Origin of the sequence: Micromonospora sp. NBC_00330, from assembly GCF_036136635.1 — a bacterium.
Lineage (GTDB): Bacteria > Actinomycetota > Actinomycetes > Mycobacteriales > Micromonosporaceae > Micromonospora > Micromonospora salmantinae.
In genome coordinates this window covers 3029391-3260076 of the sequence record NZ_CP108012.1, presented here as the reverse complement: position 1 = coordinate 3260076, position 230686 = coordinate 3029391, and the positions used below count along the sequence as shown (strand labels likewise).

Annotated in this window: 186 protein-coding genes and 2 riboswitches (2 of these 188 only partly in view); of the genes, 94 read left to right on the top strand and 92 right to left on the bottom strand. The window is 71.4% G+C overall.

Going from position 1 to position 230686, the window contains the following annotated elements:
* The 3 genes in view from OG598_RS14590 to OG598_RS14580 are tightly spaced (at most 57 nt apart) and all read right to left on the bottom strand, a layout consistent with a single transcriptional unit that may run on beyond the window.
* Positions 1 to 641, bottom strand: the 5' portion of a protein-coding gene (locus OG598_RS14590) for an oxygenase MpaB family protein (protein WP_328654950.1). 220 nt of this gene lie to the left of the window's left edge; the window shows 641 of its 861 coding nt (coding positions 1-641); it begins with the start codon at positions 639 to 641; its stop codon lies beyond the left edge, outside the window.
* Entirely contained in the window at positions 638 to 1318 is a 681-nt protein-coding gene (locus tag OG598_RS14585; RefSeq protein ID WP_328654949.1) for a haloacid dehalogenase-like hydrolase, read from the bottom strand. The genes OG598_RS14590 and OG598_RS14585 overlap by 4 nt, the downstream gene beginning before the upstream one ends.
* A gap of 57 nt (positions 1319 to 1375) precedes the next feature.
* A complete protein-coding gene (locus tag OG598_RS14580; protein ID WP_328654948.1) occupies positions 1376 to 5530 on the bottom strand; it encodes a tetratricopeptide repeat protein in 4155 nt (1384 codons plus the stop codon).
* Between OG598_RS14580 and OG598_RS14575 the strand changes: the two genes are divergently transcribed.
* Both OG598_RS14575 and OG598_RS14570 read left to right on the top strand, forming a co-directional pair.
* The gene (locus OG598_RS14575; protein WP_328654947.1) at positions 5529 to 5690 is read left to right on the top strand and encodes a hypothetical protein; all 162 of its coding nucleotides are present in this window, start codon (positions 5529 to 5531) and stop codon (positions 5688 to 5690) included. The two genes, OG598_RS14580 and OG598_RS14575, sit on opposite strands and share 2 nt — an antisense overlap.
* The gene (locus tag OG598_RS14570) at positions 5687 to 6325 is read left to right on the top strand and encodes a hypothetical protein (protein WP_328654946.1); all 639 of its coding nucleotides are present in this window, start codon (positions 5687 to 5689) and stop codon (positions 6323 to 6325) included. The genes OG598_RS14575 and OG598_RS14570 overlap by 4 nt, the downstream gene beginning before the upstream one ends.
* Before the next feature lie 51 nt (positions 6326 to 6376).
* Here the strand turns inward: OG598_RS14570 and OG598_RS14565 are convergent, their stop codons facing one another.
* Positions 6377 to 7423, bottom strand: a complete 1047-nt coding sequence (locus OG598_RS14565; RefSeq protein ID WP_328654945.1) for an SMP-30/gluconolactonase/LRE family protein — start codon at positions 7421 to 7423, stop codon at positions 6377 to 6379.
* Positions 7424 to 7709: 286 nt separating this feature from the next.
* Here OG598_RS14565 and OG598_RS14560 point away from each other — a divergent pair, with 286 nt between their 5' ends.
* The 4 genes from OG598_RS14560 (at position 7710) to OG598_RS14545 (ending at position 11167) form a co-directional block, all read left to right on the top strand.
* The gene (locus OG598_RS14560; RefSeq protein WP_328654944.1) at positions 7710 to 8888 is read left to right on the top strand and encodes a MalY/PatB family protein; all 1179 of its coding nucleotides are present in this window, start codon (positions 7710 to 7712) and stop codon (positions 8886 to 8888) included.
* 89 nt (positions 8889 to 8977) lie between these two features.
* Entirely contained in the window at positions 8978 to 9493 is a 516-nt protein-coding gene (locus OG598_RS14555; RefSeq protein WP_328654943.1) for a SigE family RNA polymerase sigma factor, read from the top strand.
* Positions 9490 to 10659: a hypothetical protein gene (locus OG598_RS14550; RefSeq protein WP_328654942.1), complete on the top strand. Its 1170-nt coding sequence runs from the start codon at positions 9490 to 9492 to the stop codon at positions 10657 to 10659. The genes OG598_RS14555 and OG598_RS14550 overlap by 4 nt, the downstream gene beginning before the upstream one ends.
* Before the next feature lie 124 nt (positions 10660 to 10783).
* Positions 10784 to 11167, top strand: coding sequence for a hypothetical protein (locus OG598_RS14545; protein ID WP_328655335.1), 384 nt, complete (start codon positions 10784 to 10786; stop codon positions 11165 to 11167).
* Positions 11168 to 11182: 15 nt separating this feature from the next.
* Here OG598_RS14545 and OG598_RS14540 read toward each other — a convergent pair whose 3' ends face one another.
* From OG598_RS14540 to OG598_RS14530, 3 genes are all read right to left on the bottom strand, one after another.
* A complete protein-coding gene (locus OG598_RS14540) occupies positions 11183 to 11578 on the bottom strand; it encodes a hypothetical protein (RefSeq protein WP_328654941.1) in 396 nt (131 codons plus the stop codon).
* 171 nt (positions 11579 to 11749) lie between these two features.
* Positions 11750 to 12625, bottom strand: a complete 876-nt coding sequence (locus OG598_RS14535) for an alpha/beta fold hydrolase (RefSeq protein ID WP_328654940.1) — start codon at positions 12623 to 12625, stop codon at positions 11750 to 11752.
* Positions 12626 to 12731: 106 nt separating this feature from the next.
* Entirely contained in the window at positions 12732 to 13076 is a 345-nt protein-coding gene (locus tag OG598_RS14530; RefSeq protein WP_328654939.1) for a DUF1330 domain-containing protein, read from the bottom strand.
* 182 nt (positions 13077 to 13258) lie between these two features.
* Here OG598_RS14530 and OG598_RS14525 point away from each other — a divergent pair, with 182 nt between their 5' ends.
* A complete protein-coding gene (locus tag OG598_RS14525; protein WP_328654938.1) occupies positions 13259 to 14062 on the top strand; it encodes a helix-turn-helix domain-containing protein in 804 nt (267 codons plus the stop codon).
* 15 nt (positions 14063 to 14077) lie between these two features.
* On the opposite strand, the gene OG598_RS14520 is transcribed toward OG598_RS14525, so the two are convergent.
* Entirely contained in the window at positions 14078 to 15082 is a 1005-nt protein-coding gene (locus OG598_RS14520) for a hypothetical protein (RefSeq protein ID WP_328654937.1), read from the bottom strand.
* 414 nt (positions 15083 to 15496) lie between these two features.
* Here OG598_RS14520 and OG598_RS14515 point away from each other — a divergent pair, with 414 nt between their 5' ends.
* Positions 15497 to 18496 carry a glycoside hydrolase family 95 protein gene (locus OG598_RS14515; RefSeq protein WP_328654936.1) on the top strand — a complete coding sequence of 1000 codons (3000 nt, stop codon included), beginning with the start codon at positions 15497 to 15499 and terminating at the stop codon, positions 18494 to 18496.
* Here the strand turns inward: OG598_RS14515 and OG598_RS14510 are convergent.
* Both OG598_RS14510 and OG598_RS14505 read right to left on the bottom strand, forming a co-directional pair.
* On the bottom strand, positions 18432 to 19808 hold the full coding sequence (locus OG598_RS14510) for an MFS transporter (protein WP_328654935.1): 1377 nt from the start codon (positions 19806 to 19808) through the stop codon (positions 18432 to 18434). The two genes, OG598_RS14515 and OG598_RS14510, sit on opposite strands and share 65 nt — an antisense overlap.
* 33 nt (positions 19809 to 19841) lie before the next feature.
* Entirely contained in the window at positions 19842 to 20624 is a 783-nt protein-coding gene (locus OG598_RS14505) for an SDR family NAD(P)-dependent oxidoreductase (protein ID WP_328654934.1), read from the bottom strand.
* Between the two features lie 20 nt (positions 20625 to 20644).
* Here OG598_RS14505 and OG598_RS14500 point away from each other — a divergent pair, with 20 nt between their 5' ends.
* On the top strand, positions 20645 to 21670 hold the full coding sequence (locus tag OG598_RS14500) for an ArsR/SmtB family transcription factor (protein WP_328654933.1): 1026 nt from the start codon (positions 20645 to 20647) through the stop codon (positions 21668 to 21670).
* 96 nt (positions 21671 to 21766) lie between these two features.
* Here the strand turns inward: OG598_RS14500 and OG598_RS14495 are convergent, their stop codons facing one another.
* Both OG598_RS14495 and OG598_RS14490 read right to left on the bottom strand, forming a co-directional pair.
* A complete protein-coding gene (locus OG598_RS14495) occupies positions 21767 to 25228 on the bottom strand; it encodes an alpha-glucuronidase family glycosyl hydrolase (protein WP_328654932.1) in 3462 nt (1153 codons plus the stop codon).
* 147 nt (positions 25229 to 25375) lie between these two features.
* A complete protein-coding gene (locus OG598_RS14490) occupies positions 25376 to 26458 on the bottom strand; it encodes a LacI family DNA-binding transcriptional regulator (protein ID WP_328654931.1) in 1083 nt (360 codons plus the stop codon).
* A gap of 185 nt (positions 26459 to 26643) precedes the next feature.
* Here OG598_RS14490 and OG598_RS14485 point away from each other — a divergent pair, with 185 nt between their 5' ends.
* The 4 genes from OG598_RS14485 to OG598_RS14470 are packed head-to-tail and all read left to right on the top strand — an operon-like array spanning position 26644 to position 30753.
* Complete coding sequence (locus OG598_RS14485; RefSeq protein WP_328654930.1) at positions 26644 to 27864, top strand: ABC transporter substrate-binding protein; 1221 nt, start codon at positions 26644 to 26646, stop codon at positions 27862 to 27864.
* Complete coding sequence (locus OG598_RS14480) at positions 27861 to 28973, top strand: ABC transporter ATP-binding protein (protein WP_328654929.1); 1113 nt, start codon at positions 27861 to 27863, stop codon at positions 28971 to 28973. The genes OG598_RS14485 and OG598_RS14480 overlap by 4 nt, the downstream gene beginning before the upstream one ends.
* Positions 28970 to 29863 carry an ABC transporter permease gene (locus tag OG598_RS14475; RefSeq protein WP_328654928.1) on the top strand — a complete coding sequence of 298 codons (894 nt, stop codon included), beginning with the start codon at positions 28970 to 28972 and terminating at the stop codon, positions 29861 to 29863. Before OG598_RS14480 ends, OG598_RS14475 begins: the two co-directional genes overlap by 4 nt.
* On the top strand, positions 29863 to 30753 hold the full coding sequence (locus OG598_RS14470) for an ABC transporter permease (RefSeq protein WP_328654927.1): 891 nt from the start codon (positions 29863 to 29865) through the stop codon (positions 30751 to 30753). Before OG598_RS14475 ends, OG598_RS14470 begins: the two co-directional genes overlap by 1 nt.
* Here OG598_RS14470 and OG598_RS14465 read toward each other — a convergent pair.
* Both OG598_RS14465 and OG598_RS14460 read right to left on the bottom strand, forming a co-directional pair.
* Positions 30731 to 32287 (bottom strand): gluconokinase, encoded by a 1557-nt coding sequence (locus OG598_RS14465; protein WP_328654926.1) that lies wholly within the window; start codon positions 32285 to 32287, stop codon positions 30731 to 30733. The two genes, OG598_RS14470 and OG598_RS14465, sit on opposite strands and share 23 nt — an antisense overlap.
* 164 nt (positions 32288 to 32451) lie before the next feature.
* Positions 32452 to 33552 carry a threonine aldolase family protein gene (locus OG598_RS14460; protein WP_328654925.1) on the bottom strand — a complete coding sequence of 367 codons (1101 nt, stop codon included), beginning with the start codon at positions 33550 to 33552 and terminating at the stop codon, positions 32452 to 32454.
* Between the two features lie 193 nt (positions 33553 to 33745).
* On the opposite strand from OG598_RS14460, the gene OG598_RS14455 reads away from it, so the two are divergent.
* Entirely contained in the window at positions 33746 to 34513 is a 768-nt protein-coding gene (locus tag OG598_RS14455; protein WP_328654924.1) for a class I SAM-dependent methyltransferase, read from the top strand.
* 13 nt (positions 34514 to 34526) lie between these two features.
* On the opposite strand, the gene OG598_RS14450 is transcribed toward OG598_RS14455, so the two are convergent.
* The 3 genes from OG598_RS14450 to OG598_RS14440 all read right to left on the bottom strand — a co-directional run bounded on the left by OG598_RS14450 (position 34527) and on the right by OG598_RS14440 (position 37137).
* Positions 34527 to 35240 (bottom strand): hypothetical protein, encoded by a 714-nt coding sequence (locus OG598_RS14450; protein WP_328654923.1) that lies wholly within the window; start codon positions 35238 to 35240, stop codon positions 34527 to 34529.
* A 107-nt stretch (positions 35241 to 35347) separates the two neighbouring features.
* Positions 35348 to 36010: a response regulator transcription factor gene (locus tag OG598_RS14445; protein ID WP_328654922.1), complete on the bottom strand. Its 663-nt coding sequence runs from the start codon at positions 36008 to 36010 to the stop codon at positions 35348 to 35350.
* Positions 36007 to 37137: a sensor histidine kinase gene (locus tag OG598_RS14440; RefSeq protein WP_328654921.1), complete on the bottom strand. Its 1131-nt coding sequence runs from the start codon at positions 37135 to 37137 to the stop codon at positions 36007 to 36009. Before OG598_RS14440 ends, OG598_RS14445 begins: the two co-directional genes overlap by 4 nt.
* 144 nt (positions 37138 to 37281) lie before the next feature.
* Here OG598_RS14440 and OG598_RS14435 point away from each other — a divergent pair, with 144 nt between their 5' ends.
* The 11 genes from OG598_RS14435 (at position 37282) to OG598_RS14385 (ending at position 48367) form a co-directional block, all read left to right on the top strand.
* Positions 37282 to 38277: a carboxymuconolactone decarboxylase family protein gene (locus OG598_RS14435; RefSeq protein WP_328654920.1), complete on the top strand. Its 996-nt coding sequence runs from the start codon at positions 37282 to 37284 to the stop codon at positions 38275 to 38277.
* A gap of 10 nt (positions 38278 to 38287) precedes the next feature.
* Positions 38288 to 38740, top strand: a complete 453-nt coding sequence (locus OG598_RS14430) for a DUF6220 domain-containing protein (RefSeq protein WP_328654919.1) — start codon at positions 38288 to 38290, stop codon at positions 38738 to 38740.
* The gene (locus OG598_RS14425) at positions 38737 to 40476 is read left to right on the top strand and encodes a multicopper oxidase family protein (RefSeq protein WP_328654918.1); all 1740 of its coding nucleotides are present in this window, start codon (positions 38737 to 38739) and stop codon (positions 40474 to 40476) included. Before OG598_RS14430 ends, OG598_RS14425 begins: the two co-directional genes overlap by 4 nt.
* A 15-nt stretch (positions 40477 to 40491) precedes the next feature.
* Positions 40492 to 40920 (top strand): VOC family protein, encoded by a 429-nt coding sequence (locus OG598_RS14420; protein WP_328654917.1) that lies wholly within the window; start codon positions 40492 to 40494, stop codon positions 40918 to 40920.
* A 28-nt stretch (positions 40921 to 40948) separates the two neighbouring features.
* Positions 40949 to 41401, top strand: a complete 453-nt coding sequence (locus OG598_RS14415) for an OsmC family protein (protein WP_328654916.1) — start codon at positions 40949 to 40951, stop codon at positions 41399 to 41401.
* 47 nt (positions 41402 to 41448) lie between these two features.
* Positions 41449 to 42534, top strand: coding sequence for a hypothetical protein (locus OG598_RS14410; protein WP_328654915.1), 1086 nt, complete (start codon positions 41449 to 41451; stop codon positions 42532 to 42534).
* Between the two features lie 186 nt (positions 42535 to 42720).
* Positions 42721 to 44133, top strand: coding sequence for a non-reducing end alpha-L-arabinofuranosidase family hydrolase (locus OG598_RS14405; protein ID WP_328654914.1), 1413 nt, complete (start codon positions 42721 to 42723; stop codon positions 44131 to 44133).
* Positions 44134 to 44402: 269 nt separating this feature from the next.
* Positions 44403 to 45017 carry a dihydrofolate reductase family protein gene (locus tag OG598_RS14400; protein WP_328654913.1) on the top strand — a complete coding sequence of 205 codons (615 nt, stop codon included), beginning with the start codon at positions 44403 to 44405 and terminating at the stop codon, positions 45015 to 45017.
* Positions 45018 to 45093: 76 nt separating this feature from the next.
* Complete coding sequence (locus OG598_RS14395) at positions 45094 to 45768, top strand: DUF6891 domain-containing protein (RefSeq protein WP_328654912.1); 675 nt, start codon at positions 45094 to 45096, stop codon at positions 45766 to 45768.
* A 122-nt stretch (positions 45769 to 45890) separates the two neighbouring features.
* A complete protein-coding gene (locus OG598_RS14390) occupies positions 45891 to 46784 on the top strand; it encodes an SGNH/GDSL hydrolase family protein (protein WP_328654911.1) in 894 nt (297 codons plus the stop codon).
* A 128-nt stretch (positions 46785 to 46912) separates the two neighbouring features.
* Positions 46913 to 48367 carry a serine/threonine protein kinase gene (locus OG598_RS14385; RefSeq protein ID WP_328654910.1) on the top strand — a complete coding sequence of 485 codons (1455 nt, stop codon included), beginning with the start codon at positions 46913 to 46915 and terminating at the stop codon, positions 48365 to 48367.
* 165 nt (positions 48368 to 48532) lie between these two features.
* Here the strand turns inward: OG598_RS14385 and OG598_RS14380 are convergent, their stop codons facing one another.
* The 3 genes from OG598_RS14380 to OG598_RS14370 form a co-directional block, all read right to left on the bottom strand.
* A complete protein-coding gene (locus tag OG598_RS14380) occupies positions 48533 to 49561 on the bottom strand; it encodes a glycoside hydrolase family 11 protein (protein WP_328654909.1) in 1029 nt (342 codons plus the stop codon).
* Between the two features lie 434 nt (positions 49562 to 49995).
* On the bottom strand, positions 49996 to 51141 hold the full coding sequence (locus OG598_RS14375; protein WP_328655334.1) for an RNA polymerase sigma factor: 1146 nt from the start codon (positions 51139 to 51141) through the stop codon (positions 49996 to 49998).
* A gap of 8 nt (positions 51142 to 51149) precedes the next feature.
* Entirely contained in the window at positions 51150 to 51557 is a 408-nt protein-coding gene (locus tag OG598_RS14370; protein ID WP_328654908.1) for a YciI family protein, read from the bottom strand.
* A gap of 198 nt (positions 51558 to 51755) precedes the next feature.
* On the opposite strand from OG598_RS14370, the gene OG598_RS14365 reads away from it, so the two are divergent.
* From OG598_RS14365 to OG598_RS14335, 7 genes are all read left to right on the top strand, one after another.
* Positions 51756 to 52211: a Fur family transcriptional regulator gene (locus tag OG598_RS14365; RefSeq protein WP_328655333.1), complete on the top strand. Its 456-nt coding sequence runs from the start codon at positions 51756 to 51758 to the stop codon at positions 52209 to 52211.
* Positions 52208 to 54484 (top strand): catalase/peroxidase HPI, encoded by a 2277-nt coding sequence (katG, locus tag OG598_RS14360; protein WP_328654907.1) that lies wholly within the window; start codon positions 52208 to 52210, stop codon positions 54482 to 54484. Before OG598_RS14365 ends, katG begins: the two co-directional genes overlap by 4 nt.
* Before the next feature lie 246 nt (positions 54485 to 54730).
* Positions 54731 to 56023: a glycosyltransferase family 4 protein gene (locus OG598_RS14355; protein WP_328654906.1), complete on the top strand. Its 1293-nt coding sequence runs from the start codon at positions 54731 to 54733 to the stop codon at positions 56021 to 56023.
* A 180-nt stretch (positions 56024 to 56203) separates the two neighbouring features.
* A complete protein-coding gene (locus OG598_RS14350) occupies positions 56204 to 57661 on the top strand; it encodes an O-antigen ligase family protein (RefSeq protein WP_328654905.1) in 1458 nt (485 codons plus the stop codon).
* A gap of 24 nt (positions 57662 to 57685) precedes the next feature.
* Positions 57686 to 58693: a Wzz/FepE/Etk N-terminal domain-containing protein gene (locus OG598_RS14345; RefSeq protein WP_328654904.1), complete on the top strand. Its 1008-nt coding sequence runs from the start codon at positions 57686 to 57688 to the stop codon at positions 58691 to 58693.
* 22 nt (positions 58694 to 58715) lie between these two features.
* A complete protein-coding gene (locus OG598_RS14340; RefSeq protein ID WP_328654903.1) occupies positions 58716 to 60305 on the top strand; it encodes an oligosaccharide flippase family protein in 1590 nt (529 codons plus the stop codon).
* Complete coding sequence (locus OG598_RS14335) at positions 60302 to 61156, top strand: sulfotransferase family protein (protein WP_328654902.1); 855 nt, start codon at positions 60302 to 60304, stop codon at positions 61154 to 61156. Before OG598_RS14340 ends, OG598_RS14335 begins: the two co-directional genes overlap by 4 nt.
* Here the strand turns inward: OG598_RS14335 and OG598_RS14330 are convergent.
* From OG598_RS14330 to OG598_RS14320, 3 genes are read right to left on the bottom strand one after another with little or no spacing between them, the layout of a single operon-like run.
* Entirely contained in the window at positions 61153 to 62625 is a 1473-nt protein-coding gene (locus OG598_RS14330; RefSeq protein WP_328654901.1) for a hypothetical protein, read from the bottom strand. The two genes, OG598_RS14335 and OG598_RS14330, sit on opposite strands and share 4 nt — an antisense overlap.
* Positions 62622 to 63401, bottom strand: coding sequence for a sulfotransferase family protein (locus OG598_RS14325; protein ID WP_328654900.1), 780 nt, complete (start codon positions 63399 to 63401; stop codon positions 62622 to 62624). The genes OG598_RS14330 and OG598_RS14325 overlap by 4 nt, the downstream gene beginning before the upstream one ends.
* Positions 63394 to 64356 carry a hypothetical protein gene (locus OG598_RS14320; protein ID WP_328654899.1) on the bottom strand — a complete coding sequence of 321 codons (963 nt, stop codon included), beginning with the start codon at positions 64354 to 64356 and terminating at the stop codon, positions 63394 to 63396. The genes OG598_RS14325 and OG598_RS14320 overlap by 8 nt, the downstream gene beginning before the upstream one ends.
* Before the next feature lie 258 nt (positions 64357 to 64614).
* Here OG598_RS14320 and OG598_RS14315 point away from each other — a divergent pair, with 258 nt between their 5' ends.
* Genes OG598_RS14315 through OG598_RS14305 form a run of 3 tightly spaced genes read left to right on the top strand, consistent with a single transcriptional unit; the run spans position 64615 to position 67847 of the window.
* Positions 64615 to 65898: a glycosyltransferase gene (locus tag OG598_RS14315; RefSeq protein WP_328654898.1), complete on the top strand. Its 1284-nt coding sequence runs from the start codon at positions 64615 to 64617 to the stop codon at positions 65896 to 65898.
* Positions 65895 to 66914 carry a sulfotransferase gene (locus OG598_RS14310; protein WP_328654897.1) on the top strand — a complete coding sequence of 340 codons (1020 nt, stop codon included), beginning with the start codon at positions 65895 to 65897 and terminating at the stop codon, positions 66912 to 66914. The genes OG598_RS14315 and OG598_RS14310 overlap by 4 nt, the downstream gene beginning before the upstream one ends.
* Before the next feature lie 3 nt (positions 66915 to 66917).
* Complete coding sequence (locus tag OG598_RS14305; protein ID WP_328654896.1) at positions 66918 to 67847, top strand: sulfotransferase family protein; 930 nt, start codon at positions 66918 to 66920, stop codon at positions 67845 to 67847.
* Here OG598_RS14305 and OG598_RS14300 read toward each other — a convergent pair.
* From OG598_RS14300 to OG598_RS14285, 4 genes are read right to left on the bottom strand one after another with little or no spacing between them, the layout of a single operon-like run.
* The gene (locus OG598_RS14300; protein WP_328654895.1) at positions 67826 to 68305 is read right to left on the bottom strand and encodes a hypothetical protein; all 480 of its coding nucleotides are present in this window, start codon (positions 68303 to 68305) and stop codon (positions 67826 to 67828) included. The genes OG598_RS14305 and OG598_RS14300 overlap by 22 nt on opposite strands.
* The gene (locus OG598_RS14295; RefSeq protein ID WP_328654894.1) at positions 68302 to 69594 is read right to left on the bottom strand and encodes a signal peptidase I; all 1293 of its coding nucleotides are present in this window, start codon (positions 69592 to 69594) and stop codon (positions 68302 to 68304) included. The genes OG598_RS14300 and OG598_RS14295 overlap by 4 nt, the downstream gene beginning before the upstream one ends.
* A gap of 11 nt (positions 69595 to 69605) precedes the next feature.
* Entirely contained in the window at positions 69606 to 70238 is a 633-nt protein-coding gene (locus OG598_RS14290; protein ID WP_328654893.1) for a SipW-dependent-type signal peptide-containing protein, read from the bottom strand.
* 9 nt (positions 70239 to 70247) lie between these two features.
* Entirely contained in the window at positions 70248 to 70883 is a 636-nt protein-coding gene (locus OG598_RS14285) for a SipW-dependent-type signal peptide-containing protein (protein ID WP_328654892.1), read from the bottom strand.
* A 212-nt stretch (positions 70884 to 71095) separates the two neighbouring features.
* Here OG598_RS14285 and OG598_RS14280 point away from each other — a divergent pair, with 212 nt between their 5' ends.
* From OG598_RS14280 to OG598_RS14245, 8 genes are all read left to right on the top strand, one after another.
* Positions 71096 to 71776 carry a hypothetical protein gene (locus OG598_RS14280; RefSeq protein WP_328654891.1) on the top strand — a complete coding sequence of 227 codons (681 nt, stop codon included), beginning with the start codon at positions 71096 to 71098 and terminating at the stop codon, positions 71774 to 71776.
* A gap of 176 nt (positions 71777 to 71952) precedes the next feature.
* Complete coding sequence (locus tag OG598_RS14275; RefSeq protein ID WP_328654890.1) at positions 71953 to 72771, top strand: basic amino acid ABC transporter substrate-binding protein; 819 nt, start codon at positions 71953 to 71955, stop codon at positions 72769 to 72771.
* Positions 72772 to 72872: 101 nt separating this feature from the next.
* Positions 72873 to 73667: an amino acid ABC transporter permease gene (locus tag OG598_RS14270; RefSeq protein WP_328654889.1), complete on the top strand. Its 795-nt coding sequence runs from the start codon at positions 72873 to 72875 to the stop codon at positions 73665 to 73667.
* 5 nt (positions 73668 to 73672) lie between these two features.
* Positions 73673 to 74512, top strand: coding sequence for an amino acid ABC transporter ATP-binding protein (locus tag OG598_RS14265; protein WP_328654888.1), 840 nt, complete (start codon positions 73673 to 73675; stop codon positions 74510 to 74512).
* A gap of 374 nt (positions 74513 to 74886) precedes the next feature.
* On the top strand, positions 74887 to 75891 hold the full coding sequence (locus OG598_RS14260; protein ID WP_328654887.1) for a multicopper oxidase domain-containing protein: 1005 nt from the start codon (positions 74887 to 74889) through the stop codon (positions 75889 to 75891).
* A 23-nt stretch (positions 75892 to 75914) separates the two neighbouring features.
* Positions 75915 to 79853, top strand: coding sequence for a ThuA domain-containing protein (locus OG598_RS14255; protein WP_328654886.1), 3939 nt, complete (start codon positions 75915 to 75917; stop codon positions 79851 to 79853).
* A gap of 8 nt (positions 79854 to 79861) precedes the next feature.
* Positions 79862 to 81391 (top strand): OmpL47-type beta-barrel domain-containing protein, encoded by a 1530-nt coding sequence (locus tag OG598_RS14250; protein ID WP_328654885.1) that lies wholly within the window; start codon positions 79862 to 79864, stop codon positions 81389 to 81391.
* A 32-nt stretch (positions 81392 to 81423) separates the two neighbouring features.
* On the top strand, positions 81424 to 82401 hold the full coding sequence (locus tag OG598_RS14245) for a hypothetical protein (RefSeq protein WP_328654884.1): 978 nt from the start codon (positions 81424 to 81426) through the stop codon (positions 82399 to 82401).
* 69 nt (positions 82402 to 82470) lie between these two features.
* Here the strand turns inward: OG598_RS14245 and OG598_RS14240 are convergent, their stop codons facing one another.
* The gene (locus tag OG598_RS14240) at positions 82471 to 83598 is read right to left on the bottom strand and encodes a DUF1996 domain-containing protein (RefSeq protein ID WP_328654883.1); all 1128 of its coding nucleotides are present in this window, start codon (positions 83596 to 83598) and stop codon (positions 82471 to 82473) included.
* Between the two features lie 231 nt (positions 83599 to 83829).
* Positions 83830 to 84366 (bottom strand): hypothetical protein, encoded by a 537-nt coding sequence (locus OG598_RS14235; RefSeq protein ID WP_328654882.1) that lies wholly within the window; start codon positions 84364 to 84366, stop codon positions 83830 to 83832.
* Positions 84367 to 84579: 213 nt separating this feature from the next.
* Here OG598_RS14235 and OG598_RS14230 point away from each other — a divergent pair, with 213 nt between their 5' ends.
* Both OG598_RS14230 and OG598_RS14225 read left to right on the top strand, forming a co-directional pair.
* Positions 84580 to 85830: a L,D-transpeptidase gene (locus OG598_RS14230; protein WP_328654881.1), complete on the top strand. Its 1251-nt coding sequence runs from the start codon at positions 84580 to 84582 to the stop codon at positions 85828 to 85830.
* A gap of 194 nt (positions 85831 to 86024) precedes the next feature.
* Complete coding sequence (locus tag OG598_RS14225) at positions 86025 to 86408, top strand: MerR family transcriptional regulator (protein WP_328654880.1); 384 nt, start codon at positions 86025 to 86027, stop codon at positions 86406 to 86408.
* 86 nt (positions 86409 to 86494) lie between these two features.
* Here the strand turns inward: OG598_RS14225 and OG598_RS14220 are convergent, their stop codons facing one another.
* Entirely contained in the window at positions 86495 to 87604 is a 1110-nt protein-coding gene (locus OG598_RS14220; RefSeq protein ID WP_328654879.1) for an ROK family protein, read from the bottom strand.
* 41 nt (positions 87605 to 87645) lie between these two features.
* On the opposite strand from OG598_RS14220, the gene OG598_RS14215 reads away from it, so the two are divergent.
* The gene (locus OG598_RS14215; RefSeq protein WP_328654878.1) at positions 87646 to 88866 is read left to right on the top strand and encodes an MFS transporter; all 1221 of its coding nucleotides are present in this window, start codon (positions 87646 to 87648) and stop codon (positions 88864 to 88866) included.
* 64 nt (positions 88867 to 88930) lie between these two features.
* Here OG598_RS14215 and OG598_RS14210 read toward each other — a convergent pair whose 3' ends face one another.
* Both OG598_RS14210 and OG598_RS14205 read right to left on the bottom strand, forming a co-directional pair.
* Positions 88931 to 90259: an alpha/beta hydrolase gene (locus OG598_RS14210; RefSeq protein WP_328654877.1), complete on the bottom strand. Its 1329-nt coding sequence runs from the start codon at positions 90257 to 90259 to the stop codon at positions 88931 to 88933.
* Between the two features lie 86 nt (positions 90260 to 90345).
* The gene (locus OG598_RS14205; protein ID WP_328654876.1) at positions 90346 to 91722 is read right to left on the bottom strand and encodes a serine hydrolase domain-containing protein; all 1377 of its coding nucleotides are present in this window, start codon (positions 91720 to 91722) and stop codon (positions 90346 to 90348) included.
* Between the two features lie 234 nt (positions 91723 to 91956).
* Between OG598_RS14205 and OG598_RS14200 the strand changes: the two genes are divergently transcribed.
* Entirely contained in the window at positions 91957 to 93333 is a 1377-nt protein-coding gene (locus tag OG598_RS14200; protein ID WP_328654875.1) for an FAD-dependent oxidoreductase, read from the top strand.
* A gap of 46 nt (positions 93334 to 93379) precedes the next feature.
* On the opposite strand, the gene OG598_RS14195 is transcribed toward OG598_RS14200, so the two are convergent.
* From OG598_RS14195 to OG598_RS14170, 6 genes are all read right to left on the bottom strand, one after another.
* The gene (locus OG598_RS14195; RefSeq protein ID WP_328654874.1) at positions 93380 to 93856 is read right to left on the bottom strand and encodes a heme-degrading domain-containing protein; all 477 of its coding nucleotides are present in this window, start codon (positions 93854 to 93856) and stop codon (positions 93380 to 93382) included.
* Between the two features lie 37 nt (positions 93857 to 93893).
* Complete coding sequence (locus OG598_RS14190) at positions 93894 to 95354, bottom strand: SDR family NAD(P)-dependent oxidoreductase (RefSeq protein WP_328654873.1); 1461 nt, start codon at positions 95352 to 95354, stop codon at positions 93894 to 93896.
* A gap of 155 nt (positions 95355 to 95509) precedes the next feature.
* Positions 95510 to 96415, bottom strand: coding sequence for a siderophore-interacting protein (locus tag OG598_RS14185; RefSeq protein WP_328654872.1), 906 nt, complete (start codon positions 96413 to 96415; stop codon positions 95510 to 95512).
* Positions 96416 to 96440: 25 nt separating this feature from the next.
* The gene (locus tag OG598_RS14180) at positions 96441 to 98540 is read right to left on the bottom strand and encodes an iron ABC transporter permease (RefSeq protein ID WP_328655332.1); all 2100 of its coding nucleotides are present in this window, start codon (positions 98538 to 98540) and stop codon (positions 96441 to 96443) included.
* 5 nt (positions 98541 to 98545) lie between these two features.
* Positions 98546 to 99529: an ABC transporter substrate-binding protein gene (locus OG598_RS14175; protein ID WP_328654871.1), complete on the bottom strand. Its 984-nt coding sequence runs from the start codon at positions 99527 to 99529 to the stop codon at positions 98546 to 98548.
* A 31-nt stretch (positions 99530 to 99560) separates the two neighbouring features.
* A complete protein-coding gene (locus OG598_RS14170; RefSeq protein WP_328654870.1) occupies positions 99561 to 100394 on the bottom strand; it encodes an ABC transporter ATP-binding protein in 834 nt (277 codons plus the stop codon).
* A gap of 113 nt (positions 100395 to 100507) precedes the next feature.
* Between OG598_RS14170 and OG598_RS14165 the strand changes: the two genes are divergently transcribed.
* Complete coding sequence (locus tag OG598_RS14165; protein WP_328654869.1) at positions 100508 to 103687, top strand: BTAD domain-containing putative transcriptional regulator; 3180 nt, start codon at positions 100508 to 100510, stop codon at positions 103685 to 103687.
* 1 nt (position 103688) lies between these two features.
* Here OG598_RS14165 and OG598_RS14160 read toward each other — a convergent pair whose 3' ends face one another.
* Both OG598_RS14160 and OG598_RS14155 read right to left on the bottom strand, forming a co-directional pair.
* Entirely contained in the window at positions 103689 to 104516 is an 828-nt protein-coding gene (locus OG598_RS14160; protein ID WP_124822795.1) for an ABC transporter permease, read from the bottom strand.
* A complete protein-coding gene (locus OG598_RS14155) occupies positions 104513 to 105493 on the bottom strand; it encodes an ATP-binding cassette domain-containing protein (RefSeq protein ID WP_328654868.1) in 981 nt (326 codons plus the stop codon). The genes OG598_RS14160 and OG598_RS14155 overlap by 4 nt, the downstream gene beginning before the upstream one ends.
* A 296-nt stretch (positions 105494 to 105789) precedes the next feature.
* On the opposite strand from OG598_RS14155, the gene OG598_RS14150 reads away from it, so the two are divergent.
* Entirely contained in the window at positions 105790 to 106731 is a 942-nt protein-coding gene (locus OG598_RS14150; protein ID WP_328654867.1) for a hypothetical protein, read from the top strand.
* A gap of 73 nt (positions 106732 to 106804) precedes the next feature.
* On the opposite strand, the gene OG598_RS14145 is transcribed toward OG598_RS14150, so the two are convergent.
* Positions 106805 to 107542 (bottom strand): GntR family transcriptional regulator, encoded by a 738-nt coding sequence (locus OG598_RS14145; RefSeq protein WP_328654866.1) that lies wholly within the window; start codon positions 107540 to 107542, stop codon positions 106805 to 106807.
* A gap of 278 nt (positions 107543 to 107820) precedes the next feature.
* Here OG598_RS14145 and OG598_RS14140 point away from each other — a divergent pair, with 278 nt between their 5' ends.
* Positions 107821 to 108000, top strand: coding sequence for a hypothetical protein (locus OG598_RS14140; protein ID WP_328654865.1), 180 nt, complete (start codon positions 107821 to 107823; stop codon positions 107998 to 108000).
* Positions 107987 to 108283: a hypothetical protein gene (locus OG598_RS14135; RefSeq protein ID WP_328654864.1), complete on the top strand. Its 297-nt coding sequence runs from the start codon at positions 107987 to 107989 to the stop codon at positions 108281 to 108283. Before OG598_RS14140 ends, OG598_RS14135 begins: the two co-directional genes overlap by 14 nt.
* Before the next feature lie 85 nt (positions 108284 to 108368).
* On the opposite strand, the gene OG598_RS14130 is transcribed toward OG598_RS14135, so the two are convergent.
* The 11 genes from OG598_RS14130 to OG598_RS14080 all read right to left on the bottom strand — a co-directional run bounded on the left by OG598_RS14130 (position 108369) and on the right by OG598_RS14080 (position 121806).
* A complete protein-coding gene (locus OG598_RS14130; RefSeq protein WP_328654863.1) occupies positions 108369 to 109172 on the bottom strand; it encodes a methyltransferase domain-containing protein in 804 nt (267 codons plus the stop codon).
* Positions 109173 to 109204: 32 nt separating this feature from the next.
* Positions 109205 to 109975: an ABC transporter ATP-binding protein gene (locus OG598_RS14125; RefSeq protein WP_328654862.1), complete on the bottom strand. Its 771-nt coding sequence runs from the start codon at positions 109973 to 109975 to the stop codon at positions 109205 to 109207.
* Positions 109975 to 110718, bottom strand: coding sequence for an ABC transporter ATP-binding protein (locus OG598_RS14120; RefSeq protein ID WP_328654861.1), 744 nt, complete (start codon positions 110716 to 110718; stop codon positions 109975 to 109977). Before OG598_RS14120 ends, OG598_RS14125 begins: the two co-directional genes overlap by 1 nt.
* Positions 110715 to 111734: a branched-chain amino acid ABC transporter permease gene (locus OG598_RS14115; protein ID WP_328654860.1), complete on the bottom strand. Its 1020-nt coding sequence runs from the start codon at positions 111732 to 111734 to the stop codon at positions 110715 to 110717. Before OG598_RS14115 ends, OG598_RS14120 begins: the two co-directional genes overlap by 4 nt.
* Positions 111731 to 112627: a branched-chain amino acid ABC transporter permease gene (locus OG598_RS14110; protein WP_328654859.1), complete on the bottom strand. Its 897-nt coding sequence runs from the start codon at positions 112625 to 112627 to the stop codon at positions 111731 to 111733. Before OG598_RS14110 ends, OG598_RS14115 begins: the two co-directional genes overlap by 4 nt.
* Positions 112624 to 113817 carry an ABC transporter substrate-binding protein gene (locus OG598_RS14105; protein WP_328654858.1) on the bottom strand — a complete coding sequence of 398 codons (1194 nt, stop codon included), beginning with the start codon at positions 113815 to 113817 and terminating at the stop codon, positions 112624 to 112626. The genes OG598_RS14110 and OG598_RS14105 overlap by 4 nt, the downstream gene beginning before the upstream one ends.
* Before the next feature lie 53 nt (positions 113818 to 113870).
* On the bottom strand, positions 113871 to 114275 hold the full coding sequence (locus OG598_RS14100) for a roadblock/LC7 domain-containing protein (protein WP_030490280.1): 405 nt from the start codon (positions 114273 to 114275) through the stop codon (positions 113871 to 113873).
* A gap of 16 nt (positions 114276 to 114291) precedes the next feature.
* Positions 114292 to 116691, bottom strand: a complete 2400-nt coding sequence (locus tag OG598_RS14095; protein WP_328654857.1) for a sensor histidine kinase — start codon at positions 116689 to 116691, stop codon at positions 114292 to 114294.
* Positions 116692 to 116944: 253 nt separating this feature from the next.
* On the bottom strand, positions 116945 to 117427 hold the full coding sequence (locus OG598_RS14090) for a helix-turn-helix transcriptional regulator (protein ID WP_328654856.1): 483 nt from the start codon (positions 117425 to 117427) through the stop codon (positions 116945 to 116947).
* Positions 117428 to 117690: 263 nt separating this feature from the next.
* Positions 117691 to 118983, bottom strand: coding sequence for a cytochrome P450 (locus OG598_RS14085; protein WP_328654855.1), 1293 nt, complete (start codon positions 118981 to 118983; stop codon positions 117691 to 117693).
* A 468-nt stretch (positions 118984 to 119451) separates the two neighbouring features.
* Entirely contained in the window at positions 119452 to 121806 is a 2355-nt protein-coding gene (locus OG598_RS14080; protein WP_328654854.1) for an AbfB domain-containing protein, read from the bottom strand.
* A 255-nt stretch (positions 121807 to 122061) separates the two neighbouring features.
* On the opposite strand from OG598_RS14080, the gene OG598_RS14075 reads away from it, so the two are divergent.
* The 3 genes from OG598_RS14075 (at position 122062) to pdxY (ending at position 125068) form a co-directional block, all read left to right on the top strand.
* On the top strand, positions 122062 to 123078 hold the full coding sequence (locus OG598_RS14075; RefSeq protein ID WP_328654853.1) for a LacI family DNA-binding transcriptional regulator: 1017 nt from the start codon (positions 122062 to 122064) through the stop codon (positions 123076 to 123078).
* 166 nt (positions 123079 to 123244) lie between these two features.
* On the top strand, positions 123245 to 124039 hold the full coding sequence (locus tag OG598_RS14070; RefSeq protein WP_328654852.1) for a S1 family peptidase: 795 nt from the start codon (positions 123245 to 123247) through the stop codon (positions 124037 to 124039).
* A 177-nt stretch (positions 124040 to 124216) separates the two neighbouring features.
* A complete protein-coding gene (gene pdxY / locus OG598_RS14065; protein ID WP_328654851.1) occupies positions 124217 to 125068 on the top strand; it encodes a pyridoxal kinase PdxY in 852 nt (283 codons plus the stop codon).
* Between the two features lie 31 nt (positions 125069 to 125099).
* Here the strand turns inward: pdxY and OG598_RS14060 are convergent, their stop codons facing one another.
* From OG598_RS14060 to OG598_RS14030, 7 genes are all read right to left on the bottom strand, one after another.
* Positions 125100 to 125432, bottom strand: a complete 333-nt coding sequence (locus OG598_RS14060; protein WP_328654850.1) for a putative quinol monooxygenase — start codon at positions 125430 to 125432, stop codon at positions 125100 to 125102.
* A gap of 9 nt (positions 125433 to 125441) precedes the next feature.
* Positions 125442 to 128687 carry an ATP-binding protein gene (locus OG598_RS14055; RefSeq protein ID WP_328654849.1) on the bottom strand — a complete coding sequence of 1082 codons (3246 nt, stop codon included), beginning with the start codon at positions 128685 to 128687 and terminating at the stop codon, positions 125442 to 125444.
* Positions 128684 to 129412: a hypothetical protein gene (locus tag OG598_RS14050; RefSeq protein ID WP_328654848.1), complete on the bottom strand. Its 729-nt coding sequence runs from the start codon at positions 129410 to 129412 to the stop codon at positions 128684 to 128686. The genes OG598_RS14055 and OG598_RS14050 overlap by 4 nt, the downstream gene beginning before the upstream one ends.
* Complete coding sequence (locus OG598_RS14045; protein ID WP_328654847.1) at positions 129409 to 130512, bottom strand: endonuclease domain-containing protein; 1104 nt, start codon at positions 130510 to 130512, stop codon at positions 129409 to 129411. Before OG598_RS14045 ends, OG598_RS14050 begins: the two co-directional genes overlap by 4 nt.
* A 66-nt stretch (positions 130513 to 130578) precedes the next feature.
* A complete protein-coding gene (locus OG598_RS14040; protein ID WP_328654846.1) occupies positions 130579 to 131997 on the bottom strand; it encodes a WGR domain-containing protein in 1419 nt (472 codons plus the stop codon).
* Positions 131998 to 132059: 62 nt separating this feature from the next.
* Complete coding sequence (locus tag OG598_RS14035; RefSeq protein WP_328654845.1) at positions 132060 to 133019, bottom strand: acetamidase/formamidase family protein; 960 nt, start codon at positions 133017 to 133019, stop codon at positions 132060 to 132062.
* A 90-nt stretch (positions 133020 to 133109) separates the two neighbouring features.
* Positions 133110 to 134132 carry a polysaccharide deacetylase family protein gene (locus tag OG598_RS14030; protein WP_328654844.1) on the bottom strand — a complete coding sequence of 341 codons (1023 nt, stop codon included), beginning with the start codon at positions 134130 to 134132 and terminating at the stop codon, positions 133110 to 133112.
* A gap of 453 nt (positions 134133 to 134585) precedes the next feature.
* Between OG598_RS14030 and OG598_RS14025 the strand changes: the two genes are divergently transcribed.
* Both OG598_RS14025 and OG598_RS14020 read left to right on the top strand, forming a co-directional pair.
* On the top strand, positions 134586 to 135665 hold the full coding sequence (locus OG598_RS14025) for a glycoside hydrolase family 19 protein (protein WP_328654843.1): 1080 nt from the start codon (positions 134586 to 134588) through the stop codon (positions 135663 to 135665).
* A 270-nt stretch (positions 135666 to 135935) separates the two neighbouring features.
* Positions 135936 to 141551, top strand: coding sequence for a GH92 family glycosyl hydrolase (locus OG598_RS14020; protein WP_328654842.1), 5616 nt, complete (start codon positions 135936 to 135938; stop codon positions 141549 to 141551).
* 80 nt (positions 141552 to 141631) lie between these two features.
* On the opposite strand, the gene OG598_RS14015 is transcribed toward OG598_RS14020, so the two are convergent.
* The gene (locus tag OG598_RS14015) at positions 141632 to 142264 is read right to left on the bottom strand and encodes a TetR family transcriptional regulator (RefSeq protein ID WP_328654841.1); all 633 of its coding nucleotides are present in this window, start codon (positions 142262 to 142264) and stop codon (positions 141632 to 141634) included.
* A 179-nt stretch (positions 142265 to 142443) separates the two neighbouring features.
* Here OG598_RS14015 and OG598_RS14010 point away from each other — a divergent pair, with 179 nt between their 5' ends.
* Complete coding sequence (locus tag OG598_RS14010) at positions 142444 to 143946, top strand: MFS transporter (protein ID WP_328654840.1); 1503 nt, start codon at positions 142444 to 142446, stop codon at positions 143944 to 143946.
* A 79-nt stretch (positions 143947 to 144025) separates the two neighbouring features.
* On the opposite strand, the gene OG598_RS14005 is transcribed toward OG598_RS14010, so the two are convergent.
* Genes OG598_RS14005 through OG598_RS13995 form a run of 3 tightly spaced genes read right to left on the bottom strand, consistent with a single transcriptional unit; the run spans position 144026 to position 145586 of the window.
* Entirely contained in the window at positions 144026 to 144622 is a 597-nt protein-coding gene (locus OG598_RS14005) for a histidine phosphatase family protein (protein ID WP_328654839.1), read from the bottom strand.
* Positions 144619 to 145392, bottom strand: a complete 774-nt coding sequence (locus OG598_RS14000) for a CbtA family protein (protein ID WP_328654838.1) — start codon at positions 145390 to 145392, stop codon at positions 144619 to 144621. Before OG598_RS14000 ends, OG598_RS14005 begins: the two co-directional genes overlap by 4 nt.
* Positions 145383 to 145586, bottom strand: coding sequence for a CbtB domain-containing protein (locus tag OG598_RS13995; RefSeq protein WP_328654837.1), 204 nt, complete (start codon positions 145584 to 145586; stop codon positions 145383 to 145385). The genes OG598_RS14000 and OG598_RS13995 overlap by 10 nt, the downstream gene beginning before the upstream one ends.
* Before the next feature lie 58 nt (positions 145587 to 145644).
* Positions 145645 to 145723: riboswitch (cobalamin riboswitch) on the bottom strand.
* A gap of 320 nt (positions 145724 to 146043) precedes the next feature.
* Between OG598_RS13995 and OG598_RS13990 the strand changes: the two genes are divergently transcribed.
* The 5 genes from OG598_RS13990 to OG598_RS13970 all read left to right on the top strand — a co-directional run bounded on the left by OG598_RS13990 (position 146044) and on the right by OG598_RS13970 (position 151175).
* Positions 146044 to 146919 (top strand): amidohydrolase family protein, encoded by an 876-nt coding sequence (locus tag OG598_RS13990; RefSeq protein WP_328654836.1) that lies wholly within the window; start codon positions 146044 to 146046, stop codon positions 146917 to 146919.
* Positions 146920 to 147240: 321 nt separating this feature from the next.
* Entirely contained in the window at positions 147241 to 148248 is a 1008-nt protein-coding gene (locus OG598_RS13985) for an ABC transporter permease (protein ID WP_091406814.1), read from the top strand.
* A 40-nt stretch (positions 148249 to 148288) separates the two neighbouring features.
* A complete protein-coding gene (locus OG598_RS13980; RefSeq protein WP_328654835.1) occupies positions 148289 to 149341 on the top strand; it encodes an ABC transporter substrate-binding protein in 1053 nt (350 codons plus the stop codon).
* The gene (locus OG598_RS13975; protein WP_328654834.1) at positions 149341 to 150159 is read left to right on the top strand and encodes an ATP-binding cassette domain-containing protein; all 819 of its coding nucleotides are present in this window, start codon (positions 149341 to 149343) and stop codon (positions 150157 to 150159) included. The genes OG598_RS13980 and OG598_RS13975 overlap by 1 nt, the downstream gene beginning before the upstream one ends.
* Positions 150156 to 151175: an aldo/keto reductase gene (locus tag OG598_RS13970; protein WP_328654833.1), complete on the top strand. Its 1020-nt coding sequence runs from the start codon at positions 150156 to 150158 to the stop codon at positions 151173 to 151175. The genes OG598_RS13975 and OG598_RS13970 overlap by 4 nt, the downstream gene beginning before the upstream one ends.
* Before the next feature lie 10 nt (positions 151176 to 151185).
* On the opposite strand, the gene OG598_RS13965 is transcribed toward OG598_RS13970, so the two are convergent.
* Positions 151186 to 151908, bottom strand: a complete 723-nt coding sequence (locus OG598_RS13965) for a FadR/GntR family transcriptional regulator (protein ID WP_328654832.1) — start codon at positions 151906 to 151908, stop codon at positions 151186 to 151188.
* Between the two features lie 7 nt (positions 151909 to 151915).
* Positions 151916 to 153313: an enolase C-terminal domain-like protein gene (locus OG598_RS13960; RefSeq protein WP_328654831.1), complete on the bottom strand. Its 1398-nt coding sequence runs from the start codon at positions 153311 to 153313 to the stop codon at positions 151916 to 151918.
* A gap of 430 nt (positions 153314 to 153743) precedes the next feature.
* A riboswitch (cobalamin riboswitch) is annotated at positions 153744 to 153960 on the top strand.
* Between the two features lie 192 nt (positions 153961 to 154152).
* On the opposite strand from OG598_RS13960, the gene OG598_RS13955 reads away from it, so the two are divergent.
* Together OG598_RS13955 and OG598_RS13950 are read left to right on the top strand one after the other, a co-directional pair.
* Positions 154153 to 156489: a ribonucleoside-diphosphate reductase subunit alpha gene (locus tag OG598_RS13955; RefSeq protein ID WP_328655331.1), complete on the top strand. Its 2337-nt coding sequence runs from the start codon at positions 154153 to 154155 to the stop codon at positions 156487 to 156489.
* Positions 156490 to 156545: 56 nt separating this feature from the next.
* Positions 156546 to 157541, top strand: coding sequence for a ribonucleotide-diphosphate reductase subunit beta (locus OG598_RS13950; protein ID WP_328655330.1), 996 nt, complete (start codon positions 156546 to 156548; stop codon positions 157539 to 157541).
* A 304-nt stretch (positions 157542 to 157845) separates the two neighbouring features.
* Here the strand turns inward: OG598_RS13950 and OG598_RS13945 are convergent, their stop codons facing one another.
* Positions 157846 to 158073 (bottom strand): winged helix-turn-helix domain-containing protein, encoded by a 228-nt coding sequence (locus tag OG598_RS13945; RefSeq protein WP_328654830.1) that lies wholly within the window; start codon positions 158071 to 158073, stop codon positions 157846 to 157848.
* 484 nt (positions 158074 to 158557) lie between these two features.
* A complete protein-coding gene (locus OG598_RS13940) occupies positions 158558 to 159472 on the bottom strand; it encodes a MerR family transcriptional regulator (RefSeq protein ID WP_328654829.1) in 915 nt (304 codons plus the stop codon).
* Positions 159473 to 159590: 118 nt separating this feature from the next.
* Between OG598_RS13940 and eno the strand changes: the two genes are divergently transcribed.
* Positions 159591 to 160856 carry a phosphopyruvate hydratase gene (gene eno / locus OG598_RS13935; protein ID WP_328654828.1) on the top strand — a complete coding sequence of 422 codons (1266 nt, stop codon included), beginning with the start codon at positions 159591 to 159593 and terminating at the stop codon, positions 160854 to 160856.
* On the opposite strand, the gene OG598_RS13930 is transcribed toward eno, so the two are convergent.
* From OG598_RS13930 to OG598_RS13920, 3 genes are read right to left on the bottom strand one after another with little or no spacing between them, the layout of a single operon-like run.
* Positions 160838 to 161278 (bottom strand): arsenate reductase ArsC, encoded by a 441-nt coding sequence (locus OG598_RS13930; RefSeq protein ID WP_328654827.1) that lies wholly within the window; start codon positions 161276 to 161278, stop codon positions 160838 to 160840. The two genes, eno and OG598_RS13930, sit on opposite strands and share 19 nt — an antisense overlap.
* Before the next feature lie 18 nt (positions 161279 to 161296).
* Positions 161297 to 162388 carry an ACR3 family arsenite efflux transporter gene (gene arsB, locus OG598_RS13925; protein WP_328654826.1) on the bottom strand — a complete coding sequence of 364 codons (1092 nt, stop codon included), beginning with the start codon at positions 162386 to 162388 and terminating at the stop codon, positions 161297 to 161299.
* Positions 162385 to 162738: an ArsR/SmtB family transcription factor gene (locus OG598_RS13920; RefSeq protein ID WP_328654825.1), complete on the bottom strand. Its 354-nt coding sequence runs from the start codon at positions 162736 to 162738 to the stop codon at positions 162385 to 162387. Before OG598_RS13920 ends, arsB begins: the two co-directional genes overlap by 4 nt.
* A gap of 95 nt (positions 162739 to 162833) precedes the next feature.
* On the opposite strand from OG598_RS13920, the gene OG598_RS13915 reads away from it, so the two are divergent.
* Together OG598_RS13915 and OG598_RS13910 are read left to right on the top strand one after the other, a co-directional pair.
* A complete protein-coding gene (locus OG598_RS13915) occupies positions 162834 to 163331 on the top strand; it encodes a GNAT family N-acetyltransferase (protein ID WP_328654824.1) in 498 nt (165 codons plus the stop codon).
* A gap of 45 nt (positions 163332 to 163376) precedes the next feature.
* Positions 163377 to 164771, top strand: a complete 1395-nt coding sequence (locus OG598_RS13910) for an FAD-dependent oxidoreductase (RefSeq protein ID WP_328654823.1) — start codon at positions 163377 to 163379, stop codon at positions 164769 to 164771.
* A 35-nt stretch (positions 164772 to 164806) separates the two neighbouring features.
* On the opposite strand, the gene OG598_RS13905 is transcribed toward OG598_RS13910, so the two are convergent.
* Positions 164807 to 165160: a TraR/DksA family transcriptional regulator gene (locus OG598_RS13905; RefSeq protein ID WP_328654822.1), complete on the bottom strand. Its 354-nt coding sequence runs from the start codon at positions 165158 to 165160 to the stop codon at positions 164807 to 164809.
* A gap of 117 nt (positions 165161 to 165277) precedes the next feature.
* On the opposite strand from OG598_RS13905, the gene OG598_RS13900 reads away from it, so the two are divergent.
* Positions 165278 to 165868, top strand: a complete 591-nt coding sequence (locus OG598_RS13900; RefSeq protein ID WP_328654821.1) for a TetR/AcrR family transcriptional regulator — start codon at positions 165278 to 165280, stop codon at positions 165866 to 165868.
* Between the two features lie 122 nt (positions 165869 to 165990).
* A complete protein-coding gene (locus tag OG598_RS13895; protein ID WP_196922600.1) occupies positions 165991 to 166341 on the top strand; it encodes a DUF1330 domain-containing protein in 351 nt (116 codons plus the stop codon).
* A gap of 63 nt (positions 166342 to 166404) precedes the next feature.
* On the opposite strand, the gene OG598_RS13890 is transcribed toward OG598_RS13895, so the two are convergent.
* From OG598_RS13890 to OG598_RS13875, 4 genes are all read right to left on the bottom strand, one after another.
* Positions 166405 to 167616, bottom strand: coding sequence for a ferritin-like domain-containing protein (locus OG598_RS13890; protein ID WP_328654820.1), 1212 nt, complete (start codon positions 167614 to 167616; stop codon positions 166405 to 166407).
* Positions 167613 to 168458, bottom strand: coding sequence for a phosphate/phosphite/phosphonate ABC transporter substrate-binding protein (locus OG598_RS13885; RefSeq protein ID WP_328654819.1), 846 nt, complete (start codon positions 168456 to 168458; stop codon positions 167613 to 167615). Before OG598_RS13885 ends, OG598_RS13890 begins: the two co-directional genes overlap by 4 nt.
* The gene (locus tag OG598_RS13880; RefSeq protein WP_328654818.1) at positions 168458 to 169627 is read right to left on the bottom strand and encodes an acyl-CoA dehydrogenase family protein; all 1170 of its coding nucleotides are present in this window, start codon (positions 169625 to 169627) and stop codon (positions 168458 to 168460) included. The genes OG598_RS13885 and OG598_RS13880 overlap by 1 nt, the downstream gene beginning before the upstream one ends.
* A gap of 78 nt (positions 169628 to 169705) precedes the next feature.
* Positions 169706 to 170653, bottom strand: coding sequence for an ion transporter (locus OG598_RS13875; protein ID WP_328654817.1), 948 nt, complete (start codon positions 170651 to 170653; stop codon positions 169706 to 169708).
* Between the two features lie 220 nt (positions 170654 to 170873).
* On the opposite strand from OG598_RS13875, the gene OG598_RS13870 reads away from it, so the two are divergent.
* Complete coding sequence (locus OG598_RS13870) at positions 170874 to 171560, top strand: TetR/AcrR family transcriptional regulator (RefSeq protein ID WP_328654816.1); 687 nt, start codon at positions 170874 to 170876, stop codon at positions 171558 to 171560.
* Between the two features lie 136 nt (positions 171561 to 171696).
* Here OG598_RS13870 and OG598_RS13865 read toward each other — a convergent pair whose 3' ends face one another.
* Positions 171697 to 172554, bottom strand: coding sequence for an SDR family oxidoreductase (locus OG598_RS13865; RefSeq protein WP_328654815.1), 858 nt, complete (start codon positions 172552 to 172554; stop codon positions 171697 to 171699).
* 96 nt (positions 172555 to 172650) lie between these two features.
* Between OG598_RS13865 and OG598_RS13860 the strand changes: the two genes are divergently transcribed.
* Positions 172651 to 173046 (top strand): winged helix-turn-helix transcriptional regulator, encoded by a 396-nt coding sequence (locus OG598_RS13860; protein WP_328655329.1) that lies wholly within the window; start codon positions 172651 to 172653, stop codon positions 173044 to 173046.
* Here OG598_RS13860 and OG598_RS13855 read toward each other — a convergent pair.
* Positions 173043 to 173999, bottom strand: coding sequence for a DMT family transporter (locus OG598_RS13855; RefSeq protein WP_328654814.1), 957 nt, complete (start codon positions 173997 to 173999; stop codon positions 173043 to 173045). The two genes, OG598_RS13860 and OG598_RS13855, sit on opposite strands and share 4 nt — an antisense overlap.
* On the opposite strand from OG598_RS13855, the gene OG598_RS13850 reads away from it, so the two are divergent.
* The gene (locus tag OG598_RS13850) at positions 173998 to 175386 is read left to right on the top strand and encodes an aminotransferase-like domain-containing protein (RefSeq protein ID WP_328654813.1); all 1389 of its coding nucleotides are present in this window, start codon (positions 173998 to 174000) and stop codon (positions 175384 to 175386) included. The genes OG598_RS13855 and OG598_RS13850 overlap by 2 nt on opposite strands.
* A gap of 40 nt (positions 175387 to 175426) precedes the next feature.
* Here the strand turns inward: OG598_RS13850 and OG598_RS13845 are convergent, their stop codons facing one another.
* Positions 175427 to 176389 carry a helix-turn-helix transcriptional regulator gene (locus tag OG598_RS13845; RefSeq protein ID WP_328654812.1) on the bottom strand — a complete coding sequence of 321 codons (963 nt, stop codon included), beginning with the start codon at positions 176387 to 176389 and terminating at the stop codon, positions 175427 to 175429.
* A 424-nt stretch (positions 176390 to 176813) separates the two neighbouring features.
* Here OG598_RS13845 and OG598_RS13840 point away from each other — a divergent pair, with 424 nt between their 5' ends.
* On the top strand, positions 176814 to 177476 hold the full coding sequence (locus OG598_RS13840; RefSeq protein ID WP_328654811.1) for a hypothetical protein: 663 nt from the start codon (positions 176814 to 176816) through the stop codon (positions 177474 to 177476).
* Positions 177477 to 177712: 236 nt separating this feature from the next.
* The gene (locus OG598_RS13835; protein ID WP_328654810.1) at positions 177713 to 179224 is read left to right on the top strand and encodes a phosphoesterase; all 1512 of its coding nucleotides are present in this window, start codon (positions 177713 to 177715) and stop codon (positions 179222 to 179224) included.
* Positions 179225 to 179317: 93 nt separating this feature from the next.
* Here the strand turns inward: OG598_RS13835 and OG598_RS13830 are convergent, their stop codons facing one another.
* A complete protein-coding gene (locus OG598_RS13830) occupies positions 179318 to 179920 on the bottom strand; it encodes a MarR family winged helix-turn-helix transcriptional regulator (protein WP_328654809.1) in 603 nt (200 codons plus the stop codon).
* A gap of 114 nt (positions 179921 to 180034) precedes the next feature.
* On the opposite strand from OG598_RS13830, the gene OG598_RS13825 reads away from it, so the two are divergent.
* The 3 genes from OG598_RS13825 (at position 180035) to OG598_RS13815 (ending at position 183561) form a co-directional block, all read left to right on the top strand.
* Positions 180035 to 181618, top strand: coding sequence for an LLM class flavin-dependent oxidoreductase (locus tag OG598_RS13825; protein WP_328654808.1), 1584 nt, complete (start codon positions 180035 to 180037; stop codon positions 181616 to 181618).
* A gap of 63 nt (positions 181619 to 181681) precedes the next feature.
* A complete protein-coding gene (locus tag OG598_RS13820; protein ID WP_328654807.1) occupies positions 181682 to 182302 on the top strand; it encodes an ArsR/SmtB family transcription factor in 621 nt (206 codons plus the stop codon).
* A complete protein-coding gene (locus OG598_RS13815; protein ID WP_328654806.1) occupies positions 182299 to 183561 on the top strand; it encodes an MFS transporter in 1263 nt (420 codons plus the stop codon). Before OG598_RS13820 ends, OG598_RS13815 begins: the two co-directional genes overlap by 4 nt.
* A 117-nt stretch (positions 183562 to 183678) precedes the next feature.
* Here OG598_RS13815 and OG598_RS13810 read toward each other — a convergent pair whose 3' ends face one another.
* The 4 genes from OG598_RS13810 to OG598_RS13795 form a co-directional block, all read right to left on the bottom strand.
* Positions 183679 to 184374, bottom strand: coding sequence for an alpha/beta fold hydrolase (locus OG598_RS13810; RefSeq protein ID WP_328654805.1), 696 nt, complete (start codon positions 184372 to 184374; stop codon positions 183679 to 183681).
* Positions 184375 to 184454: 80 nt separating this feature from the next.
* Entirely contained in the window at positions 184455 to 185054 is a 600-nt protein-coding gene (locus OG598_RS13805) for a DUF4291 domain-containing protein (RefSeq protein ID WP_328655328.1), read from the bottom strand.
* Between the two features lie 63 nt (positions 185055 to 185117).
* Positions 185118 to 186155, bottom strand: coding sequence for an SMP-30/gluconolactonase/LRE family protein (locus tag OG598_RS13800; RefSeq protein WP_328654804.1), 1038 nt, complete (start codon positions 186153 to 186155; stop codon positions 185118 to 185120).
* A 154-nt stretch (positions 186156 to 186309) separates the two neighbouring features.
* On the bottom strand, positions 186310 to 186732 hold the full coding sequence (locus OG598_RS13795) for an MmcQ/YjbR family DNA-binding protein (protein ID WP_328654803.1): 423 nt from the start codon (positions 186730 to 186732) through the stop codon (positions 186310 to 186312).
* A 153-nt stretch (positions 186733 to 186885) separates the two neighbouring features.
* Here OG598_RS13795 and OG598_RS13790 point away from each other — a divergent pair, with 153 nt between their 5' ends.
* On the top strand, positions 186886 to 188688 hold the full coding sequence (locus OG598_RS13790) for an acyl-CoA dehydrogenase (protein ID WP_328654802.1): 1803 nt from the start codon (positions 186886 to 186888) through the stop codon (positions 188686 to 188688).
* A 16-nt stretch (positions 188689 to 188704) separates the two neighbouring features.
* On the opposite strand, the gene OG598_RS13785 is transcribed toward OG598_RS13790, so the two are convergent.
* Positions 188705 to 188881 carry a hypothetical protein gene (locus OG598_RS13785; RefSeq protein WP_328654801.1) on the bottom strand — a complete coding sequence of 59 codons (177 nt, stop codon included), beginning with the start codon at positions 188879 to 188881 and terminating at the stop codon, positions 188705 to 188707.
* 97 nt (positions 188882 to 188978) lie between these two features.
* Complete coding sequence (locus tag OG598_RS13780) at positions 188979 to 189698, bottom strand: spermidine synthase (protein ID WP_112697686.1); 720 nt, start codon at positions 189696 to 189698, stop codon at positions 188979 to 188981.
* Between the two features lie 129 nt (positions 189699 to 189827).
* Between OG598_RS13780 and eccB the strand changes: the two genes are divergently transcribed.
* Positions 189828 to 191213: a type VII secretion protein EccB gene (eccB, locus tag OG598_RS13775; protein ID WP_328654800.1), complete on the top strand. Its 1386-nt coding sequence runs from the start codon at positions 189828 to 189830 to the stop codon at positions 191211 to 191213.
* A gap of 113 nt (positions 191214 to 191326) precedes the next feature.
* Here the strand turns inward: eccB and OG598_RS13770 are convergent, their stop codons facing one another.
* From OG598_RS13770 to OG598_RS13755, 4 genes are read right to left on the bottom strand one after another with little or no spacing between them, the layout of a single operon-like run.
* Positions 191327 to 191932, bottom strand: a complete 606-nt coding sequence (locus OG598_RS13770) for a class I SAM-dependent methyltransferase (protein WP_112602530.1) — start codon at positions 191930 to 191932, stop codon at positions 191327 to 191329.
* A gap of 54 nt (positions 191933 to 191986) precedes the next feature.
* Entirely contained in the window at positions 191987 to 192853 is an 867-nt protein-coding gene (locus OG598_RS13765) for a carbohydrate ABC transporter permease (RefSeq protein ID WP_091406739.1), read from the bottom strand.
* Positions 192853 to 193809 (bottom strand): carbohydrate ABC transporter permease, encoded by a 957-nt coding sequence (locus OG598_RS13760; RefSeq protein ID WP_196922626.1) that lies wholly within the window; start codon positions 193807 to 193809, stop codon positions 192853 to 192855. The genes OG598_RS13765 and OG598_RS13760 overlap by 1 nt, the downstream gene beginning before the upstream one ends.
* A complete protein-coding gene (locus tag OG598_RS13755) occupies positions 193806 to 195158 on the bottom strand; it encodes an ABC transporter substrate-binding protein (RefSeq protein WP_328654799.1) in 1353 nt (450 codons plus the stop codon). Before OG598_RS13755 ends, OG598_RS13760 begins: the two co-directional genes overlap by 4 nt.
* 158 nt (positions 195159 to 195316) lie before the next feature.
* Between OG598_RS13755 and OG598_RS13750 the strand changes: the two genes are divergently transcribed.
* From OG598_RS13750 to OG598_RS13685, 14 genes are all read left to right on the top strand, one after another.
* Positions 195317 to 196357: a zinc-dependent alcohol dehydrogenase gene (locus OG598_RS13750; RefSeq protein WP_328654798.1), complete on the top strand. Its 1041-nt coding sequence runs from the start codon at positions 195317 to 195319 to the stop codon at positions 196355 to 196357.
* Complete coding sequence (locus OG598_RS13745) at positions 196354 to 197175, top strand: sugar phosphate isomerase/epimerase family protein (RefSeq protein ID WP_328654797.1); 822 nt, start codon at positions 196354 to 196356, stop codon at positions 197173 to 197175. Before OG598_RS13750 ends, OG598_RS13745 begins: the two co-directional genes overlap by 4 nt.
* Positions 197172 to 198593, top strand: coding sequence for an MGH1-like glycoside hydrolase domain-containing protein (locus OG598_RS13740; RefSeq protein WP_442931474.1), 1422 nt, complete (start codon positions 197172 to 197174; stop codon positions 198591 to 198593). Before OG598_RS13745 ends, OG598_RS13740 begins: the two co-directional genes overlap by 4 nt.
* 51 nt (positions 198594 to 198644) lie before the next feature.
* Positions 198645 to 199043, top strand: coding sequence for an NUDIX hydrolase (locus OG598_RS13735; protein WP_328654796.1), 399 nt, complete (start codon positions 198645 to 198647; stop codon positions 199041 to 199043).
* A 40-nt stretch (positions 199044 to 199083) separates the two neighbouring features.
* Positions 199084 to 199650, top strand: coding sequence for a DUF2267 domain-containing protein (locus OG598_RS13730; RefSeq protein ID WP_328654795.1), 567 nt, complete (start codon positions 199084 to 199086; stop codon positions 199648 to 199650).
* A gap of 428 nt (positions 199651 to 200078) precedes the next feature.
* A complete protein-coding gene (locus tag OG598_RS13725; RefSeq protein WP_328654794.1) occupies positions 200079 to 203603 on the top strand; it encodes a beta-ketoacyl synthase N-terminal-like domain-containing protein in 3525 nt (1174 codons plus the stop codon).
* Complete coding sequence (locus OG598_RS13720; RefSeq protein ID WP_328654793.1) at positions 203600 to 206698, top strand: thioesterase domain-containing protein; 3099 nt, start codon at positions 203600 to 203602, stop codon at positions 206696 to 206698. Before OG598_RS13725 ends, OG598_RS13720 begins: the two co-directional genes overlap by 4 nt.
* The gene (locus tag OG598_RS13715) at positions 206695 to 209004 is read left to right on the top strand and encodes a lantibiotic dehydratase (RefSeq protein ID WP_328654792.1); all 2310 of its coding nucleotides are present in this window, start codon (positions 206695 to 206697) and stop codon (positions 209002 to 209004) included. Before OG598_RS13720 ends, OG598_RS13715 begins: the two co-directional genes overlap by 4 nt.
* Positions 209001 to 212549 (top strand): amino acid adenylation domain-containing protein, encoded by a 3549-nt coding sequence (locus tag OG598_RS13710; RefSeq protein WP_328654791.1) that lies wholly within the window; start codon positions 209001 to 209003, stop codon positions 212547 to 212549. The genes OG598_RS13715 and OG598_RS13710 overlap by 4 nt, the downstream gene beginning before the upstream one ends.
* A gap of 14 nt (positions 212550 to 212563) precedes the next feature.
* Positions 212564 to 218050 (top strand): type I polyketide synthase, encoded by a 5487-nt coding sequence (locus tag OG598_RS13705; protein ID WP_328654790.1) that lies wholly within the window; start codon positions 212564 to 212566, stop codon positions 218048 to 218050.
* 25 nt (positions 218051 to 218075) lie between these two features.
* On the top strand, positions 218076 to 219029 hold the full coding sequence (locus tag OG598_RS13700; RefSeq protein ID WP_328654789.1) for a TauD/TfdA family dioxygenase: 954 nt from the start codon (positions 218076 to 218078) through the stop codon (positions 219027 to 219029).
* The gene (locus tag OG598_RS13695) at positions 219029 to 219217 is read left to right on the top strand and encodes an MbtH family protein (protein WP_196922636.1); all 189 of its coding nucleotides are present in this window, start codon (positions 219029 to 219031) and stop codon (positions 219215 to 219217) included. The genes OG598_RS13700 and OG598_RS13695 overlap by 1 nt, the downstream gene beginning before the upstream one ends.
* The gene (locus tag OG598_RS13690; protein WP_328654788.1) at positions 219214 to 222330 is read left to right on the top strand and encodes a non-ribosomal peptide synthetase; all 3117 of its coding nucleotides are present in this window, start codon (positions 219214 to 219216) and stop codon (positions 222328 to 222330) included. The genes OG598_RS13695 and OG598_RS13690 overlap by 4 nt, the downstream gene beginning before the upstream one ends.
* Positions 222327 to 227837 (top strand): non-ribosomal peptide synthetase/MFS transporter, encoded by a 5511-nt coding sequence (locus OG598_RS13685; RefSeq protein ID WP_328654787.1) that lies wholly within the window; start codon positions 222327 to 222329, stop codon positions 227835 to 227837. The genes OG598_RS13690 and OG598_RS13685 overlap by 4 nt, the downstream gene beginning before the upstream one ends.
* Before the next feature lie 29 nt (positions 227838 to 227866).
* Here the strand turns inward: OG598_RS13685 and OG598_RS13680 are convergent, their stop codons facing one another.
* The 3 genes from OG598_RS13680 to OG598_RS13670 are packed head-to-tail and all read right to left on the bottom strand — an operon-like array spanning position 227867 to position 230240.
* The gene (locus OG598_RS13680; RefSeq protein WP_328654786.1) at positions 227867 to 228463 is read right to left on the bottom strand and encodes a hypothetical protein; all 597 of its coding nucleotides are present in this window, start codon (positions 228461 to 228463) and stop codon (positions 227867 to 227869) included.
* The gene (locus OG598_RS13675; protein ID WP_328654785.1) at positions 228460 to 229698 is read right to left on the bottom strand and encodes a hypothetical protein; all 1239 of its coding nucleotides are present in this window, start codon (positions 229696 to 229698) and stop codon (positions 228460 to 228462) included. The genes OG598_RS13680 and OG598_RS13675 overlap by 4 nt, the downstream gene beginning before the upstream one ends.
* A 26-nt stretch (positions 229699 to 229724) precedes the next feature.
* Entirely contained in the window at positions 229725 to 230240 is a 516-nt protein-coding gene (locus OG598_RS13670; protein WP_328654784.1) for an NUDIX hydrolase, read from the bottom strand.
* 50 nt (positions 230241 to 230290) lie between these two features.
* Between OG598_RS13670 and OG598_RS13665 the strand changes: the two genes are divergently transcribed.
* Positions 230291 to 230686, top strand: partial view of a type II toxin-antitoxin system PemK/MazF family toxin gene (locus tag OG598_RS13665; protein ID WP_030336385.1) — the 5' portion only. The gene runs 96 nt beyond the window's last position; the window shows 396 of its 492 coding nt (coding positions 1-396); the start codon lies at positions 230291 to 230293; its stop codon lies off the right edge, out of view.

The following is a 230686-nucleotide window of genomic DNA, read 5'->3' as shown; positions in this document are numbered from 1 at the left end:
AGGGCGCTGACCAGAGCGTTTCCCAGGGGAGCGAGCATCCGGGGGATCCGGGTGAGCATCAGCATGCGGGTGGCGCGTTCGATGGCCGCCGCGTCGTCGTTGGGCTGAAGGTGAGCTGCGTCGTGCGCGTCGAACCAGGTCTCGAACTCGTCGTACGACCCCGGGATGTCGGTGATGCCCATCCGTCGGCCGAGTTCCCGATAGAACAGGTACGTGGCGCGACGTTCGTGACAGCAGGGTGGGCGCCAGCCGTACTCCTGCAACCACCGGGTGGGGATCACGACCAGACAGCCGAGGACGTAGCGGAAGTCGTCGTTGCTGATGTCGTACCGGCGGTGGACCTGGTTGACGCGCCGCAACGCCTCGCGGCCCCGAGGCTGGTCGAAGCCGTTGAGCACCATCTCGTACATCAGCAGGCCGGTGTCGTCGATCCGCTTCTGGGTGCGTTCGGTCAGCTCGCCCGTCGCGGTGTGCACGGCGGCGATGGCGGGGATGGAGAACGACCGGTTGAAGGCGAGGTTGAGCCCGAGCTTCATGTCCCACGGAAACTCGTAGCGCAGCATGGTCTGGTAGATGGCCAGGTAGTCGCGCTCCGGGTCGAGAGCACGGGTGCGGGTCAGGTTGTCGTAGCGACCTCTCATCGGCGGACCCCCGGGCCCTCGCCACCCAGCCAGGTGACGGTGGTCAGCCGGGCACCGAGTAACCGGCGCGCCCGGGCGACCTGACGCGCGTTCGCGTTGACCAGCACGGGCTGCTCGGCGGCGCCGAGGATGGGCAGATCCGACAGCGAGTCGCTGTAGGCCACCCGCCACGGTGGCGTCACCCCCTGGCCGGCGAGCTGCGCCATCTTCGTCGCCCCGTGGTTGTGCACGATCAGGCTCGGCCCGCGAATGCGCGAGGCCACGAGCTCGACCCCGGCGAGGCCGATCGCGTCGAGCACCGCGCGCGCCAGGGTGTGCTCGCACGCTGTCACCACGATGACCCGGTCGCCGGCGGCGAGGTGGGTACGGATCATCCGCATACCGGGCGCGATGATCCGCCCCGGCTCCTGACCGAGGTCCGCGCCGAAGCGTTCCAGCTCCGCCCGCAACTCGTCCGCGTTCCGGCCCAGCAAGCCGATCCGGCTCACCCACCGGGCCGCCCACGGACGGAGGGCGGGAACGGTGGCGATGGGCGCGAGGAGGACGAGCGCGGCGACGGCGAGCGGCAGCCGAGCACCCGCGAAGGCAGTGCGTCGCAGGAACAGCCCGAATGCGTCCCCGCGCAGCAGTACACCGTCGAAATCGAAGATCACGATGTCTGCGGTCGACGCCCTCATCTGTCTATCGACCCCGGTGCCGCGGGCGGTTCGCCATCAACCGAGTGTACGGGTGGGTCAGGTCGGCTCGGCCGTGGTCGGTAGCACCGCGATCAGGTCGAGCACCTCAACGGCGTGGGCCGCGCCGACGGTGTCGGTGAGGATGGCCGTGAACGCCTCGTCGCCGAGCCCGGCCCGCAGTTCGCGCAGCGCGTTGAGGTCGAGCGCCGCGTTCGTCGACCCGATCTGCCGGTCGATGCTCAGTGCCTCGACGATCAGCGGGATGCCCTCCGCCGGGTGGCCCTGCTCGACGCGTAGCTGCCCGATCGCCACCTGGTCCAGTGCCACCTCCTCCCAGTTGCCCTGCTCGCGGTCGATCCGCAGGCAGGTCCGGTAGCACCGCTCGGCCAGGGCCTGGTCGCCGCGCAGGCCGGCCACCCGGCCGAGCTGGAAGGTGCTGTTGGAGACGCCCGACAGGTTCCCGAGCCGCTTCTTGATCGCAATGGAGCGGCGGTAGGACGCGTCCGCGCCGGCGAGATCCTCCTGCTCCTCACAGACCCGGCCGAGCTGGTGCAGGACGATGGCCTGGTTGGGCTCGTGGCGCAGCACGCGGTAGACCTGCAACGCCTGCTCGTAGCGGGACCGAGCCTCCGCCAGCCGGCGGGTCTCCAGGGCCACCCGGCCGAGGTCCTCGTGGCACTTGGCGACCCCCGCCTGGTAGCCGGCGGCGGCGCAGATCGGTAACGCCCGCAGCAGGCACATCCGGGCGGTGCCGAACTCACCCGCCTGGGCGGCGGCGATGGCGAGCAGGACGTACGCGCTGCCGAGCGGCGTCGGGTGGGAGACGTCGAACCGGAACCGCAGGTACGCCGCGACCCACTCGGCCCGCTGCGCCGCCTGCCGGGGGTCGAGGTGCCGGGCCAGCAGGGCGGAGAAGGCTTGCGCGCCCAGTTCCAGGCGCTGCACGGCCAGCCATTCCACTGCGGCCTGGAGCGGCGGCTGGTCGTCCCCGCCGATCGCGTTCAGGGTGTGCGGCACCGCCTCGGCAGCCCGGCCGAGGACGGTTCGGACGCCGCCGAGCAGTTCGTCGCAGCGGCGCAGCAGCGGGTCCTCGCCGAGGGCCGCGACGATCGTCCGGGCGCGGGCGAAGCAGCTCTCGGCGAATTCGAGGCCGTCGAGGTCGCGGGCGAGGTGACCGAGCAGCAGCGAGCACTCCGCGATGTGACCGTTGCTGCCGACCTCCTCGAAGATCTTCAGGGCGGCGCGGACCCGCTCCTCGGCGGTCTCGTACGCGAACTGGGCGAGGGCGATCCGCCCGAGCATCACCAGCCCGCTGCCCTGCTGGACCCGGACGCCCAACCGTCCGTAGGTGGTGATCGCCACCTGGATGCACTGCTCCGCCTTCACGAAGTCCCGGGCCTCGAAGGCGAGGACGCCGATCTGGTGGTGGCTCGCCGCGATCCCCTCCAGGTCGTCGAGGTCCCGGGCGATCGCCAGCTCCTCCAGGTAACGCGACATGGCCAGCTCGCCGTCGCCGTTGCCGCGGGCGATGCCGCCGAGCTGGTGCAGGGTCCGGGAGACCGCCGAGCGGTCGTCGAGCCGGCTCAGGATCGCCAAGGCCTCCTGGAACAGCCGGTCCGCGGTCGCCCGGTCACCCCGGTTGTCGGCGACCAGGCCCAACTGGTGCAGGAGTTTGCCGACCCCGCTGTCGTCGCCGAGATCCCGGTAGACGGCAAGCGCCGCCTCGTAGCGCTGCGTCGCCTGCGGGTACTCGCCCCGACTGAGGTGCACGTCGCCGAGTCCCTTGAGGAAGCTCGCGCCGCGCGCCGAGCCCGGGGGCGCCATCGGCAGTAGCTCTCGCCAGATCTTCTCCTCCCAGGCCCAGTGCCCGGCCGCGTGCAACTCCTGGCAGGCCAGTTCGGAGTAGGTGACGACGTCGTCGGTGTCACCCGCGGCGAGGTGGTGGTACCGCGCCTCGACGGCCCGGCGGATGAAGTCGTGCTGCTCGGTGCTGGACCGGGCCCGCCAGCCCCAGTAACGGCCCGCCCGGCGGTGCGCGTCGATCACCGCGTCGCGGCCGGCGATCCGCAGCAGGCTCGCCGCCGTCCACCGGTGCACCAGGTGGCCCCCGGTCACCGGGGCGAGCAGCCCCAGCAGTGACAGCGTCTCGACCGACTCGTCCAGCCCTGCGGGTTCCGGTGGTGGGTCGCCGCCGTTCGCGTCGGCGAGCTGCCAGGCGAGGCCGGTCCGGTCGACCGGAGTGCGGTACACCGCCGCGCCGAGCAGCAACCGACGGGCCGCCGGGACGGCATCCAGGCGGGCGAGCAGCCGGGGCAGCAGCACATCCTCGGCGGCCAGCGCACCGGCTTCGGCCAGCGGCGCGCCGACCGCTGCCGGTCCGGCATCCCGGCCACCGCCGGCCGCGGCCAGTCGGCTGGCCATCTCGTCGGATCGAGCGTTGCCGCCGCGCAGCAGGCCGTCGAGGTATTCCAGCGCGCGTGGGTGCCCACCCAGCCGGTGCCACATCCGTTGCTGTTCCGCCGGCGCCAGTTGGCCCACGCCCGGCAGCCGCCACAGCAGCTTGCGGGTCTCCTGCCAGGAGAGCGGACCGAGGTGACAGGTCTCGAGGCCGGCGACCGGGAACGGGTGCCGGCTGGTCACGACCAGCTCGTGGCGGGACGCCCAGGCGGCGAGGAACGCGGCCAGGTCCGTATCGGCCAACCGGTGCTCGGCGTCCAGGGCGTCCTCGGCGTTGTCGAGGACGAGCAGCAGCGGCGGGTCGCCGATGCCGATCGTGTCCAACCGCCGCCGCCAGTCCTGGCCCGGCTCGGCGAGGGCGACGAGCCATCGCCGCAGCGGGTCGTCCGGTGCCGCTCCCGCGCATCGGCTCTCCACCTGGCGGCGCAGCTCGTCGAGGATCCCGTCGACTGTGGCGTCGCCGTGGGTCGCCACGACGATGCCATCCGCGTCGCGGAACCGCCGCGCGAGTTCCGCGGCGAGACTCGTCTTGCCGATCCCGCCGATGCCGTGGACGAGCACCCGAAGCTTTCCCCGGGACAGCCGACGCAGGATCTCCCGGCGGCCCACGAAGTCCGTTGGTGCGCGAACCACGCCTTCCCCGACGATCGACTGGCCGGGCGGCGCGGCGACGGCCGCGCCGTCCCGTCCGCCGGCCAGCCGCAGCCCGGGGTCGGCCAGGAACAACGTCGGCATCCACCACTCGGCGGCGGTCGGGGCCAGCTCGCGGCGTACGGCGGAGACCTCCGCCAACAGCTCCGGCTCGCTGCGGGCGGCCAACCGCTCGTAGAGCCGAGCGCAGAACTCGATGGTGTACCCGTCGCTGACCGTCCCGTTCATCGCCAACACCGCCGGCGCGCCGTGGGCCAGCAGCGCGCCGGCCAGCCCGGGCAGCTCCCGCTGATCCTGCCGCGCGGTGGAGCAGCCGGCCAGCACGATCAACGGCACGGCCCGGCCCGGCGGCAGCACCTCGGCCAGGAACCGCGCGGCGTCCACGCGGTCCTCCGCGCCGGTGGGGGTCTCCAGCAGCAGCGCGCCGGGGCGCGCGTGACTGGAGACGTGCAGGACGTGGAACGGCTCCTCGGCGAGGGCGCCCCGGATCGCGGCGGCGCTGCCCCACTCCAGGACGCGCACCCGCACCCCGTGCCGATGGCCGGGTTCCACAGCGCCGAGGATCCGCCCGAGTTCCCGCTCGTGGTCCAGCAGCGGCTGGGTCGAGTCGTCCGGGCTCGCGATCGCCGCGAGCATCCGCAGTGGGCCGTCCACCCGGACCGTGGGTGCCGGTGTGTCGGGGCCGGTCCGGCAGACGTCGACGTCGGGGTGCAGCGCCAGCGGCACTTCCTCACCGGGCAGCACCAGGGTCTCCCACGGCAGGTCGGCCAGGGCCGGGTCGACGACCTCGATGCCGAGCCGGTGCCGGCCGGGGCGGGCCAGTTCAGCGCGCAGGGCCGGGCCCGGGGCGTCGAGGAAGCGGCGGCCGAGCGCGACGCCGACCTCGTACGACAGCTCCACCGAGGGGCCGCCGCGCAGCCGCCAGAGCAGGTCGGCGGTGCGTTGATCGGCTGGGCCCACCGGATGTCGGTGCCGGTCGTCCCGGACGGCCAGGACCACCTCGCTCGCGCTGACTGTCAACCGGATCACGAAGGCCCCCTGCGGTCGCCCGGCGGACGACCCGACGCCGGGATGGATTGCCGGGCTGACCGATACTGTATCCATGGCTGACGATCCTGAGGAGCTCGCGCAGGTCAACGCCGTGCGGATCAACGACAGCGGCGAGCTGGAGTTCTTCGACGGTCAGCGCTGGGTGCCGTACACCGATCTGCCCGACGACGCCAACGGCCCGCTGGGTGTCGTCTTCCGCGACGACAGCCGATGACCGGGGAGTCGCCGACGGCCGGCGCGGGGTTGGACACGCTGCCGTCCCCGTTGGACTCGGTCGCTGACAGTCGGGCGGCGGCACGGTGGATCATCTCCTCGGCCGGCGCGGTGGGCGCGCTGCTGCTCGGCGGCGGCCCGCTGATCGCCGCCGGCAAGGTCACCGACTGGGCTCACGCGGTATGGGCGGGCGGCGGTCTGCTGGTGACGCTGCTCGGCGTGGCCTGGGCGATCTGGCGGACCAGCGAGGTGCTCGTCCCGCCGATGACCACGCCGGCGACGCTCACCGGGCCGGAGCTGCGCGGCCTGCGCGAGCGGCTGGAGGCCGAGCCCTGGTACCACTTCGGCGGGTACGCCGGTGACGTCGACGGTCTGCTGCGTCATCGCCGGATCGCTGCGGAGATCACCTGCCGCCTGTCGACGGCCCCGCCGCAGGAGCGGGCCGCCCTCCGGGCAGGTCTCGCCACCGCGCGCCGCAACATCGCCCGGACCGACCCGTACCTGCGCTGGCTGCTCGCCACCGCGCACGCCTGGCAGGTCCGGGAGGCGTTGCGCCGGGCCCGCCGGCAGACCTTCCTGGCCGCCGCGCTGGTGGTGGTCGGGGCGGTGGTGTTCATCGCCGCGACCGCCGGATAGCGCGCCGCCTCGTCGGGCTACGACGACAGCGGCGCGCCGTCCAGCCGTCGGTCAGTACGGATATCCGGGGACGTTGAGTCGCACGCTGTACAGCCCGGAGTCGCCCCACCGGCCCGACGTGACGAAGAGGGTCTGCCGGTCGGGGCCGCCGAACGCCACATTGGTGGTGCCGGAGCTGCCGGACCGGATCGTGCCCAGCTGGGTGCCGGCGGGGGAGTAGACGTGGACCAGGGAGTCCCCGCCCGAGGTCCAGTACACGTTGCCGGCGCAGTCGATCGTGCCGCCGTCCGGGCCGCCGATGTAGTTCACGAAGACGCTGCGGGCGCCGATGCTGCCGTCGGGCTGGACCGCGTACTTGTAGATCTTGTTCTCGGAGTAGGCGCCCACGTACAACGCGGTCCCGTCCGGTGAGAGCGAGATGCCGTTGGGTTGGCGCAACCGGTCGTCGACCAACGACACCTGCCCGTTGGAGACGCGGAAGACGCTGGTGCGTCCGCTCATCTGGTCCGGGCGGTTGCCGCGCTGGAAGTTGGGGTCGGTGAAGTAGACGACGCCGTCGGAACGGACCGCGACGTCGTTCGGCGAGTTGAACGCCCGGCCCTGGTAGTTCGGCGCGACGGTGCTGCGGGCCCGGTCGCTCAGCCGGTACGCGGACACGCTCCGCTGGTCGTGGGTGGCCGCGATGAGCTGCTGGCCGTCGGCGCTGAGTGCCAGGCCGTTGCTGCCGGCGTCGGCGATGAACGTGTCGAAGCTCGCCGGCGGGGTGAACCGGCGGATCGTCGACGGCTGGACGTTGTACGGCCCGGTGCCGGCGGTCATGTCGGACATCAGCAGGTAGCCGCCGTCGGCGACCCAGACCGGCCCTTCGAGGAACGTGAACCCGCCCTGGATTCGCGGGGCCGTCACGGTGCTGGCCGGCAGCGGTGGGCCGTAACTGGCCCCCGTCGGGCACGCCCCGGGCGGTGCGCCGGGCGGACCGGCGAGCGCGGCGTGAGCGCTGACATGCGCAGCGTCGGTGGCAGCACCGGCGGGCAGTGGGGTGGCGCTGACCGCAAGGCACAGGCCGGCCAGTGCGGCAATGGTGGGACGCCAGGTCATCGAAAACTCCAATCGGCGTCGAGGGTTGCGATGGCCGGCGTGCGAGGTCGGTGGCTGGCACGGCGTGAGGGCGGGCCGTCGATGTGGATATTCGGGAGCCTAGGTTATGAACCGGCAACCCGCAGCAATCTTTCGCCGTTGGTCCCGAGCGGGACGGGGATCACTAACACAAAGACGCTGGTCAATGTCGAAACTGTCTCCGGAAATTCTTCCGGTACAACCACAGTGGACCGACCGGTGGTGGTCCGGGGCGCCGTGCCGGGCGGCAAGGAATAGGGTGGGGGTCATGAGTGGCCTGATCAGTGGAGCCCGAACCGCTGTCAATCCCCTCCGCCAGCTCACGATCGACCAGCTCCGGCAGCGGACGAGCCTCAAGTGGCGCGAGTACCCCGACGACGTGCTGCCGCTCTGGGTGGCCGAGATGGACGTGCCCCTCGCCGAGCCGGTCGCCCGGGCGATCACCGACGCCGTCGCGCGCGGCGACACCGGCTACCCCGCCGGCACGGCGTACCCGCAGGCGGTGGCCGACTTCGCTGCGCGGCGGTGGGGTTGGGACGGGCTTGCCGTGGAGCGCACCGCGCTGGTGCCCGACGTCATGCACGGCGTCGTCGAGGCGCTGCGACTGGTCACCGAACCGGGGGACGCGGTGGTCGTCAACTGCCCGGTCTACCCGCCGTTCTACGAGTCCGTGGCGCACGCGGACCGCCGGATCGTGGAGGCGCCGCTCGGCAAGGATCTGCGGATCGACCTCGGCACGCTGGAGGATGCGTTCCGGAGGGCTCGCGCCGGTGGACGGCCGGCCGCGTACCTGCTCTGCAGCCCGCACAACCCGACCGGCGTCGTGCACAGCGCGGCCGAGTTGACCGCCGTCGCCGGACTGGCCCAGCGGCACGGGGTGCGGGTGGTCGCCGACGAGATCCACGCTCCGGTGGTGGCTGGGGGAGCGCGGTTCGTGCCGTACCTCTCGGTGCCCGGCGCGGAGAACGGCCTGTCGCTGATGTCCGCCTCCAAGGGGTGGAACCTGTCCGGCCTGCGCGGTGGGCTCCTGGTCGCCGGCCCGGCGGCGGCCGGTGACCTCGCCCGCGTCCCGTTCGGGGTCAGCGTCGGCACCAGCCACCTCGGCGTGATCGCCCACACCGCTGCCTTCCGCGACGGCGGCGAGTGGCTCGACGCCCTGTTGACCGGCCTGGACGACAATCGTCGGCTCCTGGCCGCGCTGCTCGCCGAGCACCTGCCGGCCGTCCGCTACCAGCCCGGTCAGGCCACCTATCTGGCCTGGCTGGACTGCCGCGCCCTGGGCCTCGGCGACGACCCGGCCGCCGTGTTCCTCGACCGTGGCCGGGTGGCACTGAACTCCGGACTGGCGTTCGGCACCGGCGGTGTGGGGCATGTCCGATTGAACCTGGCCACCGCGCCGGAGCTCATCATCGAGGCGGTAAACCGGATGACCAGCGCCGTCGGCTGAGACCGGCACGGGGCTTCCGAGCGTTCTTCGACGGGGACGCAACCTGACGATCGTCCGGTCCCGTCGAGCTTGCGGAGGAGGGAGCCTCGATGGTGGATGCCGAGGGCGAGTTCGTGGAGTACGTCTCCGCGCGACTGCCGAGCCTGCATCGGACCGCGTTCCTGATGTGCGGCGACGCCCATCTGGCCGACGACGTGGTGCAGCAGACGGTTACGGCGCTCTACGTGAACTGGCGCCGGGTCAGCCGGGCCGACAACGTCGACGCGTACGTACATCGGATGCTGGTGCACAAGCTCGTCGATCAGAAGCGGTTGAGCTGGGCGAAGGTTCGCCTGCTGGGGTCGATGCCGGAGCCGGAGCGCTCGCCGGTGACGCCGCATGACGACGTGGCCGAGCGGGACAGCCTGCTCGCCGCGCTCGCCCGCCTCCCGCGCGGCCAGCGCACCGTGCTGGTCCTGCGGTTCCTGTGCGACCTGTCGCTGACCGACACGGCCGCCGCGATGGGCTGCTCCGAAGGCAACGTGAAGTCGCAGACGGCTCGGGCGTTGGCGGCCGTCCGCCAGGTGCTCGACGTCACCGAGATGTCAGTGAGGAGTCCGAGATGACCACGGTGGACGAGCAGCGGATCGCCGAGCTGCTGCGGTCAGCGCCGGTACCGGAGCCGCGGGTCGACGTTAGCCGGGCGGTCCGCGACGGCCGGCGGCGCCGCCAGCGTCGCCGAGTTGGCGGGATCGCCGCGCTGACGGTGCTGGCCGGGGTCGGTGTCGTGGGCGCCGTCCAGGTCGGCGCGACCACCAGCCCGCCGGCTCCCACCACGTCGGCGCTCGCGGTGTCACCGGCGGAGACCGGGTCGGCGGCCTCCCGCCCGCCGGTCACCTGCCAGGCATCGTGGTTGCCACAGCCGGTCGGCGGTCCGGTCGCGGTGGCCAACAGGGTCGATCCCACCGGGCGGCACATCATCGGTGACATCGGCACCGGGCAGGAGGACGGACGGGTCGTGCTGTGGACCGACGGCCGGCCGGTCGTCCTGCCGGCGACCGCGCGGCACGCGGCAGCGGTCGACACCCGTGGCTATGTGGTCGGCACCAACGGCGACGGCACCGGCTGGCTGTACCGGGACGGGAAGCTGCGTTTCCTGGCCACCCCGTCCGGCTACGACGCGGTGCTCGTGCACGCCGTCAACGGCCGGGGCGACATCGTCGGCACCGCCCGCAGGTCCGACGACTCGCACCAGGCTGTGCTGTGGTCGACGGATCACCCCCAGAAGTACCGGCTGGTCGGCCAGCGGGGGTCGTCCGCGACCGGGATCACCGAGGACGGCACGATCGTCGGCACCGTGGGCGAACGGCCCTACCGGTGGACGCCGCAGGGCGTCGGGGCGGCGCTGGCAGTGCCCGACGGCTACCCGCGGGCGTCGGTCGAGTCGGCGCGGGGCGAATGGGCGATCGGCATGGTTCCCGGCGACCGACAGAGCGGGGCCGTGCAGATGCTGCCGGTGCGGTGGAATCTCGCCACCGGGGCGGTGAGCCTGTTGCCCTTCCCGGGGGCGAGCGGCATCGCCGGCAGTGGTGACGTGCTGGTCGCCGACGGTGCGCCGCTGGTAGTGGCCCCGGACGGCACCTCCCGCCGGTTGCCGGGCCGACCGGAGGTCCGGGCGACCGAGGCGGGCACGTACACGGCCGAGGGGATCAGCGACGACGGTCTGACGGTGGTCGGGGCCGTCTACGAGAACCAGGCGTATCGGCCGCTGGTGTGGCGGTGCAGACGCTGAGGGGTTGAGCGGCCCAGCCCGAGCTCCGTGGTGGGGGCGTGCCGTCCGGACCGTTTCAACCGACCGGGTCCGTGGGTACGCTCCCATCGGCTGATCACCCGATCGACGGAGACTTCCCGTGATTATGGCTCTGCTGCTCGACCTCGCCAACATCGTCGGTGGCTTCCTGCTCGCCGTGGCGGTGCTGCGGCTGCTGCCACGAGTCGGCGACGACCTGGGCCGCCTCGCCGGTCGGGCCGCCCCGATCGCGTGGGTGGTCGGCCTCGTGGCGTTGGTGACCGGCGGTTATTACCTCATCGTCCACCTGGTGTCCGGGCCCCGGGTGTTCCACTTCGAGGTGGTGGGGATCGGTGTGGGGCTCGCCCTGCTGTGGGGTCGGTTGACCGGGCGGTCGACGCCGCGCGACGAGCAGTCGGACGGCGCTACCGGAGTCCGGCTGTTGCTCGCGATCTTTGGGCTCATCGCGATCGTCGTCGGCGTTCAGGGGCTGTTCACCCCGGACGGCTGACAGCGAGTCACCGGGTCACGTGGTTGACGGTCGCGGCGCCCGGGTGCCCGCGGCGCTGGCGAGCAGGAGTATCACCGCTGGTAGGAACGCGACACCGATGCCCAGCCCGAGCAGCAGACCCCATCCGGTGAGGACGAGCGCGGCCACCACATCGGCGACCACTGTCAGCCGACCGACCCGTTGCGCGAGAACGGGCAGCAGCGCCGCGACGACGGGAACGCCGAGCAGATAGCCGGCCGCGGCGCCCGAGTCGTCCACGGTGAAGGGAGCCAGCACGGCGGCCACCAGCGCGGTGATCGCCAGGGCCGACCATCTGAGCACCGACCGAGTGTCGGCCAGCTTACGGACCAGGACCACGAGACCGACGAGCAGGACACCCACGATTGCGCCGACGGTCGCCAGACCAAGCATCTCGTTCTCCTCCACCGCCGCAGGTGGCGTTTGATCGAAGACGGCGGATCGTCGTCTCCGTGTCCCACGATACGGCTGGTCGGCCACCAGAGACCGATCGTGGCCAGGTCCGTCCGTACGGAAACGATGCCCAAGCACGGGTGTGCGAGGCCGGCGTCGCCGGCACCGACGTCAGCCGGCGTCCAGCACCTCCCGCAGCCGCGCAGCGAACTCCTCGGGCTTGCCCGCGTAGCCGAACTCACCGCCGAGGAACCCGCCGTGGTGACTCGGGAACACCACTGCCTCCTGGCCGAGCAGCGCCGCGAGGCCCAGGGCGGTGCGCGCGGTGTACGTGCCGGCCGACTCCTCGCCGACCGCCACCACGATCCGGGTGGGCGCGGCGGTGAGCACGCTCGCGTCGGGACGGTAGTCGGTGATCGCCCACGAGCTCTGCGACAGCAGCGGATCGTCGCGGCGACCGTCGTCGTCGGCGGCCATGCCGAACATCGCCGGGTCGGGAGCGGGTTGGGCGAAGTAGGCATCGGTGAACTCGCCCTGCCAGGACGTCATGGCGATGAACGCGGCCATCCCCGCACCCGAGCCCTTCGCCTGGTACGCCTCGTAGAAGCCGGCTCGGGCGCGCTCGGCGGCCGTGGCGTCGGGGAGTACGGCGTTGATCGGCGGTTCGTGCGCCACCAGGGTGGCGACGTCGTCGGGGTGGGTGGCGACCAGTTCGAGTGCTGTCACCGCGCCGCCGCTGCTGGCGAACACGTCGACCGGACCGACGTCGAGCGCCTGAACGAGCGCGTGCAGGTCGGCGGCCTGCTGCTGCGGCGTGTGGTCGGACCGACCGTCAGTGCGGACGCTGCGGCCCAGACCACGCGGGTCGTAGGTGAGGACGGTGCGATCCGTGAAGTGCGGGGCGAGCGCGGTGAAGCCCTCCGCAGCCATCGGCTGGCCGATCATGAGCAGCGCACGATGGGCGCCGGTGGGAGGTAGCGGGCCGCGGACGTCGTAGACCAGGTCGACGCCGGGAATGACCACTGTGTGCGTCTGGATGTCCTGCATCCGATGAGACTACGGGCGGCTGACTGTGTCAGGGTGCCTCGCTGGCGGCGAGCCATCCGGCTTCTTCGGGACGGCGCTCGTGCCCCGGCGGGGCGAAGGTCAGGTGCTACCGATCGGTGGCGCGGCGGATGCTCGCGGCCAGCTGCGACGAGTCGTGGCCCGGCTCGACTCCGTCGACGAGAATCACCTCGCCGGCGAGGTGCCTCGTCCGCAAGGGCTTGATCTCCTGATAGTCGCTGGACCGGTACCAGGAGCGGGCCTGCTCCAGGTCGGGAAACTCGATGACGATCACGTCGCCGGGCCAGTCGCCCTCCAGGACGTCGATGGTGCCGCCGTGGACGATGAACCGGCCCGCGAAAGGCGCGAGGGTGGCGTCGATTCGCTCCAGGTACGTCAGCACCTCGGCGTGGACGGGTGCCTTGCGGAGGTGTGCGAGCGCGTACGCGGTCATGATTTGCCTGTCCTTTGCGTTTGGTCTTCTGACGTCGGTCGCGGTGGAGGCGGGCAGCGTGGGCCGCCGCGGCACGGCACCGGATCGGTCGTGCCGGAAGAACTATCTCCGCTGTCGTGGTGGGCTGTCGATTACCTCGCAGGTAATGGCCCGGCCGCTCGGTGCGGAATTAGGGTCGGTCAGTGACGATCTCGACCTGGCACGGGCGACCAGTGGGGGAGCTGCTGCGCGACTGGCGTCGGACTCGCGGAATGAGCCAGCTCGACCTGTCGATCGAGGCGGGAGTGTCGGCCCGGCACCTGAGCTTCGTCGAGACCGGACGATCCCGGCCGAGCCCCGACCTCATCCTGCGGCTGGCCGAACACCTGGAGATGCCGCTGGCCGAGCGCAACACGATGCTGCTGGCCGGCGGCTACGCCCCCGCCTACCCCCGCCACGAACTGAGCGACCCCGAGCTGGCACCGGTACGGGCCGCCGTACGGCAGATCCTCGACGGTCACAGCCCGTACCCCGCGCTGCTCGTGGACCAGCACTGGCACCTCGTCGACGCCAACCCTGCCGTCGCCCTGTTCACCATGGACGCGCAGCCCCACCTGCTCACCCCACCGATCAACGTGTTGCGCCTCAGCCTGCATCCCGACGGTCTGGCACCGCGCATCGTCAACCTGCCCGAGTGGCGCTCCCACCTGCTGAAACGGCTGCACCAGCAGGCGGCGACGACAAACGATCCGATCCTGTACGACCTGCACGATGAGCTTCGCGGCTATCCCGGTGGCGACGTCGACACGACAGCGCCAAGCGATGCCCTCTCACGTGTTCTCGTCCCGCTGCGCTACCGGCACGGTGACCAGGAGCTGTCCTTCGTCAGCACCACTACCCTCTTCGGTACGCCGCGGGAGGTCACAGTCGCCGGGTTGGCCGTCGAGGCGTTCTTCCCCGCTGACTCGGCGACCACGCAAGCCCTCCGAGCCCGTGCCGCGTCGTGACCCGGCTGCGGCCCGTCACCCTGGAGGAGCGGGCGGCGGCTGTCGGAGCGCGTCGCCGATGATGCCGGGCATCCGCCGGGCCACTCCCGCGAGGAGATCCGCCACCTGCACGCGCGGATCGTCGCGGGAGTCGACCACCACCAACCCCGCCAGCGGCGACACTCCGTTCGGCAGTGCCCCGGGCCGGTCGACGCCGGGCGCCGACGCGTCGCCGTCGGCCAACACCCGCTGGAGGCGGGTCAGCCGGTCGGCCGTCAGGGCGCTCTGCTCGTCGTGGGTCACCAGCACCTGCCGCTGGCCGCCGCTCCAGGACAGGACCGTCTCCGCCAGCGCCGGCAGCAGCGGTTCCAGTGGGGGAGGGACCGTGCGGTCGTCGACGTCGAGCCTGGCCACCACGGCCCGCACGTGGCTCGGGCTGAGCCCGTCGAGGACGGCGTCGGCCACCGTGCCGAGGCCGTGTCGCCGCAGCGCGTCCCGGGCCTGGAAGAACCGCTGCACCGTCTGGTCGATCGGCGGTCGCCGCTTCATCCGGACCAGGTCGACGAACGCCGACAGGAAAGCCCTCCAGTCGCCCCCGGTCGAGCGTCCGGCCTCGTGCAGGGCGAGAGCCGCCGGATGGTGTTCGCGAGCCAGGCGGGTGCCCGCCGAGTACGACGGCTCGGTCAGCAGGAAGTCCACGATCCGGGTGACGAGGAAGAACTCCTTGTCGATGAGGTGGACGTGCGCGCGGCCGGCCAGCGCCGCCAGAAACCACTCCAGTGCCTCTTCCGCACCCGAGCCGCGCAGGAACCGACCGGACTTGAGCTCGTGCGGCGCGAACCGGAACCCGGACCGTAGGGCGGTGATGAGCGCAACCGCCTCGTCGACGGCCAGGTCGACGCTCGCGTGCGTGATCACCGGAGCGGTCGAGTGCAGCAGGTTCGTGCCCGAGAATCCCGACTCGTCGCAGGCGATCTCCACGACGGCCCCGACCACCACCGCGCCGCCCGGCGGTAGTCCACCTTGAAGAGGCGATCTCACCGCCGCCCTCCCGCCATGCCGCCCATGGTCACCCGTGCGCCGGCAGAGAACAACCCGATTGCGTACGGGAGTCGCATGCCTGCGTACATCTGATGTATGTCCCTCGGGGCGGGTGGTCGTCGGCGTGATTCTGGCGGATCGCCGTGCGGTGCCGCGTCGCTCCGCCGCTGATCACCCGCCCGTCCGTATTGCTGACCGGCCAGAGGTGCGCGGCGTCCACCCATCGATCGACCGTTGCCTATTCTGTGGCCCCGGAGTAACCTTCCCGAAACACATCAGATGTCTGGCTCGCCAAGGCCCGGCGTCGGCCTGCTCAGGCAGGGTCCCGGTTGGCGCCACCAAGCGGATCCCCATGTCGAGTCCCATAGTTGTCACGCTTCGGGGTGGCCGGACTGGTCACCGTTTGGAGGATCGATGTCAGACCTGACCCGACGGCAGGCCCTCAAGATCGGCGCAGCCGGCGCGGGCGGTGCTCTCCTGCCGGTGCCCTGGACCGCCGTGGCACGAGCGGACTCGGTGGCGCCGCCGCAGGTGTTGGCCGCCGGGGACCTTGCCCTCTGGTACGACGAAGGCGCCGGGACCGACTGGCTGCGGGCGCTGCCGATCGGCAACGGCCGGCTCGGCGCCATGGTCTTCGGCAACGTCGACACCGAGCGACTTCAGCTCAATGAGGACACCGTCTGGGCCGGTGGGCCGCACGATCCCAGCAACCCCAGAGGCGCGGGAGCCCTCGCGGAGATCCGGCGGCTGGTCAACGCCAACCAGTGGACCCAGGCCCAGGATCTGATCAACCAGACCATGATGGGCAACCCCGGCGGCCAGTTGGCCTACCAGACCGTCGGCAACCTGCGGCTCGCCTTCGGATCCGCCAGCGGAGCGTCACAGTACGACCGGACGCTCGACCTCACCACCGCCACCGTCACGACGTCGTACGTGCTGAACGGCGTCCGTCACCAGCGGGAGGTGTTCGCCAGCGCGCCCGACCAGGTCATCGCGATGCGACTGACCGCCGACCGGACCGGCTCGATCAGCTTCACCGCCACCTTCGACAGCCCGCAGCGCACCACGGTGTCCAGCCCGGACGGCACCACGATCGGCCTCGACGGTGTCTCCGGAAACATGGAGGGCGTCACCGGCGCGGTCCGCTTCCTGGCCCTGGCCAACGCGACAGTCAGCGGCGGCAGCGTGTCCAGCTCCGGCGGCACCCTGCGGGTGACAAACGCCAACAGCGTGGTCCTGCTGATCTCCATCGGCTCCAGCTACGTCAACTACCGCAACGTCGGCGGCGACTACCAGGGCATCGCCCGGCAGCGCCTCACCGCCGCGCGGGCCAGCAGCTACGACCAACTGCGCAGCCGGCACGTGGCCGACTATCAGGCGCTGTTCGGCCGGGTCACCCTCGATCTGGGCCGCACGTCCGCAGCCGACCAGACGACGGATGTCCGGATCGCCCAGCACAACAGCGTCAACGACCCGCAGTTCTCCACGCTGCTGTTCCAGTACGGGCGCTACCTGCTGATCTCGTCGTCACGGCCCGGCACGCAGCCGGCCAACCTCCAGGGCATCTGGAACGACTCGCTGGCCCCGGCGTGGGACTCGAAATACACGATCAACGCCAACCTGCCGATGAACTACTGGCCGGCCAACACGACGAACCTGGCCGAGTGCCACAACCCGGTCTTCGACATGGTCAGGGATCTCGCCGTCGCCGGAGCGCGGACCGCCCAGGTGCAGTACGGCGCCGCCAGTGGCTGGGTCACCCACCACAACACCGACGCGTGGCGGGCCACCGCCGTGGTGGACGGCGCGTTCTGGGGCATGTGGCAGACCGGCGGCGCCTGGCTGTCCACGTTGATCTGGGACCACTACCTGTTCAACGGCGACATCGAGTTCCTGCGGACGAACTACCCGGCCATGAAGGGCGCGGCGCAGTTCTTCCTCAACACGCTGGTGACCGAGCCGACCCTCGGCTACCTGGTGACCAACCCGTCGAACTCGCCGGAGCTGAGCCACCACGCGAACGCCAGCGTGTGCGCCGGCCCGACAATGGACAACCAGATCCTGCGGGACCTGTTCGACGCGTGCGCCCGGGCCAGCGAGATCCTCAACGTGGACAGCACCTTCCGGGCGCAGGTTCGCGCGACCCGGGACCGGCTCCCACCCATGAAGGTCGGCTCGCGCGGCAACATCATGGAGTGGCTCTACGACTGGGTGGAGACCGAACCCAACCACCGGCACATCTCGCACCTCTACGGGCTGGCCCCGAGCAACCAGATCACCAAGCGCGGCACTCCGCAGCTGTTCGAGGCGGCCCGGCGGACCCTCGCGCTGCGCGGCGACGACGGCACCGGCTGGTCGCTGGCCTGGAAAATCAACTTCTGGGCTCGGATGGAGGAGGGCAAGCGGGCCCACGACCTGATCCGCTATCTCGCCACCACCGCGCGGCTCGCACCCAACATGTTCGACCTGCACCCGCCGTTCCAGATCGACGGCAACTTCGGCGCCACCGCCGGCATCGCCGAGATGCTGTTGCAGAGTCACACCGGCGAGCTGCACGTCCTGCCCGCGCTGCCGCCGGCCTGGCCGAGCGGGCGGGTGACCGGCCTGCGCGGTCGGGGTGGGCACACGGTCGGCATCACCTGGGCGAGTGGCCTGGCCACCGAGATCCTCATCCGACCGGACCGGGCCGGCACCGTCCGCCTGCGCTCCCGGATCCTGACCGGCACCGTCACTGTGGTCGACACCGCCGACGGTACGGCGGCCCGGACCACCCGGATCGAGTCCGACCTGATCGACGTCACGGTGCAGGCCGGACGCACCTACCGGGTCACCAGTTCCGGTGTCGCCACACCGACGCTGGAGCAGAGCTTCAGCAACGTCGGCATCACCAGCGACAGCAACACCAACGTCGGGAACTTCGACGGCGGCGGGGCCTCGCTCTCCGCGCAGGCCCTGGCGCAGGCGGGTGCCAGCCCGGGCGGCACGGTGAGCCGCAACGGGGTCAACTTCCGCTGGCCCAACGTCAGCTCCGGGGCCGCCGACAACGCCATCGCCTCGGGCCAGACCATCGGCGTGACAGGCACCGGCAGCACGCTCGGCTTCCTGCTGACCGGCACCTACGGCGCGGTGTCGGGGACCGGCACCGTGGTCTACGCCGACGGCACCCGCCAGACGTTCACGTTGAGCACGCCCGACTGGTACGGCGGCCCGGCGTCCGGGGCAACCGCAGCCATCGTGTCCGCGTACCAGAACCGGCCCAACAACGGCCGGCAGGCCACCGCCGCCTGCGTCTACTACGTGGGTGTCGCGTTGCAGAGCAAGGCGGTGGCCTCGGTCGTGTTGCCCAACATCAGCGCCCGGCCCGCCACGAACGTGCCGACCATGCACATCTTCGCCATCGCGATCGGCGGCTGACGGCAACGAATCCTGCTCGGGGGAGCACGACCGGGCCCGTCCCCACCAGGGACGGGCCCGGTCGCGGCTCCTCGCCCAACGAGGTGGGCCGTGCCGCGATGATCTCGGAGGCCCCAGTGTTCTGGGCGGCGACCGTGGTTCGAGGGTGGCCGGTGGTCGGGCTTGACGTCAGGTGGCGGGCAAGAGCGATCACGGCGAGGAGCGCCAGGACCGCGCACACGCCCAGCCACCCGAAGTGGGCGTAGGCGCGGGCTCCGAGCCAGGAGCCGAGGCTGCCGCCGAGGTAGGCACAGGTCATGTAGGCGGTGTTGAGTCTGCTCCGGGCTTCCGGCCGCAGGGCGTAGATGCGTACCTGGTTGGCGACCATGCCGGACTGCATCCCGACGTCGAGCAGCAACGTGCCGAGCGCCAGTGCCGCGAGGCCTCCCGCCCCGCCGAGACTGGCGAACGCGAGGACGACGGCCGAGGCGATGACCCCGAGCAGGCAGGCCAGATTCACCGCGTCGCTGCCCCTACGGTCCACCTGCCGTCCGGCGACCGGGGTGCACAGCATTGTCGCCGCGTTGACAAGTGCGAGCGTTCCGACCGCCGGTGCGCCCAAGTCGTATGTGGGACCGGTGAGCAGCAGCGCGACGGCGGTCCAGACCGCGGAGAAACCGGCGAAAACCGTCGCCTGGTAGAAGCAGGAGCGGCGCAGGTCGGCCTCGGTGCGCAGCAGTCGCAGCGACTCGGCCAGCAGCGCTGGGTATCGGTGTCCGGACGGCGGTCGTGTTGTCGGCAGTACGCGGGCCATGACCACGGCGATGACCAGCACGGACGCCGCTGCCGTCAGGTAGGGGGCCCGCCATCCGAACCAGTCGCCGATGGTGCCCGCGACGGTGCGGGACAGCAGCATGCCAGCGATGGAGCCGCTCAGCAGGGTGCCGCTGACCACGCCGCGCTGGTCGTCGGCAACGAGTCCGGCTGCCATGGGGCCGATGATCGGCGCGACAACCGTCGTGACCCCGACGAGGGCGCTCGCGCCGACGAACGGCGGCAGCGCGGGTGCGGCGCTCGCGGCGAGCAGCCCCAGCCCGGTGAGGCCGAGCAGGGTGACGATCAGCGGGCGGTGCGGGAGCCGGTCGCCGAGCGGCACCAACAGGAAGATCCCGGCGGCATAGCCGAACTGCACCGCGGTCACCACCAGGGCGGCCGAGTCAGCGCTGACGTGCAGGCTGGCGGCGACCAGCGGGCTGATCGTCTGGGGGAAGTAGATGTTTCCGACGGCGACCCCGCAGGTGAGGGCGAGGAGCACCAGCAGCCTGCGACTCATGTGCGAACCGCCTGTGCGAAAGCGTCGGTCACGTCAGTCCACCGGCCCGCCGGCGACGTAGATGACCTGGCCGGAGACGAACCCGGCTTCGGGGCTGACCAGGTACGACGCGGTGTGCGCGATGTCCTCGGGCTCGCCGACCCGGCGCACCGGGATGGTCTGCGCCACGATCCGCTGGTGCTCCTCGAAGCTGCGGCCCCGCCGCTGAGCCCCGACCCTGGTCATGTCACTGACCACGAAGCCTGGCCCGATGGCGTTCGCCGTCACGCCGTGCTGCCCGAGCCGCAGCGCGAGCGATTTGGTGAAGCCGATCAGACCGGCCTTCGCGGCGGCGTAGTCAACGCGGCCGGAATCGCCGAGCGCGGAAATGCTCGACATGTTGACGATCCGTCCCCAGCCGGCCGCCATCATGTAGGGGGTCACGGCCCGGGTGAGGAAGAACGCTCCGCGCAGGCTGACCCCGGTGACCGCGTCCCACTGCTGGGTGCTCGTCTCCTCGACGCCGGCGTTGGGGCCGCCGATGCCGGCGTTGTTGATCAGCACCGTCGGTGATCCCAACTCGGCCGCGATCCGAGTGACAGCGGCGGTCACGGCCGACTCGTCGTTGACGTCGGCGGCGAACGCCGCCGCTGTTCCGCCGTCGCGCGTGATGGCATCCACGGTGCCGGCGCAGTCTTCCTCGACCAGGTCGACCACGGCGACCGCGAGGCCATCGCGCGCCAAACGCCTGGACACCCCGGCGCCGATGCCCCGTGCCGCCCCCGTGACGATCGCCGTACGCCGAATGGCCTGGTCTGTCATGTTGATCTGTGTCATGCCGGATAGTCCACGGCACGTTGGCGGCGACGCCAAGCGATGTAGCCTGCAGCTTAATGATCAGCTTCATGCTCAGCGTCGAGGACCTCGCGGACACCCGCTTCGCGATCTCACCGATCTACCAGACCGTGCTCAGCCTGCGGGTATTGCGCGAGCCCGGCTTGTACGCGCTGCACCTGCCGTGGCGCAGGTCGGTTCTCGGCAGACTCGATGCGCCCGGCGCCGACCTGCTGATGTCCCTGGTCGGGCCGGACCGCGCCGTTGCGGATTTCCTGACGCCCCGGCCGACGGAGTTCGCCGTGACCTTCGAAGAAGAGTTGGCCGCAGTACGCCGGACGCCTCCGGATGTCGTTCGCCGCGACGTGTTGGCCGTGTACGTACGTGGCCGGCTTCCGGACATCTTGCAGGAGATCACCGCGGACGACGATGCTCCTGTCCTCGCACTCCGCGATGCCATCTGCGACCACCTCCAGCGTTACTGGGAGATCGCGATCAAGCCGACCTGGCCGCAAATGCGACTCGTCCTCGAAGCAGACATGACCTACCGCGCCCGACAACTGGCCGTCGGAGGCGCGCGCCTGCTCTTCGCCGACATGCACCCGAATCTGCGCTGGCAGGACGGCGTCCTGCACATCGACAAGATGATCGGCAGGCACCATGTCGCGGCAGCCGGCCGAGGACTTCTGCTGGTGCCGTCCGTGTTCTCCTACAAGCCCGCCCCGCCAGTCAGCCCGCAAGAACCGCCAGTGCTGGCATACCCCTGCCGTGGAGTAGCAACGCTCTGGGCGCCGACACCGACCGCCGACGCGGCCGCCGTCACATCGCTCCTCGGCGCGCCCAGAGCGCGACTGCTCCACCTCCTTGCCGAACCGCTACCGACCGTGGAGATCGCCCGCCGGCTCACCGTCACACCCAGCGCCGTGTCACAACACTTGAAGGTCCTCCACGCGACAGGCCTGATCACTCGCGCCCGCGACGGACGGCACGTGCTGTACCGGCGCAGCCCTCTTGGTGACCAGGTGGTCGGCCAGGCGGCGGAGCAGTGATCCCGGTGGACCGAGACGCTGTCCCTCGGTGATCATGCCCGCCAGCCACTTCATGCTGCCGCGACCCCAGCCCGTCTTGAGTTAGGACTTACTCGTCTAGCGGATGCGCTCGCCGCGGCTCTCGATCCGGAAGTGGTCGAAGGCGACGTCGAGGTCGGTGGAGGTGCCGGCCCGGTTGAAGGCCAGCAACCCGGCCTTCGTCGGCTCGACGTTCAGCGTCGTGGAGCCGATGTAGCGGTACACGCTTCCGTCGGTGGAGTAGTAGGCGCGGTAGCTGTCCCCGATCTTGGTCAGTCGCAGCCAGATGGCGCCGTCGGCCCCGACGATGCGCTGGGCGTCGGCTCCGGTGATCTCCAGGGTGGACGCGGTGCCGTTCTGTTCGCGCAGGAAGACGATCCGGGTCTTGTTGACGGCGGCGGTCGCGTTACCCATCTCCCAGGCGAGCTTCACGTAGTTGTCGTCGTCCGCGTACCCGAGCACACCGCCCTGCTCGTTGTTGGCGGCGAGTGGGCGGGAGAAGACGATCCTGGACTCGGCCGTCCAGTCGCCGTCGACGTCCTGGAGGGCCAGGTTCCTCGCGGTGTTGGCGTTGCCCTGGAGGTCGCCCTGCTGCGCGGTGACGACCAGGGACCCGTCGGCCAGCCGCCGGCTGCTCTCGTCCGGCCGAACCCACTGCCACTGCGCGCCGAGCTGGGCCGAGTCGAACTCGTCGCTGCCGGTGATGGTGGTGTTCAGGTCCACCGTGTAGACCGATGAGGCTCCGCCGTTGGTGACGGTGACCCGAGCCTGCCCGGTGGGGCTGGTCGCCTGTGCGACCGCGACAGTGGCGGCGGGGTCGGCGGCGCTGGCGGTGACCGTCGGCACTGTCGTGGTGCCGGCCGGCGTGAGGGCGTTGTAGCGCAGCACCGTCGGCGCGAAGGACGCCAGACGCCTGCCGTCGACACGCAGGGCCGTCAGCGTCGTGTCGGGCACCAGGTTGAAGACGTAGTTCTTCACCAGGGGGCCGAAGAAACTCTCCGTCGTGACCTTGACGACCGCCTGACCGGGCACGTCGGCCGCCTGGGAGATGATCTCGTAGCGGGCCTTCCGGTCGGCCGTCCGCACCTTCGTGATGGTCGGCGACGCCCCGGCCGGCACCGGGATGGTGTACGAGGTGTCCGACAGGTTGAAGCCGCCGAACCTCTTGCCGTTCACCACGATCGTCGCCGACAGCGGCGCGTCGTCGACCGGGATGTCCCGCCCGCTGAACTCCTTCCAGTAGTTCACCGAGGTGTCCCGCCAGTCGGCGGCGTCCGCCTCGTGCACCGCCAGCTTGGCCCGCACCTCGGCGAACCGGCGCGCGTCGATGTCGGGTTGCAGAGCGTCCCAGGTCTCCCGCATCCAGGTCACGTACTGCACGCCCATCTGGTAGCGGTAGACCAACTCGTCCCAGAACGTCCGGCCGCTGTCCATCCGATGGCCCCACGGCACGTGGTGGAACCACATCAGCAGGTTCTCCGGGACCGAGTTGATGTTCCCGTAGCGCTGCTGCAACCGGGGGAAGTACTGCGCGGCCAGGTTGCTGCCGGTGGGGGAGCGGTCGAAGCCCAGACCGACGCTGTCGGCCTTGTTGTAGTAGATCGGGCTCCAGTCGTCGCGGCCCGCCCAGTCGGCGGGGTCGGGGCGGTAGTGGACGCCCTCGGCGAACTGGTGGCCGATGCCCAGCGGCGTCTGGTAGCTGACCAGGGACTCCCACGAGCCCATCATCATCGCGTGGATGATGTCGACGACGCGTCGGTCGTTGCTCCAGGTCATCCGCGTCCAGTCGGCCGCGATGTCCCCCGAGTCGAGCGTCCAGTCCCACGCCTGACGACCGAAGGCGAACAGGTTCGCCTGGGCGAAGTGGTGCCCGGTCAGGTTGTCGGCGTTGCCGAGGTTGGCGACACCCACGATGGCGGTGTCCGGGTGGTGCTGGGCGGTCCCGTCGACGATGTTGCCGACCAGGCGCTTCTTCAGCAGCTTTCCGTTCGCGTCGGTCGCGTACGTGTCGGTCTTGAGGATCTCCTCGTACATCGGGCCGAGGTAGGCCAGCATCCAGTTCTGGCCGGTGTACTCCTGCGTGATCTGGAGTTCCAGGGCCTGGTTGGTGTTCTCCATCCGGCCGAACATCGGGTGGACCGGCTCCCGGGCCTGGAAGTCCAGTGGCCCGTTCTTGGTCTGGAGGAACACGTTGTCGGCGAAGCGTCCCCGGCTGCCGTCCGGCTGGACCTCGTCGTCGATCGGCCCGAACTCCAGGTAGGCCCGCTTGAGCCGGTCGTTGTCGACCTCGGCGTTGTAGACGAACGTCCGCCAGTGCACCGTCATCCCGAGCGGCGCCACAGCCGCGGCGATGGCGTTGGCGCCGTCACCGTGGTCGTACCCGAAGTCCTGTGGCCCCGGCTGGCCCTCGGAGTTGGCCTTGACGGTGAGGCCCATGAAGTCCGGGATCGCGGCCTGGATCTGCTGGGCCCGGCGGTGCCACCAGCCCCGGAAATCCGCGCCGTACGGATCGAGCTGGCTGTTGGTCAGCGTGTCCGGCGCGAACCGGCTGTCGGTGGGCGCGGTGTAGCGGATCGACAGGCCCAGCCTGATGCCGTACGGACGCAGCGCGTCGGCCAGGGCGGCCTCCTGGGCGATGCGGGCGCTCGTCAGGTACGCGTTGTCGGCGTTGACGTTGTTGATGGTGATGCCGTTGATACCCAGCGACGCCAACGCGCGGGCCATGACGAGGTAGCGGTCGAGAATGACGGGCAGGTTCCGGCCGGCGCTGGCACCGGTGGCGGCGAAGTTGAAGATCGCCCCGCTCTCCCCGTTCAGCCCGCCGATTCCGGAGGCGTTGTTGCCCGCGTAGAGACGCTCGGTCTCCCAGTTGTTCAGCAACCGATGCTTGATCTTCGGTGACTCCGCGACGCGGAGGTGGTCGATGGGTTTCTGGGTCTGTAGCAGCCGGAGGAAGGCGAAGGTGCCGTACAGCGCGCCGAGGTCGGTGTTGCCGGCGATGACGGTGAAGCGTGCCCCGCCCTTCGACACCGACCGGACGAGGTAGCCCTCGTCACCCACCTTGGCCAGGTCGCGGGTCGCGATGGCACGGCCCACCAGCGGCGAACTCGTCGGCGTGCCCACCACCACCGCGCCGTCGGGGACCGTGCCACCGTCGACGGTCGCCACTGGTGTCGGTTGGCCGAGCAGCCCGCCCAGACCGCGGACCAGTTCGTCCCGGGCGGCGCCCAGCGTGGTCTCGACGAGCTTCTCGCGCGAATCGGGGGCCATGGCGAGGTCCGTCGTGTGCCGGTGGACCTTCGTGGCGTCGGCGTTCTCGACAACGATCGCCGTGGCCGCGCTGCGGTAGTCACGCAGCAGCTTCGCGTCGTCGACCGGTACGTAGCGCAGCCACAGGTCGGAGCCGTTGTAGTCGTCCGGTGACGGTGCCGCGGCGACCGGCGTGGTGGTGGCGACGGTGAGGGTGGCCGCGACGGTGGCCAGTGCCGTGCCCAGCACGATGAGGGTTCGCCGTAGCCGGGGCACCGAAGCTCGGTTCATCGCCATCTCCTCGTTCGTTCGCTGGGGACGCCGTTCGGCCCGTCCCGCGAGCGCAACGACGTTGCTGGATGGATGCGCGTCGATCCTTCCCGGCGTGGCTCCGCCCCGGCAACGAGTTGTCGTTTCTTGTCGCGGGGCCGCGCGCCCTCACGGCAGGTGTGCCGCCGGGCCGGGAACGGGCCGCTGCCTCACCCACGCGGGTCGGGCCCGACCGGGGCTCGGCTTGCGCACGGCCGTCGAGTCGCGGACCACGAGGCGTACCGGCAGGACCATCGGCCGGCCGGTGTGCCCGGGCGCCCCCTCGATCATCGTGAGCAGGTGCCGGGTGGCGGCCGAGCCCTCCGCGTAGAGCGGTGCCGCGACGGTGGTGAGCCCGGGGGTGACGATGTCGGCGGCGAGGATGTTGTCGAAGCCGACGACGCTGACGTCGCCCGGAACGTTGACGCCCATCCGGCTCAGACCGCGGATGATCCCGATGGCCATCTGGTCGTTGAAGGCCAGGACCGCCGTCGCGGGACGCGCGCACAGCTCCTGCGCGGCCCGCTCACCGCCGGCCAAGGTGGGGCTGAACGGCCCGATCTGGCGAACCTTGATCTCCAGCTCCATGCCCGCCTCGAGCAGCGAGCGCCAGCGCACACCATTGGGCCAGGACGCCTGCGGCCCCGCGACGTAGGTGATGTGGTCGTGTCCCAGCTCGCCGAGGTGCTCGGCGGCACGCCGCACCCCACGAGGGTCGTCAGTGACGACGCACGGCACGTCGGCGAGGGCGCGGTTGAGGACCACCACCGGCCGCTGCTTGGCGACCATCCGGATCGCCGAGTCGGACATCCGGCTGCTGGCCAGCACTATGCCGTCGACAGTCGACATGGTGCGTTCGACCGCCGCCCGTTCCAGCCGGTCGGACTCCTGGGCGTCGATCAGCACCGTGGTGTATTCGCCGTCGGACGCCACCTCCTGAGCGCCGCGCACGATCTCGGCGTACACCGGGTTGGTGATGTCGGCGATGACCAGCGCGATCATCTGCGTACGCGACGTGGTGAGGGCGCGAGCGAGGGGGTTGGTCCGATAGCCCAACCGCTCGGCGACCTGCCGGATCCGTTCGGCGGTCTCGGAGTTGACGCGACTCGGTCGGGAGAAGGCGCGGGACACCGTGGACGGTGAGACGCCCGCCTCGAGGGCGACGTCGTAGATCGTGACTCGCTGTCCCGGCGGCCTGATGTGGTCGGGCATCTGCATGCTCCTCCCGGCTACGCGCCGTGATCATGGTATGGCGGCCGTGAATACTCGGCAATGCCCCCGCAACAATCCAGCAGCCCGCTCACATTCGCGCGAGGCAATACATGGCAACCCGTTGCCGCCGCAGCGCGCCGGCTGCCTCAATCAGCACTGATGACACCTGGCGGAGGGAACGGCTCATGGGTATCTCGCGGCGCGGCGCTCTCCTGGTCACTGCATCGTCGCTCCTGGTGGGCACTGTCGGGTGCGGGGCACCCGAGGCTCCCGGCGACAACACTGGCGACAGCACCGGTGAGGTGCCACAGCGGCCCGGTAAGGCCGTCACGCTCAACGTCCTCGACGTGGCGGGCAACCTCCAGCTCACCCAGGGGATGATCGACGAGTTCGTCTCGAAGAACCCCGACGTCATCTCCCGGGTCACCTATTCCAAGGCACCCGCGCCCGAGCTGGCCGGGAAGATCAAGGCCCAGCAGGGGGCGGATCGGGTGGACATCGGCCTCGTGCTGACCGGCGTCGACGGCCTGGCCGCCGGGATCGAGCAGGGGCTCTGGATCGACGTGTTGCCGACCTTCCAGGACCGCCTCGGCGGCATGAGCAACTACCTGGAGCCGGCCGCCGCGATGCAGAAGCTCGCCGGCAACGCGGGCGTCACAGTCACCTACTACCCGTCCGGCCCGCTGCTCGAATATCTGCCGTCCCGCCTGGCGACGCCACCCACCAGCGCCGACGCGCTGCTCGCCTGGGCCAGAGCCAACCCCCGGAAATTCCAGTACGCCCGGCCGGCCAACTCCGGCCCGGGGCGGACGTTCCTGATGGGTCTGCCCTACATCCTGGGCGACTCGAACCCCAAGGACCCCACAGCGGGCTGGGACAAGACGTGGGCCTTCCTCAAGGAGCTGGGCCAGCACGTCGACTACTACCCGTCCGGCACCACCGAGACGATGAAGAACCTCGCCAACGGCACCGCACACCTGATCGTCAGCACGACCGGTTGGGACATCAACCCGCGGGTGCTCGGCACGGTGCCCAAGGAGGCCAGGATCACCCCGATCGACGGCTTCCACTGGGTCACCGACGCGCACTACGCCGTCCTGCCCAAGGGCGTGTCGACCGACACCCAGGCCGCCGTGCTGGCCCTGCTGGCGTTCATGCTCACCCCTGAACAGCAGGCGAAGGCGTACGACGAGGGTTACTTCTACCCGGGCCCGGCGATCAAGGAGGTCCAGCTCTCGTCGGCGCCGCAGAAGAGCCAGGACGCGATCCGGGAGTTCGGTCGCCCCGAGTATGACGCGCTGATCGCCGGAAACCCGACCGAGGTCCCGCTCGACGCGAAGAGCCTGGTGGCGGCGTTCAGCCGTTGGGACCGCGAGATCGGCGGCGGCAAGGTCAAGCAGGGATGAGCGCCTTCACCCAACTGCGGCTGGACGGGGTGTCCCGCCGCTTCGGTGGCCAGGCCGCGCTCACCGAGCTGGACCTGACGATCGAGGCGGGGGAGTTCATCGCCCTGCTCGGCCCGTCCGGCTGCGGCAAGTCGACGGCGTTGAACTGCCTGGCCGGGCTGCTGCCGTTGACGGAGGGGAGCATCTGGCAGGACGAGCGGCGCATCGACACCCTCCCACCGGAGCGGCGCGGCTTCGGCATGGTGTTCCAGAGCTACGCCCTCTTTCCGCACCTGACGGTCCGGGCGAACATCGCCTTCGGGCTGCGGATGCGGCGGCTGCCCAAGGAGGAGACACGCCGGCGTACCGCGGAGGCGGTGCGGCTGGTGCGACTGGAGGACCACGTCGACAAGTTGCCCGGTCAGCTCTCGGGTGGCCAGCAGCAACGCGTCGCCATCGCCCGCGCCGTCGTGTTCGAGCCGTCCCTGGTGTTGATGGACGAGCCGTTGAGCAACCTCGACGCCAAACTGCGCCTGGAGATGCGGACCGAGATCCGTCGGCTGCACCAGTCGTTGGGGCTCACCACCGTCTACGTGACCCACGACCAAGAGGAGGCGCTGTCCCTGGCCGACCGGCTGGTGGTGCTGCGGGAGGGGCGGGTGCAGCAGATCGGCTCGCCGCGTGAGCTGCACACCCGACCGGCGAACTGGCACGTCGCCGACTTCATGGGCTACCGCAACCTGTGGCGGGGGCGGGTGGAGCAGTCCGACGGCACTCGGGTCACCGTCGAGTCGTCCGGCCATCGCCTGCTCGGCGAGGTGGTGGGAAGCCTCCAGCCCCGGGGGGACGTCATGGTCGCGGTACGCCCCGAGGACATCCGCGTCGACGGGCCCGGCGAGACCCGCAACACCATGTCGGCGACCATCGAGGTGGTGGAGTACCAGGGCCGCGAGTTGGCGGCCGAGGCCCGTACCGACACCGGGCTGCTGCTGCACCTGCGGACGGAGCAGCGGATCGCGCCGGGCGACCAGGTCAAGCTCGCCGTCGACCCGCAGCGGCTGCTCGTCTATCCCGCCGACGCGTCGGCGCAGCCCGACCGCCTCGCTGACGCCCCGGGGGCGACGCGGTGAGCGGGCCCGGGAGGCCGCTGGCGCACTGGCAGCACCGTCTCGCCGAGCGGGGCGTCGATCGTCAGCTCTGGTTGCTGGTCCCGGCCCTGGTGTTCGTCATCGCCCTGTTCCTCTACCCGTTCTTCTACGGGCTGACGCTCTCGTTCCAGCCGACGAAGGGCGGGCCGTTCAGCGACTACGCCCGGTTCTTCTCCGACTCCTACGAGCGGGGCACGATCTGGATCACGCTGCGGATCGCGTTGCCCGCCGCGCTCCTGAACGTCCTCGCCGCGGTGCCGATCGCCTACCGGATGCGCGGCCGGTTCCGGGGCAAGCGGCTGGTCACCACGCTGCTGGTAGTGCCGATCACGCTCGGCACGGTCCTCACCGCACAGGGGCTCCTGAACTTCCTCGGCCCGACCGGCTGGTTCAACCGGATCCTCCTCGCCACGCACCTCGTCGACGAGCCGGTGCGGCTGACCCACAACTACTGGGGCGTGTTCTTCTCGCTGGTGATCACCGGCTTTCCGTTCGCGTTCCTGCTGGTGCTCTCGTACCTGTCCGGCATCGACCCGACCCTGGAACGGGCGGCCGCGACGCTGGGCGCGGACTGGCGTCGCCGGTTCACCCGGATTACCCTGCCGCTGCTGATGCCCGGCCTCGCTACGACCTTCTGCCTGACGTTCGTCCTGGCGTTCAGCGTGTTCCCGTCCGCCGTTCTGGTCGGCAACCCGGCCGGGGAGACCCGGGTCATCTCCCTCGCCGCCTACCAGGCGGCCTACGAGCAGTACGACTATCCGTACGCGTCGGCGATCGCCATGATCATGGGCTTCGTCGAGCTGGTCATCATCGCTGTGGTGCTGGCCGCTCGTAGCCGCTTCTACACCGGCTCCACCGGAGGCAAGGGCTGATGGCAACGACCACCCAGGCCCCACCAGCGCGGCCCCCCGCCACCAGCACCGACCGGCGGCGACGCATCGCCGCGCGCCCGGCCGCCTGGATCGTGTGGGGCGTCGTCGTCTTCTTCTTCCTCAACCTGCTGGGCGTCGTGGCGTCCGTGCTGGTCAGCTCGTTCGGCCAGCGCTGGTTCGACACCTGGCTCCCGGACGGCTACACCACCAGCTGGTACGCCCGAGCCTGGGACGAGTTCGCGCTTCTCCAGGTCATCGTCGTGACGCTGGAGGTCTCCGTACTCGTCGTGGGTCTCTCGCTACTGATCGGCGTGCCGGCCGCCTACGCCCTCGCGCGGCGCTCGTTCCCGGGCAAACGGCTGATCTTCCTGGTGTTCCTGCTGCCCATCCTGATGCCCCCGATCACCTACGGCATCCCGCTGGCGACAGTCCTCTACAAGTTCGGCCTGGCCGGGCACATGTCCGGCGTGGTGCTCGCCAACCTCGTGCCGTCGGTGCCCTTCGTCATCCTGACCATGACCCCGTTCATCGAGCAGATCGACCCGAGGATCGAGAGCGCCGCGCGCATGTGCGGCGCGGGCCTGCGGACGGTGTTCCTCCGGGTCCTCACGCCGCTGCTCGTGCCGGGCATCCTCGCCTCGGCGATCCTCGTGCTGGTCCGCACCGTGGGCATGTTCGAGCTCACCTTCCTGACCGCGGGGCCGGACTCGCAGACCCTGGTGGTGGCGCTCTACTACTCGATGTCCGCGTCCGGGATCAGGGCTCAACAGTCGGTCGACGCCATGGCGGTCATCTACACCTCGATGATGCTGGTCCTCCTCGTCGTCGCGCTGCGCTACGTCAACCCGACCCAGCTGGTGGCCCAGGTCAAGGACGAGCCGGAGCACTGAGGCCGGCGCAGGCCACCTCGTCGAGGATCTCACCCAGCCGGCCCGCGACCGTGATGAGTGCTGGCAGTTTCGTCCGCAGGCCGCGGTAGGTCGCGGCGAGGGCAGGGTCGACCGCGATCGGCTCGGTGCGGGCACCTTCGGGATCGAGCTGGGCGACGGCCCCGGGGAGATCGGGGGCCAGGCCGATCGCGAAGAGCCCGAGCGCGGCCGCGCCGAGGGCGACGTCGTCGGCCGAACCCGACGCCCGCACCGGGCAATCCAGGACCGCGGCCATCACCGCACGCCACAGCGGAGATCGGAACGCGCCACCGCTTAGGCGAACGCTGCTGACCGGTGTCAGCTCGGCCAGGCGGTCACGGACGCCGCCGAGCTGGAGGCAGACACCCTCCACGGCGGCCCGTACGAGGTGACCGCGAGAGTGCTCGCTGCGCAACCCCAGGTACGCGCCCGGCGGGCCAGATTCCCCCGCCGGGGCCCGGTCGGCCTGCAGATAGGGCAACATCACCAGTCCGTCGCTTCCCGGGGCGATCCGCTCGGCGAGAGCCAGGAGCTCGGGTGCGGCGAGCTGGTCATCGGACGCCGGGCGAAGGCCTGGTTCGAGCGCCCTACCGGCCCAGCGCACGACGTTGCCGCCGTTGTTGACCGTCTCACCGATCACCCAGGCGTCCTCGGTGAGCGCAGCGCAGGAGAAGGTCTCCGTGGGGTCGACGAGCGGCGCCGCGACGACCGTCCGCAGGGCCCCGGTGGCCGCGAGTGTCAGACCGGCGACCCTGCTGTCGATCGCCGCCATGCCCAGGCTGCTCGACGGACCGTCACCCGCGCCAACGACGACAGGTGTGCCGGACGGCAGGCCGACCGCCTGCCCGGCCGCCGAGGAGAGCCGCAACACGCCCGTCGTGGGTAGGACCGGAGGCAGTTGCCTACCGGACACCCCGACGAGGTCGAGTACGCCCGCGCTCCACACCCGACGATGGATGTCGAACATGCCGGTGCCGGACGCCGACGACAGCTCGGTCACCAACGTTCCGGTCAGCCGATGGACCAGGTAGTCCTTCAGGCCGATCCACCACCGCGTCGCCGTGCAGAGGTACGGCTCGTGGCGGGCGAACCACAGGAGTTTGCAGAGCGGGCTTCCCGGGTGCACGGGCGTGCCGGTAACCCGGTGCAGCTCCCGGCTCTGGCCGGAGACCCGTAGGTCGTGGGCCACCTCGGCGGACCGCGTGTCACGCCCGGTCAGCAGCGGCGTCACCGGGCTGAGTGTCGCGTCCAGCCCGATCACGCCGTACCTGGGGGAGCTGAACGCGAGGGCGACGACCTCCGCCCCGGCGGTGTCGGCGACACACGCGGACACCGCCGCCAGGGTGGCCGCTACCAGCACGTCGGGGTCTTGTATCTGCCAGCCGGGCAGCGGTTGGAGCAGCGGGAACGCCCGCGTCCGGATGTGTCGGGCGGAGCCGTCCAGCGCGAACGCGCCCGCCCGTACGGCGGTGGTGCCAACGTCGACCCCGAGGATGACACGACGCTCCGGCCCCATGAGCACATGGTCGAGCGGTGGTCGACCGGTGGGCAAGCGGTTGCGCGCAGTTGTCGTGTCGTGCGGGCCAGAGATCAGGGTCGAATCGGCAACAGCCGATCACGTGCAGCGTCGCGGCGTATCTCTGACCACCAGTGGTGCCGGCGGTGGCGCCAGCGCCCGGGTCAATGGCCGACGACGCGGCCGAGGAAGCGCTCACCAACCTCGGCGATGTCCTCGGCGGTCCACTTGAGGGCGGGGGTGGCGACGGTGACCTCGGTCATCGCCATACCCGGCACGGCTGTTTCCTGCCACCCGGCGACGAACCACACCTTTTCCTCCTCGGCGAGTGCGAGCGTAGCGTCGTCGAGCGCCTGCGCCGAGTGGGGCAGCCAGAGACGGAATCGATGGGTGTGCGGAGGTTCTGGATACACCCGCGCGCCGGGAAGCGCGCTGAGTGCCGCGGCGACTGTTCGCGCGTGCCGCACATACTCGGGGATGCGAGGCAGCTCCCTGTCGAGTCCGGCGAGTGCGGTCAGAGCGGCTGGCCACTGCTGGAACACCTCGCCGCCGTAGCGGTGCCGCCAGATGCGGGCGTAGGAGGCGAGCTGCGTGGTGCCCGCGAGCGCCGCCCCGCTGATACCGCCGATCGTCTTGTAGAACGAGACGTAGGTGCTGTCGGCGAGGTCGGCGATCTCGCTGAGGGTGTGTGCCAGGTGTGGGGTGGATTCCCAGATTCGGGCGCCGTCGACGTGCACGCGGGCGCCGATGGCGCGCGCGGCGGCGGATGCGGCGGCGAGCTCGTCCCAGGAGGGAAGGACGAAGCCGGCGTCGCGCAGCGGGAGTTCGATGACGACGGTGCTCACGGGTTCGGCGAGGGCGGTGATCTCCTCGGCGGTGGGGTTGCGCGGCGCGGTGGTCGGCCAGGTGCTGCGCAGGCCGCTCAGGTGGGCGTAGGCATGCCGTTCGTCCATCTCCAGGTGGCCGAGCGGGTGGAGAGCGACCGTCGGGTGCCCGGTGCGGTCAGCGCCATAGCGCAGCGCGACCTGCTGGGCCATCGTGCCGGTGGGGAAGAAGACGGCGGCCTCGGTTCCCAGTAGTCCTGCCACGCGTTCTTCAAGCGTGTTCACCGGACCGTCGCCGTAGAAGTCGGGCTGACCGTCCAGATCACCGCCTGCGTCCATGTCCGCGAGCCGCTCCCTCATGGTCGTGGGCCGGATGCCGGAGAGGATCTGGTCGCAGGCGCGCAGCGCGGCAAGCCGACGCTGCCTGGTGTTGTGGGACATCGGCGGATCGTCGCATGTCAGCGCAACAGCGACCAATCGGTTTCCGGCGGCAGGAGATCAGCGTCAGCGAACGAGCTGCCCTAGTCGCAATCGGCCCGGCTGGACGACATCGGCGGCTGACTCCAAAGACCGCGTAGTGATCATCAGGGCGCCTGAGCGCGGTTGGGGCGTGGGTGGTGACAGGATTGTTGGCATGTCTGCTCGCGCACTGAGCTTCGGGATGGTGGCCGAACAGTACGAACGGTACCGACCGGGCTATCCCGCCGAGCTTGTCGACCTGGTGCTGACGTACGCGGGTCGGCCCATTCGAACCGCGCTGGAGATCGGCGCCGGAACCGGCAAGGCGACCCGGCTGTTCGCCGGAGCGGGCGTCACCGTCACCGCGACCGAGCCGGACGAGGCCATGCTCGCCGAGCTGCGCAAGCACGTGCCAGCAGGCGTCCGGACCGTGCGGGCCGCGTTCGAGGACCTGCGGCCGGGCGCGACGTACCACCTGGTCTACGCGGCGGCGGCACTGCACTGGACAAAACCGGAAGGGCGATGGTCACGGGTGGCCGCGCTGCTGGAACCCGGCGGCGTGTTCGCCTCGTTCGGTGGGCCGAGAAAGCTGGTCGACCCGGCGGTGGCCGACGCTGTCCGTGCCGCCCGGGCACCCTTCCTGGAGAGCGACGAGATTCCCTCTCCCGACGGCACGCCCCCGGGGCAGGCCATGCAGTGGCCGGGCACGGAACTCCAGCGCTCCGAATGGTTCACCGATGTGCGGCAGACCGTGATCGAGCGTCGGCTGACGATGAGCGCGCGCGACTACGTCGGGCATCTGTCGACGATCTCGGCGTATCTCGAGCTGCCGACCTCGAAGCAGGAGCAGGTCTTCAGCCAGATCGAGCGGGTACTGCCCGAGACGGTCGAGCTTGCCGCCGACATCGTCGTGCATCTCGCCCGTCGGCGCCCCGATCAGTAGCGCCCGCTGACGCTCAGACCAGGAACTCCTCCCGCATCCGCGCGCCCAGGTTGATCCCGCCCACCGCCCGTGGGCCGGCCGGGTCGTGCACGGCCACTGTGTTGTTGCGACGCATCAGCTCCCGGACCGCGGGCGGCAGCCGCGGCGGGTCGTCCATGGCCGCGAGGACCTGCCCGGCACTGACGATCAGTCGGTCGGCCAGGGTGGCGGCGTCGGTGTCCACCCGCACCCGGCCGTACTCCCAGCCGGAGGTGGTCAGGTCGAGCACCTCGAACACGCGGGTCACCAGCGGGTTCGGGTCGGTCACCCGGTCGAGCCGGGGCGCCCGGTTGCCGACCACTGTGACGGCGGCGGCCACCTGCGCGTACGGGTGGAAGCCGCACGGCAACGCGAACAGCGGCCAGCGCAGGGCCGGGCCCGCCTCCTTCCACAGCGGCCGGTAGTTACGGCGGTGCACCAGCAGCCGCCGGCCCGTCCGCCGGTGGATCTCCTGGGCCTGGGCCTGAAGGTCCACGTGGGCCTCGTCGGCGACCTGACTCACGATCCGGGTCGCCACCACCAGGCCGTCGTCACTGTCGAGCGAACCGGTGAGCGCGTCGACCTGCTCGGTGAACCGGATCCGCGCCTGGGGGCCGTACCGGGACTGGACGTCGTGCAGCAGCGCCTGCTGGCGTCCCGGGTCGAGCTGGACCTTCCTACCGCCCAGCAATCGACGGAGCCAACGCATGTCGCCTCGATTCAGCAGAGCCGTCGCGGACGGCGGCAATGCTAGTGCGTCGACCGTCCCTCATGTTCCCAAGGGGGGTTGATCGACTCCTGCCTCGGGGGCGGCGATCACCGCCGACGCGGGGTGATCAGCCCCGACTCGTACGCCCACACGACCAGCTGGGCCCGGTCGCGGCAGTGCAGCTTCGTCATCGCCCGGTTGACGTGTGTCTTGGCGGTCAGCGGACTGATCACCATGCGCGCGGCGATCTCGTCGTTGGTCAACCCACGGGCGACCAGCTCGACGATCTCCTGCTCCCGGGCGGTCAGCACGTCACGTCCGGCCGTCGGCACGGCCGGCGGTGGGCCGGCCACGAACTCACTGATCAGGGTGCGGGTGACAGTCGGCGCGAGCAGCGCCTCACCGCGCGCGACGACGGTGACGGCGTGCAGCAGGTCGGCGGGGTCGGCGTCCTTGAGGAGAAAGCCACTGGCGCCCGCGCGGAGGGCGGCGAACACATAGGAGTCGAGCCCGTAGTTGGTGAGGATGAGAACGCGGATCGCGGCGAGGTCGGGATCAGCGGCGATGCGCCGGGTGGCCTCGATGCCGTCGAGGCCCGGCATCTGCACGTCCATCAGCACGACGTCCGGGCGCAGACACCGCGACAGGTGGACGGCCGAGGTGCCGTCGGTCGCCTCGCCGACGACCTCCAGGTGGTCCTCGGCGTCGAGCAGTGCCCGGAAGCCGGCTCGCATCAGCGCCTGGTCGTCGGCGAGCAGCACCCGGATCATCCCGACTCCCGCAGCGGGAAGGTGGCCCGTACGGTGAACCCGTGGTCGTCGTGCGCGGCGGTCCGCAGCGTGCCGCCCAGGGCGCTGACCCGTTCCCGCATGCCGCGCAGGCCCACGCCCGGGGTGAGCGGCTCAGTCGGCGACGCCTGGCCGTCGTCGGTGACCGCGACGGTCAGCCCCGCCGGGGCGTACTCCACCTGGATGTGCGCTGTCGCGGGCCCGGCGTGGCGGGCCACGTTGGTGAGCGCCTCCTGGATGACCCGGTACCCGGCCTGGTCGACCTCGTCGGGCAGCTCCCCGCGCCGGCCGGTGACGGTCACCTGCACCGGTACGCCGACCGCCCGGGTCCGCTCGGCCAGCTCGTCCACCCGGGCCAGCCCCACCCGGTCGCCGTCGGTTGGTGCGCGGAGGACGTCGAGGGTAGTGCGGAGTTCCCGCATCGCGGCGCCGCTGGCCTCCTGGATCGCCAGCAGCGTGGCCGACGGTTCCTCGCCGTGTTTGCGGGCCAGGTGCACGGCGATCCCGGCCTGCACCTTGATCACCGAGATGCTGTGGGTCAGGGAGTCGTGCAGGTCGCGGGCGATGCGCAGGCGTTCCTCCCCGGCGCGCCGCAACGCCATCTCCTCGCGGGTGCGTTCGGCCTCGACCGCCCGCTGCTCGACCTGCTCCAGGTACGCCCGACGCTGCCGGGCGACGAGCCCGGCGACGTTGGCCGCCACGAACCAGCCGAGCAGCAGGGCCGTCCGCTCGGCGACCAGCTGGCCTGGTCGGCCGTCCGGCGCCATCGAGATGTCGCGGGCCAGGAAGCTACCGAGGAAGGCGAGACTGGCCACGGCGGCGGCCCACCGGTGTCCCTGCCAGGCGCTGACGTAGACCGCGCAGAGAACGGGGAACGCGGCGGACACCCCGGGGTGCACCCGGACGTGGACGGCCAGCATGGCGACGGTGACCACGCCCAGCGCCACCACCGGGTAGCGCCGGCACGCCGCCAGGGCCACCACAGTGGCGAGGACCAGGGCGACGTCGAGCGCCTCGACCGGCGCGGCGTCCGGGGTGAGCACGGCGTTGCCGAGCAGGAGGACGCCGAGGGCGAGACCGCCGAGGGCGTACGGGAGGTCACGGCGCATGGTCGCACTGTAGAGCGGCCGTCGTCGCTGGAGCATCCCGCGCGCGTGGTAGCTGCGGCGTACCACGGACGCGGTATGAGCGGCGGGGCAAATGTCTGCGGCGGCACGACGTTTTCCCGGCCCGTCGGAACAAGCATCGAGCCCATGACATACCGCTTCTTCACCCCCACGCCGACGAGAGCGGCCACCGGCCGCACCGCCGCCGTCTACCAACAGTTGCGCGACGACTTTCTCGGGCCGTTGCCGACCTTCCAGGCGCTCTCGGCAGTGCCGGAGGTGCTGGCCGCGACCTGGGCCCTGATGCGGGAGGCGCTGCTCGCCGGGGACGCGCCCCGGGTCGACCGCGAACTCGTCGCGGCCGCGGTGTCCCGGGCCAACCGCTGTCAGTTCTGCGTCGACGCCCACGTGCTGCTGCTGCACGCGCTGGGCGCACCGAAGCTGGCCGAGGCCGTCGCCCGGGGCGAGACGCCCCCCGAGCCGAGGCACGCCGCGCTCGTCGGTTGGGCGCAGGCGAGCCGCAGCCCCAGGGCCGCCGACTGGACCGGCACCTACGGCCCGGAGATCACCGGCACCCTGCTCGCCTTCCACTTCATCAACCGGGTCGTGTCCGCGTTGCTCGGCAGCGATCTGCTCCCCGGCGGCCTGCAACGCTCCCCGCTGGTGCGCTCGGTCGGGGGCCGGCTCTACGCCAAGGCGGCCCGGGAGCCGAAGGAGCCCGGCCGAAGCCTCCCGCTCCTGGACGCCGACGCGACGGCATCACCTCCCGCCTGGGCGGGGGACAGCCCGGTGGGCGTCGCCTACGCGTCGTTGCGCAACGCCGCCGCAGGGGGTGGGGACCTGCTGCTGGGCGACGTGGCGCGCCAGACCGTCACGGCCACCGTGCGCTGGGAGGACGGGCGGTTCCCGGCCCGGCCCGCGGACTGGGCCGTCGACCTGGTCCGGGACGTGCCGGGCAGGGACCGCATCGGGACGCGGATCGCGTTGCTGGCGGCGTTCGCGCCCAGCGCGATCAGCCCGGGCGACGTCGCTCTCTGGCGGCTCTCCCACCCCGCCGACGCCGACCTCGTGCGGTTGGTCGCGTACGGGGCGATCACGGCCACCGATCACGTCGCCCGGGCCCTCGCCTCGGCGCGCCTCTAGGAGGTAACCCATGCGCAAGGCTCTCGTCATCGTCAGCGCCGTGTTGCTCGTCGCGTTCGCAGTGCAGTTCGTCCTCGCCGCCGTGGGCGGGTTCACCAGACCCGCCGGCGAGGACGCGTACGCGCTGCACAGCGTCAACGGCATGGCGGTCATCCCGATTCTCACAGTGCTCACCGCAGTGTTCGCCGCGCTGGCGAAGGCGCCCGGAAAGGTCATCGGACTGGCGATCCTGCCGATCGGCCTCGTCCTCCTCCAGCCACTCATCGCCATGTTGGCCGAGGCGTCCACCGACGCGTCGGGTGTCAGCACCCCGCTCGGCCTGACCATCGGTGGGTTGCACGCGCTCAACGGAATCATCGCGGTGCACGTGGTGGTCGGCGTCCACCGGGCGGCGCGGCAGTTGGCCGTCCCGGCTCCCGCCGACGCGGCTCGGCTGGTCACCCGGGAAGGAGAGCCGGCATGACCACCGGGTCGCTGCTCGTGGCCGACCTCGTGATCGCTGTCCTCGCGGCCGCCACCTGGCTGGGGGGTGGCGCCGCGTCCGCCGCCCGCCGCCGCCCGCTCGCACTGGGACTGGCGGCCGTCGCGCTGCTCGCCACGCTCGCCCGCGCGATCACCATCACCGCCCTCGTCCGCGCCGGCTGGTGGTTCGCCGCGGAGAAGGTCCTCATCGCGGCCCCACTGTCGCTCGCGGCCGTGGGCGTCGCCGGTCCGCGGTTGCTGCGGGCCCCGGGCGACATCCGGGCCGTCGCGGTCCCGCTGCTCTTCGCCGGGTACGCCACGAGCAGCGCCCTGCTCGTGACGATCCTGCACGGCTATCCGGCGTCGGCCGGGGCGGGGCTGCTCGCGGTCGCCGGGGTCGTGGCGGCCACGGCCATCTCGGGGCGTGCGCTCGGTGCGCGCCCGTCCCGGACGGTGTCCCGGGTGGCCCTCGTGGTGGCGATGGCGGCGCTGTTGACCGGAACCGGCTTGACCGTCGCCCCGGGGGCCGCGCCCGCCGTACCGCATGAGCATGGTTTCCCGGCGGCCCGGATCGCCGACGAACCCACCCGGCGGTTCACCCTGACCGCCGCGACCGCCACTGTGGACGCGGACGGCCGGAACGTCGCGGCGTGGGCGTTCAACGGGCAGGTCCCCGGACCGGAGCTGACCGCCACCGTCGGCGACGTCCTGGAGGTGACGCTGCGCAACCGGGACATCGGGCGTGGCGTCACACTGCACTGGCACGGGTACGACGTGCCGAACGATCAGGACGGGGTGCCCGGGGTGACGCAGGCGGCGGTGCGGCCCGGGCAGGAGTTCGTCTACCGGTTCCGCGCCGACCAGGCCGGAACGTACTGGTACCACACGCACTCGGCCTCCGATGTCGGTGTGCGGATGGGTCTCTACGGCGTGCTGGTGGTGCGACCGGGCCCGGTGACCGGCCTCGACGTCACAGTGCCGGTGCACACCCTGGCGGGCCGTCCGTTGCCCGCGCCGAGAGTGGAGAAGGTCGACGCCGGCCTGCCGGCGCGGATGCGGCTGATCAACACCGACAGCACGACGCACCGGTACGCAGTGGCCGGGACCGCGTTCCGGGTGGCCGCTATCGACGGCGTCGACCTGCGCGGCCCGACGCCGCTGGTGGACACCGCGGTGCTGATCCCGGCCGGGGGCCGCTACGACCTGGAGTTCACCGCGCCGGCCACGCCGGTGGCGCTGTTCGTCGACGGGCGGGCGGTTTACTCGACCGGCCCGGTGTCGACGGCGACCGGCGCCTGGCCGGTGCTCGACACGCTCGGCTACGGCGCTACCGCTCCGGTGCCCTGGTCCCGGTTCGACAAGACGTTCACCCTCGTCCTCGATCGTGGCCTCGACCTGCGCAGACTGCTACCGCGGTACGCCCACACCGTCAACGGCGCGGCCGACCCGGACATCCCACCGCAGGTCGTACGCCTCGGCGACGTCGTGCGGTTCACCATCGTCAACCGGTCGCAGATCGTGCACCCGTGGCACCTGCACGGCCACCACGTCCTGGTGCTGGCCCGCGATGGCGAGCCGGCGGCCGGGAGCCCGCTGTGGCTGGACTCGTTCGACGTCCGTCCGGGCGAGGTGTGGGAGGTGGGATTCCGGGCCGACACTCCCGGGATGTGGGCCAACCACTGCCACAACCTGGCGCACGCCGACGCCGGGATGATGCTGCACCTGACGTACTCGTGATCGTGCTGCGGGCCGATGAGCCGCGCACCTGTGCCAAGCTGGTTCATGCCCTTGAGCGCGCATCACCTGAGAGCGTCGGTCGCCGTGTCGGACATCTCGGCGGCGGTCGCGTTCTACGAAGGCAAACTGGGCCTACCGGCGTTGCGGTCCGGGCCGAGCGCGACAGTCGTCGACGGCGGCCGGGTCTACGGTTCCGGTGGTGGCCCGGCCCTCAACGTGTTCCAGTCGGTCACCGCCGGGAAGACTCCGGCAACACTGGCGACGTGGTATGTCGACGACATCGACCAGATCGTCGACGAACTCTCGTCGTCCGGCGTCGAGTTCATCCGTTACGAGCAGTTGACCCACGACGCCAAGGGGATCACCGCGCGGGCAGGTGGTGGGCGCATCGCCTGGTTCCAGGACCCGGATGGCAACACCTTCGCTGTCGAAGCTGACGTCTGAGTCGGGAAGTGTGGGTAGCTTTCCTGTCATGACTGAGGACAGCTTCCGCTCGGTGGAGATCGAGCGCACCAGCCTGGGCAACTACGTCGTGCGGAACTCCCGTGGCGGTTCGGTGTCGTTGGGCGCGGGCGAGGACGCCAGTTTCACGCCGGTGGAGCTGCTCCTGGCTGCCATCGGCGGCTGCACCGCGGTGGACGTCGACCACATCACCAGCCGCCGCGCCGAGCCGACAAAGTTCGCCGTCGCCGTGACCGGTGACAAGGTTCGGGACGAGGCCGGCGGAAACCGGATGCGGAACCTGCGGGTCGAGTTCACAGTGACGTTTCCGGAGGGCGCGGACGGCGACCAGGCGCGCGAGGCGCTGCCCCGCTCGCTGCAGCAGTCACACGATCGGCTGTGCACCGTTTCCCGTACCGTTGAACTCGGCACACCCGTCTCGATCGTCGACACGGCCGAGCCACCCGCCCCTGATCCGCGCTGAGCACTGCTACTCAGGCCCGTGCGGTCCGTTCGTGTGAGGGTGACGGGATGCGTCGACTACTGGTGCCACTGTTGATCGTCCTCACCGTGGTGGTGGCGTGCGCCGACCCGAACGCCCAGCCGGGTCGCTCGGACCCGACGGTCGCGGAGCCGGCGCCCACCGAGCTGCTCGCCGACGGCAGCGTGCCCTGGGCCGACCTGAAGATCACCGACGAGGACTTCAACGGCCGCCCTGCCGCGCCGAGAACGCCGGCCGCCGGCAGCGAACCCTGCCGGGCGGAGCAGCTGACCGGCAGGCTCACCACCTGGACGCGGCCCGGCACCAGCGGTGAGACGCCTCGGGGCTTCGATGCCGCCATCGGCAAGCTCATCGGCGAAGTGGACGTGCGGAACTCGTCGACAGTCGAGTGCACCCTTCAGGGCGAGGTGCCCACGACCATGCTCGCCGGTGGCCGTGAGATCCCGATGCTCTACACCCACGGCATCGACGAGGAGGGCCGCACCCGGGTGGTCGCCGTGCCGGCCGGCGGCAACGCCAGCCTGCGCGTGGACTGGTCCGGGCCGTTCTGTCAGCCCGTGAAGGGGGCGTTGGAGCTCGCCATCGAGCTGCCGCACGACGGCGGCAGGTTGCGCGCACCCGTCACCGCCGACGAGCGTCCGGGCTGTCCGCAGGGGGAGGGGGTCCACCCCCGCGCGCGGGGGACGCTGTCCGCGAGCGGGTTCACCGAGCCGGTGACGGTGTCGAAGCCCCCGTCATCGCCGCTCGACCAGCTCACCGTCGCCGTTCAGGGGCCGACGACCGCCGTCGCCGGGTCGCGGCTCTCCTTCCGGGTGACGCTGGGCAACCCGACCGACGGCCCCCTCGCGCTGGACCCCTGCCCGGCCTACCTCATGGAACGGTTCTCTCTCGGCGACGCGACGAACGACGCGGTGAACTCGGCCCAGCTGTACCGGCTGAACTGCCGTGCGCTCCCGCAGATCTCCGCTGGCGGGAGTGCCGTCTTCGAAATGGTCGCCGAGGTGCCGGCCTCGATGCGGGCCGGGCGCGAGCTGAGCGTGACGTGGAAGCTCTATCTGCCGCACTACGTGCAGCGGGGCAACCAGTTCGGCGTCCTCACCCTCACCGTCGTCTGAGGAAGGCCGCTGCCGGGCCAGCCGCATCGGCGAAGGCTACGTAGGCGAGAACGAGGGATAGATGTTGTTGAGTGCCTGGGAGCGCTCCCGTAACATACCTGACGCGGCCTGTTAACGCTCACAATCGGTCACCACACAGCGACCGCCACCAATGCAAAGGCCGCCGTCCCGCGAGGAGGGTGCTATATGACCAGATCCAGAGCCACCAACGTCGGTCTGGTTGCGGCCGGCGTCGGCTTACTGATGTCGTCGACAGTCGTCGCGGCGCTGCCGGCCGGTGCCGCAGCCGAGGGCTGTTCGGTGAACTACGCCGTGTCGTCGCAGTGGCAGGGCGGCTTCGGCGCCAACGTGGCGATCACGAACCTGGGTGACCCGTTGAGCAGTTGGACGTTGACCTGGTCGTACGGCGCCGGGCAGACGGTGACGCAGGCCTGGAACACGTCGTTGACGCAGAGCGGGTCGGCGGTGACGGCGAAGAACGTCAGCTACAACGCTGCGGTCCCGACCAACGGCTCGGTGTCGTTCGGGTTCAACGGGTCGTGGACGAGCAGCAATCCAGCACCGACGAGCTTCGCCCTGAACGGTGTCACCTGCACCGGTGGCACGACGCCGACCGATCCGCCGACCGATCCGCCGACCGATCCGCCGACCGATCCGCCGACGGACCCGCCGACCGATCCGCCGACGTGCAACCTTCCGTCGACGTACCGGTGGTTCTCGACGGGAGCGCTGGCGCAGCCGAAGTCGGGCTGGGTGTCGCTCAAGGACTTCACCGTCGCCCCCTACAACGGCCAGCAACTCGTCTACGCCACCACCCACGACAACGGCACCCGGTGGGGCTCGATGAACTTCGGCCTCTTCACGAACTACTCGCAGATGGCCTCGGCCAGCCAGAACGCGATGAACAACGCGACAGTCGCACCTTCGCTGTTCTACTTCGCGCCGAAGAACATCTGGGTGCTCACCTACCAGTGGGGTGGGCCCGCATTCTCGTACCGGACCTCGACCAACCCGACCAACCCGAACGGCTGGTCGGCGGCGCAGACGCTGTTCAGCGGAAGCATCACCGGTTCGGGCACCGGCCCGATCGACCAGGCGGTCATCGGTGACGACCAGAACATGTACCTGTTCTTCGCCGGTGACAACGGCAAGATCTACCGGGCCAGCATGCCGATCGGCAACTTCCCGGGCAGCTTCGGCTCCAACTACACGACCATCATGAGCGACACCACGAACAACCTCTTCGAGGCCGTTCAGGTCTACAAGCTCCAGGGCCAGACCCGTTATCTCATGATCGTCGAGGCGATCGGTTCGCAGGGTCGCTACTTCCGCTCGTTCACGGCCACCAGCCTGGGCGGCTCCTGGACGCCGCAGGCCACCAGCGAGAGCAACCCGTTCGCCGGCAAGGCCAACAGCGGCGCCACCTGGACCAACGACATCAGCCACGGTGAGCTGCTGCGCACCAACGCCGACCAGACGATGACCGTCAACCCCTGCAGTCTGCAACTGCTCTACCAGGGTCGTTCCCCCAGCTCCGGCGGCGACTACGGCCTGCTGCCGTACCGGCCGGGTCTGCTGACCCTGCAGCGCCCGGTCTGATCGAGTTCGGCTGACCCGCGACGGGCGGGCTCGGCGTCACGCCGAGCCCGCCCGCACCACTTCGGGCGCGGTTGATCCACTCGGGTTCATGGAAGTCGCGGTATTCCGGTCGTCCTGATGCCGCGACTTTCTGGAACGCGAGTCGATCAGCCTCTATGGCTGACAAAGAGGGGATACGACACGCATCATCGGGGCGGCCTGTGGCTGACGAGTTTGGGACGATGCGCCGGTCGACCTATCGACATCACCCGACTCGAAGGGACCTCGCGATGGCAACTGTCATCTCCACGCTGTTCATCTCGGCCGACGGCGTGGCCGAGATCGACCCTGACTGGCACTTCCCGTACTTCGACGAGAACATGGGCCGCGCCGTCACCGAGGACTATGACGCCGCCAACGTGCTGCTCATCGGCCGCGAGACGTACGACAGCTTCGCCGGCGCCTGGCCCGACCGGGAGGCCGCGGGTGGCGACGACGCACCGTTCGCCAAGCAACTCGGCGACATGCGCAAGGTCGTCGTCTCGCGCCAGCCGCTGGAGTTCTCCTGGCGCAACTCCGAGCTGATCGGCGGGGACCTCCTCGACGCCGTCGCCGCGCTCAAGGCCGATGCCGACGTCCGCGGAATCCTCATCCCCGGGTCGATCTCCGTCGTGCAGCAACTGCTCGCCGCCGGCCTGGTCGACGAGCTGCGTCTGCTGGTGCACCCGGTGGCCGCGCGCAAGGGCCGCAAGCTGTTCGACGAGGGAGACGCGGCGTACCACCTGCGACTGGTGGCAACGGAAGCGTTCCCGACCGGGGTCCTTCGCGTGATCTACGCGCCGGGCACGGCACCGACTCCGGTCGGCTACGAGGAGATCAAGGACCAGGTTCCGGCCGGAAACTAGGGCGCGTTTCGGGGGTGGTCGCCGCGCCGGCCGTTCTCCGACCGAGGCCGTCACAGGCCCATGTGAAGATCGCGTCGTGACTGAGTGGACGTACAACGATCGCCCGGTAGGCGTCAGGTTCCTCACCGATCGGATCCCGGAGCCGGGCCGTACCGCCGTCGAGGACGAGCTGTGGGCCTGGGTCGTGCGGGGTGAGGCCGACGCGGACGAGTTCGTCGACTTCTTCGACGACGCCGACGAGCGCTGCGGCGCCACTGACGATGAGCTCAGGGCGGCGCACGAGACGGCGTTGGCGGTTCGGCGGGAGCAGCAGCGCGAGTGGGGTGAGGTGCGCGGCAACCTGACCCGTGCCTTCGTCGAGCTCAACGAGCTGGGGGTGCTGGCCCGGGAGAACTTCAGCTGCTGTGGCACCTGCGCGAGTGCCGAGATCCATGACGAGCGGGACGACTCTCGGCACTGGCGCGGGTTTCTCTGGTACCACCAGCAGGACACCGAGTCGCTGCTCGCGAGCGAGGACGGCGAGGTCTATCTCGGGTACGGCGTCTATCCTTCGGCCGACTTCGACGAGGTCGCCTACGAGGGGCTGTCGGAAGCCGAGCAGCAGGTCATCTACCAGGCCGACCTGGAACGACTGCTGGACGAGGTCGCGTTTCCGGTGCTCCGCAAGCACGGCATGCGGGTGGAGTGGAACCGCAAGCAGTCCCGGCGGATCCGGGTCATCGGTGCTCAGTGGTACGCGCCGATCGATTGACCACCACCGATTCATCCCACACTTCGGACCGGCATTTAGTGAGGGTGATCGATATTGACGGTTTGCCTCGGCGGCGACAGGATCTCGGGCACCACCACCCTGATCCCCTCCTGGGAGGCGCCATGACCCGTCCCCGCCTGCCCCGCCTGCGGGCAGCCACCCGGTTGGCCGCACTCGCCCTCGCCACCGCCGGCGTGCTGCTCACCGTCGCCACCCCCGCCAGCGCCGCCGTGCCCACCGGGCGTTACGTCGCGCTGGGCGACTCGTACACAGCAGGTCCGCTGATCCCCACCCAGGTCGACCTCAACTGCCTGCGGTCCAACCGCAACTACCCGTCGCTGGTGGCGGCGTCCGCCGGCTCGTCGTCGTTCGCCGACGTGAGCTGCTCCGGCGCCACCACCGACGACATCCTCTACGGCGGTAGCGGCCAACTGGGCATCACGTTGCCGCCGCAGCTCAACGCGGTCACGTCGAACACGTCGCTGGTGACGGTGCAGATCGGCGGCAACGACATCGGCTTCTCCGGCATCATCGGCGACTGCGCGGAGGCGAGCGTCAGCAGCCCGCTCGGATCTCCGTGCAAGAACCGGTACACCGCCGGAGGTGTCGACCAGTTGCAGGCGCGGATCGTCGCCGCCACGCCGAAGATCACCGCCGTGCTCCAGGCGGTCCGGCAGGCCGCGCCGGGCGCGCGGGTCGTGGTGCTCGGCTATCCGGCGATCCTGCCGGACAGTGGTTACGGCTGCTGGCCGGTCGTTCCGATCGCCTACCAGGACGTGCCGTACCTGCGTGGCGTCGAGAAGTCGCTCAACGCGATGCTGGCCAGCGTCGCGAGCGCCAACGGCGCCACCTACGCCGATGTCTACACCCCGTCGATCGGCCGCGACGCGTGCAAGGGCAGCGGCACCCGGTGGGTCGAGGGTCTGGTGCCGCAGAACTCGGCCGCGCCGTTCCACCCCAACGCACGAGGTGAGCAGGGCATGGCCACCGCCCTGATTGCCAGGCTGAACAGCTGACCGGGCCGTAGACAGCCGGGCCCGCCCCGCCGGCAGCGGCGGGGCGGGTTTCTCCTGCGGTGCGCCGACGCGGCGCGGTCCCCAGCCTCGACGTGCTTGAAATCGAGGAGTCCGGGGTACCGAAAGCTATGCCGAATGTGGGGCAAGTCGTCGGAGACCGTTACCGCCTGGTCGAAAGCATCGCCAGTGGCGGAATGGGTGACGTGTGGCGGGCTGTCGACGAAACACTCGACCGCTGCGTGGCGGTCAAGATGCTGCAACCACGCTTGGTTACCGACGACGGCTTCGGCGAGCGGTTCCGGCGCGAGGCGCGGGCCATGGCGGCCCTGCGTCACCCAGGTGTCGCCCAGGTCTACGACTACGGCGAGGTGTCCCAATCCGGAGCGCTGGTCCTCGCCTACATCGTGATGGAGTGCGTGCAGGGGCAGCCCCTGTCGGAGCGGATCGCCGAGGTCGGCCGACTGGACGTGGCCGAGACGATGTCCATCGCCGCGCAGACCGCCCGTGCGTTGCAGGCCGCGCACGACGCCGGTGTCATCCATCGTGACGTCAAACCCAGCAATCTGATCATCGAGCCGGACGGACACGTCGTACTCGTCGATTTCGGTGTTGCGGTGACGCAGGAAGCGGCGAGCCTGACCGGAGCGAACCAGATCGTCGGCACCGCCCTGTACATGGCACCCGAGCAGGTCGCGAAGAACGAGATCACACCGGCGATCGACATCTACGCGCTGGGGGCTGTCGTCTACCACTGCCTTGCCGGTCAGCCGCCGCACCAGGGCGAGAACGCCGTCGCGGTGGCGCTGCGGCATCTGGAAGAGGAACCGTCGCCGCTGCCCGAGGACGTTCCGGCCGAGGTCCGGCGTGTGGTCGCCACCGCGATGGCCAAGGAGCCCGCCCACCGCTTTTCGACGGCAGCGGACATGGCCAGCGCGGCGCAGACACTCGCGGACCCGTCTGATTACCTGCTGTCCACCGCGACCGGGGCTACCGAGGTCGGGGCGCGGACCGAGGTCACGGCCGCCCGGCGGCCGGCCCTCGGCGGCACGGTGGGCCGGGCCGTCACTCCCGGGCCCAGAGCGCTCGCGGTGCTTCTCGGATCATTGGCCGCCGCGGCTGCCGTCCTGGTGCTCGCCGATCCCGTCGGGATCATGCCCGGCCCGACCGGGCGACCGTCGACGCCTCCCGTGGTGCCGCCGGCGGTGTCGCCAACGGTGCCGACTCAGCGGGAACCGGGCCCCGGCGTCGGCGGCGGCGAACCGGCCACCCGCGGTCCTGGGGGCATGCCGGTCCGTGCGCCCGGCTCCCCGACCCCGACGCCCAGCCGGGGCGAGGGGACGCCGGCTCCGTCGACGCCGTCCGGTGGGAGCACGACGGATGCGCCTGGTCCCACCGCGTCCGAGAGCGCTCCTGCGGAGGCGACGGAAGCTCCGACGGAAGCCCCGACGGGCGGAACGACAGCGCCGCCGACCTCGGAGACGACGGAGAACCCAGCGGCGGACCCAACCTCGGAACCGTCCGCGGAGGAATCGGCGGCGGAGGAATCGGCGGCCGGAGGAGAGAACGCGATGCCGCAGGTGTAGGGGACGGCGGCGAAGACCACTGTCTCGCGGCTGGACCGTGCCGTACCGGCCGACCCGAGGCCGTCATGGACGCCGAGGCGGACGGGGGTTGCCTGCACAACGCAGACTGGCGTGGCGACCGAGGCCGCCACGCCAGCGGTGCGATGTGTCAGGAACTGATCACTGTCAACTGGTGCGGCAGGTGATCGTCGGCCAGTTCCAGTTGCCGTTGGCCATGATCGTTAGGCCGAAGTTGTTGCCGTTGCCGTTCGGCGTCGCGGTGACGGTGCCACTGCTGCCGTTGACGGCGGCGTTCCAGCTGCTCTGAACGCTCTGACCGCCACCGAGGCCGAGGCTGACGACCCAGTTGTTGGTGCCGCTGACCGCGACATTGAGGTTGAACCGGTCACCCCACTGCTGGCCGGCGGAGATCGTCGCGTTGCAGTTGCCGGTCCCCGGGTTGCCGGTGGGGGGCGGGGTGGTCGGGTTGCCGCCGCCGCCGCTGCCCTCCCGGACGGTGATGTCGGAGCTTCCGCTGCTCTGGTAACCCTCGGTGGCCATGACCTGGTAGCTGTGGTTGGTGCCGAGGTTCAGGCCGGCCCGGGCCCAGGCGTCGAAGTGATTGGCGGTGGTGATGGTGCCACTCGAGCGCTTCTGCTGGCGGACGCTCCAGAACTGGTAGAACGTCTGGTTGCCGTCGATCGACGGGGCGTTGACCCGCTGGCTGCGGAGGATGTCGTAGGTGCCGCCGTCAGTGGTGACAGTGCCCATCCGGGTGGCGCCGCTGCTCGGGTTGTAGCTGCCGAAGTTCTCCACCACGTAGTACTCGATGAGCGGGCTGCGCGTCCATCCGTACAGGGCGAGGTAGGTGTTGTTGTTGCCCGGGTTGTAGCTGCCCGAGTAGGTGACAGTCCGTCGGTTGCCGGTGGCCCAACCCTTGCCACCGACCCAGTTGTTGGTGCTCCTGTCCCAACTGCTGGTGTATCGGCCGTCGGCGCGCAGCGTCATGCTGGCGTTGCCGCTGTCCTTCCAGAACGAGAAGTAGTACCCGTTGTGCGTGCCGGTGAGGTTCGACGTGAGGGTCCGGTCGGCCTCGGCGTACGCGTTGGTGGCCGTCATCGTGCCGGCGACGGCCATGACGGCGGCGCATGCGGCGCCCAGGAGCAACCGCATGCGGCCGCGGCCTCTCGGTTTGGTGTGGCTGGTGTCGGTCATGGAACTGTTGCCTCCTCTGACGGCTGGCGGGGGCCAGCGGCGCGGTACGCCTCGGCAGGCTGCCGGTGGTCGGGTCAACGGCCACGGCGTCGTACCGCTCGGTGGTGGTGGGGGCCGGTCGTCCTGCACGACGATCGGAGAAGTGGGTCGTGGTGGCTGGTGCTGACGACAATCGAGCGCCGTCGATGGCGACCGTATTAACCCGGCCGTCGACTTGTCAACAAATTCCGGAAACAGCGTGGCAACATCGCTGTCATCACCGGAGCGGCATCCATCCAGGTCAGTAGTCGATCAGAGTCCGAGGCGGTCACTGCGGCGTCGCGACGGCCGACCGTCAGCCGGGGTTGGGGCTGCCGAAAGTTCCGGAGACTTTCCGGACCGGATGCCCCGGCTGTGGCCAGCGGCACGGGCAGACGGTCCCGTTGCCCGGGCGGTCAGCGACGCCGCAGGGCGTTGAGCCGGGCGGCCTGGCGGGTCAGATGGTCGCGTTCGGCGAGGTTGGGGGCCTGCTGGGCGGCCTCGGCGTACAGCCGCGCCGCCGTTGCCAGATCGCCGTCGCGCTCGTGCAGGTACGCCGCCACCGCCGTGTAGCGGGGCAGCGCGTCGTCCACCGCCGCGAGCGCCGCCAGGCCGGCCCGGGGGCCGTCGGCCTCACCGACCGCCACCGCGCGGTTCAGTCGGACGACCGGGTTCCCGGTCAGACGCGCGAGTTCGTCGTACCACTCCACGATCTGCACCCAGTCGGTCTCCGCGGCGGTCGGCGCGTCCGCGTGCAGCGCCGCGATGGCGGCCTGGGCCTGGAACTCACCCAGTTGGTCGCGGGCCAGGGCCGCCTGCAGAATCTCGACGCCCTCGGCGATCGACCGGGTGTCCCAGCGGCTGCGGTCCTGCTCGGCGAGCGGCACCAGGCTCCCGTCGGGCGCGGTCCGGGCGGCGCGCCGGGCGTGGTGCAACAGCATGAGGGCGAGCAGCCCCGCCACCTCGGGGTGGTCGATAGTGGCCGCGAGCTGCCGGGTGAGCCGGATGGCCTCGGCGGCGAGGTCCACGTCGCCGGAATAGCCCTCGTTGAAGACCAGGTAGAGGACGCGCAGCACTGTGGCGACGTCACCGGGCCGGTCGAACCGCAGCCCGGAGACGGTGCGCTTGGCCCGGCTGATGCGCTGCGCCATTGTCGCCTCGGGCACCAGGTAGGCGTGGGCGATCTGCCGGGTGGTCAGCCCGCCGACGGCGCGCAGCGTGAGCGCGACAGCGGACGACGACGTCAGCGACGGGTGGGCGCACAGGAAGTAGAGCTGGAGCGTGTCGTCCACAGGGGGAACGGGCCCTGGCGCCGGCTCCTCCTCGACGAGATCCTCGCGCCGACGGCGAGCGGTGTCGGCCCGGGCCGCGTCGAGGAACCGTCGCCACGCCACGGTGGTCAGCCAGCCCTTGGGGTCGCGCGGCGGGTCGGCCGGCCAGACCCGGACCGCCTCGACCAGGGCGTCCTGCACGGCGTCCTCGGCCGCCGCGAAGTCGATTCCGCGGCGGACGAGGATCCCGAGGACGCTCGGCGTGAGGCTGCGCAGCAGCGTCTCGTCCATCGGAGCCGTCACTCCGTGATGGTGGGAGGCTCGCTCAGGAACGGGCGCAGCTCCAGCCACTCGTGGATCGGCTTCCCGCCCGCCCCGGGAGCGGCCGACAGTTCCCCGGCCAGCTCGACGGCCCGGTCGTGGCTGTCGACGTCGATCACCATCCAGCCGGCGATGAGATCCTTGGTCTCGGCGAACGGGCCGTCGGTGACCGGCGGGCGGCCCTCGCCGTCGTACCGGACGAACGTCCCCTCCGGGGCGAGTGCCTGGGCGTCGACGAACTCGCCGGTGCCCTCGAGTCGGGTCGCGAAGTCGCGCATGTACTGCATGTGGGCCGAGATCTCCGCCGGCGTCCACTGGTCCATCGGCACGTCGTTCACCGCGGCCGGGGCGCCCCGGTAGTGCTTGAGCAGCAGGTACTTGGCCATCGTGTTGCTCCTTGGTGCTGGCTGCGACCCATGGTGGTCACGTTCACTCCGGGGACGAAGCTGGTCGGCACTTCTCGACATCGCTGTCCGATTTTTTTCCTCCCGCAGGTTAACCTCGGGTGAATCGTCCGCCGTTGGGGTACCTCCGGGGGCGCAAAACTTGATTCGTTCCAAAATAGTGAGCTAGTGTTCGTACCCGTGATGTCCGACTTCGAGGCGCAGCTGCGGGCCGTCTCGTTGCGCGTGACCCGGCCCCGGTTGGCGGTGCTCGCGGCGCTGCGCGACCACCCGCACGTCGGCACCGACGCGGTGATCGCGCTGGTCCGCGCGGATCAACCCACCGTCTCCCACCAGGCGGTGTACGACGTGCTGCGCGTGCTCACCGACGCCGGCCTGGTGCGGCGCATCCAGCCGGCCGGTGCGACCGCCCGCTACGAGTCCCGGATCGCGGACAACCACCACCATGTCGTGTGCCGCTCCTGCGGCGCCATCGCCGACGTCGACTGCGCCGTCGGTCACGCCCCCTGTCTCACCGCCTCCGGCGACCACGGTTTCACGGTCGACGAGGCGGAGGTCGTCTACTGGGGCACCTGCCCCGACTGCGCGACCGAACGCACGCCCCAGAGATCCGCAAGCTCGGAAGGAAGTACATGAGCGACACCCAGGACAACGGCCCCGTCAGTGCGCAGGGCGTGGACCAGAAGGCAGCGGCTGGCTGCCCGGTCGCGCACGACTCGGTGACCGCGCACGGCAGCGAGAGTGAGAACCCGGCGATCGACTCGCCGACCCCGAAGACCGGCGGCCGTCCGCGCACCAACCGGGACTGGTGGCCCAACCAGCTCGACCTGTCGGTGCTGCACGCCCACTCGTCCAAGGGCAACCCGCTGGGCGAGGACTTCAGCTACGCCAAGGAGTTCGCGAAGCTCGACGTCGAGGCCCTCAAGCGCGACATCGTCGAGGTGCTCACCACCTCGCAGGACTGGTGGCCGGCCGACTTCGGCCACTACGGCGGCCTGATGATCCGGATGAGCTGGCACGCCGCCGGCACGTACCGCATCGAGGACGGCCGCGGCGGCGCCGGCGACGGTGGGCAGCGGTTCGCGCCGCTCAACAGCTGGCCGGACAACGCCAACCTGGACAAGGCCCGCCGGCTGCTCTGGCCGGTCAAGCAGAAGTACGGCCAGCAGATCTCCTGGGCCGACCTGCTCGTGCTCGCCGGCAACGTCGCCCTGGAGTCGATGGGCTTCAAGACCTTCGGCTTCGGCTTCGGTCGCGAGGACGTCTGGGAGCCCGAGGAGATCTTCTGGGGTCCGGAGGACACCTGGCTGGGCGACGAGCGCTACGCCTCCGAGAAGGAGATGGCGGCCGGCGTCGGCTCGACCGAGATGGGGCTCATCTACGTCAACCCGGAGGGCCCGCGCGGTAACGCGGACCCGGCCGCGGCGGCGCACTTCATCCGCGAGACCTTCGGCCGGATGGCGATGAACGACGAGGAGACCGTCGCCCTCATCGCCGGTGGTCACACCTTCGGTAAGACCCACGGTGCCGGCGTCGCCGACAACCACGTGGGCCCGGAGCCCGAGGGCGCTCCGCTGGAGGCGCAGGGCCTGGGTTGGCTGAGCACCCACGGCAGCGGCAAGGGCGCCGACACGATCACCAGTGGTCTCGAGGTGACGTGGACCGACGTGCCGACGCAGTGGAGCAACCGCTTCTTCGAGATCCTCTTCGGCTACGAGTGGGAGCTCACCACCAGCCCCGGCGGCGCGAAGCAGTGGGTCGCCAAGGACGCCGAGGCGATCATCCCGGATCCCTTCGACCCGGCGAAGAAGCACCGCCCGACGATGCTCACGACCGACCTGTCGCTGCGCGTCGACCCGGCGTACGAGAAGATCTCCCGCCGCTTCCTGGAGAACCCCGACCAGTTCGCGCTGGCCTTCGCCAAGGCGTGGTACAAGCTGCTGCACCGCGACATGGGCCCGATCGAGCGCTTCCTCGGCCCGTGGGTGGCCGAGCCGCAGCTCTGGCAGGACCCGGTGCCGGCCGTCGACCACGAGCTGGTGGGCGACGCCGACATCACCGCGCTCAAGTCGAAGGTCCTCCAGGCCGGTCTCACGATCGACCAGCTGGTCTCCACCGCCTGGGCCTCTGCCGCGAGCTTCCGGCACACCGACAAGCGCGGTGGCGCCAACGGGGCGCGCATTCGCCTCGAGCCGCAGCGCAGCTGGGAGGTCAACCAGCCGGAGCAGCTGGCCACCGTGCTGACCACCCTTGAGGGCATCCAGCAGGAGTTCAACTCCGCCGGCGGGGCGACCATCTCGCTGGCCGACCTGATCGTGCTGGCCGGTTCGGCTGCCGTGGAGAAGGCGGCGCGGGACGCCGGCGTCGAGGTGACGGTGCCGTTCCGGCCGGGCCGCACCGACGCGACCCAGGAGCAGACCGACACCGATTCCTTCCGGGTCCTCGAGCCGCGCGCCGACGGTTTCCGCAACTACCTGCGCGCCGGCGAGAAGACCCAGCCCGAGGTACTGCTCGTCGACCGTGCCTACATGCTCAACCTGACCGCGCCCGAGATGACCGTCCTCATCGGCGGTCTGCGCTCCCTCGGCGCCAACGTCGGCGGCAGCCAGCACGGTGTGCTCACCGACCGGCCGGGCGTGCTCACCAACGACTTCTTCGCCAACCTGCTCTCCCCGGGCACCCGATGGAGCGCGTCGAAGTCCGACGAGCACGTGTACGAGATCCGCGACCTGGCCACCGATGAGGTGAAGTGGACCGCCACCGCGGTCGACCTCATCTTCGGGTCCAACTCGCAGCTGCGTGCCCTCGCCGAGGTCTACGCCAGCCAGGACGCCCGCGACAAGTTCGTGGCCGACTTCGTGGCCGCCTGGACCAAGGTCATGGAGCTCGACCGGTTCGATCTCGCCTGACAGGTACCACCGACGAGCCCCGGCCGATCCGCACGTGATCGGCCGGGGCTCGTCGCCCTTTGCGCGCCGTTCAACGCGGCACCGGCGCCGTCCACCTCGATGTCACCCCCGGTGCCATTCCCTTCGCGACGAATCCCATGGATGATTTTCCTGTCTCATTGATCAGCTGGCGGACGGGCCCATCCATGGCAAGGTGTTGACCCTGCCCGGGCGGCGGGCGCGGACCTAGTCACGCAGGGAGTCAACGTGGCCCATCCCGACCTGCAGGCCGAGGCCGTGGACCAGCACGCCGGAAGCCCTGCGATACCCCGGCAACGGGTGGTCCCCGCCCCGCGGTCCCGAGCGGGCGTCGCCGACACCGCCGTCGCCTGGCGTCCGCTGCGGATCGCGATGATCGGCCAGAAGGGGATGCCGGCGACCTACGGCGGGATCGAACGGCACGTGGAGGAGATGGCCAGCCGCCTCGCCAGCTACGGCCACGAGGTCACCGTCTACTGCCGCCGGAGCTACGGCGAGACACCCGCCGACGGCTACCGAGGCGTACGGCTGCGCCAGACCCACACGATCGCGAGCAAGCACCTCGACGCCATAGTGCACGCGGCGACCTCGACCATGGCGGCGATGGCCGCGCGGCCCGACATCGTGCACTACCACGGGCTCGGGCCGGCCCTGGTCGCCCCACTTCCGCGTGCCCTGTCCCGGGCACGCGTGGTGCTGACAGTGCACGGGTTGGACAACCAGCGGGGCAAGTGGGGGCTCGCCGCGCGGGCGGTGCTGGGCAGCGCCCACTGGTTCAGCGGGTACGTCCCGCACCAGCGGGTGGCGGTCTCCCAGGGGCTCGCCGCCCACTACGGCGCCCGGTTCGGCCGCCCGACGACCTACATCCCGAACGGCGTGAACCCGGCCCGACCGGCGCGGACCCGTCAGATCCAGGACCGGTTCGGGCTGACCCCCGGCGGCTACCTGCTGCTGGTCGGTCGGCTGGTGCCGGAGAAGGCGGCCGACCTGCTGATCCGGGCCTTCCGCCGGACCGAGACACCGATGCGCCTGGCGATCGTCGGTGGGTCGTCGTTCACCGACGAGTTCGTGGACCGGCTGCGCCGGGAAGCCGGGGCGGACGACCGGATCGTCTTCACCGGGTTCGCCTACGGTGACCTGCTCGCCGAGCTGTACGCCGGCGCAGCCGGCTTCGTTCAACCGTCGCGGTTGGAGGGACTGCCGTTGACGTTGCTGGAGGCGGCCGCGTACGGGCTGCCGGTGGTCGCCAGCGACATCGCGCCGCACGTCGAGGTGCTCACGTCCGACACCGCCGGCGGGCGGTTGTTCCGCGACGGCGACGAGGACGACCTGGTCCGGGTGTTGACGTCGCTGCTCGCCGATCTGCCGGTTGAACGGGCCGCCGCCGTGGCGCTGGGCGAGCGGATCACCAGCAAGTACAGCTGGGACACCGCCGCCCGCGAGTTGGAACAGCTCTATCTCCGGCTGGCTCCGGAGCCGGGCCGACGGGCCAGGGCGCGACCCACGGGGGCCGCCGACTGACCGGACGGCGTTGGCCGGGGGAGTGTCGGATCAGCCCCCCGGGGGACGGATCAGTCGGTGCAACGGCCCCTTCTGCCGTCGGGATGACAGGACTAGATTGAACCGATCTTGTGCCGGGAGGACATCGGTGGGCCGCGCCCGGCAGCGGCCGGGCAGCGCCGATTCAGTTCAGTGGGATCAGTGGAACAACAGACGCAGCAGGTCACTCCGCTCATGACCAGGCGGCTCGACCCGACCCGCCTGCTCACCGGCGGAGCGGCGCTGGCCGCCGCGGTCGTGGCGGTGGTCGCGGGTGTCTCCATGGCGGCCGGTGACCGCAGGGGGATGGTGCTGCCGCTCGCGGCGGTCGCGGGGATCGCGGTGGCCGTCCTCGCGCTGACCCGGTTCGCCGGGTACGTGCTGCTGATGCTCGCGGTGCGCTCCTGCGTCGACCTGTTCAAGCTGACCGGCCCGAGCGCCGGCCAGGCCGACTCCGCCGGGACGGCCCGGGCGGTGGACCCCTCCACACTGCTCGCGGTGCTGTTCCTCCTCGCCGCCGGGCTCTGGCTGGCCGCACAGCTCAGCCGGCACGGGCGGCTGCGCGGCTCCCCGCTGAGCTGGGCCATGCTGCTCGTCGGCGCCAGCAGCGTGGTCAGCGCCCTCGGTGCCAGCCGGCCGGCGAACAGCCTGTTGGAGGCGCTGCGGATCCTCACCGTGGTGGTGATGTTCGTGGTGCTGGAACAGCTCATGCCGGACACCGCGGCGATCCGTCGGGTCCTGCTCGCCTGCTACGCCTCGCTGGTGCTGGCGCTGGGCTACACACTCGTGCTGTCGCTGCTCGGCAACCCGCCGGCCGAGGTGAAGGGCGACTTCACCCGGATCAGCGGCACGTTCAGCCAGTCGACCACGTTCGGCCGCTACCTGATGTTCATGGTGATCTTCGGGTTCGCCGTGTACCGCTTCCTGAGCCGTCGACTGCGGGTGTCCCTCGCGGTGCTGCTCGCGCTCTCGCTGCTGTTCCTGCTGCTCACCAACACCCGCAGCGCCCTGCTCGGCGCGGCGATCGGCCTGGTGGTGGTCGCGGCGCTGCATCGCAGCAAGCGGATGCTGGTCACCCTCTGCGTGGTGGCGGTCGCCGGGGTGGCACTGGTGCCCGCCGTCGGCGAACGCTTCGCCCAACTCGGTACGTCCCGCGCTGTCGGCGGAGACCCGACCGGAAACACCCTGGCCTGGCGGATCGGCTACTGGACCGAGATCGTCACGCTCGCCGACCGGAACCCGGTGACAGGCATCGGGCCGAACATGACCCAGCGCGAGACCGACGAGGCGAAGAAGCCGCACAACGACTTCCTGCGGGCGTACGTGGAGACCGGGCTGCTCGGTCTCGGGGCGTACCTGCTGATGCTGTTCGCCTTTCTGCACACCGCCCGGACCGCGCTGCGGCGCGCGCCTCCGGGCAGCTTCGAGCGCGGCGTCGCGGTCGGGTTCACCGGCTGCGCCGCCGCGTTCGTGGCGGTCAGCGCCGCCTCCAACGTCATTTCCAACGTGGTCACCCTCTGGTACTTCGTCGCGTTCGCCGCGGCGGCCAGCGTGATCGCCCGCCAACCGGCTCCGAACCTGACCGGCGATCAGCCACGAGGCACGTCCGTCCCGGTTTGACTGAACGACAGCATTGGGGAAAAAGTGGAGATCGTCGACTACCTGCGGGTCGCCCGGCGGCGCCTCTGGGTACTCGTGGGGGTGCCGGTGCTCGCCACCGGCGCCGCGGCCGCCATCGTCCTGTTCGCGCCACAGCAGTTCAGCGGGACCGCGTACGTGGCGGCGCCGGCGCTGGTGGGCGGTGCGGCCGGAACGCAGTACACCGGTACGCAGGCGGCGAACCAGTTCGTCGCGGCGTTCGGCGCGGCGGTCACCTCGCCTCGCGTCCTCGCCGACGTGGCCGCTGACACCGGGGTGGCGCCGGAGCGGCTGCGCGACGGGCTCGCCGTCACCCAGGTCGGCGCGAGCAGCCAGTTGGAGGTGACGTACACCGCCGGTGACCGGGCGACTGTCGCACCGGTGCTGACCGCGACCACCACCCGGGCGCTGGCCTTCCTCTTCTCCTCCCAGGTCGGTATCGCCACCGGTGAGGTCGAGGCGGCCAACGCCGACGTCACAGCGGCGACCAGGGCGATCGGCGAGTGGGAGAAGACCAACAAGGTCTCCCAGCCGGACCGGATCTACCAGGCGACGCTGGGCGAGCTGACCAGCCTGCGCCAGCAGCAGCTCTCCATGCAGGCGGTCGGTAACAGCCGCGGTGTGGACGCGGCGAACGCCGCGATCACCTCCGCCCAGAGGAAGCTCGACCAGTTGGGGCCGAAGCTCCCCGACTACCAGGCCCTGCTCGCCCAGCGGGACGCGGCGACGAACGCCCTGTCCCAGGCGCGGGAGGGGTTGCAGGCGGCGCGGGCGCAGGCCCAGGCCGCCGACCCGAAGCAGGTGACAAGCATCGGCGAGGCGCACGAGGTGAGCCGGATGACGGAGCTGGTGCGCACCGCCCTGCCGGTGGGCGGCGCGGGTCTGCTGCTCGGGGTGCTGCTGGTGGGCGTACTCGAACTGTTCTCCCGGGGTCGTGCCGCCGCCCGACCGGCGGCGGCGACCACCGCGGCCCCCTCGGCGCCGGCGGAGACCGTGACCGCGGCACGGCCGTGACCGTCGAAGAACGGGCCGCCGGGTGCGCGAGGTGACCGGCCGGTCGCCGGCCGTGCCGGAGGCCGGCGACCAGCAGGTACGCGGCATGGCCCGCGGTGGTGTGCTGAACCTGGGCAGCGCCGTGCTCAGCCAGGTGGCGCTCTTCCTGGTCATGCTGCTGCTGGCCCGGGTCCTGGGTGTACGCGAACTCGGCCGGTACGCCCAGGTCTACGCCGTGCTGTCGCTGCTGGGGCTGCTCTCGCTCTCCGGTTTCCGGGCCGGGCTGACCCGCTTCGTGGCGGTGCACCTCGCCGACGACGAGCCGGCCGCCCTCCGGGGCGCGGTCCGGCTGGGGCTCGGCATCTCGGCAGTGGCGTCCACAGTGATAGCCGTCGGTCTGGCGGTCGGCGCGCCGTGGCTCGCCGACGCCCTGCACGACCCGCAGCTCACCACCGGCCTGCGGTTGGCGGCGCTCTGCCTGCCCGCCGCCACCGTCTGCGAGGCCGCGCTCGCGGCCACCCGGGGGTGGCGCACTCAACGGGCCTACGCGCTCATCGGCCAGGTCTACGAGCCGGCCGCCCGGCTGGTGCTCACCGCGCTGGCGCTCGCCCTCGGGGCGGGCCTGACCGGCGCGTTCTGGGCGCTGGTGGCGGCGAGCTGGAGTGCGGCCGGGCTCGCCCTCGTGGCGCTCGCCCGGATGGTGCGCCGGGTGCCCGCGGCCCGGCCCGCGTACCGGCCGGGCGAGCTGTTCCGGTTCTCCACTGTCAGTTGGGTCTCCTCGCTGTCGTCCACCGGGCTGATCTGGGTGGACGCGTTGCTGCTCGGCTTCTTCGACTACGGTCCCGACGCGATCGGCGTCTACCACGTGGCGACCCGGCTGGTCACGATCGCGGTGTTCGTGCTGGCGCCGGTGAACGCCTCGTTCGGTCCGCACCTGGCGCACCTCTACCACCAGGGTCGACTGGACGAGGTACGCCGGATCTACCGGGTCGCCACCGGTTGGGTGCTCCGGCTGTCGCTGCCGGCCTTCGTGGCGTTGCTGGTCTTCCCGGAGCAGTTGCTGCGCGTGGTCGGCGGGCCGGGTCTGGCCGGCGGCGCGGCGGTGACTGTGGTGCTGGCGCTCGGCCAACTCGTGAACGCCGCGACCGGGCCCTGCGGGACGCTGCTGAACATGTCCGGCCGGGTCTCGGTCAACATGGTGGACAACCTCGCGGCCCTGCTGCTCAACGTCCTGCTCAACCTCTGGCTCATCCCGGCGTACGGCATTCTCGGCGCGGCGGTGGCCTGGGCGGTGTCGTTGGCGGCGGTGAACGTCGCCCGGGTCTGGCAGGTGCGCGCGCAGGTGCACACCGTGCCGGTGACGGCGGGCATGGTCAAGGGCCTGGTCGCCGCGCTGGTCGCGATGGGCGTCGGGTTCGGTGTGCGGTGGTTGGTCGGGGGCGGGAGCGGGCAGCTCGTCGTCGGTCTGGCCGCGATCGTGGCGGCGTACCTCGCCGTGGTGCTCGCCCTCGGGCTCAGTCGGGAGGACGTCATGGTGTTGCGCTCGGTGACCCGCCGAGGTGGTCGACGCGCCCCGGTCGACCCCGCCGACGGTGCCGATGTGGGCGCCGGCCGCCCCGTGGTCCGCTCGTGACCGGCGTCGCGCGGCGTCAGGTCACCGACCGGCTGCGTCGGGGGGTACGCGGGGCGAGGGCCTGGGGACGCGCGGCCCGGCCGGGAGAGCCCGGTCCGCTGCCCGACTTCCTGGTGATCGGTGGGCAACGTTGCGGCACCACGTCGCTGTACCACCACCTCGCCGCGCATCCCCAGGTCAGGGTGGCCAGCGGCAAGGAGTTGCAGTACTTCAGCGTCCACCACGGTCGGGGGGTGCGGTGGTACCGGGGGCACTTCCCGCGCCTCGCCCCTGGTGAGCGCACCTTCGAGGCGAGCCCGTACTACCTGTTCCACCCGAGCGTGCCGGCCCGGGTCGCGGCGGCCCTGCCGCAGGCCCGCTTCGTCGTCCTGCTGCGCGATCCGGTGCAGCGGGCCTACTCGCACTACCTGCACACCCGTTCGTACGGCGTCGAGCCGCTGTCCTTCGCCGACGCGCTTGACGCGGAGGAGGAGCGGCTGGCCCGGGCGACGCGGGGCGGCCCGGACAGCGCCGCCGCGCACCGGGCGTTGCGAAACTACTCGTACGCGGCCCGGGGCCGTTACGCCGAGCAGTTGGACCGGTGGTTCGCGCAGGTCCCGCGGGAGCGGATCCACGTGGCTCGCACCGAGGACCTGCACACCGACCCGGCCGGCACGTACGGCGACATGCTGCGCTTCCTCGGCCTGGCGGCCTTCACCCCGGAGGCGTTCACCCGGCACACCCGTCGCGTCGACAACGGCCCCTCGCAGCTGACCCCGGCTCTGCGCGAGCGTCTCGGCGCGTACTTCGCGCCGCACAACGCCCGCCTGACCACCCTGCTCGACTGGCCCGAAACCTGGCCGACCCGTTAGCGGACGGTGGCGAGGATGCGGTCCACCGGCTGGTCGGCGCAGAGCAGGACGGGGACGTCGGTCACTGTGGTGCCGCCGCCGGCCGCGCCCAGCGGGGAACCCACCGCCCCGGTTCGTCCGCCCGGTGCCGCCGGCACTGTCACCGGCGCGTTCGACGCCGACCAGAGCACCAGCGTGCTCGACCCGCCCCGGACGAACGCCACCCCGTGCAGCCTGCCGGCCACCGGGGCGGGCAGCGGGGTGACTGTGGCGCCCCGGGCCGCGTCGGCCAGGGCGGCCAGCATCCGGCCGGCCTCGCGTTCGGCGCCGTCCGGGTCGAGCAGCCCGTAGCGGACCTCGCTGCCGGCCGCGTTGTTCGGGTTGTACGCCAACGGCAGCCAACTGACCTCGCCGATCCCGCCGGCGACCAGCAGGGTGACCGTCTTGACCATCTCCGCCGCCCGGCTGGCCGGGTCACCGTCGCCGTCGCGCCAGAACTGCCCGACCTCCCACGCCTGGATCGGCGTACCCGGCGGTGTGGTGGCGCGCAGGTAGTCCAGCAGCGGGGCCACCCCGCTGAAGTGCTCGTAGAAATGCACCTGACGGACGTCGACGGTGCGGTCGGTCAGCAGCGACTCGGTCACCGCCAGGAAGCGCAGACTGCGGCTGTTGGTCTCGGTGCCGAGCGCCCGGCGTAGCTGCGCCTCCCCGCTCACCGCCGGGATCTGCTGCCCCCGGGTGCCGACCCGACGTTGGAAGTACGCCTGGTAGGCGGCGATGGCCTCGGGCATCCGACCGGCGCGCACCAGCCGGTCGGCGATACCCATGCCGTACGCGACGCTGCTGATGCCGGAGTCGACCACCCGGGCTTTCGGGTCGGTCGCGTGGATCGTCTCGGCGGCGGCTCGGACCAGCCGCCCGTACTCCTCGGGGCTGCCGGCCCAGTAGCTCGGCGCGTTGACCTCGTTCTCGATGGCGTACTCCCGCACCCCGTACGGGCCGTAGCGCTGCACCACCGAGCGGACGAACCGCTGGTACGCGCCGAGGTCGGTGGGCATCGCCGACTCGGTCTTGTTCGCCGCGCCCCGGGTGTAGCGGGCGGTGCCACCGGTAGCCCAGCACACGCCGGTGCGGATCTTCAGGTGCAGTGTGATGCCCAGCTCGCGGCTGCGCGAGGCGATCTCGTCCAGCCCCGCCCAGTCGGCCTGCCCCGCGGTCCGTTCGATCTCGCACCAGGAGATCTCCTCGTACGTCGCCGAACCGGCGAGCCGGCGCAGGTACGGCTCGAACTGCTGGTACCGCGACCAGTCCCAGTGCGCGCCGAACGGGTTGCTCACCCCGCCCACGGTGCTGGTGGTTCCGGGCGCCGCCGTCGTGGAGGGGGTGGCGGCCGGCGGCGGATCGTCGCCGCCGGCGGTGCAGCCGGCGGTGAGCACTAGCGTGACGGCGGCGGCGGTGGCGACCGCGCGCAGCCGGCCCGGGCGGGTCACCGGTAGCCCAGCGCGCGCAGGGTCGGACCGGAGAAGACCCAGACCAGCAGGCGGAGGAACGGGTCGAGTTCTCGGCGGTAGCTGCCCACCCGGGAACCGTAGATCGGGGCGGTGTCGCCCACCGCCGCGCGTCGTCGCTCCGCCTCGGTGGTGTACTTCTGGGCCACGTCGTGCTGCTTGCTGTCGTAGTCGAGGATGCCGTCCTCCCAGGGCTCGCCGAGGAACTCGAAGAGGCAGCGCATCGCCTTCTCCGGCTCGCCGACCGCCTGCTCGTACCGCAGCTCGTAGTAGCGGTCCGCCGGCAGGGTGGCGCCGACGGCCCGCGCGGCGCGGATGTAGCGCGGCCACTTCACCACGCACTTCACAGCGGACCAGTAGCCGAACCGTTTGCGGTGCGAGACCACCACGTCGCGTCCGTCCCGGATGAGGTGCACGATCTGGGCGTCCGGGAAGACCTCGGTGACGAAGTCGAGCGACATGGCGTACAGCGGAGTCTTGTCGGCCCACCGGGTCTTGCCCCGTGCGGCGGCGTAGTCGGCGTGCACACCGCCGAAGAAGTCCCGGATCCGGCGCAGCCAGTCTTCGCGCGGAAAACCGAAGCGGGCCAGTCGTTCCCAGTCCCTCCCCACGATCCGTCGCAGGTCAGGCAGGAACCGGGTCTCCGGGCCGCAGCTGATCCGCGAGTGCGAGTCCAGGACGAGGCGCACCATCGTGGTGCCCGACCGCTGGCAGCCGACCAGGAAGATCGGCGCGGTACGGGTTCCGGTCTCAGCCACTGTCGACCGCCTTCGTCGTCTCGGATCGGGCGTCGGCCGCAGCGCGGTCGAGCCGGTCGGTCAGCTCGTCGCAGCGGGCCCGGACGCCGGTGTCGATCGGTAGCCGTCGGTGGCCCGCCGCGCCGTGCGACGCGCGTGGGGCGATGTGCGCGTGCAGCCGGGGATGGTAGGGAAAGTCGAGGAAGGCGCAGAGCCGTCGGAGCTGCGCGGCGGGCTCCGCGACCAGGCTGTCGTAGCGGCAGAGCAGCACATCGGCCCGCCGGTCCAGGCCGAGCTGGAAGAACAGCGAGTTGCGGACGTACCAGAACAGCGCCGCGCCGCTGTGCGGATCCAACCCCTGCGGGTCGTGGGCCCGGATCAGCTCGATGGTGTCGGCGTCGAGGCGTTGCCCCTGCCACCGGCGGCCGATGGTGCCGTCGGCGATCGCGCGCAGGGCCCGCAGGTTGGCGTCACCGAACTTGGCGACCTCGGAGCGGGCCCGGTCGTCGACGTCGCGGTAGACCCAGAGCGCGCGCCCGGGCGTCAGCCCCGGCAGGGCCAGCAGCTCGTCCACGCGGTGGCTCTCGCAGAGCGGCTTGACCAGGACGTACGCGTGCCGGCTGCGGTGGAGGGTGGCGGTCAGCACCGGGTCCGGGCGCAGTTGGAAGCGGTGGAAGACGGTGCTGTCGTTCTCGTTGCGGACCTCGACTTCTCCGGCGGCGTCCAGGCCCCGGACCAGCATGTTCGTGCCGGAGCGTTGCAGACCGACCAGGTAGACCGGCATCGCCGAGCCGGCTGCCCGGCCGGCCCGCCGTCGCCAGCGTCGCTTCGCCAGGGCGGTGCCGATCCGGTCGATCGGGTTGAGGCGGTCCTCCTCGATCAGCCGTCCGATCCCCTCGGTACGCGCCCAGCGCAGATGCCGCCGGACCCGCCGCGCGGTGTACGCGAGCGCGGAGACCTCGTCGTCGGCTGCCACGGTCCTCCTCGTCGGACACCGGCCCGGCCCCGCACCAGAGCGGGTGCGACCGGCGGCAGCCAGGCTATCGGGAGATCATGGCGGGAGGCCAGGCCGCGGACCGCACGGGCAGACGAAGATCACCCGTTCAGCCACATGCCAAACGTGAGCTGGACTCGCCGACCCGCCCTGCATACCGTGGGCCCTGGCCGGGGCGGGCAGACCCCGGTCATCACCTCCGGGCCCGGTTCGCCCGATCGACGTGAGCAGGGCGAGTCGATGCGCGTGCTGCATGTGAACAAGTTCCTCTACCGCCGTGGCGGCGCGGAGGGGTATCTGCTCGATCTCGCCGACCTGCAACGGGTTGCCGGCGACACTGTCGCCTACTTCGGCATGAGCCACCCGGAAAACCAGTCGCCCCTGCCGTACGCCGCGCGGTTCCCGTCCGAAGTGGAGTTGGAGCCGGCGCCGAGCGGGGTGCGGCCCCGCGCGGTGGCCGTCGGCCGGATGCTGTGGTCACCGACGAGCCGCCGCGGGCTGGCCCGGGTGATCGACGACTTTCGGCCGGACGTGCTGCACCTGCACAACATCTACCACCAGCTCTCCCCGTCGGTGCTCGCCGCGGCCCGCGCCGCCGGTGTGCCGTGCGTGCTGACAATGCACGACTACAAGCTCGCCTGCCCGAGCTACCAACTGCTGGACCGGGGCCGCCCCTGCCAGGCGTGCGTCACCGGTGGCCCGTTGCAGGCGGCCCGCCGCCGCTGCAAGGACGGATCGCTGTCGCGCAGCGGCCTGCTCGCCGTCGAGTCCTGGTTGCACAGGCAGTTAGACGCGTACGACCCGGTGCAGCTCTTCGTCAGCCCGAGTGGGTTCCTGGCCGACGTGATGCGCCGCGCGGGCGTCTACCCGGACCGGTTGCGGGTGGTCAACCACTTCGTCGACCTGACCGGCGTCGCGGCCAAGCAGAATCCCGGCGGCGGTGTCGTCTTCGCCGGTCGGCTGGCGCCGGAGAAGGGCGTCGACGTGCTGATCGAGGCGGCCGCCGCGCTGCCGGCCGGGGTCGGCGTGGACATCGCCGGAGACGGCCCCGCCCGCCCGGAGTTGGAGGCGCTCGCCGAGCGGCGGGTGCCCGGCCGGGTCCGGTTCCACGGCCGTCTCGACAAGCCGCACCTCCACGAGCTGATCCGGTCGGCGGCGGTGGTCGCCGTTCCGTCCCGGTGGCACGAGAACCAACCGATGGCGGTGCTGGAGGCGTTCGCCTGCGGGGTGCCGGTGGTCGCCACCGACCTGGGCGGGCTTCCCGAGCTGGTCGAACCGGAGGTGGATGGACACGTCGTCGCCGCCGACGCGCCGACGGCCCTCGGCGACGCGCTCAACGACCTCCTGGCCGACCCGGACCGGGCGTACCGGATGGGCCGGGCCGGCCGGGCGAAGATCGCCGCCCAGTTCGCCCCGGACCGGCACCTGGACCGGATCCGTGGGCTGTACGCGGAGGCCGCCGAGGCGTTGCCGTCGCGGCGGCGGGTCGGCCGGGCCAGCGCCGGTGGGGGAGCGGCCCGGTGAGCCCGGTACGGGTGCTCTACCTCGCCGGCAGTGGTCGCAGTGGCAGCACACTGGTCACCACGGTCCTGGGACAGTTGCCGGGCTTCTTCGCGGCGGGCGAGCTGCGATACCTGTGGCGGCGCGGCATCCTGGAGAACCGGCAGTGCGGCTGCGGTTCCCCGGTGGGCGACTGCCCGCTCTGGTCCCGGGTGCGCGCCGACCTGACCGACGCCGACCCGGCCGGCATCGCCGCCCGGTTGGCCCAGCGGCTGCGGCTGCGCGGGCTGCCCGCACTGCTGCGCCGCCAGCGGCGGGGGCAGCCGCCGGTAGCGGGCCACCCCGACGACACGCAGCTGGCCCGGCTCTACGCCTCGATCGCCGAGCACGCCCTGGACGGCCGGTCGGACGGCGTCATCGTCGACTCCTCCAAACTGCCGCCGTACGGGGCCCTGCTCGGCAGCCTGCCCGGCATCGACCTGTACGTCCTGCACGTGGTTCGCGACCCGCGCGCCACCGCGTACTCCTGGCGTCGCCGACGCCCGCTGGACGGACGCGCCGACGACCAGCTGATGAGCCGGCCACCGGTCGGCAAGGCCGCGCTGCTCTGGCTGGTCTGGAACACCGCGACCGTACGACTGTGGGGCGACCGCCGTCGTGCGCCGGGCCGCTACCTACGGGTGCGGTACGAGGACTTCGTGGCCGACCCGGCCGGCGTCACCGCCCGGATCGCCGGCTTCGTCGGCGTGACCCCCGACGAGCTTCCGTTTCCGACACCGGCCACGGTACGACTCGCACCCACCCACTCGGTGGCCGGCAATCCGTCGCGGCATCGCACCGGGCTGGTCGACGTGGTCGCCGACTCCGAGTGGCTGACCGGGCTGCCCACCCGCGCGTACGCCGTGGTGACCGGGCTGACCGCCGTGGCGTTGACCCGGTTCGGCTACCCGTTGCGCCGCCCGGCGGCCACCTTTCCCGCCGCCCGCCTCGCCGCGGACCCGGCCGTCTCCCCGTCACCCGCCACCCGGCAGGAAGGCTGAACGATGCTCTCACTGGTGGTGGGCACCGGTCGTTGCGGTTCGACACTGGTCCAGGAGTTGCTCTCCCGGCATCCCGCTGTCGGCTTCGTCTCCGGTCTGGACGACAAACTGGCCCGGCTCAACCCGAAGGGCAGGTTCAACGGCACGCTCTACCGGCGTTCGGCGCCGCGCCCGTCGGGGATGACCTCGCTGCGGCACAGTCGACGGTTGCTGGAGCGGGGCCGGCTCCGGGTGGCGCCGTCGGAGGCGTACCACCTGCTCGACCGGCAGGTGCTGGCCGGCTTCTCCCGACCGTGTCGGGACCTGGTCGCCGAGGACCTGACCCCGTTCGTGGCACGGCGGTTGCGGGCCTTCTTCGACGAGCGGATCGCCCGGCAGGGCTGTCAGCAGTTGGTGCAGCACGTCACCGGGTGGCCGCGGACCGGCCTGCTGCACGCCGCGTACCCGGAGCTGCGGGTGGTCAACGTGGTGCGCGACGGCCGGGCGGTGGCCAACTCGTGGCTCCAGATGGGCTGGTGGGACGGCTGGCGCGGGCCGGACAACTGGCTCTACGGCCCGCTCCCGTCCGACCTGCGCGAGGAGTGGGCCGAGTCCGGTCGCTCCTTCCAGGTGCTCGCCGCGCTGGGCTGGAAGATGCTGATGGACGCCTTCGCTCAGGCCCGGCTGCGTCACCCCGGCGACCAGTGGCTGGACGTGCGCTACGAGGACCTGGTCGAGCAGCCGCGCGAGCAGGTCGGCCGGATGCTCGACTTCCTCGGCCTGAGCTGGTCGACAGCCTTCGAGAAGGGCTTCTCCCGGTACGACTTCACGGTGGGCCGGGCGGAGGCGTACCGGGACGAACTCAGCCCGGCGCAGCTGGCCGCTATCGAACGGGTGCTGGAGAAGCCGCTGGCCGAGTGGGGCTACCCGGTCTACGGCACGCTGCACGAGTAGAGCACCGCCGTCAGCATGCTGACCGTGCCGGTGACCTGGGTCGACGTCCAGCCGCCGGGGCCGTTGGCGACCAGGCGGAAGGTGCCGCTTCCGATGCTCAGCAGCCCACCGGGAATGGTGACCGAGGTGGCGCTGGCACCGAGAGTTCCGCCGCCGGTGAAGCCGCCCGACAGCGACCAGGTGAAGCCGGTGCGGGTCAGGCCGCCGACCGGCAGGGTCCAGGTGAAGGTCGGCGGGGTGAGCAGGCCCGCTGTGCACTGCAGGTTTGTCGGTGGGTTGACGGTGCCGGCCTGGAGCGAGCCGCGGCCGTACTCGGTGTCGGTCCAGGCGGCCAGCGTCGACTGCGGCGGTGGGAGCACGACGGCGGTGCCGGCGAGCAGCAGGGCCGCGGCAGCCGCGAGCCAGCGCCGCCGGACGTGGCCGGCTCGCTGCCCACGCGGGATATGTACGCGTCTCACGGCCGCCCGACAGTGGTCCGGTGCCGGCGCGCGGCGCGCATGAGCAGCAGGCCGGTGAAGAGCGCACCACCACCGGCCAGCACCGGTGTCCACAGGTTGGTCCCGGTGCGCGGAAGCGGGCCGACCGTGCCGCCCGCCGATGCGCTGTCGCCGAACCCGGTCGCCGTGACGATCAGGTCCGCCGACCCCGAGGCCACCGAGTTGGCGAGCAGGCTCGCTGTGACGAGCACCCAACGCTGCTGGTCGGCGCGCATCGAGCTGATGGTGACCGGGTGTGCGGCCAGTCTGGTGGCGGGACCGTCGGCGAGGACCTGCTCACCCTGGCCGGTGGGGCAGGCACCCCTCACCCAGCGGATGGCGCAGACGGCGACCATCACCTGGAGTCCGTCGGGCCGGACGGTGAGGGGGCCCAGCGCCGACAGCGAGATCGTCACCTCGCCGGGCTGCTTCGCGTGTGCCGAGACGCCCACCTGCCAGGGCACGGGCTGGTCCGGCGCCAGGTTCGTCATGCGATCGTTGTCGCCGATCGAGACCAGAGTGAGGTACCTGCTCCGAATGACCTCCTCGGTGGTGTCCGCGCGGGCCTGGCCCGGCGTCGCCAGTACCGCGGCGGCGACGCCCGGCAGCACCGCCAGCACCACCAACAGGCGCCCCACCGTCGAGTCGCCGTGCGCTCCCGTACCGCTCGGCCGGGTGCCGGCCTCCGGCGCTGCCCCCGCCTCGTCCGGCACCGCCGAGTCTGGTCGCCGGCGGCGCCACGCGCGGTGTCGCCGGATCCCCGGCTCACCCCCGCGCGGCCAGAACGCCCAGGTGACGATCGCGGCGGCCCCGATCGTGATCAGACTCGTGGCGTACACGTTCGACACGGCGCGCACCGCGTACCCGAGCCTGGGCACCGACCACTCCACGAGCCGTACGTGGCTCACCGCGTGCGGTGCGGCGTCGTTGGTCTCGTTCGCGTCCCCCCGCAGGGTGAGCAGGCGAGTGGGCCCGCCACCGTTGGCGATGTCGACGACCCGGTGGGTGATCGGTGGCAGCGGCGTGCGGTCGACGGTGACGACGTCTCCCACGTGGACCTCGGACGCGGGGATCTCCCGCACCACGGCCATTGACCCAGCGGGGATGGTCGGGCCCATCGACCCGGTCTTGAACAGGATGAGCGAGATGTCGAAGAAGAACGCCAGCGGGACGAGGACGACGCAGGCCGTCCCACCGACGGCGAGCACTGTCAGCACCAGGTCGCCGACCCGGGCGAGGGTGCTGTGCCGTCGACGTTCGCGTCCCACCATCTGCAGATCCTTTACGTAGACGTGGCAGTGAATTCCCAGGTGACGACCCCGGTCGTGCCCTGGTACGCGTTGCTGGCGCCGGACTGGACCCGGACCTCGAAGCAGAACCGCAGCTGTGGCGTCGCGCCGCTCGGCACGGTGATGGGGGACGACACCGGCGAGCCGGGAACGGCGGTGACGGCCGAGTAACCAGGCCCGACGATCCAGGTGGGTGAACCGGAGAAGGCGGCGGCGGCACACGTGGTGCTGGTGGTGGCGGTCCGGACCGCCCGGTACTCGAGGGCGGGCAGCAGGGCGCCGGAGTTGTTCGACGAACTCGTCAGCGCGACAGCGCCACCGACGTTCGTCGTCGAGGTCGTCCGGATGTCGAGAAAGGCGTAGAACGACACCGAAGGGGACATCGCCGTCGCGTTGAACGCCAGCGTCGCGGCGTTCACCACCGGGGTGTGGCCGGCCCAGGTACTGGAGGCGGTCTGCGATTCGGTGCCGAAGACGCTTGCGCCGAACGACCCGGTGCCGTACTCGCTGTCGGTCCACGCGGCGAGCGTGGACGTCGTTCCCAGGCCGAGAACGAGGGCGCCAGCGAGTACGGCACGGGTCCGGCGAAGCCGTGGTGTTCCGGCCGGCGTCCGACGGTTGACCACGGCCACCACCTAGACGGACTCGGCCAGGAGCTGCCAGGTTTCCGTTACCGACGTGCCCTGCACCAGAGTGCCCCCCGCCGTGACGACGAAGCAGAGGTTCACCGCAGCGCCGGGCGTCGTGGGAGGGGTGCCCTGCGTCAGGTTGAACGGCACCGCGCCGGCCACCGAGTTGAGCGGGGTGCCCTGCGCCACGATCCAGGTCGGGGTGGTGGGTGTCGCGCTGCAGTCGGCGAAGGCCGGGACGGTCGCAATCCCGTAGGTGAGGCCGACGAAGGCGGGTGGAGCGGGGGTCGCTGACGCCACAGTGACTGTCGCGTCGTATGTCGTGGCCGCGGTCAGCCGGACGGCGAACGGTGCCGCGACCACGTCACCCGGGCTGATGTCGTCGAAGCCGGTGCTGAAGGTCAACGCTGCCGCCGTGCCGGCGGTGGGGTGCTCGGCGTAGGTGGTGCCGTTGGTGCTGCCCTCCATGCTGAAGGTACCCGCCGTGAACGTGCCCGTGGCGTACTCCGAGTCGTTCCAGGCGGCGAGGGTGATCGTCGCACCGAGGCCGAGGACGATCCCTCCGGCCAGGATGGCTTTCAGCTTGCGACGGCGGCCTCGGCTGCCCGGTTTCTCCACTGCCGTCCCTGTCGGTTCACTCAATGTGTCCTCCTCCGTGCAACGCGGTTGGTTGTCGTGGGCCGGTGCCAGCGGCGCAAGGATCACGATAAGCACCAAATAAGGACAAACCTCCTAAAGTGCTCAAATAGCCCCAGCAGGGCTCAGGTGGGCAGCGGGCCCCCGATCGGCACTATCGACGGACGTCACGGGGGCGGCTAATCTTTGGCCCCACACCATCGATGTGAGGAGATGCGATGGCGCGCCGTACCGGCCGACCCTCCTACCAGTTGGACAAGGCCGACGTGCGCCGTCAGCGCACAGTGCGCTTCGCGGCCGTGGCGGGCGTTATCGCGCTGGTCACCGCGTTGCTGGGTGGGTTGATCGGCTACCAGGTGGGCCGTCCGGACGCGACCGAGGCGACCATCGCGAGCATCAAGCAGGACGAGGCGAAGCGGGACGCCCAGCAGATCGTGGAGCTGATCGAGACGGCCCGACGCGTCCGCGACCAGGTCGCCCCGGTCCTGACCGCCATCAAGACGGAGACGACCGCCGCGGGACGTGCGCCGGACCCGGCGAAGGCGCGCCAGTGGCAGGAGGTCATGCGCCAGGCGGCCGAGCCGTTCGCCGACCCGCCGTCGGGGACCACCGCCACCAACGTGGCGCGCGGAGGATTGCGCGGAGCGGTCCAGCAGGCGTCGCTGGCCGTCGACGCCTACGCCCTGGCGGCCGGCGTTCCGGCCGCGCAACGTGCGGCCCTGCTGGACGTCACCGCGCGGCAGGCGGCCGAGGCCGCGACGATCTGGTCGGTCGCGGCGACCCAGCTCGATCAGATCAGCGTCGATTCCGGCCAGGGACACCAGCACGTGTTCCTGGACACAGACTCCCACGAAGGGGCCCTCACCCCGGACGGGGCGGCCGAGGGAACCGGCGGCTGAGGCACTTTGCGGGGCAAGTGTCGGGTTTGCCGGCGGAGGTCGCCGGGCCGGGTCGGCCAAGCGGTCACGGCGTGATCTGGGGGCGACGCTCCCGATCGGGTACGGTCGCTTATCGCAAAGTCTATGAACCAGATTGGCTTTCTATGCAATGGAAGCCGAATCGGAGGGACACAGCCGTGAGGTTCCCAAGCGCCGTCCGTCAGGCCGGCCTCGTCGTGGCCGTCACCGCCCTCGCGCTGACAGCGGGTTGCGCGAAGAAGGACGACAGCGAGGTCCAGGCGAGCGGCGTCAAGCTGGTCGCGGCGGGCAAGCTGACCGTCTGCACCCACCTGCCGTACCCGCCGTTCCAGTCCAAGGACGCCAGCGGCAAGGTCACCGGCTTCGACGTCGAGATCATGGACCTGGTCGCCAAGGAGCTCGGCGTCGAGCAGACGATCATCGACACCCCGTTCGAGGGGATCAAGTCCGGCCAGGACCTCAACACCGGCAAGTGCGACGCGGCCGCCGCCGGCATGACCATCACCGAGGAGCGGCGGAAGGTGATCGACTTCTCCGATCCCTACTTCGACGCCACCCAGGCGATGCTGGTGAAGACCGGCAAGACGTACAAGTCGCTCGACGACCTCAAGGGCAAGAAGCTCGGCGTCCAGGCGGCCACCACGGGTCGTGACTACGCCAAGAAGCTCGAGGCGGAGAAGGGCCTGAAGCTCGTCGAGTTCGAGGACCTCGCCGCCCTCCAGCAGGCCGTCGCCAACGGCCAGGTCGAAGCCGCCATCAACGACCTGCCGGTCTGGACCGAGTACCTGAAGAAGAACCCGGGCGGGTTCGAGGTGGCCGCCGAGTTCGACACCGGCGAGCAGTACGGCTTCCCCGTGAAGAAGGACGCCAACCCCGAGTTGCTCAAGAAGATCAACGAGGTGCTGGCCAAGGCCAAGCAGGACGGCACGTACAACACGATCTACGAGAAGTGGATCGGCAAGCAGCCGAGCGCCTGAGCCGCACAGCGGCCCAGCGCCTGAGCACCGCGCAGTACCGGAGGGCGCGCGTCCCGCGCGCCCTCCGACGTCGGTAACCTCCGGGAAGGCAACGAGCGAACGTGAAGCTGCGACGCCGCCAGCGGGAGCGGCTGTCCCTCGGGCTCCAGTACCTGGTCTTCATCGCCATCATCGCCACGGTGCTCGTCACCGCGGACTGGGACAGGTTGGCCGACGCGTTCTTCCGCGTCGACATCATCAAGTCGATGTTCCCGACGATCATCACCGTCGCGCTGCGCAACACCATCCTCTACACGCTGGGCGCATTCGCCTTCGGCCTCGTGTTCGGCACCATCCTGGCGCTGATGCGCCTGTCCCGGGTGGCCCCGTACCGCTGGGTGGCGACGGCGTACATCGAGCTGTTCCGGGGTCTGCCCGCGCTGCTGGTGCTCTTCCTCGTCGGGTACGGCATCCCGATCGCCTTCCCGGAGCGCGAGATTCCGGGCGGGGTGTTCGGTTCGATAGCGATCGGCCTCGGGTTGACCGCCGCGGCGTACATGGCGGAGACGATCCGGGCCGGCATCCAGGCCGTGCCGAAGGGGCAGATGGAGGCGGCGCGGACCCTCGGCATGTCGCACTTCACCGCCATGCGCACGATCGTCATCCCGCAGGCGTTCCGGATCGTGATCCCGCCGCTGACGAACGAGCTCATCCTGCTCACCAAGGACTCGTCGCTGGCCTACGTGCTCGGGGTGACGGCGCAGACGATCGAGATCACCAAGTTCGGTCGGGACATGCTCAACGACCGGGTGAACGCGACCCCGCTGCTGGTGGCCGGCCTCGCCTACCTGGTGATCACCCTGCCGCTGTCGCAGGTGGTACGACGCCTCGAACTCCGCTACGCCAAGGCTCGGTGACCCCGATGACGACAACCCCTTCCCGCCCCGCCGTGGAGATCCGCGACCTGCACAAGTCCTTCGGGCCCCTCAAGGTGCTCAAGGGCATCGACTTCGAGGTCGGCCAGGGCGAGGTGGTCTGCGTCATCGGGCCGTCCGGCTCCGGCAAGTCGACGCTGCTGCGCTGTGTCGATCTGCTGGAGGAGCCGACCGCCGGCACGATCTGGGTGAACGGGGTCGAGATGACCGACCCGGACGTCGAGATCGACGCGGTCCGCCGTGGCATCGGCATGGTGTTCCAGTCGTTCAACCTGTTTCCGCACCTGACCGTCCTGAACAACCTCACCATCGCCCAGCGCCGGGTGCTCCGGCGAGGCCGGGCCGAGGCCGAGCGGATCGCCCGGGCCAACCTGGAGCGCGTCGGGCTGACCGACAAGGCCGACGCCTTCCCGGCGCAGCTCTCCGGTGGGCAGCAGCAGCGGGCGGCGATCGCCCGGTCGCTGTCGATGGAGCCGAAGCTGATGCTCTTCGACGAGCCGACCTCCGCGCTCGACCCGGAACTCGTCGGCGACGTGCTCACCGTCATGCGCAAGCTGGCCGAGGACGGCATGACGATGATGGTGGTGACCCACGAGATGGCGTTCGCCCGTGACGTCGCCGACCGGGTCGTCTTCATGGATGGTGGCGTGGTGGTCGAGCAGGGTTCGCCGCAGGAGGTGCTGGGCGCGCCGAAGCACGAACGGACCCGCGCGTTCCTCGCCCGGGTCCTCGACCCGACCCGCGTCGCGCAGCTCGGTGGGCCCGACCAGTCGCCCGAGCCGCCGGAGACCCCCGGCGTGCCGCTCGACGACCGCCACAACCTCTGACGACCGATCCCGTACGTCCGTCCGCCGGGTTGCCCTCTCGAGGGCGGCCCGGCGTCGACGTGTGCGCTCCTGCCGCTGCTCCTGCTCCTGCTCCTGCCGCTGCGGGCGGTGGCGTCCGCCCGCGACTGACCAGGTCGACGGCTTCATGTCAGCTCCATGTCAATCGACGGACATCGTGATGTCAAGGTAATCTTCTTGCAATCAGAGCTGTACTTTCGTCGATGGATTACATAAGTTGCTGTCATCCATCGAAAGTTCTGAGTCTTCCGAGCAAAGTCCGCGACGAGCCTCACCCTCAGTCGTGCTACCGCCCCCACGCTCGGGTCGATGCACCCTGTCTCGTCGCGTCTTCGCCCGGTCGGGAACGGAGACCCATGGACGATCACGCTGGTGGCCCTCGCCGCCACCTGTCCCGCAGATCGCTGATCGCCACCGGCGCGCTCGCCGCCGGGGCGTTGGGCGCGTCCGCCCCAACGATCGGCACCGCGTTCGGCGGCAGCCCCGCCCGGGCCGCCGCCGGTGTCACCAAGAAGATCACCATCTACGCCGAGCAGTTGCCCGGGAACCTGTTCGGGTACGGCCTGGCACCCGGTCAGGCCACCGTCCCGGGCCCCATCCTGGAGATGTACGAGGGTGACACCCTGGAGATCACCCTGGTCAACACCACAAGCCAGCGTCTGTCCATCCATCCGCACGGGGTGGACTACAGCACCGAGTCCGACGGCAGTCCGTTCAACGCCTCGTTCAACAACCCGGGTGAGACGCGGACGTACGTCTGGCGCTCGCACGAGATGGTGGCCGCGGCGGGCCGGCGGTACATGCCGGGCAGCGCCGGCTACTGGCACTACCACGATCACGCGATGGGCACCGACCACGGCACCGGCGGTGTCGCGAAGGGACTGTACGGGGCGCTGATCGTCCGGCGGCGCGGCGACGTCCTGCCGTCGAAGCAGTTCACGGCGGTGTTCCACGACATGATGATCAACAACAAGATGGCGCCGGCGACCCCGATGTTCGAGGCGAATCTGGGCGAGCGCGTCGAGTGGATCGCCATCGGCCACGGCAACCTGTTCCACACCTTCCACCTGCACGCGCACCGCTGGGCGGACAACCGCACCGGGATGTTGGAGGGGCCGAGCGACCCGAGCCTGGTGGTCGACAACAAGGACCTCAACCCGGGCAGCTCGTTCGGTTTCCAGGTTCTGGCCGGGGAGGGCGTCGGACCCGGCGCGTGGATGTACCACTGCCACGTGCAGACGCACTCCGACGGCGGCATGGCCGGAATCTTCCTGGTGCGCAACGCCGACGGCAGCATGCCGCCGGGCGCTGAGGAAGCGATCCACCGGTTCCAGGGCCACACCCACACGCACGGAAGCTGACCGAACCGAAAGTGGGGACGGGCATGACCAGAAAACTACGACGAACCCTCGCCGCAGTAGCGGCCTTGGCGACACTGCTCCCGGCGACGACGGCGGCCGCTGCCGCACCACGAACGGCGGCCGCCCCGCAGGCGGCGGCGCCGCAGCAGACCGCGGTCCTGGTGTTCCACGGCCCGGTGGCCGAGCAACAGGACCCGGTCTCGCGCGCGGTGGACACCATCAAACAGCTTGGTGCCGTTCATGACATCGATGTCACGGCCACCACGGACCCGGGTGCCTTCACCGCGGCCGGGCTGTCCGCGTACCGCAGCGTCGTCTTCCTCTCCGCGACGGGCGCCGCGCTGAACCGCGACCAGGAGTCGGCGCTCCAGAACTACGTCAAGGCCGGCGGCGGTTTCGTCGGCATCGCCGACGCCGCCCGCGCCCAGGTCGACTCCACCTGGTTCACCGGGTTGATCGGCACCCGCCCGGCCGGCGCCATCCCGGTGGCCGAGCCGGTGGCCAAGGTGACCGCCAGCGGCGAGAACGCCCCCAACGAGACAAAGGAGAAGCTGACCGACGGCGACGCCAACACGAAGTGGCTGGTCCGCACCCCGACCGCCTGGGTGGCGTACGAGTTGAGCGCACCGAAGAAGATCACGGGGTACGCGCTCACGTCGGCAAACGACTCCGCCGGTCGGGACCCGAAGGACTGGACCCTGCAAGGCTCCGCTGACGGCCAGAGCTGGACCGACCTGGACCGCCGCACCGGGCAGACCTTCCCGGAGCGGTACCAGACCCGGCGGTTCGACATCGCCGCGCCGCAGGAGTTCACGCGCTACCGGCTGAACGTCACCGCCAACAGCGGTGAACCGCTGGTCCAACTCGCCGACCTGCGCCTGTTCACCGGCAGCACCACAGCCCCGGAGCCGCCCGCGGTGAACCGCGCCGTGGTGAACATCCTGGACCGCAAGCACCCGGCCACCGCGTCGCTGCCGATGACCCTCACCCGCTCCGACCGCTGGGAGAACTGGGACCCGAACCCGATCGGCACCGTGCACACGCTCGCCCAGGTCGAGGAGCGGCACTACAACGCGGGGGCCGCCGCCAACGGCGCCTTCCACCCGGTGTCCTGGTGCCGGGACTACGACGGCGGCCGGTCGTTCTACACCGGCATGGGCCACACCGAGGGCAGCTACGGCGAGGAGGCGTTCCGCACGCACCTCGCCGGCGCCCTCAACTGGACCACCGGTCGGGTACGCGGCGACTGCCAGGCCACCATCGCCGCGAACTACAAGGTGGAACGGCTCACCGCAGCCAACCAGACCGGGCAGCTGGACCAGATCGGCGAGCCGCACGGGCTCAACATCGCGCCGGACGGCACTGTCTTCTACGTCGGCAAGGCGGCCTGCCCGAGCGGCCCGATCGCGGACTGGAACAACCCGAAGGTCGGCCTGGGCTGCGGCACCATCCACTCCTGGGACCCGCGAACCAAGCAGGTCAAGCTGCTCACCACACTGGAGGTGATGGGCAACCGGGGCAGCGGCTCCGAGTTGGTCAAGAACGAGGAGGGTCTGCTCGGCATCGTGCCCGACCCCGCGTTCGCCGACAACGGGTGGCTCTACGTCTACTGGATGCCGCACGACTCGATCGACCGGGTGAAGCGGGTCGGTCAGCGGACCGTCTCGCGGTTCACCTACGACCGGCAGGCGCAGACCATCGACCAGGCCACCCGCAAGGACCTGTTGCAGTTCCCGGTGCAGATCCACAGCTGCTGCCACGCCGGCGGCGGCATGGCGTTCGACGCCAAGGGCAACCTGTACGTCGGCTCCGGCGACAACAACTCCTCGGAGGGGTCGCAGGGTTACGCCGGCAACAACTGGACCGAGGAGTACCAGGGGATTTCGTTCCAGGACGCCCGCCGCACGTCGGGTAACACCAACGACCTCGCTGGCAAGATCATCCGGATTCACCCGGAGCCGGACGGCACGTACACCATCCCGGAGGGCAACCTGTTCCCACCGGGCACCGAGAAGACCCGGCCGGAGATCTACGTGATGGGCGTCCGCAACATCGCCCGCCTCCAGATCGACCCCGTGCACCAGTGGCTGACCGCCGGCTGGGTCGGCCCGGACGCCTCGTCGCCCAGCCCCACCCTTGGCCCGGCGAAGTACGAGACGGCCACCATCATCACCTCCGCCGGTAACCAGGGCTGGCCGTACTGCATGGGCAACCGGCAGCCGTACCGCGACCGCAGCGACACCGACGCGACGGTGCTGACCGGCTGGTACGACTGCGACAACCTGAAGAACACCTCGCCGCGCAACACCGGGCTGGAGGACATCCCGGCGGCCCGGGACAACATGATCTGGTATTCGCCCGACGGCGGCGGCCCGGTGTTCCCGAAGCGGACCGACGGCAGCGGCCTGCCGACCTACGTGGCGGCCGACGCCACCTACACGCAGCCGTACCTGCGCGGCGGCGGGCAGGCCATCATGTCCGGCCCGACGTACCACCGGAGCCTCGTCGACACCACCAGCGGGGTGGCGTGGCCGGAGCACTGGGACGGCAAGTGGTTCATCGGTGACCAGTCGAACGCCGCCAACCGGGTGGCGGTCACCGTCGACCCGGCCGGCGTGCCGCAGGCCGCCCCACCGGTGTACGCCGAGTCGCTGCGGGCCATCATCCCCGGTGGCAACGGCGACACCCGGTTGCAGAGCTGGATGGACGCGAAGTTCGGCCCGGACGGCGCGCTCTACCTGCTCGACTACGGCGGCGGCTTCTTCAGCCTGCACGCGAACCAGAAGCTGATCCGGGTCACCTACACCGGCGGGGCGCCCACCCCGGCACCGGCGGCGACCTCGGTCGCCGTGCAGAACAAGCCGCTGACCATCGCCTTCACCGGTTCCCGCTCCGGGGGCGTCAGCCACCGCTGGGAGTTCGGCGACGGCGCCACGTCGACCGAGGCGGATCCCCGGCACACGTACGCCACTGTCGGCACCTACACCGCGAAGCTCACCGTCACGTACGCCGACGGTCAGACGGCGACGGTGCAGACCACCGTGACGGTGGGCTGCGCGGTGCCCGACGACCGGTCGACCGTGTGGCTCGGCGACACGGACACCGGGGTGCCCAGTCGCACTGTCGGGCAGGGCTGCACGGCGAACGACCTGATCGACGACGAGAGCACCTGGGCCGACCACAACGGTTTCGTCAGGCACGTCACCGCTGTGGCCCGCGCGTTGCAGGACGACGACCTGCTCAGCACCCGCGAGGCGGGCACCCTCACCCGCCTGGCCGCCGCGTCGGAGATCGGCCGGGACGGGCACACCGGGTACGAGCCGCTCTTCGACGGCACCGCCGAGTCGCTGCGCGGTTGGCAGCAGGCGCCGTCGGGACAGTTCGGCATCCAGCCGGACGGGTCGCTGCGCTCCAGCGGCGGCCTGGGGATGCTCTGGCACACCAAGGAGCTGGGCGACTTCTCGCTGAAGTTGCAGTTCCGGGACATCGCTCCGGGCACCGGCCGGGCCAACACCGGAGTCTTCATCCGGTTCCCGGACCTGCGAACGCCCCTCGACCAGCGGCCACCGGACAGCTGCGGCACCGTCGGGTCGGCGCGGACCTCGCCGGCGTGGATGGCGATCTACTGCGGACACGAGATCCAGATCTACGACGGTGACACCGGTGAGCCGCAGAAGACGGGCTCGGTCTACAACTTCGACCCGGTGCCGCTGGCCCAGGCCGGCGTGACGCCGAAGAACGAGTGGAACGACTACGAGATCCGTGCCGTGGGGCAGCACTACACGATGATCCGCAACGGCGTGGTGATCAACGAGTTCGACAACACGCCCGGCAAGCAGTCGTCGCGCGCCGGCGACCCGCCGACCGACCTGCGGCAGTTCCTGCGCGGCTTCATCGGTCTGCAGAACCACGGTGACAACGACCTGGCCGAGTTCCGCAACATCCGTGCGCGGGAACTCTAGGAGTGACGATGACCCGACGACTGACGGCCGCGCTGGCGGCGCTCCTGCTCACGGTGATTCCGTGGGCAGTGGCGCCCGCCTCCGCCGCCCCCCGCGTCGCCGCCGACCAGGTGCTGACCTGGACCGCCGACGGCGACATCACCCGCTACAAGTCCGCACCCGCCACGGCGGTGGCCGGCGAGACCACGATCATCTGGGAGAACAGCGAGGCAACCGGCAACACCCTCGGGATGCCGCACACGCTGACCTTCGACACCAGCACCGAGGGCTACAACCACGACGTCACACTCAACATCCTGGCCAGCCCGTTCGACGCCAACAACGGCCGCCACCAGGCGACGGTGACGCTGACCCCGGGCCGGTACCGGTACTTCTGCTCGATCCCCGGCCACAGCTCGATGGTCGGTGAGCTGGTGGTCACCGAGGGCGGTGGCGGTGGCGACACCACAGCGCCGACAGTGACCGGCGCGGTCTCCGGCGACCAGGACCAGGACGGCAACTACCTCGGCGCGGCCACTGTGACAGTGACGGCCACCGACGCCGACTCGGGGGTCCAGACCGTCGAGTACCAGGTCGACGACACCAGCTTCCTGCCGTACACGGAGCCGGTGCGGGTGACGGCGATCGGCGACCACGCGGTGCAGTTCCGCGCCACCGACCAGGCCGGCAACACCAGCGCCGTCGGCTCGGTGGCGTTCCGGATCGTCGAGCCGGGGGAGGACGACACCACAGCGCCGGTGGCCGCTGTCGCGCTGGCCGGCGACCGCGACGGCGACGGCAACTACATCGGTACGGCCACCGCCACGTTGACCGCCACCGACAGCGGATCCGGCGTCGCCACCATCGAGTACGCCCTCGACGGGGCGGCCTTCACCGCGTACACGAACCCGATCGTGGTGAACGCGCCCGGGATGCACATGCTGCACTACCGGGCCACCGACGTCGCCGGGAACACGTCGGCGGAGCAGATGTCCCACTTCACGGTCGTCGAGCCGCAGGCCGAGGACACGACCCCACCCACTGTCGCCGCCACCGTGGCCGGTGACCGCAACGACGACGGCGGGTACGTCGGCGGCGCCACAGTCACCGTCACGGCCACCGACGCCGAGTCGGGCGTGGCGAAGATCGAGTACGCGCTCGACACCGGAGGCTGGACGGCGTACGCCGCTCCGGTCGCCGTCCGCGCACCCGGCGCGCACACGGTGCGGTATCGGGCGACCGACACGGCGGGGAACTCCTCCACCGAGCAGTCGACGTCGTTCACAGTCGTGGTCGACGACACCGACCGCTGCCCCGACTCGGACACCCGGGCCACCGTGATCATCGACGGGGGCGACACCGGTGTGGCCAACGTGGACACCGGCGACGGCTGCACCATCAACGATCTGATCGACGAACACGCCGACTACCCCGGCCACGCCGAGTTCGTCCGACACGTCGAAGCGGTCACCGCCGCGCTCGTGACCGGCGGCACGCTCGACAGGCGGCAGCAGGGCGCCATCGTCCGGGCCGCGGCCCGATCGGACGTCGGCGCATGAGTCCTCGAACCTCACCGACAGGGAGTATCACGATGCCCGGACGTACCGTCGCCAAGCTCGCCACCGTGAGCGCCGTCATCGCGGCCTCGGTGCTGGCCGTGGCGCCCACCGCACACGCCGACCTGGTCACCCACTGCATCGGCACCGGCGGCGCGGTGACAGTGCCCAACGACCTGCTCGTTCCTGCCGGCGAGTCCTGCGCGCTCACCGGCACCACGATCACCGGCAACGTCACCGTCGCGGCCGGCGGCAACCTGGTGGTGACCGGTGGCCGGGTCAGCGGTGAGGTACGCGTCGCCGCCGACGGGTACCTCGACGCGACCGAGACGACGGTCGACGGCCAGGTGGTGCTCGCGGCCGGGGGGTACGGCATCTTCCTGAAGGACGCCCGCACCGGCACCGTCACCGTACGGCCGAAGGGCTCCACGACCATCGACAGTTTCCTGTTCGCCGAGGCGTCGACGGTCACCGGGCACGTCACCGTCGGTGCCGGCGAGGTCCGGCTCGACCGGGGCACCCAGGTGCAGCGCAACCTCAGCAGCACCGGCACCTACTACACCGACCTGCACGACTCGTTCGTCGACGGCACGGTGTCGGTGCTCAACAGCGCCACCGGCAGCGTGGTGTGTGGCAGTGCGGTCCAGGGCCGGGCCACCTTCGCCGGCAACCTGGGCGGTGTGCAGCTCGGCCCGAACGGTGCCCTCGACAGCTGCGCCTCCGGCGGTTACTGGGGCGGGGACGTGAGCATCACCAGCACCACCGGCGGGGTCACCGTCGATGACAACATCATCAACGGTCAGTTGGCGGTGACGTCCAACGACCCGGCCGCCCAGGTGGCCGCGAACAACCGGATCCGTGGCGGGGTGACCGGTGACCAGGCGGCCACGACCACCAACCGGTCGGCCCGGGTGGCCGGCCCGGACCGGGAGGACGCCGGCGACCAGCGGGCCGAGGTCCGCCGTACCTCGGCGGTGCAGGAGGCCACCGAGGCGGGCGCCGCCCGGCTCTAGCTGATCGACGGCGGCGGCCGGCCACCCCAGCGTTCGGGGTGACCGGCCGTCGCCGTCGTGCCGTGTCGATCAGAAGTTACCGGCCGAGTTGCACTTGACGCCCTGGTCGAGGCAGTTGCGCACCCGTGCGGCGAGCGCCTCGTCCTTCCACGCGTTGAAGAAGTCCGCGTGCATCGAGAACGACGTGCCGGACGCGAGGGTGATGCCGTCCGTGTTCGCGCTCAACGGGTACGAGATCACGAAGGACACCGACGGGACGGGCACCGGGTGGCTCTTGGGGCACGCCCCGGTGTGGTCCCCGTTGGCCATGTGCGCCTTGTGGTCGGGGCTGTCCAGGTGCTTGCCGTCCCAGCAGTCCGGGAAGGTGATCTGCCGGACGATGTTCGCGGTCTTGGCGCAGACCGGGAACGTCTTGTCGGCGCTGCGGCCGATCTCGCCGCCGATGCCGGCGCACCAGAAGTGGTTGCCCTGCTTGTCCGGGGTGTCGACCTGGTTCTTGGCGTTACCGGTGATCATTCGCAGGCCGAACGGGAAGGGCTGGGTCCTGCTCGGGTCCTTCAGGCGGGATCCGTAGTAGACGGTCACCTCCTTCGGGTCCACGACCTTGCCGTTCTGGTACATCGTCGGCACCCAGTAGGCGGACTGGTCGTCCGGCGAGTTGCAGGTGGTCGCCTTGGACGCCCGCAGCGAGTCGGCGGTCGAGTTGGCGTCGGTCGACCTGTTGCCCCAGAACGTGTGGTTGTGCGAGCCGCCCACCAGTTTCGGCAGCACGATCGGGTCGTCGCTGTTGTGGTGGCTGGTCGTACAGCCGACGTTGAATTCGGGCACGTTGACGGGGTTGCCGGTCACCGGCTTGGGCTTGCGCGCGAAGAACGCCCTCGTCGCGGCAGCCTGCGCCGCGGCGTCGATGGTGATCCAGCCGCCGGAAGCGGTGGGCGGGGCGGCGCTGGTCGCCGGCTTGCCCGGCGCGGACGGGGTGGCCGAGGTGGCCGGGGTGCTCGGCGTGCCCGACGGGTCGCCCGGGGCGGTGGCAGTCGGCGCGTCGGGGCCGGGCGAGCCGATGCCGGTGTCGCTGGACGGGCCGGACGCGCCGGGGGTGCCCGGCGCCTCCTTGCATCCGCCGGCGAGCGCAACGCTCACCAGCAGCAGCGCGGTGACGGAACGACGGTGTCGAGGGGTGGAGCGGAGATTTATCAACGGGGGCGCACCTTTCTTCCGAGCCCGAAGAATACGAGTCGGCCCCCTGCTCGTTTCCCACTGAAACGATTAATTCTCCCTTAAATATCGCTCTGCGATTGCCTGGTCAGGTTTGTGGAGTCGCCGTGATGTCGGCTCGATCTCAATTCTTTGATTTCTCTTCAAAAACCGTAATCGGCGACTGTGGCGGCACTCTGCTCTTCTGCCGGGTCTCCCCGACCGCCGTCCTGCTCAACACTTGTCCCGTGCTTTGCGCAGGAAGGTCTCCCGGGACATGACAGTCGTCGAGTCGTGTCCGCGCGGCGCCAGCACCTGGCCGGGGCCGATCCGTGGGAGGTCCGCGAGGGTGAAGTCCACCGGAATGGCGTGACGGCGGCTCGACCCGGTGACGGTGTAGGTGACCCCGGGCAGAAATTCGGTGAGCGGCTCGACGTCCGGATCGATGCCCGCCTCGGCCGCTGGGGTACCGACAACGTCGGCGACCTCCCAGCCCTCCGGCGGCTGACCCAACAGGGCGACTTCCACGATCTCGCTCGCGGGCGGGCCGTTGATGCTCCACCTGATCAGGGTTCGTTTGCCCGGTTCACCCTGATGGTTGTTCTCGAATACCGCGAGGCGCGCGTCCCTGTCCTCGCAGGTGACCAGTACGCCGACGGGCTGGCCATCCTGGACGGCGAGAGCGGCGATCGGCTCATCCGGTGGGGTGCAGGCGGTCAGGAGGAGGAGGGGCAGCGGGAGCAGAATCCACCGACGTCGTCTTCTGCGCATGTCGGCCAGCATTCCATGGCGGCATCACGCTCGATGCCCCGAGGATCACGAAAGGGAAGCGCAACGGACGGAACCGGACCGCGTGCCGTGCCGAACGTTCCCACCTTCGTTGCGTGATTTCCGGAAACAGCACAGGGCACCGTCGGCGCGGAGAGAATTGCCGCCACGGAGCACGCGGAAGCCGGGGGACGTTCGATGGGTTTACGAAGGCGTATGGCGCTCGTTGCGGTGACCGTCGCGGCGACACCGCTGGTCCTCGGTGGGTGCACCACCGAGCGAAAGGCCGCAGTGCGTCCCGCCGAGCAGGTGGTGCCGTCGCCCGAACTGACCCTCACGCCCGCCGATCTCTCCCGGAACGTGCCGCTCAGCGCCGAGGTGGTTCCGCTCGTCACGGGCGGAAAGATCACCGCCGTGCGCATCGTCGACGACGCGGGCACGCTGGTCCGGGCGGAGCCACGCGAGGACGGATCGGCCTGGGTGCCGAGCGCCCCGTTGCGCCCGCAGCACACCTACACCGTGGCGGTGACCGCCACCGCCGACTCCGGGCGGACCACCACCCGCACCACCACCTTCACCACCGCGGCGGCGTCGACGAAGCCGCAGGTGAGCAGCACCCTGTACTTCGCCGACAAGCAGACGTACGGCACCGCGATGCCGGTGACCATCGGCTTCGATCCGCCCATCGCCAGGGCGGCCCGCGCCGACGTGCAGCGTCGATTGTTCGTCACCACGAACCCGCCGCAGCCGGGCGCCTGGTCCTGGGTGGACGACGGCAGCCAGGTCTACTACCGGGCTCCCGACTTCTGGCGGCCCGGCACGACCATCAGTGTCCGGGCTGGCCTGGCGGGTCTGCCGATCGGCAAGAACCACGTCGGTGACGCCGACCGCGCCGCGACGTCCCGGATCGGACGGCAGGTGGCGCTCGAAGTCGACAACGCCACCAAGCAGATGCGCGTCCTGCGGGACGGCAAGCTGATCCGCAGGATCCCGGTCAGTCTGGGCAAGCGCAGCACCCCCACGTCCACCGGCAAGATGGTGATCATGGAGAAGCATCAGTACACCACGTTCGACACGCGCGGCGAGCCGAACGGCGGCTACGTGGTGAACGTCGAGGACGCGCAACGGCTCACCTGGGGTGGCGAGTTCATCCACGGGGCACCCTGGTCGGTGTCGGATCAGGGACACCGCAACGTCTCGCACGGCTGCACGAACATCTCGGCGGCCAACGCCGACTGGTTGATGGGCGTCACCCGGGTCGGTGACCTGGTCACCTTCACCGGCACCGAGGTCCGGCTCCAGGCGGGCAACGGCTGGACGGCCTGGAACACCAGTTGGGGCCAGTTCGTCAAGGGCAGCGCGCTGCCCGTACCCGCGGATCTGCGGGCGGCCTCGGCGTCGGCGCCACCCGCCCGTGCGGTCGCCGGTGGCGTGCCGACGCCGGGGCCGTCCGCCTCCGGAGGCTGAACCACCGGGCGCCCGGCGGGCTCTCGCCGCCGGCCCGCCGGCCCTACCCTCCGGGCCATGACGTACGAGCCGATGATGGTTCCCGCCCCGAGGCCCCCGACGTGAACGTCAACAACTGCGAGCTACGGTAAAACCTGACGTTTACGTGAGGGAGAAGGCTGTGTGGCTGGCGTCACCGGCTGGGGGAGGGGTCGATGCGGATCGGGGAACTCGCCACGAAGACCGGGGTGTCGGTACGAGCCCTGCGCTACTACGAGGAGCAGGGCCTCCTGGCTGCCGCACGAAGCAGTGGCGGTCAGCGCCACTACCTCGACGACGCGGTCGACCGGGTGTATCTGATCCAGATGCTGTACGCCGCCGGCCTGTCCAGCCGCACCATCCTGGACCTGCTGCCCTGCGTCGATGCGAAGGTCAACACACCGCAGTCGCGGGCCATGCTCCGCGCCGAACGCGACCGCATCGATCGGCAGATCACCCAGCTCCGGCAGGCGCGCAAGCGGCTCGACGAGGTCATCGCGCTCAGCGAGAGCCCGACAAACGGTTGCACCCGAACGGACACCGACGCCGTGGTGGCGTAGCGACGCGGCGAGTCCCCGTCGCCGGCTTCTGACCTCGTGGCGATCGATGGCAGCTCAGTAGGGCGTCGCTCGGCGTGTCGAGTTGCTCAACTGCCAACGATCAAGGGATGGGCCAGCTCCGGGATGCCGTAGTGCTGGTCGAGGATCTGCATCGCCGCGCCTGCGGCGATCACGTCCGCGCCGAGGCTGGACAGGGCCACAGTGGTGCTGAGCCAGTCCGCGCGCCGGGCGTCCGCCCCGACGGCCTCGGTGACCGCAGCGAGATAGGTCTGCGGGTGCCGGAGGAGGTCCGCGCCCGCCAGCACCACGTGGGCGAGGTCGAGGGTCTGGAGCAGGTTGACGACGCCGACGGCCAGCACGCGGGCGGCGTGTGCGATGTCTCCGGCCTCGGCGGCCCGGTGGTGCACGATCTCCAGGCACCCGTGCCGGCCACAGACGCAGCGGGGCCCGGTCAGGTCGACGACAGTGTGGCCGAACTCGCCCGCGTTGGTGTGGGCTCCCCGGTGGGCCGCGCCGCCCAGCCAGAAGCCGCCGCCGATGCCGGACTCGACCATGATGAGTGCCGCGTCGCCGAACGTCGCGCCGTGCCGCCAGGCCTCCGCGGTGATCCCCGCGGTGACGTCCTTGTCCAGGTGGACGGGGAGGCCGAGATGTTTCTCGGCGATCTCGCGCAGCGGTACGTCGTGCCAGTGGCGCAGGCCGTGGGCGTCGCGGACCAAGCCGTTGGCGTGGTCGAGTGGGCCGATCATGCCGATGCCCAGCCCGGTGAGCCGGCTCCGCAGGTCGCCGATGCCGGCCATCGTGTCGATGCCGGCGCTCAGGGCGTCGAGGAGCTGCTCCGGGGTGAAGTCGCGGGGCAGTGGGCTGACGGCCGAGTGGTGCACGGTGCCGGCCAGGTCGACCAGGACGAGCCGCAGCGTGCGTCGAGCCACGTGGGCGCCGATCGCGTACCGGCTGTCCGGGACGAGTGCGTAGACGACAGCGGGCTTGCCGATGCCCGGACGTCGCACGCCGGCGGGGCGGATCAGCCCGTCGGCGATCAGCCGGGCGATGACCTTGGAGACCGCCTGTGGTGTCAGGCCGGTGGCCTCGACCACCGTCGAGCGCTCGAACGTGCGGGCAGTGCGTCCCACCGCCATGACCAGTGCCTGGTTGTAGCCGCGCAGGAAGGTGACGTCGGCAGTGACGCGAGTCATCTCGCCACCCTATTACGCAACGCTGTTGCTAAATTTTTTCGGTGATCGAGTTGAGTAGAGGTCGACGGTTGGCGGCGCTCGCCGCCCTGGCACTGGGCGGCGTCGCGGTCGGCCTGACCGAGTTCGTGGCGATGGGGCTGCTGCCCGACATCGCCCGTGGTCTGCTTCCGCACGAGTACGCCCAGTCGTCGTCGGACGCCGTCGCCCGAGCGGGCTGGATGATCACCGCGTACGCGCTCGGCGTGGTCGTCGGCGCGCCGCTGATCGCCGCGTTGAGCGCGCGCCTGCCCCGCAAGAAACTCGTCCTCGGGCTGCTCGTGCTGTTCGCCGTCGGCACCGTCGCGTCCGCGCTCGCCCCCACCTTCGACCTGGTGCTGGTGGCCCGGTTCGTGGCGGCGCTGCCGCACGGCGCGTACTTCGGTGCGGCAGGTCTGCTCGCCGCGACCCTCATGGGCCCCGGTAACGAGGCCCGTGGTTTCGCCACGGTGCTCGGCGGTCTGACGGTGAGCAACCTGGTCGGCGTACCCCTCATCACGCGGCTCGGGCAGGCGGTCGACTGGCGGGTCGCGTACCTGGTCATCGCCGGCTTCTTCCTGCTCACCCTGCTGGCGGTGCTGGCGGTCGTTCCGGAGGTCGCCGCGGCGGCCGACGGCTCGCCGGCCGCCGAGTTGCGGGCGCTGCGGACCTCGCAGGTCTGGCTGGTCGCCGCGACCGGCGCTGTCGGGTTCGCCGGCTTCTTCGCGGTGAACACCTACATCGCACCGGTCACCACCGACGTCACCGGCCTCGCCGCCGCGACGGTGCCGTGGACGTTGGTCGCCGTGGGTCTCGGAATGACGGTCGGCAACGCCCTGGGCGGCTGGCTGGCGGACCGCGACCTCCAGCGGAGCATGGTCATCGGTTTCGTGGCGATGATCGTGAGCATCGCCGTGTTCAGCCTCGTGGCGTCGACCCGTGTGGGCCTGTTCGTGGGCGCGTTCCTGGTCGGTGCGACCAGCCTGTATCTCGGTCCGGTCCTTCAGGCGCGCCTGATCACCGTCGCCCCGGGAGCGCAACTGATGGGCGCGGCGGTCAACCAGTCGGCCATGAACATCGCGAACAGCCTGGGCGCCGCGCTGGGCAGCGTCGCCATCGCCGCCGGATTCGGCTACCTCGCGCCGGCCCGGGTGGGCGTCGTACTGGCGGTCGTCGGGTTGATCCTGGGGCTGGTCAGCTTCGCCGTCGGGCGACGAGTGCGCGAGCGGGTCCCGGCCACCGTCTGACGGGTGCGAGCCGGTCCCGGCCACCGTCTCGACCTGAGGTGGCCGGGCCGTCCGCGAGGCGCGGTCAGAAGTCGTCCACGCTGACCGTCACCCGGTCGGTGCTCGACCTCCAGTTGGGCACGTTGATCACCTCATGGCCGCCACCGCGCTGGCCCACGACGATCCGTACCAGGCCGAGGTGTGCCGGTGTCGCCGGGATGAAGACGTCCATGCCGGTGATGAAGGTCTGGCTGAAGAACTCCGGCAACGGGGCCGTCAGGTCGGTGACGCCGTCGCTGCCGTCGTCGAAGGCGAAGATGCCGATCGTCCGCTTGACGCGGGGTGCGTTCGCCGCGTTCAGGACGTCCCTGCCGTTGATCCAGAGGTGGTCGCCGGCATCGCCCTGGTCGCCCCACCACTCCTTCTGCCGTTGGATGGTGAGCGCCGTGTGCCGGTCGCTGGTCTCGACCAGGCCGCTCAGGCCCTCGCCCGGCTCGCTGGTCGCCAGGCGCACCAACGAGTCCGAGCGGAGGAACGGCTGGAAGTAGAAGTGGTGCGTAGCGGCGCCCGGGCGCACGATGGCGAACTCGTAGCGGGCCGTGGCGAGCACCGGGAGAGGACCGAACGAGCCGTCGCCGCCGAGCGACAGCCGATGCGCGGGCCGGTGCGTCAGTCGGCCGCCGGTCAGCGGGTTGACCGGGTAGACCTCGACTGTCGCACCGGCGACGCCGACGTTGCTCGGGAAGAGCACGGCCCGGCCGGAGACCCGGGCGGCGCCGAAGAGTTGCGGCACGATCCGCGTCGTGTGGGGCGCACGGCCCCGGAGGAAGCCGAAGATCTCGGTGAACGACTCCGCCGACGACACGGTCTGGGTGTGCGACTGGTCCGGCAGGTGGACGTTCGTCGCGCCGACGACGGCGCGGGCCGGGTCACCCTCGCCCCAGATGGCGAGCGTGGGCACACCGCCCGGCGGGGAGGTCGCGGTGCGCCCGTCCAGGTTGACGTAGTGAGCGACCCGGACGGCACGCTCCGGCGAGCTGGTGAGGTAGCCCTGCGAGACGAAGGTGCCCAGCGAGTGCGCGACGAGGTCGACCCGGTCCGCGCCGGTGGCCGCCAGCAGGCGGGAGATCCGTGCGTCGAGTCCCGCGTACACCTGGGGCAGGATCGTCGCGACGTTCGGGGAGTCGTACTCGTGGGCTTCGATGATGTCGATTGGGTACCCGTTGCTGGCCAGCCGTTTGGCCTGGGTCTCGAACTGCGCCGCCGATCCCGCGCTGCCGTGTACGAAGATCACTGGACGGTACGTCGGTGTGGCGGCGGCTTCGGCGGGGCGTGGAACGGCGACGGCGGACAGGCTGGCCGCGAGGGCGATCCCGGCCACCACGGAGAGCAGGCTCCGGCGAGATGTGTGCATCGATCCTCCACCTGAACGGACGAAGTATTTGCACTACTAGCGCAAGTATCGTGTCAGGGTGGGGCGCGATGGTCCACACCTTCCGGTCAGTTGACCTTCGCGGCGAGCAGGTCGCCGACGGCGACGCGGACCGGGTCGGGGTTCGACCAGCTCCAGTTGGGGTGCGCGCGGTTGGTGAGCAGCGCCAGGACGAGTTTGCGGTCGGGCGCGACCAGCAGCGAGGGGCCGGCGAATCCGGTGTGGCCGAAGGTCCGGGCCGAGGCGAGCTTCCCCATGAACCAGCTCTGGTCGAGGACGACGCCGAGGCCGTGCGCCGAGGTCCGGTTGGGGCGCTCGGGGTCGATGGCGGGTTTGCCGGCGTTGTGGTTGGTGAGCATCCGGCGCACCGTCGCCGCGGCGAGGATCCGCTCGCCCCGGTGGGTGCCCCCGTTGAGGAGCAGCTGACCGATGGCCGCGAGATCGGTCGCGGAGGCGAAGATGCCGGCGTGGCCGGCGATGCCACCGAGGTGATTGGCGACGTCGTCGTGGACGACGCCACGGAGCAGCCCCCGGGACGAGCGGGCGTCGGTGGCGACCAGCCGGCTGGCCCTCGCGGCGGCCGACAGCCAGCCGTTCGGGTTGAAGCCGGTGTCGCGCAGGCCGAGCGGGTCGGTCAGGTTGGTCTTGAGCGCCTGGTCGAGCCGCTGGCCGGTGACCTTCTCGACGATCTTGCCGGCGACCATGAGCCCGACGCTGGAATAGCGGAACGTCTTTCCCGGCACGGCGCCGGAGACCAGCGGCGTGCCGAGCACGGCGTTCCAGCGGGCCGTGTTGTCGGGCAGGCCGGTGACCGTGGCGCCGACGGGAAGGCCGCTGGTGTGGGTGAGCAGCATCTCGACGGTGATCCGCTCCTTGCCCGCGCCGGTGAAGGCGGGCAGGTAGTCGCGCACCGGAGCGCCGAGGTCGACACGCCCCTTGTCGACCTGCTGCAACAGCAGGATGGCCGTGTACACCTTGGTGACCGAGGCGAGGTCGAAGATGGAGTCCCGGCGCATCGCGACGCGCTGGTTCGCCGCGAGCAGCTTCGGGCCCGCCGAATAGCGCAACGCCTCACCGACAGCGCTGTGCACCGTCACCTTCCCGCCCACCAGGACGAGAGCGACAGCACCGGGAAAACCCTTGTGTTGCACTGTCTGCGGGGTGGCGGGCAGGTGTCGCCGGAGCAGGGCGGCCACGTCCTGCGCGTAGCGGGCCTCACGAACTGGTGGGTTGCCGCCGACCGGTGCGTCAGGTGCCCTGAGCGGCGGCCCGGCGTCTCCCGCCGGACCAAATCCGACCCGGCTGCCGGTGGCGGCGTTCCCGGTCGCCGCGTCGCCAGGGCCGGCCGCGCCGGTGTTCGGCGCGCCCGTGGCACCGCAACCGGTGACGGCGGAGGTCGCGACGGCCAGGCCGGCCCCGAGCAGAGTTCGACGCGCAACGGGCATGCCGCAGATCGTGACAGCCGGCCAGTGGACGCGCTACCTGACCCGTCCGAACGTCGGGCCCGTCCGGCCCATCGGTCAACAGGTGGTCATCTGGCGGACACAGCCGGTTGCCGTTCAGGCGGTTGTGCGACGATCGGCGGGCAAAACGTCGAACGACCGTCCACCGGTCTGTCCGCGCACGGTCGCGGACAGTGACCGGGGAGGGCACACCCCGTTACCCCCTTGGAGAGCACGATGTCCCTCTCCCCGTCCCGGGTCTTCGCAGAGCTGAATGCGGCTCGACCCCCTGACCAGCTGTCCCCGACGATGGGCACGGCCGTCGTGGTCGGCGGCAGTGTCGCCGGTCTACTGGCCGCCCGGGTGTTGTCCGACCACGCCGACACCGTCGTCATCATCGACCGGGACGACCCGCAGGTGACCGGCGCGCGGCCCGGCGTACCACAGGGGACGCAGCTGCACGCGCTGCTGCCCGGCGGCCTCTTCCAGCTGGAGCGGCTGTTTCCCGGATTCCGCGACGAGGCACTGGCGCGCGGAGCGGTCGAGGCGCCGCCCACGGCCCGGCGCAACTACCTCGACGGGCGTCTGAAGGTCGTCGTCCCCGACGACGCCGACAGTCTGGCGGGCAGTCGGCCGCTGCTGGAGGGCCTGATCCGCCAGCAGGTGCTCCGACTGCCCAACGTCAAGACGATCACCGCCCGCGCCACCGGCCTCGTGTTCGACGGCACCGCGGTCACCGGGGTCCGCTGTGAGGTCGGTGGGGTGGCCGGTGTCGAACGCGCCGACCTCGTGGTGGACGCCATGGGGAGGTCCAGCCGACTGTCGGACTGGCTGGAGCAGGCCGACTGGGACCGGCCGGTCACCCGGCGGATGACAGTGCACCTCAACTACGCGACCGCCCTGTTCCGCCGCCCGGAGGTCACACCGCCCTCGACGGTCGTCCTGGCCCTGAACACGCCGAGGATGGCCATGGACGTGGCCGGAGCCGCGTTCTTCGCCATCGAGGACGGCCGGTGGATGGCCATGATGGCCGGTTACGGCAACGACCGCCCGGGGCGCACCGCTGACGACTTCGTCCGCCGCCTACGCGAGCAGTTCCCACCGGAGTTCGGCGAGGTCGCCGACCAGGAGATGATCGGCGATGTCCAGACCTACCACCATGCCGACAGTCGACGACGGGACTTCCACGCGCTCAAGCGGTTCCCGGCCGGCCTGATCAGCGTCGGTGACGCCGTCGCGTCGTTCAACCCGGTGTACGGGCAGGGCATGACGGCGTCGGCCCTGCACGCGGCCTGCCTGTCGACGTACCTTCGGTCCGGCCCGGACCTGCGGGCGCCCGCGCGCCACTACCTCGCGCTCCAGAAGGTGGTGGTCGACGCCGCCTGGTCGCTCTCCACCTCGGCGGACCTTGCGTTGCCGCACGTCGACGGGCCCTACCCGCGCGGCTACCGGTTCTCCCGCTGGGCCAGCAGCCAGGTCATCGCCGCGACCGTCACGGACGTGGCGACAGCGCGGCGGTTCAACGACGTCGTCTCCATGCGCGAACACCCGCACTCGCTGGCCCGCCCCGGCGTGCTCCTGGGCGCCCTGCGCGCCAACCGGCGCACACGCTGAGCGAGTGACCCGGCGGCCTCACCTGCGAGGCCGCCGGGACCGCGCCCTAGCGGGGGAGCTTGCGGAGGATGTCGACCACGAAACGGTGGTCGTCGAGCTGCGGCAGCCCGGAGACACCGACCCAGCCCACCACACCGGTGCCGCGCACACGCAGGGGTACCGCGCCCCCGGCCGCCGCGTAGCGCGAGGCCGGAAGCCCGTACCGGTCGGCCAGTGTCACCTGCTTGTCCTGGCACAGCCGCGCCATGTAGAGCGAGGAGTGCTCGAACCGCATCACCACCCGCCCCTTGCGGCGCAGCCACGCGTCGTTGTCCGCCGTCGACCCCGGCAGGCCGCAGTGGAACAGCTGCCGCCCGGCCCGCCACACGCCCACCGAGACCGGCAGCCGCTGCTCGGTCGCGGCGGCGACGGCGAGCATCCCCAGCTCGTACGCGTCGGTCTCGGACAGACCCGCGAGCTCCAGCTCGTTCTCCTCGCGCAGCAGCTCGTCCAGCGTCGGCCACGATTCACGGTCAGCTGACATGTTCTTCTCCTTCTCGGTGCGGGCTGGTTCGGGGCGATTACCAGGCGCAGGGCGCGTAGTCCTTCAGGAAACAGCCGTACAGGTCCTCGCCCTGCTCGCCACGGACGATCGGGTCGTACACCCGGGCCGCGCCGTCGACCAGGTCCAGTGGGGCGTGGAAGCCCTCGTCGGCCAGCCGCATCTTCGTCGGGTGGGGGCGTTCGTCGGTGATCCAGCCGGTGTCGACGCTGGTCATCAGGATGCCGTCGGTCAACATCTCCTCGGCGCTGGTGCGGGTCAGCATGTTCAGCGCCGCCTTGGCCATGTTGGTGTGCGGGTGCCCCGGCCCCTTGTAACCGCGGCCGAACTGGCCCTCCATCGCCGACACGTTCACCACGTACTTGCGGCGGGCCGACGCGGCGGCCATCACCGGGCGCAACCGACTGACCAGCACGAACGGTGCGGTGACGTTGCACAGCTGCACTTCGAGCAGCTCGACCGGGTCCACCTCCTGCACCCGCTGGACCCAGCTGTTGACCGAGTCGAGGTCGGGCACGAGCCCGCCGGCGTCGATGGCAGTGGACGCCGCGATCCGTTCCGGCGAGGCCGAGCCGCTGGTCAGGGCCAGCGCGGTGAGCGCGTGCGGGGTGAGCGCCGTCGACGGTGGCCCGGCGGTCAGGCTGCCCACCGGGCCGCCCTGCCCGTCCGGCTTGGCGAACGTGATCAGCTCCGGCAGCGGGCCGTCCGGCAGGGCCGCGGCCTCGGCGGCGATGAGCTGCGCGTACGCCCCGGGAGACCGGCGGACGGTCTGCGCCGCGTTGTTGATCAGGATGTCGAGGGGGCCCTGGCTGCTGACGTCGTCGGCGAGGGCGATCACCTGGGCGGGGTCGCGCAGGTCGATCCCGACGATCCGCAGTCGGTGCAGCCAGTCCGCGCTGTCGGGCATCGCGGCGAAGCGGCGGACCGCGTCGTGCGGGAACCGGGTCGTCACCGTCGTGTGCGCGCCGTCGCGCAGCAGCCGCAGCGCGATGTACATGCCGATCTTGGCCCGGCCGCCGGTGAGCAGCGCACGCCGGCCGGTCAGGTCGGTGCGCGCGTCGCGGCGCTCCCGGTTCAGCGCTGCACAGGACGGGCAGAGCTGGTGGTAGAAGGCGTCCACCTCGCGGTAGCGCTGCTTGCAGACGTAGCAGCCGCGTGGGTTGTGCAGGAAGCCCGCCGTCTCGCCCGCCACGGAGGACGCGAGCGGAATGCCCTGCGTCTCGTCGTCGATCCGCCCCGGAGCGCCGGTGGCGGTGGCCTCCGTCACCGCGCGGTCGGCGGCGAGGATGGCGTCGCGCCGCTCCTCCCGCCGCCGCTGCTTGATCACCTTGTAGAGCCGGGCGGTGGCCCGCTGCACCTGCACCACGTCGGGATGGTCGGAGGGCAGCGCCTCCAACGCCTCGAAGACGCTGAGGCAGGCCTCCAGCCGGCTTCGGTCAATGCCCTCTTGACCGTTTTCGGTAATGTTGTCCACCGTCATGCGTCGTTGTCTCGTCCCGTATCCCGTGCCGGCTCCAGCCGGCCCGCCCCAAGTCCGACCCGAAACGGTACGCGCCTCACGGCCTCCGACGCACCTCGCGGCCGTCCGGCGTGGTGCGCCTCGCGGCCGTCCGGCATGGTGCGCCTCGCGGCCTGTCAGTCGGCGTCGGCGTGGCCGAGACGCCAGTAGCCCATGAAGGCCACCGCCCGCCGGTCCAGGCCCCGCTCGGCGACGAGGTGTCGGCGCAGCTTACGGATGACGCCGGCCTCCCCGGCCAGCCACGCGTAGAGCGGCGCCGAGGCCACCTGCTCGGGCACCTCCCACAGGATCTCGGTGTCCACGTCGACGTCCGGGACGGGTTGGGCGGCCGTCGACGCGCCGGGGGTCAGCAGTTCCCCGGCCGCCGCGACGACGGCGGGCACCAGCCGGCTGCCGTACCCGTCGGCGCCCCGGGCCAGCCAGCGGACCTCGACGCCGGGCGGCGCGAGCAGCGGCAGCACGTCGGCGGCGTCGGGCACCTCCAGCACGACTGTGCCCCGGGCGTCGAGGGGGAGCCGCTCGCAGATGCTGCTGATCGCCGGCACGGCGGTCTCGTCCCCGGCCAGCAACAGCGTGCCGCCGGTGGACTGTCGAAACTCGACCCCGCCGTGGTTGCCGTCGAAGCCGGCATCCGGCCCGACCAGGGCGATCTCGTCGCCGACGCTGGCCCGCCGAGCCCAGCGCGTCGCCGGGCCGCTGTCGCCGTGCAGCACCAGATCGACGTCGACCTCGGCCAGGTGCGGACGGACCGCCCGCACCGTGTAGGTGCGTATCGGGTTGCGCAGGTGCTCGGGCAGGGCCCGCCACGTCGCGTACCAGTCCGCGCCGTCCGGCAGGGTCGCCCGGTCCTGACCGGGCAGCGGCAGTGCCAGCTTGATCCGCTGGTCGTAACCGTTGTCGGCGAAGCGGTCCAGGTTCGCCCCGGTGAAGGTCACCCGGGTGAAGGACGGGCTCAGGCGGCGTACGGCCCGGACGGTGACGGCGAACACGCGCCACGGTGCGATGGGCAGGGTCTCGGTCATGGTGCCTCTCTCGACTCGGGCGGCTCTACCGGGTGGTGCTCGCCACGGCGCGGGAGCGCCACAGCAGCCAGACGAAGTACGGGGTGCCGATCATGGCGGTGACCAGGCCGGCGGGGATCTGGGCCGGCGCGATGACCGTCCGACCGAAGGTGTCGGCGATGCTGACCAGCGCCGCGCCGAGCAGGGCGGCCACCGGGAGCACCCGGGAGTGCCGGCCGCCGACGAGCGCCCGCGCGGCGTGCGGGGCGACCAGGCCGACGAAACCGATGACCCCGACGGCCGAGACGGCGGTGGAGGTGAGCAGCGCCGCCGCGCCGAGCGCGATCAGCCGGGTGCGTTCCAGCCGGACGCCCAGCACGCGGGGGGTGTCGTCGTCCAGCGCCATCAGGTCGAGCTCCCGACGGGCGGCGACCACTGCCGGTGTGAGCACCAGCAGGGCGATCAGCACCGGCAGCACCTGGGTGGGCATCCGACCGTAGGTGGAGCCGGACAGCCAGGTCAGCGCCTTCCCGGTGTTCCACGGGTCGAAGGCCACGACCAGGTAGGTGATGACCGCCATGCCGCCCTGCCAGGCCCCGAAACCGATCAGCACCAGTCGGTCGGAGCTCAGTCCGCCGCGCCAGGCCAGGCCGTAGACCAGGGCGAACGCCAGCATCGCGCCGAGCCCGGCGACGCCGGAGACGGCCCACACCCCGGCCAGCGGCACGAAGGTGAGCAGGGAGACCGCGCCGAGCCCGGCGCCGGCGGTGATGCCGAGGATGCCGGGTTCGGCCAGCGGATTGCGGCAGACCGCCTGCACCGTGGTGCCGGCGACCGCGAGCGCCGCGCCGGCCAGGACCGCCGCGGCGACGCGCGGCCACCGCTGGTCCAGCACGAAGGTGTACGCGGGCCCGGTGGTGCCGTTGACCCAGTTGACGACGTCACCGAGCAGCACCCAGGTGTCGCCGGCGAGCATGCCGACCGCCACTGCGCAGACGGTCAGGACGGCAGTGACGGCGACGACGCCGCGGTGGAAGGCGGCGGAGCGGACGGCCGCGTGCCCTCCGGGCGGACGACGGGTGGGGCCGGCGTCGCGGTGCCGGCGGGCCAGCCAGATGAGGATCGCCGCGCCGAACAACGTGGTGACCACGCCGGTGGGGATGTCGACCCCGGCCTGCCCGCCCATCACGGCCCGCAGCAGCACGTCGGAGCCGAGCACGATGATGACCCCGGCGATGCCGGACAACGGCAGCAGCACGCGGTGCCGGTGCACCCCCGGCACCACGGGGGCGAGCAGCCGGACGATCACCGGTGCGCACAGGCCGACGAAGCCGACCGGGCCGGTGAGGGTGACGGCCGCGGCGGAGAGCAGCACTGCCAGCACCATGACGGTGAGCCGGGTGCGCCGCACGTCGAGACCGAGCACCGTGGCGGTGTCGTCGCCGAGGGCGAGGATGTCGAGGCGGTGCCCGAGCAGCACGAGCACGACGGCGGCGCCGACGATCACCGGAGCGAGTTGGGTCAGCGCGGTCAGGTCGCTCTGCACCAGCGAGCCGTTCCCCCAGGCGAACAGCCCGATGGTGGCCTGCTCGAACAGGAGCAGCAGCAGTGTGGTCACCGACCCGAGCGCCAGCGCGGTCGCCGAGCCGGCGAGGATCAGCCGGGTGGTGCCGGCCTGCCCACCGGAGGACATCGCCATCACCAGGCCGGCGGCGGCCAGCCCGCCGCAGAAGGCGAGGCCGCCGGCGGGCAGCGCGGGCAGCGAGACGCCGAACGCGGCGACGGCGACGATCGCCAGGTGGGCGCCCGCGTTGACAGCGAGGGTGTCGGGGGAGGCGAGCGGGTTGCGGGCGATCGACTGCAACGCCGCCCCGGCGAACCCGAGCGCCACGCCGATGGCGAGCCCGGCGAGCAGTCGGGGCAGCCGGGACGCGATCAGGACGCGGGCCGCCTCGTCGTCGGTGCCGGTCGCGAGCCGCAGGAGGTCGAGGGCGCCGACGTTCGAGGTGCCCTGGGTGAGGTGCACCGTGCCGACCACGAGCAGCAGCAGGATCGCGGCGACGAAGACGACGGCGATGCGGGGCACGGCCGGGCGTCCGCCCGGGGCCGGCCGGGTGGCCGGCTCCGGGCGTGGGGGCGCGTTCAGCACGCTCACACCGTGTACGTCTTGACGAGTTCGTCGATGTACTGCTTGCCGGAGAGCGGACCGCCGAAGGTCCAGATGCCGTTGGGCATCTTGTGCAGGTTGCCCTTCTGCACGAAGGGCAGCGACTTCCAGATGGCGTTGCCGGCGAGACCGTCGGCGAACACGTCGTCGCCGTCGGAGGCGTTGTAGAAGAGGTGCGTGTTCGGGTCCTTGAGGACCGTCATGCCCTCGACGTCGGTCTGGCCGAGTCCCCACACCTCATCGGTCTTGCCGGTCCAGGCGTTGGTGAGGCCGAGTTGGATGCCGATCTGGGAGACCAGCGCGCCGGTGCCGAACATCCGGATGCTGACGGTGCTGCCCTCCTTCCAGCCGTCGGCGATGGCGAACGGTCGGCCGGCGGCACCCGCGTCGGCGATCTTCTTCTTGCCGTCGGCGATGGCCGCGTCGAAGTCGGTGAGCAGCTTCTCCGCCTCGGTGGTCTTGCCGACCGCCTTCGCGATCATGTTGAGGTCGGTGCGCATCCGGCCGAGGTTGTCGGTGGCGTCACTGCCCTTGGCGACCACCACTGGCACGAACTTCTCCAGCTGACTGACGATGTTGGCGCCCCGGTCGTCCTCCATCACGACGAGGTCGGGCTGGAGGGCGACGATCGCGTCGACGCTGGGCTCCCCGCGGACCCCGACGTCCTTGACGCCCGGGTCGAGCTTCGCGGAGGTGACCCAGGTGCCGTAGCCCTTGGGGTCGGCGACACCGACGGGCATGACGCCCAGGCTGACCAGCAGCTCGACCTCGCCCCACTCGAGCCCGACGACCTTCGTCGCCGGCGCCTTGAGGGTGATCTCCTTGCCCCGGCTGTCGGTGACGGTGACCGGGCCGCCGGACGCCGAGGCGGAGGTGTCGGGGGCCGCGGCGTTCTCGGTGGTGCCGCAGGCGCCGAGCGTCAGCGCGGCCACGACGGCGATGAGGGCGGTGAAACGGGTACGGGTCATGACGGTCTTTCTCTGCTGTGGATGGGGGTGTTCAGACCAGGGCGCGGATCTGGTGCCGCCCGACCGGGCGGGTGGTGACCAGTCCGCTGACCGGATCGGTGGTCACCTCGATGCGGATCCCGTAGGTCTCGGTGAGGGCGTCCTCGGTGAACACCCTTGCCGGGGTGCCGGTGGCGCGGACCCGGCCCTGCTGCAACAGGACCACCTCGTCCGCCACGGCGGCTGCCTGGTTGAGGTCGTGCAGCACGACGCCGACGGCGACGCCGTGATCGTCCGCGAGGTCACGGACCAGGTCGAGGATCTCCACCTGGTAGCGCAGGTCGAGAAACGTGGTGGGTTCGTCGAGGAGCAGGACCGGGGTGTCCTGGGCGAGGCAGGTGGCCAACCAGACCCGCTGCAACTCGCCCCCGGAGAGTTCGTCGACGGGACGGTCGGCCATCGCGGCGACGCCGGTGACGTCCATGGCGCGTGCGATGGCGGCGGGACCGTCCGGGTCCTCGGTGCGCCAGCGCCCCCGGTAGGGGTGGCGGCCGTAGCCGACGACGTCGCGGACGGTGACTCCGCTGGGCACCGGCCGACTCTGGGCGAGCAGTGTGACCCGCCGGGCGAACTCCCGGGCCGCGAGGCTGGCGGCCGTGACGCCGTCGGCGAGGTGCACGATTCCGGCCTCGATCGGGTGCAGCCGGGCCAGGGCCCGCAGCAGTGTGGACTTGCCGCTGCCGTTGGGCCCGACCAGTGCGGTGACGGCGCCCGCGCGCAGGTTGATCACGGCTCCGTGCACCACCGGCACGCCGTGATAGCCCAGGTGGAGGTCGACGCCGGACAGGCTGCGCTCCCCGTTGACCGACGCCAACTCGTTCTGCATGAGGTTAGGCTAACCTAACCAAATGACGGCCTGTCAAGCCGGTCTCGGGGCGGTGACCGGCCGGGCGGGCCGGTGGTCGTCGGGTCCGTGCGCGCGTGGGGGATGCTGGGTCCGTGCAGATCGCGACCCTCGGCCCACTCGCCGTCGACGGCCAGCCCGTTCGGGGTGAACGGCTCGCGGCGGTGCTCCGCGCGCTCGTCGACGCGCGGGGGCGGGCGGTCTCCGTGAGCCTGCTCGTGGACGCCGTCTGGGACGGCGTGCCACCGGACGACGCGAGCGGCGCCGTCCAGGCGCTCGTGTCCCGGGTACGCCGTCTCGGGCTGCCCGTGGTCGCGGTGCCGGGCGGATACCGGCTGCCCGCCGAGGAGATCACCGTCGACGCGGTCGAGGCGCGCGCGCTCGTCGATCAGGCGGGCACCGTGCTCCGGTGCGGTGACGTCGGTGCCGCCCGCGGCCTGGCCGATCAGGCGCGGGCCCTGTTCCCCGAGGTGCCGGAGTTGGTCAGCGCCGAGGACACCCGCCTGTTCGCGGAGGTCGCCGCGCTGCGCGCGCAGGCGGCACTCGCTGGTGTGGGCCCGTTCGACGAGGTGGACCTGGGCCGACTCGTCGCGCGGACACCGCCGGACGAGCCGTCCGCCGCCCTGCTCGTCCGGGTGCTTGCCGCGCAGGGACGGGAGGCGGAGGCGCTGGAGGTGGTCGAGCGGCTGCGAGCCGAGCTGGCCGACCGCTACGGCACCGACCCGTCGCCCGTGATCACGAGCGTCCACCTGGCGTTGCTGCGCGGTGAACTCACCGCACCGCCCGTCGCGGCGCCGCCCCGGCAACCGGCGCGGATCACGCTGCCCGCCGCGTGGCGTCGCCCCATGGCCGCCCTCGTCGGGCGGGAGCGGGACGTCAAGGCCGTCACCGACGCGCTCGCCGAGACACCCGTCGTGACGATCGTGGCGACCGGAGGGGCGGGCAAGACCCGGCTCGCCGCCGAGGTGGCCAGGCGTACGGCAGCGGGTGGGCGGGCGGTACGCGTGATCGAACTCGCTGGCCTGCGCTCGCCCGACGAGGTGCTGCCCACTGTGCTCGCCGCGCTCGGCGGTGCGGACACCACGGCGACCGGCGGCAACCTGGGTCTGGAACGGCGGGTCCTGAGTCCTGAGGAGCGGCTGCGCGCCGTGGCGCCGGACCTCGACGGGCTGGTGGTGCTGGACAACTGCGAGCACGTGCTCGACGCGGTGGCCGTCGTCGTCGCGGACCTGGTCGCGGCGGCCTCGCCGGAGGTCGCGGTGCTCGCGACGAGCCGCGCCCCACTGGGCCTGGTCGGCGAGCTGGTGCACCGGCTGACCGCGTTGCCGGACGCCGACGCGCTCGCGCTGGTCGAGTCCCGGGCACGGGCCGGTGGTGCCGTGCCGACCTGGGACACCGAGCGGGCGCTCGCCCTGTGCCACCGGCTCGACAACCTGCCGTTGGCCCTCGAACTGGCCGCCGCGCGACTGCGGCACATGCCGATCGACGACGTGCTCGCCGGGCTTACCGACCGGTTCGCGTTGCTCGACGACGCCCTGCGCGGCCTGCCCGAGCGGCACGCGAGCCTGTGGGCGCTCGTCGACTGGAGCAGGGAGCTTCTCGCCGAGGCCGACCGTGACCTGCTCCAGCGGGTAGCGGTCATCCCCGCGCCGTTCACAGCGGACCTCGCCGCCGCCGTCGCACAGGCCCCGGACGTGCGTCGCGGCCTGGCGACCCTCGTCGAACAGTCCCTGTTGACCCTGGTCGAGGGTGACGGTCCGCCGCGCTACCGCATGCTCGAAACGGTCCGTGAGTACGGCGAGGCCCGGCTGGACGCGGCGGGCGAGCGGGACCAGGCCATGGCCGGCCTGGTCAGCTGGGCGCGGGAGCAGGCCGTCGCGCTGGCCGCCCGTTTCATCGGCCCCGGCCAGGTCGAGGCGCTGCACCGTTGCGCCGCCGAGCAGGACAACCTGGTCGCGGGCCTGCGGTGGGCAATGGCAGCTGACGACGAGCCGGCCGCCATCGACGTCGCCACCGCACTGTTCCACCTCTGGTCGGTGCGCGGCCTGCACCTGGAGGTCCTCGCCTGGGCGCGTGGGCTGCTGCACATCGACGACCCGCAGCGGCGGCTGCGGTCGGCGATCCTGCGCGGCGCGGCCAGCGGCCGGCCACTTCCCAACGCCGAACGGCTGGCCTGGACGTGCGTGGTGATCAGCGTGAACGCCGGCGTCAGCGCCGACCTGCGGCCCGCCGTGCTCGCCCGGCGGGCGCTGCGGACGCTGCTGGCCGAACGCCCCGGCGAGGTGTCGTCCCGGCTGACCGCCCTCGCGGCGGCGCTGCCCGGCTTCGACGCGTCCGACGTGGAGCAGAGCCTGAAGAGCGCGACCGAGATGGTCGCGCACCCGGACCCGTACGTGCAGGGGCTGGGGTTTTTCGCGCGCGCGGCGGTACGGGAAAACGGTGGCCTGCCGGAAGCGTCGATCAGCGACGCCGAGCAGGCTTACCACCGCTTCGAGGCCGCCGGCGACCACTGGGGCATGGCGATGGCGGCGGGTGCGGTCGGGCAGTTCCTGGTTCCGGGCGGGGACGCCCGGTCGGCCGAGTGGCTGACCCGCAGCGTCCGGCACATGGAGTTGGTCGGCGCCACGCAGGACGCGCGGTCGATCCGGGTACGGCTGGACGTGCAGCTCGCCCTGACCGGCGACGCGGAGGCGGAGCGGCGACTGGGCGAGACGGCCGCGCTGGGCCAGGCCGAGCAGATCGACGTCGCGCAGGCGCTGCTCGGCCTGGCGCACCTCGCCTGGCAGCGTGAGCGGTACGACGAGGCACTCGCCCACGCCGACGAGGTGACGCGTGTCCTCGCCGGCTGGGTCGGGCCGCAGCCGCAGCCGCGCGTGATGCTCCGCGCCACGGCGGCGATCATCTACCTGCGGGTGGCCCAGGTGGGGCGGGTGTCGGGCACCGACGCCACCGTCCAGGCGACCGCGATGCTGTCGCTCGCCCGCGAGGACGCGCTGACCTCACGGGACCTGCCGGTGATCGGGGCGTGGGCGTCGGGCGGCGCGGAGCTCGCGGCGTACCGGGGTGACGTCGACGCCGCCCGCGAACTGGCAGTACTCGCGAAGCGGATCGGCACCCAGATCGAGATGTTCTTCCCCTTCGAAAACGGCGAACGGCTCAACGCCATCCTCGGGAACGAGGAGCAGCGTGAGCCGTTGCTTGCCGCGTGGCGCGAGCGGCCACCCGCCGCGGCCGTCAGCCGGATCCGCGAGCTGATGGACGACCTGCTCGCCTGACTCAGATCTTCTTGCGATACGCCCGCAGCGCCAGCGGCATGAACACCGCAACGAAGCCGGCGCACCAGGCGAGCGTCCACCACACGTGGTTGCCCAACGGGGTTCCGAGGAACAGCCCGCGTACCGACGCCACCAGGTGGGTCATCGGGTTGACGTCCACGAACGCCTGCATCCAGCCCGGCAGGGTGTCGGCGCCGACGAACACGTTGGACGCGAAGCTCAGCGGCATGATCAACGCGAACATCACACCCTGTACGGCACCCGCGGTCCGCACCTTCATCGAAACCAGCACCGGCAGCCAACTCAGGCAGAGCGCGAACAGCACAGCGAGCAGACACCCGGCGATCGCCCGGAACGGGTCGGTGTCGATCCGGAAACCCATCACGTAGCCGATCGCGAGGGTCGACACGGTGACGATGACGTACCGGACGACATCGCCGAGGACCGCGCCGACCAGTGGGGCGGAGCGAGGGATCGGCAACGACCGGAACCTGTCGAAGATGCCCTTGGCGATGTCGGTGTTGAGGTTGACGCCGATCGCGATGGCGCCGGTCGCGATCGTCTGCGCCAGGATGCCGGGCAGCAGGAACTGAAGGTAGTCGTGGGTCGAGCCGGCGACGGCGCCGCCGAAGACGTACACGAAGATGATGAGGAACAGCACCGGTTGCAGGGTGACGTCGATGAGCGCCTCGGGCGTACGCCAGGTCTTGATGAGGCTGCGCTTGGCGAGCGCCAACGAGTGCCGGACCAGCCGGAACGGCCGAGGGTTCGGCGCGGTTGTCGAGAGTGCGCGGCTTCGCGTGGGCGCGGTGTCGGTCAGAGTGCTCATGCCGCGACCTCCATGGGGCGGGTGGTGTCGTCTTCGGACGCCGTACGCCCGGTGAGGGTGAAGAACACCTCGTCGAGGCTCGGCAGGTGCAGGGAGAGTTCGGTGACCGCGATGCCGGCCGTGGCGAACCGCGCGACGCTCTCGGTCAGGGCCGCGTCGTCGGTGACCGGCACCGCGAGCACGCCCTTGCGGATCTCGTCGGCCTGCGCGCCGGAGCCGACCTGGGTCAGGATCTCCGCGGTGCGGGGCAACTGAGCCGGATCGGACGGCCGAACCTCAAGGGTCTGCCCGCCGACCACCCGCTTGAGCCCTTCGGGGGTGTCGTGGGCGATGACCCGGCCGTGGTCGATCACCGTGATCGCGTCGGCGAGCGCGTCGGCCTCCTCCAGGTACTGGGTGGTCAGCAGCACCGTCGAACCGTTGTTGACAAGCGTTCGGACCACGTCCCACATGTCCTCGCGCTTGGCCGGGTCGAGCCCTGTCGTCGGCTCGTCCAGGAAGATCACGTCGGGGGAGCCGACCAGGCTGGCGGCCAGGTCCAGCCGTCGCCGCATGCCCCCGGAGTAGGTCTTGGCCTGACGGTTCGCGGCATCGGTCAGGTCGAACCAGTCGAGCAGTTCGGCGGCCCGTCGCCGGGCGCCGGCGCGCCCCAGCTCCAGCAGGGTGCCGAAAAGCTCCAGGTTCTGCCGCCCGGTCAGGTCCTCGTCGACCGAGGCGTACTGGCCGGTGAGGCCGATACTCTGCCGAACGCGTTCGGCGTCCCGTACCACGTCGAAACCGCTGATTCGGGCGGTCCCGCCGTCGGGGGTGAGCAGGGTGGAGAGGATGCGCACGGCGGTGGTCTTGCCGGCGCCGTTGGGCCCGAGCACCCCGAGCACCGTCCCGCGGGGCACGGCGAGGTCCACGCCCTGAAGCGCCCTCGTCTTCCCGAACGTCTTCACGAGGCCCTCGGCCTCGATCACCAGGTCATCTGTCATGGGCCCAGTCTGTGCGGGCCCGCTGACACCGCCCCGACACGCCACCGACACCGGCTGACACGGGCTGACACCGGGGCCGAGAGGGAAGGGCGGCCAGGGTGTGCACATCCACACCGACGGTCGGCGTCACGATATGCTGGCCACGGCAGAGCGCCTGCCAGCGCCCGATGTGGTGGCCCACGCCTGACCGCATGCTTGGGGCCAAGAGTCTCCGACTCCGCGCCGATCTGTCGACTCTCGGCGTGCCGGCCACGCCGCCCGTTCGGTGGAGTGCGTGGGGCTGCACCGGAGGCGTCATGTCTGATCCCACCCCCCGACGGACCCCGGCCCCGGGACGCGCCCGCAAGCGCGCCATCCGGGAGCACGCAGCCCGGGCCGGCGTTGCCTACTCGGAGGCGGCCCGGCAGCTCGAGTCGGTCGGCCTCCGGCCCGGCGAAACCCTTTCCAGGTACGGGCGGACGATCTATCCGATCGGGTTCGACCCGCATCGCCAACTACTCGTCGAACGCCGTGAGCGGCGGTCGTTCGAGGAGCGGGTGTCGGACACCAGGCGAGCCGCTGCCCTGCCTCATGGCCGCGCGCAGCACCTCGTCGAGCGGTTCCCGCCCAGCCGTGGGCGTACCGGCAGCGGGGTGGGCTCGCTCTATCACGGCGAGGGCCGCGAGGAACTGCTCGCGATGCTGTACATCGTGATCGTGGTCGAGTCGCCAGGGTTGCTGCCCGAGGTGGGGGACCTCGCCTGGATCGCGGAACTCGGCGAGGACACCGCACTCGACACGGCCTGCGCCGACGTCGACCGCGAGGCCCGCCGCCTGCTCGACCAGGAGCCACTGGCCCTCTGGTCGCGCATCCGGAACGCGCTGACAGTTGCCGAACGCAGCGTGGACGGGCAGGTCCGCCAGGAGGCGATCAGGCAGACCGCGCTGTTGAGCACGATGATGACGCCGCGTCTGGGTTACGCGGGCGAGCCGTACGTTCCGGGGCTGCCCGTCGCCGGTGCCCGGCAGATCCTCGACGCGCTGCTCATCGTCGCCGACGACGGACACGCGCCGGGCACCCGGGTACGCCTGCTCACGCAGCCGCACCACTCGCGGTCGGCCACGATCGTCGGTGCCCGGTGGGGTTCGTCCGGTCCGCCGGTGGGCTATCTCGTGTGGCTCGACGGGGCAACGGCGCCGCTGTCGGCCCGCCCCGACGACCTGATTGTCCTGGCCGACCAGGAGACGCTTCCTCGGTGAGCGAGGGCCCGACGGCAGTGACTGGTACGCACTGGGTCGGGGCCACACTTTCCAGGTTCGCGTGGCTGCTGTGCTAACTGAGGTGGATCAGATAGTCCAGCTCAACTCGGTCGGACCGCATCACGATGTGCGCGACCTCGGCCACCCAGTCGTTCACGTAGGTCTGTCTGGTGATGACGATGACGGGCACTCCACCAGGGATGCGCAGCGCCTCGGCCTCGTCCGGGGTCGGCATTCGCCAGGCGGGACGTTCACGAATGCTGGTGACGGTGTGCCCAAGGCTGTAGAGCTGCGACGTGTTGCCACCGGGCCAAGGCTCCTTCTCCGGGTCGGCCACCGGGGTGCCGGCGACCATGTCCAGCAACAGGCGTGAGATGGACATCTGCTGTGGAACGCCGTGGGTACGGAAGAGGAGGTGACGCTCAAGCAGCATCGTTCCTGGCTCCACGTTGAACAGTTCGGCTACCGCCTGACTGGCTGGCACCTCCCGGAAGTCCGTATCTACGCTGTAGGCCGACCATGTCACCCGCTGATCAACCGTGAATGACGTGCCGAGCTCTCCGCTACGGACCTGCTCCAGTTCTTTGCGGTACCGCTCTGAGGCCACCCGGCGCACCGGCACGATCGGACGCGCGTAGGTGCCACGTCCTACCTCCGTCAGCACCAAGCCCTCCGAACGCAGCAACGCCAAAGCTTCACGAACGGTTCCACGGGCGACTGAGAATTCAGCCATCAACGTCGACTCGCTGGGCAGCAAGGAACCAGGTGGGATCACGCCAGCTTCGATGCGGCGGCGTAGCTCGTCGGCCACCTGACGGTATCGACGGGGCTGCTGGTGCGGGGTAGGCACGTTCGTCACCGTACTCCCGATCTTCCTGAGACTTCCTCCGTGCCGCGACACGACATCAACCTGTCTAGACAGGTTGCACAGACAGGTCATACCGTGGCAGCGAGACCGGCACGCAGAGTGATCTAGGGGTAGGCACCCGTGCCGGTCTCTCAACATCGAGGGAAGGCCCGCGTGCACGGATGGAAGTGGTTCCAGAGACCTGACGAGCCGCAAGCACCGAAACCACCAGAGCGGCCGGCATGATGCTCGAGCAGCCTCGCCCGGAACCCCCGTTCACCGTGATCATGGCTGGCTTTGTCGTCGACCTGCACAATCGCGCCACCTGCCCGCGCTGCCAGCCCGATGGCTGCCCGAAGCTGAGGGCTGCCGGGCTGGCGCTGAAGGTGTGGCGTGCGAGGAAGCCGCATGAAGACAGGTGACATGCTGCGGCTGGACCAAGCTGTCAGCGTTCAGTTCATGCAACCCATCACCGTACGAGTCATCAGGGTTCTCGACTGGATCACCTACGACGGATGGGTCTGGATCGACTGCTACCAACTCGGCCCGACCGGTGGCGCCGTCGCGCGACGCTCGCTGTTCATTCAGCCGGCGCACGTGCAGTACGTACCGCCTGCGCTGTTCGAAGGGTGCCAGGCACCACGGACATGGGCCGGCCGGGCTCCCTCGCGGGGAGCCCGGCCGGTGCGGTCGACGCCGTCGTAGAGCTGTCCGGAGCGCAGCGGGGGGAGGTGCTGCGGCGGGAGAGGTACGGACGGCGTGACCGCGCTCCGCGCGGTGGTCCACCTGCTCAGCTCGGTAGGCGGCCCCGCGTGGAGACGAAGTGGTACGACATGACGGCGAACCCGGGGTCACGGAGCAGCCGTCGGAAGGCGTGCAGTTGCTGGGGCGACAGCCCGGCGGCCAGCAGGTCCGGTTCCAACTGGCGGGAGTTGGTCTCGTAGAGCGATGTTCCGGTCGACCCGCCGGCCCAGCTCTGCGAGTGGGTGATGGTGTCCAGGTCGGTCAGACCGGCGAGGGCCATCTCGGTGTGGACGTCCTGCGCCCAGCCCAGGTCGGCGCCGTGGTCCTCCAGGACACCCATCATGGCGTCCATGACCTGCGCGAAGAGCTTCGCGGCGTCGTCGCTGGGCGCGGTCAGCACCCGCTGCGGCGCGGTGCAGTCGAACTCCTCGACCACCAGCCACCCGCCGGGGGCCAGCGCGCCGGTGAGCGTGCGCAGGACCCGTCGTCGATCGGGGAGGTGCAGCAGCACCAGTCGGGCGTGGATCAGGTCGAACGCGTCCCCGGGTGGCGGTTCGGTGCGCACGTCGTGCTGGCGTACGTGCAGGTTGCCCTCGGCCACGAGGTGGGTGGGGTCGATGTCGGTGGCCAGTACGTGCCCGTCGTCGCCGACCGCGCGGGCCATCCGCCGGGCCATCGATCCGCCACCGGCCCCGACCTCCCAGCAGGTCGCGCCCGGCTCCAGCACCGGGCGGGCCAGCCGACGCGTCGTGATCGGATCCAGGAAGGACTCCAGCGCGTGCATCTGGGGAACGGCGTCCGGTGCGCCGTTGTCGAACGTGTACGTGTCGTCGCTCGTAGCGGTTGTCATCGGTGTCTACCTCTCCGTGAAGGGTCGGGTGACTACGGGGTGTCGGCCCAGAGCCGAGGGGTCGGTCGGTTGGCCGGGGAGGGCGCGACGGCGGCGACGCTCAACATCGCCGCCAGTGGGGCCGGGTCGCGGCGGGCCTCAGCGGTCGGCCGGTCGTAGACGACCCGGCCGTACTCCAGCACCGCCACCCGGTCCGCGAGCTCAATGGCGTGCTGGAGTTGCTGCTCCACGAGCAGCACGGTGAGGCCGTCGGCGGCGAGACCGTTGACGAGTTCACGAACCCGCGCCGCCAGATCGGGGGAGAGCCCCTCACATGGTTCGTCGAGCAGCAGCACCCGGGGTTGGCCGAGCAGCGCACGGGCTATCGCCAGCATCTGCTGCTCACCGCCGGAGAGTTCGCAGCCGCGGTGTCGCAGCCGCACCGCCAACCTCGGCAGCAGTTCCAGGGTTCGGGCGACAGTCCAGCCCTCGCCGCCCGAGGTGGGGGCCCGCCACGGCGCGGCCGCCAGGTGCAGGTGTTCGGCCACCGTCAACCGGGAGAAGACCCGTCGGCCCTGCGGCACGAGACCGACGCCGGTTTGGGCGATGCGATGCGGTTGCCGGCCGGCGACGTGCACGCCGCCGATCTCGATGCGACCGCTGGACGCTCGCACCAGCCCGGCGATGGTGTGCACGAGCGTGCTCTTGCCCGCCCCGTTGCGGCCCACCACGGCCTGGATGCTGCCCGGGCGTACCCGCAGGCTGACCTCGTGCAGGACGATTCCCCCGCCGTAGCCGGCGCAGAGACGATCGACAGTGAGCATCAGGCCACCCCGTCGGCGTAGGCCTGCCGCACCAGCGGCGAGGTACGGATCTCGTCCGGTGTGCCGGCGGCCAACGTCTGACCGTCGCGCAGCACCGTGACCGTGTCGGAGAGGGCGTACACCAGGTCCAGTCGGTGTTCGACGAGCAACACGGCGACCGCCCGGGGCAGCGCCTGGAGCAACTCGACAAGCCGGCCGACCTCGATGGCGGACAGCCCAGCCGCCGGTTCGTCGAGGAGCAGCAGGCGGGGGCGACCGGCCAGGGCCATGGCGATCTCCAACTGGCGTCGTTGTCCGTGCGCGAGGTGCCCGGCGGGCACCGCCGCGACGGCGGTGAGCCCCATCTGGTCCAGCAGCGGGCCGGCCAGGCGTTGCGCGGCGCGACGGCGTCCGCCCGGCCACCACCGGCGGTCGGGGACGACCCGGGGCAGCGCGGCCACCACGACGTTCTCCGTCGCGGTGAGCGTTGAAAAGACAGCGGGTCGTTGGTGGATGCGGTTGATGCCCCGCCGGGCCCGGGCCGCCGGGCCGAGTCGACCGACGTCCCGTCCGTCGAACCGCACCCTGCCGCGTTGTGGTTTGGTGGACCCGCCGAGCACGTTGAGTAGAGTCGTCTTGCCGGCCCCGTTCGGGCCGATCAACGCGTGTCGCTGGCCGTCGTGGATGCGCAGGTCCACGCCGTCGAGTGCGGCGAGCGAGCCGTACCGCACGCTGATCCCCCGGGCTTCCAGCAGGCCGGTCATCGGTGCAGCTCCGCAACGGTGCTCTGATCATGGGCGGCCGGCGGGTCTTGCTGTAGCGCCGGGGCGACCGGCAGGCGCAGCCGACCCCGGGCCCGGTTGACGCCGGTGGGCAGCAGGTAGACCGTCGCCACGAACAGCGCGCCCAGCACCAGTGGCGCGTGGCCGGGCAGCAGCCCGAACAGCCAGTCCCGGACGGCGATGACCAACGCCGCGCCCACCAGGGCGCCACCCACTGAGGCGGTGCCACCGATGACGACACCGAGCAGCAGCAACGCGGACGTGTCGAAGCCGAAGTCGGCGGGGGAGATGTACTGCTGGGCGACGACCAGGAGCGAGCCGGCGGCACCGGCGATCGCCCCGGCGGCGATGTGCGCGCCGGACAGGTGCACCGCCACCCGGTGTCCGCTGGCCCGCAGCCGCGTCTCGTCGTCGCGGCCGGCACGCAGCACCAACCCGGCCCGGGTACGCAGCAGCAGCAGCACCGCGCCGACCAGCGTGGCCACGACGACCAGGGCGTACAGGTAACGGGCCTGATCGCTGGCCAGGGCCGGGAGCCCCCAGAACGGGCGGACCGCGGGGATGCCGGCCAGCCCGTCAGTGCCACCGGTCACCGACCGCCACCGCCCCAGGACGATGACGACGAGTTCACCGATCGCCAGGGTGATCATCAGGACGATCACCCCTCGGGCGTGCACGACGAGCGGCACTGTGAGCGCGGCCAGCAGCGCCCCGGCGCCCGCCGCGACGACGAGCTGCACGACACCGACGTCGGAGACTCGGCTGCCGACCACGGCGCAGGCGTAGGCGCCCGCCGCGTACGGTGCGGTCTGGCCGAGGGTGGGCATGCCGGCGACGCCGGTGAGCAGGGCCACGCTCACCCCGACCAGTGCCAGCGCCAGCGTCCGGGCGAGGATCGCCGTGGTGTAGTCGTCGACCACCCAGGGCGCCACGACCAGGCCGACCAGGACGAGTGCCGCGATGCCGCCCCGAACTCGCCGGATCACCTCGCCCCTCATGCCGCCCTCCACCTGCCGGCCAGGCCACGTGCCCGCACGGCCAGCACGGCCGCCATCGCGGCGAACAGCAGAAACGGCGCGGCGGACGGCAGCAGCGCCACTCCCAGCGTCTGGATCTCGCCGATCGCGAGCGCGGCCAGCAGGGTGCCCGCCATCGACCCGAGACCACCGAGGACGACCACCACCAGGGAGAGCAGGAGCACCGTGTCGGCGGTGCCCGTGCCGGGGCCGATGATGGGCGCGCCCAGGACACCGGCCGCGCCGGCCAGCGCACCGGCGGCGGCGAGCACACCGGCCCGGATCCGCGCCGGACTCACGCCCAGACAGGCGACCATCTCCGGGTCGTCGACGGCCGCCCGGACCAGCATCCCGGCCCTGGTGCGTCGCACCACCAGGTAGAGGGCGGCGGCGAGCACCGCGGCGACGACGATGAACACCAACCGGTACGCGGCGTAGCGGTGACCGGCGACCATCACCGACCCCTCCAGGGCTGCGGGCACCTGGACCTGCGGGTTGTCGGGCCCGAAGCCGGCGACGAGCAGGCTGCCGCCGGCCAGCGCCACCCCGAACGTCAGCAGCGCCTGACTCAGGTGATTGCCGGTGGCGACCGGTGTGAGCAGGCCGGCCAGGAGCACCCCGGTCGCTGCGGCGGCCAGCACACCGACGGCGAGGGCCAATGCCAGGCTCGCCCAGCCGCCGTCGAGCAGCGCCGCGGCGGTGTACCCGCCGATCGCGTAGAGCAGGCCGTGCGCCAGGTTGAGGATGTTGGCGACGCCGAAACAGAAGACCAGGCCCGACGCGGCGACGAACACGAGCAGCCCGTAGGCGACTCCGTCCAACGCCGGGATCAGGTACGGGTCGATCCGGTTCGTGCCGGCCGCCACCGCTATCACCGGCCGACGGTCGCGAGGTCACCCACGACGGTGTTGGACAGCGCCCGGCCGTCCTGGCGGACCTGCCGCAGGTACCACTTCTGCACGGGGGAGTGCGTGGTGGTGGAGAACTGCCAGGTGCCGCGCGGGCTGGCGATCTGGCCGAGTTGGCCGATGGCCGTGTTGATGGCCTCGGGGGTCGGGTTGCTTCCGGCGGCGCCGATCGCCCGGTCCAGCACCGCCGCCGCGTCGTACGAGGCGAGCGCGTAGGTCGTCGGCGAACCGTCGTGCTTCGCCTTCCACGCGGCGACGAAGGCCCGGTTCTCCGCGTTGTCGAGGTCGGGCGAGTAGTTGAGCACCGAGTAGATGTCCCGGGCGGCCTCGCCCTGCGCGTTGAGCACGCCGCCCTCGGTGAGGAACCCGGCCGCGTACAACGGAATGTCCTTGATCTCGGACTGCGCGTACTGCTTGACGAAGTCGACGGCCGCGCTGCCGGCGTAGAAGGTGTAGACGGCCGCCGCGCCGGATGCCTTGATGCGGGCGAAGTACGGCAGGAAGTTGGTGGTGGCCGGGAACGGCGTGAAGGTCGTCTTGCCGTCGGCGTTCGCGAGCTTCCCGCCGATCTTGCCGAACGCGTCGGTGAAGCCGCGCAGCTCGTCCCAACCGCCCTGATAGTCCGGGCCGATCGCGTACACGGAGCCCTTCACGTTGTCGCGGACGTGCTGGGCGATCGCCGCCCCGGGCTCGTCGGAGAGGTACGAGGTGTGCCAGACCCGGGAGACGTCCTTGAGTTCCGGCCGGCCGTTGGAGCCGACCAGTGGCACCTTGGTCTCGTTGAGCACGGGGGTGACCCCGGCGACCGAGCCGCCACCGACGATGCCGGTGAGCGCAGACACCCGGTCCTGCTTGAGCAGCTTGGTCGCCGCCGGGACGGCGGTCTGGGCGCCGTTGCCCTCGTCCGCGACGACGAGGTCGACCTGCCGGCCGCCCAACTTGCCGTCGTGGGTGTCCAGGTAGAGCTGGAAGCCGTCGCGGATCTCCGTACCGACCGCCTGGTACGTCCCGGACAGCGACGCGAGCAGGCCGATCTTTATCGAGCCGCCGGCGCTCGTGCCCGGGGCGTCGTCGCCGCAGGCCGTGCTGGTGGTCAGCACGGCGGCGAGCAGCGCGGCGGTGAGGGCACGGCTGCGCCAAGGCGTGGTGAGAGGCATGTCTGACTCCAGAGGAAGGGGAAGGGGTCTCCGGCGTGGGGGCGCCGGGATGGTCAGCGGCTGCGGGCGAGCGCCGCTCGGGCAGCGGGGGTCAGCGCGTCCCCGATGCGGTTGGCCAGCTCGGTCATCTCGTAGGAGACCTTGCCCACGTCACACTCGGGTGCGGCGAGCACCAGCAGCGAGGCGCCGTCGTTGAAGGCCATGGAGAACATGAATCCGCCCTCGAGCTGGGTGACGTTGGAGATCACCGCGCCGGCGTCGAAGAAGGCCGCCGCCCCCCGCAACAGGCTGACCAGTCCGCTACCCGTGGCGGCCAACTGGTCGGCCCGGTCCGGTGGCAGGTCGCGGGTGGCGGCCACCATCAGGCCGTCGCTGGAGATGGCGATCGCGTGGCTGACCTCGGTCGCGCGCGCCGCGAAGTTGTCCAGCAGCCAGCCGAGATCCTGTTGGTCGGTCACGTGCTCTCCTGTCGCGTCATTTGTTACCGAGGTTGATCGGGGTGCGCCGTCGGTTCGCCACGCCCCGCGCGTACGCGGCCATCGCGGTGGCCACCTGCGCGGGGTCGCGGTACTCGGACCGTTGCTGCTGCTGGGGCGCCGTCACACCGCCGGGCACGAGGTGCCGTTGCGGCTGCCGTTTGGGCAGGCCGGAGTTGGTGGTCGTGGCGACCTCGGGGGTGTGCGCCTGGGCGGCCGTACGCCAGGCGTCGTCGGCGGGGCTGGACCACTGCTGGCCGTTCTGGCCGTTCTGACAGTCGACGACGTCGTTCTGGAACCAGTGGTTGACCTGTTCGAAGATGAGCAGCTCCTCGGTGGGCGCGTCACCCCGGTCCGGGGGTGGGGGAGCCGGTCGGAAGACCGGCGCGGCCGGCAGGGTCCGTTCGGTCGGCGGGCGTCCGGCGGTGGGTTCGGGGCGCGGCTGGTACGGCGGCGGCGGGGTGGGCGTCCGCGCTGCCCGCCGCGACAGCCGGCCGGGTGCGAGCAGGTACTCCTCCGGTGGCAACGACCGGATGACCGCCGCGGGCAGTGTCGCCTCGGCGAGGATGCCGCGTCGGGGGCCGCGTCGCAGTTGGACGGTGGCGCCCAGCCGGGCCGCGAGCTGGCCCACGACGACAAGCCCCATCGCCCGTACGGCGGCCACGTCGATGGCCGGTGGGTGGGCCAACAGCTCGTTGAGCTGCTGCATCCTCTGCGCGGACAGTCCCACACCCTCGTCGCTGATCTGGACGATGACGCGGTCTCCCAGGCTCCGGCCGCTCACCCAGGTCTCGCTGCCCGGCGGCGAGTACGTCGTGGCGTTGTCCATGAGTTCGGCGAGCAGGTGCACGACCTCGTCGACGGTCTTGGCGGCCACCGCGACGTCCCCGTCGATCATGCCGAGTCGGACCCGTGCGTAGTGCTCGATCTGGGACAGCGCTGCCTGGAGCACCTGTTGCAGCGGAACGTCGCGCTGGCGTACGCGACCCACGCCGACACCGCCGAGCACCAGCAGGCTGGCGTTGATCCGGCCCATCCGGGTCGCCAGGTTGTCCAGTGTGTACAGCTGGTCGAGCCGGTCGGGGTCGGTCTCGTCCCGCTCGACCAGGTCGACCTGGGCCAGGACGGCGTCGACAAGTCGCTGTTCGCGGCGGCTCAGGTGGATGAAGATGTCGGCGGTGTTGGCGCGCATGACCGCCTGTTCGGCGGCGGTCCGCACGGCGGCCTGGTGCACGGCGCTGAACGCCTGACCCAGTTCGCCGATCTCGTCGTCGCTGGACGGTTCGAGGGCGGCACTGGACTGCTGGTGGGCCAGCTTCTGTGGGTCGACGGTGGCGCTGCCAGGCTGTTGGAGCTGGGCCACCACGGCGGGGAGCTGTTCGAAGGCGACGGCGTTGGCCGCGTCTCGTAGCCGGCGCAGCCGTCGGGTGATCTGCCGTGCGACGGCCCAGGTCACCAACGCGGTCAGGATCAGGGCCAGGAGGACGCTGGCCGCCTCGGCCACGGCCCGGCGGCGCTGGTCGGCGTGCGCGGCCCGAACGTCGTCGCGGACCGCGTCGTCGACCCGGGCGCGCAGGTCGGCCAGCCGGGCGGCGCGCGTCTGGGTGGTGGACACCCACGCGTCGGTCTCCAGTTTCAGTTGCGACCCCGGCTGGGCCCGGGACACCTCGTCCTGCATCCGTTGCAGGGCGAGCGCCTCCTTGCCGGTGCCGGCCTGCTCCCACCAGATGCCCCACTCGGGTGGGGCCAGGGCCAGGAACGACAGGCTCGACTCGGTGTAGCTGGTGCGGGCCGCGGTGATGTCCTGCTGCATGGCCGGCGTCAGTTCCCCGCCCGCGACGGCGCGCAGCACGGCCACCTGCTGCTGACCGATGGCCTCGGCCGTCTTCGACAGCGCCGCCGAGGCCCGGATCCCGTCGGCGAGTGGGGCGTCCACCACGCCGTGCGAGACGTTCTCCCGGAAGTTGATGAGGTCGGCGATCGCGATGCGGTAGCTGAAGGTCATCGCCGACACCGACGCGTGCGTGGCGGTGCGCACCTGGGTGCGCAGCGGGGCGAGGCCGTCCAGAGCCGCGTCGATGCGCCGCAGGAGAGCCGAGCTGGTGCCGTTGTCGGCCGACAGTCGGTCACGCTGCCCGCGGTAGCGGACGACGGCGTCATCGGTGGCGGCCATCTCCACTCCGAAGGCGTCCTGCTGTTCCGGCCGGGCATAGGTGAGCAGGTCGGCGGCGGCGATGCGTTCGCGTTGCAGGCGGTAGGCCAGGTCGCCGGCCTCGGCACCGACCTGCGCCAGGATCTGCAGGTCGCTGGCGCGGGCCGTCTGGCGTGCGCTCTCGGTCAGTGCGAGGCCGGCGAAGCCGATCACGGCGACGAGCGGGGCCGCGACGATGAGGCGCATCCGGCCGGCTATCTTCCAACCGCGTCGGCGGGTCGGGTAGGGTCTGGCCGCGTGGGACCTGGTGCTCGACGCCAAGATTGACTCCCACGACTCGTCGATGACGGTCTATCCGCACGTTGCCGAATGCAAGTCCCATTCGGCCGGAAGCCGCGCTCGTAGACCAGACCTGGCCGTGGTACAAACTGCCCGTACCAGCATCTGTACCCAACGTCAGCAACCGGTGACGCCGCGAGGTCGGGCTGGATTCGTCGGGTCAGCGCTGGTTGTCGAGGGGTTCGGCCGACGGGTGCCGCCGCTCCGGTTCATCCGGTTCGGGCTGACCGTTGAGCACCTGGCCGATCAGCTCACGCAGCTCGTCGATCGCGTCCACCACGGCGCCCGGGTCGCGGGCGTCACGTCGTCCACGCTGACGCGGCACCTGCCGATCCAGTCGAGCCGGCTCCGGCGCGCGGGGGCCACGGCGACCGTCGGCAGCCAACTGCTCGGCCGCGACCCGCGGCCACAGCGCGGCCAGTCGGCCGCCGGTGTCGAGTACGTCGTCGCAGCGCAGTGCGAACTCGTGGCTGCCGAACCGGCGACCTGACTCGACCGCCGCGACCGTTTCCCGGCTGAACCGCACCAGGTCCGCCAGGGCTCGTTGGGTCAGGCCCCGTTGGACGCGGCAGTCGCGCAACTCCCGTCGGAACCGCTGACTGGCCGCGGAGTGAGCCGAGCTCGACGGGGACGTGTGCTCCATGCGCTCACCTTCGTGGAACGGACATTCAGCGGTAGCCGCCAGATCGAGATTGGCCGATGAGCTGAACATTCACAGAGGGCAATTCTTAACCCAGGAAGCGATGGGTGTGAAGACGTTCACCGGCATGGATCGTCGGGAAAAGCGGGAAAGGTGCGCGCCGGACCGGGTGCCGGCACCGACGTGCGCCGGGTGGAACGGGTCGACGCCGGCCCACCCCACCCTCGACCCGTCCGCAGGTCAGCGCCGCTGGCACCCGGGCCCGCTCAGGCGGCGTGCACTTCGGCCGTCGCGCCATCCCGTGCCGCCGACACGTCCGCGGGCGCCGGGACGTCGATTATCGCGAGCAGCGTGCGGTGCGCACGAAACGCGACATTGGGTTTGTACGAGCGACGTTGCTCCGATGACAGTCTGAGCCCGGGAATGGCTTCGGCGAGCCGGCTGAGGGCGATTCCGGCTTCAAGTCGCGCCAATCCCGCACCGATGCAGAAATGGGGACCGTGGCCGAACGACAGGTGATTGCCCACGTCGGCCCGGTGGGGGTCGAACCGGTCCGGGTCGTGGAACGCCGCTGGGTCCCGGTTCGCCGCTCCGATCAACAGCAGGCAACGCGCCCCGGCGGGGATCGTCACCGCCCCCACCGTGACATCCCGGGTGGTCACCCGCAGCCAGCCGTCGATGGCGGGCGCGAACCGCAGCGTCTCGCCCACGAAGGCGGGAACGAGCCCCGGGTCCGCGGTGATCGCCGACCAGCGCTGGGGAGCGGACAGGGCCTGGTCGAGGGCGTGCGCGAGCAACCCGGCGGTGGTCTCGTGGCCCGCGACCAGGAGATTGAAGGCAAGGCTCGCCACCTCGGGCACCGTCAGCACGCTGTCGTCGTCGTCGCGGTAGTCCAGGGCGCGGCTGATGAAGTCCTCGCCCCGGTGTCCACTGTCCACCCGCTGGCGGACCAGGTCCTCGCAGTAGTGCCAGAACTCCAGCAGGCCCTGGGCCAGGCGTACCTGCTCGGCCGGGTCCGGCTGCCCCCAGATGAGGGCTATCTGCCCGTCCGCCCAGCTCCGGATCCGCCCGATGTCGGCGTCGGGCACACCGAGGATGTCCAGGACCACCAGCAGGGGAAGTTCGGCCGCGAACTCCGGGATCAGGTCGACCTGGTCGCCCTGGCGGGCGGCGAGACGGGACACCAGCTGGTCGACCCGGCGTCGGATGATCGCCCCGTACTCGGCCTCGACCCGCTCGGCGGTGTTCGCGAAGGTCGCCCGTAGGGCCCGCCGGGTGCGCGGGTGCGTCGGTGAGTCCGCGGCGGCCGTCGTGGGTGGCGCGTCGATCTGCATGATGACGTTCAGTGCCGGTGGACACACCTCGTAGACCGGGGCGAGGGTGAGGGCGTTGGCGAATGTCGTGGCGTCGGCGAGGGCCCGCCGGACGTCCGCGTGCCGGCTGATCAACCACAGGCCCAGATCCTCGGCGTAGTGCACTCCGTCAGGATCGTCGAGAATGCGCCGCCACATGCTTGCCGGATCGGTGAGATAGACCCCGGTGAACGGATTCAACCGCATGGAAAGCCTCCTGATGCACGCGGCGCGAAACCGGCAGCGCCCCCATTTGGCGATCCACTCCAGCCGGGCCGATAATGGCGTGCATCTGCCTCTGGCTCTTTACGGTGCGCTGGCCGGCCGTACAAGTCAAGATTGGTTCTTGTCTATTTATTGGTCGGCATAATTGCGTGTTGCAACAGCCGAGCGAACCTGGCCAGATGCAAGTTGCGGCTCGGTCCTTGCCCCCAAGCCGACCCGGCCGAACGGTGCAATCAACTCGCCGCTTTCGCTCATGACGGGGGAAACGACCCCCGAGACGACGAGTGACGCCGGAGTCCGCTCACCGACCGCGCCGGCGCTGGCGGAAGGGGCCGACCCTGGGTCGGGGAGCCGGCCCGCGAGACGCGTCCACGCGTCGCGGGGGTTCCGGCCCACGCCGGAACCCCCGCGCCTTCTTCTTGTCGGAACGGCCCGCTCAGCGCGCGGCGGTCAGGGCGCCCACGGGGCGGCGATGTTCCAGGTGCTGTCGGCGGTCCACGACGTCGGCGTGTTGTACGCGTCGCCGCCGGCGCCGTTGCTGAGCCACACCTCCGCGTTGTAGTGCCGCAGGTATTTACCTCGGAAGTTGTACGACTCCAGCGACACGCCGGTGCCGGTCAGCCCGGTACGGGCGCACCAGGTGGCGTCGGCGCGCAGCAGCGCGGAGCCGTCGTCCGGCGAGTTGCGGACCCGGGAGTTCTGGTGGCGCAGGTACTGCCCGGGAAAGTTGACCGACTCGAACGAGTAGCAACCGGCACCCGCCAGACCGGGCCGGATGGTGTACGTGGCGTCGGCCTTGAGCAGGCTGGAACTCGCGGCGTCGACCACCTCCGTGTAGGCCAGGCCGTCCTGGTGACGGAGGTAGCGGTTGGTGAAGCCGGGTGTGGTCACCTGCAACGACCGGCGGGTGTTGACCGGCAGGGCGACGGGCCCCGAACTGCCGATGGCCTTCGAGGCGTTGATCACGGCGGTGTTGGCGGTGCGCACCCGCGCCTGGTCCATTTTGATCACCTGCCGGTCGTAGGTGAGGAACCCGTTCAGCTCACCCTCCAGGTCGGTGATCTCGGTGTAGATCGAGGCGCTGAGCCCTTTGCCGAGCATCAGGTTCTGGGTGCCCTGCACCAGCCCCACGTATCGGTCGGTGAGGGCTGTCGAACTGGACTGCCACTCGTACGCGAAGAAGCTGCCGTTCGGGCTGTACTCGTGGCCCGGCGTGTGCAGGCCCAGGCCGCCGAACTCACCGAGCACCGCGATCCGGCTGCTCGACGGCACGGGGGAGTCCGGGCCGAGGTAGACGTGCCAGTCGTCGATGTCGCCGTTGCCGGGGTTGCCGAGGGACTGGCAGCAGTTGTGGCCGCTGTGCGGGTTGACCAGACGCGTCGGGTCCTGGTTCTTGATGTTCTGCGCGACCCGCCGGGTGTCGGCGAGGGAGCGCTCGCCCCAGCCCTCGTTGTAGGGCGTGTACGCGATCACGGCGGGTGAGCTGCGGTGCTCGTCGACGATCTCGCGTGCCTCGGCCTCGAACTGCGCCTGCTGGGCGTCGGTGGGGTCGACGTCCTGTGCGGTCAGCGACGGGATGTCCTGCCAGACCAGCAGGCCGAGCCGGTCGGCGTGGTAGAACCAGCGCTGCGGCTCGACCTTGATGTGCTTGCGCACCATGTTGAAGCCCAGGTCCTTGTGCTTCTGCAGGTCGAAGGCGAGGGCGGCGTCGGTTGGCGCGGTGTAGAGCCCGTCCGGCCAGAAGCCCTGGTCGAGGGTGCCGACCTGGAACACGAACTGGCCGTTGAGCTTGGGACGCAGCACCCCGTTCACCAGGCCGGTGGTGATCTCCCGCATGCCGAAGTAGTGCGTGGTCCGGTCCACTGTGGCGCCGGTGGTGCCGCGCAGTGTCACCCGGAGGTTGTAGAGGAACGGGTCGTCGGGTGACCAGCGCCGGGCGTTGGGCACCGGCACGCTGAACTCGGTGAAGCCGCCGGTGGCCGAGCCGACCACTGTGCTTCCGTTCAGCGCCTCGGCGAGCACGCTGTGGCCGCTCACGTCGCCCCGGGTGAAGACCCGGACCCGCAGCGTGTTGTTGGCGAGGTTCGGGTAGACGTCCACGCTGCTGATCGAAGCGGCCGGCACCGGCTCCATCCACACCGTCTGCCAGATGCCCGAGCTGGGGGTGTAGAAGATCCCGCCGGGTGTCTTGGTCTGCTTGCCGATGGCGGGCAGGCTGCCGTTCTGCCGGTTGTCGGTGGGATCCCAGACCTTGACGACGATCTCGTTGGTCCCGGTGGTGAGCTGGGGCGTCACGTCGAAGGTGAAGGCGTCGTAGCCGCCGGTGTGCGCGCCGACCCGGACGCCGTTGACCCAGACGGTGCTCTGCCAGTCGACGGCGCCGAAGTGCAGCAGGGTGCGCCGACCCGACCAGTTCGCCGGGACGGTGACGGTGCGTCGGTAGAACAGGTAGTTGCGGTTGTCGTTGGCGGCCCGCTGGATGCCGGACAGGGCGCTCTCCACCGGGAAGGGCACGTTGACCCGTTCGGGCAGGTTGGTGCCGAACTGCGGGGCGTCGTCTGTCGTCGACTGGCGTAGCTGCCACTCGCCGTTGAGGTTGAGCCAGTCCGGCCGCGTCATCTGGGGTCGCGGGTACTCGGGCAGTGGTGTGCCGTTCAGGGCCTGGCTGGTCCAGGGGGTGGTCAGTGGCGGTGTCTTGGCCGGTGCGGCGTACGCCGACGGGGCGGGCGCGGCGAGAAAGCCGGCGACCAGGGCGATGACGAGCAGCAGTGGCAGGGCGGGGCGGATGGGGACGTGACGTGTCATGCCGTCTCCGGGGGGCGAGTCGCCGCGGGCGGTGCAGCCAGGCCCGAAGCGCGTGGGTGGTGGGCATCGGGTGGTCATTGACGGGGGACGGGCGTCAGCGACGGATGTCGGTGGGATCTCCACGCGCCAACGGTGACCGGCATATTGACATCCATCATCACCTGTATAACGTTATAGAGCCGCGCCGACCCTCCCGTCAATGCCTGTTCATCAATGCCCGGCCGGCCCGCCGGTCGAATTCGCGAAAGGTTGGGGATGGGCGTCAACCTGAAGGACATCGCCCAGCGCGCCGGTGTCTCCCTGGCCACGGTCTCGAACGTGGTGAACGGGTACCGGCCGGTGGGGGAGCGGACCCGACAACGGGTGCAGCAGGCGATCGACGAACTCGGCTACAGCCCCAACCTCGGCGCCCGGCACCTCCGTCGGGGCCGTACCGGCCTGATCGCCCTGGCCGTCCCGGAACTGACCAACCCGTACTTCGCCGAGCTCGCCGAGATCGCCATCTCCGAGGCCGCCGTTCTCGGCTACACGCTCGTCATGGAGAACACCGCAGCGGACCGGGAGGCGGAGCTGGCGCTCCTCGACGGCTCGCGGCAGCGCATCATCGACGGTCTGATCCTCAGCCCGGTGCGCATCGGCCGGGAGGAGGTGCTGGCCCGCACTGCCGGCAGCCCTCTCGTGCTGATCGGCGAGGGCGTCTACGACGTGCCACACGACCACATCGCCATCGACAACGTCGCCGCCAGCCACGCGGCGATCCGGCATCTCGTGGCGATCGGCCGCCGCCGGATAGCGTTCATCGGCGCCACCCCTGGCGGTGACCGGCAGTCGGCCCACCTGCGGGTCCGGGGTTACCGGGAGGCCCTGGCGGCCGCCGGCCTGCCGTACCGACCACGGTTGGTCGCCGGCACCGACGCGTTCGGCCGGCTCGACGGCATGCGCGCCATGCGCGACCTGCTCGCCCTCGGTGACCCGCCGGACGCGGTGTTCGGTTACAACGACCTGGTCGCCATCGGCGCGTTGCGGGCGCTGGCCGAGGCCGGCCACCGGGTGCCCGAGGACGTCGCGGTGGTCGGGATCGACGACATCGAGGAGGGGCGGTTCACCGCCCCGACCCTCACCACGATCGCCCCGGACAAGAGGGAGATCGGCCGTCTCGCGGTGCGCCGCCTCGTCGCCCGCATCGAGGGCGAGCAGGTCCCGGGGCCGCTGACCGTGCAGACACCGTTCCGGCTTCTCCGCCGCGAGAGCACCGGCACGCCGGACGCCTGACCACCGGCCGCCCACAAGCCCGCGCCGCGTCGCGCCGCGAGATCCATACCGCCGGTGGTACGACCCAGAGAGGATGACCCACTAGATCCATAATCCTCAATATGATGACCGCTATCTCGAACTGCGGTGCGCTCACGAGGCGTGCCATCCCGATGCGGAGGAATGCATGGTTCGCTGGCGTACCCTCACTGGCCTGCTGGCCACCGCGTTGGCCGCGGTGACCGCGGCCAGCCTCACCCTCACCGCGCCGGCCGCCGCGGCCGACAGCCCCGTGACGCCGAACGTCGTCGGCGGCACCCGCGCCGCTCAGGGCGAGTTCCCGTTCATGGTGCGTCTCTCGATGGGCTGCGGCGGGGCGCTGTACAGCGCCCGGCTGGTGCTCACCGCGGCGCACTGCGTGGGCGCGACCGGCACCAACACCAGCATCACCGCGACGCTCGGGACGGTGGACCTCCAGTCGTCCAGCCGGATCACCGTCCGGTCCAACTACGTCTACCGTGCCCCCGGCTACAACGGCTCCGGCCGCGACTGGGCGCTGATCCGGCTGGCCAGCCCCGTCACCGGGCTGAGCACGCTGCCGATCGCCAGCACCACCGCGTACGACAGCGGCACCTTCACAGTGGCCGGCTGGGGCGCCGCGCGCGAGGGCGGCGGTCAGCAGCGCTACCTGCTCAAGGCGACAGTGCCGTTCGTCAGCGACTCCACCTGCAACGCCAACTACGGCGGGGACCTCATCCCCGCCCAGGAGATCTGCGCCGGCTACGCCAGCGGCGGCACCGACACCTGCCAGGGTGACTCGGGCGGCCCGATGTTCCGCCGCGACGCCAGCAACGCCTGGATCCAGGTCGGCATCGTCAGCTGGGGCAACGGCTGCGCCCGGCCCAACTACCCGGGTGTCTACACCCAGGTGAGCTACTTCGCCTCGTCGATCGCCTCGGCCGCGGCGAGCCTCGGCGGCTGACCGTACGACGGGACGGCCAGCCAGCGCGTTGGTCGCTCCGCCACCGCTCGGGCGGCCCGGACGACACGGTCCGGGTCGCCCGTTCGTGTCGTCCCGCCGGGTGGGCGGCGAGTGGGCCAGCCGACAGATTCGGCGGGCCATTGGTCCGCCGCCGGCCGCAGCGGCGATGATGGCCCGGTGAAGATCCTGTCCATCCAGTCGTCGGTCGCCTACGGTCACGTCGGCAACTCGGCGGCGGTCTTTCCGCTGCAACGCCTCGGGCACGAGGTCTGGCCGGTACTGACCGTGCACTTCTCCAACCACACCGGGTACGGCGCGTGGCGTGGCCCGATGCTCCCGGCGGCGGACGTGGCCGAGGTGATCGCGGGCATCGAGGACCGTGGGGTCCTCGGCAGCGCCGACGCGGTGCTCTCCGGCTACCAGGGCGACCCGGCCATGGGCGCGGTGATCCTGGACGCGGTGGCGACGGTGAAGGCGAGCAACCCGGCCGCTGTGTACTGCTGCGACCCGGTGATGGGCGACGCCGGTCGGGGCATGTTCGTCCGGCCGGGGATTCCGGAGTACCTACGGGACACCGTCGTGCCCCGTGCGGACATCATCACGCCGAACCACTTCGAGCTGGACTTCCTCGCCGGTCGCACCACGAACTCGCTGGCCGAGGTGCTCGACGCGGTCGACGTGGTGCGCGCGACCGGGCCACGGCACGTCCTGGTGACCAGCGTGCTCCACGGTGACCTGCCGTCGGACTCGCTGGAGGTGGTGGCGGTCTCCGACGAGGGCGCCTGGGCGGTGACCACGCCGCTGCTGCCGATCAACCCGAACGGTGGGGGCGACGTCACCGCGGCGCTGTACCTCGCCCACCTGTGGACGACCGGCTCACCCGCTACCGCGCTGGAACGCACCATCGCTTCCGTCTACGCCGTGCTCGAGGCCACCCTCGCGGCGGGCACCCGGGAGATCCAGCTGATCGCGGCGCAGGACGTCATCGCCGACCCGCCGGCCCGGTTCACCGCCCGCCGGCTGCGCTGACGGCGGGCGGCGGGTCGCCGACCGGCGGCGGTCAGCGACCCTCGGGTACGGCCATCTCGCCGAGCAGCGACCAGTCCTCCTGCGGCACCGTGGCGTTCACGATCCGCGGCGTCTCGGCCAGGTGCGGCGGCAGGGTCTCCCGGGCCGTGCGGAAATGCGCGGACTGGACGTGGGCCGCGCCGGCCTGGTCGTCGCGGAAAGCCTCGACCAGCACGTACTCGGTGGGATCGTCCACGCTGCGCGACCAGTCGAACCACAGGCAGCCCGGCTCCGCCCGGGTCGCCTCGGTGAACTCGGCGGCGATCTGCGGCCACCGGTCGGCGTGCTCGGCCAGGACCCGGAACTTGGCGGTAATGAAGATCATGGCCCCAGGCTACCCAGCCGGGCGGGCGCGGGCGACGACCTCCTCGGGGGTCAACGGCGCCTTCGGGTGGTGCGTCAGGCACAGCGGGGTGCGGACCTTGACGAACGAGAAGCCCTCCCCGGCCGCGTAGAACTCACCGCTGTTGAGCAGGCCGATGTCCGGTAGCCGCCCGCCCTTGGCCTCGGCGAGCTGCCGGGCCGCGTCGATCTGCGCCGGCGCGTTGAGCAGCCCGAAGAACTGCGTCGTCGCGTTGCCGGAGATCTGGTTGTGCAGACCCTTTGGCGCCTGGGTGGCGAAGACCAGCCCCAGCCCGTACTTACGGGCCTGCGAGGCCAACGCGATCGAGCTGGCGGTGCAGGCCGTGGTGCCGGTCGAGGGAGCGAGCGTCTGCGCCTCGTCCATCACGAACAGCCCGCCCAGCGGTCGGTCACCGGCGGGGTGCCGCTTGATCCACGCGAAGAGCGCCATCTGCAACTGGTTGACGAAGCTCTGCCGCTCCTGGTCGGACGTGAGGCCGACGAAGCTGATCACCGACACCCGGGCCCGCCGCCCCGCCGACGGCGTCAGCAGCAGCCCCGGGTCGGCCGGCGCGCCGACCCCGCCGAAGAGCGGATCGGTGACCATCGCCGCCTTGAGCGCCTCGGCCAACTCCTCGGCGAGCTTCCCGGCGCGGGCCAGCCGACTGACCCCCTCGGGCAGATCGGTGAGGAACTCGGTGAAGCCGGGCAGGCCCACCATCCCGCTGCGCGCGTACGCCTGGAGGGCCTCGGTGAGGACGGCCTTGCCCTGCTGGGCGAGCCTGCTCGACCTGTCGACGCCGGCCCGTGGCGCGAGCGCCTCCACTGCGGAGCGGACGGCCTGGTCGAACTCGTCGGGCCAGTCCCGCAGGGAGGTGAAGTCGGGCAGCGGCTGGAAGCTCAGCGGCCGACCGGCGGTGACCCGGGGCGTCCACACCACCACCTCGGTGTGCGCGAGGTAGTCGGCGGCACGTTCGGCGTCGCCGGGGCCCCAGCCGCCCGGCGGGTCGGGCCACGGGTCGCCGAGCCGGGCCAGGTCGTTGTTGGGGTCGAGCACGATCGCGGAGACCCCCTCGCGGGCGCACTCCTCGACCAACCGGCGGATCAGCACTGTCTTGCCCGACCCGGACCCGGCGAACACGACCGCGTGGCGGCGCAGCGACTCCAGGGGAACCGTGAAGGGGTGACCGCCGTCGACGGTCCGCCCCAGCCCGACGGCCCGACCGCCCTCGCCGACCACGAGGTCGGCCGGGTCAGCGGGTACGGGCCCGGCCTCCGCACCGGTCGACACGCCAGCGGGGACGTCGGCTTCGGACACGTTCGTCGGGTCGGATTCGGGGCCACCCGACGGTGGCTCGTCGTCGGGCGTCGGCGGCTGGGCACCCCCGCGCGTCCCGTCGGGCCCGGGCAGGACCGCGCGGAACAGCTCGGTGCCGCTGGCCGGACGACGGGCCACCAGCCACTCCTGCAAGGCAGTGGACGGTTCGGCCGCCATCACCCGCAGCGCCGCGAAGACCCGCAGGTCCGCCTCCGTCACGGCACACCGCAGGCCGCCGGCCGCGTCGAAGCCGGTCAACACCTCGGTCGTACGCTTCCCGGTCGGCCACGGACCGTTGCGCAGCAGGATCAGCCGCCGTTGTGGCAGGTCCCGGTCCAACCCTGCGAGGGTGCAGGCGGCCTTGACGCGGGCGGTGACGGCGACGGCATTGGGGTGCGCGATGGCCCGGAAGCACCAGTGCGCCTCGTTCTCGGTGGCCTCGTCGAGCACCTCGATGAGCCGCCCGTGCAGCGCGGGCTTGCGGCCGGGCGGCGGATCGTACTTGTAGGTGGCGCCGGTCGGCGCCTGCTCGGCGATCCAGGCGGCCAGGCCGGCGGCGAGCAGCGGCGGCATGTGCTCGTCCTCGCCCGTCGGGTCGACGGCCGCCGACACGTCCGCGGCCTCGACCAGTTCGGCGAACCGTGCGTCCAACTCGTGCAGGCGGCGCTCGTCGGTCGTCGGATCGGTGGAGGCGCCACGGGCGGTGCTGGCCGTCGGCGTCGAGTCGGTGCCGTCGATGAGCCGGTCCAGCTCGACCACCTCGTCGCGGTCACGGCACCACGCGATGTGGCGGTCCACCCGGCGGAGCAGGGCGCGTGGCGTCAGGGTGGGTGCGTCGGCGAAGGCGGCGGGGGCGATCGGCCAGGTGGGGTGCGGTGGCCCGAAGAACATCCCCGCGAACGCGGCGGAGAGGCGCTTCGCCACGATCGCCTGCCCGATCTCCGGGGTGGGGATCCGGTCCGGCAGGCTCGCCGTACGGAAGCGGTCAGCGACCGGAGTGGGCGCGGTGCGGGTCAACAGGACCCAGGTGTCCGGCAGGCACGAGACGACGACCAGTGTGCGGCGGGTGATGTCGCGGAGCTTGAGCAGGCCGTCGGCGATCGGGCCGAGCACCTTGGCCTGGCCGTCCTCCAGCCCCTGATGATGGTTGAGCAGTGAGGTGCTGGTCTGGGCGAACAGCGTGTCGAGCTGGTCCACGGCGATGACAGTGGGGTCCAGGGCGAGAGCCATCAGCCGGGAGATGTCCTGCACTACCTGCTGCGGGGTGCGGATCGCCGCGCTCAACCCCCACGCCGCCCGCGCGGCCGGGTCACCCGGTTCGGAGATCAGGTGGGCGTAACCGACGTCCTGCGCCTCGAAGTCGATGGCACCGTGCAGGACGAGCGCCCGCGCGGTGTCCTGGGCGTCCCGCCCGACCTCCCGATCGCGCTCACGCAGCGCCCAGATGAAGGCGTCGAGCTGCGCCCGGGTCACCGGTCGGGTTCCGGCGACCGCGTCGCGGACCTCCACCGGCAGGCCGAGCTGGGTGGTGAGTCGACGCAGGAAGGTCTTCAACTGGGTGCCCCAGCCGACGTGGGCGCGCCCCATCCCCTCCACCAGGGCCAGTGCCACGCTCTCCCAGAACGTCTTGCCACTGACCATGTCGACAAGGAAGAAGTAGCCGCCGTCACCCTGGATCCGTTCGCGGACCGCCCCGAGCAGGTGCGTCTTGCCGGCGCCCGCGCGGCCCTGCATTGCCACGCCGAGCGGCATGCTCGTGTCGTCGGTGCGGGCGCGCGCCACCCCGCGCAGGATCTCCGCGGCCACCTTCTCGTGCAGCTCCGGCACGTTGTGCGGGCTGGGTCGCCAGACGTCGTCCGGGGTGACCGCCGGGTTGAGACTGACCGCTTCCAGCGCGGCCCGCTGGTCGTCCGAGATCATGCCGGGCCGATCGCCAGGGCGTGGTTGTCCTCGTTCCCGATGCGGACGGCCGCAGCCCGGTCCCGTGCGGTCAGTGACTTGGTGTTCGCCACCGGGATGATGCGGACGTCCTCCCGGCCGACCATCGCCCGCAACGCCGCGTCCAGGGCGGCCCGGTCGGTGTCGGCGAGCCGGTCGCGGATATCGGCGAGGCCGACCCAGGCGCCCGGCGCGGTGGCCAGATCCCGGTACGCCGAGCGAACCAGCGCCTCCACCTCCACCGCGGACACCGGTGCCGCCGTTGCCGGTGCCGCCGTCGTCGCCGTCACGGTGGGTGCCGGTGCTTCGGGTCGCGGCTCACTGGTCGCCGGGGCGGCCGTTGCCTCGGTCTGCTTGAAGAAATCGCCGTGGCTGACCCGGAGCCGGTCCAGCGAACGGTGCAGGTTGGACAGGACGACGAACAGGGACCGGGTCGTCGAGCCACCCTGCTTCGGCGGCGCGGCGGTGTGCAGCTGACGTGCCACCCGCCAGCCCTCGTCGGTCAGCTCGTGGGCGAAGGTCCGGCGGGACTTGTCGGTGTCGACCAGGCCCAGGTCGACGAGCTTCTTGTTGTCCTTGCCGGTCAGTGTGAAACCGGCCAGTTCTTTCAGCTCGACGTTGGTGAGTCGGCGTGCCTCGACCATCAGCACCACGAGGGCGTTGATCTGGTTCGGCGTCAGGTGCGGGACGTCCGCCGGGCTCGTCATGATGTCTCATCTCCGTGGGGGTGCGTGCCGCCCGCGCGTCGCCGGGCCAGCAGCCGACGGATCCCGTCGACCACCGCCGGCGCGTCGGTGAGCACCTGCTCGTTGGTGAAGCGGAGCACGTCCAGCCCGAGGAGTTGCAGCTGCACGTCTCTCCGCCGATCGTTGGCGAAAGCGATTCGCCCACGATGCTCCGGGCCGTCCACCTCGACCGCAAGACCCTCAGTGGGCCAAAACAGATCCAGACGGTACGCCGCGGCCAGGACGTGCCACTCGTAGGTCTGGTTCCACCGCCGGCCCCGCGCCCAGTCGTGCGGCGCGAGCGCGCGTTCCAACGCCTGCTCGGCGGCGCTGTCACCGCGGGGCACGCCCGCGATCGGCGGCCACGCCAGCACCGTCGACTCCGGCTCGGCGGCGATGGCCGGAAGCCGTTCGGTCGCGGTGGCCAGCCCGGCGAATCGCGCCGGCACCGGCAGGGGCACCGAGCGCACCCGGTCGGCGTGGCGCAGCGGCCCGCCGGCCAACCACACGGTGAAGCCACCGTGCCGCACGAGCCACTCGGCGGCGGCCACCAGCGTCCGCTCGGCGTCGGCGTCCAGGTCGGGCAGGGCCACGACGAGTACGCAGCTCTCCCTGTCGTACGCGTCGGCGATCACCCGGGCGAGCCCGGCGGCGCGTACCCCCGGGGCGAAGCGGGACCGGCCGCCGGGGCGGCGCGGGCCGCGCAGCCCTCGCTCGGCGAGGTCGGCCAGGAACGGGCCGAAGTGCCGGGAGCGGGCGGCGGTACGGGCCGCGAGTGCCCGCACCGCCGCCACGCCGAGCGTGCCCTCGCTGTCGACATGGTCGGCCCCCGTCAGCCAGCGGGGGAACATCGCGAGGGCCGCGGTGTCCAGTTCGTCGAGCACCGTGTCCACGAGGTCACCGAGAGGGCGCGTCACAGTGGGCCGGTAGTGCACGATCGCGGGTGCTGCCGGTGGTAACGGGTCGAGTGCCACCCGCAGCAGCTCCGGGGCGATGCCCGGCAGGTGACTGACTCGCCCCGTCGGCGGGGCAGCCCACCAGGCTCCGCTGGCGTCGCCGTTGGCCCGGACGGGGTGCGCCATGGCGGCACCCTACGACACGTACGGGCGCGCCCGGGGACCCCTCGGTAGCGAGGCGGTGCGCGGGGCTCAGCGCAGCCGGCGGATGTCGCCGTACGCGCGGTAGTAACCACCGCGGCTGGACTCGCGCACCTCGGTCACCAGGTAGCGGGCGCCCGGCTCGCGAATCCCCTTGGGGAACTGCACCGACCAGTCGCGCCGGTAGCCGTCGGAGAGCACCTGAACCCGCAACCGCCCCCGATCGTCCAGGCACTGCACGACCACGCCCGCGCCCGAGTCGCTGGTCACCTCGACGATGGTCGGTTGCACCTGCTGGGGCGCCTGGCGTGGGGCCTTGATGTCGCGTACCTCGGGAACGTCGCCGGCCTGTGCCGCGCGGATCGCCGGCTCGGTCGCGTCGATGCAGGCCAGATGGCCGCCGGTGGTGACGACGTAGAGCCGGTCGTCGTGGTACTGCATGGAGTACGCCGAGCCGCAGCCGGTGCCGAGCTTCCACAGGCGGGTGCCCGCCGCGTCGAAGCAGTAGATCGAGGACTGGCTGTCACCGGCGAAGACGTACTCGCCGCCCTCGGCGGTGGCGCAGGAGAAGACCGGGGCGTCGCACAGATAGGTGCGTTCGTGGCGACCCGACTTGGACAGCCGCACCACCTCGCGACTGCTGGTGCCGGCGAACACACTGCCGTGCTCCTGCCAGCCGAAGAGCACCGAACCGGTGGTGGTGTGCCACAGTTCGCTGCCGGTACGCCACTCGTAGCCGGTCACGCCCCGCGAGTGGCCGTGGTAGATGGCGTCGTCGTCGCACCGCACCATCCAGGCCGAACGCCCCCGCCCGGGGCGACGCCACAGGAACTCGTCCTCGTGGTCGACGGCGGTGATCCCGCCGTCGGCGTCGGAGACGCCGAGGACGCCGTCGTGGATGTCCAACCAGTAGATGTCGATCTCCGGGGCGATCGCGTACGCCACGCGGGGCACCTTGCCGGACAGGTCGTAGACGTTGCCGTCGTCGCAGCCGGCGTAGATCCAGGCGTCGTCGGCGACGATGCACTTGACCCCGTCGGGAAGGCGGACCTGGCTGCGCACCTGGGCGTCGTGGTCGAGGGTGGTGATGACCCCGTGCTCGTTGCCGACCATGCAGTGCCGCCCGTCGACGAAGATGCCGAAGGCGGGGGCGCCGGAGTCGTAGCGCCAGAGCACCGGGGCGGTGTGGGCGGTGGAGCGGGTGCTCACGATCTGCCGCCGCGACACGGTGCGCTTCTGGCGGACGCCGGGGACCGCCGGCGCGTAGCCCTTGCGGACCTTCTCCCCGATCTTCTTCGCCGCGGCGGCCCGGGCCCGGACATTGTCCGGATAGGCACTGGCCTTGACCTGCCCCTGGTCGCCGATCCGGCCGTAGCGCACCGTCAGCGTGGCGTTGTCGACGATGACCTCGTAGAACTTGTGCGCACCGTCCACTTCGGACAGTTCGAGGTAGGTCGTCTCCTGGGACATGGGGGGCCTCCGAGGGTCAGCGAGCGGCGCGATCCGGCCGGCGCGGCGACAGTGACCACACGTTAACGGCGCCCCCCGACAGAATCGGCGTCCGGCCAGCGCAGCGCGCCGTCGCGGAGCACCGCGTGTGCGCCGACGCTCTGGTTGACGATCTGCGTCACCCGCACGTCGACAGCGATGCTGGCCAGCGCCACCGCGTCCGCGCGGGTGAGGCCGTGCAGCCGCTGCATCAGTGTCAGCATCGAGTCCAGGGCGGTGAACGTGGCGTCGTCGAGGGAGGCGCCGACGCCCAGGGTCAGCCACGCGTCGGGGGTACGGGCCACCGGGCCGGTGACCGGAAAGTCGTCGCGTACGTCGAAGGTCAACGTCACCTCGTCCATCGGGCACTCGATCGCGGTGCCGCCGACCTCGCCGTCACCCTGTGCGGCGTGCCCGTCCCCGACGGAGAACAGCGCGCCGTCCACAGGGATCGGCAGCAGGAGGGTGCTGCCGGCGGTGAGGTCCCGACAGTCCAGATTGCCGCCCCAGGGGCGCGGTGGGATCGTCGAGTGAAGTCCCGGCTCCGCGGGCGGCATGCCGAGCACTCCCATGAAGGGCTGCAGCGCGATGGTGTGGCCGTGCTGGTTGCGGCCGGTCATCGTCACCGGGTCCAGCACCCAGGCGTGCACCACCTGTTGGTCCTGCACGCCGTAGCGCTGGTTGAACGCACTCGGCCAGCCGCCGGCCACAGTGGTTCCCCAGCGGCCCGGGACGACCGCGTCGATGCGTACCGCGAGGGTCTGGCCAGCGCGCGCACCGCGGACCGCTACCGGACCGATCAACGCGTGTCCGTGGTCGGGCCGGTGCTGCGCGACCCGGGGCCGGTCCCGGTTGGGCCCGCCGGGGTACGGGCCGGCGGACCACCAGCAGTCCAGGGTGCGATAGGTGACGGTGTCGCCCGGGTCGATGGTGAGCACCGGCGGGAAGTCGGGGGAGAAGTGGCCGTGCAGGCTGTCATCCCCGGGCGTGAGGGTGTGTCGCATCAGTGCAGGCTAGTGGCCACGTGCGGCGGGCAGGCAGGTGCGCGGTGGGTGCCGGGCGCACCCACCGCGCACGACTCGACCTGGGCGATGTCAACCCGAGGTGCAGGAGCGGATCTGTGGGCGGGCGCTGCTGTTGCCGTTGGTCATCGTGGTGAAGCCGAAGGTGTTGCCGCTGCCGTTGGACCGCATGGTCATGACCGTCCCGCTGCTGTCCCAGGTGGCGGTGCCGTTCCAGATGGTGGTGACCCGCTGCGGCGAGGTGATGGCCACGACCACCGTCCACGTGCTGGCGCCGCTGACAGTCACCGACGTGTTGTACCTGTCGCCCCACACGTTGGGGGTCGTGGCGGTCGCGGTGCAGGTGCCGCCGGAGGGCGGCGGGGTGGTGGTGGGCGGCGGGGTGGTGCCGTCGGGCGCGACAGCGCGGCCGGTGGACGGCGAGATCATGCCGGGGCACAGGTTGCGGCTGGTCAGGTTGGCCATGATCTGTCCGATGGCGTCGCGGGTGTTCTGGATCCCGTCGTGCATCAGGATGACCTGACCGGCCTGGAGTCGGCTCGCGTTGGCCACGATCTGGCTGACGCTGGCGCCGTTCCAGTCCTGGGAGTCCACGTCCCAGATCACCTGGCGCATGCCCAGTGACGACGCGACGGACTGCAACGTGGAGTTGGTCTCGCCGTACGGCGGGCGGAACAGCACCGGTCGGCTGCCGGTGGCCGACTGGATCGCCGAGCTGGTCTGGGAGAGGTCCGACTGCATCTGAGCCTGGCTCATCGAGGTCATGTGGGCGTGGTTCCAGCTGTGGTTGGCCACCCACATGCCGGCGGCCACCTGCGCCTGCGCGGCCGACCGGTTGTTCTGGACGTTCTGCCCGACGTTGAACATGGTGGCCCGTACGCCGTTGGTGCGCAGCACGTTCAGCAGCGCGCTGGTGCTGCCGGTCGGACCGTCGTCGAAGGTGAGGCCGACGTAGCCGTTGCAGGTGGCGGCGCTCGACGGGGTGGAGGTGGCCGCGAGGACGACGCCGCACATGGCGACGGCGGTGGCCAGGACGGCGAGCGCCGCGCGCAACCGCCTGGACCACAGGGCCGTGCGGGGGAAGAGCCTGCTCATCTGGTGCCCCTTCGCGCAGGCCCGGACGCGCCCCGAGGGTGCGGGCAGCACAGTCCGGACAGGTGTGGATGAGTGGGTAGGTGGAGCGGAAGCCGCAACGAAGCCGATCGCATTGACCTCAATGGATCGGAGTATTACAGCGAGAATTCCAACGCGTCAACAAGTTCCGGAACATCCTCGCAACAACCCGGGAGGTTGTTCCGCGGTCGGTGCAGGCATGACTCGGTCGGGTTGGAGTCTTCGATGCCGTCTCGATGGCGTTGATCTATCGGTCTGTTCGCGACGTGATCCGGAAAGTTGCCGGAACTATCGATCGTCGATCTCCGGGTCCACGTCGCGCCGGTCGTGCCACGTCGCGCCTAATAGTAAAGATTGTGAACAGAAGATGTTACAGTCACTTTGGTCGATATCCACTCGGGTTTCGGCCAGTGAGTCCGAGGAAGGAGTGATCACATGGCGAGACTGCGCGCGCTTGTCGCGCTGGCGGCACTGATCGTCGCCGGTGGACTGGTTGCGGTCATCCCGGCCACCGCCGCGTCGGCGGCGGCCTGCTCAGCATCGTGGCAGGCCTCGGCCGTCTACTGGGGAGACGCCCAGGTCTCCCACAACGGCCGTAACTACCGGGCGAAGTGGTGGACCCAGAACGAGGCGCCGCCGGGCACGACCGGTGTCTGGGAGGACCTCGGCGCGTGTGGCGGGGGCACCACGCCGCCCACCGGGGGGACCTGCAGCTACCCGAACTGGACCGCCGGAACCTGGTACGCCACCGGGGCGATAGTGCGGTACACGAACGGTTCCTACTACATCGCCGAGCACGACAACCCGGGGTACGACCCCGTCGTCAGCACCTGGTACTGGGAGCCCTACACCTGTGGCGGTCAGCCACCGACCACCCCGCCGCCCACCAACCCGGGCGGCTTCGTGGTCACCGAGGCCCAGTTCAACCAGATGTTCCCCGGTCGCAACTCCTTCTACACGTACTCCGGGCTCGTCGCCGCGCTCAGCGCCTACCCGGCGTTCGCGCGCACCGGCAGTGCCACGGTTCAGCGCCAGGAGGCCGCGGCCTTCCTGGCGAACGTCTACCACGAGACCGGCGGGCTCGTGCACGTGGTCGAGCAGAACACCGCGAACTACCCGCACTACTGCGACCCCGGCCAGCCGTACGGCTGCCCCGCCGGGCAGGCCGCCTACTACGGGCGGGGGCCGATCCAGCTCAGTTGGAACTTCAACTACAACGCCGCTGGCAACGCCCTCAACCTGCCGCTACTGACCAACCCGTGGCTGGTGCAGACCGACGCCGCGGTGGCCTGGAAGACCGGTATCTGGTACTGGATGACCCAGAACGGGCCGGGCACCATGACCGCCCACAATGCGATGGTCAACGGCGCCGGGTTCGGTCAGACGATCCGCAGCATCAACGGCTCGATCGAGTGCAACGGCGGGAACCCCGCCCAGGTGCAGAGTCGCGTCACCAGGTACCAGCAGTTCGTCGGCATCCTCGGGGTGTCCGCCGGAGCCAACCTCTACTGCTGATCACCGGCCGGCCTCGGCGTACGTCACCGGACGGCGTCGAGGCCGGGCGCCTCGGCGGCCGAGGCCCGGTGGGGGCGGCGGCCGTTTCGGCGCGACCCGTTGACACGGCCGTGCTGCGCCCGGAACTATCAGCGGCAGTCCACACGCCCCGACTCCCGTTGCTCACGACCTCTCATGACAACGATGTCAGGGCTCGACCCACCACCCGCTCCACACTGCCCAGACGTTCGACGTACTCGACCCGGTTCGAGTCGAAAGGCTCCGTCCCTCATGTCGCACACCCCCCATGCGCGCTCCCTCTCACCCCGCCTGATCGCGGCAACGACAGCCGCCCTGCTACCGCTGGGCCTGCTCGTCGCCGCGCCCCTGGCGAACGCCGCCCCCAACCCCGCACCGCCAGGCAACTTCACCTCCTCGTTCGAGTCCGCCGACCCGCAGCCCGCCACCAGCACCGTGGAGGTCGGCCCGAACGGAAAGCCGGTCCAGGCCAACCTGAGCGGCACCGTCGCCACGCTGCCCGGCAGCCTGCTCGGCCAGGTCAGCGCCGTGACCGCGCGCGACGAGAACCCGCCGCGAGAGATCGCCGCGAACCTCAAGGACGACGATCCGTCGACCAAGTGGCTCGTGTTCGCGTCCACCGGCTGGGTGACCTACCAACTCGCCAAGCCGGCGACGGTGGCGCGCTACTCGCTGACCGCTGCCGACGACGCGCCGAACCGGGACCCGAAGGACTTCGTCGTCCAGGGGTCGAACGACGGCACCACCTGGACCGACCTGGACAAGCGCGCCGGCGAGAAGTTCAGCGGGCGCTTCGCCACCAAGACGTACAGCTTCACCAACCCGAACGCCTACGGCTTCTACCGGCTCAACGTCACAGCGAACTCCGGTGACTCGCTCGTGCAGCTCGCCGACTGGAACATCAGCGACGGCTCGGACGTCCGGCCGCCGGCCACCCCCATGGTCAGCGAGGCGACGGCCGGCCCGAACGGCGGCTACACCACCAAGCCGGACGTCGGGTTCACCGGACTGGCCGCGCTGCGCTACTCCGGCGGCGCCGAGGGCAACGGCCGGTCCTACGCGACGAACAAGCTCTTCGACGTCACCATCCCGGTCGGGCCGACGACCCGACTGTCGTACAAGATCTTCCCCGAGTTCACCGGTGGGGACGGCCGGTACCCGTCCACCTACACCGCCGTCGACCTGCACTTCACCGACGGCAGTTACCTCAGTGGCCGCTCGCCCGCCGACCAGCACGGCTACCCGCTCACGGGCGCCGGTCAGGGCGCCTCGAAGGTGCTCTTCGCCGACCAGTGGAACCTGGTGCAGGCCGACCTCGGCACCGTCGCGCGCGGCAAGACGATCGACCGCATCCTGCTCGCGTACGACAACCCGCAGGCCACCGGGGAGACCCGGTTCCAGGGTTGGCTCGACGACATCGAGCTGACGGCCGCGCCGGAGTCGATCGACGGCGCGAAGCTGACCAACTACGTCGACACCCGACGGGGCACCAACTCGACGGGCGGCTTCTCGCGCGGCAACAACCTGCCGATCACCGCAGTGCCGAACGGGTTCAACTTCTTCACCCCGGTGACCGACGCGACCTCCGACTCGTGGGAGTACGAGTACCACCGGATCAACAACGAGGCCAACCTGCCCACGCTCCAGGGCCTCGCGATCTCCCACGAGCCCAGCCCGTGGATGGGTGACCGCAACCAGATGTCAGTCATGCCGGTCGTCGGTGGCGGGCCGCTCACAGGTCAGCCCGCCGGTCGTGCGCTCGCTTTCAGCCACGACGACGAGACGGCGCAGCCGGACCTCTACCGGGTCAGGCTCCAGAACGGCCTGGTCGCGGAGATGTCGCCCACCGACCACGCCGGGATCATGCGGTTCACCTTCCCCACCGGGCAGCCGACCGGAAGCCTCGTCTTCCACAACGGCACGTTCACCATCGGCGCGGACGGCACGTTCACCGGTTGGGTCGACAACGGAAGCGGCCTGTCGGCCGGTCGTAGCCGGATGTTCGTCTCCGGCGCCTTCGACCGGGCGCCGACGGCGTCCGCAGCGACCTCGGCCACCTTCGACATCTCCGGTACGCCGGAGGTGACTATGCGTCTCGCCACGTCGTTCCTCTCCGTCGACCAGGCGCGCCGCAACCTCGAACTGGAGGTCACCGGCAAGAGCTTCGACCAGATCCACGCCGCCGCGACGGCCGCGTGGAAGGACCGGCTCGGCCGGGTCGAGCTGCGGGGCGCCACCGAGTCGCAGCTGGTCACCATGTACTCGAACCTGTACCGGCTGAACCTCTACCCGAACTCGCAGTCGGAGAACACCGGCACCGCCGCCGCGCCGCGCTGGCAGTACGCGAGCCCGGTCTCGGCGCCGACTGGCGCGTCGACCCCCACCCGGACCGGCGCGAAGGTCGTCGACGGGCAGATCTACGTCAACAACGGCTTCTGGGACACCTACCGCACCGTGTGGCCCGCCTACGCGCTGCTGTACCCGGACGTCGCCGCCAAGATCTCCGACGGGTTCGTCCAGCACTACCGCGACGGCGGCTGGATCGCCCGCTGGTCGTCCCCCGGCTACGCCGACCTGATGACCGGCACCAGCGCGAACGTGGCGCTGGCCCAGGCGTACCTCACCGGGGTCGAGCTGCCCGACCCGCTCGCGGCGTACGACGCGGCCGTCAAGGACGCGACAGTCGCGTCCGGGCGCAGCGCGGTCGGACGCAAGGGCATCGAGAGCTCCCTGTTCCTCGGCTACACGCCGACGTCCACTGGGGAGTCGGTGTCCTGGGCGCTGGAGGGCTACATCAACGACTTCGGCATCGGCAACATGGGTGCGGCGCTCGCCAAGGACCCGGCCACGCCGAAGTCGGAGCGCGCCCGGCTCAAGGAGGAGTCGCGGTACTTCCTGGAGCGGGCCCGCAACTACGTCCACCTCTTCGACCCGAAGACGAAGCTCTTCCAGGGCCGCGACGCCGCCGGCAACTTCCTCGCCGGTGACCCGCTGGACTGGGGTGGCGTCTACACCGAGACCAACGGGTGGAACTTCGCGTTCACCGCCCAGCAGGACGGCCAGGGCCTGATCAACCTGTACGGCGGGCAGAAGGCGCTGCGGGACAAGCTCGACGCGTTCTTCACCACCCCCGAGAACGCCGACCGCCCCGGTGGGTACGGCGGCGTCATCCACGAGATGCTCGAAGCGCGCGCGGTGCGGATGGGTCAGCTCGGCATGAGCAACCAGCCGTCGCACCACATCCCGTACATGTACAACGTCGCCGGCGCGCCCGCCAGAACGCAGGAGACGGTGCGGGAGATCCTGCGGCGCCTCTACGTCGGCAGTGAGATCGGCCAGGGCTACCTGGGCGACGAGGACAACGGCGAGATGTCGTCGTGGTACGTCCTCAGCTCGCTGGGCATCTACCCGTTGCAGGCCGGGTCGTCCGAGTGGGCGATCGGCTCGCCGCAGTTCACCAGGATGACAGTGCGCCGCAGCAGCGGCGACATCGTCGTCAACGCGCCGAACAACAGCGCGACGAACGTCTACGTGCAGGACGTGTTGGTAAACGGCAAGAAGCAGCGCGGCCTGTCACTGGATGTCGCGACGCTCGCCAAGGGCGGCACCATCGACTTCCAGATGGGCCCCAAGCCGTCGTCGTGGGGCACCGGCCGAAACGACGCGCCGCCGTCGCTGACCAAGGGTGACGAGGCACCGAAGCCGTTGCAGGACGTCACCGGCCCCGGTCTCGGCACCGCGACAGCGACCGGCGGTCAGGACGCGTCGAAGCTGTTCGACGACTCGTCGACCACGCAGCTGACCTTCACCTCGGCGACCCCGCAGATCACCTGGGCCTTCCGTGGTGGCAAGCAGAAGCCGAAGTACTACACGGTCACGTCCGGGGCCGGTGCCGGCGATCCGGCGGACTGGCGCCTGCAGGGCTCCAACGACGGCCTCACCTGGACCACAGTGGACTCCCGCGCCGGTCAGGTGTTCCCGTGGCGCAACCAGACCCGCCCGTACTCGATCGACAAGCCGGGACGGTTCGCGCAGTTCCGCCTCGCCGTCACGAAGACCGTCGGCGCCGCGCAGACCAACCTCGCCGAGGTCGAGCTGCTCGCCGGCGGTGACCTCGACCTCGGGGGCGGCGACATCACCGTCACGGCGGCGGACGGCGTGCACGCCACCACCGGCGTACCCGTCTCGGTGCCGTTGGCCACCGTCACCGGCGGCGACGCCAGCGCCTACCAGGCCACCATCGACTGGGGTGACGGCACGCCGGTCACCGCGGGCACCGTGACGTTGAGCTCGCGGGCCGTCTACCGCATCGCCGGGTCGCACACCTACACCACACCCGGCTACCACCAGGCGAACGTCACGGTGACCGACGGCGAAAGCCAGAGCTCCGCGACTGTCGGCGTCGAGGTGGTGTACGCCCCGGCCTCCGGTCTCACCACAGCGTTCGACAGCGTCTGCGTCGGTGACGAAGGGGTCCTGGCGGCGGACTGTGACGCCAAGTCCTGGGCGTACTCGCGGGCCGCCCTGGCGGCCGGCGGTGTCACCCAGGGCCAGCCGCAGCAGGTTCCCGGAACGGCGCTGCGGTTCACAGTGCCGGTGGTCCCGGCCGGGCAGCCGGACAACGCCACCGGCAACGGGGCGACAGTCGTCCTCGATCTTCCGGAGGACGCGAAGAGCATCTCGTTCGTCGGCGCCGGAACGCAGGGCAACCAGAGCACCACCGGCACGGCGACGTTCAGCGACGGCAGCACGGCCAGCGTTCCGATCCAGTTGAGCGACTGGACGCTGGGCGGCAACGCCAACGGCACCCCGTCCTACGGCAACATCATCGTCGCCCGGACGGCGTACCGGTTGCAGGGCACGAGCCGCGACGGCGCCCAGCCGTTCCTCTTCGCCACCGCGCCGTACCAGATTCCGGCCGGCAAGACGCTGGTGTCGGTGACCCTGCCGACGCAGACCGGTGACCCTCGCTCGGCGGGTCGGATCCACGTGTTCGCCGTGGCCAACGACGGCACGCCCGCCCCGACGCTGACGACCGCCGCCCCGAAGAACCAGACGGCCACCGCCGGGCAGGCCCTCGCGGCGAACCTCGGTGCGGTGACCGGCGGCGTTCCCGGTACGGCGGGCTACCGCGCCCGCGTCCAGTGGGGTGACGGCACGGTTCCGGACGATGTGACGGTCGGCGCGTCCGGCGCGATGACCGGCCAGCACACCTACGCACGGGAGGGCACCTACACGGTGCGTGTCACCGCGTGGGACACGCTGTCGAGCAGCACCCGGTCCTTCACAGTGACAGTGGCCCGGGGCGGATCGCAGCCGGCGATCGCGCTGTCCGCGTCCGGCACCGTCACCACCGGTGGCGCGATCACCGTCAACGGCAGCGGCTTCGCCGCCGGCGAGCAGGTGACCGTCAGCGTCGGCACCGACCCGGGCCGGACCATGAAGGTCGCGGCCTCCGCGACGGGAACGGTCCGCGCCTCGGTGCCGACCTCCGGTGACGCACAACCCGGCCGGTACGCCGTCACCGCGACGGGCGCGTCCTCGCGTACGCCGGCCACGGCCACCGTCCAGGTGACCGGGGAGCCGGAGGCGCGGACCTACCAGCCGCGGGTGGCGCTGCTGACGACCTCGGGCCCGCGCGGCACGTCGATCATGGTCGACGGTTCCGGGTTCGCGCCGAACGAGGTGGTCACGATCGCCTTCGGGACCGGACTGGCGGTCAGCACCGTGCGCGCGAACGGTGACGGCGTCATCTCCGGCGCGACGGTCAGCGTTCCGGGTGCGGCGAAGGCGGGCGCGACCAGCGTCACGCTGAACGGCGCCACGTCGGCGACGAAGGTGTCCCGACCGTTCACCGTCACCGGCTAGCACCGAGCCGGGGACAACGTATCCGCGTGGGGCGGGCCGTGATCACGGCCCGCCCCACGCCGCATCGCGACGATCGACTGTCAGTGCGGTGGCAGCAGCGCGTCGACCAGGTCGCGCAGCGGCCCGACCAGGTCCTGTTCGGTGGCGGAACTCAGCGGTTCCAGCCGGATCGACGACCGCAGCACCGCGACTCCGATGCCGGCGGCGAGGGCCATCTGGGCGCGGAGCAGGAGCTGTTCGCTGCCCGGTTCGCCCGGACGCCATCCGCGAGCGGCCGCCAGTTGTTCGCTGGAACGGACCAGCACGGCGCGCCGGATCTCGTCGGCCCCCGCGTCCCCGGACGATCGCAACAGCAGTGAGAGCTGGCTCGACAGGCCCGCCGCGCCGAGGTCGGCGATGTGCCGGGCGATGGCCTCGGGCACCCGGTCGGCCGGCGTCTGGCCGGTGGTTCGGCGCAGCTCGTCGCCGGCCGCCCGCAGGCACGCCTCGAACAGGCCCTCCTTGGACGTGAAGTAGCGGCTGATGAGCGCCACGTTGACGCCCGCGTCGTCGGCGATGTCCCGGACGGTGGTGGCCGCGTAACCGTCCCGGGCGAAGCGCTGCCGAGCGGCGTCGAGCAGCAACTGCCGGGTCTCGGCCGCGTCCCGACGGCGACGCCGGGCCGGTTCGCCGGCGGTGTTGCCGGTCGCGGGGACAGGCGGTTCTGCTGTCACGACGCGTCCTTCCTCTGCTCTGGCTCGGCATCGGTGCCTAGTAAGTAAACATATGTTGACTTTCCGGCCACGGCAAGGTCCGGTGCGGCCCGAGGGTGACGTAAACGACTGTTGACATGAGTCTCGGGCTGCGCATACTGGCTAAGTCAGCAAACGTTTACATCTAGTTCGGGGATCTCATGACCCACACCCTCGAGGAGTCGACACACCTCGGCTCCGCGTCCGGCGCCGCCCCGCGCGCCAACAGCACCCTCCTGGTGCTGTACCTGTCACTGGGCGGCCTGGCATTCGCGGTGCTCCAGTCGCTGGTGGCGCCCGCGCTGTCCACCATCGGAAGGGACCTGGGCGTCTCGACCGGAGACATCAGCTGGGTGCTCACGGCGTACCTGTTGGCCGCCTCGGTGCTGACGCCCATCCTCGGACGTCTCGGTGACATGGTCGGCAAGCGTCGGGTCCTCATCGGCGTCCTCGCGGCCCTCGCCGCGGGCACACTGCTCGCCGCCCTGGCTCCCAACCTGACAGTGCTGATCGTCGCGCGGGCGCTGCAGGGCGCCGCCGGAGCGATCCTGCCGCTGTCGATCGGCATCGTCCGCGACCAACTGCCCCGGGAGAAGGTCGGCGTCACCGTCGGCCTGCTGTCGGCGATCTTCGGGGTCGGCGCCGGTGTCGGCATCGTGGCCGCCGGCCCGATCGTGGAGCACCTGTCGTGGCACTGGCTGTTCTGGCTGCCGCTGGTCCTCGTCGTCGTCGCGTTGCTCGGGGCCATCTTCGGGATGCCCGAGTCGCGGGTCCGCACGCCCGGGCGGCTCGACATGCTCGGCGCGGCCATCCTGTCGGTGTCGCTGGTCTCGCTGCTGCTGGCGGTGAGCAAGGGGCAGGGCTGGGGCTGGACCGAGCCGAAGACCATCGGACTGTTCCTGCTCGGCGCGGTCGCGATGGTGGTGTTCGTCCGGGTCGAGCTACGGGTACGTGAGCCGCTCATCGACATGCGGCTGATGCGGATCCGCGGTGTCTGGGCCACCGACCTCGTCGCCCTGATCCTCGGTTTCGCGATGTTCGGGACGTTCGTGCTGGTACCGACACTGCTGCAACTTCCCGCCGCCACCGGGTACGGGTTCGGCAAGACGGTGTCCCAGGCGGGCCTGTTCCTGCTGCCCACCGTCCTGGTGATGGTGGTCTTCGGTCCCCTCGCGGGTCTGCTGGACCGGCGCTTCGGTCCCAAGGTTCCGATGTTCCTCGGCACTGTCGCGGTCGTCGTCGCATTCGCGCTGCCGGCGTTCGCGCACGGCGCGACGTGGCAGGTGCTGCTCTCCGGGGTGCTCACCGGCGCCGGCATCGGCCTGGCGTTCGCGGCCATGTCCAACGCCATCATCGAGAGCGTCCCGGCGGGGCAGACCGGCGAGGCGAGCGGCGTCAACACCATCGCCCGCACCATCGGCAGCAGCATCGGCGCGGCGGTCGTGGCGGCCGTCATCACGTCGAACAGCACCCCTGCGGGGCTGCCCACCGACGCGGCGTTCACCGCCGGCTTCTGGGTCTGCGCGGGCGTTGCGGTCCTGGCCGTCCTCGCGGCACTCGCCCTGCCCTCGGCGCGTCGCCGTCACGAACAGGCCGTCGCCGCCGGTGTCGACGACCTTCCGCCCGAGCCGGTCGAGCTGCACCTGCCCCACCGGCACCACTGAGCAGGCGGCCGACACCCGCCGAACGAGCGCAGGCCGTGTCCACTCCTGGTGGGCACGGCCTGCGCCGTTCGGTGCGACCTCACGCTGCTCGCGGCACGCTCAGTCGGAGCTGCCAGCGCGCGCCCTGGCTGGTGAGCCGGACGACCGCCAGGGGCTCCACGTCCACCTGCCGGTACGTCGCGATCGGAAGACCGAGGGCGTGCACCACCGCGACCCGGATCACCAGTGGGTGGGTGACAGCGATGACGCGTCCACCGGCTTCGTGCTGCTCGTCCAGCCAGCTACCGACCCGATCCCGCACCGCGGTGACGGACTCACCGCCGTGCGGCGCGGACTCCGGCGTGGACAGCCACTCGTGCAGCGCCTGCGGCTGCGATCCAGCGATGTCCTCAAGCGACCGTCCGGACCAGTCCCCGTAGTCACAGTCGGCCAACGCGGTCTCGATCGTCGGCAGCAGGCCGAAGGCGTCGGCGGTCTGTCGGGCGGCCACCGCGGGGCTGGACAGGCAGGTGGCGTTCACGCCGAGGGGCCCACGCCCGTCCGCACCCGCCTGGGCCTGGGCGAGTGCGGCACGCAGGCCACCCTCGTCCAGGCCGTCGTCCGCGCCGCCGAAGCGGGCCCGGCGCAGAGCGGCAGTGTGACCGTGAGCGACCAGCCGAAGGCTGGTGCCGGTCACGTGCTCGGCAGTGCGGTGCCGGCCCGGCGACGCCGCTCGTGGTGCATCAGGGCCGCGAACAGCAGGCCGATGCCGGTCCAGAGCACGACCTGGGTGCCGAGCGAGGCCAGTCGGAAGCTCCACAGCAGGGTTGCCGGGAAGTCCGCCGGAACCTCCTGGAAGGACGGCATCACCACGTACGACACTGCCGTGACCAGCAGGAACCCGCCCACGGCCGCGGCGGCGCGCAGCCAGGTCGGCGCCTGGGCGCCGACCGACCGGTAGCCCAGCGAGCCGGCCCACACGGCCACCAGCCCGAGCACCACCATCAGCAGGTAGGTGACGGTCCGTTGGTTGATGGTGGCCGGGTCGCCGACCGCCGGCGGGTTCGCCGGGTACTTGAGGAACGGCACGATCACCGCGCCGAGCAGCGCGGCGCCGGCCAGCAGCAGACCCGACCGCCCGTCGTCGTCGCCGCGTCGCCGACGAGACAGCAGGACGTACGCCGTGGCCAGCAGACCGCCCATCGCGGCCCCGAACAGGCCGGTGGCCAGGAACAGGCCGCCGCGCTGACCCGTCCGGCTGACCAGGGCGTCCTCGTGCTCGTGCGCACCGGCGGCGGGCTCAGCGTGCGTCGCCGCCTCCTCGATGGCGATGGCTGCCTCGACGTGCGGTTCGCCGGCGACGTACGCGAACGCCCCGGCCAACAGGCCGGCGATCAGGCCGGCCAGCAGCCCGCGGACGAGAACGGCGAGGAACGGGGGAGCGGCGGTGGGGGTGTTCAGTGGCACGGGACGCCCAGCAGGTGCCGGCCGTCGTGCATCAGCTCGTGCAGGTACATCCCGCTGCGCGACACCGCCCCCTGGTCGAAGGCGACGAGGTACGCCAGCAGGGTGAGCACGGCAACGGTCGCCAGAGCCGTCCACAGCAGACGGGTACTGCCAGCGGGGTGCACCAGCGGCTGGCTGGAAGCGGAGCTAGACATGAATACACGAACCTCCCCAGGGATGACGCGTCCCCATCGCAAGGCTGCGGACGACCGAGCGTCCTGGCTCGCGGCCCCCAGGTGTGGTTGGGGACCGCTCACAGTGGCGCGACCGCGCCGGATTCACACCGGCTTCCCTCGCGTCGCCGCAGATAGTGGGTCGACGGTATCGGTGCCGCCTCAGGCGGTCAACCCGGACCCCGCGCCTTGAACGCATCCGGATACCGGTACGTCGACGAGGCGGACCGGCCGCAGGTGCCAGTGGATTCGTCAGACCAAAAGGCGACAGTGTCGGAAGCCGATCGTGGCGCGCGTTCCGGGACTCAACAACAGTCTGTTACCGCTAACATGGTCAACCTGCCAGATCGGCTCTGTGGCTCCGGGTCGACCCGGAGGGCTCGATCAGCGACTGGGCGGGGTGTGCGGTGGACGAGAACGCGCCAGGGCGGTTCCGGTGATGAGCGGCGACGTCGCGCGACGACCGGGCATCGTCGACGCGCATCATCACCTCTGGGTCCGGACGCGGCACCCACAGCCCTGGATCGATCCGCACACCATGGCCGCGATCGACCACGACTTCACGCCGCTCGAGCTCGCCCCGGCGACCCGGGCCGCCGGGGTCACCCAGACCGTTGTCGTCCAGTCCGTCGCCGTTCGGTCGGAGACGCCCGAGCTGCTCGGCATCGCGGCCGACGACCCCCTCGTCGCCGGGGTCGTCGGCTGGGTCGACCTCACCGCCGCCGATGTCGACCGCCGCCTCGCCCGACTGCGCAGGGCCCGGGGCGGCGAACGGCTGGTCGGGATCCGCCACCTGGTCCAGTCCGAACCCGACCCGACCTATCTCGACCGCCCCGACGTGCGGCACGGCATCGCCACGGTCGGTGCCGCCGGCCTCGCCTTCGACCTCCTGGTACGCCATCGTCAGCTGCCGGCGGCCATCCGGCTCGTCCGCGACCTGCCCCAGGTGCGGTTCGTCCTGGACCACCTCGGCAAGCCCCCGCTCGGGCGCACCGATCTCGGTGACTGGCAGCGCGACCTGAAGGCGCTCGCGGCCGAGCCCAACACGACGGCGAAGCTCTCCGGCCTGGTGACCGAAGTGGACGGCGGGTCCTGGACGACGGCCGACCTGCGGCCCGCGGTCGACCACGCACTCGACGTGTTCGGGCCGGATCGGCTGATGTTCGGCTCGGACTGGCCGGTGTGCCTGCTCGCCACCTCGTACACCCGCTGGGTCACCGTCCTGGGTGACCTGCTGGACCCGCTGTCCGACGACGAGCGGGCCGCGATCTGGCGCCGGACCGCCGGCCGGGTCTACCGGCTGGCCCCGTTCTGAGACGGCAGCGCCTTCCGGCCTGGGGGCATAGCATGTTATCGATAACATGCCAGCGGCGGCAGTCGATGTCGATGTGGTCAGACGTATGCCTTCGGTGGTGCAGGTAACGATGGCAAAACATGCCGGCAAGACCTTGGCAACATACGTGAATGCGTGGCAAGGTAACGCCTGATCGTGGGAAACATCCGACCTATCTCCAGGGGTTGTGCGGGCACCTGACCGCACCACCGTTCGAGCGGGGTCGGTCGCTCACAGGCGTTCGGCTCGTCGGCGGGTCCCCGTCGGACGCCGGCGCCGCGCTTGGGGAGGTCAGGTCCGACGATGAGTAGCGCCGAGGCAACCGCCGGCACGCAGCGCGGCGAACTCAGCGACTGGTTCCGGGAGCGGATCTCCCACGCCGTCTCCGAGTTCACCGCCGCGACCGCGTTGGTCGTCCTGTTCATCGCCTTGACCTTCGCGAGTCCCTACTTCCTGACAGCGGACAACCTCTTCAACATCGGGGCCCAGACGGCGGTGATCGCCATCATCGCCACGGCCCAGACGATGGTCATCATCACGAAGGGCATCGACCTGTCCGTGGGATCGGTCGCCGCGCTCGCCGGCGTGTTGGGCGCGATGGTCGTGCGCGATCTCGGCTTCTCGCTCTGGGCGGCGACGGCGGTCGCGATCGGCGTCGGCGCACTGGCCGGGCTGCTGAACGGGCTACTGGTGACGGTGGCCCGGATTCCGCCGTTCATCGCGACGCTGGGGACGATGTCAGTGGGCCGCGGCCTCGTCTTCATCATCACCGGAGCCGTCGGCGTCTACGGCCTGCCCCGGTCCTTCCAACTGCTCGGCAACGGGCAGATCCTCGGCATCCCGTTCGCCGTCGTGATCACCGTCCTGGTCGCCGTCGGGGTCGCCTTCCTGCTCTCCCAGACCCGCTTCGGTCAGTACACCTACGCGATGGGCTCCAATCTGGAGGCGGCCCGCCGCTCCGGCATCCGGGTCGGGCGGCACCTGACCGGCGTGTACGTGCTGGCCGGCGTGCTGGTCGGGCTCGGCGGCATGATCGCCGCGTCCCGGGTCAACTCCGGCCAGCCCAACTACGGCATCTCGCTGGAACTCGACGTCATCGCCGCCGCCGTCATCGGCGGAGCCAGCCTGTTCGGCGGGCAGGGCCGCATCGTCGGGACCATCATCGGCGCGTTCCTCATCGCCCTGGTCCGCAACGGCGCCGTCCTGCTCGACATCAGCATCCACTACCAGCAGGTGATCGTCGGCGTGATCATCTGGGCCGCCGTCTACTTCGACCAGTACCGCCGCCGGCGGCTCGAATCACGGGGTTGACATGCCATTCCGAGAGTCCGAACGAGGAAGGACACACACCATGGCACACACCACCACCAGCCGGCGGACGCGAGGACGACTCCTGCGCGCGCAGGCGATCCTGGCCGCGGCCGCGGCGACCGCCCTGCTCAGCGCCTGCGGCGGGGTCGAGGTCCGGGACGGCGGCGACGGCGCGACCAAGGACGCGAGCGGCCCGTTGAAGCTCGCCGTCGTACCCAAGGCGGTCGGGGCCGACTACTGGAACACGGTCAAGGCCGGCGCCGAGTGCGCCGCGCAGCGCGCGGGGGACGTCACCGTCCAGTGGGACGGGGTGACCGCCGAAACCGACGTCGAGGGCCAGGTCAACCTGATCCAGAACTTCGTCACCAAGAAGGTCGACGGCATCGTCTACGCGGCGACCGACTCCAGCGCGCTGGCACCGGCGACCGACAAGGCGCTCAGCGCCAACATCCCGGTCGCCATGATCGACTCTGGCACCAGCCCGCAGCCGTCGAACGTGCCCCTCTTCGCCACCGACAACCGCGCCTCGGCGACCGAGGCGGCGAAGCTGCTCGCCACCGAACTGGGCCCCGGCAACCACGAGGTGGCGCTCGTCGAGTTCCAGCCCGGATCGCAGACCAACACCGAGCGGGTCGACGGTTTCAAGGCCGGCCTCGCTCAATACCCCAACCTGAAGCTGGTCGGCCAGCAGCCCAGCCGCAGTGACGTCAACGAGGCCCGACGGGTCACCGAGAACATCCTCACCGCCAACCCCAAGCTCGCCGGCGTCTTCGCGGCCAACGAGCCGAGCGTGCTCGGTGCCGCGCAGGCCATCCAGGCGGCCGGCAAGTCCGGCAAGGTGGTCATCATCGGCTGGGACGCGGCTCCGGACGAGATCGCCGGGGTGCGCAACGGCCAGATCTCGGCGCTGGTCGTGCAGAACCCGTTCAAGATGGGCTACTTCGGCGTCGACAAGATGGTCAAGCACCTTCGGGACAAGGCGCCGCTGGCATCGGCCGACACCGGCGTCACGTTCGTCACCAAGGAGAACATCGACTCGGCGGAGATCAAGGCGGTGCTCGAGCCCAGCTGCGCCAACCCGCCGGTGCAGTGATGGCCGCGACCCCCACGGCCACCGCGGACAGCGACCAGCAACCCACCGACGCGGAACCGCCGGTCCTCGAAGCCCGCGGCATCGTCAAGCGGTTCGGGCACGTCGAGGCGTTGCGTGGCGCCGACTTCACGGTCCGCCGAGGCGAGGTCGTCGCGCTGATCGGTGACAACGGCGCCGGCAAGAGCACCCTGATCAAGACCCTGTCCGGTGTCCACCCGCCCGACGAGGGCGAGATCCGGGTCGGCGGCCGCCCGGTCCAGTTCTCCACTCCGGTCGATGCCCGACGGGCGGGGGTGGAGACGGTCTACCAGGACCTCGCCGTCGCCGACGACCTCAGCGTGGCCGCCAACCTGTATCTCGGCCGGGAGATCCTCCGCTCCGGGCCACTCGGCCGGCTCGGGCTGTTGGACAAGCGCGCCATGCGCCAGGGCGCCGCCGCCGCCCTCGACGAACTCGGCGTACGGATCCCCCGGGTCACCACACCGATCGCGATGCTCTCCGGTGGGCAGCGGCAGTGCGTGGCGGTGGCCCGCGCCATCATCTGGGCGACCAACGTGGTCATCCTCGACGAGCCCACCGCGGCCCTGGGTGTGGTCCAGACCGGGCGGGTGCTCGACGTCGTTCGGCGTGCCCGTGACGCCGGCATGTCGGTGGTGCTGGTGAGCCACAACATGCCGCAGGTGCTCGAGATCGCCGACCGGGTCGAGGTCCTGCGCCTCGGTCGGCGCGCTGCCCAACTCCGCGCCGACGAGGTCACCACCGACGATCTGGTCGCGGCGATGACCGGCAGCACCAACGTGGATCGGGACGAGCGGTGACGGCTGCCGTCCAGCGGGGTGCGCACGAACCCGCCCGTCCGGCGATCCGCAGCGGCGTCGGGCCGCCGCTGCGGCTGAGCCCACTGGGCTTCGGCGCCTCCCAGGGCGGCAATCTCTACCGGGCGACGTCGGACGAGCAGTTCGCCGCCGCCGTGGACACCGCGTGGGCAGGCGGCATCCGATACTTCGACACGGCACCGCACTACGGGCTGGGCCTGTCCGAACGGCGCCTGGGCGCGGCCCTGCGCTCCCGCCCACGCGGCGAGTACGTGGTGTCGACGAAGGTCGGCCGGCTGCTCGTACCATCACCGGAGACGGCGCACCGACGGGATCCGGAGGGGTTCGACGTTCCCGCCGACCATCGCCGGGTCTGGGACTTCAGCCGCGACGGCGTACGCCGTTCGCTGGAGGCGAGCCTTCGGCGCACCGGCCTGGACCGGATCGACGTGGTGTATCTGCATGATCCGGACGAGCATTGGGAGCAGGCCGCGCGCGAGGCGATCCCGGCGTTGGTGGAGCTGCGGGAGCAGGGCGTGATCGGTGCCGTCGGGGCGGGGATGAACCAGTCCGCGATGCTGGCCCGCTTCGTGGCGGAGACCGACGTGGACGTGGTGATGTGCGCCGGCCGCTACACCCTGCTGGAGCAGGGCGCACTGACCGACCTGTTGCCCGTCGCGCAGGCCCGCCACGTCGGTGTGGTGGTCGCCGGTGTCTACAACTCCGGGCTGCTGGCCCGGGACATGCCGCCGCCCGACGCCGTCTACGACTACCAGCAGGCGCCGGCAGAGGTGATTGATCAGGCCCGCCGGATAGCGCGGGTCTGTCAGATGTACGGCGTCACGCTGCCCCAGGCGGCGTTGGCGTTCGTCCGTCGTCACCCGGCAGTCGTCTCGACGGTGGTCGGCATGCGGGACGAGGCCCAGGTGACCGAGACGCTGGGTCGATCTGCCGTCGACGTCCCTGATCAGCTCTGGACGGCGTTGTACGACGAGGGGCTGCTCGACGTGCAGCCGTGAGGGTCGGCGGTCACGACCGGGCCGTCACGATGCTCGCGTCAGCGTCGTCGGGTAACCCCTGCAACGACTCCTCCACACCGATCAGGTGGTTGGCCATCCGGGTGCGCGCCCGTTCCGGGTCGCGCGCCACGAGGGCCTTCAGGATCGCCACGTGTTCGTGATGGGTGCGCAGGTCCGCGCCCTCCTCGTGCAGACTCCGCCAGAGCCGGCCACGGATGGTGCGCCCGGCGAAGGCTTCGATCAGGCCGACGAGCACCGGATTCTCGGCGTGTACCGCGATGATCCGGTGAAAGGCGATGTCGATCTCCATGATCCGCTCGTGGTCCGGCGGTGACTGGCCGATCAACCGGGCCGCCTCGTCGAGCAGGTCACCCGCCTGGGCCAGGGCCTCGTCGGTGATCCTGGTCGCCGCCAGGCAGGCGGCCTCGCACTCCAGCAGCCGGCGAACGGTGTGGATGTGCCGGGGGTCGCCCTGGCCCTGGAAGTCCACCACGAAACCCATCGGGGCCAGCAGTTGTGGCGCGTCGAGGTTGGTGACGTAGGTGCCGTCGCCCTGGCGGATGTTGACGATGCCCAGGATCGACAGGGCCGACATCCCCTCGCGCAGGGACCCCCGCGAGACACCGAGCTGCTCGGCCAGGTCCTTCTCGATGGGCAACCGGTCCCCGGGCCTGAACTGCCCTTCGAGGATCATCCGCTTGATGCCGTTGACCACTTCGTCAGTGCGAGACATGATCCCCCTAACGGCCGGCGGGGGTGGCCTTCCCACCCGCGATCACGTACGCCGCCTCCGGAGATGACACGGTAGTCGGGTCTGTCGCCGCCCAGTAGTGGCCGTCGGGAAACCGGTAGAGCGCCACCGACTCCTGACGCATCCGGGTGGAGTAGCCGGGCTGGCTGGGCAGGACGTATCCGCTGCCGGAGCCGGTGTCCCGGATGATGCAGGGATCGGTGAAGTGCTCGTGCAGGTGGTCGACGAACTCGGTGACCCGGTTGGTGAGGTCCCCCGAGATCGCGACGTAGTCGAGCACCGACACGTGTTGGACCATCTCGCACAGCCCGACACCGCCGGCGTGCGGGCACACCGGGACGTCGAACTTCGCGGCGAGCAGCAGCACGGCGACGATCTCGTTGATGCTGGCCAACCGGCCGGTGTCCAGTTGGCAGAAGTCGATGGCCTCGGCCTGGAACAGCTGCTTGAACATCACCCGGTTGTGGCAGTGTTCGCCGGTGGCGACGCCGATCGGAGCGACGGCGCGGCGGACGGCCGCGTGGCCCAGGATGTCGTCGGGGCTGGTCGGCTCCTCGATCCACAGTGGTGTGAACTGGGCGAGGGCGGTGACCCATTCGATGGCCTGACCGACGTCCCACACCTGGTTGGCGTCGATCATCAGGTTGCGATCCGGCCCGAGGATTTCCCGCGCGATAGCGCATCGGCGGATGTCGTCGTCGAGGTTGGCGCCCACCTTGAGTTTGACGTAGCCGTAGCCGGTGTCCACCGCCTCCTGACACAGCCGGCGCAGCTTGTCGTCGCCGTAGCCGAGCCAGCCCGCCGAGGTGGTGTAGGCGGGGTAGCCGGTCCGGTCGAGCTCGGCGAGGCGGGCGGCCTTCGTGCCCTCCTTGCCCCGCAGGATGGCCAGTGCCTCGTCCCGGGTCAGCGCGTCGGACAGGTAGCGCAGGTCCGCGATGTCGACGAGTTGCTCGGGGGACATGTCGACGAGCAGCCGCCACAGCGGCTTGTCGGCGAGCCGGGCGACCAGGTCCCACGACGCGTTCAGCACGGCGGCCAGGGACAGGTGGACGACGCCCTTCTCCGGACCGAGCCAGCGCAGTTGCGAGTCGGAGGTGAGGAGGCGGTAGACGGCGCCCATGTCCGCTGCCATCGTCGCCACGTCCAGGCCCACGAGAAGCTGCGCCTGGTGGACTGCCGCCGCCGCGACGATGTCGTTGCCTCGACCGATCGTGAAGGTCAGGCCGTGCCCCGCGAGTGGCTCGCCCGCGCCGTCGACGCCGTCGGTGTGCAGGACGACGTAGGCCGCCGAGTAGTCGCCGTCCTTGTTCATGGCGTCTGAGCCGTCAGCGGTCAGGGAGGTGGGGAAGCGGACGTCTTCGACGGTGACGGCAGTGATCTGCGGCATGCGCTCCTCGCCCGGCTAGGCTAAAGATCAGATGATCACTGGGAGTATACGGAGGGCCGCTCCAGCACGTCAACGATGTCGATCACTGCAGGCCCACAGACATATGATGTTTGGCTCACCGGGTCGATCCGCCTTGCCGCCCATCGTGCCGGTTGGCGGGCGGAGGTGGCGGCTGTGGCGGGTCGTGGAGATTGGATGTTCCACCCCGCCCTGAGGCATTGACGGCCGCGTATGGGTGTGGCTTGCGGCACCGTGGCCTCGATACGTCAAATCTTTGTCGACTGTCGACACCCGCGCGGAGAGCCCGTCTCCGGTGTCCGGCGTCGGTCGGCGTGGCGTGGTCGGCCGGGGCGGTGACGGTGGTCACCGAGTCGCCGCCGACACGCCCGAGACCGACATGTGGGGTGTGACAACGGCTGCGTCCCTATATATGGTGTCGAACGCAGCTGGTTCGGCCGCTCATCCAGGGTGGTCGAGGCAACAGGGAACCCGGTGGAAATCCGGGACTGTCCCGCAGCGGTGAGTGGGAACGACAGCCGTCATCAGCACTGGGCCACCAATCGGCCTGGGAAGCGACGGCCAGTAGGAGACCGGCGAGCCCGGTCGTGCCCGCGAGTCCGAAGACCTGCCAGCGCGCCGCGTACCCGCACCCGGGTGGGCGGCGGTCCGAGGCCGCGTGGGACGGCTGACGCCACCTGACCCACGCCGGGCTGGCGTGGCGTCCGTCGGTGTCTGTCTCCTCGCGTCCGGGCCACCAGGTCTCGAACTCCGAGGAGCGAGTGGTGACAGTCACCGAGGTAGTCCCGGCCAGCGGCGACGCGACAGCGCGACGGACGCCGATGCAGGTCCGCAAGCGCGACGGCGGCACCGAACCCGTGGACGTGAACAAGATCGTCCGGGCCGTCGAGCGGTGGGCCGACGACCTGACCGACGTCGACCCGATGCGGGTGGCCACCCGCACCATCAGCGGCCTCTACGACGGCGCGACCACTGCGGAACTGGACCGGCTGTCCATCCAGACCGCCGCCGAGATGATCGGTGAGGAGCCGCAGTACTCGCGCCTCGCCGCGCGGCTGCTGGCCGGCTACGTCGACAAGGAGGTGCGTCGACAGGGCATCACCTCGTTCAGCGCGGCGATCCGGGTCGGCCACGCCGAGGGCCTGATCGGCGACGACACCGCCGCGTTCGTCGCCGCACACGCCGCGACGCTCGACCACGCCATCGACAGGGACGGCGACCGCCGCTTCGAGTACTTCGGCCTGCGCACCGTGTACGACCGCTACCTGCTGCGCCACCCCACCAGCCGACTGGTGCTGGAGACCCCGCAGTACTGGTTGCTGCGGGTGGCCTGCGGCCTGTCCCGGACCGCGGACGAGGCGGTCCACTTCTACCGGCTGATGTCCAGCCTGGCCTACCTGCCCAGCTCACCGACCTTGTTCAACTCCGGGACCCGGCACACCCAGATGTCCTCCTGCTACCTGGTCGACTCCCCGCTCGACGAGCTGGACTCGATCTACCAGCGGTACGCCCAGGTCGCCAACCTGTCCAAGTTCGCCGGTGGCATCGGCATCGCGTACTCCCGGGTCCGCTCCCGCGGAGCGCTGATCCGGGGCACGAACGGGCAGTCCAACGGGATCGTGCCGTGGCTGCGCACGCTGGACGCGAGCGTCGCCGCGGTAAACCAGGGCGGCCGGCGCAAGGGCGCTGCCTGCGTCTATCTGGAGCCGTGGCACCCGGACATCGAGGAGTTCCTGCAACTGCGGGACAACACCGGCGAGGACGCCCGGCGCACCCACAACCTCAACCTGGCCAACTGGATCCCGGACGAGTTCATGCGCCGGGTCGAGGCCGACGAGCTGTGGTCGCTGTTCGACCCGCACGAGGTGCCCGAGCTGCCCGACCTGTGGGGGGAGCGGTTCGACGCCGCGTACCGGGAGGCCGAGGCGCAGGGCCGCTACGTGCGGCAGGTCCCGGCACGGGAGCTGTACGCAAAGATGATGCGGACCCTCGCCCAGACCGGCAACGGCTGGATGACCTTCAAGGACGCCGCCAACCGACTGTGCAACCAGACCGCCGAGCCGGGCAACGTGGTGCACCTGTCCAACCTCTGCACCGAGATCGTCGAGGTGTCCAGCGACACCGAGACCGCCGTGTGCAACCTCGGCTCGGTGAACCTCGCCGCCCACCTCGCCGACGGCGGCATCGACTGGGAGCGGCTGCGCGCCACGGTGCGGACCGCTGTGACGTTCCTCGACCGGGTCATCGACATCAACTACTACCCGACCGCGCAGGCGGCGGCGAGCAACCCCCGCTGGCGGCCGGTCGGACTCGGGCTGATGGGCCTACAGGACGTCTTCTTCGCGCTGCGGCTGCCGTTCGACTCGCCGGCCGCCCGGGAGCTGTCCACCCGGATCAGCGAGGAGCTGTACCTGACCGCACTGGAGACGTCCGTCGACCTGGCGCGCGACTTCGGCGCGCACCCGGCGTACCCGCAGACCCGGGCCGCGCGGGGCCAGCTCCAGCCCGACCTGTGGGGTGTCGAGGGTACGCAGACCGCGCGGTGGGACGCGCTGCGCGAGCGGGTCGAGGCGTACGGGCTGCGGAACTCGCTGCTCGTGGCGGTGGCGCCGACCGCGACCATCGCCTCGATCGCCGGGTGCTACGAGTGCATCGAGCCGCAGGTGTCCAACCTGTTCAAGCGCGAGACCCTGTCGGGGGAGTTCCTCCAGGTCAACACCGCTCTGGTACGCGAGCTGAAGGCCCGCGGTCTGTGGACCGAGCGGATCCGTTCGGCGATCAAGCGGGCGGAGGGGTCGGTGCAGGACATCGCCGAGCTGCCGGCCGGCGTACGGGAGCTGTTCCGCACCGCGTGGGAGCTGCCGCAGCGGACGCTGATCGACCTGGCCGCCGCCCGCGCCCCGTTCATCGACCAGTCCCAGTCGCTGAACCTGTTCCTGGCCGCGCCGACCATCGGCAAGCTCTCCTCGATGTACCTGTACGCCTGGAAGGCCGGGCTGAAGACCACCTACTACCTGCGCTCGCGCCCCGCGACGCGGATCCAGCAGGCCACCGTCAGCGCCGTCGCACCCGTCAGCGCTGTCGCACCCGTCGTCGTCGACGCCGAGGCGCTGGCCTGCTCGCTGGAGAACCCCGAGTCGTGCGAGGCCTGCCAGTGACCCCCGCCGACGCCGCCACCACCGACGCCAGCACCACCGACACGAGGACCACGCACATGCTGCTCGACCCCGGGATGGACCTGACTCTCCGCCCGATGCGCTACCCGCACTTCTTCGACCGGTTCCGCGACGCGATCCGCAACACCTGGACGGTCGAGGAGGTCGACCTGCACGCCGACCTCGCCGACCTGGACAAGCTGTCGCCGGCCGAACGGCACCTGGTCAGCCGCCTGGTGGCCTTCTTCGCCACCGGTGACACGATCGTCGCCAACAACCTGGTGCTCAACCTCTACCAGCACGTCAACAGCCCGGAGGGTCGCCTCTACCTGTCCCGCCAGCTGTTCGAGGAGGCCGTGCACGTCCAGTTCTATCTCAACCTGCTCGACACGTACGTGCCCGACGAGACCGAGCGCTTCGAGGCCTTTGCGGCCATCGAGAACATCCCCTCGATCCGTCGCAAGGCCGAGTTCTGCTTCCGGTGGATCGACTCTCTGAACGACCTGCGGGAGCTGCGGTCCCGCGAGGACCGGCGCACGTTCCTGCTCAACCTGATCTGCTTCGCGGCCTGCATCGAGGGGTTGTTCTTCTACGGCGCGTTCGCGTACGTCTACTTTCTGCGCTCCCGCGGCCTCCTGCACGGCCTCGCCTCGGGCACCAACTGGGTGTTCCGCGACGAGTCCATGCACATGGCGTTCGCGTTCGACGTCGTCGACACCGTTCGCGCCGAGGAGCCGGACCTGTTCGACGACGATCTCGCCGACCAGGTTCGCCGGATGCTCGCCGAGGCGGTCGAGTGTGAGGTGCAGTTCGCCGAGGACCTGGTGGGCCACGGCGTGCCCGGTCTGACGTTGGCCGACATGCGGGAGTACCTCCAGCACGTCGCCGACCGCCGCCTCGTCCAGCTCGGCATCGCGCCGCACTACGGGTCGAGCAACCCGTTCGGCTTCATGGAGTTGCAGGACGTGCAGGAGTTGTCCAACTTCTTCGAGCGGCGGGTGTCGGCGTACCAGGTCGGGGTGACCGGCACCGTCGCCTTCGACGACGACTTCTAGGCGGCGGCCGCGGCCCACGCGTTGCCCCTGAGGACCGCCCCGTCCGCGCCGATCTTGCACTTTCTGTTGCCGATATATGCGCAATGCTATTTATGTCGCGACAGGAAGTGCAAGATCGCGGAGAAGAGGGCGGTCCAGTCTCGTCGATCATGGAGTTGTGGTGCCTGATTTGGTATTGCGCAGGCACTTTGTCACCCACCACAACTCCATGATCGACGAGGCGGTGCGGGGTTGGCGAACAGCCACTCCGTCTAAACGACGGTGCTGAGCTGCTTTTCACCAATTGATCAAGGAAGCGGCGCGCTCAGCTCTGGGCTTCCGCGACGTAGACACCTTTGCCCGGCTGGCCCTCGACCAACTCGCGGTCTTTGAGGATCGTCATGACCCGGTTGATTGTGGAGATGTGCACGCCGTACTGTTCGGCCAGCTCGCGGATGGACGGCAGCTTCTCGCCCGGAGCAAGCTCACCCGACTTGATTTTTCCCGCGATCTCGTTGGCGATCCGCCGGTAGTCCACTCGCTCGGTCGGCATGGGTCGATCTCCGTAGGGTTCCCTGGTTTCGGCAGCCCAATTTGATCACGAGAAGACCTGTTCCAACAAGTTCCACGAAGCACCTTGACCTGCTCCTACAAGTTGGAATAGGTTGCAGCTAGGTCGCGTTCCCTGGTTTCGGCAAACTCCTGGGTTCTCGGCCGCACACCCACCTGGGGGAGCACGGCAGATGGTCGAGGCCCCCAGGTGGGGTCAACGTCGTGAACGCAGGAGGGCGCCGCCGTGCCGATCGATGAACCGGTAAGTCGGGCAGACGAACTGTTCGCCGCGATGCGGACGCTTGATGCTCACTGGACTCGGGCACTTGACCAGCCGTGGCGTTCGGGCGGCTGCCTCGAGTGCACGAGTCAGAGCGAATGCCGTCAGCTCGATTGGTCGTTGGCTGTTGTGGCGGACGCCGCATCGATCATGTTGCAGAAGTGACGATGGACGGTGAGCAGTGCGGCGCCTTCGACGACGACTTCTAGGCGGCGACCGATCCGGGGGCCTGGCGTCGCTTGGTGAGCCACCGCATCACATGCAGGGGGTGCGACGCCGGGTCCGGGATCGGGTGGAAGACGTGTTCGATCTCGCCGTCGGCGACGATCAGGGTCAGCCGCTCGTAGAGCGTCATGTCGCCAGCGGTGCGGGTCGGCAGCCGCAGCGCGTCGGCCAGGGTCAGTCTCGGGTCGGGAATCAGCGGGTAGGGCAGCCGCAGTCGATGAGCGAGTTCACGCTGGTACCCGGTCGACTGCGCGGACAGGCCGTACACCCGGGCGGCGCCGGCCGCGCGGATCTCCGCGTGGTGGTCGCGGAACCAGGCGGCCTGCTCGGTGCTGCCACGGGCACCGTGGATCTCCAGCAGCCCGTTGGGCAGGTCGACGCCCGGTCGACCGGTCAGCGGGTAGACGAAGATGACGCTGCGCCCGGCACCAAGCGCGCCGAGGTCGACCGGGCGGCCGTCGGTGCCGTAGAACGACAGCGGTGGCAACCTGACGCCGATCAGCGCGGCGGGATCGGCGCCTTCGGCAGGACTGCCGGGTACGACCTGGGTCGCGGCGGCGTCCAAGCGCGCGTCCAGCGCGTCGCGCTGGGCGGTCAACTTGCCGATCCGTTCCTGGAGGTTCGTGATGGTGCTGCGGTACGTGGCCACCGCCGCCGCGCACACGTCGGTGTCGTCGGAACCATCGGCGATCGACTCGACGAACGGGCGGGTCTCCTCGACGGTGAGGCCGAGCGCCATCAGCTCGCGGATCTGCGCCACCAGCCGCACCGCGATCGGCTCGTACTCCCGGTAGCCGTTGCTCAGCCGCCGGGGTACGACCAGCCCGGCCGACTCGTAGTACCGCAGTGCCCGGACCGTGGTTCCGGTCCGCCGTGCCAACTCACCCACCCGCATCCCGCGACCCTAAACCCGCACCCCGGGGTACGGGTCAACGTGTCCATCGTCGCGGTGTCAGGGCCGCCGTTTCCTGCCAGTCTGGCTGCGAAAAGGCAGCTTGAACAGGGAGTGTGCGATGACGGCAATCAGTCGGGTGTGGGCTCGGCAGATCCTCGACAGCAGGGGCAACCCGACAGTGGAGGCCGACGTGGTCCTCGCCGACGGGTCCAGCGGCCGGGCGGCAGTGCCGTCCGGCGCGTCGACGGGGGCGAACGAGGCGGTCGAGCTGCGCGACGGGGACCGGACGCGTTTTCACGGCAAGGGTGTCAGCACGGCCGTCGCCGCTGTCAACGGCGAGATCGCCGACGCGGTGCTCGGGCTCGACGCGGAGGACCAGGCCCTGATCGACGAGACGATGATCGCTCTCGACGGTTCCAAGGACAAGGGTCGACTGGGCGCCAACGCGATCCTGGCGGTGTCCCTGGCGACGGCGAAGGCGGCGGCGTCGGCCCACCGGCAGCCGCTGTACCGCTACGTCGGTGGCGTCGGCGCCCGCCTGCTGCCGGTGCCGATGATGAACATCATCAACGGTGGCGCGCACGCCGACAATCCGCTCGACTTCCAGGAGTTCATGATCGCCCCGGTCGGAGCGCGGACGTTCGCCGAGGCGGTCCGGATGGGCGCGGAGGTCTTCCACACCCTCAAGGCGTCCCTGGCAGCGGCCGGGCACAACACCAACGTCGGTGACGAGGGCGGCTTCGCGCCGAACGTCACCGACGCCGACGAGGCGCTGCGGTTCGTGCTGCGCGCCATCGAGGACACCGGTTACCAGCCCGGCGTCGACGTGCGGATCTGCCTCGACCCGGCCAGCTCGGAGTTCTTCCGCGCGGGTGTCTACGACTTTGTCGGCGAGGGGCGCCAGCGCACCGCCGAGGAGCACATCGACTACCTGCTCGACCTGCTCTCCCGGTACCCGATCGGCTCGATCGAGGACCCGATGGCCGAGGACGACATCGCCGGCTGGAAGCGGCTGACGGCGGTGGCGGGGGAGCGCGTGCAGTTGGTCGGCGACGACGTCTTCTGCACCGATGTCGACCGGCTGCGCGACGGGATCGACGGCGGCTACGCCAACGCGATCCTGGTCAAGGTCAACCAGATCGGCACCCTCACCGAGACCCTGGCGACGGTGGACGCCGCGCACAAGGCGGGATACCGGGTGGTGATGTCGCACCGGTCCGGGGAGACCGAGGACACCACCATCGCCGACTTGGCCGTGGGTGTCGGCTGCGGTCAGATCAAGACCGGGTCGCTGTCGCGCTCCGACCGCACGGCCAAGTACAACCAGCTCATCCGCATCGAGGAGGAGCTCGGCGAGCGCGCCAGCTACGCAGGAGGCCGCTGAGGGGTGTGCTCCGGTCGGGTGGCGAGGTTCAGCTCGGTGAGGAGCTTCTCCACCCGGCCCCGGATGTCGTCGCGGATCGGGCGGACGGCGTCGACGCCCCTGCCGGCCGGGTCGTCGAGCTTCCAGTCCTCGTAGCGCTTGCCGGGGAAGACCGGGCAGGTGTCGCCGCAGCCCATGGTCACGATGACGTCGGAGGACTGTGCTGTCGCGTACTCCAGCAGTTTGGGGGTCTGGTCGGTGATGTCGATGCCGACCTCGCGCATGGCCTGCACGGCGGCGGGGTTGATCGTCTCGGCCGGCGCGGAGCCGGCCGAGCGGACCTCGACGGTGTCGCCGGCGAGGTGGCGCAGCCAGCCGGCGGCCATCTGGGAGCGGCCGGCGTTGTGGACGCAGACGAACAGGACGCTGGGTCTGTCGCTCATGTCGGGGTTGCCTTCCGGTTACGCGGTCGCGGATTGCGGGGGAGTGAAGAAGCGGCGGCGCGCCCACAGGGAGACGTAGACCAGGCCGACCAGGACGGGCACCTCGATCAACGGGCCGACGACCCCGGCGAGGGCTTGGCCGGAGGTGACGCCGAAGGTGCCGATCGCGACGGCGATGGCGAGTTCGAAGTTGTTGCCGGCGGCGGTGAACGCCAGCGTGGTGGTGCGCTGGTAGCCGAGGCCGATGACCCGGCCGAGGGCGTAGGAGCCGGCCCACATGAGCGCGAAGTACACCAGCAGGGGCAGGGCGATGCGGACGACGTCCAGGGGCCGGGTGGTGATGGCGTCGCCTTGCAGGGCGAACAGGATCACGATGGTGAACAGCAGCCCGTAGAGGGCGGCGGGGCCGATGCGGGGCAGGAAGCGGGCCTCGTACCAGGCGCGACCCTTGGCGCGCTCGCCGAGGCGGCGGGTGAGGTAGCCGGCGAGCAGCGGGATGCCGAGGAAGACGAGCACGTTGGCGGCGATGTCCCACGCTGACACGTTGAGCTCGGCCCCGGACAGCCCCAGCCACTGAGGGAGCACGGACAGGTAGAACCAGCCGAGCAGGCCGAAGGCGACGACCTGGAAGACCGAGTTGAGGGCGACCAGTACGGCGGCGGCTTCCCGATCACCGCAGGCGAGGTCGTTCCAGATGATGACCATGGCGATGCAGCGGGCCAGGCCGACGATGATCAGCCCGGTGCGGTACGCGGGTTGGTCGGCCAGGAAGAGCCAGGCCAGGGCGAACATCACGGCGGGGCCGACGATCCAGTTGAGGACCAGCGAGGAGATCAGCAGCCGGCGGTCGCCGGTGACGGTGTCGAGCCGGTCGTAGCGGACCTTCGCCAGCACCGGGTACATCATGACCAGCAGGCCGACGGCGATGGGTAGCGAGATCCCGCCGATCTGCACCGCGTCCAGGACGCTGTTCAGCCCGGGGATCAGCCGACCGAGGAGTAGGCCGGCGATCATCGCCAGCCCGATCCACACGGGGAGGAACCGGTCGAGTCGGGAGAGGCGGCCGACGACGGCGCTCTCGGCCGGGTCGCTCTGGAGGGTCGTCGTCATGTCGTCGGCGCCACGGTGAGCAGTGCGGCGAGCTGTCGCAGGATGGCCGGCCGGGCGCGGTAGTAGACCCAGGTGCCCCGACGCTCGGCGTCGACCAGCCCCGCCTCGCGCAGCGTCCTGAGGTGGTGCGAGATGGTCGGGCCGGTCAGGTCGAACGCGGGGGTCAGGTCGCAGACGCAGATCTCCCCGGTCTCGGCGGAGGCGATCATCGACAGCAGTTGCAGCCGCACCGGGTCGCCGAGGGCCTTGAACGCGGGCGCGAGCACCGCGGCGGCCTCGGCCGGTACGCGTCGCTCGGCCAGCGGGACGCAACACGACACGTCCACGGCCGGACCTGCTTGATTCGACATTCCTCTAGGTTGACACTTCTCTAATCAGTGTGCAACTGTCTGATTCGACGGACGTCGAGACAGTCCTCTGATCTCTTCCGGAAGGCAACCCGCTGATGGCCGACATCACCGTGCGCCCCATGACCGACGTCGACGCCGACCGGGTCCTGGCGATCTATCAGGCCGGTCTGGACGCCGGCAATGCCAGCTTCGAGATCACCGCCCCGACCTGGGCGGCGTTCGACGCCGCGCGCCTGAGCGCGCACCGCTTCGTGGCCGTCGACAGTGACGGGGCGGTGCTCGGCTGGATCGCCGTCTCGCCGACCTCGACCCGCGCGGTCTATGCCGGAGTGGTCGAACACTCCGTCTACGTGGACCCGGCCGCCCAGGGCCGGGGCGTCGCCCGGCTGCTGCTGACAGCGCTGATCGCCTCCACCGAGGCCGCCGGCATCTGGACCATCCAGTCCGGAGTCTTCCCGGAGAACACCGCCAGCCTCACCCTCCACCAGCGGGCCGGCTTCCGGGTCATCGGCGTACGCGAGCGGGTCGGTCGCCACCACGACCGCTGGCGCGACGTCGTCCTGCTGGAACGTCGCAGCCCCACCATCACCTGACCAGCAGTGGCCCCCAAGGCGGGCCACCACACCGAGGAGCCACTGATGAACGCTCTGGACGACCTTCCCGTCATCGTCATCGGCGCCGGCCCGACCGGTCTCGCCGCCGCCGCGCACCTGCACGAACGCGGGCTGCCCTTCACCGTCCTCGAAGCCGGCGACACCCCCGGCGCCGCGGTACGCCAGTGGGGGCACGTGCGGGTCTTCTCGCCGTGGCGTTACAACATCGACCCGGCCGCCCGTCGGCTCCTCGACGAGGCCGGTTGGGTCGCCCCCGACCCGGGGGCGCTGCCCACCGGCGCGGAGCTGGTCGACGACTACCTCCGGCCCCTCGCGCAGCTGCCACAACTGAAGCCACACGTGCGGTACGGGGCACGCGTCGAGGCGATCAGCCGGCTCGGCCTCGACCGGCTGCGTACGGCCGGGCGCGACACCGCACCGTTCCTGCTCCGCCTCGCCGACGGCGACGAGTTGGTCGCCCGTGCCGTCATCGACGCCTCCGGCACCTGGAGCACGCCCAACGTCCTCGGCGCGTCCGGTCTGCGCGCGCGAGGTGAGGTCGACGCGGCGGCGTACCTGGAGCACGCACTGCCGGACGTCCTCGGCGCCGACCGGGGCCGGTTCGTCGGCCGGCACACACTGGTGGTCGGCGCCGGTCACTCGGCCGCGAACACCCTGCTGTCCCTGGCGGACCTGGCCGCCGTCGAGCCCGGCACCGCTGTGACCTGGGCCATCCGGGCCGCCGCGCCGACGCGTACCTACGGCGGCGGGGACGCCGACGCCCTCCCGGCGCGGGGCGCGCTCGGCGCACTGCTGCGTGCGCACGTCGACGCCGGACGGATCCGACTGCTCACCGGCTTCTCCGTGTGGGCGCTCACCCCGACGGGTGGCCGGGTCGGTGTGGCAGTGCGGCACGGCGACGGCAGCGCCGAGTCGATCACCGTCGACCGTGTGGTCGCGGCCACCGGCTTCCGCCCCGACCACAGCATCGCCGCCGAGCTGCGGCTGGACCTCGACCCGGTGCTGGGCGCCACCCGTGCCCTGGCCCCGCTGATCGACCCCAACGAGCACTCCTGCGGCACGGTGCCGCCGCACGGCGTGGACGTGCTCGCCCACCCGGAGCAGGACTACTACGCCGTCGGCATGAAGTCCTACGGCCGGGCGCCGACGTTCCTCATGGCCACCGGCTACGAGCAGGTCCGCTCCGTGGTCGCCGCGCTGGCCGGTGACTGGGCCGCCGCCCGCGACGTCCAGCTCGACCTGCCCGCCACCGGTGTGTGCAGCAGTGACTCCGCCGTCTCGGCGGGTGGCGACGACTGCTGCGGGCCGCAGCCGACGGGGCGTGGACTGTCCACCGGCATCTCCGGAGGGCTGCGGTCCGCGCCGATCAGCCTCATCGCCCTCGACGCCGCGCCCGCAGCAGGTTGTTGCGCCAGCTGATCACCGCCGTGCAGTCGGACGGTGCGCCGTCACCGTCACCGTCGGCTGGCGCAGGCGACACACGTACGCGCGGACGGGCGGGCGACGAGCCGCTCGGCGGGAATCGGACGGGCGCACCGTTCGCACACGCCGTAGCTGCCGTCGTCGACCCGTCGCAACGCGACGTCCAGCTCGGCCAGGCGTCGGCGGGTGGCTTCCAGGACGGCGGTGAGCTGCGCGCGTTCGAAGGCGATGGTGCTGCCCTCGGGGTCGTGTTCGTCATCGGCGTTGGACGACCGGGACGCCTCGAAGAGGCTCCGCAGGTCGCCGTCCAGGGCGGTGGCCTGGGCCTCAGTTTGCTCGCGTAACCGCAGCAACTCCTCGCGGACCGCGCTGGAATCCCTGTTCATGGCCGTTCCACAGTACCCGGGGATGACCGTGGTCACATCACTGGCATTCCGAGACGACCGGTCATATCGTGGTGCCTGTCAGTCAGCCGGAACCCCGGGCGAGAGGAGTGCCACGAGATGCCACGGCCAAAGTCACAAGCCTCCGCCGGGACCCGGCAACGGTTGTCCGACGCCGCGTTGGACCTGTTCCACCTGCGGGGCTACAACGGCACGAGCGTCCAGGACATCGTCGCCGCGGCCGGGGCGCCCAAGGGCACCTTCTACAACCACTTCGCCAGCAAGGAGGATCTCGCCCTCGACTCGGTGGCGAGATATTCCGCGGCGATGGGGCTGGAGATGCTCGACGAGAAGCACGGCGGCACCCCGCGCGAGCGGATCACCGGGCATCTGAGATACATCACCGGCCTCGGCGACACCATGGGTGACCGCGGCTGCCTGCTCGGCAACTTCGCCACCGAGATCCCGGCGCACAGCGATGTCCTGCGCAACGCCGTCGACGCCGGCTTCGGCCGCTGGGTCGCCGTGCTCGCCACGACGATCGTGCAAGCGCGGGCCGCCGGTGAACTGCACGGCGACGAACCCGCCACTGATCTCGCCGGCTTCGTGGTCTCCAGCTACGAGGGCGCGGCAGCGCGGGCGAAGGCATCCGGTGACCCGGCCGCCCTCCAGGAGTTCTTCACGATCACCACGGCCCGGATCCTCACCTGATCCGCGTCCGATCCCAGCGGTAACAGTCCGCGTCGTTGCATCCGGCGCGGCGTGTAACCAATCCAAGACGACCGGTCGTACGCCTTCGACCGGGAACCAGCACCTGCATCGAGGAGTGAGACATGAGCACGTACCTGATCAACCACCTGCGTATCCCGGGCGGAGTGCCGACCGAGGAGTCCCTGCGTTACCTGGAGCAGGTGCAGGCCACCACCGAGGCGTACGGCGCCAAGTGGCTCGTCCTGGATGCCGAGGTGCAGGTCCTCGAGGGCAGCTGGCCCGGTTCCGTCGTGCTGATCGAGTTCCCGGACGCGGAAACCGCCAAGACCTGGTACAACTCGCCCGAGTACCAGGCGATCCTGTCGCTGCGCGTCGATCACACCATCAACGACCTGGTCCTGGTGGACTCCGTCGGCCCGGACTTCACGGTGGCCGGCTACGCGCGTCAGATCCGGACCCTGCTCGGCCAGTGACCAGCGCTCGCTGACCTGCCGTAGCGCGATCCCCGCGCACGCCGTGCCGTGCGCGGGGATCGGCTACATGAAGTTGCGGGTGTGCAGGGCGGAGAGCGCCGCCGCCTCGTCGGGCCGGAAACCCAGACGGACGAGTCGGCGCTGACGGCCCTGATCCATCGCGTGTTGCAGGGCCTGCACCCGGTCGAAGCCGGCGGACACGTCGTCCGGATGCCAACCACCCGCCGCGAGCAGGACCAGTGCGTCGAAGACATCCGCGTTGAGCCCCGCGGTGTCGACAAGCGCGTCGTGGCGGCGGTGGATGGCCGCTCGCAGCCGGTCTCGCAGCAGCGGATCCAGCTGCGCCTGATGCTCCAGGTGTGCCATGCCGAACACCACGTGCCGACGCTCGTCCTGCATGGCGAGCCAACAGATCCGGCGCGTCACCGGGTCCGGGGCGTTCTCGTGCAGGAACGAGAGCAGATCGACGAAGCTGCCCTCGCCGAGTACGGAGAGCAGGAACGACGCCAACGCGAAGTCCGACTCTGCGACGAGGGTGAACAGCGACTGCCGGCCGCCGGCGGATGACGTGCCCATCTCGGCGCCCCGCAGCAGTGCCCGCCGGCTGAAGACCTCCATGTGCCGGGCCTCGTCGGCCATCTGCACGGCGAGAAGCTGCACCACCTCCCGAAAGTGCGGATGGATGCGCCCCACGAACCGGGCCGGTACGACGAGGGCGGCCTGCTCGTTCTCGACCAGGTAGGTCATCACCTGCACCACCGCCGCCTCGACGTCGGCCGGCAGCGCGAACGGGTCGTCCCACGGCACAGCGGTCTGCGGGTCCCACTGTCGGGCGGCGGCCTGCGCGTACAGGTTCGGGGCGATGTCGGCCCAGACCAGGTCGCGGTCGTCCAGGTCGAACCGCGCCTCCGGACCACCGGCTTCGAGGAGCGCACCCCGCGCGCCGAGCCCCCACCGCGCGGGTGGACGGCTGCTGAGCGCCGACGGCAGGGCCGGTCCGGCCCGCTCCGCGCCGAACCAGCGGTCGTCATCCGCCGACCCCCGGACCACCACCGCGACGAGGTCGCTCGCCTCGCCCCGATCCGGCCATTCGACCCGATGACCCCGGCCACGACACCAGGCGGGCAGGTGTACGCGCAGCGCCGGGTCGCGCCCGGAGACCGCCAACCGGCCGCCGGGCGGCAACCCGGCCAGGGCCCGCTGCACCAGCAGGTGCGCGCCCCGGCCGAAACCCAGGTCCCCGAGGTCGACCTCGGCGACCGGTGCCGCGCTCACGGCCGGTAGTCCGTGGCCGTCACCCGCCCGTCGGGGGAGTAGAAACCGCTGGCGTCGACCGCGTCGGCGAGGGCGTCATACCCGGTGGTGCGGCCCTCCCTCCAGGCCGTCAGCCCCTCCAGGTCGAGCAGCGGGCGCACCTGCGGATCGGCGTACGACATGCCGAGCAGCAGCGTGCCGAAGAGCCGGACGCCGTCGGACTCCGGCGCGCGGACCGTCATGTTGCAGTGGTCGTAGCGTGCGGTCTGCGCCACGATCCGGGTGCCCTCGGGCGATAACGTGCCCTCCTTGACGAACGCCAGGTGGTTGGCGTCGATCATGCAGGCGGCGTCGACCTCCCCGGCCACCAGGGCGCGGGCTGCGTCGCGCTCACCGCCGATGTGGTCGCCGTGCAGGCCGACACCCACGTCGAAGCGGCGTACGTCGACGGTGACCCCGGCCGCCGCGAGGTGGCCCAGTGGAATCAGCGTCGCCTGTGGACTGTCGACCGCCCCGACGGCGACCACCCGTCCGGCGAGGTCGGCGAGCTGGCGCACCGGCGAGTCCGCGCGGACCACCACGATCGAGGTGAGATCCTGGTCGGTGTCGCGCATGGTGAGCGCGCGGACGGCCGTGCCGTTGGCGGCCGCCAGCCGCTCGGCCCGTAGCCAGGCCAGGGGAGAGTTCCAGGCCGCGTCGATCCGCCCGGCGACGAGATCCTCGACCTGTCGCTCGTAGTGCGAGTAGAGGACGAAGTCGAAGTCCAGGCCCCGCCCGCGTAGCCAGGCGCGGAACCCCTCCCAGATGGTCACCACCTTGGGGTCGTACGCGACCGCGCCCAGCAGAACGGTAGGCGCGGGCATCAGCGGTTGGCCTCGTCGAGCAGCGGCAGCCCGGTGGCGACCCGACCGACGAAATCGTGCAACGCGTCGGTGGTCGGCGCCATGACCCGGGCCGCGCGGGCGTCCCGGAAACGGCGTTCAAGGCCCAACTCCTTGCGGAAGGCGCTGCCGCCGCAGAGCTGCATCGCGCCATCGGTCACGTCGGCGACGGTCTCGCCGGCGAGTGCCTTGACCTGGAGCACCCGCAGCATCGCGTCGTCGCGGCCGGTCTCCAGCGCGGTCAGCGTGTCGCCCAAAAAGGCGCGCAGCGCGTCGGTGCGGATCATCAGCCGAGCGAGGTCGCGTCGGGTGACGGGCGCATCGCGCAGGGCGGCGCCGGTGTGCGTGAGCGTGGTCCTGGTGAGATGTCGGCCCGCCTCGGCCACGGCGCTGTCGGCGAGACCGAGGCAGAAGGCGGCGTTGAGCACCAGGAACCAGGGCAGGACCACGCCGAGCGCGGTGTCGAGCCCGACCCCGTCGGCCGCCATCCTCGCCGTCGAGGGAACCTGGAGCCCGTCGGCTGTCATCGGTCGGGAGCCGTTGCCCCGCAGACCCAGCCCGTCGAAGTCGCCGGCCACGCTCAGGCCGGCGCTGTCGGCCGGCACCAGCCACAGCGTCATCGGGCCGGCGTCGCGAGTCAGCGGAAGGCTCGACCAGACGTAGCTGTTGGCCTCGCCGGCCGAGGTGACCCAGCTCTTACGCGCGTCGAGGCGGACGGTGTCGTCGTCGGCGGCTGTCGCGGTGCCGGTCGGCGACCAGAAGTGGCTGCGCGAGCCGTACTCGGAGAACGCCAACGTGGTGAGGTGATCGCCGGTGGCGATGGCCGCGCGGACGTCCCGGGGGCCGTGCGCCTCGATGACGGCGGTGGCCGCGTAGTGCATGAGCACCACCATCGCTGTGGACCCGCACTCGGCGGCCAGCCGCTCGATCATTTCGGCGACCACCCGCATGCCGTGGCCCGCGCCACCGACCTCCGTCGAGGAGGCCAGGCCGAGCAGGCCGGCCGCGGCGAGAGCGTCCACACCCGGACGGGGGAAGGCCCCATCCCGGTCGACGGTCGGCGCCTGCGGGCGGATCACGTCGTCGATCACCGTGCCGAGCGTGTCAGTGGGATCGGTGGTGGTCTGTGCATTGTCGACACTGGTCGTCATGCTCGGTACCCCTTCAGGCAGGCCGATGGGACCGCCGTCGACACTATCCGAACCCGAAGACGCAGCGCGAGCGTCGGATTACCGTCTGGCGCGGGCGTTGTCCCGGTGGGGTCGGCCGTGCCCGTCGTCCCGGTCGATGCGCAGCTCGCGCTCCAACTCGGTGATGACCGCTCGCAAATCGTCCAGCCGTTGGGTGAGCGCGATCCGGTCCACCTCGTCCGGCACGCCGTCGCCGTCCTCGTCGTAGCCGGGGGCCAGTCGCTCGGTCATCTCCAACCGGCGGGCCTCCTCCATGGAGTTCACGATGACCGCGATGAGGATGTTGAGCAGCAGGTTGACGGTGATGACCACGTAGCTGACGTAGTAGAGCAGCGTCCATGGTGAGATCGCCATGCCCTGCTCGATGAGGTCCGGCAGCGTCTCCAGCGACAGCAGCACGAACAACGTCAGCAGCGATCGGCCGATGTCGCCGTACTCCTCCGGGTACCTGTTGCCGAAGATCAGCCAGCCGGCCATGCCGTACACGTAGAGCGTCACCACGGCCAGGGCCAGGAAACCGGTGACGCCCGGCAGGCTGCGCCACAGTGCGGAGACGATGGTCCGCAGACCCGGTGAGAACCGGACCAGGCGGACCATCCGGGCGACCCGGACGACCCGCAGCAGCGCCGGGTCGCCGTGCAGGCCCGGGATGAAGATCGCCGCGATCACCACGAAGTCGAAGACGTTCCAGCCGTGCCGGAAGAAGTCCTGTGGGCGTCTGCCGTAGGCGGCCAGCCGGACGGCGATCTCGACGACGAAGACGGCCCGGAAGAACAGCTCCAGCCCGTGCAGCGCGGTGCCGGCAGGGCTCAGATCGTCGTACGTCTCCAGGCCGAGAACGATGCCGTTGGCGAGGATGACCACGACGATGGCGATCTCGAAGGGCCGTGACCGGGCGAGGCGGTCGCAACTGTCGGTCCAACCCGAGCGGTGCGGCGGCGGTGTGGACGGACCACCCCGCTGGGCGGGCACGGGTGCGTCACTCACCAGTCGGCCGGCTCGATGAGGCACGCCGGGGCCGGGGCCCACCTCCGGCCGTCGTCGTGGCGGTGCGGCTGGTGTGCGGGCATGCCCACCAGCCTAGCCAAGATCAACGACGCTGCGCGACCGTGCCGTCTGTGCAGCGTGACTCGTTCGCTGCGCATCGGGGCGAGCCGTGCGGCGACGACACAAATCGCGAACAGCGTTTGCGGTTTACAGTAGATCAGTGAGTGACACAGCTGCGAGCGGCCCCGACCGGCAGCCGATCTGGAGCAGGCCCGAACGCGGCAGCCGCGGCCCCGCTCCGGCGCACAGCCGGGACGCCATCGTCGTTGCCGCCATCACCCTGGCCGACACCGAAGGGCTGGCCGCGGTGTCGATGCGCGCCGTCGCCGCCGCGCTCGGCACCGGCGCCGGATCCCTCTACCGCTACCTGTCGTCCCGCGATGACCTGCTGGACCTGATGACCGACCGGGTCGTGGGGGAGCTGCGCCCGTACCCGCAGGTGGAGGGCGACTGGTTGGAGACGATGGTGCTGCTGGGGCGTCGGCAGTTGGCGCTGTTCGGCGCCCACCCGTGGCTGCTCGACGTGATCCACCGGCCCTCCGGCATCGGCCCGCAGAGCCTGGCCTGGTTCGACACCTGCATGCGGATCCTGGAACCGGTGCGCTGCCCTTCCGCCGCCAAGTTCGAGGCCATCGCAATGATGACCGGCGTGGTGAGCCTCTTCGCCCGCCGCGAGTCCGCCGCTGGGGCGTTCAGCTTCTCCGGAGTGGACCTCGCGGCGTACCCGCACCTGGTCGCGGCGTTCCGTCAGCCCTCCGGCCCGGCACCCCGGGCGGACCTCGTCGAGCGGACCCTGCGCAGTCTGCTGACCGGCCTACTGCTCGGGGAGTCGACCGAGGTGGGCTGATCACCTCGACGACGGCGCCAGCCGGGCGCGACCAACACGTTTCCCACCACCATGTACGGTCGCGCGCCGTGGGTGAGGTCGGGGGCGGGCGACGGCGACCGGAGGCCCCGCCGCCCGCTTCGACGATGGATCCGGTTCAGGCCCGCGCGGCCCGGATGGCGTCGCGCAGCGGGGTGCTCGGCCGGCCGAGCAGCCGGCTGAGGTCGTCGCTGTCGGTTGCCAGCTCGCCATTGGCGATCGAGTGGTCGAGCGCGGCGACGAAACCGGCGGTGCCCGCGTCCAGGCCGACGTTCTCCAGGGCCGAGGCCAGCTCGGCGGCGGACATGTCCTGGTGGACGACTGTGGTGCCGGTCACCTCGGTGACGGCCTCGGCCAGCTCGTCGAAGGTGAACGCGGTGCCGCCCAGTTCGTAGACGGCGTTGCCGTCCTCGTCCCGGGTCAGTGCGGCCACTGCCGCCCCCGCGTAGTCGGCGCGGGTCGCGGCGGAGATCTTGCTGCCGCCGGTGGCGCCGAGGATCGTGCCGGACCCCAGGTACTGCGGGAGCTGGTCGGTGTAGTTCTCGGTGTACCAGCTGTTGCGCAGCACCGTGTGGGTCAGACCGGACGCGGCGAGGACCTCCTCGGTGGCCTTGTGCTCAGGGGCGAGCGGGTTCGCTGTGGTGTCGGCCTTCAGGATGCTGGTGTAGACGAGACGTTCCACCCCGGCGAGCTTGGCGGCGTCGATGACAGCGGTGTGCTGCGCGACGCGCTGACCGGGAGTGTCGCCGGAGACGAGCAGCAGGCGACGTACGCCGGCCACGGCGCCGGGCAGCGTCGACGGGTCGTCGTAGCTGGCCTTGCGGATCTCGACCCCGCGCGCGGCCAGGTCGGCGGCCTTCTCCGGGCTGCGGACGATGGCGGCGATCTCGGTGGCGGGTACGCCGCTGTCGAGCAACTGCTCGATCACCAGGCGGCCCAGCCGGCCGGTGGCGCCGGTGACGGCATAGGTGGGCATGGGAACCTCCGAAGGGTAGGAGCAAATCAGTAAGCACTTACGAATCTACAGCACTAACCGATGGGTAGCGTGAGATAGGCTGGTGAGGTGAGCGACATGCCGGCCCAGGACCCGGCGGGGCCTACCCAGGAATTCGTCAGCGATGTCTTCGCGCGGGGTTGCACCTCCCGCGCGGCCTTCGAGGACGTCACCTCGAAGTGGGCCTCGCTGGCCCTGTTGGCGCTCGGCGAGGGCCGCTACCGGTTCAACGCGCTGCGTCGCCGCATCGACGGGGTCAGCGAGCGGATGCTCTCCCAGACCCTGCAAACCCTCGAACGCGACGGAATGCTCACCCGCGAGGTGCTCACCGCGATCCCACCACGCGTCGAATACTCGCTGACCCCGCTCGGCGCCCGGGTCGCCGAGCAACTGCGTGGCCTCGCCGATCTGCTGGAGGCCTCGGTGCCCGAGTTGCAGACCGCCCGCGACAGCCGCGAGCGGGACCGGGCCTAGGGCGATCCCGCGCCGGCCTCGCGTCGCGCCACCACCGTCCGTGGGCTCTGGCGGATGCGCTGGGTCGCCACGACGCATCCCAGCACCACCAGCGCCGCCGCGATCGAGGCGGGGGAGACCACCTCGCCGAGCAGCAGCGCCGACCACCCCAGGGTCAGCACCGGCTGGGCGAGTTGGACCTGGCCCACCTGCGCTATACCGCCCCGGGCCAGGCCCGCGTACCAGGCGAAGAAGCCCAGGAACATCGAGACCCCGGTGAGATAGCCGAAGGCCGACCAGCCGAGAGCGTCGGCCCGCGGCGGACTGGCGGCGGCGGCAACGGCCGTGACGGGAACGGTGACGGGCAGCGAGAGCAGCAACGCCCAGCAAATCGTCCGAGCGCCATCCAACTCGCGGGCGAGCGCGCCGCCCTCGGCATAGCCGAGACCGCAGAGCACCACCGCCGCGAGCAGGAACAGGTCGGGCAGTGTGAGGGCACCTCGTACCGCGCCGCTGGCGCCGAGGAAGGCGAGAACCGCTAGCAGCCCGCCGGCGCTCACGATCCAGAACAGCGGCGGCGGGCGTTCGCCGGCTCGCAGCACCGCGAACACGGCCGTCATCGCGGGCAGCGCGGCGATGACGACAGCGCTGTGCGCGGAGGTCTGGGTGAGAAGCGCCATCGAGGTGAACAGGGGAAAGCCGACGACGACTCCGAGGGCGACGATCGGCAGCCGTTGCCACTGACCGCGGGTGGGCCGCGGTGCGCCGGTGAGACGCAGGTACGTCCATGCCAGCAGCCCCGCGCCGACAGCCCGGCCGAAGGCGACGAACCACGGGTCGAGCTGCTGCACGGCGATGCGGGTGGCCGGAAGTGACAGGCTGAAGCCGAGCACGCCCAGCGCGCCGAGGCCGAGCCCGACGATCCGATCCGCTGTTACCGTGTTTCTGACAGTAGCGCTACTCTTGTCCCTCATGGAAAACGGTAACGCAGCCCAACGCGTTATCCAAGATCTGCGGGGTCTCGCGGCCGCCGCCGGTCCTGGCGCCCGGCTGCCCTCGGTGCGCGAGCTGACCGCCCGACATCAGGCATCGCCGGTCACCGTCGCCGAGGCGATCCGTCAGTTGGCGGCCGAGGGGCTGATCGAGGCGCGACCCGGCCGAGGCACCTTTGTGGCCACTGAGCCGGACGAGCCGGGGGTGCCCGACCTGTCCTGGCAGACCGTCGCGCTCGGGCCCCGCCGGTTCGGTCAGGACGAGATGCGGGCGCTGTTGGCGCTGACGCCCGCCGGAACGATCCCGCTGTCCGGTGGCTACCTCCACGCGGACCTCCAGCCCGCCGCTGCGCTCGGCGCCGCCCTCACCCGAGCCGCCCGGCAGCCCGCGAGCTGGCAGCGTGGCCCGGTCGAGGGTCGCGCGGACCTGCGCGCCTGGTTCGCCCGCGAGGCCGGGGCGGGGCTGCACGCCGAGGACATGGTGATCTGCCCCGGTGGGCAGGCCGCCCTGTCGTCCGCGTTGCGGGCGCTCACCGCACCCGGCGACACCCTGCTCGTCGAGTCCCCGACCTACCTGGGTGCGTTGGCCGCGGCCCGCGCGGCCGGGCTGCGGGTGGTGCCCGTGCCGGCCGACGCCGACGGGGTACGGCCCGACCAACTCGCCGCCGCGTTCGCCCGCACCGGCGCCCGACTCTTCTACTGCCAGTCCCTGTACGCCAACCCGCACGGCGCGACGCTGGCGGAGCACCGCCGGGCGCAGGTCGCCGAGGCCGTACGCGACGCCGGGGCGTTCCTGATCGAGGACGACTACGCCCGTGACCTCACCATCGACGATCCGGCCCCGCCACCACTGGCCAGCGATGATCCCGACGGTCATGTCATCTACCTGCGCTCGCTGACCAAGTCGACCGCCCCCGGGCTGCGCGTAGCCGCCATCGGAGCCCGTGGCCCGGCGGGTGCGCGACTGCGCGCTGCCCGGCTGCTCGACGACTTCTTCGTCGCCGGGCCACTGCAACAGGGGGCGATCGACTTCCTCACCTCTCCGGCGTGGTCGCGGCATCGCCGGGCACTGCGCACGGCCCTCCGGACACGCCGCGACGCGCTGCTGACCGCGCTACGCCGGCACCTGCCAAGCCTTGCTCCACAGTCGATCCCCCGTGGCGGCATGCACCTCTGGGTGCGCCTCGCCGCCGGCACCGACGACACGGCACTGGCCGCTGCCGCGGCGGCCGAAGGCGTCGCTGTCTTCCCGGGCCGGCCCTGGTACGCGGCCGAACCCCCGGCCCCGCACCTGCGCCTCACCTACGCGGCAGCCGCACCCGAACTCATGGACGAGGCCGTTCGACGCCTCGCCCGCGTCCTCCGTTGAACACCGGGCGCCTGGCTGGTGGGCGTCCGGTGCGCGGGTCTCAGGTGTTCAGCGTCTCGCGCGGCGGCACACCGAAGCTGGCGTGGTATCGCGCGGTGAACCTGCTGTGGCTGGCGAATCCCCACCGACTGGCGATCGCCGAGACCGTCTCCTGGCGCGGGTCGGCGCGTACCAGGTCGTGGTGTGCCCGGACGAGCCGGACCCGACGCAGGTAGGCCATGGGGGTGGTGCCGAGGTGACGGCGGAAGGCGAGTTGCACCGCCCGAAGGGAGACGCCGGCCGCGCCGGCGATGTCGGCCGCGCTGATGTCCCGGTCGGCGTGCTCCTCCAGGAACGTGATCGCCCGTCGCAGCGTGGCGGTGGTGGCGTCGTTCCGGTCCGCGGCGGTCGGTTCGGTGAACGCGGTGTTGGGGAAGACCGCGAGCGCCGCCGCGGCCAGCATCCGGGCGGCGTTGCCGATCACCAGCGACTGTGCCCCGGCGGCCGGGCTGTTCAACACGACGTCGCGGACGAAGCTGGTGGTGTTGCGCCACTGCCGGGCGAGGGCCGTGCTGGCGGCACCCAGTTCGGTGAACTCGATCCGACCGGGCCGGCGGGCCGGCGCGGTGGTGGCCACCTGCGTCAGCACCGACAGGTCCAGTACGCAGAGTTCCACCTCGCCGGGATGCCAGTGGACGGTGCACGGCTCCTCCGGCCTGGTGACGAGGAAGGCCTCCCCGGGGCCGAACCGGTGGGCCGATCCGGCGCAGGAGCGATCGACGTGTGCGGTGCGGGTGCGACCGATGACCAGCCCGCCGAGGGTGCTGGCATCGATGTCGAGGTGCCCGGTCTGGCGGGTGGTCGCGATGGCGAAGGGGCCGGTGTCGACGCGGTGGTGGGTGAGCCGGTATCCGTTCCTGCTCTGAATGCGCAGTTTCGGGTCGTAGGTGGCGGACAGGAATTCCTGGATGGCCGCCGGGTCGCGGCTGTCGAACTGGTGGGTCTGCACTGGCGATGACGTCATCCGCTGTCTCCGTCCGGTGGAGGTGCCGCCGGGTGCTGGAACGGGTGCCGACGGCAGGTTCGGGACGTGCCGGGGTGCTCGGCGGTGGCCCGGCACGTCGGTGGCCGGCGGTGCGGTGGGATGGAACGTCGCGAGCGGGACGGCAGCGACCGGTTGAGCGTGTCGGATCTGGTCTGACCATTCACTGACGCTGAGACGCAATATCTGTAGATGGGAATGTCACCATACGACAATCACCGACGTGCCGTCCTGCGAATCACTGCGATGTGTCGGCAGCTCGACTTCGTTTTCCGGCTAGCGCGCCAATTGGTTCTGCGTCTGCTGTCCTAGCCACCCTCGTGGCCGACAGCGAAATCTTGTTCATGATTCGTCGGAGGATGACCGGGTCAACTGCCGGGGAGGCCGACCCACGGAGGGGGAAGCGTTGGACAGTAACGATCCTGACCGCGTCGTTCGGCTGGCCGTCGCCGAGGCGCTGGCCCGGGTGGCGGACGAGGACAGCCTGGGTCTGGGCGAGGGGGACGCGCTGGAGAGGCTCGGACGTGGGCTCCGTGAGGTGCTGCGCCGCGCACTCGACGACCGGGTGCCACTGACCACGCCGGAGTTCGTCGACCTCTGCCGTGACCTCGGTCTGCACCGTGACGCCTTCGACCTGCTGGGGCACTACCTGATGACCGCGTTGCTGACCCAGCACGTCGGACCGGACGCCCTGATCCGCGTCGGGGCGCTCTTCGGCACCGTCGGGCGTTACCTGCCCGGTGCGCGTCCGGTGGCCCACCGCAACGAAGCGCCCGCGGCGCGGCGACGCGACGTGCGCTCGGACAACAGCGTCGTCGGTCGGTACCGCCGCGCCAAGCTGCCGGAGCACCTCCCCAACCCGCCGAGCTGGACCTGCACCGGATGCGGCCGGGAGTGGCCCTGCGCCACCAAGCAGAGCCAACTGCTCGCCGAGTTCGGTGGCGCGCGCGCCTCCCTCGCGGTCTATCTCGGCTCCTGCCTCGTCGCCGCCGCTCAGGACCTCCCCACGTTGCCGTTGCCCCGGGTCCGGCTCCGATTCCTGGGCTGGCTGCCGCGCGCCCGGATCTGACCGGGCCGTCGGTGGGAGCGCTGGTCGTCCGGTGCCCTGACCCGGCCACGTCGGTGCCGGTCCCGACTGGACGCTGCGCGAGCGCGGAGTGACCCGCTGCTGCCCCGCCCGACGTTGCGCGCAGGTCGGGGCAGGGTGTTCATCGTGCGCACCAGCTGCGTACGGCGGCCGTTCACCGCCTTCTCCGAGGCTCCTTGATCGAAAGAGCATTCGCTTGATCGAGGAGAGGCTCTCAGGTGAGAGACAAGCATCCCGAAGAGACCGAGCACGCGCAGCTGTCCCGGCGCAAGCTGGTCAAGTACGCGGGCGTCGGCGCGACGCTGGCCGCGGCCAGCCCACTGGTCGGGGCTGGCGCGGCCTGGGCCGACGAAGACCGTCGACCGGGTGACGACGACAAGACCGACCGCGGCAACTCCAAGAACCGGGCGTGGCGTGCGGGCGACCACCACATCCACTCCGAGTACAGCGGCGAGTTCGACACCACGAAGTCCCCGATCGTCTTCCACAAGGGCGCGGACGCGGTCTACCCGATCGTCACCAACGCCATCATGGCGAAGAACTTCGGCCTGACCTGGGCGATGTGCACCGACCACGGTGGACCGACCCACTCGAAGGTGAACATCGAGCAGGCGTACCCCGACCTGCTGCGGTCCCGCAAGCTCGTCCCCGAGGTGCTCCAGTTCTGGGGCATGGAGTTCGACGCGCCCTCGCTGGACCACCACACGCTGATGATCCCGCGCCACGAGGACGAGGCGAAGCAGCTCTTCGAGCTGGAGAGCCGGTTCGCCAAGTACGACGCGTTCCCCACCGACCCGGCCCGCGACACCGAGGCCAAGATGGTGGAGTTCCTCAAGGTCGCCCGGGGCATGCCGCACAAGCCGCTGGTGATCGCCCACCACGCGTCCCGTTCGGCGCCCGGTCTCGGCGTCTACGGTCAGGACACCCCGCGCGAGTTCCGCAACGGCAACAATGCCGCGCCGGACGTCTACATCGGCTTCGAGGGCGCTCCGGGTCACCAGGCCGGCCCGCTCAACGGCGGCAAGCGGGGCGGCTACGGCAATCACCCCACCTACGGCGGCTTCGACCAGATGACCGCCCGGGTCGGCGGCCTGTGGGACTCACTGCTCGGCGAGGGCCGGCGCTGGTGGATCACCGCGACCTCGGATTCGCACGTGCACTGGACCCGGGGCGGCTCGGACTTCTGGCCGGGCGAGTACAGCAAGACGTACGTGCACGCCCGCCAGGACTACGGCGACATCATGGACGGCCTGCGCAACGGCCGGATCTGGGTCACCACCGGTGACCTGATCCGCAGTCTCGACGTCACCGCCACGTCCCAGGGCAGGACCGCCGAGGTGGGCGAGACGATCACGGTGAGCCGTCGTAGCCGTACCGATGTCGAGATCGAGATCACCTTCCGCCCGCTGGGTGGGGTGAACGCGAACGGCGACCGGCCCGAGGTCCGTCGGGTCGACCTGATCGTCGGCCAGATCACCGGCCCGAGCGCCAGCCTGGACGCCGACACCAACCCCACCACCACTGTGGCGGCCCGGTTCGGCCCGCGGGACTGGCGTCGGCAGGGCGACAGCTACGTCATCCGGCACACCTTGCGCAATGTCGAGGCGGACACCTACGCGCGGGTGCGTGGCACCAGCACCGACGAGGCCGAGCCGCTCGCCGACGGGCTGGAGAGCCCGTGGGACGACCTGTGGTTCTACTCGAACCCGGTCTTCGTGCACGTGCGCTGACTCACGTGCGGTAGCGACATCGCGGGCCTGTCCGGCACCGCTCGACGGACGACGTCGGGCGGTGCGGGCGGGCCCGCCCGCAGTATCCGCAGGTCAGTCGGGTCTGCTGCGGCGGGCTCGGGGGGTGGCGGTTCGCCCGCTCCGCGCCGCCGCGGCGCCGTTCCGGCGCGCAGTGGGGGCCGCCGGCGCCGGGTCGGCCTGCACCTGTGTCACCACCTCGCAGAGGTCGCGCAGCGGGTCCACCGCCTGGGCCGAGCAGGCGACCTTCTGGAGCAGTGACCGCAGCGTCGCCGACTCGGCCGACGTGAGCGCCCCCAGCAGGTGCGACTCGACCTGCCGCAGTGCCGACCGCCGCTGCTCCCAGGCGGCACGGCCCGCGTCGGTGACCTCGATCAGCCGGTTGCGTCGGTCGGCCGGGTCCGCGCGCCGGGCGACGAACCCGGGCCGCTCCAGGTCGTCGATCAGGTACGTCAGGACGGTCCGGTCGATGCCGATCTCCTCGGCGAGCGCGCCCTGGTTCCGGGCCGGCCCGTTGTTGGCCGCGGTGAGCAGTTGGTAGCCGCGCGGGCCACCGGGGAAGTCGGTGAGCGCGTGCTCGGCCGCCCGGACGTAGCCGCGGAAGACGATCCCGAGCATCCAGCCCAGGTCGTCGTCGAGCGGATCGGGCCGGTCCGGCCGGTGAGTGGCACCCGTCATGCCCCGACAATACCGCAGTGCGTAAGACCTTGTTGGCAGAAGATGTTCTGTGTGGCATAAGGTTAAGGTTGCGACGCATCGTCCGAGGCGTCGAGGAAATCGGGAGGCTCGCAGATGAGCGACTACGGCCACGACCTGGTCTTCGGCTCCTTCGTCACGCCCAGCGCTGACAACCCGGACCGTTCGGTCGGTGTCGCCGTCCTGGCCGAGCAGGTCGGGTTGGACCTGGTCACCTTCCAGGATCACCCGTACCAGCCGGCGTTCCTCGACACCTGGACGCTGCTGAGCTTCGTGGCGGCCCGCACCAACCGGGTGCACCTGGCGGCGAACGTGACCAACCTGCCACTGCGTCCGCCGGCGGTCCTCGCCCGCAGTGTGGCCAGCCTGGACCTGCTCAGCGGTGGCCGGATCAGCCTCGGCCTCGGGGCGGGGGCGTTCTGGGATGCCATCGAGGCGATGGGCGGCCGGCGGCTGACCCCCGGCCAGGGCGTACGAGCGCTGGAGGAGGCCATCGAGGTCGTCCGTCAGCTCTGGGACGTCGAGACGCGCGGCGGAGTGCGGGTCGACGGCGAGTTCTACCGGGTGGTGGGCGCCAAGCGCGGTCCCGCTCCGGCCCACGCGGTGCCGATCTGGCTGGGTGCGTACAAGCCGCGGATGCTCCAGCTCACCGGTCGTCGAGCCGATGGTTGGCTGCCCACGCTGGGCTACCTCCAGCCCGGTGATCTGACCAAGGGCAACGCGATCATCGACGACGCCGCGCAGCAGGCCGGCCGGTGCCCGCAGGATGTGCGTCGGCTGCTCAACATCGCCGGAGAGTTCTCCACCGTCGGTCGCGGCCCGCTGAACGGGCCCGCCGAGCAGTGGGCCGAGGAGCTGGCCGAGCTGGCACTGGAGGAGGGCGTCGGCACCTTCATCCTGGGCAGCGACGACCCTGACGACCTGCGCCGCTTCGCCGGTGAGGTGGCCCCCGCCGTCCGCGAGCTGGTCGCGGCCGAACGTGACCGCGGCACGGCTCCGGAGCGTACGCCGGAACCGGAAGTGGAGCCGGAGCCGGAGCCTGCGCCGCCGGTCCGGGCGGGCCGCGCCACAGCGACCGGTGGCGGGTTCGCCGTGGTGCCGACCCCGGACGACGGCGTACGGCGAAGCGAGCAGCAGGTGTGGGACGAGACGACCCGGCCGACCGGGCCCGCGCCCGACCCGGAGCGCACCTACACCCCGCAGGAGCAGGCCACCGGTGCGCACCTCGTGCAGATCCACGACGGCCTGCGCGCCGAGCTGGCCCAGATTCACGACCTGATCGAGCAGGTGGCGGCCGGTGAGATCGACGCCGGCGCGGCCCGGTCCCACATCAACACGATGACCATGAGGCAGAACCGGTGGACCCTCGGCGTCTACTGCGAGTCGTACTGCCGCATCGTCACCACCCACCACACGATCGAGGACCAGTCGTTCTTCCCCAGGTTGCGCGCACGTGACCCCCGACTCGGCCCCGTGGTCGACCGGCTGGAGCAGGAGCATCACGTCATCCACGACGTGCTGGAGGGTGTCGACCGGGCCCTGGTCGCGTATGTCGGGTCTCCGGACGGCCTCGCCGAGCTGCGGGCCGCGGTGGACCTGCTGACCGACGCCCTCCTGTCGCACCTCAGTTACGAGGAGCGGGAGCTGGTCGAGCCGTTGGCGCGGTTGGGAATCGCCTGATCAACGCGCCGCGTCGGCGGCTCGGGGTTGCCCCGATTCAACCTGAGAGACTACTCTCGAAACATGTCTCTCAAGAATCCGTACGGGGATTTCGAGATCAGCGAGCCGCAGGCGCTGCGGGCACTGGCCCACCCGGTCCGGCTGGCGATCCTGGAGCATCTTCAGCGGCACGGCCCGGCCACGGCCACCGGGCTCTCGCCGCACGTCGGCGCCACACCGTCGGTGGTCAGCTGGCACCTGCGGCACCTCGCGACGTTCGGCCTGGTCCATGACTGGGACGGTGCCACCAGCAAGCGGGAACGCTGGTGGCAGGCCGTCGCCCGAGGCTTCCGTTTCACCGCGCCCGAGGGCACCGAGGGGCAGTCCGCCGTCCAGCAACTCCGCGCGGAGATGTTCGCCCGCAACGCCGACGCACCCCAGCAGTGGCTGCTGCACGAGGAACCCCGACTGGACCCCGAGTGGCGCGCGCTGGCCGGCATGGCCGACACCCGGTTCGTGGCCACCGCCGACGAACTGCGGCAACTGGAAGAGTCCATCGAGGAGCTGATCGCCCCGTACGTGCGGCGCAAGGAGGCGTCGGCCCCGGCCGACGCGCGGATCGTCCGGATGCTGCGCTACCTGCTGCCCGAACCGGGGGACGAAGCCCTGGCCGAGCCCGGCGACGACGGCACGGCCACGTCATGACCGCCACCGCCGCCCCCACCGACACCGGGCCCCCGCCGGCCCTGCACCGTGACCGGCGGTTCCGCACCTTCTGGATCGGCGAGACGATCTCCCATTTCGGCGATCGGATCAGCGAACTTGCCCTACCTCTGATCGCCGTCACCCTGCTCACCGCCACACCCGTGCAGGTCAGCGTCCTCACCGCGCTGATCTGGCTGCCCAACCTGCTGGGCCTGTTCCTGGGCGCCTGGGTGGACCAGCGCACCCACAAGCGGCGACTGCTGATCATCGCGGACCTGATCCGCGCCGCGGTGCTGCTCAGCCTGCCGGCGGCCTACCTCTTCGACGCGATCACCCTCAGCCAGCTCTACCTGGTGGCACTGCTCACCGGCTTCGGAGCGGTGCTCTTCGCCATGGCCCGTCAGGCGTTCTTCGTCGGCCTGGTGCCGCGATCGGCGTACGTGGATGCGAACAGCAAGATGAGCATGAGCCGGTCGCTCTCCTTCATCGCCGGCCCGGCCGTCGGCGGTGGCCTCGTTCAGGCGCTCAGCGCGCCGGTCGCGATCGTCGTCGACGCGGTCTCCTTCCTCGGCTCCGCGCTACTGCTCAGCCGCATCCCGGTGACCGAGCCCTCGCCCCCGCCGCGTCGGACGTCCACTCTCGGCCTGGTCCGCGAAGGGCTCGTGCTGGTACTGCGGCACCCGGTGCTGCGGGCCGCCCTCGGCTGCACCAGCACTGTCAACTTCTTCACCTTCATCGCCGGCGCGCTGCTGGTGCTCTACGCCAGCCGCGAACTCGACCTGTCAGCCGGCGCGATCGGCATCGCCCTCGGCTTCGGAGCGGTCGGCGGATTCCTGGGCGCGGCGCTCGCACCGCGGGTCTCACGCGCCATCGGTCTGGGCCGTACCGCCATGATCGGCGCGGTGCTCTTCCCCGCGCCGCTGGCGCTGACCGCGCTGGTGTCCGGACCCACCTGGACGAAGGTGGCTATGCTGGCGGTCATCGAGCTGGTCTCCAGCGTCGGGGTGATGCTGATGGACGTGAACCTCAACGCCCTCCTCATCGCCGTGACACCCGCCGACGCGCTGGGACGCCGGGCCGGTGCCTACAGCGCCGTCAACTACGGCATCCGACCGCTCGGCGCGCTGGTCGGCGGCGCGTTGGGCACCACCATCGGGCTGCGGCCCACCCTGGCCATCGCCGGCCTGGGTGGCGTACTCGCCGTGCTGTGGCTGCTCGCGTCCCCGGTGCGCCACATCCAGACCATCGACACGGCCTGAGGGCTGCCGCGGCGCTCGATGGTGCCGCCGGTGACGACGGGGGCCGCCGTGCGGCTGCCCCCGTCGTCAGCAGCTCGGTGCGCCCTGGCCCGGGGCTGCGGCCCAGGCCAGCGAAGGTCAGCCGGCCTCCGCCAACAGGATCCGGGCCAACTCGGTGGGCTGGGAGAACATCGGCCAGTGGCCCGTGTCCATCGTGACCAGTCGCCAGTGGTCGCTGGTCAGCAGTTTCGCCACCGTGTCGTTGGGCTCAGGCCCGTCGAGCAGGCACTTCACGTACGTCGCCGGCAGCTCACCCAACGGCCGGGTCAACACGGCCGGCTCGGTCAGCGTGGCTCCCGGATGCGGCGTGGAGCCCTCGACCAGCCGGGCGACCTGCTCGTCGGTGAGACCCTGACCGTCGAAGTCGGCCGTGCCGAGCGGAGCCCAGTAGCCGTTGTTGTCGGCGATCTGCGCCTCGAAGGCCGCCTGGCCCTGCCACCAGCCGGAGGCGAACGACCCACCGTCGACAGGCACCTCGGAATCCACGAAGACCACCCGGCTCAACCGCTCGACGATCCGCTCGGCTGCCTGACCCACCGGGATGCCCGAGTAGCTGTGCCCGACCAGCACCACGTCGTGCAGGTCGCCGCGCTCGATCTCGTCGACGACGTCCTGCACGTGGGTCTGCTGCCCGGCGGGCACATCCCGCCGGTCGGCGAGGCCGGAGAGGGTCAACGCGTGCGTGCCGTGGCCGGCCGCCCGAAGTGGTGCCACCACCTCGTCCCACGCCCACGACCCCAGCCACGCACCCGCCACCAACACGAAATCAGCCATGGGCGGGACCCTAGCGGCACCCTCCGACAACCCCGATACGTCAGGACCAGGTGCGGGCCGGGGCCGGCGACCACGAAGGGTCAGCCGGTGGCGTCGAGGTGCGCCGCGATCTGCCCCGGCAGCGGATAGCTTCGTTCGGCCGGCAGGTGGTCCGTGGCCGCCCGCACATCGTGGGCCCGCACCAGTTCCCGTACGCGGTGGACAGTCGGGGTGATGTCAGTGACGCTGACCGTCCAGTCGTCGACGTACCGGGCGACAGCTTCGCCGGACAGTCCGACCTGCAACGACCGGTAGGGCAACGCGCTCAGGTGCAGTGTCCGTTCCGGATCCCACTGCACCCGTACCGGGCTGGCAGTGAGTTGCCGCGACCACGTCGCCCGGTCACCGTGCAGGCCCTTGTCGTAGTGACTCAGACAGGCTCGCGCCAGCGCCCACTCGAAGCCCTCCCGCGTGATGTCGATGGACAGCACGCGCTCCTGCCCGGGTTTCGTGGCCCAACCGCAGCGGTACATCATCCACAGGAACGACGGCTTGATCCAGGTCATCCGGTCACGCTTGAAGGGGGCCACGAAGCGACCGGCGGCCACCGCCGGCAGCGCGATCTCCGGTGGGTACGCCTGGTACACGGTGATCGTGTCGGCCGAGAAACGAGCACGGATCTGACGGGCGGGAACGGACACCCCGCGATCTTCACCCATCGGACCGCACCTCTGCACCGGGATTTCGTACGCCGAACTGAGCACTCAGGCGTGGTCTAGGGCGGGCGGCCCGATCTCAACGGGCATCCGGTAGATCTGGACCGGGTACTCGACGGCCGAGACCCCGCCGTTGAGCCCGCCGGTCAGGTGCAGCTGCGCCGCCGGCATCCAGAGCCGGGCATCGGCGTCGAGCCACATCGCGTCCACCCAGGCCAGTCGGGGGTCGGCGACGAGCGTCCGTACGCTGCGGTCGGGTGCGAGGACGAGGACGCGCCGCCGTTCCAGGTCGCTGAGGTAGATGGTGCCGGTGGCGTCGATTGCCGTGCCGCCGGTGCTGGGTGTGTCGCACCAGCGTTCGACCCTCCGGGCCAGCTCGTCGGCGGACACCGACGGGTCGTCCAACCAGCGGGTGGGGATCCGGGACATTCCGCCGGAGGCCGGCTGGTAGTAGAGCCAGCGACCGTCCGGCGACACCTCCAACTGGTCCACGTGCAGGCGTACCTCGGCGCCGTCCGGGTCACGCAGCACGCGACCGTCGGCGACCACCGGGCCGCCCGCCGTGCTCGGATGTCCGTCCAGCACCCGTCTCGACCGACCCGAGTCGAGGTCGAGCACGATGAGGCCGGCCGCCCCGGCGTCGCTGAGATACGCCACCCGGCCGTTGAAGCGGACGTCGTCGACGTAGCTGCCCGGGTGCACCGCCTCGTCGAGGTGGTAGACCCACTTCACGTGGTCGTCGTCCGGGTCGACGGCGATCAGCCGAGCGCCGCCCGGCACCTGCGCGCCGCCGATCCGCGGCGAACCCGAGTCGACGATCCACAAACGGCCGTCCGGGCCGGTGCGCAACCCGTTGACGTGCACGAACGCCTCGCTCGGCGGCTGGTCGGCACGGTTCCAGGCGGCGTCGGGGTAGGGGACACGACGGCCGTCCGGCAGCGCCTCCACCACCTGCACGCCGGGCCGATCCGCCGACGGGTAGCCCAGGAACACCCGCCCGCGCACCGTGGTCACGCCGGTGCACACCCGGTCTTCCTGGAACACCGACGTCAACCGGTGATCCTCCTCGGTGGGCAGCGACGACATCGACCTGCTCCTCACCCGCCCGGCGGCACCTCGGCTTCAGCCGGATAACCGGCGGCTGCGGCCATCCGGCGCGGTATGCCCGGAGCGTGCCGGCCGAAACCGCCGGTCGCGGGACTCCGCCGGCGCTCAACCGGCGGCAGGGTGCCCTCGGCGCTCAGCCAATCGGCGGTGCCGGGGGGCCGACCCGGGCGGCGAGCCGCTTCGGGGCCATCACGCAGTAGCTCTCGGTGAGCAACTCACCCACCTCCTCCCAGTCGGTGTGCTCGTCCAGGACCATGCCCATCACGTTGGGACTCCAGTCCGGTTTGTAGAAGGGGTGCCCAGTGGCGAGGAGCCCGGCGATCTCGTCGAGTGGCGACCGGAAGGTCAGCAGGCAGGCGGGCTGGTCGAGTGCGGCAGCCCGTGCGTGCACCGGCTGGCGATCGGGGTCGACGGTGAGCACGTGGGCGATGGTCCGCTTGCGAATCCGCCAGCGGGTGCCCACCCAGGCGGGCTCCTCGTAGGTTTCCGGCAGCCCGAGACAGATCGGCCGCAGCCGGTCGAGGACCTCGGGTGGGACATCTCCGGGTGCGGTCACGGACAACGACGCTAACCGGTCGGTGTGACAAGTTCCGCTCGTCGAACCCCGCCCCGGCCGGTGGTGCGCGCCCTGTCGATCCGCCAGGATGGGCGGGGCGACAGTGGGCCGTCGCCCCGGCCCGACCCACCCCCGTGCCCGCTGAGGAGTGCCGTGCCGTCCACCCTGCTCTCCCGCCGTGACCTCGACTTCCTGCTGCACGAGTGGCTGCGGGTGTCCGAGCTCGTCGAGCGCCCCCGCTACGCCGAACACTCCCGGGAGACCTTCGACGACGCCCTGGATCTCGCCGAGCGGGTGGCCACCGAGCAGTTCGCCCCGCACAACCGCGCCGCCGACCTGGCCGAGCCCACCTTCGACGGGCAGCGGGTGCGGTTGATCCCGCAGGTCCGTGCGGCGTTGGACAGCTTCGCCGAGACGGGCCTGCTCACCGCCGGGCTGGACGCCGCGGTCGGTGGCCTGCAACTGCCGCACGCCGTCGCGGCGGCGTGCTTCACCTGGTTCCAGGCCGCCAACGTGGCCACCTCGGCGTACCCGTTCCTCACCCTGGGCAACGCCAACCTGCTGCTGGCGCACGGCAGCCCCGAGCAGGTGGACACCTACGTCCGGCCCATGCTGGACGGCCGGTTCTTCGGCACCATGTGCCTGTCCGAGCCGCACGCCGGCAGCTCGCTGGCCGACATCACCACCCGCGCCGAGCCGCAGGCGGACGGCACGTACCGGCTCTTCGGCACCAAGATGTGGATCTCCGGTGGTGACCACGAGTTGGCCGAGAACATCGTCCACCTCGTGTTGGCGCGTATCCCGGGCGCGCCGCCCGGCGTCAAGGGCATCTCGCTGTTCATCGTGCCGAAGGTGCTTGTCGGCCCGGACGGGTCGCTCGGTGAGCGCAACGACGTGGCGTTGGCCGGGCTCAACCACAAGATGGGGTTCCGGGGCACCACAAACACCCTGCTCAGCTTCGGCGACGGCGCGCACACCCCCGCCGGCAGCGCCGGAGCCGTCGGTCACCTGGTCGGTGCCCCGCATCAGGGTCTGGCGCAGATGTTCCACATGATGAACGAGGCCCGGATCGGGGTCGGGGCGGGCGCCACCGCACTGGGTTACACCGGCTATCTCAAGAGCCTGGCGTACGCGAAGGAGAGGCCGCAGGGCCGGCCGGTCGGCGCGAAGGACCCGGCCGCCGCGCAGGTGCCGATCATCGACCACCCTGACGTACGACGGATGCTGCTGGCCCAGAAGAGCTACGTGGAGGGGGCGCTGGCGCTGGTGCTCTACTGCGCGCGGCTGCTCGACGAGCAGAAGACCGCTCCGGCCGAGGCCGACCGCGAGCGCGCGCACCTGTTGCTGGACGTGCTCACCCCGATCACCAAGAGTTGGCCGTCGCAGTGGTGCCTCGCCGCCAACGACCTGGCGATCCAGGTGCTCGGAGGTGCCGGCTACACCCGCGACCACGACGTGGAGCAGCACTACCGGGACAACCGGCTCAACCCGATCCACGAGGGCACCCACGGCATCCAGGCGCTGGATCTGCTGGGACGCAAGATGATCATGCAGGGCGGCGCTGGTCTCGCCCTGCTGACCACGACGATCGGCGACACGGTCGAGCGGGCCCGCAAGGTCGGGGGAGAGGCGTCAGAGCTGGCGGACCGGCTGGCCGCCTCGGTGGACCGGGTCACCGCTGTCACCCGTCGACTGTGGGCCGACGGCGACCCGGTGCTCGCGCTGGCCAACGCCAGCGCCTACCTGGAGGCCGTCGGGCACGTGGTGATCGCGTGGATGTGGCTGGAGCAGGTGCTGGCGCTGCCGGCGGAGGACGCCGGCGACGCGTTCCACGCCGGCAAGCGGCAGGCCGCCCGCTACTTCTTCGCCGTCGAGTTGCCCCGGACCGGCCCGCAGTTCGACCTGCTGGAGAGCCGGGACCGGACCACGCTCGACATGCGCCCGGACTGGTTCTGACCGACCGGGCCGCCCGTCACCGTCGGCGGGACTGGTGGCCCACGGCCTGCCGCCCCTTGACGACGCCCCAGACGATCACGATCACCAGCGCGATCACACCGATGATGATCAGCCAGCGGACCGCCTCGAGAACCAACCCGAGCAGGATCAGCACGCCGGCGACCACGCCGACAACCCAGAGCAGTGCACGCATGTCGACCTCCCGTAACCGGCCGCGCCTGGTGCGGCCGGCCCCGGCTTCTCGTTCCCCGTCCCGCCGACACCATGCGTGAGCGGCATACCGGAGTCGATCAGGGGCCGGTACGCGCCACGTAGACGGTGTTCGCCGACTCCCCGCCGGTCAGCGGATTGGCGAACGGCACGACATGCGCGCGTACGCTCGCGAACACCTCGGTGAGCGCGGCGGTGAACTCGGCGTCCGGCGGGTCGTCCGACCAGAGCGCGAAGACACCCTCGGGGCGCAGCAGGGCTGCCAGGCGACGCAACCCGGCCGGCGGGTAGAACGCCGCATGGCTCGGGTGCAGGACGTTGCGCGGGGAGTGGTCGACGTCGAGCAGGACCGCGTCGAACCGCCGGCCGGGCACCTCGGTGTCGAAGCCGGTGTCGCCGGCGACCGCCGCGAAGAAGTCGGCCTGCACGAAGCGGGTGCGGGGGTCCTCGGCGAGTCCCGCCGCGAACGGCAGCAGCCCTCGCTGGTGCCAGTCGATCACGTCCTCGATCGCCTCCACCACGAACAGTGAGCGCACCCGGGGGTCGCCCAGCGCCGCGCAGGCGGTGTAGCCCAGCCCGAGACCGCCCACCACCACGTCGAGCGAGTCACCGGCCACCTCGGCGAGACCGAGCCGGGCCAGCTCGATCTCCGCGACCGGGAAGAGGCTGGACATCAGGTACTCGTCGTCGAGCTTGACCTCGTACACCTCGACCTGGAGTGCCGGGTCCCGGCGTCGGCGCAGACTGATCGCGCCGATCGGGGTCTCCCGCCAGGCCAGCTCTTCGAAACGCGCGCCCACGGGTGCCCTCTCGCCGCCGGATTCGTCCACGGATGGTAGCGGTTGCCCCGCGACGGGCGGCCACGCAGGGTCCACGGGACGTTGACGCAGCGCATATCCTGTGCCCGGCCGATCCACCGGAGGGGACCCATGCCGTCGCGGCAGGACCAGCTGCACTCCTACCAGTTCAGCGTCCAGCGGGCGGTCGCCGCCCTGGTCATGCGGGAGACCGACCCCGCGCAGTCGCCGTTTCGGCGGCTGGCCGGCGCCGGCCTGGCCAGCGTCCTGGTCGCGGCGATCGGGCTCGGTGGTTTCGCCCTCTACGGCCTGTTCGCCGGTGGCGGCAAGGGGTGGCGCGACCCGGGCGCGGTGATAGTGGAGAAGGAGTCCGGCGCCCGGTTCGTCTACCGTGAGCAGAAGCTGCACCCGGTGCTCAACTACGCCTCGGCGCTGCTCATCGTCGGTGCGGACCGGTCGAAGACCGTCCTGGTGTCCCGACGCACTATCGACGGAGTGCCGCGCGGGCTGCCGCTGGGCATCGCCGACGCACCCGACTCGCTGCCCGCCCCGGGCCGACTGTCCGCCACGGCGTGGACGGTCTGCTCGACGGTCCCGGCCGGCGCGGGCGTCGAGGCGCCCCGCTCGGCGCTGCTGATCGGCACCGAGCCCGGCGGTGGTCGGCCGTTGGGCGACGACGCGCTGCTGCTGCGCCACCCCGACGGCGGGCTGCACCTGGTCTGGCACCAGCGCCGCTACCTCGTCCGTGATCCGAGCCGGGTGCTGGCGGCGCTCGCCACCACCCGGGCCCAGGCGGTTCGGGTGGCGCCGGCACTGCTCAACTCGCTGCCCGCCGGCACCGACCTCGCCCCACTCGACCTGCCCGCGCTGGGCCGGCCCGCCACCCGGGTGCCGGGTGCCGCGATCGGCACCGTCTACCTGGTGAGCAACTCCGGTGGCGGCCGGCAGTACGCGGTGGCGCTCGACGCCGGCCTGGCCGGCATCACCGAGTTGCAGGCGGGGTTGTTGCTGGCCCGCACCGGGCAGGTCGCGCCGGTGCCGATGACGTTGGGTCGGTTCGCCGCGCTGCCCACGGTGCCTGATCTGGCCCCGACCGGCCCGAACGCCCCGCCACCGACCCCGCCCCGGCTCGCGGCCGGCGACGGCGGGGCGCTCTGCACCCGCATCGGTGACGACGGCGGGGTTGGTGAGGTGCGCTGGGGCGTACCGCTGCGGGACCTGACGGCCGTGCCCCGCACCGCGCCGACCGGCGGCGCGGTGCTGGCCGACCACGTGGTGGTGGAGCCGGGCCGCGGCGCTGTGGTCGAGGCCGCCGCGGCGCCCGGCGCGACCGGCGGCGCGGTCTCCGTGGTCACCGACCTGGGCCGACGGTACGTGCTGGCCGACCGGGAGGTGCTCCCGATGCTCGGCTACCGCGACGTGCGGCCGGTGCGGCTACCGGCCGGGCTGGTCAGCCTGGTGCCCGCCGGCGCCACCCTCGACCCGGCCGCCGCCCGCGCCGTAGCCGCCCCAGACTGAACCCCCAAACTGCCGCCGGCATGGCGGCGGTGATCAAGAGGTTTGCGTCAGAATCTGGCGCGAGCCTGACGCAAACCTCTTGATCACCGGAGAGCAACGTGCGGCGGACGGTGTCAGTCGGCCGGACGGCGCAGGACGGTGACCGCGAACGGGGCGTCGTCGCGCCACGGGCGCAGGTCCCAGGTGGCGAAGCGCTGCTCCACGCGCAGCCCTGCGGCCACCGCGTCGGCGTCGAACGCGGTCAGCGGGTAGCCGCGCTCGGTGCCGAAGCCCACTGTCAGCACGCCGTCGGGTCGCAGGTGCGCTGCCACCCGGCGCAGCACCTCCGGTTCGGTGCCGACGGCGACGAAGGCGAGCACGTTGCCGGCCAGCACCGCCGCGTCGAACGGCTCGGCCTCACCCAGCGCCGGTAGATCCAGTTCGGCGAGGTCGGCGACCAGCCATGTCGGGCCGGGATAGTCGGCGCGGGCGGCATCCACGAGCGCGGGGTCGGCGTCCACCCCGACCACCGTGTGCCCCCGCTCGGCCAGCGCCGCACCGACGCGGCCGGTGCCGCTGCCGGCGTCGAGAATGCGGGAGCCGGGCGCGACGAGGGCGTCCACCAGTCGGGCCTCGCCGGCCAGGTCCGCGCCCTCGGCCACGAGCTTGCGGAACCTGTCGATATACCACTGTGAGTGCTCAGGACCGGTGTCGGTCGCCCAGCGGGTCGGGTTGGCCATGAGGCCACCGTATCCGGGCCGGTGGGGGGCGGGCGGGCGACCCGGACGAGACCATCATCCCTTCTCCGCGCCGCTGGTCAGCCCCTCGGTGAGCAGCCGTTCGCTGGCGAAGAAGAGGATCACGATGGGCAGGGTGAGCACCACCGACCCGGCCATCAGCACGGTCTTGGGGACCTCCACCCCGTCGGCGAGCAGGGACAACCCGAGCGACACCGTCCACCGGTTGGGTTTGTCGACCAGGAACAGCAGGGCGAAGAGGAACTCGTTCCAGGCGATCATGAAGTCGTAGAGCGCGACCGCCATGATCGACGGCATCGCCAGGGGCAGGCTGACACGGCGGATGATGCCGAGCCGGCCGGCGCCGTCGATGGCGGCGGACTCCTCCAGACTGACCGGGATCGTCTCGAAGTAGTTCTTCAACATGTAGACCGACACCGGCAACGTCTGCGAGATGTAGACCAGCACCAGCCCGAACAGCGAGCCGCGCAGCCCGGCCCGGGTGAAGACCACGAACAGCGGGATCGCGATGACGATCGACGGGAACAGGTAGACCGCCAGGAACAGGAAGTCCACCTGTCTGCGGCCGAAGAACCGCAGCCGGGCCACCGCGTACGCGCCGGGGATCGCGACCAGCAGGGTGAGCACTGTCGCGGCGACGGCGACCAGCCCGCTGTTGCGGATGAAGGTGAGGAAACCCTGGCCGCCGTCGTCGGTGGCCTTGAGCACCTCGGCGTACGTGGCCACTGTCAGCTCACCGAAGCCGACCACCAGCGCACCGGGGTCGAGCAGCAGCCGCTCGATGGGGCGCACCGAGAGCACCAGCATGTAGTAGAAGGGGAAGACCGTGATCACCAGGAACACGGCGATCACCAGGCGGCGCAGCCAACGCAGGCTCACCGTCTCGACCACGTCCCGGTCCATCAACCCACCCTCCGTCCGAAGAAGCGCAGATAGATCAGCACGAACACGATGAGCACCACGGCCAGCACTACCGCCTGCGCGGCCGCGGCCCCGATGTCGGTACGGGCGGTGAGGAACTCGTACACCCGCACGCTGACCACTTCGGTGCCGGCCGCACCGCCGGTGAGCAGGTAGACGTCGTCGAACTTGTTGAACGTCATGATGAAGCGCAGCACGCCCAGCAGGGCGATCACCGGCAGCAGTTGCGGCAGCAGGATGTGCCGGAACCGCTGGGTGGGGGTGGCGCCGTCGACCCGGGCGGCCTCCTCCAACTCGCCGGGCACCGCCTGGAGCCGGGCCAGCAGGAACAGGAACGCGAACGGGAAGTACCGCCACGCCTCGAAGACGATCACCGTGGCCAGCGCTGTCGACTCCTGGGTGAGGAACGGCACCGGGGCGTCCCAGCCGAGCAGGCGTTGACCCCACGCGTTGACGATGCCGAGCTGTGGGTCGAGCATCACCTGCCAGACGAACGTCACGGCGACCACCGGCGCCACGTACGGCAGCAGCATCGACGCCCGGACCAGGGTGCGACCCCGGAAAGGCCGGCGGACGACCAGTGCGGCCACCAGGCCGAGCAGTATCGACCCGACGGTGCCGCCGATGCTGTAGATCAGCGTGACCCACAGCGTCTCGGCGAAACCGGGGGTGTGCAGCACCCGGTCGATGTTGTCCATGGTGAACTCGCCGAACAGACCGGTCTTGCGCAGCGTGGCCAGCCGGACCCGCTGGAAGGCGAGCACCACTGTCCACACGATCGGGATGCCGATGACAGCGATGGTGACGAGCAGGGTCGGTGCGACAAGCGCGAGCCCGGCCCGGGATTCGCGGCGGCGCAGGGTCAGCGGTCGGCGCCGGGGTGGCGCCGGCCGCTCCCTGGTGGGGGAGCGGCCGGGGCCGGGCGCGGTGGTGGTCAATTGACGCCCGCCTTGATGGCGTCCACGTCCTTCGTGGCGCGGTTGGCGGTGGCCGCCGCGTCGGACTTGCCGGAGACGAGGTCGCCGAGCACCTTGGGCACCGGCAACTCGCCGAGCATGGCGCCGACGAGTTTGCCCTGCCCCTGGCTCAGGCCCCAGCGCCCGAAGGTGTCCGGGCTGCGGCGCAGCGTGGCCAGCACCTCGTCGCCGTACACGTCGGTGAGGGGCTTCTTCGCGTCCACTCCCGCCTGGCTGGTGTTCCAGGCGGTCAGGTACGCCTCCGGCTCGGCGGGGGTGCCCTTGCGCACCGGGAAGCGGCCCTCGGGGGACATGCCGAACCAGCGCGGGTAGCCGTCACCGAGCATGTACTCCACGAAGGACTTCGCCGGGTCGGACGCCGCGCCGTCGAGAACCGCCCACGAGCTGATCTCGCCGTACTGGGCCGGTTCGGTGCCGTTCGGGCCCTTGATCGCGGTGACGAACCCGCTGTTCTTCGCGAGGAACCCCGGGTCCGCCTGGCACTGGGGGCAGGTCGGCTTGGCGTCATTGCGCAGCCCGGCCAGCTCGTCGAGGATGAACGGTGACCAGATCACCATTGCCGCCTTGCCCGCGAAGTAGGTGGCCCGGGTGGTGTCCACGTCCTGCGCGCCCTTGACCGAGCTGGTGCGGATCAGGTCACCGTAGAAGCGGAACGCCTCGACGCACTGGGGCGAATCCAGTGTCACCTTCCCCGAGTCGTCGGTGAGCTGGCAGCCGTTGGCCAGCGCCAGGTGCTCGAAGGTCTGCTGGGTGAACACGTCGCTGGGGGCGGTCGCCGCGGTGATGCCGGCGACCCCGCCGGTGTTCAGTCGGGCCGCGGCGGCGGTGATCCGCTCGTACGTGTCGGGGGCGGGCAGACCAGCCGCGGCGAACAGGTCCTTGCGGTAGACGAGTAGCTGCCCCCAGCCGTCGCTGGGCACGGAGAGCTGTTTGCCGTCGTCGGAGGTGAGCTCCAGCGCTCGGGGGGAGAACGTCTGCTTGCCCAGCTTGTCGACGACCTCCGCGTTCGCCGAGGTGTGCAGCAGCTCGTTGCCGGCGAGCGTACGGATGCCGGCGAGGGAGACCGAACCGACCACGTCGGGCAGGTCGCCGGCGGCGGCGTTGGCGGCGATCAGGGAGGGGAACTGGTCCTCGTTGACTGTCACGAGATCGACCTGGATCCCGGTCTTGGCGGTGAAGTCGGCGATGATCGCCTTGGTGGCGGTGACGCGGTCGGCCACGTCCTCCAGGCTCCAAACGGTGATCTTTTTGCTGTTGCTGTCTGAACCGTCGTCTCCGCAGGCCAGCAGGGTGGACGCTGCTAGTGCCATGATCAGGGTGGTGGCGAGTATCCGCCTCGGAGGTGCTGACATCGGTGGCACTCCTCTCGAAGGGTACATGCCGGATTCAACACCTTCGATTGATCAATAACAAGACATATCGCGATTTTATGTCTATCCTGGAGCCCAGTGCTACCGGGATGTGACACATGGGCAACTGGGTGGTCTCTCTCGCCGGGCCTCGACGCATCAGCCTCGAGCCCTGCCCGCCGGATCCGCTCGGCCCCGGCCAGGTCCGAGTCCGCACCTGTTACTCGGGCATCTCCGCCGGCACCGAGCTGACCCTCTACCGGGGCAGCAATCCCCGGCTCAGCAAGGACTGGGACGACGCCGCCCGGATGTTCGTCCCCCGACAGACGCCGGTGCCCTATCCGCTGATCGGCTTCGGCTACGAAGAGGTCGGGGAGGTCATCGAGGTCGCGCCGGAGGTCATCGACCGGCATCCGGGGCAGCTCGTCTGGGGCATCTGGGGGCACCGGGCCGAGGCCGTGCTCGCCGCCGACGCGGTCCGCGCGCTCCCCGCCGGGCTGGATCCGCTCGCCGCGGTCTTCGCCCGCCCGGGCGCCATCGCGCTGACCGCAGTGCTCGCCGGCGACCTGCACCTCGGCGACTGGGTCGGCGTCTTCGGCCAGGGCGTCATCGGGCTGCTCGCCACCCGGCTCGCGGTGCTCTCCGGGGCCCGGGTGGTGGCCGTGGACACGGTTCCCGACCGGCTGGAGCACGCCACCCGTTACGGCGCGCGATCCACTGTCGACGCCACTGTCACCTCCGCCGCCGCCGTGCTGCGCCAGGTCACCGGCGGCCGGGGGGCCGACGTGTGTCTGGAGTTGTCCGGCGCGTACCCGGCGCTGCACGAGGCGATCCGCTCCACCGCCCACGCCGGCCGGGTCGTGGCCGCCGGCTTCTACCAGGGCCAGGCCGACGCGCTCGGCCTCGGCGAGGAGTTCCACCACAACCGCATCCAGTTGGTGGCCGCCCAGGTCTCCGGGCCCACCCCCGCGCCGAGCATGGCCGGCCGGTGGACCGGAGACCGGGTCGCGCAGACCTTCATGGACCTGGTGGCCGACCGCAGCGTCGACCCGCTGCCGCTGGTCAGCCACATCGTCGACGCCAGCGCGGTCGCCGACGCCCTCGCGCTGCTCGACCGCGGCGCCGGTGACGTCCTTCAAGTCGTGCTGAGGTTCTCATGACCACCATCGCGCTGGCCTGTCAGGAACAACTCCTGCCGGGCACCAACCTGATCCAGAAGTACGCCCTCGCGGCCGCCCTCGGCTACCAGGGCATCGAACTACGCGGCCGCGGCGACCTGGCGTTCGCCCGCCGGTTGCCCGAGCTGCGCCGGGCCCGCGCCGCCGGGGTGGTGATGCCCACCGTCTGCGTCGAGATGGACCACTTCATCGGCGACTTCGACCCCGCCCGGTCCGCCGACGCCGTCCGCAACCTGCGCTCCCAACTCTCGGTGATCGCCGAGCTGGGCGGCGTCGGGGTGATGACCCCGGCCGCCTGGGGGATGTTCTCCCGACGACTACCGCCGTTCGAGCCGCCCCGTGCCCCGGACGGCGACCGGCAGGTGCTCCTCGACGCCCTCGGCGAGCTGGGCGAACACGCCCGGGCCGAGGGGGTCACCCTCTTCCTGGAACCCCTCAACCGGTACGAGGACCACATGGTCAACCGTCTCGACGAGGCGGTGGCGCTCTGCGCCGCGCTCGGCTTGCCGTCGGTCCGGGTGGTCGCCGACACCTTCCACATGAACATCGAGGAGGACGACGTGCACCGCGCGCTGCGCGCCGCCGCGCCGTACCTCGGGCACGTCCAGGTCAGCGACTCCAACCGGTACCAGCCCGGCGCCGGGCACCTGGACTGGCCGGCGCTGGTGGGTACCCTGCTGGAGCTGGACTACCGGGGCTGGCTGGCGCTGGAGTGCCGGCTGCGCGGCGACCCGGTCCGAGCCCTGCAACAGGCCGCCACGGTGCTGCGACACGCGCTGCCCCGGCGGGCCGCCGCGTGACCGCCGACGCAAGGCTGACCAGCTTCGGCTTGCCCGCCGACGCCGAGCCGAGCGGCGTCGGCTTGCCCGCCGACGCCAGGGCGACGCGCGCCGACGCCGCCGGCACGGGCGGCCCGGCCGACGCGGGCGGGCTGCGTCGACTCGCTGTCGACACTCTCGACGCCAACTGGGAGCACGACCACACGGTGCCCTCGCGCACGCTCTACCCGCACCAGTGGAGCTGGGACTCCGCGTTCATCGCGATCGGGTTGGCCCAGGTCCGTCCCGACCGCGCCTGGCGGGAGCTGGCGAGCCTGTTCCGGGCGCAGTGGGCCGACGGACGGGTGCCGCACATCGTGTTCAACCCGGCGCTGCGGGTCGGCGCGTACTTCCCGGGGCCGGAGATGTGGCGTTCGGCCGATGTGCCCGGAGCGCCGGCGGTGGCCACCTCCGGCCTCGTCCAGCCGCCGGTGCACGCGCTCGCCGCGCTGCTGGCGTACCGGCGGGCGCCCGACCCCACCGGCCTGGCCGCGCTGCGCCGGCTCTACCCCGCGCTGGTCGCCCAGCAGCGTTACCTGGCCGACCGGCGGGACGTGGCCGGTGACGGGCTGGTCTGCATCGTGCACCCGTGGGAGTCCGGGTTGGACAACAGCCCGGCATGGGACGAGTCGATGGCCGCGGTCCCGGCCGAGGCAGCCGTCATGTCCGCGTACCGTCGGCACGACACCGCGCACGCCGACGCCGCGCACCGCCCCACGGACCTGGACTACGCGCGTTACCTGGCGATCGTCGCCGCCTACCGCGACCACGACTACTCCGACCGCGACCTGGCCACCGGTCACCCGTTCCTGGTGGAATGCCCGCTGTTCAACGCGGCGTTCGGGGCCGCCGAACACGCCCTCGCCGAGATCGCCGCGTTCGTCGGTGCCGACCCCGGGCCGCACCGGGCCCGCGCGGCCCGCATCACCGAAGCGCTCCTTCGCCGGTTGTACGACAGGGACACCGGCACGTTTCAGCCCCGTGACCTGCGCACCGACCGCCTGGTGAGCGCCCGCACAGTGCTCGGGCTGACCCCGCTGATCCTGCCCGACCTGCCGCCCCGGGAGGTCGACGCGCTGGTCGTCGAAGCCCGGTCGGCGCGCTTCGGGGTGGCAGGTCGGATGGACCGGCCGCTGCCCACCTACGACCGCACCGCACCCGACTTCGAGCCGCTGCGTTACTGGCGGGGGCCGAGCTGGCTCAACATCGGCTGGCTGGTCCGGCGTGGGCTGCTCCTGCACGGGCACCCGGAGCTGGCCGCCGGGCTGCGCCACTCGATGATCGGTCTGGTCGCCGGGGCCGGCTGCCACGAGTACTTCCACCCGGACACCGGCGCCGGGCTGGGCTCGCCGGCGTTCAGCTGGACCGCCGCGCTGGTGCTCGACCTGCTCGCCGACTGAGCGCGGCGCCGGGTGGTAGCGTCCCCGGTCCCAGCGGCCGGAGGGAGCATCGTGCGCGAGATCGACAAGGTGGCCTGGATCCTCGTCGAGGACGGTCGGGTGCTGAGCACCCGGTCGGTGGGCAAGGACGTCTGGTACCTGCCGGGCGGAAAGCGCGAGCCGGGCGAAACCGACCTGGAGACCCTGCGTCGGGAGATCGACGAGGAGTTGAGCGTCGAGGTCGACGTGCCCGGTGCCGTGCACCTGGGCACCTTCACCGCCCAGGCGCACGGCCACTCGACCGGCATCACCGTGCGGATGACCTGCTACCGGGCCGGCTACCAGGGCCACCTGCGGCCGGCCAGCGAGATCGCCGAGATGGCCTGGCTCGGGTACGCCGACCGGCACCGCACCTCGCCTGTCGACCAGGTCATCTTCGACCACCTGCTGGCCGAGGGTCTGCTGGCCTAGCAGCAGTTTGTCGCGGCCGGCCAGGGGTAACCGGCCGAGCGTGACCGACGGCGACGGGTTCCCGTACTTCATCGACGCGGTGTCCCAACGGTCCGGCCTGCCGGCCGAGGAGGCCGCCGTGCTCGCCCGCGCCGTGCTCCAGACGTTGGCCGAGCGGGTGACCGGCGACGCGCCGGGCGACCTCGTCGGGCACCTTCCGAACGAGGTCGACGGCTACCTGAGCGGCCCCGCCCCGGATGCGGCCGGGGCCTCCGGCCCTGCCTCGGATGCGGCCGGGACGGCCCTTCCAGCCCCGGACCCGGCCGGGACGGCCCTTGGCCCGGATGCTGGGGCCGACGGGTTGACCAGCGGGGTGGGCCTGGAGGTCGGCGATGCCGGCGCGACCCCGATGGAGGCCGGCCCAACGGAGTTCCTTCGTCGGGTGGAACAGCGTGCCGGGGTCGACCCGGCCACCGCCCGGGCCGGGACCGGCGCCGTCTTCGCCACGTTGCGGACGGCGATGACGGTACGGGAGTTCCGGGAGATGGTGGCGCGACTGCCGCGCGACGGCGGAGGCGGCGGTGCCGCGTCCGATCCTCCCGCTTCGCCCGACCCGTACCTGCCCTGAGCCGGCCCGTACTCCGTCGTACCGGCCGCTGCGGCTAGATCTACTCCACATCGCCGACATCGCGGCAACCGGAAAGCGGGATACCGCCAGATCGCGTGTCCGTCGGCAAGACGAGCCGGCTGTCGATTACCTGACCTCACCGTGGCTGTCGTGAAATCCACCGCGCAAGGATTGCCACGCCGAAAAATCCGCCGGATCTATTCGCGTTAGGTGAAAATTCGCCGCCGCGCCAGAGGGATGATCGGACGAAGTTCGGCGTCCCTCGTCCGAGCCTCGAGTCGACCCTTTGGTCCGACTCTAATCGATGATCTTTCTCGACGGCCATCGAACCCTATGCTCCTTCCATTGTGAAGTCCTGGGGGGGATCATGATCACTGTCATCTATCGCTGTGCGTTTGTCCGTTGTGGACGCCCGCGCGCGTTCTGAGATGAAGACCTCGGCACTGGTCCACCGCTTCGTCGACGTCGCCGCCACCCGTTCCGACCAACCTGCCGTGCTCGGCGACACCGGCCCGCTCGACTACGCCACCCTCGCCGGCCTCGCCGGCGGGCACGTCGACCTGCTGACCGCAGCGGGCGTCCAGCCCGGCGACCGGTTAGCCCTGCTGACCGCACACGGGGCCGCCACCATCGCCGCCATCCTCGGCACGCTCGCCACCGGCGCCACCTACGTGCCGCTGGACCCCGGCTTGCCCGAGCAGCGGCTGCGCCAACTGCTCGACGGCGCAGACGCCACCGCCCTGCTCTGCGGGGGCGAGCACACCGAGTTGGCCCGACGGCTCGCCGCCGACCGGCCGGGCCTGCGGATCGTCCCGGCCATCGACGTGCGACCCGCGCCGCTGCGCCCGGTGCAGGTGGACCCGGACGCGCTCGCATACGTGCTGTTCACCTCCGGGTCCACCGGGCGCCCCAAGGCCGTCGGGCAGAGCCACCGCAACCTCACGCACGTGGTGGACAACCAGATCGCCACCCTCGACCTGCGGCCGGGCGACCGGCTCAGCCTGCTCGCCTCGTTCAGCTTCGACGCGTCCATCCCCGACCTGTACCCAGCGCTGCTCACCGGTGCCGCCGTCGTCCCGGTCGACCTGCGACGACACGGCCTGGCGTACGCCGTCGAGCACCTGGCCCGCCACGATGTCACCGTCTACCACTCCACCCCGACCGTCTACCGGTACCTGCTGGACACCCCGGGCGTCGAACGGCTCGACCGGGTCCGGGTGGTGCTGCTCGGCGGTGAGCAGGCCACCTACGCCGACGCCGCCCGGTCCCGAGGTCGCTTCGCCCCGGGCTGCGTCCTGGTCAACGGCTACGGGGCCACCGAGATGACCTTCGCGGCCCGATACGCGCTGCCGCTTGCCGACGTCGACCCGGCAGCCACGGGCCCGCTGCCGATCGGGACGGCCCTACCCGGGTACGCGCTGCGACTGGCACCGGACGGCGAGATCGTGGTCCGCAGTCAACACCTCGCGCCGGGCTACCTCGGTCAGGCCAGCGACACCTTCGGCCGTGACCCCGACGGCGTGCGGACGTACCGCACCGGTGACCTGGGTGAGCTGCTGCCCACCGGCGATCTGCGCTGCCTCGGCCGGCTCGACCGGCAGGTCAAGGTGCGGGGGTTCCGGGTCGAGCTGACCGAGATCGAGGCGGTGCTCGCCGCTGCGCCGGGCGTCGCGGAGGTGCGCGCCATCGCCCGCGACGGTGATGTGCTGGCCTACGTCCGGTCGGCCGGGCCGCCGGTGGACCCGGCCGTGCTCCGGGCCACCCTGGCCCGGCACCTGCCCGAGTACGCGTTGCCGCGCGCCGTCGTGCCGGTCGCCGAGTTCCCGCTTACCGTCAGCGGGAAGGTCGACGAGCGGGCCCTTCCCGACCCTGCCCGGGCCGGGTCGGTGGGGGACCAGCCGGCTACCCCGACCGAGCGGATCGTGCACGACATCTGGTGCGCCGTGCTCGGGCGGGAGGCCGTCGGGCGCTCCGACAGCTTCTTCGACATCGGCGGGCAGTCCCTGCTGCTCGGTCAGGTGCAGCAGCAGCTGGCCGAACGGTTCGGTGTCCGGCTGCCGCTGCTCCGGCTCTTCGAGCATCCGACGGTCGCCGCCCAGGCTCGGCTGGTCGACCCACCGGTACCGGCCGTCGCGCCGGCACCGGCCGTCGGACCCGCACCGGCCGTCGTGGCCTTGGCCGCCGTGCCCCCGATGCCCGCTGGCCCGTCCGCCGCAACCGTCGGCGTACGCGAGTACACCGGCGACGAGATCGCCGTGATCGGTCTGGCCGGCCGATTCCCCGGCGCGGCGGACATGGCCACGTTCTGGTGGAACCTGTGCGCCGGCGTGGACGCCATCCACGACCACAGTGACGAGGAGTTGGCGGCGCTGGGGGTCGGCCCCGGACTTCGCGCCGACCCCCGGCACGTCAAGGCCACCGGCCGGCTCGACGGGGTCGCCGACTTCGACGCCGAGTTCTTCGCCTTCGGCGACCAGGAAGCCGCCCGCACCGACCCGCAGCACCGACTGTTCCTGGAGACCGCGTGGGAGGCGCTGGAAGATGCCGGTCACGACCCGGCCCGGTTCCCCGGCCCGGTCGGCGTGTACGCCGCCACCTCCGTCAACCGCTACTTCCTGTTCCACCTCATGGACAACCCGGCAGTGGTCGGCGACGTCGACCCGGACGACTGGGAGGCCCGGCTGGTCGGTCGGCAGCTCGCCGACCACCTTCCCGGGCAGGTCGCGTACCGGCTGGGGCTGACCGGGCCGGCGGTGGCGGTGCAGAGCGCCTGCTCCAGCTCGCTGGTCGCCGTGTGTCTCGCCGCGCAGAGCCTCGCCGACTACCAGTGCGACATCGCCCTGGCCGGCGGAGTGAGCGTGATGTGGCCCCGACACCGGCACATCCCGGGTGGTCTGGCCTCACCGGACGGCCGCTGCAGGGCCTTCGACGAGGCCGCCCAGGGCGCGGGCTTCGGTTCCGGAGCCGGAGTGGTGGCGCTGCGCCGCCTCGCCGACGCGCAGGCCGACGGTGACCGCGTCCTCGCGATCCTGCCCGGCTGGGCGGTCACCAACGACGGCGCCGACCGGGCCGGCTTCGCCGTCCCCGGCCCGGCCGGGCAGGCCGCCGCGGTGGCCGGCGCGCTCGCCGCCGCCGAGGTCACCCCGGGCGAGGTCCGCTTCATCGAGGCGCACGGCAGCGGCACCCCGCTCGGCGACGCGATCGAGGTGGCCGCGCTGCACGAGGTGTACGAGGGCACCGCGCCCGCCGAGACCTGCGCGCTCGGCTCCGTGAAGACCAACATCGGCCACCTCGACGCCGCGGCCGGCATCGCCGGTCTGATCAAGGCGGTGCTCGCCGTGCAGCACGGCGTCATCCCGCCGAACCTGCACTTCACCCGGCCGCACCCGGAGATCGACCTGGCCAACGGCCCGTTCTACGTGCCGACGAAGGTACGGGAGTGGCCGAACGCGCCGCGTCGGGTCGCCGGGGTCAGCTCGTTCGGGCTGGGCGGCACCAACGCGCACGTCGTGGTGGAACAGCCGCCCCCGGCGGAACCGCCCGGCGCGGGGCCGACCGGGGCGCAGGTGCTGCCGGTCTCGGCGCGTACCCCGGTGGCCCTTCGGGCGGCGTTGACCCGGCTGCGGCGGCACCTGGCCGGCTCCGCGCCCGCCCTCGCCGAGGTCGCCGCGACGCTGGCGCTGGGTCGGCGCGAGTTCGGCTGCCGGGCCGCCGTGGTCGCCACCGACGCGGCCAGCGCGGTCACCGCGCTGGACGAGCTGCTGAGCACCGACGCCCGGGTCGCCGGCCCGGCGGGCGCGCTCCGCGAGCTGGCCGCCAGTTGGGTGGCCGGCCAACACCTGGACTGGACGGCCCTGCACCCGGCCGACGCCATCCGACGCACCTCGCTGCCCACCTACCCCTTCCAGCGGCGGCGGTACTGGATCGACCCCCCTCAGAAAGGCGAGCGGTGACCTGGTTCCTCTCCGCTGGTAGCCGCGATCCGGCGCCGGTGCAACTGTTCTGCCTGCCCTACGCCGGCGCCGGCGCCAGCGCGTTCCGCCACTTCCCGGGCAGTTTCGCCCCGGACGTCGAGGTGCTGCCCGTGCAGCTACCCGGCCGGGAGAACCGGATCAGTGAGGCCCCCCGCTTCCGGGTGGCCGACGTGGCCACCGCCATCGCCGAGCGGGCCGACGGTCCGTACGCGATCTACGGCCACTCGATGGGCGGCCGGCTCGGCTTCGAGGTGATCCGCGAGCTGCGTCGACGTGGGTGTCCGCTGCCGCTGCGGCTCTACGTGGGTGGCGCCCGCGCTCCGCACATCAACGCGCCCAGCGTCTTCGACGGGCTGTCGCAGGTGGACGATGAGGAGCTGCTGCGCCGGCTGCGGGTCAGCGGCGGGTTGCCCGGCGAGGTGCTGGGGCACCCCGAGCTGGTCGAGCTGCTGCTGCCGCTGCTGCGCGCCGACTTCGAGCGGGTGGACGGCTACCGGTACGGAGCCGAGGAGCCGCTGCCGGTGCCGATCGTGGTGTTCAGCGGGCGCCACGACGGGGCGGTCAGCCGGGAGCAGAGCGACGCCTGGCGGGAGCACACCAGCGCCGGATTCACCCTGCACGAGCTGGACGGCGGGCACTTCTTCCTGCACGACGCGCTGCCCGGGCTGGCCGCGGCGATCCGCGCCGACCTGCGCGCCGCGCTCGACCGGGAGACCGCTCGCTCCCCGACGACGGGCGGGCCGGCGCGCGCCGCGGCGGACGGACACCGGGTGCCGCTGGGCGACACCGGCTGGTCGGTGTGGCGCGACGCCCTCCTGCGCAGCACTGGCTTCCCCGCCGAGGGCTTGACCATGTTCGCCGCCCCGCAGGCCGCCGCCGCGGCCGACGAACTGCTCGCCAGCGGCACCGGTGCCGACCTGTTCGACAAGGAGTTCGCCGCGGCGATCACCGCCACCGGCCGGGGGCTGAGCGAGCTGGCCGCCGACCCGCTGCTGCGCGAGGCGGTCACCTGGCAGAATCGGAGTGCGCTGGTCGCCCTCGACGGGCTGGCCCGGGGCGGCCCCGATGCCGCCCGCAACGTGCGACGCCGGGAACGGGAACGCGCCCTGCTCAAGTACTGGCAGCGGTACTGCGGCAAGAACGAGACGGTCGGCTTCTTCGGGCCGAGCTGCTGGGTCACCATCGACCCCGAGCTGCCGGTGGCGGCGCGGGTGCGCCCCGGCGCCGCGCTGACCCGCAGCCGCTGGGTGTGGTTCGAGTCCTGGGCGTTGACCGCGTACGCCGAGCGGATCGGTCAGGACCCGGCGGTGCGCCGTTGGTGGGCGCCCCGGCTCGCCCCGCACCTGTGCCTCGTCGGCCGGGAGGTGCGTCGACCGGGCCGGCCCCCCGTCCCGCTGTCCCCGGTGGAGGCGGCCCTGCTCACCGCCGCCGACGGCCACCGCACCGCGCGCGACGTGGTGACCGACCCGAGCATCGGGCTGCGCCGACCGGAGGACGGGTACGCGCTGCTGGACCGGCTGGTGCAGCGTGAGCTGGTCACCTGGGACGCCGAACTGCCGGTCAGTCCGGCCGCCGAGGAGGTGCTGCGGCAGCGGATCGCCGCCGTCGGCGACGCCGCGGCCCGGGCCGCCGCCCAGGCCGGCTTCGACCGGCTCTGCGCCGCCCGGGACGCGGTGGTCGCGGCGGCCGGAGACCCGGACCGACTGCGGGTGGCGCTCGACGCGCTCGACGCGACGTTCACCGACCTGACCGGGCAGGCCGCACAACGCCGGGCCGGACAGATGTACGCCGGCCGGACCCTCTGCTACGAGGACACCAGCCGGGACCTGGACGTGGTCTTCGGAGCGCCGCTGCTGGACTCCGTCGCCGCGCCGCTGGCCGTGCTGCTGCGGGCCGCCCGCTGGCTGGCCGTCGCGCTCGAGGACGCGTACGGGGCGGTGTTCCGGGAGCTGTACGAGGAGCTGCGCGCCGAGGCCGGCGACGGCCCGGTCGCCCTGTCCGACCTGTGGTTCCTGGTCCAGGGGCTGTTCTGGGGCACCGGGGAGCGCCCGGTGGACGCGGTCGCCGCTCAGTTCGCCGCCCGCTGGGCGGAGTTGTTCGAGCTGGATCAGCAGCCTCCCGGCACCACCGAGGTGCGTCTCGACGTGGCGAACCTGGCCGCCCGGGTCGACGAGGCCTTCCCGGCCGTGCGCACGGACTGGTCCAACGCCCGGCTGCACAGCCCGGACCTGCAGATCTGCGCGGCCGACGCGGCGGCGCTGGCCCGGGGCGACTACACAGTGGTGCTCGGCGAGCTGCACGCCGCCTGGCCGTCGTTCGACTGTCAGGTGTTCACCCCGTCGCACCCGGACGTGGAGCGGCTGCGCGACGCGCTGGCCGCCGATCTCGGTCCGCACCGGGTCCGGCTGCTCTTCCCCACCGACTGGCCGCGGCGCACGAGCCGGGTCGCGGAGGCGCTGATCGGCCCGACCGACCGGCAGTTGGCCTTCGCGCCGGCGCCCAACGCCGACCCGGACCGGGTGCTGCCCACCGTGGCGCTGACCGTGCACGACGAGGCGGGTCGGCTGGTGGTCGCCGCCGCCGACGGACAGCGTTGGTCGTTGACCGAGGTCTGCGCCGGGCTGCTCAGCACGCACGCGGTCGACGGCTTCAAACTGGTCGCCGCCGCGCCGTACACCCCGCGGATCACCCTCGACCGGCTGGTGGTGGCCCGGCAGACCTGGCGGACCACTGTCGGCGCGTGCGGCCTGGGCGCGGTGACCGCGGAGCGGGCCCGCTTCCTGGCCGTGCGGGACTGGCGGCGCCGGTTGGGCCTGCCGGAGCAGGTGTACGTCAAGCTCGGCACCGAGACCAAGCCCTGCTTCGTCGACCTGAGCAGTCCCGCCTTCGCCACGATGTTCTGCGCCATGGTGCGGGCGGCCGGCCGGGACGGCGGCGACGCCACGACGCTGGTGGTCAGCGAGATGCTGCCCACCCCGCAGGACGCCTGGGTGCCCGACGCGGCGGGCCGGCGCTACTTCAGCGAACTACGACTGCACATCGTGGACACCGACAAGCCGGAGCTGATTCGATGAAGCACTTGTTGCCCCTCGGCACGACGGGCTGGTCGGTCTGGCGCGACGTGGTGCTGCGTACCGCCGGCTTCCCGGCCGACGGCCTGGCCGCCTTCGCCGCCCCGGAGGCCGCCGCCGCCGCGGACGCGCTGCTGGCCGGCGGGGACACCGCCGACCTGTTCGACAAGACGTTCGCCGAGGCCCTGGCCGGGGCCTCGGTGACCGCCGGCGAGATCGCCGCCGACCCGCTGCTGCGCGAGGCGGTCACCTGGCAGAACCCGGCAATGTTGACAGCCCTGGACGGGTTGCTGCGTACCGACCCGTCGGTGCGCAACCACTGGCGGCGCCGGCGCGAACTGAGCCTGCTGCGCTACTGGCAGCGCTACTGCGGCAAGGCCGAGACGATCGGCTTCTTCGGCCCGGTCTGCTGGGGCGTTCTCGACCCCGCTGAGGAGTCGACCCGGCTGCGCCCGGGGCCGGGGCTGCTGTCGGGCCGGCTGGTGCGCTTCGAGGCGTGGGCGTTGATCGCGTACGCCGATCGGCTCGCCGACGACCTGGACGTGCGTCGCTGGTGGGCGCCAGCGCTGGCGCCGCACCTGACGGTGGAGGGCCGGCAGCTGCACCGGCCGCTGCACCCCCCGCTGGAGATGTCCACGCTGGAGACCCGGCTGCTGGCCGGGTGCGACGGGCGTACGCCGGCACTGCGGCTGATCGAGGGGATCCTTGCCGACGGCGACGCCGGCCTGCGCTCCGCGGCCGACGCGTACCTGCTGCTCGACCGACTGGTCGAGCGTGGCCTGCTGACCTGGGACGCCGGTCTGCCGATCAGCCCCCGGGCCGAGCAGGTGCTGCGGGAGCGGCTGGACGCGATCGGCGCGGCCGACCTGCGCGCCGAGGTGATCGACGGCTTCGACCGGCTCTGTGCCCGCCGCGACGACGTCGCCGCGGCGGCTGGCGACCCGGACCGGTTGGGCGCCGCGTTGGAGGCGCTGAACGCGGAGTTCACCGAGGTCACCGGTCGGCCCGCCACCCGGCAGGCCGGTCAGATGTACGTCGGCCGGACGGTGGTGTACGAGGAGACCGCCCGGGATCTCAGCGTGACCGTCGGTGCGGGGGTGCTCGATGCCCTCGCCGCGCCGCTGGCCGTGCTGCTCCAGGCCGCGCGGTGGCTGACCGCGGAGATCGGCGCCGCCTGCGAACGACTCCTCGGCGAGCTGTACGAGGAGTTGCGCGCCGACGGCCCGGTGCGGCTGGCCGACGTCTGGTCCCTGGCCCAAGGGCTGCTGCTCGCCCCGGAGGGGCCACTGGCTGCCGCCGGAGCCGGCTTCACCGCCCGCTGGGCGGAGTTGTTCGACCTGGCCGCGCTGCCGCCGGGGCAGTCGGAGCTGCGGCTCAGCGCCGCAGAGCTGACCGAGCGGGCCCACCGGGTGTTCCCGGCGACCGCGCCGGGTTGGCCGTCCGGCCGGATCCACAGCCCCGACGTGCAGATCAGCGCCGTCGACCTGGACGCGTTGAACCGTGGTGAGTTCCTGCTGGTGCTGGGCGAGCTGCACCCGGCTCACGTGCCCTTCGACAGCGCGGTCTTCGTGCCGTTCCACCCGGACCCGGTGGCGCTGCGCGCCGGGCTGGACGCCGACCTCGGCCCGGCCCGGGTCCGGGTGCTCTACCCCGAGGGCTTCCCGAGGGTGACCACCCGCACCACGTACGGGCTGAACAGCGCGGCCGACCGGCAGCTCGGCATCGACACCGCCCGCGGCGGTGAGATCGACCGGTTGGTCCCCGCCACCGAGGTGCGGGTGGTGCCGGCGGGTGACCGGCTGGAGGCGGTGCTGCCCGACGGCAGCCGCTGGCCGCTGGTGGAGGTCTTCGCCAACCTGCTCGGTTCGTTGCTGTTGGACAGCTTCAAGTTGCTCGACCCGGCGCCGCACACGCCCCGGATCACCATCGACCGCCTGGTGGTGGCCCGGCGGACGTGGCGGACCACTGTGGGGGACAGCGGTCTGGCCGGGGTGAAGGGGGAGGCCGGCCGGTTCCTCGCGGTGCGCCGGTGGCGGGCCCGGCTCGGCCTGCCGGAGCGGGTGTTCGTGAAGCTCGGCACCGAGGTCAAGCCCTGCTATGTGGACCTGACCGGCCCGCTCCACGCCCAGTCGCTGTGCGCGATGGTCGACGCCGCCGCCCGTACCGGGCCGGACGTCGCGATCGTGGTCACCGAGTTGCTGCCGACGCCCGACGACAGCTGGGTGACCGACGCGGAGGGCCGCGGGTACGTCAACGAGCTCCGCCTGCAGGTCACCGATCCGAGCAGCTACCCCGGGGGGAACGGGTGACCGACATCCTGTCCGTCAGCGCCGTGCGGGGCGAGTCGTTGCCCTGGCCGGACGCGACGCTCGCCGAGCTGGTCGTGGCGCAGGCCGCCCGCACCCCGGACGCGGTGGCCGTGCGCCAGTGGGACACCCGGATCAGCTATGCCGAGCTGCTGTCCCGGGCCGCCGGGGTGGCCGCCACGCTGCGTGCCCGGGGGGTCGGTCGGCAGACCCGGGTGGGCGTGTGCGGCACCCGCCGACCCGACTTGGTGGCCACCGTGCTCGGTGTGCTGCTGGCCGGCGGTTGTTACGTGCCGCTGGAGCCGGGCGGCCCGCGTCGGCGGTTGCGCGGGATCGCCGCCGACGCGGGCCTGTCGCTGGTGGTGGGCGACGCCGCGGAGGCCGAGTTCGGCGCCGCGCCCGGCGTCGAGGCGATCGGCCTGCCCGGTCCGGCTCCCCTCGCCCCGTGCCCGGCCCGCCCCGGCGATCCGGCGTACGTGCTGTTCACCTCCGGCTCTACCGGCCGACCCAAGGGTGTGCTCACCACCCATCGCAACGTGGTCGAGTTCGTCAGCGGCGTGGTCGCGCTCAGCGGCGCGGACGCCGGCGTGCGCAGCCTGGGCATCGCCTCGCTGGGCTTCGACGCGGCGACAATGGACCTGTTCGTCCCGCTGCTGCTCGGCGGCACGGTGCAGCTGCTCGGCGCCGAGGACCGCGCCGACCCGGTGCGCCTGGCCCGGTTCATCGTCGCGCACGAGGTGAACTGGGGCTTCATCACGCCCACAGTGCTGGCCATGCTCGACCCGGAGGAGGTGCCCGACTGGCGCACGGTGCTGTGCGGTGGCGAGGCCGTCCCGGCCGCGCTGGCCGCGCGCTGGGCGCCCGGCCGGCGCTTCCTCAACGGGTACGGGCCGACGGAGACCACGGTGCTGGCGGTCAGCGGCCCGTTGAGCGCCACCGAGACCGACCCGGTGCCGATCGGCCGGCCGCTGCCCAACCACCGCGCGTACGTGGTGGACGCCGCGCTGGACCCGGTGCCGGTGGGGGAGACCGGTGAGCTGCTGATCGGCGGGCCCGGGCTGGCCGACGGATACCTGGGCCGGCCCGCGCTGACCGCCGAGCGTTTCGTCCCGGACCCGTTCTCCGGCCTGCCCGGTGAGCGCCTGTACCGCACCGGTGACCTGGTCCGCCACGACCCGGACGGGCGGATCGTCTACCTCGGCCGGGCCGACCGGCAGGTCAAGATCCGAGGGCAGCGGATCGAGCTGGGTGAGGTCGAGGCGGTGCTGGCCGACCTGCCCGGCGTCGCCTCGGTGGCCGTTGAGGCGGTGGCCGGGCCGGCCGGCACCGAGCTGGTCGCGTTCCTCACCCCGACGGACGCGCCCGACGACGCGCGGCTGCGCGCGTACGCCGGCAGTCGGCTGACCGCCGCGATGCTGCCGGCCCGGGTGCTGCGCCGCGCCGCGCTGCCGGTGAGCCCGACCAGCGGCAAGCTGGACCGGTCGGCGTTGCGAGCGCTGGCCGTCACCGCCCTCACCACCCCACCGGCCGAGCCGGGCGGCGCGCCCGCCGACGCGGCGGTGCCCGCCGACCTGACCGACGACCCGGTCGCGGCGGCGGTGGCCGGGATCTGGACCCGCCTGCTGGGCACGCCGCCGGGCCCGGACACCGACTTCCTCGCCGCCGGTGGCAACTCCATCGCGGCGATGCGGCTGGTGGCCGCCCTGCGCGCCGAGCTGGGCCGGCAGGTGGACACCCGGGAGGTGTTCGCGCTGCGCGGCTTCGGCCGGTTGGTCGAGCAGGTCGCCGTCGCGCCGAGCGCCGGCGACGAGTTGAGCACCGGCAACCCGCCGACGCTCTCCCCGCCGCAGCGCAGGCTCTGGTTCGTCGACCAGCTCGCGCCGTCCAGCGCGCCGTACAACATCGCGGTGGCGCACCGGTTGCGCGGGCCGCTGGACACGGCCGCGCTCGGCGCCGCGCTGCGGGCCGTGGCCGTCCGGCACGACGTGCTGCGGTGGCGCATCCCGCAGACCGGCGGCGTGCCGTACGCGGTCTGCGCGGAGCCCACCGACGTGGCGGTGCCGGTGGTCGACCTGACCAACAGCGCCGACCGGGAGGCGGAGCTGGCCCGGATGCTCGCCGCCGGCGCCGCGCACCCGTTCGACCTGGCCACCGGGCCGCCCTGGCAGGTGACCGTCTACCGGCTCGGGCCGGACGAGCACGTGCTGGCGGTCACCTGGCACCACGCGGTCTTCGACGGCTGGTCCGAGCGCGTCTGCTACGACGATTTGGCCACCGGGTACGGCCGGGCGGTGGCCGGCCAGCCGCCCGCGCTGCCGGAGCTGCGCGCCCGCTACGCCGACTACGCGGTGTGGCGGGACGCGCGGGACCGGCGTCGGGGCGAGGCCGATCTGGCCTGGTGGGCCAGGCACCTGAGTGGCGCGCCGACAGTCCTGGAGCTGCCCCGCGACCGGCCCCGGCCGGCGGTGCAGACCTACGCGGGCGCGGAGGCGTCCGTCCGGTTGTCGGCGCCGGCCGACCACGTCGTGCGGGAACTGGCCGCGCGGCGCGGCACGACGGTCGCCGCGGTGCTGCTCGCCGCCTTCGGTGAGCTGATCGCCCGGCTCACCGGCGGCGACGACCACGTGCTCGGGGCGATCGTCGCCGACCGGCGGCTGGCCGCCTTCGACGACGTGGTCGGCTTGTTCATCGACACCGTGCCGGTCCGGGTACGGACCGCCGGCGCGAGCTTCGCCGAGCTGGTCGACCGGTGCGCCGGCGAGCTGCACGAGGCCACGGCGCACCCCGGCGCGCCACTGGAACGCATCGTCGAGGCACTGGGCGTCGGCCGGGACACCGCCCGGGCGCCGCTGGTGCAGGTGCTGTTCAACGTGCTCAACTTCGCCCCGCCCCGGCTGGACCTGAGCGGGCTGAGCGCCGAGCCGGTGGCCGTGCCGAAGCCCGGCTCGCCGTTCGACATCACCGTTTACGTGGTGGAGCGCGACGGCCGGGCCGGGGTCGAGGTGGTCTACAACCCCGACCTGTTCGACGCCACCCGGATCGAGGACCTGCTCGCCGACCTGGCGGATCTGGTGGACGCGCTGGCCGCCACGCCGCACGCGCCGGCCCGTGCGGTGGCCGGGGACCTGCCCCGGCCCACCGTGCGGGTGCCGCAGCTCGGCGCCATGACGGTCGTCGGTGCGGAGGCCGCCGGCCCGCCGCCCGGTCTGCTGCCCGCCGGACCGGACGGGCTCACCGAGACCGAGGAGCTGATCGCCGGCATCTGGCGGGAGGTCCTCGAGCGGGACCGGGTCGGCGTCACCGACAACTTCTTCGACATCGGCGGCCACTCGCTGGCGCTCGCCGCCGTGCACGCCCGGCTGACCGCCGCCACCGGCCGCTCGATCCGGATGCTCGACCTGTTCCGCCACCCCACCGTCCGGGCCCTCGCCGCCAGCCTGGACGGCGCCGCCGACCGGCCGGAGCTGGCCCGGGCCGCGATGCGGGCCGCCGCCCGCCGTGGCCGTACCCGCCGTATCCCTCCGCGCCGCCCTGGCGGCACCGCGTGACGAAGGACAGCCTGATGAGCAACCCGACCACACGGCCCGACGACGCCACCGACCTGGCGGACGAGGGCATCGAACCGATCGCGATCGTCGGCCTCGCCGCGCGCCTACCCGGCGCCGCCGACGTGCACGAGTTCTGGCGCAACCTGGTCGACGGGGTCGAGTCGGTCACCGAGCTCACCCGCGAGGAGCAGTTGGCCCGGGGCGCGACAGTCGACGAGGTCGACGATCCGGGCTGGGTCAACCGTGTCCCGCTGGTCGACGGGTACGACGAGTTCGACGCCGGGTTGTTCGGGATGACCAACCGGGAGGCCGAGCTGACCGACCCACAGCACCGGCTGTTCCTGGAGACCTGCCACACCGCGCTGGAGGACGCCGGCTACGACCCGTCGCGCTACGATGGCGCGGTCGGCGTGTACGCGGGCACCGGCGGCAACATGTACCTGCAGCGCAACGTGCTGCGTAACCAGCGGGCCGGCGGCAACCCGCACACCGCGGTGTCCATCGCCACCGGCAACTCGCCGAACTACGTGGCCACCAACGTGTCGTACCGGCTGGACCTGCGTGGGCCCAGCATGACCGTGCACACCGCCTGCTCGACCTCGTTGGTCGCCTTCCACCTGGCCTGCGAGGCGCTGCGCAACGGCGAGTGCGACATGGCCCTGGCCGGCGGGGCGAACATCGAGCTGCCGCACGTCGGCTACCTGGGGATGGAGGGCTTTACCTCGCCTGACGGCCGGTGCCGCCCGTTCGACGCCGAAGCGAACGGCACGGTGTGGGGCAGCGGAGTCGGGGTGACCCTGCTCAAGCGGCTCTCCGACGCCATCGCCGACGGCGACACCGTACGCGCCGTGGTGCTCGGCAACGCGATCAACAACGATGGCGCCGGCAAGGTCGGCTTCACCGCGCCGAGCGTCGACGGGCAGATGGCGGTGGTCGCCCAGGCCGTGGCGATGGCCGACGTCGACCCGCGCACCATCACCTACGTCGAGGCACACGGCACCGGCACGGCGATGGGCGACCCGATCGAGGTGGCCGCGCTCTCCGCGGTCTACACGAAGGACACCGACGAGCGGGGCTGGTGCGGCATCGGCTCGGTGAAGTCGAACATCGGGCACCTCAGCCAGCCGTCGGGCATCGTCAGCGTGATCAAGACGGTGCTGGCCATGGAGCACGGTCTGATTCCACCGACGATCAACTTCGAGACGCCGAATCCGGCGGTCGAGTTCGCCGACACCCCGTTCTTCGTGGCGAACACGCTGACCAAGTGGGACGCCGACGGCGGGCCGCGCCGGGCGGGGGTCAGCTCGTTCGGCATCGGCGGCACCAACGCGCACGTGGTGCTGGAGGAGGCGCCGGCGGCGTACCGGGACGACCGGCGGGTGCGCCCGGCGCACCTGCTCCAGGTCTCCGCGGCCACCCCCACCGCCCTGGACGCGGCGGTGCGGCGCCTCGCCGATCACCTGGACGGCGCGGCCGACGCCGGGCCGGAGTACCTCGCCGACATCGCGCACACCCTGCGCGTCGGCCGCCGGCAGTACGCGCACCGCCGCGCCGTGGTCGCCACCGACCTGGCTTCGGCTGCCGCCGCCCTGCGTGCCCGCAAGCGCGGGCCGGAGCCGGTGACCGACGGTCCCGCCCCGAAGGTGGGCTTCCTGTTCAGCGGTCAGGGAGCCCAGTACGCCGGCATGGGCGCGCAGCTCTACGCCGAGCAGCCCAGCTTCGCGGCCGCCGTTGACGAGTGCGCCGAGCTGCTCCGCCCCGAACTCGGCCTGGACCTGCGTGACCTGATCCTCGGCCGCGACCCGGCGGCGGGGGAGCGCCTCGTCGAGACCCGCTACACCCAGCCGGCCCTGTTCACCGTCGAGTACGCCCTGGCCGTCCTCTGGCAGGCCGCCGGGGTGCGGCCGGCCGCGATGATCGGCCACTCCATCGGCGAGTATGTCGCCGCCACCGTCGCCGGCGTGCTGAGCCTGCCCGACGCGCTGCGGGTGGTCGCCGGCCGGGGCCGGCTCATGCAGTCGGTGCCGACCGGGTCGATGCTGGCGGTGGCGCTGGACGAGTCGGTGGTCGCCGCGCAACTGCCCGCGGAGCTGGCGGTCGCCACCGTCAACGGCCCGGGCACCTGCGTGGTGGCCGGCCCGACCGCCGCGGTCGAGGCGTTCGCCGCCACGCTGGACGGCAAGAGCAAGATGCTGCGCACCTCGCACGCCTTCCACTCGCCGATGATGGACCCGATCCTGGCCGAGTTCACGGCGCTGATGGGCACTGTCACGCTGCGCCCGCCGACGCTGCCGTTCCTGTCCAACGTCACCGGCACCTGGGTCACCGCCGAGCAGGCCACCGACCCGGCGTACTGGGCGGCGCACCTGCGGCAGCCGGTCCGGTTCGGCGACTGCGTCGCCACCCTGCTGGCGGCGGGCACCTGGCAGCTGCTCGAGTGCGGCCCCGGCCGGCAGTTGGCCAGCCTGGCCCGGATGCAGGTGGCCAGGGCCGCACCGGAGCAGCGCCCGCTCGCCCCGCTGAGCAGCCTGCCCGGGCCGGGCGACGGCACCGGCGACCTGGCCACCCTGCTCGGCGCCGCTGGCGCGCTCTGGTCCGCCGCCGTGCCCGTGCGCTTCGACGACGACCCGGCGGCCCGGCGGGTGCCGCTGCCCACGTATCCCTTCGAGCGCCGCCGCTTCTGGATCGACCCGGATCCGGAGCAGCCGGTCGTGACCGCCCCGGTCGAGGTGGGGCCGCGACCGCTGCCGCAGTGGTTCGCGGTGCCGGTCTGGCAGCAGGCCGCGCCGCTGCCGGCGGCCGAGCCGCTGGGCCGCTGCCTGGTGCTGACCGCCGGCCCGCGCGGTGACGCGCTGGTCGCCGGCCTGCGGGCCGCCGGCGCCGACCCGATCCTGGTACGCCCCGGCGACTCCTTCGCCGTGACCGACACCGGCTACCACCTGCGCCCCGGTGTGCGCGCCGACTACGACGACCTGATCGCGGCGCTCACGGCCGACGCGGTGCCGGCCCGGTTGGTGCACGCGTTCACGCTGGACGGCCCGCCGGCCGGCACCGACATAGCGGCGGTCTGGGCCGCGCAGGAGCGGGGCTTCTTCAGCGCCCTGCACCTGGTGCAGGCACTCGCTGGCGCCGGCCTGACCAGCGAGAACGACGGCCTCGCCCTGGACCTGGTAACCGCCGGGATCGGCGACGTCCGCGGCGACGACCTGCGTCGCCCGGAGCACGCCACCCTGGCCGGGCTGGTCCGGGTGCTGCCGGCCGAGCTGCCCGGGCTGGCCGTGCGGCTGGTCGACGGGGACCCGGCCGAGGACGACGTCGCCGCCGTGGTCGCCGAGCTGCGCCGCCTCCGGGACCCGGAGCGGGCCGAGGTGGCGCTGCGGGGGCGGCGTCGCTGGCTGCCCGGCTTCGAGCAGGTGACTGTGGACTCCGAGGCGGAGGCGGGAGCCCTGCGTGACGGTGGCCGGTACGTGATCACCGGTGGCCTCGGCGGCATCGGGATCACCCTGGCCGAGGACTTCGCCACCCGGGCCCGGGCCAGGCTGGTGCTGCTGGCCCGCTCCGGGCTGCCGGAGCGTGAGCGGTGGGACGACCACCTCGCGGTGCACGGCGACGACCGGGCCGGCCGGGCCATCGCGGCGATCCGCCGGATGGAGGCCGCGGGCGCCGAGGTGCTGGTGCTCGCCGCCGACGTCACCGACCCGGCCGACCTGCGCCGGGTCCGCGACGCCGCGCAGGCCGCGTACGGCGGCATCGACGGCGTCGTGCACGCGGCCGGCCTGCCCGGCGGGGGAATGGCCGAGGTGAAGGAGCGGGCCGAGGCCGAGCGGGTGCTCGCCCCGAAGCTCGCCGGCACGCTCGCCCTCGCCCAGGTCTTCGGTGACCTGCCACTGGACTTCGTGGTGCTGTGCTCGTCGATCACCGCCGTGGTCGGCGGCTTCGGACAGGTCGACTACTGCGCCGCGAACGCGTTCCTCGACGCGCACGCGCGCTCGGGCGCGGGCTGGCGGGCACCGGTGCTGTCGCAGAACTGGGGCGGCTGGGCCGAGGTCGGTATGGCCGTGGAGACCGCCGCGCCGGCCGGCTTCCGGGCGGCCGGCCGGGACACCGTCACCGCGGCGGTCGACCACCCGGTGCTCACCACGAAGGTCACCGGGCCGTACGGCACCGTGCTGCACGGGCTGGTCTCCGCGGCCACCCACTGGTTGCTCGACGAGCACCGGATCGGGGGTGTGCCGGTGGTGCCGGGCACCGCGCACCTGGAGTCGGTCCGGGCCGCGGTGGCCGCCGCGCTGCCCGCGCCCGGCCCGGGCGCGGCGGTGGAGCTGCGCGACGTGGTCTTCCTCGAGCCGTTCGCGGTGCCCGAAGGCACCGTCGCCCAGTACCGGGTGGAGCTGACCGGCACCGACGACGGCGGCACCGAGTTCGCGGTGCGGAGCCTCGCAGGCGGCCGGCTGCGGACCCACGTGCGGGGCGGCGCGGGCTGGACCGACGAGCCGGCACCGGCACCGCAACCGGCCACGGTCGTGGGTCGCCGGGTGGACGACGACGCGTCGTTCGGGCGGGGCCGGACCAGCATGCTGACGTTCGGGCCGCGCTGGGCCGCGCTGCGGGAGCACCACCTGGCCGACGGCGAGGAGTTGGCGGTCGTCGAGGCGCCCGCCGTGGCGGCCGACGACCTGCCCGTCTGGGGCCTGCACCCGGCACTGCTGGACGTGGCGACCGCGTTCGGCCGGGGCCAGGGCAGTGGCACCTACCTGCCGCTGTCCTACGGCCGAATCGTGGTGCGCGGTCCGCTGCCGGCCCGGTTCACCAGCCGGTTGCGGCACCGCACCGGCGGCACCGACGAGGTCGTCGCCGCAGACCTGTCGCTGCGCGACCCGGACGGCCGGGAGCTGGTCGAGATCAGCGACTTCGTGCTGCGCAGGGTGGACCAGGGCGCCGTCACAGGTGGCCTGAGCGGGCCCGCCGGCGACGACGCCGGGGCGGTGCCGGCCCCGTCCACCGAGGACATCCGGCCGGTGGACGGCGCGGAGGCGTTCCGCCGTAGCCTCACCGCCGGTCTCGGCGCCCAAGTGGTGATCGCCACCCGGACGGTGGAGGACATTCGGCACCGTGCCGGCCGGGTCACCTCCGGCAACCTGGCCGGCGACGAGGCGGCCACCGGGCCGGCCGTGACCGGGGCGTCGGCCGGCACCGCCGGGCCGGGCACCGAGTTGGAACTGGCCATCGCCCGGGTCTGGCAGGACCGGCTCGGGGTGCCCGAGGTGGGCGTCGACGACGACTTCTTCGCCCTGGGCGGCAACTCCCTGGTCGCGGTCCAGCTGATCGCGGCCATGCGCAAGGCGACCGGGGTGCGCCTGCCGATGCGCAGCCTCTTCGAGACCCCCACCGTGGCCGGGTTGGCAGCCCGGATCGAGGAACTGCGCGTCGCCGCGGCCGACACCGACGAGCCGGCCACCCCGGCACCGATCCCCGCCATTCCGCGACTGCCCCGCGCGTGACGAGAAACCAGGAGTGGAAAGAACAATGAGCGACACGATCGCCACGCTGCCCGTGGTCGTCGAATCCGACGGCCGGACACTGACCGAGCTGATCACCGCGCGCCGCGCCGAGCTGCGGGCCACAGTGGCCGAGCAGGGCGGGTTGTTGTTCCGCGGCTTCGACGTGGGCGGGGTGGACGGCTTCGACCGGGTGGTCCGGGCGCTTGCCGGTGAGCCGCTGACCTACACCGAGCGGTCCTCACCACGACACGCCATCAAGGGCCGGGTGTACACCTCGACCGACTACCCGCCGGACGAGGAGATCTTCCTGCACAACGAGAACTCGTACCAGGCGCGTTGGCCGTTGACGCTGTTCTTCTACTGCATCACCGCGCCGCAGACACTGGGCGCCACTCCGCTGGCCGACATCCGCCGGGTCTACCGGGAGATCGACCCCGCGGTACGCGAGGAGTTCGTCCGCCGCCGCTGGATGCTGGTGCGCAACTTCCACGGCGATTTCGGCGCGAGCTGGCAGCACGTGTTCGGCACCGACGACCGCGCCGAGGTCGAGGCGTACGCGGCGGCGAACCGGATCACGCTGGAGTGGGTGGGCCGTGACGGGCTGCGTACCCGTGCGGTCCGCGACGTCGTGCACCAGCGGCCCGGCTCGGACATCCCCCGCTGGTTCAACCACGCCACGTTCTTCCACGTGAGCAGCCTGGCCAAGGACCTCCAGGAGGGGCTGCTGGCCATGTTCGGCGCGGACGGGCTGCCGTCGAACACCTACTACGGCGACGGCGGCGAGATCCCCGCCGATGTCATGGACCACCTGCGCGCCGCCTACCGGGCCGCCAGCGTCCGCTTCGACTACCAGCGCGACGACGTGCTGGTGGTCGACAACATGACCGCCGCACACGGCCGGGAGCCGTTCACCGGCCCCCGCAAGATCGCCGTCGCGATGGCCGAACCGCACACCCCCGACACCGATGGAGCACTGTGATGGCCGAGCCCCGATTCCTGGTCGTGCGCAACGACGAGGAGCAGTACTCCATCTGGCCGGCCGGACGGGACCTACCGGCGGGCTGGTACGACGTGGGGTTCGCCGGCACCCGCGAGGAGTGCCTGGCGCACATCGACACCGTGTGGATCGACATGCGCCCCCGTTCGGTGCGGGAGTCGGCGTCATGACCCAGGAGTGGACCTTCCCGGCCTCCTTCGCCCAGGAGCGGGTGTGGACGGCCAACCAGCTCGACCCCGGTTCGCCGGTCTTCAACATCTCCGTGCCGTTCGGGTTTCCGGCCGGCGTCACCGCGACCCAGGTCGCCGAGGCGCTCACGCAGGTGATCGCCCGGCACGAGGCACTGCGCACCCACCTGCGGATGGCCGACGGGGTGCTGACGCAGGTCGTCCGGGCCGTCGAGCCGGTGGAGCTGCCGGAGCTGGACCTGACCGACCTGCCCGCCGACGAGCAGCAAGCCCGCGCCACCGACACGCTGGCCGAGCTGGCGCGGACGCCGATCCCGCTGGACGCCCCGCCACTGTGGCGGGCCCGGCTGGTCCGCTTCGCCGCCGACCGGCTCGGGTTGCAGTTCGTGGTGCACCACGCGGTCTTCGACAGCCACTCCGCGGTGCTCTTCGACGCCGAACTGGCCGCGTTCACGCGGGCCGCGCTGACCGGCGCGCCGGCCGACGTACCCGAGCTGCCCATCCAGTACGCGGACTTCGCCGTGTGGCAGCGCGACCAGCTCACCGACGACGAGCTGGACCGTCAGCTCGCCTTCTGGCGCGACAGCCTGGCCGGTGCGCCGACGGTGACCGGCCTGCCGCTGGACCGGCCGCGCCCCGCCCAGCTCGGCTTCGCCGGCGACGAGGTGCGCTTCGACCTTCCCGACGGGCTGCTGGACCGGGTCGGGCAGCTCGCCGCTGGCACGTCTGCGACTCCGTACATGGTGCTGTTGGCCACCTTCGCCGCGCTGCTGTCCCGCATCTCGGGCGACCCGCAGGTGGTGGTAGGTGTCTCCACCGCCGGCCGGGACGCCGCCGAGCTGGCCCCGTTGATCGGTATGTTCGTCAACCCGGTCGCGGTGTCCTGCGACCTGACCGGCGACCCGAGCGGCACCGAGCTGGTCGGCCGGGTCCGGGCCGGTCTGGTGGACGCGATGGAACATGGGCAGACGCCGTTCCAGCGGATCGTCGAGGCGGTCGCCGCCCACCGCGACCCGTCGGTGCAGCCGGTGTTCCAGACCGCACTGAACTTCATCCCGGACTCCGGCCTGGACGCGGTGGCGCTGGGCACCACCAAGGACGACCTGGCGTTCGACATAACGCGCGGCACCAGCCGCCTGGTCTACCGCACCGACCTGTTCGACCGGGCCACCGCCGAGACTGTCGTCGCCCGCTACCTGCGGTTGCTCACCGCCGTCGTCGCCGACCCGGCCACCAGGCTGTCGGCGCTGCCGTTGCTCGACGACGCCGAACGCGACCTGCTGCGCACGTGGGCCGGCACCGGTGGCGAGGTGGTGCCGACCACCGTGGTCGCCGAGGTGCAGCGGCAGGCCGCCGCCACCCCGGCGGCGGCCGCGCTGCTCTGCGACGGGATGGAGTTGAGCTACGCCGAGATGTCCGCCCGAGCCAACCGTTTGGCCCGGTTGCTGGTCGAGCGGGGTGCCGGCCCGGAGACCCGGGTCGCGTTGCTGCTGCCGCGATCGGTGGAGCTGCTGGTGGCGATCCTTGCGGTGCTCAAGGCCGGTGCGGCGTACCTGCCCGTGGACACCGACTACCCGGCGAACCGGATCGGCTACCTACTCACCGACGCGCAGCCGACGCTGGTGCTGGCCACCCCGCAGACGGCCGCGCTGGCCCCGGCCGACGCGCTGGTGCTCGACTCCACGACCGCCGCCGACCTCGACGACACCGACCTGCTCGATGACGACCGCCGGTCGCCGCTGCGCCCGGAGCACCCGGCGTACGTCCTCTACACCTCCGGCTCCACCGGCCGGCCCAAGGGTGTACTGGTGGAGCACCGCGCGGTCACCGCGTACCTGGCCTGGGCCCGGGACACCTACCCGGGGCTGGCCGGCACGACTCTGCTGCACTCGCCCGTCACGTTCGACCTGACAGTGACCGGGCTGCTCGGCCCGCTCACCGTCGGCGGCACGGTCCGGCTGGCGGGCATCGACACGCCGGCCGCTCGGGCTGGCGGGCCGCCCACCTTCCTCAAGGTCACCCCCAGCCATCTGCCGCTGCTCGACGACGCGCTGTCGCCCACCACCGACCTGGTGATCGGCGGGGAGGCGCTGACCGGTGATCAGTTGGCCGGCTGGCGGGCGGCGCACCCGGAGGTCGCCGTCATCAACGAGTACGGCCCGACCGAGGCGACCGTCGGGTGTGTCGCCGCGCGGATCGCGCCCGGGCAGTCGGTGCCCGCCGGGCCGGTGCCGATCGGTCAGGCCACCTGGACCACCCGGGTCCACCTGCTCGACGCGGCGTTGAATCCGGTGCCGCCCGGTGTGGTCGGCGAACTGTATATCGCCGGGGCGCAACTGGCCCGGGGCTACCTGCGCCGACCGGCCCTCACCGCCGAGCGGTTCCTGCCCTGTCCGTACGGGCCGCCGGGGGAGCGGATGTACCGCACCGGTGACCTGGCCCGCTGGCGAGCCGACGGGACGCTGGAGTACCTGGGCCGCCGCGACAACCAGGTCAAGGTCCGGGGGATGCGGATCGAGCTGGGCGAGATCGAGTCGGTGCTGCGCGCCCGCCCGGACGTGGACGCGGCAACGGTCGTGGTCCGCGCCGACGGTGGTGAGTCGACGCTGGTCGGCTACCTGGTCGGCCCGGTCGACACAGCGGCGCTCGCCGCCGACCTGGCCCTCGAGCTGCCCGCGCACATGGTGCCGAATGCATTCGTCGTGCTGGACGCGCTGCCGCTGACGCCGAACGGCAAGCTGGACGCCGCCGCGCTGCCGGCCCCGGCGGTCGCCACCACCGACGGGTTCCTCGCTCCCCGTACCGACGCCGAGGCCCTGGTCGCCGAGGTCTACGCCGACGTCCTCCAGGTGGAGAAGGTCGGCGTCCTCGACGACTTCTTCGCTCTCGGCGGCAACTCGCTACGCGGCATGCGGGCGATGGCCCGCATCCGCGCCGAGGTGGACGTGGAGTTGCCGATGCGAGCGCTGTTCAGCAGCCCGGTGGTGGCCGAACTGGCGGCCCAGATCGAACAGCAGATCGCCGCCGAGCTCGACGAGCTTTCCGAAACCGAGGTCGCCGCGCTGCTCGTGGCGGAGAAGGACACCCCCTCATGACGGACGTGAAGGACACGGCCCGCGATCCCGCCCGGCAGGCGCTGATCGCCCAACGGCTGCGCCGCCGGTCGGGCGGCGCGCCCACCGCGCGGATCACCCCCCGCCCGCCGGACGCCGAGGTGCCGCTCTCGTACGCCCAGGAGCGGGTCTGGTTCATGGACCAGCTCGCGCCCGGCGAGGCGGCGTACCACATCGCGGTGCCGCTGCGGGTTCGGGGCCCGCTCGATGTCGCGTCGCTGCGCCGCGCGTTGGCCGACCTGACCCGCCGGCACGAATCGCTGCGCACGCGGTTCCCGGCCGACCCCGATGGTCGGCCCACCGTGGTGCTCGACGACCTGGTCGAGGTGCCGCTGACAGTGGTCGACGCCGCCGACGAGGCCGCCGCGCAGGAGTTGATCGACCGGGCCGCCGCCGAGCCGTTCGACCTGGCCAACGGGCCACTGCTGCGCGCCCTGCTGATCCGGTTGACGGCGAGGGAGCACGTGCTGTTGCTCGGCCAGCACCACATCGTCGGTGACGGCTGGTCGGTGGACGTGCTGCTGCGTGACCTGATCAGCCGCTACCGTGACCGGGAGCTGCCCAGCCTACCGGTGCAGTACGGCGACTTCGCCGTCTGGGAGGCGCGGGAGCTGGCCGCCCCGGGCACCCGTCGGCACCTGGACTGGTGGAAGGACAGGCTCACCGGCATCACCCCGCTGGAACTGCCATTGGACCTGCCCCGTCCGGCGACCCAGACCTACCGGGGGGACTTCGTCGAGTTCACCGTTGACCGGGTCACCACCGAAGGGCTGGCCGCGCTGACGCGCTCCTACGGCGGGACCCTGTTCATGACGCTGCTCGCCGCGTACCAGGTGTTCCTGGCCCGGCACACCGGGCAGGACGACTTCGCGGTCGGCGCTTCGGTGGCCGGGCGGTCGGCACCCGAGCTGGAGAACGTGGTCGGCATGTTCGTCAACATGCTGCCGCTGCGCGCCGAGCTGGCCGGCGAACCGAGCTTCGCCGAGCTGCTCCAGCGGACCCGCAGGGCGGTGCTGGACGGGCTGGAGCACGCCGAGGTGCCCTTCGCCCGGGTGGTGCACGAGTTGGGGCTGCCGCGCGACGTCAGCCGCTCGCCGGTCTTCCAGGCGATGTTCGTGTTGCAGAACTACGAGATGGGCCGGTTCGCCGGGGTCGCCGACGACGCCGGGGTCGGCTTCGAGTGGCAACCGATGGAGTTGCGCGCCACCCGCTTCGACTTCGAGCTGCACGCGGTCGAGACCGGTGACGGCCTCTGGGGCAAGCTGGTCTTCAACACCGATCTGTTCACCAGGGACACCGTCGAGCGGATGGCGCACCGGCTGACCACCCTGCTGCGCGCGGTGGTCGCCACGCCGGACCTGCCGGTCTCCGCACTGGATCTGCTCGCGCCGGCCGAGCGGGAGCTGCTGGCCGGGTGGAACGACACCGCCGGCGACTTCCCCCGGCAGCAGACCCTGCACGCCCCGATCGAGGAGCGCGCCGCCCGTACACCGGATGCGGTCGCGTTGCGGTTCGCCGGCCGATCGACGACGTACGCCGAGCTGAACACGGCGGCGAATCGGGTGGCGCACCGGCTGCGCGCCGCCGGGGTGGGCCCGGAGACCCTGGTCGGGGTCTGCGCGGAACGCTCGGCGGAGCTGGTCGCGGGCCTGCTTGGAGTGCTCAAGGCCGGCGGCGCCTACCTGCCGCTCGACCCGGAGTACCCGCCGGACCGGCTGGCGTTCATGGTCACCGACGCCGCCGCGCCGGTGGTGCTGGTGCAGGGGCATCTGCGTGACGTGTTGCCCGCGACCGACGCCAGCGTGTTCGTCCTGGACGACGAGTCGGCCTGGGCCGACCAGCCGGCGAGTGACCCGACTCCGATGGGCGGCCCGGCCAACCTGGCGTACGTCATCTACACATCCGGCTCCACCGGCCGGCCCAAGGGCGTGCCGAACACCCATCGGGGCATTGTCAACCGCCTCGACTGGATGCAGCGCACCTACCGGCTCGGTGCCGATGACGCGGTGTTGCAGAAGACCCCGGCCAGCTTCGACGTGTCGGTGTGGGAGTTCTTCTGGCCGCTGCGTGAGGGCGCCCGGCTGGTGCTGGCCGAGCCGGGCGGTCACAAGGACGCCGGTTACCTGCGTGACCTGCTGGTCGCCGAGCGGGTCACCACCGCCCACTTCGTACCGTCGATGTTGACGGTCTTCCTCGCCGAGGACGGCGTCGAGGCGGCCACCGCGCTGCGCCGGGTGATCTGCAGCGGTGAGGAGTTGCCGCTCGCCGCGGCCCGGGACTTCACCGCCCGACTGCCCGGCTGCGGCCTGCACAACCTGTACGGCCCGACGGAGGCGGCGATCGACGTCACCGCGTGGGCGTGCGATCCGGCGCTGCTGGCCGGGCTGACCAGCGTGCCGATCGGCGCGCCGATCAGCAACCTGCGCCTGCACGTCCTGGACGCCCGGGGCAACCCGTGCCCGGTCGGTGTCGCCGGTGAGCTGCACATCGGCGGGGTCGGGCTGGCGCGTGGCTACCACCGCCGGCCGGCGCTGACCGCCGAGCGGTTCGTGCCGGACCCGTTCGCCGCCGAGCCGGGAGCCCGGCTGTACCGCACCGGTGACCTGGCCCGCTGGCGGGTCGCGACCGGCGGCCAGCCCGGCGGGGTGCTGGAGTTCCTCGGGCGGATCGACCACCAGGTCAAGCTGCGCGGCCTGCGCATCGAGCTGGGCGAGATCGAGAGCGCGTTGCGCGCCCAGCCCGGCGTGACCGAGGCCGTCGTGCTGGTCCGTGAGGACACCCCCGGCGACAAGCGCCTCACCGGGTACGTGGTCGGCGCGGCCGAGCACGACGCGTTGAAGGTGGCGCTGAAGGAGACCCTGCCCGAGTACATGGTGCCGGCGGCGTTCGTCACCCTGGACGTGTTCCCGCTGACCCCGAACGGCAAGCTGGACCGTCGGGCGTTGCCCGCGCCGGTGGTCACCCGCGCCGAGTCGGTGGCGCTCGTCGAGCCGCGCGACGACACCGAGCGGATGCTCGCCGGGATCTGGTCCGACATCCTCGGCGTGGACGCCCTCGGCATCGACGACGACTTCTTCGACCTGGGTGGGCACTCGATGCTCGCGACTCAGGTGGTGGCGCGGATCCGCAAGGCCGAGCACGGCGGCCGGCCGGTCGGCGTGATGGATCTGTTCCAGCAGCGGACCATCCGCGACCTGGCCGCCTTCATGTCCGGTGACGGCGCTGGCGACGGCCCTCGTCGGCTGCTCTACGAGCTGACGAAACCGATCCCGGCGGCGCAGCGGGTGATCACGTACGTCTGCGTGCCGTACGGCGGTGGCAGCGCGATCGTCTACCAGCCGCTCGCGGACGCGTTGCCGGCCGGGCACGCGCTCTGGTCCCTGGCCATCCCCGGGCACGACGTGGGGCTCACCGAGGCCGCGCTGTCGTTCGACGAGCTGACCACCCGGGTCGCCGAGGAGATCCTGGAACGTGTCGAGGGCCCCCTCGCGCTGTACGGGCACTGTGGGGTTGGCAGTGCGATCGTCGCCGAGGTGGCCCGCAAGGTGGAGGCCGCCGGCAGGGAACTGACGGCCCTCTACATCGGTGCGATGTTCCCGTTCGCCCGGCCGAAGGGCCTGTTCGCGGCGGTGCGTACCCGGCTCGAGAAGTTGCGCAGCAACCGGCACTACGCGAGCTGGCTCAAGTCGATGGGGGTCGACACCAACGAACTGGACCCGGAGCAGGCCGATCGAATCATCAGCAACATGCGGGCCGACTCCCGAGCCTCGGAGGAGTACTTCACCGACCTGCTCGACCGGCGTGCGGTGAAGCTGCGCGCCCCGATCATCTCGGTGGTCGGCTCGGAGGACCCGGTCACGGACTACCACACCGAGCGCTACGCCGAGTGGCAGTTCCTCAGCGACCGGCTGGGGCTGGTGGTGCTGGATCAAGCGGGGCACTTCTTCCTCAAGTATCGGGCGCAGGAGTTGGCCGAGATCGTCACCCAGGTGCATCCGGCGCTGGTCGACGGTGACGTGTCCGCGTTGACGACGCGGGCCCGCGGTGAGGACGCCGCGTGGGTGGTGGCCGACGCCCGGGGCGTGGACGCCGTCACCACCCCGGCGCAGCCGGTGGTCCAACCGAGCATGGCCCGGTTCGTGGCGGTGACCGTCGGGCAGTTGGTCTCCACCACGGGCTCGGCCCTGACCGCGTTCGCCCTGCCGATCTGGCTGTTCACCCGTACCGGCTCGGTAGCCAACCTGGGTCTGCTCTGGGCGCTGGCGCTGATCTGCGGGGTGCTGATGCTGCCGGTCGCCGGGGCGATCACCGACCGGGTCAGCCGGCGAAAGATCATGATGATCGCCAGTTGCAGCGCCGGCACGATCCAACTGGTGCTCGCCGCGCTGCTCTGGACCGGCAACCTCGCGCTCTGGCACATCTACGTTCTGGTGGCGCTGAGTCAGGTGGCTGCGTCGTTCCAGCGCATCGCGTTCCAGTCGGCGGTGCCGCAACTGGTGCCCAAACGCTACCTGGGGCACGCGATGGGCATCACCCAACTCTCCAACGGCTTCGCCCTGCTGCTGATGCCGGTCTTCGCCGCGGGCCTGCTCGCCACCATCGACCTCAGGGGCATCCTGCTGCTGGACGTGGCCAGCTACCTGGTCGCGGTGGTCACCCTGGCCGTGGTCCGCTTTCCCGACCTGCTCGGCTGGCGGCCCAAGGAGCGGCTGCTCGTGGCGATCGTCAACGGCCTGCGCTATTCGTGGCGACACCGCGGCTTCCGTCTGATGCTGGGATACTTCGCGTTGGGCAACATCTTCCTGGCCCCGGCCCTGGTGCTCGTCACCCCGCTGGTGCTGTCCTTCGGCAGCGCCACGCAGGTGGCCCAGGTGGCCCTCGCCGAGGCGCTCGGCGCGGTTGCCGGTGGCGTGCTCATGGCGCTGTGGGGCGGCCCCCGCCACCGGCGCATGGTCGGTGTGCTGATCGGTAACCTCGGCACCGCGCTCGGCTGCATCCTCGTCGGTTTGGACGCGTCGGTCGTGATGATCGGCGTCGGGGCCTTCTGGTTGGCCATGTCGATGACCACCGCGCAGTCCATCTACGCCACCATCGTCCAGGTCAAGGTGCCGCAGCGCTTCCATGGCCGCGTGTTCAGCCTCAACCAGACCATCTCCTGGTCGACACTGCCGATCGGTTTTGCGTTGCTCGCTCCGGCGGCCACCGGCCTGTTCGAGCCGATGCTCGCCCCCGACGGGGTGCTCGCCGGGTCGGTGGGCGCGGTGATCGGCACCGGGGAGGGTCGGGGCATCGGCTTCGCGTACGTCTGCTTCGGTGCGGCGCTGATCCTGATCACGCTGGGCGGTTTCTCGATCCGGCTGCTGCGCCGCTTCGACCTGGAGGTGCCGGACTCGCTGCCCGACGACCTGATCGGCGCCCAGGAGCGGGAACGCCGGCTCGCGGCCCGCGCCGCGCAGCGCGAGGAGGAGCAGGTGCCGGCAGAAGGCTGAGTGGAACTTCCCACGGAGGCGGCGACATGTCACAGCTCCGGGTTCAGCTCGCTGTCGACCTCGACCAGACGGCTGGTGAGCGCAGCGGCTTTCCGGTCGAGGTCGGCGACGGCTCCGCTCAGCACCGGTCGGAAACGCTCGACCCGGCGTTCGGCGAGGCGCCCGAGGGCGGCCGGGAAGCCCTCCCCGGCGCTGAACAGCGGAGAATCCTCGCCCAGGACGGCCAGCTCACGGGCCGCCGGGAGACCACCGCCGGCCGCGAGCGCGGCCACGATGTCGACAACGATCGTGTACGCGTCCTCGCGGGACACCGCGCCGGCCGCGAGAGCGGCGGCCACTGTCGTGCCGGTCAGCCGCCGCTCGATGGTGACGACTCGACCTCCCACCGATTCCACCTGCGTGATCCGCGGTACCTGGAACGGCAGCGGCTTCGCGGTCAGGGCGTCGTAGAACGCTGCGGCCCGGCGGGACGATTCCACCGAACCGGCGAACCAGATCTTCGCCACCCGCGAGTCGTCGACCTCGTAGACCGCGCCGTCCATGCCCTCGCCCAGCAGCTTCGGGGTGGTCGTGCCGATCCACTGCCGGAGCACCCCCGCCACCTGGTCCTCCGCGAGGTGACTCATGCCTCGGGCACGTCCTCGGGCTCGGCGACCCAGGCGGAGAAGACCGGCACCCCGTGCCACGGGCCGGTGGCGCCGTCGGTCTCGGCGTCGGTGGCGACGGCCACCACCGCGTACGGGTGGCCGAAGCGCAGCTCGGCGGTGCGGGCCACTCCCTCCGGCGGCATGCTGGTGATCCCGGCCATGCCGGTCACCGCGGCCGCCTCGAAGCCGTACCTGTCGAACCGGGCCACCGCCGTCTGCCGTGCCTCGAAGCGCTCCACCGGCAGCGCCAGCGCCTTCGCGAGCAAGTCCACTGCGGCGGCGAAGCCGAGCGCCGGGGCGGTCAGCTCATGGTCGTTGCGAGCGGACCAGCAGGGGAGGACGGCGGTGTGCCGCTCTTCGCGGCCATCGCGGGCCCAGGTGTGTACCCGTTCCTCGGTCAGCATCCACAGCGGAGTCTCACCGAGCGGCAGGTCGAACAGCGAGCGGCTGCCCGCCGGTTGCGCGCCGTCGGCCACGCCGGCGCTCAGGTCGTACGCAATGGCCAGCACGTCGGCCGGTGGCACGTGCGGCGCGGCGGCCACCGAGAGGACGACCAGCCCCGCGCTGTCGGTCGTCTGGGCGGGTGCGGCGTGCACGATCACGTCACCGGCCCGCGCCGTGGACACGATGGCGCAGCGGTGGCCCTCGCTCGGGCTGCGTAGTGCCCGCCGTAGTTGGCCGGCCCACGGGCTGTCGACGCCGAGCGCGCGTGCGTCGGCGACGTCGAACGGGGTCGCCCAGGACACCCGGGTGGCCAACGCGCTGGCCAGGATGAACGCCACGTCCCAGTCGACCTTCAGGGGAAAGGTCTCGATCAGGCCGAGGGTGTGCTCGCGCGCCCAGGCGTCCAACCCGGCCTGATCGGGCAGTGCGCCGACCTCGGTCGTGCTGGGCAGCGCGGCCCGCCACGCCGCCGGTCGGTCGTCGCCCTGCCCCGTTCGGTGCCAGAGCGCGGTGGCGGACCCGACCAGCGGGTGCGGCGCGTCCAATAGTGTTCGGGCCACCTCGGCCGCGCTCGGCAGGTCGGTGCCCAGCGCCTGCGCAAGCTGCGCGGCGGCTTGGTCCGCCACGGCCGGATCGCCGTCGGCCGTCGTGGCAGTGACCGCGAGCAGCAGCCAGGCGCCGAGCGGGGACGCGACGTGGTGTCCGTCGCCGGCCGTGGCGTGCAGCCGCGCGGCGTACGCGGAGAGCGGCCCGTGCAGATCGGTCCTCATGTCCCCACTCTGCCCGCCGGCCCGGCTCATGACCACAGCTCGAACGGCTCGTCGATCTCCGTGCCGGCGAGGAACGGGGTGATCAGCCGGGGGAGCTGCCCGGGGTAGAACCGTTCCCGACTGGCGACCACCGCCGGCAACGGCCACCAGCGGAAGCCGAAGTAGTCCTCCCGCTCGTAGTCGAGCCGGTGCGCCTCGTCCACGTCCGGGCCGGGGCCGGTCAGCCGTACGGCGACGACGACCTCGTCCTGGACGTGCCGCAACTGGCGGTGCAGGAAGCTCGCCCGCCGCCGCCAGTTCGGCGCACCAACCTCGTCGGCGGTGATCACCATGCCGGTCTCCTCCCGCAGCTCCCGCACCGCCGTGTCGCGATAGGTCTCACCGGGATCCATGCCACCGCCCGGCAGCTCCCACCAGGTGCCCAGCCGGGCGTGGTCCGGGTCGCGGGTGTGGAACAGCAACACCCGGTCGGTGCCGTCGGTGACCACCACCCGCACCGCGCGTCGCTCCAGGATCGGCAGGTCACGGGGAAGCTCGTTCATCGGGCCAGTCTGTCGTACCGTCCGCTTCGGCGGCGGGTAGGCTGCCCGCCGTGGCTGGTCTGTTGAGGAATGTCGCGGCGCGTATCTCTCGGGTCGGTGCGGTGATCCCGTCGCCCCGGCGTACCGGGCCGGCGCCCGCGCAGGTGGCCCGCCGCCGTCAGGTGAGCGCCTTGCAGCGTCGGGAGTTGACCTACGCTCCGGAGCGGGACGGTCAGGCCGACCCGGGTGAGATCGTCTGGACGTGGGTGCCGTACGAGGACGACCCCCGGCAAGGCAAGGACCGGCCGGTGCTGGTCGTCGGGCGGCACAGCCGGACCCTGTTCGGGCTGATGCTGTCGAGCCAGAGCGAGCGGGACGGGCAGCGGCACTGGTTCGCGCTCGGGCCGGGCGAGTGGGACCGCGACAACCGGCCGAGCTGGGTCCGGCTGGACCGGGTGCTCACCATG

Bases quoted from the DNA above. Each gene is read 5' to 3' on its own strand.
- OG598_RS14200 (WP_328654875.1), top strand. From the start codon at position 91,957: ATGTCCCTCTCCCCGTCCCGGGTCTTCGCAGAGCTGAATGCGGCTCGA.
- OG598_RS13755 (WP_328654799.1), bottom strand. From the start codon at position 195,158: ATGGCACTAGCAGCGTCCACCCTGCTGGCCTGCGGAGACGACGGTTCA.
- arsB (WP_328654826.1), bottom strand. From the start codon at position 162,388: ATGACGACGACCCTCCAGAGCGACCCGGCCGAGAGCGCCGTCGTCGGC.
- OG598_RS13695 (WP_196922636.1), top strand. From the start codon at position 219,029: ATGGCCGAGCCCCGATTCCTGGTCGTGCGCAACGACGAGGAGCAGTAC.
- OG598_RS14535 (WP_328654940.1), bottom strand. From the start codon at position 12,625: ATGCAGGACATCCAGACGCACACAGTGGTCATTCCCGGCGTCGACCTG.
- OG598_RS14405 (WP_328654914.1), top strand. From the start codon at position 42,721: ATGACCAGATCCAGAGCCACCAACGTCGGTCTGGTTGCGGCCGGCGTC.
- OG598_RS13690 (WP_328654788.1), top strand. From the start codon at position 219,214: ATGACCCAGGAGTGGACCTTCCCGGCCTCCTTCGCCCAGGAGCGGGTG.
- OG598_RS14010 (WP_328654840.1), top strand. From the start codon at position 142,444: ATGACCCACACCCTCGAGGAGTCGACACACCTCGGCTCCGCGTCCGGC.
- OG598_RS14140 (WP_328654865.1), top strand. From the start codon at position 107,821: ATGATGCTCGAGCAGCCTCGCCCGGAACCCCCGTTCACCGTGATCATG.
- OG598_RS14530 (WP_328654939.1), bottom strand. From the start codon at position 13,076: ATGACCGCGTACGCGCTCGCACACCTCCGCAAGGCACCCGTCCACGCC.
- OG598_RS14305 (WP_328654896.1), top strand. From the start codon at position 66,918: ATGCTCTCACTGGTGGTGGGCACCGGTCGTTGCGGTTCGACACTGGTC.
- OG598_RS13955 (WP_328655331.1), top strand. From the start codon at position 154,153: ATGCAGGTCCGCAAGCGCGACGGCGGCACCGAACCCGTGGACGTGAAC.
- OG598_RS14170 (WP_328654870.1), bottom strand. From the start codon at position 100,394: ATGCAGAACGAGTTGGCGTCGGTCAACGGGGAGCGCAGCCTGTCCGGC.
- OG598_RS14375 (WP_328655334.1), bottom strand. From the start codon at position 51,141: ATGGACGAGACGCTGCTGCGCAGCCTCACGCCGAGCGTCCTCGGGATC.
- OG598_RS14460 (WP_328654925.1), bottom strand. From the start codon at position 33,552: ATGTCCCACAACACCAGGCAGCGTCGGCTTGCCGCGCTGCGCGCCTGC.
- OG598_RS14445 (WP_328654922.1), bottom strand. From the start codon at position 36,010: ATGATCCGGGTGCTGCTCGCCGACGACCAGGCGCTGATGCGAGCCGGC.
- OG598_RS14565 (WP_328654945.1), bottom strand. From the start codon at position 7,423: ATGACCTGGCGTCCCACCATTGCCGCACTGGCCGGCCTGTGCCTTGCG.
- OG598_RS13830 (WP_328654809.1), bottom strand. From the start codon at position 179,920: ATGACGGGTGCCACTCACCGGCCGGACCGGCCCGATCCGCTCGACGAC.
- OG598_RS14505 (WP_328654934.1), bottom strand. From the start codon at position 20,624: ATGACACAGATCAACATGACAGACCAGGCCATTCGGCGTACGGCGATC.
- OG598_RS14020 (WP_328654842.1), top strand. From the start codon at position 135,936: ATGTCGCACACCCCCCATGCGCGCTCCCTCTCACCCCGCCTGATCGCG.
- OG598_RS13680 (WP_328654786.1), bottom strand. From the start codon at position 228,463: ATGAGTCACCTCGCGGAGGACCAGGTGGCGGGGGTGCTCCGGCAGTGG.
- OG598_RS13900 (WP_328654821.1), top strand. From the start codon at position 165,278: ATGCCACGGCCAAAGTCACAAGCCTCCGCCGGGACCCGGCAACGGTTG.
- OG598_RS14175 (WP_328654871.1), bottom strand. From the start codon at position 99,529: ATGACCCGTACCCGTTTCACCGCCCTCATCGCCGTCGTGGCCGCGCTG.
- OG598_RS13820 (WP_328654807.1), top strand. From the start codon at position 181,682: ATGTCTCTCAAGAATCCGTACGGGGATTTCGAGATCAGCGAGCCGCAG.
- OG598_RS14430 (WP_328654919.1), top strand. From the start codon at position 38,288: ATGCGCAAGGCTCTCGTCATCGTCAGCGCCGTGTTGCTCGTCGCGTTC.
- eno (WP_328654828.1), top strand. From the start codon at position 159,591: ATGACGGCAATCAGTCGGGTGTGGGCTCGGCAGATCCTCGACAGCAGG.
- OG598_RS14585 (WP_328654949.1), bottom strand. From the start codon at position 1,318: ATGAGGGCGTCGACCGCAGACATCGTGATCTTCGATTTCGACGGTGTA.
- OG598_RS14420 (WP_328654917.1), top strand. From the start codon at position 40,492: ATGAGCCGCGCACCTGTGCCAAGCTGGTTCATGCCCTTGAGCGCGCAT.
- OG598_RS13950 (WP_328655330.1), top strand. From the start codon at position 156,546: ATGCTGCTCGACCCCGGGATGGACCTGACTCTCCGCCCGATGCGCTAC.
- OG598_RS14070 (WP_328654852.1), top strand. From the start codon at position 123,245: ATGGTTCGCTGGCGTACCCTCACTGGCCTGCTGGCCACCGCGTTGGCC.
- OG598_RS13965 (WP_328654832.1), bottom strand. From the start codon at position 151,908: ATGTCTCGCACTGACGAAGTGGTCAACGGCATCAAGCGGATGATCCTC.
- OG598_RS14135 (WP_328654864.1), top strand. From the start codon at position 107,987: ATGAAGACAGGTGACATGCTGCGGCTGGACCAAGCTGTCAGCGTTCAG.
- OG598_RS14485 (WP_328654930.1), top strand. From the start codon at position 26,644: ATGGGTATCTCGCGGCGCGGCGCTCTCCTGGTCACTGCATCGTCGCTC.
- OG598_RS13765 (WP_091406739.1), bottom strand. From the start codon at position 192,853: ATGGACCGGGACGTGGTCGAGACGGTGAGCCTGCGTTGGCTGCGCCGC.
- OG598_RS14040 (WP_328654846.1), bottom strand. From the start codon at position 131,997: ATGTCCCAGGAGACGACCTACCTCGAACTGTCCGAAGTGGACGGTGCG.
- OG598_RS14095 (WP_328654857.1), bottom strand. From the start codon at position 116,691: ATGCGCCTCATCGTCGCGGCCCCGCTCGTCGCCGTGATCGGCTTCGCC.
- OG598_RS13800 (WP_328654804.1), bottom strand. From the start codon at position 186,155: ATGTCGTCGCTGCCCACCGAGGAGGATCACCGGTTGACGTCGGTGTTC.
- OG598_RS13905 (WP_328654822.1), bottom strand. From the start codon at position 165,160: ATGAACAGGGATTCCAGCGCGGTCCGCGAGGAGTTGCTGCGGTTACGC.
- OG598_RS13880 (WP_328654818.1), bottom strand. From the start codon at position 169,627: ATGACGACCAGTGTCGACAATGCACAGACCACCACCGATCCCACTGAC.
- OG598_RS14255 (WP_328654886.1), top strand. From the start codon at position 75,915: ATGACCAGAAAACTACGACGAACCCTCGCCGCAGTAGCGGCCTTGGCG.
- OG598_RS14075 (WP_328654853.1), top strand. From the start codon at position 122,062: ATGGGCGTCAACCTGAAGGACATCGCCCAGCGCGCCGGTGTCTCCCTG.
- OG598_RS14575 (WP_328654947.1), top strand. From the start codon at position 5,529: ATGGCTGACGATCCTGAGGAGCTCGCGCAGGTCAACGCCGTGCGGATC.
- OG598_RS14390 (WP_328654911.1), top strand. From the start codon at position 45,891: ATGACCCGTCCCCGCCTGCCCCGCCTGCGGGCAGCCACCCGGTTGGCC.
- OG598_RS14190 (WP_328654873.1), bottom strand. From the start codon at position 95,354: ATGACGGTGGACAACATTACCGAAAACGGTCAAGAGGGCATTGACCGA.
- OG598_RS13985 (WP_091406814.1), top strand. From the start codon at position 147,241: ATGAGTAGCGCCGAGGCAACCGCCGGCACGCAGCGCGGCGAACTCAGC.
- OG598_RS13715 (WP_328654792.1), top strand. From the start codon at position 206,695: ATGAAGCACTTGTTGCCCCTCGGCACGACGGGCTGGTCGGTCTGGCGC.
- OG598_RS14220 (WP_328654879.1), bottom strand. From the start codon at position 87,604: ATGACTCGCGTCACTGCCGACGTCACCTTCCTGCGCGGCTACAACCAG.
- OG598_RS14580 (WP_328654948.1), bottom strand. From the start codon at position 5,530: ATGGATACAGTATCGGTCAGCCCGGCAATCCATCCCGGCGTCGGGTCG.
- OG598_RS14150 (WP_328654867.1), top strand. From the start codon at position 105,790: ATGTCTGATCCCACCCCCCGACGGACCCCGGCCCCGGGACGCGCCCGC.
- OG598_RS13770 (WP_112602530.1), bottom strand. From the start codon at position 191,932: ATGGCCAACCCGACCCGCTGGGCGACCGACACCGGTCCTGAGCACTCA.
- OG598_RS14560 (WP_328654944.1), top strand. From the start codon at position 7,710: ATGAGTGGCCTGATCAGTGGAGCCCGAACCGCTGTCAATCCCCTCCGC.
- OG598_RS14195 (WP_328654874.1), bottom strand. From the start codon at position 93,856: ATGTCAGCTGACCGTGAATCGTGGCCGACGCTGGACGAGCTGCTGCGC.
- OG598_RS14025 (WP_328654843.1), top strand. From the start codon at position 134,586: ATGGCGAGACTGCGCGCGCTTGTCGCGCTGGCGGCACTGATCGTCGCC.
- eccB (WP_328654800.1), top strand. From the start codon at position 189,828: ATGCCGTCGCGGCAGGACCAGCTGCACTCCTACCAGTTCAGCGTCCAG.
- OG598_RS13705 (WP_328654790.1), top strand. From the start codon at position 212,564: ATGAGCAACCCGACCACACGGCCCGACGACGCCACCGACCTGGCGGAC.
- OG598_RS14450 (WP_328654923.1), bottom strand. From the start codon at position 35,240: ATGCGTTGGCTCCGTCGATTGCTGGGCGGTAGGAAGGTCCAGCTCGAC.
- OG598_RS14245 (WP_328654884.1), top strand. From the start codon at position 81,424: ATGCCCGGACGTACCGTCGCCAAGCTCGCCACCGTGAGCGCCGTCATC.
- OG598_RS13700 (WP_328654789.1), top strand. From the start codon at position 218,076: ATGAGCGACACGATCGCCACGCTGCCCGTGGTCGTCGAATCCGACGGC.
- OG598_RS13995 (WP_328654837.1), bottom strand. From the start codon at position 145,586: ATGTCTAGCTCCGCTTCCAGCCAGCCGCTGGTGCACCCCGCTGGCAGT.
- OG598_RS14510 (WP_328654935.1), bottom strand. From the start codon at position 19,808: ATGAGTCGCAGGCTGCTGGTGCTCCTCGCCCTCACCTGCGGGGTCGCC.
- OG598_RS13670 (WP_328654784.1), bottom strand. From the start codon at position 230,240: ATGAACGAGCTTCCCCGTGACCTGCCGATCCTGGAGCGACGCGCGGTG.
- OG598_RS14160 (WP_124822795.1), bottom strand. From the start codon at position 104,516: ATGAGCACTCTGACCGACACCGCGCCCACGCGAAGCCGCGCACTCTCG.
- OG598_RS13675 (WP_328654785.1), bottom strand. From the start codon at position 229,698: ATGAGGACCGATCTGCACGGGCCGCTCTCCGCGTACGCCGCGCGGCTG.
- OG598_RS13865 (WP_328654815.1), bottom strand. From the start codon at position 172,554: ATGCCCACCTATGCCGTCACCGGCGCCACCGGCCGGCTGGGCCGCCTG.
- OG598_RS13850 (WP_328654813.1), top strand. From the start codon at position 173,998: ATGGAAAACGGTAACGCAGCCCAACGCGTTATCCAAGATCTGCGGGGT.
- OG598_RS14115 (WP_328654860.1), bottom strand. From the start codon at position 111,734: ATGAGGGGCGAGGTGATCCGGCGAGTTCGGGGCGGCATCGCGGCACTC.
- OG598_RS14210 (WP_328654877.1), bottom strand. From the start codon at position 90,259: ATGCACACATCTCGCCGGAGCCTGCTCTCCGTGGTGGCCGGGATCGCC.
- OG598_RS13725 (WP_328654794.1), top strand. From the start codon at position 200,079: ATGAAGACCTCGGCACTGGTCCACCGCTTCGTCGACGTCGCCGCCACC.
- OG598_RS13785 (WP_328654801.1), bottom strand. From the start codon at position 188,881: ATGCGTGCACTGCTCTGGGTTGTCGGCGTGGTCGCCGGCGTGCTGATC.
- OG598_RS14260 (WP_328654887.1), top strand. From the start codon at position 74,887: ATGGACGATCACGCTGGTGGCCCTCGCCGCCACCTGTCCCGCAGATCG.
- OG598_RS13940 (WP_328654829.1), bottom strand. From the start codon at position 159,472: ATGCGGGTGGGTGAGTTGGCACGGCGGACCGGAACCACGGTCCGGGCA.
- OG598_RS14465 (WP_328654926.1), bottom strand. From the start codon at position 32,287: ATGGGGCCGGAGCGTCGTGTCATCCTCGGGGTCGACGTTGGCACCACC.
- OG598_RS14440 (WP_328654921.1), bottom strand. From the start codon at position 37,137: ATGCGCCGTGACCTCCCGTACGCCCTCGGCGGTCTCGCCCTCGGCGTC.
- OG598_RS14155 (WP_328654868.1), bottom strand. From the start codon at position 105,493: ATGACAGATGACCTGGTGATCGAGGCCGAGGGCCTCGTGAAGACGTTC.
- OG598_RS13815 (WP_328654806.1), top strand. From the start codon at position 182,299: ATGACCGCCACCGCCGCCCCCACCGACACCGGGCCCCCGCCGGCCCTG.
- OG598_RS13855 (WP_328654814.1), bottom strand. From the start codon at position 173,999: ATGAGGGACAAGAGTAGCGCTACTGTCAGAAACACGGTAACAGCGGAT.
- OG598_RS13825 (WP_328654808.1), top strand. From the start codon at position 180,035: ATGAGCGACTACGGCCACGACCTGGTCTTCGGCTCCTTCGTCACGCCC.
- OG598_RS13845 (WP_328654812.1), bottom strand. From the start codon at position 176,389: ATGACGTCATCGCCAGTGCAGACCCACCAGTTCGACAGCCGCGACCCG.
- OG598_RS14370 (WP_328654908.1), bottom strand. From the start codon at position 51,557: ATGGCCAAGTACCTGCTGCTCAAGCACTACCGGGGCGCCCCGGCCGCG.
- OG598_RS13990 (WP_328654836.1), top strand. From the start codon at position 146,044: ATGAGCGGCGACGTCGCGCGACGACCGGGCATCGTCGACGCGCATCAT.
- OG598_RS14030 (WP_328654844.1), bottom strand. From the start codon at position 134,132: ATGAGCAGGCTCTTCCCCCGCACGGCCCTGTGGTCCAGGCGGTTGCGC.
- OG598_RS14435 (WP_328654920.1), top strand. From the start codon at position 37,282: ATGACATACCGCTTCTTCACCCCCACGCCGACGAGAGCGGCCACCGGC.
- OG598_RS13810 (WP_328654805.1), bottom strand. From the start codon at position 184,374: ATGGCTGATTTCGTGTTGGTGGCGGGTGCGTGGCTGGGGTCGTGGGCG.
- OG598_RS14250 (WP_328654885.1), top strand. From the start codon at position 79,862: ATGACCCGACGACTGACGGCCGCGCTGGCGGCGCTCCTGCTCACGGTG.
- OG598_RS14055 (WP_328654849.1), bottom strand. From the start codon at position 128,687: ATGATCTCGGACGACCAGCGGGCCGCGCTGGAAGCGGTCAGTCTCAAC.
- OG598_RS14265 (WP_328654888.1), top strand. From the start codon at position 73,673: ATGACGACAACCCCTTCCCGCCCCGCCGTGGAGATCCGCGACCTGCAC.
- OG598_RS14555 (WP_328654943.1), top strand. From the start codon at position 8,978: ATGGTGGATGCCGAGGGCGAGTTCGTGGAGTACGTCTCCGCGCGACTG.
- OG598_RS14120 (WP_328654861.1), bottom strand. From the start codon at position 110,718: ATGACCGGCCTGCTGGAAGCCCGGGGGATCAGCGTGCGGTACGGCTCG.
- OG598_RS13860 (WP_328655329.1), top strand. From the start codon at position 172,651: ATGCCGGCCCAGGACCCGGCGGGGCCTACCCAGGAATTCGTCAGCGAT.
- OG598_RS13920 (WP_328654825.1), bottom strand. From the start codon at position 162,738: ATGTCGAATCAAGCAGGTCCGGCCGTGGACGTGTCGTGTTGCGTCCCG.
- OG598_RS14090 (WP_328654856.1), bottom strand. From the start codon at position 117,427: ATGGAGCACACGTCCCCGTCGAGCTCGGCTCACTCCGCGGCCAGTCAG.
- OG598_RS14415 (WP_328654916.1), top strand. From the start codon at position 40,949: ATGACTGAGGACAGCTTCCGCTCGGTGGAGATCGAGCGCACCAGCCTG.
- OG598_RS14550 (WP_328654942.1), top strand. From the start codon at position 9,490: ATGACCACGGTGGACGAGCAGCGGATCGCCGAGCTGCTGCGGTCAGCG.
- OG598_RS13750 (WP_328654798.1), top strand. From the start codon at position 195,317: ATGGGCAACTGGGTGGTCTCTCTCGCCGGGCCTCGACGCATCAGCCTC.
- OG598_RS14235 (WP_328654882.1), bottom strand. From the start codon at position 84,366: ATGCGCAGAAGACGACGTCGGTGGATTCTGCTCCCGCTGCCCCTCCTC.
- OG598_RS14455 (WP_328654924.1), top strand. From the start codon at position 33,746: ATGTCTGCTCGCGCACTGAGCTTCGGGATGGTGGCCGAACAGTACGAA.
- OG598_RS13975 (WP_328654834.1), top strand. From the start codon at position 149,341: ATGGCCGCGACCCCCACGGCCACCGCGGACAGCGACCAGCAACCCACC.
- OG598_RS14105 (WP_328654858.1), bottom strand. From the start codon at position 113,817: ATGCCTCTCACCACGCCTTGGCGCAGCCGTGCCCTCACCGCCGCGCTG.
- OG598_RS14080 (WP_328654854.1), bottom strand. From the start codon at position 121,806: ATGACACGTCACGTCCCCATCCGCCCCGCCCTGCCACTGCTGCTCGTC.
- OG598_RS14045 (WP_328654847.1), bottom strand. From the start codon at position 130,512: ATGGCGCACCCCGTCCGGGCCAACGGCGACGCCAGCGGAGCCTGGTGG.
- OG598_RS14225 (WP_328654880.1), top strand. From the start codon at position 86,025: ATGCGGATCGGGGAACTCGCCACGAAGACCGGGGTGTCGGTACGAGCC.
- OG598_RS14515 (WP_328654936.1), top strand. From the start codon at position 15,497: ATGTCAGACCTGACCCGACGGCAGGCCCTCAAGATCGGCGCAGCCGGC.
- OG598_RS14125 (WP_328654862.1), bottom strand. From the start codon at position 109,975: ATGCTCACTGTCGATCGTCTCTGCGCCGGCTACGGCGGGGGAATCGTC.
- katG (WP_328654907.1), top strand. From the start codon at position 52,208: ATGAGCGACACCCAGGACAACGGCCCCGTCAGTGCGCAGGGCGTGGAC.
- OG598_RS14540 (WP_328654941.1), bottom strand. From the start codon at position 11,578: ATGCTTGGTCTGGCGACCGTCGGCGCAATCGTGGGTGTCCTGCTCGTC.
- OG598_RS14315 (WP_328654898.1), top strand. From the start codon at position 64,615: ATGCGCGTGCTGCATGTGAACAAGTTCCTCTACCGCCGTGGCGGCGCG.
- OG598_RS14295 (WP_328654894.1), bottom strand. From the start codon at position 69,594: ATGGTGGGACGCGAACGTCGACGGCACAGCACCCTCGCCCGGGTCGGC.
- OG598_RS13895 (WP_196922600.1), top strand. From the start codon at position 165,991: ATGAGCACGTACCTGATCAACCACCTGCGTATCCCGGGCGGAGTGCCG.
- OG598_RS13745 (WP_328654797.1), top strand. From the start codon at position 196,354: ATGACCACCATCGCGCTGGCCTGTCAGGAACAACTCCTGCCGGGCACC.
- OG598_RS14050 (WP_328654848.1), bottom strand. From the start codon at position 129,412: ATGACGAGCCCGGCGGACGTCCCGCACCTGACGCCGAACCAGATCAAC.
- OG598_RS14060 (WP_328654850.1), bottom strand. From the start codon at position 125,432: ATGATCTTCATTACCGCCAAGTTCCGGGTCCTGGCCGAGCACGCCGAC.
- OG598_RS13885 (WP_328654819.1), bottom strand. From the start codon at position 168,458: ATGCCCGCGCCTACCGTTCTGCTGGGCGCGGTCGCGTACGACCCCAAG.
- OG598_RS14400 (WP_328654913.1), top strand. From the start codon at position 44,403: ATGGCAACTGTCATCTCCACGCTGTTCATCTCGGCCGACGGCGTGGCC.
- OG598_RS14280 (WP_328654891.1), top strand. From the start codon at position 71,096: ATGGCGCGCCGTACCGGCCGACCCTCCTACCAGTTGGACAAGGCCGAC.
- OG598_RS13960 (WP_328654831.1), bottom strand. From the start codon at position 153,313: ATGCCGCAGATCACTGCCGTCACCGTCGAAGACGTCCGCTTCCCCACC.
- OG598_RS14230 (WP_328654881.1), top strand. From the start codon at position 84,580: ATGGCGCTCGTTGCGGTGACCGTCGCGGCGACACCGCTGGTCCTCGGT.
- OG598_RS14470 (WP_328654927.1), top strand. From the start codon at position 29,863: ATGGCAACGACCACCCAGGCCCCACCAGCGCGGCCCCCCGCCACCAGC.
- OG598_RS13980 (WP_328654835.1), top strand. From the start codon at position 148,289: ATGGCACACACCACCACCAGCCGGCGGACGCGAGGACGACTCCTGCGC.
- OG598_RS14035 (WP_328654845.1), bottom strand. From the start codon at position 133,019: ATGCGACACACCCTCACGCCCGGGGATGACAGCCTGCACGGCCACTTC.
- OG598_RS14130 (WP_328654863.1), bottom strand. From the start codon at position 109,172: ATGACAACCGCTACGAGCGACGACACGTACACGTTCGACAACGGCGCA.
- OG598_RS13945 (WP_328654830.1), bottom strand. From the start codon at position 158,073: ATGCCGACCGAGCGAGTGGACTACCGGCGGATCGCCAACGAGATCGCG.
- OG598_RS14185 (WP_328654872.1), bottom strand. From the start codon at position 96,415: ATGACCGAGACCCTGCCCATCGCACCGTGGCGCGTGTTCGCCGTCACC.
- OG598_RS14410 (WP_328654915.1), top strand. From the start codon at position 41,449: ATGCGTCGACTACTGGTGCCACTGTTGATCGTCCTCACCGTGGTGGTG.
- OG598_RS13915 (WP_328654824.1), top strand. From the start codon at position 162,834: ATGGCCGACATCACCGTGCGCCCCATGACCGACGTCGACGCCGACCGG.
- OG598_RS14385 (WP_328654910.1), top strand. From the start codon at position 46,913: ATGCCGAATGTGGGGCAAGTCGTCGGAGACCGTTACCGCCTGGTCGAA.
- OG598_RS14205 (WP_328654876.1), bottom strand. From the start codon at position 91,722: ATGCCCGTTGCGCGTCGAACTCTGCTCGGGGCCGGCCTGGCCGTCGCG.
- OG598_RS14570 (WP_328654946.1), top strand. From the start codon at position 5,687: ATGACCGGGGAGTCGCCGACGGCCGGCGCGGGGTTGGACACGCTGCCG.
- OG598_RS14495 (WP_328654932.1), bottom strand. From the start codon at position 25,228: ATGAACCGAGCTTCGGTGCCCCGGCTACGGCGAACCCTCATCGTGCTG.
- OG598_RS14490 (WP_328654931.1), bottom strand. From the start codon at position 26,458: ATGCCCGACCACATCAGGCCGCCGGGACAGCGAGTCACGATCTACGAC.
- OG598_RS14380 (WP_328654909.1), bottom strand. From the start codon at position 49,561: ATGACCGACACCAGCCACACCAAACCGAGAGGCCGCGGCCGCATGCGG.
- OG598_RS14425 (WP_328654918.1), top strand. From the start codon at position 38,737: ATGACCACCGGGTCGCTGCTCGTGGCCGACCTCGTGATCGCTGTCCTC.
- OG598_RS13685 (WP_328654787.1), top strand. From the start codon at position 222,327: ATGACGGACGTGAAGGACACGGCCCGCGATCCCGCCCGGCAGGCGCTG.
- OG598_RS14085 (WP_328654855.1), bottom strand. From the start codon at position 118,983: ATGCGGTTGAATCCGTTCACCGGGGTCTATCTCACCGATCCGGCAAGC.
- OG598_RS14545 (WP_328655335.1), top strand. From the start codon at position 10,784: ATGGCTCTGCTGCTCGACCTCGCCAACATCGTCGGTGGCTTCCTGCTC.
- OG598_RS13930 (WP_328654827.1), bottom strand. From the start codon at position 161,278: ATGAGCGACAGACCCAGCGTCCTGTTCGTCTGCGTCCACAACGCCGGC.
- OG598_RS14480 (WP_328654929.1), top strand. From the start codon at position 27,861: ATGAGCGCCTTCACCCAACTGCGGCTGGACGGGGTGTCCCGCCGCTTC.
- OG598_RS13910 (WP_328654823.1), top strand. From the start codon at position 163,377: ATGAACGCTCTGGACGACCTTCCCGTCATCGTCATCGGCGCCGGCCCG.